Raw genomic sequence first — 230,686 nt, forward strand, 5'->3', positions numbered from 1 at the left:
GGCCACTCGCAGAACTCCGGCTGGTACTGATCATCACCGATTGACGTCGACGGGGGGGGGGGGGGCCGCCCCCCCACCCCGCCGCCGTCTCGCCCCGCGCACGGGTGGCGGTTGCCCCGGATAGCTGATAGCTCTTGGAGGGTGACCACAGGCGGCGGCCCCGCGGGCAACGACCCGTACCGGTTCGGCACCGAGGCGTTCTACGCCTCCCTCGGCCGGGCGTTCGTCGCCATGTGCGCGGTGGTGCCGATCCTCTTCCTGATCGAGGTGCTCGACGAGGGGCTGGGCGCCGGCTTCGACACCGCCGCCGGGATCATCCCGCGCCGCATCCAGGGCCTCGACGGCGTCTTCTTCTCGCCGTTCCTGCACCACGGCTTCGCCCACCTCTACAGCAACAGCATCCCGCTGATCCTGCTCGGCACCTTCGTGCTGGCCGCCGGTGTCCGCCGGTTCCTCTGGTCCACGCTGGTGATCGTGCTGGTCAGCGGGCTCGGCGTGTGGTTCACCGGTTCGCCGAACTCGGTGGTGGTCGGGGCCAGCGGGGTCATCTTCGGCTACCTCGGCATCCTGCTCACCCGGGGCATCGTGGAGCGGAGCTGGTGGAACTTCGCCGTCGCGCTGCTGGTCGGCCTCCTGTACGGCTGGCAGGTGCTCGGCGGCATCCTCCCCACCGACGAGCGGATCTCCTGGCAGGGGCACCTGTTCGGGCTGCTCGGCGGGGTGGTGGCCGCGATCCTGTTCCGTCGCCGGCGGACCGACCTCGTCGGGCCGTACTCGGAGACGCACCTGCACCTGCCCTGAGTGCCCGCCCGACCCGCCGGGCGCGCGCGCCCGAATGGGACGTCCTTGCCCACCCGCCCCGGCGCGCCTACCGTCGCAGGCAGCACCCCCACCGGTGACCGGGAGGCGGCGGTACGCACATGCGCGAGGTCGACGTTGCGGTGATCGGGGCCGGGCCCACCGGCCTGTTCGCCGCGTACTACGCCGGGTTCCGGGGGCTCTCCGTCGCGGTGGTCGACGCGCTGCCCGAGCCGGGTGGGCAGATCACCGCCATGTACCCGGAGAAGCTGATCCTGGACGTGGCCGGCTTCCCGGCGGTCAAGGGGCGGGACCTGGTGGCCAACCTGGTCGCCCAGGCCGCCCCGTACGCGCCGACGTACCTGCTCGGCAACCGGGCGGAGAAGCTGGCCCACGTCGACGGCCGCCCGGTGCTCGGGCTGGCCGGCGGCGAGCAGCTGCACTGCGGCGCGGTGATCGTCACCGGCGGGCTGGGCAGCTTCGTGCCCCGGCCGCTGCCGGTGGCCGAGCACTTCGCCGGCGGCGGGATCGTCTATTTCGTGCCGCGGCCGGCCGAGCTGGCCGAGCGGGACGTGCTGATCGTCGGCGGCGGCGACTCGGCCTTCGACTGGGCGGTGACGTTGCAGCCGCTGGCCCGGTCGGTGACCCTGGTGCACCGGCGGGAACGGTTCCGGGCGCACGCCGCCACGGTCAACCGGGTCCGCGACCTGCCGGTCCGGGTGGTGGTCAACGCCGAGGTGACCCGGTTGCACGGCGACGACGTCGTCACCGCCGCCGACATCGCCGTGCGCGGTGGCCCCACCGAGACGCTGCCGGTCGACACCGTGATCGCGGCGCTCGGCTTCACCGCCGACCTCGGCCCGCTGGCCGAGTGGGGGCTCGGGCTGGACCGCCGGCACATCCTGGTGGACAGCACGATGGCCACCAACCTGCCCCGGGTCTTCGCGGCCGGGGACATCACCGAATACCCGGGCAAGGTCCGCCTGATCGCCACCGGGTTCGGCGAGGCGGCCACGGCGGTGAACAACGCGGCGGTGGCCATCGACCCGGCCGCGCACCTCTTCCCCGGGCACTCCTCGGACGCCGGCTGAGCCCGATTCCTGTCCGGCGCGTGCCCGGATCGAGATCGGTCGCCGCCATGGTGGACGGATGGACCGCGCGGACCGTACCTCCCTCGCCTGGCTGAGCCACCCGGTCACGGTGCTCGCGCTGCTCGTGCTGGTGGTCAACGACCATCTGCTCAAGGCCGCGCACCCCGGCTGGCTCACCGGCAAGCTCAGCGACGTCGCCGGCCTGGTGCTCGCCCCACCGCTGGTCGCGACGCTCGCCGCGCTGACCGTGCCGCGGCTGCCGGCCCGGGCCGCCGCCGGGCTCGGGCTGGGCCTGGTGGGCGCCGGCTTCGCCGTGGTCAAGAGCAGCGGGTACGCCGCCGCGCTCGCCTCGGCGGCGTGGAGCCTGGTCAGCGGCCCCGCCCTGGTCCGGGCGGACCGCACCGACCTGCTCACCCTGCCGGCCCTGGCGGTGGCCGGCTGGACCTGGCGGCGGGCCCGCCGGGACCCGGTGGCCGGCCGCTCCGCCCGGCTGGTACGCCTGCTGGTGCTGCTCCCCGCGGCGACGCTGGCGGTGGCCGCCACCACCGCGTACTGGTTTCCGGACGCGCAGCGGGCCACGGTCCTCGACGGGAAGCTGGTCGCCGGCGTCGGAGGCAGTCTCGGCGACGACGGCGTCTATCCGGTCGACACCTGGCGGGTGAGCGAGGACGCCGGGGCGAGCTGGCGGGACCCGCTCGACGCGGAGGACCGGACGCTCGTTCGGCAGTACCTGGGCGTCGACCCGGCTCCGCCGCCGGTCCGGCGGGCCTGCGTGCCGGCCGCACCGCGGCACTGCTACCGCCTGGTGGAGGGCCGGCTCCGGGTGCAGGAGAGCGACGACGCCGGCCGCACCTGGCGGACCGCCTGGGAGGTGACGGCTGCCCAGCGGGCGGTCCTGAGCCGCCGGTACGACGAGGCCGGCTGGTTCGGCGACCGGTTGACCGGCCAGGAGCTGACCGTCTTCGAGGTGGGCGCCGGGCGGCACGTGGTGCTGGTCGCCAACGGGCGCGACGGTTTCGTGCTGCGGGACGCCGACGGCGGCTGGCGGCGGATCGGCTTCGTCGGGGCGCGGGCGGGCAGCGACGAGGAGGTGGTCCAGGTGCCCGCGCTGGGCGTCAGCACCCCCGCGCAGCGGCACGCCGACCCGCTGCGGGTGGCCCTGTTCGCGTTCCTGCTGAGCATGCTGGTGCTGGTGCTGGCCGGCGTACGGGCCGGCTGGCGGGGTGGTTCGGTGATCGGTACCTGGCAGGTGCTCGGCGTGCTGCTGTTCCTTCCCGGCGCCGGGGCGATGCTGCTCGCGGTGCTGGGCGACGACCTGTCGCGGATCCCCGGGATCCTCGGCGGCCTGCTCCTGGTGCCCGGGTCGGCGGTGTTTTCGCTGATCCCGCATCGGGCGGTGCGGGTGCCCGCGCGGTGGCTGGTCGAGGTGCTGCTGGCCGCCGCGCTGACCCTGGTGCTGGCCGGGTTGCCGCTGGTCGGCTGGCTCTACGGCCGGCCGGCGTACGCCCTGGTGGCGTTCCCGCTGGCGGTGCTGGCCGCGCTGCCCGGCCTGGGGCTCGCCTGGCGGGCGCACCGACTGGTCACCACTCGGGTTCCCGACCCCGAGCCGCCGTATCCCGCGCCGGGCGGGACCGGGCGGTCAGGGTAGGCCGATCAGGTCGGCCATCAGCCCGGTCTGGTGCGTGAAGTACGCGTCCCGGTGCGGCACCGTCCGGTTGAGCCGGCCGAACAGCTCGAAGCTGATCAGGCCGAACAACTGCGTCCAGCCGGCCATCCCCCGAGCCAGCAGGCTCTCGGGCAGGCCGGGGAAGATCTCGGCGGCCAGCGCGGCCAGGTCGGCGCGGACCGGTTCCGGCAGTTGCCCGTCGGGCGGGGTGATCCGCCCGTCGGCCATGCCGTCGCGCAGGATGCCGACCAGGGTCAGCGCCGGGCGGGAGGCGGGCGCGACGGTGTCGTCGGGAGCCGCGTACCCGGGCACCGGGCTGCCGTAGAGCAGCGCGTATTCGGCCGGGTGGGCGAGCGCCCAGTCCCGGGCGGCGCGGCACGCGGCCTGCCAGCGCCCCCGCAGGTCGCGCCGGTCGACGGCGGCCTCGGCGGACTCCACCGCGTCGCCGAGCGCGTCGTACGCCTCGATGATCAACGCGGTGAGCAGGTCGTCGCGGCTCGGGAAGTAGCGGTAGATCGCGGACGACACCATGCCCATGTCCCGGGCGACCGCGCGCAGCGACAGGTTGGCCCCGTCGCTGGCCAGGTGGCGGCGCGCCACCGCCTTGATCTCGGCGATCATCTCGGCGCGGACGCGGGCGCGGATCGAGGGTGCCGGCATGGGTGCCACTCTGCCACGGATCGGAGCGGCAATCAAAAAGGAGAGCACTGCTCTTGACGCGGCGGTGTCGAGCCGGTCATGCTGGTGGCGGCAACGGAGAGCAGTGCTCTCGCTTTGGATCCCTGCTTCGAAGGGCGTACTCATGTCGCTGCACGTCATCGTCGGTGCCGGGCCCGTCGGCACGGCCACCGCCCGGCTCCTCGCCGAGCGCGGCGACCGGGTCCGGGTGGTCACCCGGCGGGGCACCGGACCGGACCACCCCGCGGTCGAGCGGGTCGCCGCCGACGCCGCCGACCCGGAGCGGCTCACCGCCGCCACCGAGGGCGCGGTCGCGCTCTACAACTGCGCGAACCCGGCCTACCACCGGTGGCCCACCGACTGGCCGCCGCTGGCCGGCGCGCTGCTCACCGCCGCCGAGCGCACCGGCGCGGTGCTCGCCACCGTCGGCAACCTCTACGGGTACGGGCCGGTCCACGCCCCGATGACCGAGCAGACCCCGCCGGCCTCCACCGGCACCAAGGCCCTGGTGCGCAACCGGATGTGGGCCGACGCGCTGGCCGCGCACCGGGCCGGCCGGGTCCGGGCCACCGAGGTGCGCGGCTCGGACTATCTCGGCGCCGGCGGGCTGTCGCTGCCGATGCTGATGCTGCCCCGGGTGCTCGCCGGGCAGCGGGTGGTCCTGCCGGTCGACTGGGACGCCCCGCACACCTGGACGTACATCCCCGACGTCGCCCGCACCCTGGTCGCCGCCGCGGCCGACGAGCGGGCCTGGGGTCAGCCCTGGCACGTGCCCAGCGACGCGGCCGTCTCGGCGCGGGAGCTGGCCGTCCGGGCGGCGGCCCTGGCCGGCGCCCCGGCGCCGAAGCTGACCCGGCTGCCCTACCCGGCGCTCTGGCTCGGCGGCCTGGTCAACCCGTTCGTCCGCGAACTGCGGGAGACCGCCTACCAGTTCGCCCGCCCGTACCTGATGGACTCGGCCGCCGCGCAGCGGACCCTCGGGATCGCGCCGACCCCGCTGGCGGACGCGCTGGCCGCCACCGTCGCGGCGCTGCGCTGAAGGTGTTGAGCGGGGGCCCCTGCTGTGCGGAAAGCGTTAAGCGGGGGCCCTTCCTTGCCCGCCGAGGGCGGCGATGAGCACCGCGACCAGAGTGAGCGCCGCGCCGGCCAGCGTGGCCACCCCCGGGTGCGAGGCCGCCGTGGGCAGCACCAGGTCCAGCAGTACGGCCCCGACGACCTGACCGGCGATGGTGGCCAGCCCGAGCAGCAGCACCCCGGTGAAGCGGACGATCGCCGCGGCGATCGCGATGAAGACGATGCCGATCGGCCCGCCCAGGTAGAGCCACGGCTCGGTGGGCAGGCGGCCGGTCGGGGCGCCCCGGACCGCCACCTCCACCGCGAAGGTGGCCAGCAGCGCCACCGTGCCGACCGCGAAGTTGACCAGGGTGGCCGTCAGCGCGCTGCCGCTGGCCACCCGTACCCGGCCGTTGACCGCCTGCTGCCAGGCGATCCCGATGCCGGCCAGCAGGGGCAGCGCGGCCAGCGCCAGGGCGCCCGGGTCGCCGAGCCGGTCGCCGACCGCCAGCAGCACCGCCAGCACGGTCAGCGCCGCCCCGGCCAGCCGGCTGGCGGTGACCGGCTGCCGCCCGGTCGGCCCGATGCCCGCCCGGTCCACCGCCAGGCTGCTGCCGGACTGGCCGGCGACCACCGCCACCGTGAAGACCGCGACGCCCAGCGTGCCGATGGTGAGCCCCTGGGTGGCCACCAGGAACGCGCCGCAGACGCCACCGAGGCACTGCCACGGTCGCAGCGACCCGTCGCGGAGGGTGGCCCGCAGGCTGGCCAGGCCCCGCCGCCCGGCCGGAGTGGCGGGCACCAGCACCAGCAGCACCAGCAGGCCCAGGCCGAACGAGACCACCGCCGCGGCGATGCCGTCCGCGAGGCGTACGCCGAGTTCGCCGTTGATCCGGGACTGCACGGCTACCGCGACCCCGGAGCCGGTCGCCAGCCCGACGCCGGTGATCCGCCGGGTGGCCGACGCGATGGGCGGAGCCGCCGTCCCGGTGTCGGTCACTCCTGCTCGGCCAGCGGGCGGCCGTCGAAGTCGACGGCCGAGTAGAGCGCCAGCTTCTCCAGCCGGTGGTACGAGTCGATCACCCGGATGGTGCCGCTCTTCGACCGCATCACGATCGACTGGGTGTACGCCCCGCCGGCCCGGTAGCGCACCCCGCGCAGCAGGTCGCCGGAGGTGACGCCGGTGGCCACGAAGAAGCAGTTGTCCCCGGTCACCAGGTCGTCCGTGCCGAGCACCCGGTCCAGGTCGTGCCCGGCGGCCAGCGCCTTCTGGCGTTCCTGCTCGTCCCGGGGCCAGAGCTTGGCCTGCATCGCGCCGCCCATGCACTTCAGCGCGCAGGCGGAGATGATCCCCTCCGGGGTGCCGCCGATGCCCATCAGCACGTCGACGTCGGACTCACCCCGGGCGGCCGCGATCGAGCCGGCGATGTCGCCGTCGGAGATGAACCGGATCCCCGCCCCGGTCCGCCGGATCTGCTTGATCAGGTCGTCGTGGCGCGACCGGTCCAGCACGCAGACCGTCACCTCGGACACGTCGGCGCCCTTGACCTTGGCGATCCGCCGGATGTTCTCCGCCGGGCCGGCGTTGATGTCGATCACGTCCGCGTACTGCGGGCCGACCGCGAGCTTCTCCATGTAGAAGACCGCACTGGGGTCGAACATCGCGCCCCGCTCGGAGACCGCCAGCACCGCCAGGGCGTTCGGCATGCCCTTGCTCATCAGCGTGGTGCCGTCGACCGGGTCGACCGCGACGTCCACCTCCGGCCCGGTGCCGTCGCCGACCTCCTCGCCGTTGTAGAGCATCGGGGCGTTGTCCTTCTCGCCCTCGCCGATCACCACGACGCCGCGCATCTGGATCGAGTTGATCAGCTTGCGCATGGCGTCGACGGCGGCTCCGTCGCCGCCCTCCTTGTCGCCCCGGCCGACCCACCGGCCGGCGGCCATCGCCGCGGCTTCGGTGACCCGGACCAGGTCGAGGGCGAGGTTACGGTCGAGATCCTGGGGGATCCGCGTCCTGGTGGTTGTCATGACGGCTCCTCCTCGCGACGTTGCGGGGTGGACCGGCAGGGTGTGCGTCCCGCTGCCGGCTGTGACGCTGATCCTCACACGTGCCTCAACGTAACGCCGGGGCGGGGCGGCGGTGGCCCGGATCCCGGCAACCCGGCGGCTGCGAGAATGGCGGGGTGGAACCCGCACAGCCTGCCGATCGCGTACCCGCCGACCAGACGCCGCCGGACGGCCAGCCGCCGGTCGGGCCGACCGACCCGCCGGCCCGCCCGGACGGCGAGCCCGCCCTCGTCGACCCGACGGCCGAGACCGAGCCGGTCGACCCGGGCGGCCGGGACGACCCGGACGTGACCGCCGCCCGGATCCTGGAGCACGACGTGCCGCCGGCCCGCACCGGGGCCGTGCCGGCCGCGCCGAAGGGCAAGGCCCGCGCGGAGCGGTCGCCGAAGGACATGGCGCTGTCGCTGCTGGTGCTGCTCGTGCCGATCGCCCTGCTGCTCGCCTTCTACCGGGGCTTCCTCGGCGGCGACCAGCCCACCGTGGTCGACCCGGCGCCGGCGTACGAGCAGGCCCGGGCCGCGAACGTCTTCCCGGTCAGCGAGCCGAGGGGGCTGGGCGAGGGCTGGCGCACGGTGAGCGCCAACTTCCGCTCGGTCGAGGGCGGGTCGAACCTGCGGATCGGCTACCTCACCCCGGAGGGGCAGGCCGCCCAGCTGGTGCAGAGCAACGTGCCGCCGGAGCGGCTGCTGCCCGCCGAGCTGACCCGGGAGGGGCAGCCGCAGGGGCCGGTGGACCTGGGCGGGCGCAGCTGGCAGCGGTACACCGCCCGGGGCAACGAGCAGGCCCTGGTGCTGCTGGAGCCGGGCCGCACGGTGATCGTGGTGGGCGACGCCCGCGAGAACGAGCTCCGCCAACTGGCCGGTTCGCTGCGCTGACGTCCGTTCGGTGCCCCCCAGGGCCGGCGCGGCTCGGCTAGGCTGCGCCGGCTCAGAGCCGACGCGCCCCACGCGCCGGTCGGCACCTCAAACCGGCACGCGCCGGACAGCACACCGAAAGAGAACGACGTGAACATTCGACGCTGGAGCGCCGGCTTCCTCGCCGCCGCCCTGCTCGTCCCCGGCCTGGCCGGCTGCAAGAGCGACGCCGACTCCGCGGCCGGCGAATCCACCGCGGCGGTCCCGGCCGACCCGAAGGAGGCGCTGGTCGCCTCGACGAAGGAGCTCCAGAAGGGCAACTTCACCTTCACCATGAAGAGCGCCCAGTTCTCCGGCGACGGCAAGGTGCACATGCCGACGAAGAGCGCCGAGATGAAGATGGCCACCGCCCAGGAGGCCGCCGACGACCTGGCGATGAACATGCACCTGGTCTTCATCGACACCGACAGCTGGCTCAAGATGGAGCTGGACGGGCCGATGGCCGACGCGGTGCCGGGCTTCAAGGAGATGAAGGGCAAGTACCAGCACCTGGACCGCACCCGGACCAAGGACGCGGCCGAGCTGGAGTTCGACTTCGCCGAGGTCGACCCGGCCGACAGCGACAAGATGATCAAGGCGGTCACCGACGTCCGGAAGACTGGCGACGGCACGTACGAGGGCACGCTCGACGCCACCAAGGTGACCGACGCCGACCTGCTCGATGACGAGATCGTCAAGGGCCTCGGCGCCAAGGCCGGCGCCGTGCCGTTCACCGCCAAGCTCGACGAGCAGGGCCGGCTGACCGAGTTCGTCGTGCGGGCGCCGGCGTCGGAGAGCGCGCCGGAGCAGACGCTGACCGTCAGCTACGCCGACTACGGCAACGCCACCGCCGTCGAGGCGCCGCCGGCCGCCCAGGTCGTCGAGGCGTCCGAGCAGACGTACCAGATGTTCAGCAAGTGATTCGCGACCGGGCGGGGCGGCACCGGCCGTCCCGCCCGGGTCGTTCCGGGCGGAATCCGGTCGCAGCCGCGCGGACCGGACGGTGATTGCGGAAGGACGCTTCAGGGAACAGAGGGGTTACGAGCCGCCCACGCGGTGCCGCCGCCGGGCCGGGCTCGTGCGTCGGGGCCGGTGGCAGGGCTCCGGCGGCAGCCTCCGGCACCCTCCGTGGGCCGGACGACCCACCTGGAGAGTTCACGTGAACGTTCGACGCTTCAGCGCGACGGCCTTCGCCGCGGCGCTGCTCATTCCTTCGGTGGCGGCGTGCAACGGCGCCGGCGGCACCGAGGCGGGCGCCTCGGCGAGCCCGGCGGCCTCCGGCGACGTGTCGCCCGGCGCCTCCGGCGCGGTCGACGGTGACGCCAAGCAGGCGCTGCTCGACTCCACCAACGCGATCCGCGAGGGCAACTTCAAGTTCACCATGTCGGCGGTGGGCTCCACCGCCGAGGGGCAGGTGCACGAGCCCAGCCAGAGCGCCCAGATCAAGCTGACCATCGGGCAGCAGTCCTCGGACCTGATGATGACCCTGGACATGATCCACATCAAGCCGGACAGCTGGGTGAAGGCGGACCTGGGCGGTAGCTCCGCCGGCAGCGTGCCGGGGCTGCAGAAGCTCAACCTCGGCAAGTACCAGCACCTCGACCAGACCCGGATCAAGGGCAACCGGAACCTCGGCTTCGACTTCGAGAAGCTCGACCCGGGTGGCAGCGCGGTGCTCACCCAGGGCATCACCGAGGCCCGGCAGACCGGCGAGGGCAGCTACGAGGGCACCCTCGACGTGTCGAAGGCGGCCGAGGCCGGTTCCGTCGACCCCACGCTGATCACCACCCTCGGCGCGCAGGCGCAGTCGGTGCCGTTCACCGCCAAGCTGGACAGCGAGGGCCGGCTCAGCGAGCTGGTGCTCCAGCTCCCCACCGTCGGGCAGAGCGCCGCCCCGGCGCAGAGCGCCACCGCGGTCCCCGTACCGAGCGCCACCGCGGCCCCGGGTGCGAGCGCCAGCGCGGCGCCGGGCGGTGCCTCGACCGCCGGGGCGGGCGCCACCCAGGAGATCAAGGTGACCTACTCCGACTACGGCAACGCCAGCGCGGCCCAGAAGCCGCCGGCCGACCAGGTCGTCGAGGCGCCGCCGGAGTTCTACAACCTGTTCCGCTGACGATCGGCGCGGGGGCGGGACGGCTGCGGCCGCCCGCCCCTTCGCGTGCCCTGGGTACGCCGCGCGCCGGCCCGGCCTCGCCGTCGGGCCTGCCGCTGCCGGTGGGCGTGCGTGCCCTGGCCGGCCTTCGCCTCGGGGACGCGGCGGGTCAGGAGTTGGTGGCGTCCTGGCGGGCGGCGGCGATCCGGGCCCGGGCCCCGTCCAGCCAGCGCTGGCAGATCTCGGCCAGCTTCTCGCCGCGCTCCCACAGCGCCAGCGACTCCTCCAGCGACGTGCCGCCGGCCTCCAGCCGCTCCACCACCGACGCCAGTTCGGCGCGGGCCTGCTCATAGCTGAGCCGCTCGTCCGGCCCGGCGTCCTTCTCGTCGCTCATCGGTCCCATCCCACCACATCACCGGCCGGTCGTCCGGGTGCGGGTGCCCTGGTGGGCGTGGTCACCCCCGGGTTTCCGGGGGTGACCGGCGAAAATTTTCCCGCTGCTGCCGGGTCCCGTGCACGGGTCGCTCGAGTTGCGGCCGACCGGGGGATGCCTTAGTGCTGGCGGCTGCTCCTCCAGGTGACCGCGGCCCGGCCGGCGGCGCGGGGAAACCGGCAGGTCACGGGCGGACGCCGACCGACCGAACGGTCGCTGCGGCGACCGCGTCGGCTGGGGTGGCCCGCGAACCGGCCGCCGCGACCCTGATCCATCGATGGATCGCTACCTGACGATCGATTCGGTTTTGATGGATCACGAAATTACTTGTCCGATTCCCAGGATGTCGCCAGAGCGGCTCGTTGACCGCTTGATCCACCACTTGGGACGGTGGCCTTCCGCACGTAGCGTGCGTGCGGGATCAAGGGTCAGGGCAAGCGGATCAATATCGGCCTCGGGAAGGGCCCGGCATTGGACATCTTCAACGACAACCTGCTCGACTTCAAGAAGTTGCGATGACTCCCGACGAACAGGAGATGATCTTCGGGATGGCAGTTCTTCCTGACGGGACGCGGGAAGTCGACCCCGGGGACGTGCTGCGCCACTTCGGCACTGCGGACGGGAAGGAGCTGGGACTGCGGCTGCTCCGCCAGGCGCTTCAGACGAAGGACGCGGACGACGCCGAGGCTGCTCTGGTCGTGTGTAGTGAGTTCGGAGTGACGTCGGAAGCTCTTGAACCCCTGCTCCAACTCGCGGCAGCCGACTGGCATCAGCGGCACGAGGACGTGGTCACCGCGATCGGCCGATTTAAGGACCCACGCGCGGTTGGCGCCCTGCTCCAAGCGACACTGTTGGTTCCCGACTATCTCGACTACGACGACAGCAGGGCTCTGGCGACTAAGGCGATCTGGGCGCTGGGCGTGATACCCGGCAGCGACGCCCAGCGGGCGTTGCGGGAGCTACTGGACTCCGACGACGCGATCCTGCGCGCCGGGGCCGAACAACAACTCGCGCGTCGCAGCGGGTCGTGACGCGTGGTTTGTCCTGGTGCGCCGTCGCGCACCAGGACAAACCACCGATCAGGGAGGCGCAAGGCTCGCTGAGCGTTCCGGGTCCCACTGCACCCGGACCGGCGTGGTCATCTCCCGCTCCAACCAGACCTCCCGGTCGGCATGGACCTGCAGATCGTAGTGGGTGAGGCAGGACAGGGAAAGCGCCTGCTCGAAGCCACTGCGGCTCATCCGCACCGCCAGGATCCGCGCCTGATTGGGCTTCGTAGCCCGGCCGGAGCGGTACATCATCTAGCGGAACGACGGCTTGATCCACGTCATCCGGTTCGGGTTGAAGGGCGGTACGAATGTCCCCGCAGGTAGGGCGGCGTCGGCAATCTCGGTGGAAAATGCCTGGTAAACGGTGACCGTGTAGTCGTCGAAGATCGCGCGGATCTCTCTCGTCGGCGGGGTCATCTGCCTAAGCCCTCGACAGTGGCGGCCAGTTCGCCCTCGGCGAGGCGTACCCGCAGCGGGTCGCCCTTGGCCACCTCGTCCGCCGCCCGCACCACGTGCCCGTCCGCCCGCTGCACGATCGCGTACCCCCGGTCGAGGGTGGCAGCGGGGGAGAGGGCGCGCAGCCGGGCCAGGGTGTGCCGCAGGTCCTCGCCGGCCGCGCCGAGCCGGTGGTCCAGGTTGCGGTCGGCCCGGTCGCGCAGCGCGCCGACCTCGGTAGCCCGCTGGTCGACCATCACCTGCGGGCGGGCCAGCACCGGGCGGGAGCGGAGCAGGTCGAGGCGGTGCGACTCCCGGTCGACCAGGTTGCGGACCGCCCGTTCCAGCCGGGAGCGGGCCTGGCCGATGAGGCGTACCTCCTCGGTCAGGTCGGGGACGATCCGCTTGGCCGCGTCGGTGGGGGTGGACGCGCGGACGTCGGCGACGTAGTCCAGCAGCGGGGTGTCCGTCTCGTGGCCGATCGCGCTGACCACCGGGGTGCGGCAGCCGAAGACCGCCCGGCAGAGCGCCTCGTCGGAGAAGGGGAGCAGATCCTCGATGCCGCCGCCGCCCCGGGCGATGACGATCACGTCGATGCTCTCGTCGGCGTCGAGCACCTTCAGCGCGCCGATGATGTCGGGCGCCGCGCTGGGGCCCTGCACGGCGACGTTGACGGTGCGGAACTCGACCGCTGGCCAGCGCCGCTTCGCGTTGGTCAGCACGTCCCGCTCGGCGGCGGAGGCGCGGCCGGTGATCAGGCCGATCCGCTGCGGCAGGAAGGGCGGGCGGCGCTTGCGGGCCCGGTCGAAGAGCCCCTCGGCGGCGAGCAGCTTCTTGAGCTTCTCCAGTCGGGCCAGCAGCTCGCCGAGCCCGACCTGGCGGATCTCGTCGGCGCGCAGGCTGAGCGTGCCGCGGGCGGCGTAGAACTCCGGCTTGGCGTGCAGCACCACCCGGGCGCCCTCGCGCAGCTCGGGGGCGCCGGAGTCGAGCACGTCCCGGTTGGTGGTGACGGTCAGGCTCAGATCCGCCGACGGGTCACGCAGGGTGAGGAAGACGGTGCTGGCCCCGGGCCGGCGGCTGATCTGCGCCACCTGCCCGTCCACCCACACCCAGCCCAGCCGGGCGATCCAGGCGTTGATCTTCTGGCTGACCACCCGGACCGGCCACGGCTCCTCCGAGCTGCTCCGCCCCACCTCGCCCCCACCACCACTCACCCCGCCACCCTACGGCCGCCCGCGTTGATCATGAAGTTTGCGTCTCCTGGTAGCGGTTTCCCGACGCAAACTTCATGATCAACGGGTTGGGAGGCGGGGGGAGAACCGGCACGTACGATGGGGGGGTGACTGAGACTGGTAAGCGCGTGCTTTTGGCCAAGCCCCGCGGATACTGCGCGGGGGTGGACCGGGCGGTGCAGACCGTCGAGGAGGCGCTCAAGCTCTACGGCGCGCCGATCTACGTGCGCAAGCAGATCGTGCACAACAAGCACGTGGTGCGGACCCTGGAGGCCCAGGGCGCGATCTTCGTGGAGGAGAACGAGGAGGTGCCCGAGGGCGCCACCGTGATCTTCTCCGCCCACGGCGTCGCCCCCGAGGTGTACGAGCAGGCCCAGTCCCGCTCGCTGAAGGCCATCGACGCGACCTGCCCGCTGGTCACCAAGGTGCACCAGGAGGCGAAGCGGTTCGCCGCCGAGGACTACGACATCCTGCTGATCGGCCACGAGGGGCACGAGGAGGTCGTCGGCACCGCCGGTGAGGCCCCCGCGCACATCCAGCTGGTGGACGGCCCGGACGGCGTCGACAAGGTCACCGTCCGTGACCCGAACAAGGTGGTCTGGCTCTCCCAGACCACGCTGTCGGTGGACGAGACGATGGAGACGGTGGCCCGGCTCAAGCGGCGGCTGCCGCTGCTCCAGTCGCCGCCCAGCGACGACATCTGCTACGCCACCTCCAACCGGCAGCACGTGGTGAAGGAGATCGCCCCCGACTGCGACGTGGTGATCGTGGTCGGCTCGCGGAACTCCTCCAACTCGGTCCGCCTGGTCGAGGTGGCCCTGGACGCCGGGGCCCGCGCCGGCTATCTGGTCGACTTCGCCCACGAGATCGACGACGCCTGGCTGGCGGGCGCCGGCACGGTCGGGCTGACCTCCGGGGCCAGCGTCCCCGACGAGCTGGTGCAGCAGGTGCTGGCGCACCTGGCCGAGCGCGGCTTCACCGAGGTGGAGGAGGTCCTCACCGCCAACGAGCGGCTGACCTTCTCGCTGCCGCAGGAGCTCAAGCGGGACATGAAGGCCGCCGCGGCGGCGGCCCGGTCCTGAGGTCGGCGGGAACGGGACGCGGCCCGCGTACGTCCGAACCGGTATGAAGACCATGCGCACGGCGGTACCGGCACTGCTCCTCTGCGCCGCCCTGGCCGCCTGCGGCGGCCAGGGCACCGGCACCGGCAACCAGGCCCCCGAGCCGTCAGGAGGCAGCACGGTGACCGTGCCCCCGACCAGCGACCCGACCGACCCGGCCACCCCGACCGACCCGGCCACCCCGCAGCCGCCCACGGTCGTGCCGCCGACGAAGAAGCCGGCCGGCCCGAGCCTGCCGCCCGGCCCCGGCGCGCACACCCTCACCGGCACGGTGGAGGCCGGGGTGGAGCCCAACTGCCTGCTGCTCGACGGCTACCTGCTGGTCGGCGGCCCGCGGGACGTGCTGCGGGCGGGCGCGAAGGTGACCGTCGAGGGTCGGGTCGAGCCCGACATGATGACCACCTGCCAGCAGGGCACCCCGTTCGTGGTGGAGGGCGCGAGCCGCGCCTGATCCGCGGCCCCGGAACGCGCGGAAGGCCCGCCCCCGACCGGGGACGGGCCTTCCGGCTCACCGCGTACGGCTCAGCCGACGTTCTCGACGATCACGTCGCCGCTGCCGATGAGGATGTTGGTGTCGGTACGCACCTGGACGGTGCCGTAGAGCACCCGGCCGCTGCCCGGCGCCGCCTGCACGGTCACCGCGCCCGGCACCTGCCAGGTGGCGCCCGTCGGGCGGGCCGCGTTGGTGTCGGTCACCGCCACCGAGCCGAAGGCCGGGTTGGTGAAGACGTCGATGTAGTGGTAGGTGGTGGTGCCGGCCGGCACCGCGTACCCGTCGACCCGGACCTTCCAGGCGCCCGGCTTCGGGTTACCGATGGTGACCGACTCCTCCGAGTCACCGTCGGCGCTCTGGCCGGCCGCGACGCAGGTCCCGGACGTGCAGTCGAGCACGAACAGGTCCAGGTCGGCGCCCGGGTCGGAGGTGCCGCCGATGGTGGCGCGGAACTGGGTCGAGCCCGGCGCGACCGTCACGTCGTACTCCTGCACCTCGCGGTTGGCGATGGTGAGCGTGCCCCGCTTCGCGCTGCCCAGCGACCCGCCGCCGACCGCCCGGCCGGTGAACGAGCCGAGCGAGCTGGTCAGGCTGTACGACCGGGCCACCGTGCCGCCCAGCGGAGCGGACTCGATCACGTCCGGGTTCGGGGTGACCGTGGCGCCCAGCACGGAGGCGGTCAGGGTGAACGGGGTCCACTCCGCGTCCGAGGTGCGCCGACCGTCCACGGTGACCTCCCACACCCCGGCCAGCGGGTTGGAGGTGGTCCGGCTGGTCGGCGAACCGGTGCTGCACGCGCCCGCCGCCGGCGAGTAGCAGGAGGTCGACGCGTTGTCGTCGATCGCCACGCCGTACGGGTGGTAGCGCAGGAAGCGCGCCTGGCCGGTGCCCGCCGTGCCGTCCGGCCCGGTGAGGTCGACCTTCAGCGCCGGGGTGTTCGCCGGCACCGCGAAGTAGTAGTGCAGGGACTGGTTGCGCCCCACCTTGCCGGTGACCTGGACCTGGTAGTTCGCGTCCGCCTTGAAGGCGTACGGCGCGATCACCGTGTTCAGCGTCTGGTAGTCGATCCCGGTGGTGGCCGGGTCGTCCAGCCGCAGCACCGCCGAGTGCGCACCCGGGGTGGCCGGGTTGATCCGCACGGTCACGGTCACCGGCTTGTTCAACGGCAGCGACACCGAGGCGTCGGTGGCGAAGGTGCCGTCGTTGCCCACCCACGACAGCTGGTAGGTGACGGGGTTCGAGCCGCCGGTGGTGCGGGTGAAGGTGTACGTCCGGGTGTACGCCCGGCCGGCGGTCACGCCCTCGCGGTCGTAGATGCCGACGCCGTGGCCCGGCTTGGCCAGGAAGCCGCCGAGCACCGTGTTCACCGGCACCGAGGAGGTGATGCCGACCGTCTTGATGTTCTTGCGCAGCAGCTCGTACGCGGCGGGGACGTCGATCAGGCCGGCGCCCTGCTCGTACGCGCCGGTGTCGCCGATGAACCGGGCCGAGGACATGATGGCCTGCCGGAGCTGGGCCGGCTTGCGCTGGAAGCCCTGCGCCTTGGCCGCGCCGACCAGCAGCGCGCCCGCCCCGGCGGCCTGCGGGGAGGCCATCGAGGTGCCGTTGAACATCGCGTAGCCCGGCGGCAGCGGGTACGTGCCGGCGACCGGGCCGCCCGGCTGCCAGGTGGGCACGGTGGAGATGGCCGAGCCCGGGGCGATCACGCTGGGCTTGAAACCGCCGTCCTCACGCGGGCCGCGCGAGCTGTAGTAGTGCAGGCCCTCCGGGAACGGGGAGCTGGAGCCGTAGTTGGCTCGCCAGGTGGCGTCGGTGACGTACGAGCCGATGCTGAGCACCCGCTCGGCCACCGAGGGGTCGCCGACGGTGTTCAGACCCGGGCCGCTGTTGCCGGCCGAGATGAACATCTGCACGTCGTACTGGTCGATCAGCCGGTTGTAGAGCAGCGCGCGGGTGTTGTTGCCGTCGTTGAGCGACGGCAGGCCACCGATCGACATGTTGATCACGTCGACGTTCGCCTGCTTGGCGGCGTAGATCATGCCCTCGATCAGCGCGCTGGAGGTGCAGCCGCCCACGAAGAGGCAGACCCGGACCGAGACGATCTTGGCGCCGGGGGCGACACCGGTCATCGCGCCGCCGAACAGCCCGTTGCCGGCGGTGATGCCCGCGACGTGCGAGCCGTGGGCGCCGGAGACGATGCCGATGTTGACGAACTTGTTCTTGCCGTCGACCTGGACGACGAACGGCATCGACTCGTTGATCGCGGTCGCCGGGTTGTCGGTGCCGAAGGTGCCGACGTCGTTGCGGACCTTGTAGTCGGTCATCGCCTTCTCGTCGGCGAAGGAGCCGTCCTGGTCGGTGTCGACCCAGACGTTGCTGCCGCCGTCCCAGAGCACGCCGAACTGGCCGCTGCTGCCGGCCGGGTTGCCGTCCCGGTTGACGTCGTTGCCGACCTCGCCGCCCAGCCGGGCGTCCCGCTCGTTGAACAGGCCGAAGCGGTAGGACCGGTTACCGGGGGCGGTCCAGCTCCGGCCGCCCCCGGTGAACGTCGGCCCCGACACGTTCGCGCTCATGCTGACCCAGGTCGGGTCGCCGTCGGCGGTCGGGTGGGTGTAGGTGACCCAGTCGACGATCTTGCGCTCGCCGGTGGTGGTCCGCTGGAGCGCCGGGTGCGACAGGTCGACGCCGGTGTCCAGGATGCCGACGGTAACCCCGCGCCCGTCGAGCGTGGGGTGGTCGGCCTGGAACCGGACCGCGCCCAGGTCCCGGATCGGCAGGTACGGGTTGTCCTGCGGCGTCGCCTGGCCCGGCGCGGGCTGCGGGGTGGCCGGTTGGGCGCCCGCCGGCTCCGGGTCGGGCAGCGGCGTCGCGGCGTCGATCTCGGTGGTCTGCACGCCGGCCAGCCCGGCGACCCGCTCGACGCGGTCGGTCGGCACCTCAGCGCGCAGGTAGCCCAGGTCGTCGTCCCGGTACGAGACGGTGGCGCCCAGCGCGGCCAGCCCGGACGCGGCCGTGGCGGACTGGCCGGAGACGGCGCCGACCAGCAGGGTGAGGCTCCGCTGGCCCTGCTGCCGGGCCTCGGCGAGCCGCTCCTGGTCGGTGGGGGTGAGGCCGACGCTGCTGCTCTTCAGCACGTCGGTGGGGGTGGGCTCGGCGCTCGCGGGGTTGCCGGCGAAGGCCAGGGTCAGCGCGCCGGCGGTGACCGCCGACGCCACGAGCGCGACCGGTTTCCGGGCGCGTCCGCTGTGAGGTCTGCTCACGTCTCTTCCTCCGAGGGAGAGCAAGTGCCCTGGATCAGGGCGGGGGATGTAACGGCCAGCTGTCACGACACGTCGACCGCCGTCACCGATTCAGCGACGGAGATGTGGTCCGTGTTACGTGAACTGGCTGCTAGGCAACGGTGCCGCCGATAGTTGCCGGGTGGCAAGTGATAACGGTCGGCACCGGACGTCGATCGTCCAATCCCGACCGGCCGGGCGGTGGATGCCCCATCCCCGCGAAACGGCGGAAGCCCGCCCCCGGCACGCCGGGGACGGGCTTCCGCTGGTGCGCTACGCGGTCAGTTCACCGCGCCGATGGACACCGAGCCGCGGCCGACGACCGCGCCCTCGGTGGTGGTGACGGCCAGGTCGCCGTAGAGCTCCCGACCGGCGGCCGGGGTGGCCAGGGCGGTCACCGAGCCGGTGAGGGTCGCGCTGGCGCCGTTGGGCAGCGGCAGCGCGGTCGCCGGGGCGCTCACCGAACCCAGCGCGGCCGACGCGAACGAGTCCCGGTAGTCGTACGCGGTGCTGCCGCCCGCGCCGTCCACCGCGTACCCGTCCACGACCACCCGGTAGGTGCCCGGAGCCGGGTTGAGCAGGGTGACGGCCTCCTCGGAGTCACCGTCGGCCTGGTAGCCCACCCGGGTGGCGCCCAGGAAGACGTACAGGTCGAGGTCGGTGCTCGGGTTGGCCGGGTTGCCGATCCGGGCGGTAAAGCTGGACACGCCGGCCGGCACCTCGACGGTGAACTCCTGCGTGGTGCCCTCGGTGATGGTCGGCCGCTCGGCGTGCACGCTGGCCAGCGGGCCGCCGACGCCGGTCACCGAGACCGGGCCGAAGGTGTTGGTCAGGCTCCAGTTCACCTGGGTGGCCTTACCGGCGGTGACCGCCGGCAGCTCGACCACGGCCGGCTCGACCTTGACGCCCTGCACCCGCGCCTGGAGCTGGAACGGGTTGTCCAGGCTCGGCGAGGTGCGCCGCGCCTCCACCTCGATCTCCCAGACGCCCGGGATCGGGTTCTGGTAGTCCCGCTCCTGCGGCTTGCAGGCGGCGGCGTCGGAGAAGTTGGTGTAGCAGCCGGTGCTGGCGGTGCTGTCCACCGGCACGCCGTACGGGTTGATGGCGATGAACCGGGTCTGCGACCCGGTGGCGATGCCGGAGAGGTTCACCTGGAGCGCACCCGCGCCCGGCGGCACCGTGACGAAGTACGAGGTGAAGCCGTTGCGCTCGACCGAGCCCTCGGCCGTGAACGAGTACTTCGGCTTGGTCACCTCGTTGCCGGCGACCACCACGGTGGAGACCTCGAAGTCGACCACGGAGGTGGCCGGGTCGTCGACGGTCATGATGGCGCCGTGCGCGCCGGCCGTGGCCGGCTTGGCCTTGACGTTCACCGTGACGGTCTTGTTCAGCGGCAGGGTGACGCTGGCCGGACCGGAGAAGGTGCCGTCGTTGCCCCGGAAGGCGACGTTGTGCTTGATGTTGCCGGCCGGCCCGCTGGTGCGGGTCAGCTTGACCGCGTACGTGCGGTTCTCCTTGACCTTCTGCCCGCCCCGGTCGGCGGCGCAGCGGTTGTGGATGCCGGTGCCCACGTTCGGGCTCGGCTCGAAGATGCCCAGGTCCCGGTTGTACTTCGCCAGGCTGCCGGAGAGCTCGGTGCAGACCGGCGCCTCGGAGGTGTAGGACCGGGTCGCCACGCCCGCCTTGAGCAGGTTCCACGCGCCCGGCACGTTGAACATGCCGTAGCCCTGCGCGTACGTGGGGACGTCGGCGATCGGCTTGGCCGAGGTGTAGATGGCCCGGCGCAGCGCGGCCGGGGTGACCGCCTGGTCGTTGGCCCGGGCCGCCGAGAGCAGCAGCGCGGCGGCGCCGGTGGCCTGCGGCGAGGCCATCGAGGTGCCGTTGAGCATCTGGTAGCCCGGGGGCAGCGGGTAGCCGGCCTCGGCCACCGGACCGCCCGGCTGCCAGGTCGGCGCGGTGGAGATGGCCGAACCCGGGGCGGCGATGTTCGGCTTGAAGGCGCCGTCCTCGCGCGGGCCGCGCGACGAGAAGTTGAACAGCGCGTTCTGCTTGCGGACCACCGAGCCGTAGTTGGCCAGCCAGGTGTCCTTGCTGATGTTCGCCGCGACGCTCACCACGTTGGCCGCGACCGAGGGGTCGCCGACCGTGTTCAGGCCCGGGCCGGAGTTGCCGGCCGAGATGAACATCTGCACGCCGTACGTGTCGATCAGGGTGTTGTAGAGCTCGGCGCGGGCGTTGGCGCCGTCGTTCAGTGCCGGCAGGCCGCCGATCGACATGTTGATCACGTCGACCTTGCGGTTGACCACCAGGTCGACCATGCCGGTGGTGAGCGCCGCGTAGGTGCAGCCGCCGCCCCAGGAGCAGGCGCGGGCGGAGACCAGCTTGGCGCCGGGGGCGGCGCCGTCGAACGCGCCGTTGCCCAGCATGTCGTTGGCGGCGGTGATGCCGGCGACGTGGGTGCCGTGGGTGCTCTCGATGATGCCGATGTTGACGTAGTCGACCAGGCCGGGGCCGCCGGCCGGGGTGGTGTCGACGTTGCGGCGGAACTCGACCACGAACGGGATCTGCTCCCGGACCGCGGTGGCCGGGTTGTCCGTGCCGAAGTGGCCGACCTGGAACTTCTCCTTGTACGGCCGCATCACCTCGTCGTCGGTGAAGTCGTTGTTCTGGTTCGCGTCGACGCGGATGTCGCCGTTGGCCGGGTTGTAGAGGACGCCGAAGGCGTCGGTGGTGTCGCCGTCGCGGTTCACGTCGCCGGCCGGGTCGCTGCCCAGCGTGGTGGACTCGCGGAAGGTGTTGAACCGGTAGGTGCCCGCCGGGGCGGTCCAGACGACCGCGGCGGCGCCGCTGCCGATGGTGAAGCTCGGGCCCTTGACCTCGGTGAGCATCGGGCGCCAGGTGGCGTCCTCCAGCGGGTCGGTGGCGGTGACCCAGTCGACGATCTTGCGCTCGCCGGTGGTGGTCTTCTGCAGCGCCGGCTGGTCCAGGTCGACCCCGGAGTCCATGATGCCGATGGTGACGCCGCGGCCGTCCCAGGTCGGGTGGGCGGCCTTGAAGGACTCCGCGCCCGTCTCGTTGGTCGGCATGTACGGGTTGACGGCGCCGGTGTCCGCACCCGGCCCGGCCAGCGTCTGGCCCTGCTCGGCGGCCTTCGCACCGGTGGGGGCGGCCTCCGGCTTCGGGTCGGGCAGCGGGATGGCCTCGTCCAGGTCGACCGCGGAGACGCCGGGCAGCGTGGCGGCCTTCAGGACCTTGCCGGTGGGCACCTTGGCCAGCACGAAGCCGACCTGGTCGTAGCGCTGGCTGACCGTGGCGCCGAGACCCTTGAGGCCGTCGGCCACCTTGCCGGCCGAGCCCTTCTTGGCGGCGATGATCAGGGTGACGGTCGGGGCGTGCTTCGCCTTGGCCTCGGTGAACAGCTTGGCGTCGTGCGCACCGAGGACCTCGACCGGGGTCGGCTCGGCAGCGTCGGTGGGGGCGGTGGGGGCTGCGCTCGCGGTGGCGGCGCCACCCCCGACGGTCATGGCGCCGGCCGCCAGGACCGTGGCGAAGAGCGCGGCGGAGGTACGCCGGCTCCGGTTGCGGGGTTGACTCACGTTCTCTTCCTCCAGAGAACAGGGCCCTTCAGACACAGGGCGCGCGTGCTGCCGATCCTCTGGGCGGCCCGGTGTCGATGTCGATACTCCGAAGTAGGTTGTGACCAGTCCGTGACGTCGATACGTCACCGTCGTCACGCGCTGCGCAACCCCTCAGCCGAGTGGACGGCCGATGTGGACCCGGCCGCGCCGTCGGCCTCCACCAGCTCCGGGGCCTGCGGCTGGCGGGGCGCCAGCTCGAGCTGCGCCGGGCTGGCCAGCTCCTCGTCGGAGACGCCCAGCTCGGCGAGCTTGCGGGCGCTGACCAGCACCCGGGCCTCCAGCGACCCCACCGCGCGGTTGTACGCGGTCACCGCACCGCCCAGCGAGGAACCGAGCTTGCCCACGTGGTCGCCCAGGGTGGACAGCCGCCCGTACAGCTCGCGGGCCAGCGAGTGCACCGCCACCGCGTTGCGGGCCAGCGCCTCCTGCCGCCACGAGTAGGCGACCGTGCGCAGCAGCGCGACCAGGGTGGCCGGGGTGGCCAGCACCACGTTGCGGGCGAACGCGTGCTCCAGCAGCGTCGGGTCGCGCTGCAACGCCACGTCCAGGAACGGGTCGGCCGGCACGAACAGCACCACGAACTCGGGGGTCTGGTCGAACGCCGCCCAGTAGGACTTGGCCGCGAGCGCGTCGACGTGCCCCCGCAGGTGCCGCGCGTGGGCATCGAGGTGGGTGTCCCGCCCCCGCTCGTCGCGGGCCTCCATCGCGGTCAGGTACGCGTCGAACGGCGCCTTGGCGTCCACCACCACGCTCCGGCCGCCGTGCAGCCGGACCACCAGGTCGGGGCGGACGCCCTGGTGGTCGGTGGCGGCGGTGACCTGCTCGGAGAAGTCGCAGTGCTCCAGCATCCCGGCGGCCTCGACGATCCGGCGCAACTGGTGCTCGCCCCACCGGCCGCGCACCTGCGGGGCCCGCAGCGCTGCCACCAGCTGCTTGGTCTCGGTGCGCAGCTCACCGGAGACCGTGCTCATCGCCCGGACCTGCTCGCGCAGCTCGGCGTACGCGTCGACCCGCTCGCGCTCCAGCTCGCCCACCCGCAGCTCGTAGCGGCGCAGCGTGTCGTGCAGCGGCGCCACCGCCCGGGCCACCGCCTCCTGCGACTGGGCGGTCGCCTCGTAGCTCAACGCCCGCATCGACTGCTCCAGCCGGCCCTCGCCCTCCCGGGTGGCGGCGAGGGTGGCCTCCAACCGGGCGACCTCGGCCGCCGACCGGGACCGGGCGGCGAACCAGCCCAACGCGCCGCCCGCGGCGAGACAGAGCACCACCACGGCCAGCGTCGAGAAGCTCATGCCGTGCACTTTGCCAAACGGGTACGACGTGCGCTCGCTGGGTACCTTCGAGGTCATGGTGGAAGGTTCGCTGTGGCTGGTCCTGGTGCTGATGCTCGGAGGTGCGCTCATGTTCTGGCGGTGGGGGAGCCGGTCGCGCCGGGCCACCGAGCTCGCGGACGCCCGGGCCGAGGCGCAGCGGTGGTACGAACGGCTCGGCGGCCAGCTGATGAACCTGCACGGCGACGACCCGGCGGTGCGACAGGCCCTCGCGGACGCCGGTGAGCGGTACAACGCGGCCGGTTCGCAGCTGGAGCAGGCGCGTACCCCGCACCAGTTCGCGCTGGCCCGGGAGACCGCGCTGGAGGGGCTGGCGTACATCCGGGCGGCGCGTACCGCGCTGGGCGTCGACCCCGGCCCCGAGCTGCCCCCGCTGGCCGCCGCCCGGGGCGCCGGCCAGCTCACCCGGGAGCGCGAGGTGAACGTGCAGGGGCAGACCTTCCGGGCCGGCCCGCAGCCGGGCGCCGGCACACCGTATTACTACCCGGGCGGGCGCTACCAGGGCCGTGCCGTGCCGGCCGGCTGGTATTCCACCCCGTGGTGGAAGACCGCGCTGGGCGCCGGCGTCGGCGTGGTCGGCGGCATTCTGATCGCCGACGCGCTCTTCTCGCCCGCCTTCGCCGACCCGGGCTACGGCGCCGGCTACCAGGAGGGCTTCCAGGACGGGTTCGGCGACGGCCAGGACTACGGCGACGCCGGCAACGACGTCGGCGGTGGCGACTTCGCCGGCAACGACTTCTCCGGCGGTGGCGACTTCTCCGGGGGTGGCGACTTCGGCGGCTGGGGCGGCGGCGACTTCGGTGGCGGGGACTTCGGCGGCGGCGACTGGTAAGGCCCCTGCCCTGCCCTGCCCCGGCGCGGGTGTTAAGCGGGGCCCCCTGCTATACGGAAAGCGTTAACAGGGGGCCCCTCCTTACACCTCAGCCGGTGTTGCGCATGCCGGCGGCGATGCCGTTGACGGTGGTGAGCAGGGCCCGCTCCAGGGCGGTGCCGTCGCTCGGCGGGCGCCGGCCGCCCGGCGCGGTGGCCACCGCCCGCCCGGCCGCCCCGGAGTCCCGGTACTGGCGCAGCAGTGCCACCTGGAGGTGGTGCAGCGGCTCCAGGTAGGTGTCCCGCACCGCCAGGGTGCGCTGGAGCACCGGCGAGCCCTCCAGCAGGGCCGGGGAGGCGGTGATCGCCAGCACCTCCCGCTTGGTCAGCTCGTACTCCTCCTCGATCTTCGCGAAGATCGGGTGGAGCGGCTTCGGGACCAGGGTCTCGACGTACCGGCGGGCTATGGTCAGGTCGGTCTTGGTCAGCATCATCTCCACGTTCGACAGGAACGTGCGGAAGAAGTGCCAGCTGCGATACATCTCGGCGAGCACGTCCTCCAGCCCGGCCTCCCGGGCGGCGGCCAGGCCGGTGCCCACGCCGAACCAGCCGGGCACGATCTGCCGGGTCTGCGTCCAGCCGAACACCCACGGGATGGCCCGCAGGCCGGACAGGCCGGCGCCGGTGTTCGGCCGCTTCGCCGGCCGGGAGCCGATGTTCAGCTGGCCGAGCAACTCGGTCGGGGTGGACGCCCAGAAGTACGCCGGCAGGTCCGGGTCCTCGACCAGCGACCGGTAGCGTCCGTACGCCGCCTCGGACACCACGTCCATCGCCGCGTCCCAGCGCTCCAGCATCTCGGCGGGCTGCCGGGGCGCGGTGTGCAGCAGCGTGGCCTGGAGCACCGCGGCCACGGTCAGCTCCAGGTTCTCCCGGGCCAGGGCGGGCAGGGTGTACTTGTCGGAGATGACCTCGCCCTGCTCGGTCACCTTGATCGCGCCGTCCAGAGTGCCGTACGGCTGGGCCAGGATCGCCTCGTGCGTCGGACCGCCGCCACGCCCCACGGTGCCGCCGCGACCGTGGAAGAGCCGCAGGTGTACGCCGTGCCGGGCGGCCACGTCGCGCAGCGCCCGCTGGGCCCGGTGGATGGACCACTGGCTGGTGGTGATGCCGGCCTCCTTGTTGGAGTCGGAGTAGCCGAGCATCACCTCCTGCACGTCCCCGCGGGCGGCCACCAGCGCCCGGTACGCCGGCAGCGACAGCAGCTCGTCCAGCAGCTCGCCGCCGGCGTTCAGCTCGGCGGGGGTCTCCAGCAGCGGCACGAAGCCGACCCGGGCCCGCCCGGTGTGCACGTCGACCAGGCCGGCCTCGCGGGCCAGCACCACGGCGGCGAGCACGTCGTCCACGCCGAGGGTCATCGAGATGATGTACGACTCGATCACCTCGCCGCCGAACCGGTCCTGCGCCTCGCGGATGGTGCCGAACACGTCGAACGTCTTGCGCGCGTTCTCGGTCAACGGGGTGTCCAGCGCGGAGAGCGGGCGCCGCCCGGCCAGCTCGTCGGCGAGGAGCTTGGTGCGTTCCAGCCGGCTCAGCGCCGGGTAGTCGGACACCTCACCGACGGCCGCGTAGAGCTGGGCGAGGACCGCGTGGTGCGCCTCGGCGTGCTCACGGACGTCCATGGTCGCCAGGTGCAGGCCGAACGCGGAGACGGTACGGATCGTCGAGGCGAGCCGGCCGACGGCGGTGAGCTGCCCGGAGTTGCGGGCCAGCGAGGCGCGCAGCAGCTCCAGGTCGGCGATCAGCTCGGTTGACCCCTGGTAGTCGCGGCCCGGCACGTGCGGGGTGCCGGCGCGCAGCCGCTCCCGGGTGTTGGCCAGCTTCGCCTTCACGCAGCGGGCCTTGAGCCGGTACGGCTCCTCGGCGTTGACCCGGCGGAACCGGGGCGCCACCTCGGGCAGGGCGTCCAGGTCGGCGGCGAGGCTGGCGGAGAGGTCGAGCGAGACGGCGCGCAGCCGGCGGGAGACGGAGACCTCGTTGATCAGCTCGTCCATCGCCGTCTCGGTGGCGGCGATGCCGTGCTCGTGCTGGATCGCCAGCACCTCGCGGGTGACCAGCGGGGTGACGAACGGGTTGCCGTCCCGGTCGCCGCCGATCCAGGTGCCGAAGGTCAGCGGCCGGGCCGTGGGCGAGGTCTCCACCCCGAGGGTGCGCAGCGTGTCGGCGAGGTCGTCGAGCACCTGCGGGGCGGCCTCGGCGTGCAGGTCGCGCAGGTAGTAGATGGCGTTGCGGGCCTCGTCGGTCGGGTCCGGCCGGTCCAGCCGCAGCTCGTCGGTCTGCCACATCAGGTCGAGCAGCTCGGCGAGCCGCCGGTTCGCCGGCCCCTCGTCGCTGGCCCCGTAGAGGATGGCGTTGGCGGTCTCGGCGTCCAGCTCGTCGGCGATCGCGCGCAGCTTGGACAGGATCGACCGGCGGGCCGCCTCGGTGGGGTGGGCGGTGAAGACCGGGCGGACGGCGAGCCGCCGGGCGGCGGCGGCGATCTCCTCGGCCGGCACCCCGCGCTCGGCGATCATCTTGGCCGCCTGGTCCAGCCAGCCGCCGTGGGTGGCCCGGCGCCGGCGCAGGTCGCGGGCCCGGTGCACCTGCTCGGTGATGTTGGCCAGGTGGAAGTAGGTGGAGAAGGCCCGGGCCAGCTTGGTGCCGGTGGTGACGTCGAGGCCGCCGAGGCGCTGGGCGGCGGCCGGGGCGTCGGAGCGTACCTGGGCGCGGATCTCCTCGACCAGGTCGAGCAGCGGGCGGCCCTCCTGGCGGGCCAGGGTCTGCCCGAGCAGGGTGCCGAGCCGGCGGATGTCGGCCCGCAGGGCGGCGTCGGGGCCGTCGTGGTCGTGCTGGTCGGTCACGTCGCGCTCCTCACGTCAGTACGAAGGACAGCGCTGTCCGACTCCGTCGATCGTATCCAGATCGCCCCCGATGAGCGGAAGGGCCCCGTGCTGTCGCGCCGGGCACACTGCGCGAGCCGGCCGCCCGCTCAGCCATCGGCGGGCCGCTCGCCGGCCGGGCCGGGCCGGCTCCGGGCGGCCCGCCGGTGGGCGTGGAAGGCCGTCGCGGTGAGCAGCCCGACCACGCCGAGCGCGGCCCACAGCAGCAGCCCGCCGAGCGGCCAGCGCCCGCCCCGCCAGTCGAAGTAGACCACCGACTTGACCAGGTCCGTGGTGAGCCCGGGCACGTTCCACCGGTGCATGCCGCGCAGGAAGCCGGGGAGGAACTCGGGGGCGGAGATGCCGCCCGAGCCGGGATTGCCGAGCACCACCAGCAGCAGGATCACCAGGCCGGTGCCGAGCAGCCCCAGCCAGCCCTGCACCGCGGCGGCCACCATCCCGGCGGCGAACGCGGCCAGCGCGCCGACCAGGGCGAGCGCCGGCACGTTGTGGTCGTAGACGTGCATGACCGGGCCGACCAGCACCGCCGCGATGATCCCGAGCAGCGCGGCGTGCACCGCGAGGGTGGCGATCCGCAGGCCGGCGCGGCGCAGGTTGCCGGGGCTGGTGCCGAGCGAGACGCCCAGCGCGGTGGAGGCCAGGTAGCCGCCCAGCACCAGGCCGACCGCCAGGTAGAACGGGGTGAGGCCGCGCGGGTCGCCGCTGGCGACGGGCACCTCGTCGGTGACCTGGAGCGGCACCCCCGCCTGCCGGGTGGCCTGGGTGAGCACCTCGGTGACCACCTCGGTGGCGGCGGGCGCGGCGGCGCTGGCGGTGGCCAGCACCAGCCCGCCGCCCGGGTCGGAGTGCAGCACCGCGTACACCTCGCGGCCGTTGAGCCCGCTGATCGCCGCGCCCTGGCTGTCGTACTCGACGGGTTTGATGATGTTGGTTCTGGTCCGGACGCCGGACATCACCGCCTGGGCGGGCTGGTCGCCGAGGACCACGCCGACCGGCAGGTCGTGCGGGTTGGGCTTGTGCAGGGCGCCGACGTAGGCCGCGATGAAGGCGGTGGCCAGCGCCAGGGTGCCGACGATCAGCGCCGCCGTACGCGGCAGCCAGTCCCGCACCCGTTCCGACTCCTCACCCACGCCGCCAGCCTAGGTAAGGAGGGGCACCCTATTAACGCTTTCCGCATAGCAGGGGCCCCTGACCACTCCCACGCCCCACCTCGCAGATCTTGGCGAGTTGTCGTCAGCTGCGAACGGTAAGTCGCCAAGATCTGCCGCCTCTGCGGGCTGCGGGGCGGCCGGGGGCTGCCTCAGCCCTCGATCACGGCGAAGGCGCGGACCGGGAAGCTGTCCATGCCGGCGATCATCGGGGGCGCGGCGGTGAACCGGAACCCGTCCACCGGCAGCGCGTCCAGGTTGGTCAGGTGCTCCACCACCGGGATGCCGGCGCCCAGTAGCGCGCTGTGCGCGGGCCGGCGCCCCTCGGCCGCCGGGCTGCTGTCGTCGATGTTGACCGAGTCGATGCCGACCAGGGCCGCGCCCGCCGCCGCCAACCACTCGGCGGCCTCGCCGGTCAGGTACGGGTGGCTGGGGTCGCCGTACCGGTCGGTGCCGAAGTGGGCGTCCCAGCCGGTACGCAGCAGCACCGCCCGGCCGGCGACCTCGTGCGGCGCGAGCAGCGCCAGGTCCACCGCCCGCGTCCCCTCGGGCAGCGCCACCAGCAGGCCGGGCAGGTCGGCGAGCCGGTCCAGCGGCATCCCGCCGAGGTCGACGCCGCCCGCCCAGCGGTGCGAGGGCATATCGACGTACGTGCCGGTGTTGCCGATCATGGTGATCTCGCCGACGTGGAACTCGGTGCCGGGCGCGTAGTTGGCGCGGGACGCCTCGCGGGTCAACCACTCCCGGATCGTCGGGCCCGGCCAGCCCGGATAGGTGGTCATCCCGTCGCTGATCACATGACTCAGCTCGACCAGTCGCCGCCCGGCCCCCGCACGTCGGTCCATGCCGGCACTCGACCACGGGCCGAGCCATCGGTCAAGGGCGATCCGGAGCGGCGCCGTACGCGGGGCAGGGGGGTGCGTCACGTACGGCGCCGTCCTGGGTGCCCGGCGACCGGCTGGCGCCGGGGGTGCGGCCCCGGGGGAGCGGGCTCCCGGGCCCCCCCGAACAGGCCCGCGTTCCCGCGTCGCCGGTACGGCGCACCCCGGGGCGACACGGTCCATCGTCGCCCCGGGGCGCGTTCCCGTTCTTGAACTTTCTTGCTCGCTTCGCCGCGCCTCAAGGACCGCCGCGACTCAAGGACCGCCGGGGCCCAAGGACCGCCGGGACTCGGCCGTGGTGAGCAGTCGGCGCAGCCGGGCCGGCGGGTGGCCCACCTGGGCGCGCAGCACCCGGGTCAGGTGCGCCTGGTCGGCGAAGCCGTACTCGCTGGCCAGCGCGCCCAGCGGGCGGTCCTCCGGCTCGGCGAGGGTGTCCAGCACCGCGCGGACCCGCAGCCGGTTCCGGTACGCGGTCAGACTGCTGCCGGTCATCCGCTGGAAGACCCGGCTCAGGTGGTGCGGTGAGGCGCCCACCTCGCGGGCGACCTCCGCCAGGCCGAGGGTGAAGTCGGAGTGGGCGAGCACCTCGCGGGCCCGGTCGGCGAGCCGCCGGTGGGCCGCCAGGGTGGCCGGGCGGCGGGACACCGCCCGCTCGACGTCCGCCTCCGGCCCGCCCGCCGAGAGCCCGCTGTATTCGAAGAGCCGGGCCAGGAACCGGTGCAGCCGCTCGGCCGCCTCGAACCCGTCCAGCCCGCGCCGGAACTCGGCGACCAGCATCCGGTGCGCCAGGTCGAAGGAGGCGTCGGACGAGCCGTCCCAGCCGTCGCGTTCCAGCCAGCGCGCCGCGTCGCCGCGGCCCGCCAGCACCCCCGGGTCGATCTCCAGGCAGGTGTACGAGTCGCCGCAGCCGTACGGGTGGGCCACCCGCAGCTCGTCGCCGGGCCGGGTGAGGGTCACCGAGGTGGCGTCCGCCAGGCCGTCGCGGCCGTTGAGCCATTTCCGGTACGCCCCGGAGCGGCCAAGGGTGATTTTGTGCCGGTCCTCGGCGACCACCGGCGTCCACCCGTGGTTCTCGACGATGCACCGCACCTGATAGATGAGCATCCCCTCGGGGTGGCCGAGCACCCGCCAGCGGGCGGGCGTGGTCTTGCGGCGCGGATCACTGCCGGTTCCCTCCGCGGGCATCCTTCCTCCCGGGTGCTCGTCGCCTCCGTGGCGGCCGATCGTTCCCGAGAGAGATAGTGTCGACCCGGAGGACCCCCCGTCCAGCCCGGGCGCGGGGTGATCGTCGTGTCTGCGCCTGGAAGTGATGACCACATGCTCACCGGCCTCTTCTCCGCCGCTCTGGTCGACCCGGCCCTGACCAGGGCACGCGACCTGGCCCGCTCCGGCGCGGCCGCGGTCGACGGGCTCGACCTGACCGCGCCCGCGGCACTGCGCCCGTTCGCGGTCGCGGCGGTCGCCGCCGACGAGCCCGCCGGTGGGGCGGGGCGACCGGTGCTGGCGGTGACCGCCACCAGCCGCGAGGCCGACGACCTGGCCGCCGCGCTGGGCAGCCTGCTGCCGGCCGAGCAGGTGGCCGTCTTCCCCTCCTGGGAGACGCTGCCCCACGAGCGGCTGTCGCCGCGCTCCGACACGGTCGGTCGCCGGCTCGCCGTCCTGCGCCGGCTGGCCCATCCCGGGTCCGCCGACGCGCACGGCCGCACCGGGCCGCTCCGGGTGGTCGTCGCCCCGGTCCGCTCGCTGCTCCAGCCGCAGCTCAAGGGGCTCGGCGACCTGGAGCCGGTGCAGCTCGCCGCGGGCGACGAGGCGGACCTGGAGGTGGTCGCGCGCCGGCTCACCGACATGGCGTACGCCCGGGTGGACCTGGTCACCAAGCGCGGCGAGTTCGCCGTGCGCGGCGGCATCCTGGACGTCTTCCCACCCACCGACGAGCACCCGTCCCGGGTCGAGTTCTGGGGCGACGAGGTGGAGGAGATCCGCACCTTCGCCGTCGCCGACCAGCGCACCATCTCCGGCGTGCCGCAGCTCTGGGCGCCGCCGTGCCGGGAGCTGCTGCTCACCCCGGCCGTCCGCGAGCGCGCCGCCGCGCTCGCCGCCGAGCACCCCGAGCTGGCCGAGATCCTCGACAAGCTGGCCGAGGGCATCCCGGTCGAGGGCATGGAGTCCCTCGCGCCGGCGCTGATCGGCGCCGACGCGCTGGAACTGCTCGTCGACTGCATGCCGGCCGGCACCCACGTACTCCTCTGCGACCCGGAGCGGATCCGCACCCGGGCGCACGACCTGGTCCGTACCTCGGACGAGTTTCTCCAGGCCAGCTGGGCCGCGGCCGCGACCGGCGGGCAGGCGCCGGTGGACCTCGGCGCCGCCGCCTTCAAGACCCTGGCCGACGTACGCGCGGCGGCCCGCGCCCTGCGCCAGCCGTGGTGGACGCTCTCCCCGTTCGGACTGGTCGAAGCGGGCGCCGCGCCGGCCCGGCAGCCGTGGGAGGACGAGCCGACCGAGGTCGACGTCACCCCCGACGACGCCATCGCGGTGAGCCTGGCCGCGCAGCCCGCGCCGCTCTATCACGGCGAGACCGCCCGGGTGGTCGACGACCTGAAGCGCTGGGCCGGTGAGGGCTGGTCGATCGCGCTGGTCTTCGAGGGGCACGGCCCCGCCCAGCGGGCCGTCGAGGTGCTCCGCGACGCCGGTCTCGGCGCCCGACTGGTCGAGGAGGTGCCGGCCGCGCCCGTCCCCGGCGAGCCGCTGGTCTCCTGCGGCGGCCTGACCGCCGGCTTCGTCGACGAGGCGTCGAAGTTCGTGCTGCTCACCGGCAACGACGTCACCGGCGGTCGGGGCACCTCCACCCGGGACATGCGCAAGATGCCCAGCCGGCGGCGCAACACCATCGACCCGCTGGAGCTGAAGGCCGGCGACTTCGTGGTGCACGAGCAGCACGGCATCGGCCGCTACGTGGAGCTGGTGCAGCGCACCGTCAACGGCGCGTCCCGGGAATACCTGGTCATCGAGTACGCCCCGAGCAAGCGCAACCAGCCCGGCGACCGGCTCTTCGTCCCCACCGACCAGCTCGACCAGCTCTCCCGCTACGTCGGCGGCGAGCAGCCCACGCTGCACAAGATGGGCGGCTCGGACTGGCAGAAGTCCAAGGCCCGGGCCCGCAAGGCGGTCCGCGAGATCGCCGCCCAGCTGATCCAGCTGTACGCCGCCCGCAAGGCGTCCAAGGGGCACAACTTCGGCCCGGACACCCCGTGGCAGCGGGAGCTGGAGGACGCCTTCCCCTGGCAGGAGACCCCGGACCAGCTGGCCGCCATCGAGGAGGTCAAGCGGGACATGGAGCAGACCGTCCCGATGGACCGGCTGATCTGCGGTGACGTCGGCTACGGCAAGACCGAGATCGCGGTACGGGCCGCGTTCAAGGCGGTGCAGGACGGCAAGCAGGTGGCCGTGCTGGTGCCCACCACACTGCTGGTGCAGCAGCACTACAACACGTTCGCCGAGCGGATGAGCCAGTTCCCGATCACCATCCGGCAGCTGTCCCGGTTCCAGACGCCGAAGGAGACCGAGCGGACGCTGGAGATGGTCGCCGACGGCACCGCCGACATCGTCATCGGCACCCACCGGCTGCTCCAGGCGGCCACCCGGTTCAAGCAGCTCGGGCTGGTCATCATCGACGAGGAGCAGCGCTTCGGCGTCGAGCACAAGGAGCACCTGAAGACGCTGCGCGCCTCGGTCGACGTGCTGGCCATGTCGGCCACCCCGATCCCGCGCACCCTGGAGATGGCGATCACCGGCATCCGGGAGATGTCGACGATCGCCACCCCGCCGGAGGAGCGGCACCCGGTGTTGACCTTCGTCGGGGCGTACGACGACCGGCAGGTGGCCGCCTCCATCCACCGCGAGCTGCTCCGCGACGGGCAGGTCTTCTACCTGCACAACCGGGTCGAGTCGATCGAGAAGGCGGCCCGCCGGATCCGGGAGCTGGTGCCCGAGGCGCGGGTCGCGGTGGCGCACGGCCAGCTGGGCGAGGAAGCGCTGGAGAAGGTGATGGTCGGCTTCTGGGAGAAGGAGTTCGACGTCCTGGTCTGCACCACCATCGTCGAGTCCGGCATCGACATCCCCAACGCCAACACGCTGATCGTGGAGCGCGCCGACCTGCTCGGCCTGGCCCAGCTGCACCAGATCCGGGGCCGGGTCGGCCGGGGCCGGGAGCGGGCGTACGCGTACTTCCTCTATCCGCCGGACAAGCCGCTCACCGAGAACGCGCACGAGCGGCTGGCCACCATCGCCCAGCACACCGAGCTGGGCGCCGGCATGTACGTGGCGATGAAGGACCTGGAGATCCGCGGCGCCGGCAACCTGCTCGGCGGCGAGCAGTCCGGCCACATCGAGGGCGTCGGTTTCGACCTGTACGTCCGGATGGTCGGCGAGGCGGTCTCCGCCTTCAAGGGTGAGCACCCGGAGGAGGAGACCGAGGTCAAGGTCGACCTGCCGATCGACGCGCACCTGCCGCACGACTACGTCGGGGTGGAGCGGCTGCGGCTGGAGATGTACCGCAAGCTCGCCGAGGCCCGCGATGCCGAGCGGCTGCGCGAGGTGGTCGCCGAGATGACCGACCGGTACGGCGAGCCGCCCACGCCGGTGCAGAACCTGGTCGCGGTGGCGAACTTCCGGCTGCTGGCCCGCCGGTACGGCCTCACCGACGTGTCGATGCAGGGCAAGCACATCCGGTTCGGTCCGCTGCCGCTGCCCGACTCGAAGCAGCTGCGGCTCAAGCGCTACCACCCGGACTCGGTCTACAAGTCGGCGCTCGACCAGGTAAGCGTCCCCCGGCCGAGCACCCGCCGGGTCGGCGGCGAGCCGCTGCGCGACCAGGCGCTGCTGGAGTGGTGCGCCCAGCTCCTGAAGGATGTCCTCGGCGAGCCCGAGGAGCGGGCCGGGATTGCCCGCCCCGCAGTGGCGAGCGGACGGTGACGCAGTCGAGCCCGAGGAGCGGGCCGGTGTTGCCCGCCCCGCAGTGGCGAGCGGACGGTGACGCAGTCGAGCCCGAGGAACGGGCCGGGGTTGCCCGCGGTGTTAACAGGGGGCCCCTGCTCTACCGCAGGCGTTAACAGGGGGCCCCGCCTTACACCTGGGGTGGGCGGCGTCACAGCGCCGTGCCGGTCGTGAGAGAGTGGCCGTCATGCGTGCTCGCCGTCTTCTCGCCGTCGCCACCGTGGCGGTCGGTCTCGTCGCCCTCTCCGGTTGCCGTGCCGAGCCGGGTGTCGCCGCGTACGTGGGTGACCACCGGATCACCGAGGATGCCGTCACCGGCGTCCTCGACGAGCTGAAGGGGAGTCTCCCGAGCCAGGAGCCGACCCCCGCCGGGCAGGAGTCCGAGGCGCCGGCCGGCCCGCGGCTGCCGGCCCGGTCCCAGGTGGTCAGCACCCTGGTGCTGCTCGAGGTGTGCCAGAAGCTCTCCACCGAGAAGAACTACCGGCCGCAGGGGCAGGTGCAGGCGGAGCAGGTCGCCCAGCAGTTCGGCCTGCCGGCCGACGCGACGTACTCGCAGCGGGTCGCCGAGCTGTACACCTGCCTCTCCGGGGTGCCGGCCGGCCAGTCGGTCGCGCCCACCCAGGAGGAGCTGGCCGCGTTGGTGGCGGCCGGCAAGGAGGCCGGGGCGATCCCGCCGGAGGTGACCGTGGAGCAGGCCGCCAGCCAGCTCGACGGCGACCAGCTGCGTTCCGCGCTGGCCACCCGCAACAACCTGGCCGAGGCGGTCACCGGGTACGACGTGACGGTCAACCCCCGCTACCGCCCGCTGGAGTTCCCGGTGCTCAGCTTCACCGGTGACGTGCCCGCGGTCAGCGTGCCGCTCGGCGAGTCCGGCAGCGATTCGGTGATCGACGCCCGTTGACCACCGCTCGGATCGTCCTGCTGGTCACCTCGCCCCGGCTGCCCGCCGGGCTGTTGACCGCCGCCGCCTGGGACGTCGTACGGTCGGCGCCGGTGCTGGCCGGCGCGGAGAGCGAGTTGACGGCGGTCCTGCGCACGGTGGGGGCCGAGGTCACGGTGCGGGCCGAGGGCGGTGCCACCCAGGCGTTGCTGGACGCGGTCGCCGCGCACGGCACGGCGGTCTGGCTGGCCGGCCCGACCGGCGACGAGGCGCTGGCCCGGGAGCTGGGGCTGCGGCTGGCCCGCGAGCCGGGCCTGGCCGAGCTGGAGCTGATGTACGGCTCGTGGGACCCGCCGGGTGCCCGGCTGCTCGACGCGGTCGCGGTGATGGACCGGCTGGCCTCGCCCGGCGGCGACCCGTGGAAGCGGTCGCAGACCCACCGCAGCCTGGCCGGCTTCCTGCTGGAGGAGTGCTACGAGGCGTACGACGCGATCAGCGCCGACGACACCGACGCGCTCCGCGAGGAACTGGGCGACGTGCTGCTCCAGGTGCTGCTGCACGCCCGGCTCGCCGAGGAGTTGCCGGACGGGCGGCGCTGGACCGTGGACGACGTGGCCGGTGGGCTGGTCGACAAGATGGTCCGCCGCAACCCGCACGTCTTCTCCGGCGAGGAGGCCGGCTCGATCGAGGAGATCGAGGCGAACTGGGAGCGGATCAAGCGGGCCGAGAAGGTACGCGAGTCGGTGCTGGACGGCATCGCCCTGAGCCAACCCGCGCTCGCCCTGGCGGCCAAGGTGCTGGACCGGGCCGGCCGGGTCGGTCTGGCCGTCCCCCCGCCGCTGGCCGAGTCGCAGGTGGATCCGGAGGCGCGGCTCGGCGCCGGCCTGCTGGCCACCGTCGCCGCCGCGCGACAGGCCGGCCTCGACCCCGAGGCCGCCCTCCGCCGCGCCACCCTCGCGTACGCCGAAGCCGTCCGCACCGCCGAACAAACCCCCTAACCCCCTCCCCCTCTCCCCCCACCCGTACACCCGGGCGGAGTCGTGCGGGGACAGTTTCCGTGGACGGGGTCGGTAGGGTCGGCGCATGGAAGCGTTTGTGCCGTTGGCGGAGCGGATCGTGGAGGCCGTGCTGGAGAGCCGGCCCGGGCTGGCCACCTCGGCCGGTGACCACCGGTTCGACGACCGGCTGCCGGACCTCTCCGCCGACGCGGTCGCCGCCGACCGGGCGATGCTCCGGGACGCCGCCGACGCGCTCGCCGAGATCGACCCGGATTCGCTCGACGTCGACCACCAAGTGGATCACGCGCTGCTCACCAGCCTGGTCGACCGGGGGCTCTTCGAGTCCACCGAGATCCGCGCGCACGAGTGGGACCCGCTGCGGCACAACCCCGGCCCGCTGCTGCACGCCCTGCTGGCCCGCCCGTACGCGCCGGCCGAGGTGCGGCTGGCCAGCCTCGCCGGGCGACTGGCCGCCGTGCCGGACGCGCTGGCCACCGCCCGCGCGACGCTGCGGGACATGCCCCGGGTGCACGCCGAGACGGCGGTCGGGCAGTTCACCGGCACGGCCGCGCTGATCCGGGACGAGGTGCCGGGGCTGCTCGCCGAGGCGCCGGCGCTGCACGGCACGGTGGAGCCGGCCGCCACGGCGGCCATCGCCGCGCTTGACGAGTTCGTCGCCTGGCTGCGCGGCGGCCTCGCCGCCGACGCCGGCCCCGGGCGGGATCCCCGACTGGGTCGGCGGCTGTGGGAGGCGCGGCTCTGGCACACCCTGGACACCGAGCTGCCCGCCGCCGAGGTGCAGCGGCGGGCCTGGGCCAACCTGGAGCGGGTCACCGACGAGATCCGGGCCGCCGCCGTCGAGCTGGTCGGCGGCCCGGCCGACGACGAGACGGTGCGCCGGGCGCTGGACCTGCTCGCCGCCGAACACCCCGACGACCACACCATCGTCGACCTCGCCTCGGTCACGCTGGACGAGGCGAGCGACTTCGTCCGGGCGCACGATCTGGTCACGCTGGTCGACGATCCCTGCGTGATCCAGCAGATGCCGGAGTTCGCCCGGGGCGTCGCGGTGGCGTACTGCGACTCACCGGGGCCGCTGGAGACGGCGGACGTCCCGACCTTCTACTGCATCGCGCCCACCCCGGCCGACTGGCCGGCGCACCGGGTCGAGTCGTTCTACCGCGAATACAACGACCACATGATCCGCAACCTGACCGTGCACGAGGCGATGCCCGGTCACTTCCTCCAGCTCGCCCACGCCCGCCGGTACGTCGGCGACACCCGGGTCCGGGCGTTGACCGAGTCCGGCGTGTTCATCGAGGGCTGGGCGGTGTACGCCGAGGAACTGATGGTGGACCGCGGCTTCGGCGGGCTGCCGGTGCGGTTGCAGCGGCTCAAGATGCAGCTGCGGATGACCATCAACGCGCTGCTCGACCAGCTCGTGCACTGCGACGGCATGGCGGAGGCGGACGCCATGGCGTTGATGACCGGGCGGGGCTTCCAGGAGGAGGGCGAGGCGGCGGGCAAGTGGCGCCGGGCGCTGCTCACCTCGACCCAGCTCTCCACGTACTTCGTCGGCTACAGCGAGCTGGCCGAGATCGGCGCGGCCCGGCCGGACGGGGTGCCGGTGCGCGACTGGCACGACGCGATGCTGGCCCACGACTGCCCGCCCCCACGCCACCTGCGCACCCTGCTGGAGGTGTAAGGAGGGGCCCCTTGTTAACGCATTCTGCATAGCAGGGGCCCCCGCTTAACACCCCACGCCCCCGCTTGACACCCCGCCCCCGCTTGACACCCCACGCTGCCGGCTAGCTCGCCGCGACGGCGTCGATCAGCCAGCGGGAGATCGAGTACGCCGGCGGCAGCTCCGCCGGCAGCGCGTCCAACGGGAACCACCGCGCCTCGGTCAGCTCCCGCCCGTCGACCACCGGCTCCGCGTTCGGGTCGGCCGCGGTGGCGGTGAAGCCGGTGAGCAGCGTGCCCGGCCCGGACATCGCCCAGGGCTGGCTGCCGAAGTAGGCCACCCGGTCCAGGGCCAGCCCGACCTCCTCCCGGACCTCCCGGTGGGCGGCGGCCTCCAGCGTCTCGCCGGCCTCGACGAACCCGGCGACCAGCGCCCACAGCCCGGTCGGCCCGTACGAGTGGCGGACCAGCAGCAGCTCGGCGGGCCGGCTGGCTGAGGCGGCCCGGCCGGCGGGAGCAGAGCGGCCGGCGGGACCGGGCCGGGTGATCGCCACCAGCACGGCGGCGGAGAGCCGCAGCGGGACGTACAGCTGGCAGCCGGGGCAGCGCCGGGCGGTCTCGCCGGGCACGTCGGCCAGCTCGGCCCGGCAGGCCCCGCACCACCGGTGGGTACGCCGCCAGGTGATCACGGCCAGCGCGCGGCCGGCCAGCGTGGCCAGCGGTTCGGGCAGGTGGGCCGCCAGCCGGCGCCAGCTCTGCCAGTCGCCGGGCAGCGCCTCAGTGTCGGCGACGTCGGCGGCCCACGCCGGTACGCCGTCGAGCGTGCCGACCGGTACCCAGTCGGCCCGGTCGGGCAGCTCGCCGATCCGGGGGAACGCCCCGTCCGGCCCGGTCAGCAGCTTGTGCCCGGCCACCGGCAGGGCCAAATCGCCCGGCGCGGGCGGCCGGTTCGCGTCGGCCCCGGGCAGGAACCCCGCACCGTTCATCGGGCGTGGCCGCCGGGCCGGGCGGAGGTCACGACGTGGTGCGGCGGTCGGTGACGTCCGCGCCGGCGGGCGGCTCGAACACGGCCGGGTCGATGGTCTCGGTCCAGCGGCTGAGGGTCAGTTCCGTCGCCCGGCCGGCGAGGGTGCCGGCGAAGCTGCCGAGCACGCCCTCGTTGGTCACGCAGGCGCTGAAGTCACCGGCGGTGTGCCGGACGTCGACGCAGGTGGCGGGCCGGCCCGCCACGGTGGTGTCGCTCTGCGTGATGGTCGCGTCGGAGTCGAGCGCGGCGTCGGTGAGCAGCCGGATCACCCCCGGCGGGGTGACCAGCCCACGCTCGGCGGCTTCGGCGTAGACCGGCACCGAGGGCGTGCCGGCGGTGGCCACCGGCGGCAGCACGGTGCAGGCGGTGCGGCCGGCGGCCGTCTCGCACCGGGTGAGCGCGTCCTGGGTGACCGTGATCTTGCCGGCGGGCCAGGTGTACGTCGCGCGCAGCGGCTTGCGGGCCTGCGCGATCGAGGCGGTACCGCCGTCGGCGAGCTGGTACTCCGCGGTCCAGGTGCCGACGAGCGCCTCGTCCATCCGGGCGGCGAGGTCGTTGACGAGATCGGACCGGTCCAGGGCGGTCGCGGCGTCGTCCATCGCCTGGCAACCGGTGACCGTGAGCGACGCGACGACCGTGGCGGCGAGCATGCGGAAGGGTCTCAGGGCGGCGGGCATGGCGACCAGCGTGGTCGATCAGGTCCACCAGGTGCAAACTCGTTGCCGGTTGAGGGCCGAGAATCCGGGAATGTCCGGGTCGATCGCCGCCGGGCGTGGGGTCCGGGCGCCGGTCCGCGCGCCGGGCGGTGGCCGGGTGAAGACGTGCGGCCCGGCGCCGCCCGATACGCTGCGTTCAACACCTGCCTCAGCCGCACCGTCGCGGCCCACACCGGACCGGTACACACAAACGAGGAGCGACTCAGTGGCAACCATCGAGGGAATCGTCGCCCGGGAGATCCTGGACTCGCGGGGCAACCCGACGGTCGAGGTCGAGGTCGGGCTGGACGACGGCACGATCGCCCGCGCCGCGGTGCCGTCCGGCGCCTCCACCGGCGCCTTCGAGGCGGTCGAGCTGCGCGACGGTGACGCCGACCGCTACCTGGGCAAGGGCGTCGAGAAGGCGGTCACCAACATCGAGGACAAGATCGTCGATGAGCTGATCGGGTACGAGGCCAGCGAGCAGCGGCTGATCGACCAGAAGATGCTCGACCTCGACGGCAGCGACAACAAGGGCGAGCTGGGCGCCAACGCCATCCTCGGCGTCTCCCTGGCGGTGGCGAAGGCCGCCGCCGGCAGCGCCGAGCTGAGCCTCTTCCGCTACCTGGGCGGCCCGAACGCGCACCTGCTGCCGGTGCCGATGATGAACATCCTCAACGGTGGGGCGCACGCCGACTCCAACGTCGACATCCAGGAGTTCATGATCGCGCCGATCGGCGCCCCCACCTTCCGGGACGCGCTGCGCTCCGGCGCCGAGGTCTACCACGCGCTGAAGTCGGTGCTGAAGAAGAAGGACCTCTCCACCGGGCTGGGTGACGAGGGTGGCTTCGCCCCGAACCTGCCGACCAACGCCGCCGCGCTGGACCTGATCGCCGAGGCGGTGGAGAAGGCCGGCTACCGGCTCGGCACCGACATCGTCTTCGCCCTGGACGTGGCCGCCACCGAGTTCTTCGACAACGGCAGCTACACCTTCGAGGGCAGCGCGAAGTCCGCCGAGGAGATGAGCAACTACTACACCAAGCTCGCCGGCGACTACCCGATCGTCTCCATCGAGGACCCGCTGGCCGAGGACGACTGGAGCGGCTGGGCCACCCTGACCGCGGCGCTCGGCGACCGGATCCAGATCGTCGGCGACGACCTGTTCGTCACCAACCCGCAGCGGATCGCCCGCGGGATCACCGAGAAGGCCGCCAACGCGGTGCTGGTGAAGGTCAACCAGATCGGTTCGCTGACCGAGACGCTGGACGCGGTGGACCTGGCCCACCGGGCCGGCTTCAAGTGCATGATGAGCCACCGCTCGGGCGAGACCGAGGACACCACCATCGCCGACCTGGCGGTCGCCACCGGCTGCGGCCAGATCAAGACCGGCGCCCCGGCCCGCTCGGACCGGGTGGCCAAGTACAACCAGCTCCTGCGGATCGAGGAGGAGCTGGCCGACGCGGCGCGGTACGCCGGCGCGGGCGCGTTCCCGCGCTACCGTTCCGCCTGAGGCGAGAGGCTTTCGGGGGAGGGGTGTGAGGATGCCGCAGCGTCGCACACCGGGGGGCCAGCGGCCCGCCCGCCGGCCGGGTCAGACCGGCCGGCCGGGCGCGGCCCGCAGCCGCACGCCGGCCCGCGACGGCAGCGTCCGCGCCGAGCCGCGCGGCACCGCCGGTCGGGCGCGGGGCGCCGAGGGCGTACGCTCCGCGAACCGCCCGGCCGCCGCCCGCCGCACCGCCGCGGGTGGCACCGTCCGGCGGCTCGCCGCACCCCAACCCCGACGGCTCACCGGGCGCGCCACCGTGCTCTTCGCGGTGCTGATCGCGCTCGCCCTGGCGTACACCTATCCGGTGCGCGTCTATCTCGACCAGCAGACCGACATCGAGCGGATGGAGGCGGCCCAGGCCGCCCAGCGCGAGCGGATCGCCGAGCTGTCGGAGCGGGCCGCCAAGTGGCGGGACGACGAGTACGTCAAGATCCAGGCCCGGGAGCGGTTCTTCATGATCGAGCGCGGCGAGAAGATCGTGATCGTGCTCGACGACCCGGCGGGGGCCGCCCGGGACGCCGGCGCCGGCACCCACCCGGCCGGGCCCCGGACCCCGGACACCTGGTACGACACCCTGTGGTCGAGCATCCGGGCGGCGAACGACGACCGTGCCGGCGAGTGACCGCGTACCAGCCGAGCACCGAGGAAAGATGGGCACCGTGACTGTCGTACCCCCGCCGGATCCGGCGGCGGATGCCGTGACCCCGCCGAGCCGGGAGCCGGCCACCGAGGCCGACCTGGCGGCGGTGGCCGCCCAGCTCGGCCGACCGCCCCGGGGCACCCGGGCGGTGGCCCACCGCTGCCCGTGCGGCCTGCCCGACGTGGTGGAGACGACGCCCCGGCTGGCCGACGGCACACCGTTCCCGACGCTGTTCTATCTGACCTGTCCCCGGGCCACCGCGGCGTGCAGCCGGCTGGAGTCGGCCGGGTTGATGAAGGAGATGGCGGAGCGGCTCGCCGAGGACCCGGAGCTGGCGGCCCGCTACCGGGCCGCGCACGAGGACTATCTGGCCCGGCGGGAGGCGATCGGTACGGTGCCGGAGATCGCCGGCATCTCCGCCGGTGGCATGCCGGGGCGGGTGAAGTGCCTGCACGTTCACCTCGGGCACGCGCTCGCCGCCGGGCCGGGGGTGAACCCGTTCGGCGACGAGACCCTGGCGCTGGTGGAGCAGTGGTGGGCCGCCGGCCCGTGCGTGGACGTCCCGGCGGCGCAGTGAGATGACCGCCGCCGACGAGATCGCCGTCCGCCGGGCCCGCACCGCCGACGTACGCGGCATCCGGCGGCTGGTCGACACCTACACCGACGATCGGCGGCTGCTCAGCAAGGCCACCGTCACGCTCTACGAGGACGTGCAGGAGTTCCGGGTGGCGGTCACCGCCGACGGGACGGTGGTGGGTTGTGGCGCCCTGCACGTGATGTGGGAGGACCTGGCCGAGATCCGTACGGTGGCGGTGGATCCGGCGTTCCGCGGTCGCAAGCTCGGGCACCGGATCGTCGGCGAGCTGATCGACGCGGCCCGGGAGCTGGGGGTGGCCCGGATCTTCGTGCTCACCTTCGAGACCGCCTTCTTCGGCGCGTTCGGCTTCCGCGAGATCGACGGTGCGCCCGTGCCGCAGCCGGTGTACGAGCAGTTGCTGCGCTCGTACGACGAGGGTGTCGCCGAGTTCCTGGACCTGGAACGGGTCAAGCCGAACACCCTGGGCAACAGCCGGATGCTGCTGCGGCTGTGACCCGGCGTGCTCCGTCGGGCCGGCCGCTGCGCCGCCGAGGGGGACGGGGCCGGCGGGGTGCCCCCCGACCCCCCCCGCCGCACCCCATGGCGGCGAGGAACGGCGGCAGCCCCGTCAGCGCTGCCACCGTCGCCCGCCGCACGTCCCCGTCCCCCTCGCCGATCCGGACGTCCACAGTGCTCAGCGTGGCACCGGCGGGGCAACCCTTTCGGTTCCGGCCGAACAGCGGCAATCTGCTCGTATGCTTCGTCTCCGTCTCGGACCGGCGGACCTGTGCCGGATACGGTTCGCCGAGCGGCTGCACCCCGTCGGCATCACCCTGCTGGCCCGCCAGGCCCTCCGCGATCCGGCCGCCGCCCGTACGCTGCCGGCGCTGGCCCGGACGGACGCGGCGGCGACGGCGGCACCGGTGCGGGCGGCCGCCGCCGCGCTGGCCCAACTGCTGCCCGCCCGGGGACCGCTGCCGGACTTCCTCACCCCGCTGGCCGGGATCGAGTCGGTGCCGGCCGGCCTGGCGGCGATCCGGTCCACTCCGGCCCGGCGGATCCGGGCCGAGCTCACCGCCGCGTACGCCGACGGGCCGGCGACCCCGCTGCGCCGCCGGTTCGTCGCCGCCGACCCGGAGGTGCTGGACCTGTTCGGCCGGGCGGTACGCACCTGGTTCGACGCCGTGCTCGCCCCGCACTGGGCCGAGCTGTCCGCCACCCACCGCCACCACGTCACCGCCGCGGCGGACCGGCTGACCGGCGGGGGACTGGCGGCGCTCCTCGACGGGCTGCATCCGGACATCCGGTGGCGACCGCCGGTGCTGGAGGTCCGGACCTGGTGGAGCGGGGAGGTGTCGCCCGGCGGGGAGGGCCTGCTCCTGCTGCCCTCACCGCTGGCCGGTCCCCGGCCCCGGGTGCTCGCCGGGCCGGGCGCCCCGGTGCTGGTGGTCTATCCCGCCGCGCTGGGGTCCACCGGCGCCCGGCCGGCCACCGACCCGCTCGCCCCGCTGCTCGGGGCCACCCGGGCGGCGGTGCTGCGCCGGCTCGGGGAGGCCGGTGGGCACACCACCACCGGGCTGGCCGATGCGGTCGGCGTGGGCCTGTCCACCGTCTCGGAACACGCGGGCGCGCTGCGGGCCGCGGGGTTGATCACCACCGTCCGCGCCGGAGCGGCGGTCCGGCACCGGCTGACCCCGCTGGGCGTGCAGCTGCTCGGCGGTCCCCCCGGCGCCCTGGACGTCTGACGGCCGGGTGTGGCTGCCGTAGGGTTGCGGGCGTGACGACGCGCGTGGCCGCCATCGACTGCGGCACCAACTCGATCCGACTGCTCGTCGCCGACCTGCCCGACCCCGGGGCGGGGCCGGAGGCGCCGCTGCGCGACCTGAGCCGCCGAATGGAGATCGTCCGGCTGGGCCAGGGGGTCGACCGGACCGGCCGGCTCTCCGACGAGGCGATCGAGCGGACCCGGGTGGCGCTGGCCGACTACGCCGACGAGATCGACAAGCTCGGCGCCGAGCGGGTCCGGATGTGCGCCACCTCGGCCTCCCGGGACGCGGCCAACGCCGGCGACTTCCGGGCGATGGTCGAGCTCACCCTGGGCGTGGCGCCCGAGGTGGTCACCGGCGACGAGGAGGCCCGGCTGTCGTTCACCGGCGCGGTGCGCGGCCTGCCCGCCGACGCCCAGCCGCCGTACCTGGTGGTCGACATCGGTGGCGGCTCGACCGAGTTCGTGGTCGGCACCCGGGAGGGCGGGGTCGACGCGGCGATCTCGATGGACATCGGTTGCGTCCGGATGACCGAGCGGCACCTGCACGGCGACCCGCCCACGCCGGACGAGGTCGCCGCCGCCCGGGCTGACATCGAGGTCGCGGTCGACCGGGCGCTGGCGGTCGTGCCGGGCCGGACGGCGGCCACCCTGGTCGGGCTGGCCGGGTCGGTCACCACCGTGGTCGCCATCGCGCAGGGCCTGACCGAGTACGACCCGGCCTGCATCCACCACGCCCGGGTGTCCCGGGAGCGGGTCGCCGAGGTGACCGCCGACCTGCTGGCGCAGACCCGCGAGCAGCGGCTGGCCATCCCGGTGATGCACCCGGGCCGGGCGGACGTGATCGGGGCGGGCGCGCTGGTGCTCCAGGTGATCATGGAGCGGGCCGGGATGCCCTCGGTGGTGGCCTCCGAGCACGACATCCTCGACGGCATCGCCTGGAGCCTGCGGTAACCCGTTAACGGGACGGCCGGTCGGCTGGCTGGTGGGGGGTCAGCTGTCGGCCAACTCCGGCCGGTGCTTCTTGATCCACGTTTCCACGTCCGACTTCCGCCAGACCTTTCCCATGGCGAGCACGGCGATCGGCTCCGGAAAGTTGCGCTGATTGGCGATGACGGAAGCGCGCTGGCGTGACACGTTGCCGAGCATCGCTCGGATCTCCGACACGCCCACCAGCTCCACGGGTTGACAATGGCAGCGGCGATGTTCATCTACTCCGACAACTGCGATGTTCGTTGACAGCGTCAATAGGGCGCGGCATCATGAGCGAATGCCCTGGCCACAGCCTTCTTCGGGTCCGGTCCGCCCGCGTCGTGCCACCCGGCCGCATCTGCCTATGCGGCCTTGTTGGCTGTGTCGGGTGTGCGCTGCCGCATGGCCATGCCAGCCGGCGCGGCTGCTGCTGCTGATGGAATACCGACGCGACCGGGTGGGGCTGTCGATCTACATGGCCAGTTGCCTCCATGACGCCACCGCTGATCTGCTGAAGCTCAACGACAACCCCGGACCGTCCCCGGCGGACCTGTTCGCCCGCTTCCTGGCCTGGACGGCCAAGCGACCAGAGCCACCCCCACCCCCGATCTGACCCGCCGGGCCGGGCACGAGGTCGCAACTTCATGGAAGTTGCTGCCTCGATGGGCTGGCGAGGGGGCAACTTCCCCGAAGTTGCCCCCTCGCCCCGGCCCTCGCGAGCGCAGCGCACGACCAGGCTGGCTGGGAAGAAGCTGAGAAAGCTGAGAAATGGCTGAACGGGGGAGGCCGGTGGGGCAGTGGGCGGGGCTGTCGATCACTACGGTGTCGTCTGCTCGTACCCCTCTGGGAAGGAAACACCGTGTCAGACCAGGTCGCCCCGCCGCCCGCGCCGTACCCCGGCCAGCCCGAGCCGGCGGTCCCGGGCCCCCCTCCGGCGGAGCCCAAGAAGTCCGCCGGCCGCAAGGTGCTCAGCATCCTCGGCGTCATCCTCGCCGTCATCGCCTTCGGTGCGATCAAGTTCGGCATCAAGTCCTTCGCGAACCGTGACCAGACCGCCGACGCGAAGGTCGGCGACTGCCTGGCCGAGCTGCCCGAGATGGTCGGCGACAAGCAGGAGGACGCCGACGACGCCAAGGTCGTCGAGTGCACCTCCACCGACGCGGCGTACAACGTGGTCGGTCGGGTCGAGAACCAGACCGAGGCGCAGGCCGCCTCGGGTGAGGGCTGCGAGAAGTACGTCAAGGAGGGGGCGGACTACTACGTCTTCTCCAACATCAAGCAGGGCGGCACGGGCTACGTCCTCTGCCTGACCAAGCGCGCCTGACCAAGCGCGCCTGACCAAGCGCGCCTGACCAAGCGCGCCTGACCAGGCGCGACGCTCGCCGGCGGCGGCACGGTGCCCACCGTGCCGCCGTCGGCGTTTTGCGCCGCCGGTATCGCGTTCTTGACGGTACTCCGTAATGCACACTACTCTCGACGGCGTGGACACCACCCAACTCCTGAAGGGCGTGCTCGACCTCGCCGTGCTCGCCGTGCTCCGGGATTCCGACGGCTACGGCTATGACATCCTGCGCCGGCTGCGCGAGGCCGGGCTGGAGGAGGTGGGGGACGCCTCCGTCTACGGCACGCTGCGCCGCCTCTTCGCCGCCGGCTTCCTCACCACGTACGTGGTGCCGAGCGAGGCCGGCCCGCACCGCAAGTACTACGCGCTCAACGCCGCAGGCCGGGACCAGCTCACCCGCTCCGGCAAGACCTGGCGGTCCTTCGCCACCACCATGGACACGCTGCTCGACGATCGGGGGATGGCGGCATGACCGTCACTGAGCAGGAGATCACGGACTACGTCGAGCGGGTCCGGGCCGCGCTGGCCGACCTGCCACCCACCGTCCGCGACGAGTTGACCGAGGACCTGCCGGAGCACCTGACCGAGGTGGCCGCCGAGGCGGACGGCACGCTCGTCGAGCGGCTCGGCGAGCCCGCGGCGTACGCGGCGGAGCTGCGGGTCGCGGCCGGTGCCGCCGCCCCGGCCCGCGACCGGCGGGGGGAGCGGATCGACGCCGCCGTGCGCCGGCTGCGCGCCCGGGTGGACCGGCTCGACACCCGGCTCGGCCCGCTGCTCGGATACGACTCGGCCGGCGAGTTCCTCCGGCTGCTCCGCCCGGCCTGGTGGGTGCTGCGCGGCTACCTGGCGGTGGCGCTGCTGGGCGCGATCCTCGGCGGTGGCCTTGCGCTCCTGCCCCGCCCGTTCAACAGCGCGATCCTCGGCCTGCTGCTGCTCGCCGTCGCCATCCCGCTGTCGGTCTCGCTGGGCCGCCGGGCGCATGAGCTGCGGCGCCGGCCGCGTCAGCTGATGCACCTCGGCGCGGTGGTGCTGGCCTGCTTCGGCCTGGTGCTGGTCGGCCAGTTCGGCGGGCTCGCCCGGTCGAACTACCCGGTCGAGTACTACCCGGTGGACAACCCGTACGACTCGGCGCGGGACGTCTTCGTCTACGACGGCGAGGGGCGGCTGGTCCGCAACGCGCGGCTCTTCGACCAGAACGGCACGCCGATCCGGATCGGCTACCCCGACTGCATCGACATGCCGGAGGACCAGGAGGCGGCCGTGCGCAACGGATACCCGTACTGTCCGGAGCAGGCGCCGTTCGGCCCGCGCCCGGTCCCGCCCGCGGCACCGCCGGCCGTCGGGCCCACGGCCACCGCCGACCCGAGCGGCACGCCCGCGCCCACCGGCGCCGCCGACCCGAGCGGCACGCCGGAGCCGACCGGGACCGCCGCCCCGACCGGCACGCCGCCGCCGACCGGGCCGACCGCCGAGCCGACCCGCTGAACTCCGACCGACGGGTGCCCGCCGCGCCGGCGGGCACCCGTCCGTGTGTGCGGACCAGGATCCGCGTGCGGAACAAGGATCTCGCCGAAGGCGAACAGGAGGTGAATGCCACTGTTCTTCCGTCTTCCCCGGTGCGGCGACGGCGTGGCAGGCTACCGGCACGTAGGACCACTGGGCGACCAGCCAACGATGACTGACCGCTAGGAGGACGGGCTCATGGGCGAGATGGTGAGCTTCACCAGCAACGGAGGGACGAGCGAGGGGTATCTCGCGATACCCTCCGGCGGTGCGGCCAGCCCGGCGGTCATCGTCATCCAGGACTGGTGGGGCCTGGTGCCGCACATCCGGGCCGTGGTGGACCGGTTCGCCGAGGCCGGGTTCGTCGCCCTCGCGCCGGACTTCCGGCACGGCCAGCCCGCCGCCAAGCCGGACGAGCCGCGGCGGATGCTGAACGCCGGCCAGATGGACGAGGCGGCCCGGGACATCGCCGCCGCCGCCGACTACCTCGCCGGCCGCCCCGAGGTGACCGGCAAGATCGGCTGCGCCGGGTTCTGCGCCGGCGCCAGCCTGGCGCTCTGGTCCGGCACGGTCACCGAACGGATCGTCGCCACCGCCGGCTTCTATCCCCGGCTGCCCTGGGAGGGCATGCGCGCCGACTGGGCCGACTACGCCGGCAAGGCCGCGCTCATCCACTGCGCCGAAGCCGACGGGACCTCCGCCGACGCGGGCGTGCAGGGCGTCCGGTCCGCGATCGAGTCGGCCGGCGGCACCTGCGCGCTGCACGACTACCCGGGCACCGCGCACGCGTTCTTCAACGAGGACCGGCCGGAGAAGTTCGACCAGCGGGCCGCGGCCACCGCCTGGGCCCGCACCCTTGAGCACTTCCGGGCGAAGCTTGGCTGAGTCCCGTACCCCCGTCGAGGTGGTCGCCCGCGCCGCGCGGGCGACCGACCTGGCCGACCTCGACGCCGCGGTGAGCGACTGCTTCGCCTGCCCGCGGCTGGTCTCCTGGCGGGAGGAGGTGGCGCGGACCCGGCGGGCCGCCTTCCGCGACCAGCGGTACTGGGGCCGCCCGGTGCCCGGCTTCGGCCCGCCCGACGCCCGGATCGGCATCCTCGGTCTGGCCCCGGCCGCGCACGGCGGCAACCGCACCGGCCGCATCTTCACCGGCGACCGCTCCGGCGACGTGCTCTTCGCGGCGCTGCACCGGGCCGGCCTGGCGAACCAACCGACAAGTGTGGCCGCCGACGACGGGCTCACCCTGCGGGACACCAGGATCTTCGCCGCGGTGCGCTGCGCGCCACCGGACAACAAGCCCACCCCGGCCGAGCGGGACACCTGCGCACCCTGGCTGCACCGGGAGGTGACGCTGATCCGGCCCACCCTGCGCGTCGTGGTCGCGCTGGGCGCGTTCGCCTGGGCCGCGTGGTGGCCGGTGCTGCGCCAGGTGTACGGCCAGCGCCCGCCCAGCCCGCGACCCGCCTTCGGGCATGGGGCACACTGGTCCGGCACGGCCGCACCGGAGCTGCTCGGTTGCTACCACGTCAGCCAGCAGAACACCTTCACAGGGCGGTTGACACCAGGGATGCTTGACGATGTGTTCACCCGGGCGAAGCAGTTGGCCGGGGTGCACTGAACTGCGGGGGCGGTGGCGATGGCGGACGAGACGCAGACGCCCCCGCCGGACCGTCGGCGGCGCTCCGTGCGGGGCCTGGTCCGCCGGTGGTGGCCGATCGCCCTGGTGGCCGGGCTGCTCGCGCTGGCCGCCGCCGCCTCGGCGCACTCCGATCCCAGGCTGAGCCGGGTCCCACCCGCCGCCGACACCATCCCATACGTGCCGGACTATCCGACCGGCGAGCCGCCGTCGCCCCTTCCCGTGGACCTGCGCGAGGCCGGGGAGGCGACCCAGGCGCACGTGCCACAGTGGATCAGCACCGTGGCGCTCGCGCTGCTCGGCGCGGCCATCCTGCTCGCCGTCGGATACGTCGGCTGGGCGGTGCTGCGCGGAGTGATCCGGCGGACCACCCGGGCGGTGCCGGCGGGCCGGGCCCGGCGCACCGCGCAGGGCACCGCGCAGGAGGTCGTCGCCGCGTTGGACGCCGGCCTGGAGGAGCTGGACGACCGGACCACCGACCCGCGTACGGCGGTGATCGCCTGCTGGGTGCGGCTGGAGGAGGCGGCGACCGAGGCCGGCGTGCCGAGGCTGACCGGGGACACCCCGACCGACCTGGTGACCCGGTTGCTGCGCGGCGACCCGGACGCCGGGGTGCCGGCGATCGCCAGCGCCGACGTGCTGGCCGAGTTCGCGCACGTCTATCGGGAGGCCCGGTACGCCACCCACGCGGTGGACGAGCGCACCCGCGACCAGGCCCGGGCGGCGCTGCGCCGGCTGCGCGGCGAGCTGACCGTCGCCGCCGGGGAGCCGGGGCCGTGAGCGGCCGCACCGGCAGCGCCGGGAGGCCCACGTGAGCACCAGCATCGAGGACCTGCTCAGCTTCGAGGAGGAGCCGCCACCGGGCGCCGCCGAGCCGGGCGGCGGGTGGGCGCGCGCGGTGCTGCGTACCCTGGCGGCCACCGTGGCGATCGTGGTGGTGGTGGTGGCCGGCCTGCGCCTGGTCGGGCTCCAGATCTCGCTGCTGGCCGTGGTGGTCGCGGCGCTCGCCCTGCTGGCCGTCCGCCGGGTGACCCGGGCGCTGGCGCCGTCCCCGCCGCCGCCCGGCGGCACCCGGGCCATCGGCGGTGAGGAGGACGGCCACTACAACTTCGGCGCCCGCGACGCCCTGCGCACCGCGATCCGCCGCTGGGAGGTGCCGCTGGACTGGTCGGCCACCCGCCCCGAGCGCTTCGCCAACACGGTCCTGCCGCGCCTCGCCGAGCTGGCCGACGAGCGGCTGCGCCAGCGGCACGGCGTGACCCGGGAGGCCGACCCGGACCGCGCCCGCGCCCTGCTGGGCGACCGGCTCTGGACGTTTCTCGACCGCCCGCCCCGACGCCCCCCGTCGCCGCGCGACCTCGCGGCGATCGTCGCCGAACTGGAGAAGATCTGATGAACGACGTGAACCGCGCCATCTCCCCGGCGGAGGTGGGCCACCTGGCCCGGGCGGTGCTCGACGCGGTCGGCTCGGTGGTCGTCGGCAAGCGGGAGACGCTGGAACTCGTCCTCTCCGGCATCCTGGCCGGCGGCCACGTGCTGCTGGAGGACCTGCCCGGGCTGGGCAAGACGCTCACCGCCCGCTGCTTCGCCCAGGCGCTGGGCCTGGACTTCCGCCGCCTCCAATTCACCCCGGACCTGCTGCCGGCCGACGTCACCGGCTCCTTCCTGTACGACCAGAGCAGCGGCGACTTCTCGTTCCGGGCCGGCCCCGTCTTCACCAACCTGCTGCTGGCCGACGAGATCAACCGGACTCCGCCGAAGACCCAGTCCGCGCTGCTGGAGGCGATGCAGGAGAAGCAGGTCTCGGTGGAGGGCGTCACCTACCGGCTGGACGAGCCGTTCCACGTGCTGGCCACCGCCAACCCCGTCGAGTACGAGGGCACCTACCCGCTGCCGGAGGCGCAGCTCGACCGCTTCCTGCTCCGGGTCTCCTTCGGCTACCCGGAGCCGGACGAGGAGTGGGACGTGCTCCGCCGCCGGATGTCCCGCCGCCGGGAGGAGGCCGAGATCAAGGCGGTGGTCGACGCCCCGACCCTGCGGGCGATGCAGGCGGCGCTGGAGGACGTGGTGGTGGAGGACTCGGTCGGCCGCTACATCGTCGCGCTGACCGGCGCCACCCGGGAGCACCCGTCGGTGCTGGTCGGCGCCTCGCCCCGCGGTTCGCTGGCGCTGCTGCTGCTGGCCCGTGCCCGGGCGGTGCTGGCCGGGCGGGACTACGTGGTGCCGGAGGACGTCAAGGAGGTGGCCGTGCCCGCGCTGGCCCACCGGGTCACGCTGCGGCCGGAGATGTGGCTGCGCCGGGTCGACCCGTCCTTCGTGGTCGCCGAGGTGCTGGCGCAGACCCCCGCCCCGGCCAGCGGCGCGCTGCCCAGCTACGCGGCCGGCCGGCCCGGGCACTGATGACCGCGCCGACCGCTCCCGAGCAGGAGTACGAGGTCGAACCGGAACCGGCGGCGGGCTGGTCGCCGAGCCGGGCGCTAGGCCGCGCCGTGCTGTTCACCGGTGTGCTGCTGATCGCCGCGGTGCTGCTCGGCCGGGTCGACCTGGTGGTGCTGGCCACCCCGATCGCGCTCGGCACGGCATACTCGCTGCGCCGCCGGCCGACCGCCGCGCCGCAGCTCTGGCTCGGCGGCGACGACGCGCCCCTGGTCGAGGGCGGTGAGCTGGCCGGCGCGGTGAGCGTGGGCAACCCGGACACCGTCGGGTACGACGTCGCGGTGGTGCGGACCCGGCTCTCCCCGTGGCTGCACGTCACCCGGGCGAGCTTCGGCGGCATCGGGCTGGAGCTGGGCCGCGCCGGCGGCGCGGACCGGCCCTTCGTCACCACCGTGGCCACCGGCGAGGCGGTCGACCTGGAGCTGGCCGGGACCGCCCGGCGCTGGGGCCGGCACCCGATCGGCCCGGCCGGCACCCGGGTGGCCGCGGCGGACGGGCTGCTGGTCTCCCGGGTGGTGGTCGCCGAGCCGGCCCTGGTCCGGGTGTACCCGAAGACCGAGCCGTTCCAGGCCGTCGACGCGATGCCCCGGGCCGCCGGGCTGGTCGGCGCGCACCACTCGCGGCGGCCCGGTGAGGGCGGCGAGCTGGCCGGGGTGCGGGTCTTCGGCCCGGGTGACCGGCTGCGCCGCATCGACTGGCGGGTCTCGCTGCGGGCCCGGCAGTTGCACGTCGCGGCGACCCTGTCCGACCGGGACGCCGAGGTGGTGGTCCTGCTGGACGTGCTGGCCGAGGCGGGCCGCTCGGGCGGGGTCGGCGGGGCCGCCTCGGTGCTGGACACCACGGTCCGGGCAGCCGCCGCGATCGGCGAGCACTACCTGCACCGGGGCGACCGGGTGGCGGTGCTGGAATACGGCCCCGCGGCCCGCCGGCTGCGTCCGGCCACCGGCCGCCGGCAATACCTCACGCTGCTGGAGTGGCTGCTGGACGTCCGCGCCGAGTCCACCCCGCACGAGCCGTACGACCAGGTCTTCGGGCCGCAGCTGCTGTCGGCGGACGCGCTGGTGGTGGTGCTCACCCCGTTGCTCGACGAGCGGTCGGCGCAGATGCTGGCCCGGCTGGCCCGGGGCGGCCGGTTCGTGGTGGCGGTGGACACCCTGCCGGCCGACCTCACCCCGCCCGGGCGGGACGGCTGGGCCGAGGTGGCGTTCCGGCTGTGGCGGCTGGACCGGGACACCATGATCGGCCAGTTGCGGGAGCACGGCGTCCCGGTGGTGCGCTGGGCCGGCGCGGGCAGCCTGGACCAGGTGCTGCGGGACGTGGCCCGGCTGGCCACCGCACCCCGGGTGGGCGGCCGATGAGAGGCGGGGCGCGATGATCGACGCGGTGACCCAGCGGGTCCGGGCGGTACGCGCCGGCATCAACCGGATCAGCCCGTTTCCGCTGCTCGTCCGGTTCGGGGTGTTCCTCGCCGCGCTGGGGAGTTTCCTGCTGGCCTTCCCCGGCGAGGCGCTGGTGGGGCGGGCGCTGCTCGGGCTGGTGGTGGCGGCGCTGCTGCCAGCGTTCGGGCCCCGCCGGGTCTGGCCGACCTTCGCCATGCTGGTCGCGGTGGCCGGTTGGCTGCTCGCCACGGCCGGTTTCGGCCAGCGGGTCGAGCTGTGGCGGCTGCTCGGCCTCGCCGCCGCCCTCTACCTGGTGCACACCCTCTGCGCGTTGGCCGCGCTGCTGCCCTACGACGCGGTCATCGACCCGACGGTGCTGGTGCGCTGGCTCACCCGGGCCGGTGCGGTGGTGCTCGCCGGGGCGGTGCTCGGGGTGCTGCTGACCCAGGCGGGCGGTGTCGGCCCGAGTGGCGGTTTCCTCACCGCGACGGTGGCCGGGCTGCTGGTCGCGGCCGGCGCGACCGCCCTGCTGGGTTGGCTGCTGCGCCGCAGGTAGGGCCGGTTATGCGGTGGGTAGTGCAGGTCACAGGGGTTGTGCTCCGTCACAGAAGGGGGTCCGCAGCGGTATTACCGGAGCCGCCCGGGGAAAGATAGATGGCGTGAATCCGAAGCGGATCCTTGTCGTGGGTGCCGGGCACGTCGGCCTGTACGCCGCTCTGCGCCTGTCCAAGAAGCTGAGCTCCCGTGAGGCCGAGGTCATCGTCGTCGACCCGCAGCCGCACATGACCTACCAGCCGTTCCTCCCGGAGGCGGCGGCGGGCAACATCTCGCCCCGGCACTCTGTGGTGCCGCTGCGGCGGGAGTTGAAGAAGTGCACGGTGGTGGCGGGCGCGGTGACCCGGATCGACCACGACCGCAAGACCGCGGTGGTCCAGCCGATCAGCGGCCCGACCCGGGAGATCGCCTACGACCACGTCGTGGTGGCGCCCGGCTCGGTGTCCCGCACCCTGCCGATCCCCGGCCTGCACGAGCACGGCATCGGGTTCAAGACCATCGGCGAGGCGATCTACCTGCGCAACCACGTGCTGGACCGGCTCGACGTGGCGGCCGCCACGACCGACCCGGAGGTGCGCCGGCGCGCGCTGACCTTCGTCTTCGTCGGCGGTGGCTACGCCGGCATCGAGGCGCTCGCCGAGATGGAGGACATGGCCCGGGACGCGCTGCGCTACTACCCGGAGCTGAAGACCGACGAGATGCGCTGGGTGCTGGTCGAGGCGACCCAGCGGGTGCTGCCCGAGGTCGACCGGGACATGGGCGCGTACACGGTCCAGCAGCTGCTCAAGCGCAATATGGACATCCGGCTGGACACCCGGCTGGAGTCCTGCCTCGACGGGGTGGTCACGCTCTCCGACGGCGACAGCTTCCCCGCCGACACCATCGTCTGGACCGCCGGCGTGAAGCCGTCGCCGCTGCTGGACGCCACCGACTTCCCGCGCGACGAGCGGCGCCGGGTCACCTGCGTCCCGACGCTCCAGGTGGTCGACGGTGACCGGGTGATCGAGGGCGCGTGGAGCGCCGGTGACTGCGCCGCGGTGCCGGACCTGACCAAGGAGCCGGGCAACTTCTGCTCGCCCAGCGCCCAGCACGCGGTCCGCCAGGCCGCCCGGATGGCCGACAACATCGTCAACGTGATCCGCGGGCGCGAGCCGGTCGACTACAAGCACAAGCACGCCGGCAGCGTGGCGAGCCTCGGCCTGCACAAGGGCGTGGCCCAGGTGTACGGGGTGAAGATGACCGGCTGGCCGGCCTGGTTCATGCACCGGACGTACCACATGTCGCGGATCCCGTCGTTCAACCGGAAGGTGCGCGTGGTGGTCGACTGGTCGCTTGCCTTCTTCCTCAAGCGCGAGGTGGTCGCGCTCGGCCAGCTGCACGACCCGCGCGAGGAGTTCGCGGTGGCCTCGCAGCCGGCCGGCGCCCCGCGCTGAGCCGGCGCCCCGGCGCTGAGCCGGTGGCGAAGTCGTAGCAGGGCCCCTTCCCCGACCAGGGGGAGGGGCCCTGCCGCGTCCGGGTCAGACCCGCCAGATCCAGGCGTCGGCGATCCGCGTGCCGGGGCCGTAGAGCTGTTGCAACGCGACGAGCAGCCGGTCGGCGTGCGGCGCGTCGTCGGTGAGCGCCACGCAGGAGGCGTTCCAGAAGTCGGCGTCGCGGGCCGCCCGCGCCCGCTGCTCCGGGCCGATCTCCGGCAGCTCGCCGCGCTTGGCGACGTCGGCCAGCAGCGCCGAGGTCGGCTGCTTGTAGGTGCCCATCGCCGCGGTGCCGTCCCGCCCGTACGGGCCGATGAAGAAGCCCTCGGGCAGGGCGAAGCCGGCGTCGGCGGCGGCCGCCCAGCGCATCGGCCACGGCTCCTTCGGCGTCGGCAGCGGCACCGGGACCAGCACCCCGCCGGGCGGTACGCACTGGCGCCAGTGCCCGGCGGTGATGAACTCCGGCAGCGGCGGCCGGTCGGCGGTCGGCAGCGGGGCCGGCACCACCGGCAGCAGCGCCACGGCGACCGCCGCCGGGACGATCCACCGCTGCGGGCCGGGGCGCGTGGCGGCGCGGTGCACGGCGAGCGCCAGCAGGGTGCCGATCAGCGGCAGCACCGCCAGCGCGAAGCGCATCGGCAGCGCGCCGTCCACCACCGGCAGACCGAGCAGCAGGGTGTACGGGCCGGGCAGGTGGCTGCGCTCGCCGGCCAGCACCACGTCCGGGCCGAGCGACAACGCCCCCATCACCAGCGCGGCGACGAAGCAGGCCACCACCAGGGGCCGCCGCCCCAGCCAGAGGGCGCAGCCGGTGGCGACCAGCAGCAGCGCCGGCCCGAGGAAGGCGTTGTATTCGGCCGGTCCGGTGGTCAGCCCGGCGGCGGCGTCGTCGCCGCCCAGCGACAGCGGGGAGACGGTCCACCAACTGCTCAGGTCTGCGGAGAAGTAGTGCGGGCTGAACATCCCGTCGGCGACGCCCTGCGGGCCGGCGAACTGGAACCACAGCGGGTACGCCAGGACCAGCCCGGAGAGGCCGGCGGCCAGCAGCAGCCCGGCGGCGAAGCCGGGCAGGGCGCGGCGGGCCAGGTCCCGGTCGACAAGCGCGTACGCGATGGCCATCACCAGCAGGGTGAGCGCGGCCAGGAAGAGGACCTCCTCGCCGATGAAGACCTGGAGGGTGACCACCGCGGCCAGCCCGAGCGCCGAGGTGACCACCCGGCGCCCGTCCAGCCCGGCGCGGTCCGGCCGGCCCTGGGGGTCGGCGGCGCGGAGCAGCCGGACCACCAGCCAGACGATCACCGGGACCAGCCACTGCGCGGTCATGTGCAGGTGGCTGTTGGTCTGCGCGACCATTCCCGGGCCGAAGCCGCAGACCCCGGCGCCGACCGCCGCCGCGGCCCGGCCGACCCGCAGGGTACGGCGGAACAGCAGGTACCAGGCCAGCGCGGTGCCGGCCAGGTTCAGCCCGGCGAGCAGGGCGAAGGTGACCGGGGCGCCGGCCAGCAGGGTGACCGGGGCGAAGAGCACGCCCAGCGCGATGACCGTGGTGTTGGCCATCAGGTTGACCCCGTCCGGGGCGTTGAGCAGGCGGGAGAGCAGGCCGAAGTCGCCGAACAGGACGCGCGCGTCGACGGCCAGGAACCACTCGTAGAGGGTCTGGTCCTCGGGGTTGAGGGCCAGCACCCGGCCGTTGGGGTTCGGCCAGAGCCCGTGCGTCAGCCAGGCGGCGAAGAGGAGGAAGCCCAGCCCCACCAGCGCGTCGGCGCGGTGCCGGCGGGCGGCGGCCCGCCAGCGGACCGACCGGCTCGGGGCGGGCCCGGCGGCGGCCTGCTCGGCCTCCGCCTCCGGGGCGGCGTCGGGTGTCGGAGGGGCTGTGCTGGTCACGGACTCGACCCTAGTGTGGGGGTGGCGGCGGGATACGCCGGGTCGCGAGGCAGGACTACGGTGGGACTGCACCGCCGCGTGGAGCGTGGCCGGTGTCACCCGCCCGGGTGGTGGAACGGCAGACACGGCCGCCTTAAAAGCGGCTGCCGCAAGGCGTGCGGGTTCGACCCCCGCCCCGGGCACCTAGACTCTCAGCTTTCCCACAGCTTCGGGCGACACGCACGTATCCCGTGCCGTTTACCCTGGAGCGTGCACGTTCACGTGCGACGACCCCCTGAGGGAGGCCTGAGAAGTGAAGACCACGAACCCGGTGCTCGCCCGGCTCGGCCAGGCGGCCGAGCGGGAGCGGGCGGCCGGGTACGCCCAGCCCGGGCCGTACGGACAGCCCGGATATCCGGCGGCACCTGGTTACCCCCAGCAGCAGACGCCGTACCAGCAGCAGTACCCGGCCGGGACCGGTTACCCCGCGGCCCCGCCCACCGTGACCCCGATGACCCTGGACGACGTGGTCGTCAAGACGGTCACGTTGCTCGCCATCCTCGGCGCCTCCGCGGCGGCGGCCTGGGTGCTGGTGCCCGACGCCATGGTGGGTGTCGCCTGGATCGGCGCCGCCGTGGTCGGCCTGGCGCTCGGCCTGATCATCTCGTTCTCGCGGATGGCCAACCCGGCGCTGGTGGTCGCGTACGCGGTCATCGAGGGCGTCTTCGTCGGCATGGTGAGCAAGGCGTTCAACTCGCTCTACGACGGCATCGTGCTCCAGGCCGTCGCGGCGACGTTCGGCGTCTTCTTCCTGATGGCGATGATCTACAAGGCGCGGATCATCCGGGCCACGCCGAAGTTCACCAAGATCCTGGTCTCGGTCATGGTCGGTCTCTTCGCCGCCATGCTGATCAACTTCGTGCTGGCGCTGTTCGGCGTCAACACCGGCCTGCGTGACGGCAGCCCGCTCGCGATCATCTTCAGCCTGGTCTGCATCGTGGTCGCGTCGCTGAGCTTCGTGCTCAACTTCGCCGAGATCGAGGAGGGCGTGCGGATGGGTCTGCCGCAGCGCTACTCCTGGACCGCCGCCTTCGGCATCCTGGTCGGGCTGGTCTGGCTCTACATCGAGATCCTGCGCCTGCTCAGCTACTTCCAGGGCGACGACTGACACACCGACGACGACGGCGCCCGGCCCCGCTCGCGGGGGCGGGCGCCGTCGTCGTCGGTGTAAGGAGGGTGCCCCTGTTAACGCATTCTGCATAGCAGGGGCCCCCGCTTAACACCTCGCGTACCGCGACCGCCCCGGCGAACCGGGGTCGCCGAACGCCCGCCACCCGGGGCCCGCGCCGGGCAGAGTGACGGCGAGGGGGTACGTCGAGGGAGGTCGCGGTGCCCAGTGCCAATCCCGTGCTCAACCGGCTGGACCGGACGGTAGGAGCGGAACGCCGGGCGTCCCCGGTGGTCGTCGCGGACTCGATGACCGTCGAGGACGTGGTCACCCGTACCGTCGGCCTGCTGTTGCTCACCGGGGTCACCGCGGCGGTGGCCTGGGTGGTCGTGCCGCAGGCGGTGTGGATCTCCGCCGCGTTGGCCGGCAGCGCCCTCGCCGGGCTCGCCCTGGCCCTGGTCATCTCGCTGCGGGCCAGCACCAACCTCGCGCTCATCGCCGGGTACGCGGTGCTCCAGGGGCTGCTGCTGGGGGTGGCCAGCCGCGCCTTCGAGCTGGTCTATCCCGGCATCGTGGCGCAGGCGGTGGTGGGCACCTTCGGCGTGTTCCTCGGGATGGCCCTGCTCTACCGCGCCCGGCTGGTACGCGCTTCCCCGCGGCTGGCCCGGCTGGTCGTCGGCACGCTGATCGGGATCGTCGCGATCAGCGTGGTCAACCTGGTGACGTACCTGGCGACCGGCGGTCAGGGTGTCGAGGTCTACAGCCTCACCGGCCGGGTCGGCTGGCTGCCGTACGTCTTCTCGGTGGTGGCGATCATCGCCGGCGCGTTCAGCTTCGTGCTCGACTTCGACCTGGTGGAGCGGTCGGTCCGGGCCGGCGTGCCCCGCCGGTTCGCCTGGTTCTGCGCGTTCGGGCTGCTGGTCGGCCTGGTCTTCCTCTACTGGCAGCTCCTGCGCCTGCTCAGCTATCTCCGCCGCTGACGGTGCAAGGAGGGTGCCCCTGTTAACGCATTCTGCATAGCAGGGGGCCCCGCTTAACACGTAGCCCGGCGCGGCCCGCTTGACCCGCCGGCCCGCCGCGGCCCGCTTAGCCCGGCGGCCCGGTGCGCTCCGGTGCGGTCGCCGGCGGCGCGGCGGGCGGGGGCGGCCCCGCGCCGTAGACTCGGCGGCGATGAGCGCAGCGGAACTGGACCGGGCGGTGGGACTGCTGGTCCGTCAGGTCGGGCACTGGCAGCAGCCCCGGTGGGCGGCGACCGCCGCCGGTGGCAACGCGTCCCGGGCCGACCTGGTGCACAAGCTGGTGCAGGAGGTCGCCAACCTGGCGGCCGACGCCGCGGGCGAGCCGCGCCGGACGGTGCCCCGCCTCGACAACGACCTGGCCCTGCCCGACCAGCTCCGGGTGGTCGCCGCCGACCTGGCCGCCGCCGCCCCGGCGGACCCGGTCCTGGCCGAGGCCGCCGCCGCCGTCACGGCGACCCGCTCCGCGCTCTGAGCCGCACCGGGGCGTTCCCGGGTGGTCGCGACCGGCGTCGAGGCTGAACCTCACCGCGCTCCGGGCGTCCCCGGGTAGTCGCGACCGGCGTCGAGGCTGAACCTCACCGCGCTCCGGGCGTCCCCGGGTAGTCGCGACCGAGGCCAAGGCTCCCCGACGCCCCCGGCTCGACGACGCGAGCCGGGGGGAAGGGCGGCTCAGCTCAGCCGCTCGAGGACCATCGCCATGCCCTGGCCGCCGCCGACGCACATCGTCTCCAGGCCGATGGTCTTGTCGTGCCAGTCCAGCGCGTTGAGCAGGGTGCCGGTGATCCGGGCGCCGCTCATGCCGAACGGGTGGCCGACGGCGATCGCGCCGCCCATCACGTTCAGCTTCTCCTCCGGGATGCCGAGCTGTCGGTAGGAGGGGATGACCTGGGCGGCGAACGCCTCGTTGATCTCCACGAGGTCGACGTCGTCGATGGTCATGCCGGCCCGTCGCAGTGCCTGCCGGGACGCCTCCACCGGGCCGAGGCCCATGATCTCCGGCGAGAGCGCGGTGACGCCGGTGGAGACGATCCGGGCCAGCGGGGTGAGCCCGAGGTCCTTCGCCCGCTGGGCGCTCATCACCACCACGGCGGCCGCGCCGTCGTTGAGCGGGCAGCAGTTGCCGGCGGTGATCCGGCCGTCCGGGCGGAACACCGGCTTCAGCTGGGACACCGCCTCCAGCGTCACGCCCGGGCGAGGGCCGTCGTCGGTGCTGACCACCGTGCCGTCCGGCGTGGTGACCGGGGTGATCTCGCGGGCCCAGAACCCGTCCGCGATGGCCTTCTCGGCCAGGTTCTGGCTGCGTACGCCGAAGGCGTCCATGTCCTCGCGGGTGACGTCGTACACCTGGGCCAGGTTCTCCGCGGTCTGCCCCATGGTCAGGTAGATGTCGGGCAGTTCGCCCGCCTCGCGTGGATCGGTCCACACCTGCGCGCCGCCCTCGGCGCGCTGCTTCGAGCGGGCCCGGGCCTCGGCGAAGCGCGGGTTCTCCCAGCCGCCGCCGACCAGCGCCTGCGCCTCCGGCGGCAGGGTGTCGGAGTTGCCCCGGGTGTACCGGGAGACCATCTCGACGCCGGCGGAGACGAACACGTCGCCCTCGCCCGCCCGGATCGCGTGCAGGGCCATCCGGGTGGTCTGCAGCGACGAGGCGCAGTAGCGGGTGAGGGTCGCGCCGGGCAGGTTGTCGAGGCCCAGCAGGGTGGCGACCACCCGGGCCATGTTGAAGCCCTGCTCGCCGCCGGGCAGGCCGCAGCCCAGGTAGAAGTCGTCGATCTCGGCGGGGTCGAGCTGGGGGACCTTGTCCAGCGCGGCCCGGACGATGGTGGCGGCGAGGTCGTCCGGGCGGACCTCACGCAGGGACCCCTTGAAGGCCCGGCCGATGGGGGACCGGGCGGTGGCGACGATGACGGCGTCGCGGGACGACTCGATCGGCATGAACCAACGTTAACCCGCGGGTAACTTCCCGTGGAAGCGGTCGCCCCGGCGGGAAATGTCACCCCTGGCAGGCGCGGATCACTGCCGGGAGGAGACGTTGGCGGCGGCGGCCACCGCCGGCAGCAGCGCGTGCGCCCAGACCCGGTAGCCGTCGGCGGACGGGTGGTAGCCGTCGTGGCAGAGGGTGCCCGCGTCCGCCCGGAACACCGGGCCGGTGTCGGTGGCGAGGTCGACCACCGTGCCGCCGGCCTCCAGCGCCGCGACGGTCTGCGCGCGGGCGATCCGCCGCCCCGACCAGCCGACCACCTGCCGCAGCGGGGCGGCGATCGCGCGTACCGCGCCGAGGTCGGGGCAGGTGCCGACCACCACCTCGACCCGGGCCTCGCGCAGCCGGCGGACGGCGGCACCCAGGTAGGCGGCCACCTCGGCCGGCCGGCCCAGGGCGGTGGCGTCGTTCGCGCCGATCAGGATCACCGCGACGTCGGGGCGGTCGCCCAGCAACGCCCGGGCCACCTGGGTGGCCAGGTCGGTCGAGCGGGAGCCGGAGACCCCGACGCTGGACAGGTGGACCCGCCGCCCGGTCGGCCCCTCCGCCAGCAGGTGGGCCAGCTGGCCGCCGAGGGTGTCCTCGAAGCGGGCCACCCCGACGCCGAGCGCCGAGGAGTCGCCGAGCAGCACCAGGCGCAGCGGCACCGCGGCGGTCCGGCCGACCGTGGCGCGCAGCGCCAGGCCCAGCTCCGGCTCGGCGTACCGGCGGCTGCGGGCGGCGATGGCCTCGCCGGCGAGCACCGCCGCGCCGCCGATCGTGCCGGCCACCAGGGACAGCGCCGCCGCCCGGCCCCACCGCGCGACGATCTCACCACCACCGCTCATGCCAGTCCCTCCAGTGTGGGCGCGTCGGCGGCCGGCCCCGGTCGGGGCGCCGTGCCGACGCCGAAGAACGCCCGGCGGCGCAGCTGTGCCCAACGGCCGGCGGGGCCGCGGTCCCGGCCCCGGACCTGAGCGGCGCTGACCTCCGTGCCGGCGTGCCGGGCCGCCTCCTGGGCGGCGGCCGGCAGCGACCGTACGCCGGTGGCGCCGGTCGGCGCGGGCCGCCGCTCGGCGCCGATGCCGAGCGCGGAGATCACCGTCGGCAGCAGCGCGGCGACCGCCATCGCGTAGCCCTCCGCCGAGGGGTGGAACCGGTCCCAGGCGAACATCCGGGCCGGCTCCGCGTCGAACCGGGGGCCGAGCAGGTCGCCCAGCGACACCGTCCAGCCGCCCGCCTCGACCACGGCCACCGTCTGCGCGGCCGCGAGCTGCCGGCTCCACCGCCGGGCCAGCCAGCGCAGCGGCGGCTGGATCGGCCGGATCGCGCCCAGGTCGGGACAGGTGCCGACCACCACCTCACAGCCGGCGGCGCGCAGCGCGCGGACGCCGTCGACCAGGTAGCGGACCGCGAGGGCGGGCGGGGTGCGGTTGGTCACGTCGTTGCCGCCGATCAGGATCACCGCGATGTCGGGATCGACGTCCAGGGCGGACTCCACCTGCGGCTTCAACCCGGCGGAGAGGCTGCCGACCACGGCGAACCGGTGCACTCGGACCGGGCGGTGCAGCCGGCGGGACAGGCCGGTGGCGAGCAGCGCCCCGGGCGTCTCCCGGCGGCGGTGCACGCCGTATCCGGCGGCCGAGGAGTCGCCCAGGATGACCATGGTGACCGGCCGGCCGGGATACCGGGCGCCGTAGACGCCGTCGCAGCGCGGCGGGGGCGCCTCGGCCATCGGGATGGTGCGCCGGGCCTGCCGGGCCTGCCCGAGCAGCACGCCTCCGGTCGCGGCGGCGGCCGCCGCGGTGGCGCCCGTGCCGATCGCCGCCACCCGGGCGATCCGCCACACGCGCCGCCACTGCGGTGCGACCGGTGCGACCGGTACGACGGAGCCGACGTCCCCCATACCGCGACATTATCGCGGTCGGGCGACAGGCCGCTGTCGTCGTGACGGCCGGATCGTGGCTGGGAACAGCCGACTCTGGGTACTTCTTCCGACAGTACGGGCACCGGTGCGTACGGTGACCGGATCGTGACCCGGGACGCGCGGCCGGACTTGCGCGCGGCCGGCATCCTGACCACGTGGAGAGGGCGGGAACGATGGGTAGGACGTTGAAGCGGAGCGCGGCTTTCGTCGCGCTGTCCCGGGCGGTGGCGTCCGGGACCAGGGGTGGGCCCTCGCTGGGCACCCGGCTGGCGGCGCTGCCCCGGATGGTCCGGGCCACCGCCCGCGGGGAGTACGACGGCGGCCTCCGGCTGGCCATGATGGCGGCGGCGACCGCGTACGTGGTCTCGCCCCTGGACGTGGTGCCGGAGCTGTTCCTCACCGTGTTCGGGCTGGTGGACGACGCGGTCATGATCACCTGGCTGGCCGGCAGCGTGCTGTCGGAGACCGAGCGCTTCCTGGAGTGGGAGGCTCGTCGCAGCTCTGTGATCCCCGGGCATGTGACGCCCTGACGGGACGTACCCTGGGCGCGGACACGCGAGTCATCCGCCCGGCGCCGGAGCCGGCGCCGAGGATAAGGACACATCGAGGTGCAGTACTACGACAACGTCGTCGAGCTGATCGGCAACACCCCGCTGGTGCGGCTGCGCAGCGTCACCGAGGGCATCGGGGCCACCGTGCTGGCGAAGGTGGAGTACGTCAACCCGGGCGGCTCCGTGAAGGACCGGATCGCGCTGCGCATGGTCGAGGACGCCGAGGCGGCCGGCCTGCTCAAGCCGGGCGGCACCATCGTCGAGCCGACCAGCGGCAACACCGGCGTCGGGCTGGCCCTGGTGGCCCAGCTCAAGGGCTACCGGTGCGTCTTCGTCTGCCCGGACAAGGTCAGCGAGGACAAGCGCAACGTGCTCAAGGCGTACGGCGCCGAGGTGGTGGTCTGCCCGACCGCGGTGGCCCCGGAGGACCCGCGCTCCTACTACAACGTCTCCGACCGGCTGACCCGGGAGATCCCCGGCGCCTGGAAGCCCAACCAGTACGCCAACCCGGCCAACCCCCGCTCGCACTACGAGACCACCGGGCCGGAGCTGTGGAAGCAGACCGACGGCCGGATCACCCACTTCGTCACCGGCGTGGGCACCGGCGGCACCATCTCCGGCATCGGCCGCTACCTGAAGGAGGCGTCCGAGGACCGGGTACGGGTGATCGGCGCGGACCCGGAGGGCTCGGTCTACTCAGGCGGCACCGGCCGGCCGTACCTGGTCGAGGGCGTCGGCGAGGACTTCTGGCCGGAGACGTACGACCGGGGCGTGGCCGACGAGATCATCGAGGTCTCCGACAAGGACTCGTTCGACATGACCCGGCGGCTGGCCCGCGAGGAGGGGCTGCTGGTCGGCGGCTCCTGCGGGATGGCCGTGGTGGCCGCCCTCGAGGTGGCCCGCAAGGCCGGCCCGGACGACGTGGTGGTGGTGCTGCTGCCCGACGGCGGCCGGGGTTACCTGTCGAAGATCTTCAACGACGACTGGATGGCCCGGTACGGCTTCCTGGACGCCTCGGGCACCGAGCCGACCGTCGCCGACGCGCTCTCCGGCAAGCCCGGCGGCCTGCCCGAGCTGGTGCACGTGCACCCGACCGAGACGGTCCGCGACGCCATCGACTACATGCGCGAGTACGGCGTCTCGCAGCTGCCGGTGCTCAAGGCCGAGCCGCCGGTGGTCACCGGCGAGGTGGCCGGCTCGATCGCCGAGAAGGACCTGCTGGACGCGCTCTTCACCGGCCAGGCCCACCTGCACGACACCATCGAGCGGCACATGGCCGAGCCGCTGCCGATGATCGGTGGCGGGCAGCCGGTCAGCGAGGCGGTGACCATGCTGGAGAAGTCCGACGCGGCGCTGGTGCTGGTCGACGGCAAGCCCAAGGGCGTGATCACCCGGCAGGACCTGCTGGCCCACCTCGGCGCCCGCTGACGGTGTAAGGAGGGTGCCCCTGTTAACGCATTCTGCATAGCAGGGGCCCCTTGTTAACACCCGTCAGCGGTTCAGCTCGGTCGGTACCGCGATCACGTCGACCAGCGCCCCCCGGCGCAGCACGGTGACCGGCAGCCGGGCCCCGATGGCCGAGCCGAGCATCAGTCGTTGCAGCCCCTGGCCGTCGCTGACCGGGCGTCCGCCGGCGGACAGGATCACGTCGCCGAGGTAGATGCCGGCCGACCCGGCGGGGCTGCCCGGCACCACCTCGACCACCCGCAGCCCGCGGCGCTGACCGGTACGGGCGACCACCTCGGGTGGCAGTGGCGCCGGCACCCCGCCGACGCCCAGCCAGGCCCGCCGGACCCGGCCGTCGGCGGTCAACTCGGCGATGATCTGCCGGGTGGTCGCGTTGACCGGCACGGCCAGCCCGAGCCCGTACCCGGCGACGGCGGTGTTCACGCCGACCACCCGGCCGGTCGAGTCGGCGAGCGCGCCGCCGGAGTTGCCCGGGTTGAGGGCGGCGTCGGTCTGGATGACGTCCTCGATCAGCCGGGTGACCCGGCCGTCCCGCGCGGGCAGCGACCGGCCCAGCCCGGAGACCACCCCGGCGGTGACCGAGCCGGCCAGCCCCAGCGGGTTGCCGACCGCGACCACCAGCTGCCCGATCCGCAGGGCGTCCGCGTCGCCCAGTTCGACGGGCGGCACGTTCGCCTCGTCGACCCGGAGCACCGCCAGATCCGACAGCGGGTCCGCGCCGACCACCCGGAACCGGGCTTCGGTGCCGTCGCCGAAGGCGGCTACCCCGTCCCGCGCGCCCCGCACCACGTGCGCGCTGGTCAGCAGCAGGCCGTCGGCGTCGATGGTGACGGCGGAACCGGCGCCCGCGCCGCGCGCGGTCCGCACCGACAGCGCGGCCACGCTGGGCAGCACCCGGGCCGCCACCCCGCTCACCACCCGGGAGTACGCGTCCAGAGCGGCGTCCTCCGCCCGCTCGCTGTGCTCGATGTCCATGTGCCGGACAACGCGCCCCGCCCCGTGGCCCATGCCCGCCGCCGCTCCGCCCAGAGCGAACGCTCGTGAAGCTCCCCGCCCGTGTTAACAGGGGGCCCCTGCTATGCAGAATGCGTTAACAGGGGGCCCCTCCTTTACACCTGGCGGGCGTAGCGCAGTTGCGGCACGAGGGCCGGCCCGATGTGGTCCTCCCGTTCGGCGCCGGTCGCCGACCAGCCGCCGCGCTCGTAGAAGGCGCGGGCGTGGGCGTTCTGCCGGAGCACCCAGAGCGCCGCCCGGGTCCAGCCGCGCGACCGCATCGCGGCCAGCGCGTCCACCATCAGCGCCCGGCCGGTGCCCCGGCCGCGTTCGTCCGGTTCCACGTGGATCGCGTTGAGCAGCCCGGTCGCCGGGTCGCCCTCGTCGTCCGGGCCCAGGTAGCTGAACCCGACCAGCCGGCCGTCCCGTTCCGCCACGGTCATCCGGTGCTCGGCGCCCTCCCAGGTCAGCCGCTCCACCCAGTACCGTCCCATCCCCTCCGGGGTCGGCGAGGCCAGCGCCGCCGGGGACAGGAACGCCGAGTATGCCGCCACCCGCGACCGCTGGTGCAGGGCGCCCACCGCCATCAGGTCGTCCGGGGTGGCGGGCCGCAGGATGACGCTCACCGATCGAGGGTAGCGGCCGGCCCGCTCAGTGCCGCGGTGTGGTCCGGCGGGGTGGCACCGCGACGGTGGTCAGGTCCGCGGCGATCACCAGGTCCCCGGTGAAGTGCTCCCGGGCCTCGTCGGCGAAGCGGCGCGGGTCGGCGTACCGCTGGGAGAAGTGGGTGAGCACCAGCGTGCGTACCCCGGACTCGGCCGCCACCCGGGCGGCCTGGGCCGCGGTCAGGTGGCCGACCTCGGCGGCGAGCGCGGCCTCCGAGGCGAGGAAGGTCGACTCGATGACCAGCAGGTCGGCGTGCTCGGCGAGGGCGTACACCGCGTCGCAGAGGCCGGTGTCCATCACGAACGCGAACCGCTGCCCCGGCCGGGCCACGCTCACCTCGTCGGCGGTGACGCGGCGCCCGCCGACGTCCAGGTGGCCGACGCGCAGCAGCTCACCGACGGCCGGCCCGCCGATCCCGTACGCGGACAGCCGCTCCGGCAGCGTCCGGCGGCCGTCCGGCTCGACCAGCCGATAGCCGTACGTCTCGATCGGGTGCCGCAGCCGGCGGGCCTCCAGGGTGCCGGCGCGCAGCGCGATCCGCTGCCCGTCCGCGGCGATCGGCTCGATGGCCAACTCGGCGGTCTCGTGGAAGCTCGACGCGTGCCGGAGCCGGGCGAAGTATTCCGCCCCGCCGGCCGGGAAGTGCACCGCCACCGGGCGCGGCACCCGGTCCAGGGAGAGCCGCTGGATCATGCCGGGCAGGCCGAGGCAGTGGTCGCCGTGGAAGTGGGTGACGCAGATCCGGGTCAGGTCGGTCGCCGTGATGCCGGTGTGCAGCAGTTGGCGCTGGCTGCCCTCGCCCGGGTCGAAGAGGATCACCTCGTCGTCCCAGCGCAGCACGTACCCGTTGTGGTTGCGCTGCCGGGTGGGGGCCTGGCTGGCCGTCCCGAGCACCACCAGCTCACGCATGGACGGGATTCTCCTGGCTGAGCGGACCGGCCCCGGCCGCGCCGGGAATGAAGCGACCCCCGGGGCTTCCACGCTCACGCGCGGGCCGGCTGGACTGGGCCGGCACCCCGGGGGTCGGGTGGCTGTCGTGGTTTCGCCGCACCGCTGCCACACGGTCTCGACGATGGTGCCGATGCCCGCCCAAAAGGGCGGACGGGGTTACTGTCGAGGACAGCGGCTAGCGGACAGCCACCTCACGAGTCCGATTGCTATACAAGTCTGGACCACCTCCTTTCCCGTGTACCGCCACGCTATCCACTTCCCCACGGCGGCGGCAACGGATTTCGATCACCGGCTGGCCGGGAATAGCCCGGCACTTTCGTACGGATGGACAAAAGTTCGTCGAATCTGCTCTATCCTTCGGCATTGACGAGCGATAGTCTCTGCGGCACGGCTCACCACCCCGGCCCGCCAGCCGGCTCCCACCGTGAGGTGAACGTTGTCCGTCCTGCTCCCGCTCCGCCGACGTGCGCCCCGCCTCCTGCTCGCGTTCGGTCTCACCGGCGCCCTGGCGGTGCCCCTCGCCCCGCCCGCCGCCGCGGCCGACCGCACGCCCCTGCCCTCCACCGTCAGCGGTGACCGGGTGGCCGATCCGGTGGTCAGCGGACCGATCAGCCACACCTCGGCCGTCGGCGACCCGAGCCACGGTTACCCGTTCCTCGCCACCGACGTCGACCTCGCCGCGGCCGGATACGTGGAGGAGGAGTTCCTCCTCTCCGGCACCGCGACCCGCTACGCCACCCAGGGCACGGACACCGCCCGGGTGATCGGTACCGACCTGCCGTACACCACCCGGATCGTGGTCCGGCGGCCGGTCGCCGAGCCGAGGTTCAACGGCGTGGTGATCGCCGAGTGGAACAACGTCAGCAACCAGTGGGACCAGGAGGTCGACTGGTTCCAGACGCACGAGCACCTGATCCGCAAGGGGTACGCCTGGGTCGGCGTCTCCGCCCAGCGTGCCGGCCTGCACTCGGCGACGGGCCTGCGGGCGTGGAGCCCCACCCGCTACGGCGGGCTCGACGTCACCGTCGGCGGGACGATCAACGACGACAGCCTCTCGTACGACATCTTCAGCCAGGCGGTGAAGGCGGTACGCAGCCCGGCGGGGGTCGCCCCGCTCGGCCGGCTGTCGCCGCCCCGGTACGTGATCGCCACCGGCCACTCGCAGTCGGCCGGGCGGCTGGCGAACTACTACAACGGCGTCCAGCCGCTGGCCTCCGTCCTCGACGCGGTCGTCCTGCACGGCGGTGGCGGGGTGCTCCGTACCGACCTGGCCACGCCGGTGTTCCGGATCAACTCCGAGGGGGACGTGGCCAGTGGCATCCTCTCCGCGGCGGCCCGGGCGCAGGCCGACTCGCCCGTACTGCGTTCGTGGGAGGTGGCCGGCGCCTCGCACGGAGACTGGAAGCTGATCACCGACTACGGCCCGCTGCGGAAGCGGGACATCGGCAGCTACCCCGGCGGCTACCCCGGTGAGCCGCAGACCTGCGCGCTGCCCTCGCTGTCCCGGGTTCCGCAGCACATGGTGCAGAACGCGGTGTACGACCACACCGTCGACTGGGTCGCGTACGGCCAGCAGCCGCCGGCCGCGCCGAAGATTCGGATGACGGCCAGCAACCCGCCCACCGTGGCCCGCGACGAACTCGGCCTCGCGCTCGGCGGCATCCGGCTCGCCCAGCACGAGGCGCCGCTGCGGATCAACAGCGGCAGCAACACCGGGCCGGGCTTCTGCTTCCTCGACGGCAGTTCGCTGCCGCTGACGGACGCGCAGCTCGCCGCGCTGCACCCGACGGTGCGGTCCTACGTGGATCGGGTCGTCGCGACGACCCGGGCCAACGTACGGGCCGGCTACCTCGTCGAGGACGTCACCCGCGACCCCGCCTGGTACTCGGACCTGCGCGAGCTGATCGCCGAGTACGTCGCCGCCGGGCGCATCGACGCGCGCGACGCGGCTGGGTTCGAGGTCCTGCTCCGGCCCGCCGAGCGGGCCGGCACCGCAGGCCACGAGCGGCCCGCGACCGTGCTGCTGGAACAACTCGTCAAGCAGGCGGGCCGCCGGATCACGGACGACCCGGCGGCCCGGGACGCGGTGCTCCGGGTTGCCGGGGCGCTCAGCGCGCTCCTGCGGGGGTGAGGTGTAAGGAGGGGCCCCTTATTAACAGACGTCTGTTAATAAGGGGCCCCTCCTTACACCTCAGTCGATGCCGATGGGGCCCTCGCGGGGGCCGTCCTCGGAGGCCGGCTGGACGGCCAGCGACGGGAAGTCGGCCAGCTGCCCCTCCGGCTCCGCGTCCCACTCGGGGAAGACCAGGTCGCTCTGCAGATAGAGGCAGAGCAGCTGGGTGAGGTGGGCCAGCCCGTCCAGGTGGGTGCGCTCGTGCCCGTGGGTGGCGTCGACGCCGAAGCCGAGCAGCGCCACCCGGGCGTGCGCCCCGGCCTCGACCGCCGCGGCCACGTCGGAGCGGTAGTAGTCGAAGACGTCCCGGACCAGGTCGACGCCGTGCTCGCCGGCGATCCGGGCCAGGTTGCGGGTCAGGTGGTAGTCGAACGGGCCCACCCCGTCGCCCATCGCCAGGGTGGCCGCGTCCTCCCGGGACTGCTGGCCGGGGGCCACCACCGCGGCGTCCACCGAGACGATCTCCGCGACGTCCGGGTCGAGGCCGTGGCTGGCCCCGTGGCCGATCTCCTCGGTCACCGTGACCAGCAGGTGCGCCGTCACGGCCGGGGTCACCCCCGCGTCCACCATCGCCTTGAACGCGGTCAGCACCGCCGCCACGCCGGCCTTGTCGTCCAGGTGCCGGGACTTGACGTAACCGCTTGGCGTGATCATCGGGTTCGGCAGCAGCGCCACGAAGTCGCCCGCGTCGATGCCGAGGGCGCGCAGCCCGGCCTCGTCCGTGACCGGCTCGTCGACCCGTACCTCGACCAGTTCCCAGCCGACGCCCTGCAGGTCGACGCCCTCGTTGTAGCGGTGCCCGCTGGCCTTCAGCGGCAGGATCTGGCCGGTGACCACCCGGTCCAGGTCGTCGGTGAAGATCCGTACGTGGGCGCCCTCGGCGAACCGGGCGCTGTGCGTGCCGACCGGCGTCACCTCCAGCCGGCCGTTCTCCTTGAGCCGCTTGACCATGCCCCCGATCGTGTCGGTGTGCACCACGATCGCCCGGTCCGCGCCGGTCTCCCGGGGGCCCGGCAGGCAGGCGCCGAGGGCTCCCCGCCGGGTCAGCGTCGAGGAGATGCCGAGGGCGGAGAGCCGCTCACCGACGTACTGCTGGATGTGGTCGGTACGCCCGGACGGGCTGGGGATCTCCAGCAGCTCCAGCAGCACCTGCCGGAGGTAGTCGAGGTCGAGCTTCAGCGGGTGGGGCGTGCGTGCGGTCATGCCGGAGAGCTTGCCGCACCCGCCGGTGACCAGAGTCGTTGAGGTGCCCGGGTCCCCGGGAAGAGCAGGTCGACGAAGCGCTCGGCGGTCGGCTGCGGCTCGTGGTTGGCCAGGCCGGGCCGCTCGTTCGCCTCGATGAACACGTGCTCCGGCCGGTCGGGGGCGGGGACCAGCAGGTCCAGCCCGGTGACCGGGATGCCCAGCGCCCGGCTGGCCACCACGCACGCCTCGGCGATCTCCGGATGCAGCTCACCGGTCACGTCGTGGATGGTGCCGCCGGTGTGCAGGTTGGCGGTGCGCCGCACGGCCAGCACCGCCCCCTCGGGCAGCACGTCGTGCAGGTCGTACCCGGCCTCGGCGACCACCTCGCGGGTCATGTCGTCCAGCGGGATGCGGGACTCGCCGCCGGTGGCGGCGGCCCGGCGGCGGCTCTGCCGCTCGATCAGGTCGGCGATGTCGTGCACCCCGTCGCCGGTGACCTGGGCGGGCCGGCGGACGGCCGCGGCGACCACCTCGTGGTCGATCACGATCACCCGCAGGTCCTCGCCCTCGCACAGCTCCTCGATCAGCACCTCCGGGCAGAACCGGCGGGCCAGCTCGACGGCCGCGGTCAGCGCTTCCGGCGTACGCACCCCGACGGTGATCCCGTTGCCCTGCTCGCCCCGGGCCGGCTTCACCACGACCCGGCCCACCTCGGAGAGGAAGGCGACGTCCGCGTCGTCCCCGGTGGCGGTGCGGCCACGCGGCACGGAGAGACCGGCCTCGGTGAGGATGCGCCGGGTGACCCGCTTGTCGTCGCAGCGGCTCATCGCCACCGCCGAGGTCAGCTCGGAGAGCGACTCCCGGGTGTGGATGATCCGACCGCCGCTGGTCAGTTTCAGCTCACCCCACTGCGGGTCGGTCACCTCGACCCGGATGCCGCGCCGCATCGCCTCGTCGGCGACGATCTTCGCGTACGGGTTGAGCTCGTCGTACCCCTCGGGCATGGCGGGCAGGAAGAGCCGTTCGTTGATCGGGTTCTTCCGCTTCACGCACAGCGTCATGGTGCGGTAGAAGCCGAGCCGCTCGTACAGCCGGATGGCGCCGGTGTTCTCGGCCAGCACCGACAGGTCGACGAAGGCCCGGCCGCGCGCGGTGAGCCGGGCGGCCAGGTCGGTCAGCAGCGCCTGGCCGGTGCCCGGCGGCGCGCTGTTGAAGTCGACGGTCAGGCACCACAGGCTGGCGCCGTTCTCCGGGTCGTCGAAGACCGCCACGTGGTCGACGCCGGTGATGGTGCCGACGATCTCCCCGGTGACGTCCTCGGCGACCAGGTGCAGGAACCGGTCGGTGCGGGCGTTGGCGACCAGCACCTCCACCGGCGCGGTGACCATGCCGTTGCGGGCGTAGATCCGGTTCACCGCGTCGGCGTCGGCCTCGTCGCGCAGCGACCGGATGCGCAGCCCGGGCAGGTCCGAGGCGTCCAGCCCGGACGTGCCGGCGGTGGTCTCGCTGGTCGCCGCGGTCACGGAGTCGTCCGTCCGGGCCGGCCGCTCGCCGGTCAGCGGCAGCCGGTAGGTCAGCGACGGGTCGATGAACAGCTCGTCGGGCAGCCGGGACACCAGCACGTGCGGGTCGCGCAGGTAGATGCAGATGTCCCGGGCGCCGGCGGCCTCCGAGCGCAGCACGTCCGCCACCGCCGCCTGGTCGCCGCCGAAGGTCTGGCCGAACACCAGCCGGCCCCAGCCGCAGTCGAGGACCACGCCGTCGCCGGCGGTGGGTCGCTGCGCCTCGGTCGGCCCGGGGGCCATCGGGTCACCGCCCGGGCCGACGCGTTCCCGCCGCCGGCCGAGCACGCGCTCCCGGTCGGTACGGGCCGTGCCGGTCGCCATCGTGTCGGTCACGGTCAGTCGATTCCGTGGCTCTGGAGCCACATTTCCAGGAGTCCCAGCTGCCACAGCTTGTTTCCGTTCAACGGGGTCAGTTCGGCGTTCGGGTCGGCGAGCAGCGCGTCGACGTACTCGGTGCGGAACAGGTCCCGACGGCGGGCCTCGGGCGCGTGCAGCGCGTCGCGTACCCGGTCGAGGAGCTTGCCCTCGAGGTGGGTGAGGCCCGGCACCGGAAAGTAGCCCTTCGGCCGGTCGATGACCTCGTGCGGCAGGACCCGCCGGCCGATCTCCTTGAGCACGCCCTTGCCGCCCTGGGCCAGCTTCAGCTCCGGCGGGCAGCTCGCGGCGAGCTCGACGAACTCGTGGTCGAGGAACGGCACCCGGGCCTCCAGCCCGTGCGCCATGGTCATGTTGTCCACCCGCTTCACCGGGTCGTCGGTGAGCATGACCTGCGTGTCGAGCCGCAGGCCGGCGTCGACCGCGGTCTGCGCGCCGGGCCGGGCGAGGTGCGCGGCGACGAACTCCCGGGCCGGGTCGCCGTCCGCGAGCCACGCCGGGTTGAGCACCCGGGCCAGGCCGGCCGCGTCCCGGTCGAAGAAGGCCTTCGCGTACGTCTCCAGCGCCCGCTCCCGGTCGACCCCGGCCAGCGGCGGGTACCAGTGGTAGCCGCCGAGGATCTCGTCCGCGCCCTGACCGGACTGGACCACCTTGACGTGCCGGGCCACCTCCTGGCTGAGCAGGTAGAACGCCACGCAGTCGTGGCTGACCATCGGCTCGCTCATCGCCCCGACGGCCGCCTCCAGCGGCGGGACCAGGTCGCCGGTCGGCACCCGGATCTGGTGGTGGTCGGTGCCGAAGGTCTTGGCCACCAGGTCGGAGTAGACGAACTCGTCGCCCTCCCGGCCGCCGACCGCGTCGAAGCCGATGGAGAAGGTGGACAGGCCCGAGCGGGTCTGCCCCTGGCCGGCGAGCAGCGCCACGACCAGGCTGGAGTCGAGGCCGCCGGAGAGCAGCACGCCGACCGGGACGTCGGCGACCATCCGGCGGCGCACCGCGGTGGTCAGCGACTCCAGCAGCGCGTCCTGCCAGTCCTGCTCGGACCAGCCGGCCCGCTCGTCGGCGCGGGTGAAGGCCGGGTCCCAGTAGACCCGCTCGTGGGTGCGGCCGTCGGGCTCATACACCCGGACGGTGGCCGGCGGCAGCTTGGCCACGCCGCGCAGGATCGTCCGCGGCGGCGGCACGATGCTGTGGAAGCTGAGGTAGTGGGCCAGCGCGACCTGGTCGATGGTGGTGTCCACCCCGCCGCCGGCCAGCAGCGCCGGCAGGGTGCTGGCGAAGCGGACCACGCCGGGGCCCTCGGCCAGGTAGAGCGGCTTGATGCCGAGGCGGTCGCGGGCCAGCACCAGCCGGCCGGTGGCCCGCTCGGTGATCGCCACGGCGAACATGCCGATCAGGTGGTCGACGAAGTCGAGCCCCCACTGCGCGTACGCCTTGAGCACCACCTCGCTGTCGCCGGTGGAGAAGAAGCGGTGGCCCTTGGCCTGCAACTCCTCGCGCAGCTCGCGGTAGTTGTAGATGCAGCCGTTGAAGACACCGGTGAGGCCGGCGTGCGGGTCGACCAGCGGCTGCCCGCTGGCGGCGGAGAGGTCGATGATCTTCAGCCGGCGGTGCCCGAGGGCGACCGGCCCCTGGGACCAGACGCCGCTGTCGTCGGGCCCCCGGTCGCTCATGGTGGCCGCCATCCGCTCCACCACCGCCACGTCGGCCCGTGAGCCGTCCCGCCGGAACTCGCCTGCCAGTCCGCACATGCCAGCCAATGCTGCCAGATGACATTACGATTCGCCTGTTGGGATGATGACGATTGTGTGACGTAGTTGCTAGGATTCCCGCCCACGCCGGTTACCCCTGCGTAGCGCCGGACATTTCTGCCGTACACCGCCTGGATGCCCGGATGGCGCTGGTCCTTTGCTGTGAAAAAGACCCCAGCCGCCGCACCGCCGGGGCCGGGCCGGGACGTCACGGAGGTCGGCGATGCCGTCGGAGAAGCGGGCAGTGCCGACGAGACGGGCCGGCCGAGCCGGTGGCCGGTTCCGGGTCGCCGTATCGGTCGTGGCGGCGCTGACGCTCGCTCTCGCCCCCGGCCCCGCGACCGCGGCCGACCGCCGGATCGACCCCGCCGCCGGCGGGCCGCCGGCGCTGTCCCTGCCGGACCGGGTGGGCGCGCCGCAGTGGGGTTCCTGGTCGGTGCGGCGCCGCCCGGTCACCGCGGCTTCGGTGGTGTTCACCGGCGAGAACTGGTGGGACGCGAGCACGAGCACGGGCACGGCGGCGGTCGTCGGCGCGCCCGACGACGCGTACCGCCTGCTGGACGACCCGTGGGGCACGGACGCCGGGCAGGAGATCCTGCTGTCGCCCGACGGCGCCAGGCTGGCGCTGCCCGGCCAGGTCGTGGAGCTGCGCACCGGCCGGCGTACGGTCCTGCCCCGGCTCGACGGCATCCGGGTGGTCCAGCCGGCGGCCTGGTCGCCGGACGGCGGCACGCTCGCGGTGATCCAGCACGACGGAGGATCCGTGCGGCGGCCCGACGGCTCGGAGACGTACCGGGAGACCCGGGCCACGCTGGGGCTGGTCGACCTCGCCTCGGGGCGCTTCACCAGCGTCGCCGAGCTGGCACCCGACACCTCCGTGCCCGGCTGGTCGGTGGCCTTCGCGCCGGACGGCCGGACGCTGGCGTACCAGACGGGACAACAGATCGTGGTGGCAGATCCGGGCGGACCGGTCCGCAGCCGGTTCCCGGTGCCGGCCGGCACCCGGATCGCCGGCAAGGGCGCGTGGACCCCGGACGGTGCCGGCCTGACCCTGGTCACCCAGCGCCGGTGCTGCGCCGGGGACGGGTACCGGTCCCGCTGGCAACTCCAGGTGGTGGACCCGGCCACCGGCGGGGAGCGGGCCGGCCCGCGGCTGCCGGAACAAGCCGGCCTGCTCGCGCTGCGACTGCTCGGCTGGACGCCGGACGGCGCCGCGGCCGTCGCCCGCTACCGGCCGTGGCCGGGGGAGGCGGTGGTGGGCTTCGACGCCGAGTACGGGATCACCGACGGCGTGTGGCAGACCGACGTCGTCGCGCTGTCGCCGGCCGGCCCGCCGAGAACGCTGCTCACCTCCGGTGAGCGGGTCGCCGAGGGCATCGACGTCGCCGACCACGCCCTCGCCGGCAACCTGACCCACCCGGGGCGGCTCCCGGCGGGAGGTCTCGGACCGCAGTACCGGGCGTACCTGGGCGTCGGGCTGAGCGTCCTCGTCGCCGTCGCCGGTCTCGGTGTGCTCGGGGCGGCGTGGATCCTGCGCCGCCGACGGCGTCGTCCCGCCGACTGACGTCCGGCCGGAGGGCGACGGCGGGACCTGACGGCGGTGGGCCGGGACCCGTTCGGGTCCCGGCCCACCGGGCGATCCTGGCGCGTCAGCCGGCCGTACGGGCCACGCCGTCCGGGCAGCTCAGCCGCCGACTCCCCACGTCACTCCGGGCCGTGGCCGAACCGTCGGACCTCCTGGGGCCAGCCGCATGCTTCCGCGATCCTGCCGGCCCACATCCGGGCCGTTTCCTCGTCGGCCACGTCCACCACGGTCAGCCCGCCCAGCCACTCCTTGGTTTCGACGTACGGCCCATCGGTGAACACCAGAGTCCCGCTCGTGGCGTCGGCACTGAAGACCGGGCTGTCCTCCTCCAGGCCACCGGCGAACACGTAATCCCCGGCCGCCTTGATCTCGTCCACGACCGCCTTGGCGAGTGGCCCGCGTCCGCGAAACCACTCCTCGGTGTGGTCACCCACCCACTGCTGGTTGAAGTAGATGAGGTATTCCGCCATGTCTGCTCCCTGGTCTCGGGCGGACCGTTGTCTGCCTCCATCTTTCGCTACGAACGGTGCCGGCCCGATGCGACACCTCAGGCAAGAAATTCCACGTCGATGGTGGCGGGGAGCGGTGGTCCGGGTTCGTCACCGTCCACGTGGGGGAGCGACACGAGCGATGCGTGCGGTTGGCGAATCGGCAGGCCGGCCCGCGCGGGATGGCCGCGCGGGCCGGGCCGATCCGAGTGACCCGGTACGGGGTCAGCCGGCCGTACGGGCCACGCCGACCGGGCAGCTCAGCCCGTTCGGCCCGTGGTTGCAGTAGCCGTTCGGGTTCTTCGTCGGCGCCAGGTACTGCTGGTGGTAGTCCTCGGCGAAGTAGTAGTCACCGAGCGGGGCGATCTCCGTGGTGATCTCGCCCTTGCCGGCCCGCGCCACGATCGGCGCGAACGCGTCCCGGGACGCCTGCGCGACGGTCGCCTGCTCGTCAGTGGTGGTGTAGATCGCCGACCGGTACTGGGTACCCACGTCGTTGCCCTGGCGCATGCCCTGGGTCGGGTCGTGGTTCTCCCAGAAGACCTTGAGCAGATCCTCGTAGCTGATCCGGGTGGGGTCGTAGACCACCTGGACCGCCTCGGCGTGCCCGGTCATCCCCGAGCAGACCTCCTCGTACGTCGGGTTCGGGGTGCTGCCACCCGCGTAGCCGGCGGAGGTCGTGAGCACGCCGGGCAGGGTCCAGAACAGCCGCTCGGCGCCCCAGAAGCAGCCCATCCCGAAGACGGCGACCTGCGCGCCGGCCGGGAAGGGGCCCTTCAGCGAGGACGGGAGCACCTCGTGCCGGTCGGCGATCGGCATCGCGATCGGGCGGCCCGGCAGCGCCTGGTCGGGGGTGGGCAGTTCGGCCTTCATACGGCGAAGGAACACGGTGGGACTCCTCTCGTACCTTTCCCAGCGTGCAACACCGCCGGTCGGCACTTCCTTACCCGCCCCACCGGGTCTCAGGCGCGGTCGGCCCGGTCACAGCGCGGCGCGCACCCGCTCCGCGTACGAGGTGGCCTCGGCGTCGTCCGCGTAGCGGGTACGCGGCCAGAAGAAGCCGCGCAGCCCGTCACCCTTGGTGCGGGGCACCACGTGGGTGTGCAGGTGCGGGACGGACTGGGACACCTTGTTGTTCATCGCCACGAAGGTGCCACCGGCGCCCAGACCGGTCTCCACCGCCACCGACAACCGGCGGACCAGCCCGAAGTAGTCGGCCAACTCCTCGGCGGGCAGGTCGGCCAGGGTGACCAGGTGGACCCGGGGCACCACCAGCACGTGCCCCTTGAACACCGGCCGGGTGTCCAGGAACGCCACCCCGGCCGGCTCGTCGGCGACCCGGAACGCCGGCACCTCACCGGCCACGATCCCGCAGAACACACAGCCGCTCACCCGGCTCAGGGTAGGCGCTCGGCCGGCGGCGCGCCGGATGGCGTACGCCGGACGGCGGTCACCGCGGGTCGAGGTAGTTGTCCCACTCGCCTTCGACGACGCCGACCGGCCCGGTCTCCCCGCTGGCCAGGCGGCTGCGGATATCGGCCTCCCACCGCGCCGCCCAGGCCATCAACTCGTGGATCTGCGCCTCGGTGAGTCCATAGGCCGCGAAGGTCTCGTCATCGAGTTCGTCGACCCCGCCGAGCCGGTCTGCCAGTTCCTCCAGCGAGACGGGTCAACCGGCGAGTTCGGGAATTCGACGCTCCCAGAGAGCCACCAGCCGGCGAGCGGTGAGGCGCTTGATGCGGGGCCAGTCTCGCCGCCAGAGACCCGCGTTGGCGTAGCGGATGATGTCGTCGCGCTGGCCGCAGTCGAGCAGCGTCCGGTAGAGGGTGAGCCGCTGGCGGGGATCGGTGACGTCGAACTCTGTCAGACCCGACCAGGCCAGCCGGACCGGGAGCGACACCCGGCCGGTCGACGGCCCCCTGAGCAGCGCCAGCGAATCCGGAATCCGGTCGGCCGCGCCGATCAGGCGGGACGGCAGCGGAGCGGGCGAGGTCACCGAGCCAGTATGGCCCACCGGTCCGACACCGCCGGCGGCGTGACTCGCGGCGCGGAGCCGCTCGGGCGATCACGGGGTGTTAACAGGGGGCCCCTGCTATGCAGAATGCGTTAACAGGGGCACCCTCCTTGCACCTTCCCGGCGGGGTGGTGGGGGTGCGGACTAACGTCTGCGGCATGAATCACGGCTTCGAGACGCTCGCCATCCACGCTGGTCAGGACCCGGAGGCCCGCACCGGCGCGGTGATCCCACCGATCTACCAGACCAGCACCTACGCCCAGGACGCCGTGGGCGCGCCCCGGCTGGGCTACGAGTACAGCCGGTCGGGCAACCCGACCCGGGACGCGCTTCAGGAGTGCCTGGCCGCGCTGGAGGGCGGTCCGGTCGGGCTCGCCTTCGCCAGCGGCCTGGCCGCCGAGGACACCCTGCTGCGCACCGTCTGCAAGCCGGGTGACCACGTGGTGATCCCGGACGACGCGTACGGCGGCACGTACCGGCTCTTCGCGAAGGTGGCCGAGCGCTGGGGGCTGGGGTTCACCCCGGCCAAGGTCTCCGACCCGGACGCGGTGCGGGCCGCGATCCGCCCCGGCAGCACGAAGATCGTCTGGGTGGAGACGCCGACCAACCCGCTGCTCGGCATCGCCGACATCGCCGCCCTGGCCGCGGTGGCGCACGACGCCGGCGCGCTGCTGGTGGTCGACAACACCTTCGCCTCGCCGTACCTCCAGCAGCCGATCGCCTTCGGCGCGGACGTGGTGGTGCACTCCACCACCAAGTACGTCGGCGGGCACTCCGACGTGGTCGGTGGCGCGCTGGTCGCCGCGGACCGGGAGCTCGGCGAGGAACTGCGCTACCACCAGAACGCGATGGGCGCGATCAACGGACCGTTCGACGCCTGGCTCACCCTACGCGGCATCAAGACCCTCGGTGTACGGATGGACCGGCACTGCGACAACGCCGAGCGGATCGCCGCGTACCTGGAGGGGCACGCCAAGGTGGCCCAGGTGCTCTACCCGGGGCTGCCCTCGCACCCCGGCCACGAGACGGCCGCGAAGCAGATGCGCCGCTTCGGCGGGATGATCTCGTTCCGCGCGGCGGGCGGCGAGGAGCAGGCCGTCGAGGTCTGCAACCGCAGCAAGCTGTTCGTGCTCGCCGAGTCGCTGGGCGGCGTGGAGTCCCTGATCGAGCACCCGGGCCGGATGACACACGCAAGTGCCGCCGGCTCGCCGCTTGAAGTTCCCGGGGATCTCGTGCGACTGTCTGTCGGCATCGAGACGGTCGACGACCTGCTCGCCGATCTGGAGCAGGCGCTGGGCTGACCGCTGGCTGGGGAGGGTGGCCGTGCAGGACATCATGCCGACCTGGGTGGGGGCGACCGCGAAACAGATCGCCCGGGGCGTACGCCGGGGCGACGTCTCCGCCACCCAGGTCCTCGCCGACCACCTGGAGCACATCTCCCGCGCCGACACCGACCTCGCCGCCTTCCGCACCGTCCGCGGTGGCGAGGCGATCACCGAGGCCGAGAAGGTCGACGAGCAGGAGGACCTGGCCAACCTGCCGCTGGCCGGGGTGCCGGTGGCGGTCAAGGAGAACACGGCGGTGGCCGGCATGCCGACCTGGAACGGGTCGGCCGCCTGCCGTACCCCGGTCGCGGAGGCCGACCACGAGGTGGTCCGGCGGCTGCGCGGCGCGGGCGCGGTGATCGTCGGGGTGACCCGGATGCCGGAACTGGGCCTCTGGGGGACCACCGACGACCCGTCGGCCGCCACCCGCAACCCGTGGGACCTGACCCGGACGCCGGGCGGGTCGTCCGGCGGCGCCGGGGCGGCGGTGGCCGCCGGCATGGTGCCGATGGCGCACGGCAACGACGGGCTCGGCTCGATCCGCATCCCGGCCGCCTGCTGCGGGCTGGTCGGGCTGAAGCCCGGCCGGGGGGTCATCCCGTGCCAACTCGGCGCGGAGGACTGGTTCGGCCTGACCGAGCACGGCGTGCTGACCGGCACGGTCGCCGACGCGGCGGTGGGTTTCCAGGTGCTCGCCGGGCGCCGGGTGGAGAAGCTGGTCCCGCCGCCGCGGCTGCGGGTGGGCGTCTCGCTGCGCTCCCCGGTCCGTGGCGTCAGCCCCGACGAGCCCAACCGGGACGCCGTCGCGGCCGCCGGGCGGCTGCTCGCCGCCGCCGGGCACGACACCGTACCCGCCGACCCGGTCTACTCCACCGCGCTCGGCCTGCAGGGGATGGCCACCTGGTTCGCCGCGGCGGCCGCCGACGTGCGGGCCGCCGGGCTGGACCCGCGCGCGTTGCAGCGGCGCAGCCGCCGGCACGTGGCGCTGGGCGAGTGGGCGCAGCGGCGCGGGTACGTCCGGGAGGCCGACCGGGCCGCCTGGCGGGAGCGGGCGGTGGGCTTCTTCGCCGACCACTCGGTGGACCTGCTGCTCACCCCGGCGCTGGCCGGCGCCCCGCCGGAGGCGGCGACCTGGTCGGCGCGCTCCTGGCGGGCCAACGTCGCGGTCAACCTCCGGTACGCCCCGTACGCGGCGCCGTGGAACGTGGCCGGCCTGCCCGCCATCGTGGTGCCGGTCGGGCGCCGCCCGGACGGCCTGCCGGTGGCCGCGCAACTGGTCGGCCCGCCCGGCTCGGAGCTGCTGCTGCTCGGCGTGGCCGGGCAGTTCGAGATGCAGGCCCCGTGGCAGCGGCACGCCTCCGGTTACCCGCGCGTCGGCAGCGGCTCCCCGGCCACCACCTGAGGCCGCCCGCGACGGCGCACGCCGGCACCGCCGCGAAACGGGGTCACCGGGCGGGGCATGATCGTCTAACGTGTGCGCTCGCCCCTGACGAAACGCGCCCCTGGACGGTCGCCATGCTCTGCCGGACCTGCGGGGACACGCTGTCCCCGGTCGCGCCCGAGTGTCCGCGCTGCAACGGCCCGCAGGACCGGCGGCCGGTGCTCCCGGGGCTGCCGACGTACCGGGTGCGGGGCATCGGGCTGGCGGCGTCGATCGCCGTGGGGGCGACCGCCGTGATTTTTCTGCTCATGGCCCTGCTTCCCGTGCTGGGGTGGAACCTGGCCGAGCGGGCCGCCGCCGAGCGGCGCGCCGAGCTGCTGCTCGGCCCGCTGCTGGCCGATCTGGCGGGCAGCCTGTTGTTCGTGCTGGCCTATCTCACCGCGGCTGTCCTGGTGATCATCTGGACGTGGCGGGCGCGGAAGAACACCGACGCATTCCCGGGCGCCCGGCCGTCGCTCGGCCCGGGCTGGGCGATCGCCGGCTGGCTGGTGCCGTTCGCCAACTTCGTGGTGCCGGCCCGGGTGGTGTCCGGCATCGCCCGGGACAGCCTGTCGCGGCGGCGCGCTCCCGCGCTGGTCGCCGTCTGGTGGGCGGCATGGCTGCTGTTCAGCTTCGGCGAACGGATCGCCTCCCGGTCGGAGAGCCGGCGCGGTGACCGGCTGGCCGAGGACCCGGTGACCACCGCCGACTTCCAGGCCTATGCCGACTACTACCGGGACGCCCTGGGCCTGCGGTTGGCAGCGGCGGTCGCGGGCCTGGTCGCTGCCGTCGCGTTCGTGCTGCTGGTTCGGCGGATCTCGGCGGCCCAGCAGGACCGGATCGACCGAGGCGCGCCGGCCTGGCCGGTCACCCCCGGCATGACGCTCCCGCCCGGCGCCGCCAATCACCCATGGCCGGTGGCCACACCGTCGCCGCAGGTGACGGCCCCGCCCAACCCGGTGTCGCCGCCGGCCCCGCCGGTGGCGGGTGGCACGATCGGGGCATGACGGAACTGGTCGGCCTGGCCGACGTACGGGCCGCGCGGGAGCTGCTCGCCGGGGTCACCCGGACCACCCCGCTGGAGCCCTCCCGGCCGCTGAGCGCGGCCCTCGGCGGGCCGGTGTGGCTGAAGTGCGAGAACCTGCAGCGCGCCGGGTCGTACAAGGTGCGCGGCGCGTACGTGCGGATCTGCCGGCTGTCGGACGACGAGCGGGCCCGTGGCGTGGTCGCGGCCAGTGCCGGCAACCACGCCCAGGGGGTGGCGCTGGCCGCCGGGCTGGTCGGCACCCACGCCACCGTGTTCATGCCGGTCAACGCGCCGCTGCCGAAGGTGGCCGCCACCAAGGGGTACGGCGCGCAGGTCGAACTGGTCGGCAACACCGTGGACGAGTCCCTGGTGGCGGCGCAGACGTTCGCCGAGCGGACCGGGGCGGTGCTGATCCACCCGTTCGACCACGCCGACGTGATCGCCGGGCAGGGCACCGTGGCGCTGGAGATCCTGGAGCAGTGCCCGGAGGTGCGGACGATCGTCACCGGGGTCGGTGGCGGCGGCCTGGTGTCGGGCATGGCGGTGGCGGCGAAGGCGTTGCGGCCGGACGTACGGGTGGTGGGGGTGCAGGCGGCGACGGCGGCGGCCTTCCCGCCCTCGCTGGTGGCCGGCGAGCCGGTCCGGCTGCCGGCCTTCTCGACGATCGCCGACGGCATCGCGGTGGGCCGGCCCGGCGACATCACCTTCACCCACGTCCGCAAGCTGGTCGACGAGATCGTCACCGTCTCCGAGGAAGACATCTCGCGGGCGCTGCTGATGCTGCTGGAGCGGGGCAAGCAGGTGGTGGAGCCGGCCGGGGCGGTCGGGGTGGCCGCGCTGCTGGCGGGGGCGGTGTCGGTGGACACGCCGGTGGTGGCGGTGCTCTCCGGCGGCAACATCGACCCGCTGCTCATGCTGCGGGTGATCGAGCACGGGCTGGCGGCGGCCGGCCGGTACCTGCGGATCACCGTGCGCTGTTCGGACCGTCCGGGTCAGCTGGCCTCACTGCTGGCCCAGATCGCCGAGCACCGGGCCAACGTGGTCGACGTCGAGCACCAGCGGGCCAACCCGCATCTGCGGCTGGGCGAGGTCGAGGTGGCGCTCTCGGTGGAGACCCGCGGCGTGGCGCACTCCGACACGCTGATCGGCGCGCTGCGGGCCAGCGGTTACCAGGTCTTCGCCGCCCAGGACTGACGGCCGCGCCGGTGCAGTGTGGTTGCGGCGGTTTGCGGCATTCGGCGGTGTCCGGGGCTGGGGAAAGCCCGACATGCCGCACGTTGCCGGCGAGCTGCACGGAAGTGGGGACCGCCCCGGGCCGGGCCGGTCACCCGCACGAAGCGGCGACCGCCCCCGGTCGGGGGCGGTCGCCGCTTGGTCCGTGGTGGATCGTCAGCCGGCGAACGGCTCGAACTTGACGATCGTCACCTTGATGTCGGCGCCGCTCGGGGCGGTGTAGGTGCAGGTCTGGCCGGCGCGTCCACCGAGGATCGCCTTGCCCAGCGCCGATTCGGGGCTGTAGACGGTGAGGTCGGTGGTGGACGAGATCTCCCGGGAGCCGAGCAGGAACGTCTCGGTGTCCTCGGTGTCGTCATCGAAGTAGATGGTGACCACCGTGCCGGGCGCGACCGCGTCGGCGTTCGGCGCCTCGCCCACCTGCGCCGTGCGGAGCAACTCCTTGAGGTAGAGGATGCGGCCCTCGGCCTTGCCCTGCTCCTCGCGGGCGGCGTGGTAGCCGCCGTTCTCCCGCAGGTCGCCCTCTTCACGACGGGCGTTGATCTCGGCGGCGATGACCGGCCGGTTGGCGATCAGCTCATCGAGCTCGCCCTGGAGGCGGTCGTATGCGTCCCGGGACAGCCAGGTGGCGGGCGCCTCGTTGTCATTGGTGGACACCGGCGATCTCCTCGATAGGTGCGGACTGGCTGACAGGTGAATCTCCAACCTTACCAGCGCGGAACACGCCGGGGTGTCGTCGATCAGCGTCGGGCGCGGCCCGCCGGCCGGTCCACCGGCGTCCGGAGCGCCGGCCGGTGGCGGAGGTCAGGCCGGTGGCGGAGGTCAGGCCGCCGGGCGGCAGCGCAGCACCTCGCCGATGAACGGGCGGGCGGTGGTCGCCACCCGGTGCCGGGTGGTGACGTGGGTGTCGCCGGGGCGGGCGGTCACCGTCACCTCGTCGCGGCCCACCTCGGCGCCGGCGCGGTCGCGGGCGCGCAGCTGGCAGGTCGCCGAGCCCCCCGCCGGAACGGTCACCCGGAAGGTCACCTGCACCTGGGAGTCCGTGATGTCGGTGTACGTGATGAGCTGGGGGTCGTAGGCCGGATCGCCGTACTTCGCGTAGAGCTGCCAGGCGGCCAGCACCAGCCCGGCCAGCAGCACGGCGGCCAGCAGCGCGGCGGTCAGCGGACGCCGGCGGCCGGGCTCGCGGCGGCGGCCGTACCGGCCGGGCGGGAACACCGGCGCGCCCGGGGCAACTGTGGCGTGCGTCTCGTTCACCGGCGGGTATCTCCTGGCGTCGTTGTCGGTGGCATCGGCAAGAATGGCAGAGTCCATCTTCCCAGCCCGGTTTCCCGCCGAGGATGGCAGGTCGGCGCCCACGCCGACCCGTCACACCGGCCACGCCCGGGCGCCACGGGGGGAGATTCCGGCAGGTCAGCCGGTCGACCCGTACGGGCCTGCCGGCGGGCACAGACGAGGAGTGCCGAAGGTGGCAGAGCAACTGCGTCTCATGGCGGTGCACGCCCATCCCGACGACGAGTCGAGCAAGGGTGCGGCGACCATGGCGAAATACGTCGCCGAGGGCGTCGACGTCCTGGTCGTCACGTGCACCGGCGGCGAACGGGGCAGTGTGCTCAACCCCAAGATGGACCGGCCGGACGTCTGGGCGAACATCGCCGAGATCCGCCGGGCCGAGATGGACGCCGCCCGGGCGGTCCTCGGCGTCGAGCAGGCCTGGCTGGGCTTCGTGGATTCCGGGCTGCCCGAGGGTGACCCGCTGCCGCCGCTGCCCGACGGCTGCTTCGCGCTCCAGGACGTCGAGGTGGCCGCCGCCCCGCTGGTGCGGCTGATGCGCCAGTTCCGCCCGCACGTCGTCACCACGTACGACGAGGAGGGCGGCTACCCGCACCCGGACCACATCATGACCCACAAGGTCAGCGTCGCGGCCTTCGAGGCGGCCGGCGACCCGGAGCGGCACCCCGAGTTGGGTGAGCCGTGGCAGCCGCTCAAGCTCTACTACGACATCGGCTTCTCCCGGGGCAAGATCATGGCGCTGCACGAGGCGATGCTCGCGACCGGTCTGGAGTCGCCGTACGAGGACTGGCTCAAGCGTTGGGACGACCGCCCGGACAAGGGTCCCCGGATCACCACCCGGGTCGAGTGCGCGGAATACTTCCCGGTCCGCGACGACGCGCTGCGTGCGCACGCCACCCAGATCGACCCGGACGGCTTCTGGTTCCACGTGCCGATGGAGTTGCAGCGGCGGGCCTGGCCCACGGAGGACTTCCAGCTCGCCCGCTCGGTGGTCGACAGCCCGCTGCCCGAGTCGGATCTCTTCGCCGGGGTGCGCGAGACGGCCCACGCCCGCTGATCCGGGCACCGGGCTACGCTGAAACCCCACCGCACATCGGAGAACCACCATGCTGACCGCCGCCCAGGTGCTCGCGCAGAACAACTTCGGCGACACCCGCACGGGTGGTCTGGCCGGGCCGATGGGGCTCTTCCTCATCATTCTCCTGGCCACCGCCACCGTCCTGCTGATCCGCAACATGAACGCGCGACTGCGTCGGCTGCCCGACCGGTTCCCGGCGCCGGGCCGGCCGACCGGTTCCAGCGGGGCCGACCCGGAGGCCACCGATCCGACGGACGGGACCTTCACGCAGGAATCCGCGCCGAACGGGCCCAACGGCCACCAGCAGCGCCGAAACGGGTAGTCGGCGCGTGATTCACGCTGATCCCGGTCGTTGCCCCCTGTTGCGGGCACCGGGATTGGCTTAGCCTTCCGCCGGGGGGACCAAAAGTCCCCGGGCCGTGCGCGGAAGGGGGCGCCGATGAGCGGCACAGCTTCGGCCGTCCCGCGGCCGACGGGCGGAGTGGCCCGGTGACGTCCGGCAGCACGGGCGACGAGCCCGGCCCGGTGCCGTCCGGCGGTGCCGGTGACCCGCCCGATCGGCTCGACGAGGGCGGGGTCCAGGCGCGGTCGCAGTTGCTGACCCTCGCCGTCGCGCTGACCGCCCTGGCCGCCACGGTGGTGGGGTTGACCATGCCGGCGTCCCTGCCCGTCGACGACCCGACCCCGCCGGTCGCCCGCTTCGGTCTCGCGGTGGCGGCCTTCGCGCTGGCCCAGCTCGCCCGGCTGCGGTTCCGCACCGCCGCCGGGATGGTGAGCATCACCTGGGGCGAGGCCGCCCTGATCGTCTGCCTCTACCTGGTGCCCGCCGGCTGGCTGCCGGCGGCGGCGTTGCTCGGCACGGGCCTCGCCTGGACGGCGATGTCGGTGCTGGCCGACCGCCGGCCGGCCGTGGAGATCGTGCGCATCACGGCCTCGCTCACCGCCGCCACCGCGCTGGCGGTGACGGTCGCCACCGCCCTGGGGCAACCGCTGCTCGCCGCGCCGACCCCCGGGCTGGCCCTCGCCCTGGCCGCCGGCTCGGTGACCTACCTGCTGGTCACGGCGTGGCTGGGCGGGGCCCAGCTGGCGCTGCGGCACGGCGTGCCGATGGGCCCGCCGCTGCTGGTGGCGCTGCGCGGCAAGCTGCTGATGTTCGTCGGCAACGTCGCCGTCGGCCTGGTCGTGGTGGCCCTGCTGGAGCTCGACCCCCGCTGGCTGCTGCTCCTGCCGCCGCCGCTGTGGCTGCTGCAACAGACCTACCGGCACCGGCTCCGGGCGGACCAGGAACGCCGGACCTGGCGGGCCTTCGCGGACGCCACGGCCGCCCTCAACCAGCTCGACGAGCGGGGGGTGGCCGGTGCCGCGGTGGCCGGCGCGCTCGGCCTGTTCGGCGCGGAGACGGTCGACGTGGCGGTGGCCCGCAGCGGCGGCACCTGGTGGCGCTACCGGATGGACGCCAGCGGCCGGCTGCACGACCGCGCGATCGACCCGCCCGGCCGCGCCGAGCCGGGGCCGCACGAACTGGTCCGGGCGCTGGTCGTGGGGGACACCACGGTCGGTGAGCTGCGGGTCCGGTTCCCCCGGTCGGGGCCGCCGGGTGACCGGGAACGGGACGCGCTGGCCGCGTTCGGGGACGCCCTCGCCGCCGCGCTGCACGACGCCGCCACCCACGCCGAGCTGCGCCTGGTTACCGCCCAGTCGTCGTACGACGCGGTGCACGATCCGCTGACCGGGCTGATGAACCGGCGGGCCATGCTGGAGCGGGGCGACCAGGCGTTGCGCCGGCTCGCCCACGACCTGCCGGTGGCCCTGCTGCTGCTGGACGTCAACCAGTTCAAAGAGGTCAACGACACCCTCGGCCACGCGGCCGGCGACCAGTTGCTGCGGCTGACCGCCACCCGGCTGGGCGCCGTCGCCCGACCCGGCGACCTGCTCGGCCGGCTCGGCGGCGACGAGTTCGCCCTGCTGGTGACCTCGGTGCCGGTGGTCGGCGACCGGGCCGCCCCGCTGACGTACGCGCTGCGCACGGCCCGCGAGATCGCCGAGCGGCTGGCTGCGCCGACCGAGGTGGCCGGGCTGCGGATGTCGGTCGAGGTCTCCGTCGGGGTGGTGGTCGCCGACGCCGGCGCCGCCGACCTGACCGAGCTGCTGCGCCGGGCCGACATCGCGATGTACCAGGCCAAGGAGGGCGGCGGCAACGTCGCCGCGTACGACAGCGCCCGGGACGACGCCAGCACCGACCAGCTCGCGCTGCTGGCCGAGCTGCGCGAGGCGCTGGCGACCGACGACCAGCTGGTGCTGGCCCTGCAACCCGCGGTCGACCTGGCCACCGGCGCGCCGACCGGGGTGGAGGCGCTGATCCGGTGGCGGCATCCCCGGCGGGGCCTGCTCGGGCCGGCGGACTTCATCCGGCCGGTGGAGAACAGCGAACAGCTCGGCGCCTTCACCCGGTACGTGCTGGACAAGGCGCTGGGGGTGGCCGCCGAGTGGGCCCGGCAGGGCCTCGACGTGCCGATCTCGGTGAACCTGTCGGCGCGCAGCCTGCTCGACCGGGACCTGCCCGCCGAGATCGCCGACGCGCTGCGCCGGCACCAGGTGCCGCCGCACCGGCTGGTCCTGGAGATCACCGAGACGGTGGTGATGAGCGAGCTGGAGGTCATCGACGAGGTGCTGGCCAACCTCCGGTCGATGGGCGTGCAGCTGGCCGTGGACGACTTCGGGACCGGCTTCTCCTCGCTGACGTTCCTCACCCGGATCGCCGTCGACGAGTTGAAGGTGGACCGTTCCTTCGTGATCCGGATGGCCGACTCGCCGGAGGCGGCGGCGATCGTCCGGACCACCGTGGGCCTCGCCCACGAGCTGGGGCTGCGGGTGGTGGCCGAGGGGGTGGAGACCGCCGAGCAGCGGCTCACCCTGGCCGAGCTGGGCTGCACGGCGGCCCAGGGCTACCACTTCTTCAAGCCGATGCCGGCCGACAAGATCGGTGCGGTGCTGGGCACGCTGCGCGACTCGGCGGCGTCCAACGTGTTCCCGCTGCGGGCCGACGGGGCCTCCTGACCACCCCGCTCCCCAAAGAGCGCCGGCCGCCGCTCACTGCTCCATCGGCCAGCGCAGATCGTCGGGGCACACGCGGCCGGTCGCCCCGGTCACCTCCGCGAGCGAGTTTGCCGCGGCCAGCCGGCCGTCGGCGTTCGCCGAGCCGGTCACCAGTGTCCGCAACGCGCTGACCGCCGCCGCCCGATGCTCAGGTTGATCGCCGAGTTGCTCCGCCACCAGGCGCCGCCGACCGGCATCGTCGTCGGCCGGGCCGTCCAGTACGTTCCGCAACGCGGTGGTGGCCTCGGACATGCTGGTGGTCGCGGGATCGAGCCGAGCCAGTCCGAACAGGGCCAGCGCCGCCTCCGATGGTTGACCGGTCGGGTCCGCCGCCACCTTGCGCAGCGGCGCCAGCAGTATGCCGCGGTGGTCGCCTTCGTGATCCGCCAACGCGGCGGCAGCCAACAGCCGGTTCAAGACCGGCCCCGCGCCGGCGGCGACCTCCCCCAGCGCCCGGGTCGCGTCGCCGCGCCGGTTCGGGTCGAGGTGGGCAAGCTCGGACCGGGCCAGTGCCCGGTCGAGCGGCGAGTGACCCGTCGCGTCGGCAAGGGTCCGCAGCAGCTCTCCGGCGTCCGTCCGGTGCGGCCGGCCCAGCCGGCCGAGGTCGGCGGCGGCGGACCGCCGGTGCTCCGGCTCGGCGTTCGGGTCGGCGGCGATCTCGCGCAGGGCCGTCACCACGGTGGGCCGCGCGGACGGTCCGAATCGGACCAACAAGGTGACCGCGTACCGCCGTTGGGCCGGGGTGATCGTGCCGGTGCCGACGATCCGGGCCAGCTCCTGCCCGCCGCCGGCCCGGTCGGCGCCGACCACCGCCCGGGCCACCGCCGCCTCGGCCCGTTCCCAGGGATCGAGGCGCTCATCCGTGGACAGGTCGGTGAGCAGAACCCCGGCCGCGGCCCGGTGCGTCGCGCCGAGGCGGGCCAGGGACTCGGCGGCCAGCCGCCGGTACCACCCACGCAGTCTCTCGTCGGTGGCCATCGCGGTGAGCAGCCGGGCCGCCCGGTCCCGGTGGGCGGTGCCCAACGCGAGCAGGGCGTCCACCGCCCTGATGCGGTCGGCCGGGTCGCACCCCGCGTCGGCGGCGACGGTGACCAGGAGTTCGACGGCGTCGTAGCGGTGGCTCCCGACGATGCCGGCCAGCGCCGCCACCGCCAGCGCGTGGGTGAGCCGCGGCACTGCGGGCTGGGCGGCCAGCGCGGCGAGGATTTCCGTGCCGGTCCTGCGGTGGTCGGCGCCGAGGCCGGTGAGCAGCCGGGCCGCGGTCAACCGGTCGTGGTCGCCCAGCCGAGCATCCCGGGCCTGGCCGGCCAGGGCGGCTGCCGCCTCCGCGCGCGGGCGGGTGCCCAGTGCGGCGAGGGCCAGCGCGGCGGCCCGCCGGACGTACGGATCGACCCGCCCGCCGGTCGCCATCCGGCGCAGCGCGGCCCGACCGGCGGCCAGGCCGGGTGGGCCGAGTCCGCTCAGCGCCTCGGCCGCCTGGTAGCCACACCAGGAGTCGTCATCGTCGGTGATGGCGGTGAGCGCCCCGATGGCGGTCGCCACCGCCTCGGGCCCGTCGGTCCCCAGTTTCATCGCGGCCCTGCGCCGGGTGTCGGTGTCCACCCTGGGATCGGTGGCGAGCGCGTGGATCAGGGTCGCCTGCTCCGACGCCGCGAGGCCCAGCTCGCCCAGCAGGCTGATGCTGTAGTACCGGTCGTCCGGGTGCGCGGTCGGGTCGGCCGCGAGTTCCCGGAGGCGTTCGACGGCCGCCTCGTGATATTCCGGGACGGCCGTCGCCGTGACGACCAGCAGCCCCGCTCGTTCCAGCGCGCTGAGCTGCGGGGACGCCAGCGCTCGTGCACACAGCGCCGCCGTGCGGTGCCGATCGGCGCGGACCGCCACCAACGTCCGTATCGCCGGCAGCAGCACCCAGGCGGACGCCCACTCCTCGGTCATGTCGTGGAGCAGTTCCACCGCCTGGTCGTGATGGCGGCCGCCGAACGCGGCGAGCTGTCCTGCGGCCAGGCAACGGTCCGGCACCGAGCGGGTCGGGTCGGCCGCGAGCGCGGCCAACATCCCGGCCACCGGCCCCTCGTCGTCGACCAGGCCGGCCAGCGTCGAAAGCCCGTCCAGTTGCTGACGGGTGCTGGCGGTGGGGATCGCCACGATCTCCCGGAGCTGGCCCACCACCTCGGGCAGCATCGCCGGCCGCAACCGGCCCAGTTCCTCGGCCGCCAGGCGCCGCTGCTCCGGGGCGAGGGTGCCGTCGCCGGCGAGTTCGGCCAGGAGCCGCACCGCCTCGTCCCGGCCGGTGGCGTCCAGCCGGGCGAGGTCTGTCGACGCCGCCAGGCGTTCCCCCGCATCGGCGGTGGGGTCCGCGGCGACCTGCGCCGACACCGACCTGGCGTCGCCGGGGTGCGCACCCGCGCCCCACCCGGTCAGCAGCCGCCCCACGGCGCGGCGGTCCGCCGGCGCCAACGGTTCCTCGGCCAGCCGGCGGAGGGTGGCCGCCGCCGCGGCACCGCTGAGCGGACTCACCGTGGCCAGGGCGTACGTGGCCACCACCCGATCGGCCGGGGCGGAATGCGGGTGCCGGAGGACGTCGTTCATCAGCTCGACCAGCCGGCCAGCCGGCTCGATGCCGAGTCGGACCACGTGGGACGCGGCTTCGCAGCGCTCCGTCAGGGCGACGGTGGGGTCCACGACCAGGTCGAGGAGCGCGTCCGCCATCCGGGACCGCAGCGCCGGCGCCCCGTCGGCCACCAGTTGGACGGCCTGGCGACGATCCTGCGGCGGTACCGCCGGGTCGATCGCGACGGCGGCGAGCTGTTCGTGGGCGAAGGACCGTTGCGGTCCACCGAGCCGCGCCAGGCGCTGGGCGACCTCCCGCCGGTCGTGCGCGTCGGCTCTGGGATCGGCGAGGACGGCCCGGTAGGTGGACACCGCCTGGTCGCGGTGCGCCGAGCCCAGCGGGGACAGCGCCTCGGCGGCGATCCGCCGGGCGTATGCGGGAACGGTGGGGTCGGCGGCCACCCGCACCCAGACCTCGGCCACGTGCTGCCGCGGGACGTCGGTCAGCTTGCCCAATTCGTCCATCAGCTCCGACAGCCTCCACCACGGTGTCCGCGGGTCGTCGGGCATTCGTCGCTGGGCGGCCAGGGCCGGAGCCACCTGGTCCGCTGCGTACCGGGCCAGGGTCGTCAGGGCCAGCGCCTGCTCGATCGGCGGGGCGGTGTCGTCGGTGCCGATGGCGTCCAACACGGCCAGCGCCGCGCCGTGACCTGTCGGGTCGAGCTGGAGCAGCCGCCGTGCCGCGTCCACCCGGTGCTCGAGCGGGTTCCGCTCGTCGGTCGCGAAGGCGATCAGCAGTTCTCCGGCCATGGCCCGCTCGGCTTCGCCACCGATGGAGTAGAGGCTGTGGGCGGCGTCGATTCGTTCGTCCGCCGGTACGGTCGGGGTCCGGCTGAGCCAGGTCAGGATCTGGGACGCCCACTCGCGCCCCGGTTCGTCGAGGGTCGCCAGCGTGCTGCCCGCCGACCGGCGGTGCCACGTCGGCAGGAACCGATCGCGGCAGGCGGATCGAAGCACCTCGACCGCCGTGGCGTGCACCTCGCCACCCAGCTCGATGAGGTTCGTCAGGGCCCGCTGACGCTGGTGCCAGTCGACGTGCGGGTCGGTGGCCAACCGGGTGAACGCGTCGATCGCCAGCGCCCGTCGGTCGTCGTCGCCGGTCAGCAGCTGGCGGAGCATGTTGTCCTGGAGGGTGCCGTCGAGGGCACCGGTCAGCAGTTGCCGTAGTGCGGGCTCCGCGTCGCCGCGGCAGCGCGGCCCGTACTCGAGCAGGGCGTCGACCGCCTGCATCCGTGATCGTGCGTCCACGACCGGGGCGACCGCCAGGCGGCCCAGCAGCGGGGCCAGCGGGACCCGGCGATCGGGATGGAGCGCGGCAACCACCACGGTGGCGAGGATCTTGTCCTCCGTCGCGGCCAGCGGATGGCTCAGCAGCCACTCGGCCCATCGGGACACCTCGGCGACCTGTCCGGCGCCCAGCTTGGCCCACTCCCGGGCGGCGGTGGCGCGGGTCGCCGGGTCGACGGTGGGATCGATCGCGAGCAGCCGGAATGCCTGACCTGCTGGCTCGTGGTGTGCACTGCCGAGCCGGGCGAGTTGCTGGGCCATCGACAACCGGGTCGAACCGACGGTGGTCGGTTCGACCGCCATGCCGGCGAGCAACTCGCCGACCTGTCGGCGCCAGCTCCGGCCGAGATCGCGTACCTCGGACAAGGCGTTGAGTCGTTGGAACGGGTCGTGGGTCGGGTCCGCCGCCAACCGGAGCAGGATGTCGATGGCGTCGGCCCGACTCTCCGCGCCCAGTCTGGCCAGGCCCAGGGCCGCCTGGGTCCGGTCCCAGGGGTGCACGGTGGGGTCGGTGGCCGCGGCGGCCCAGAGCGCCGCGGCCCGCTGGTCGCCGCGGAACTCCAGGGTGGCTGCGGTCGCCCGGGCGAGCAGACGCTCACCGTTGTCCAGCGTGGGGTCGGTCGCCATCCGCCCGAACGCCCGGACCGCCTCGTCGCGGTGGACGCCGCCGAGCTGCGCGAGCGCCTGGCCGGCCTCCGTCCGATAGGTGTGGTACGCGGCGACGTCGTCGACGATCGAGACCAGCGCCCGGGCGGCCGCGCCGCGCCATTCCCCACCGAACTTGGCCAGCACCGCCGCAGCCAGGTGACGTTCCCAGTGGCTGACGGTCCCGTCGGTGGCGATGCGGTGCAGCAGGCCGGCCGCCTCGGGCCGGTACGACGCGCCGAGCTTGGTCAGCTCGGTGATCACCTCCAGCCGTTCGAACGGGCTGACCGAAGTGCTCGCCGAGAGCCGCCGCAGCACCTCGGCAGCCCGCTCCCGGTGCAGCGGGCCCAGCTTGGCCAGCACCGCGGCGGCGCGGCGGTGCAGTTGCGCGGGCGCCGGCTCGTCGAGCAGCGCGAGGAGTCTGGTCGCGCCCTCGTGGCGGGCGTGGAGCAGGCGGTCGGCCAGCAACTCGACGAGGGTGATCCGCGCCTCCCGGCTGACCTCGTCGGCGGTGAAGAGGGCCCAGAGTCGATCCCGGACCCAGGGATGCCGGACGAGTCCGGCGATGCTCTTCAGCTCGGGCGCCGCGGCACCGCTGAGCACCTGCTCCTCGGCCATGGTGAGCTGGCGGTCGATCTGCGCCGGGGTGCACGGCGCGCCCTGGCCGATCAGGTCGGAGGCGCACTCCTGCTGGTCCCGGGTGCCGCCCTGGAGCCAGTTCAGCAGGTCCGGCTCATCCGGGTGCAGATGCAGCCGGTGCAGCAGCACCCGCTCGGCGGACTCGTCGCCCAGCAGCACCGCCCGGATCAGCGCCTCCCACTCCGGATGTGTCGGGTCGAAGGCGGGCGGTAGCCGTTTGGCGGTGGCGGTGGCGGCCAGATGCTCGGCGAACGTCTGGTGCAGGAAGCGGACCCGGGGCCCGTGCCGGCTCAACAGCCCGGTCTGCGACAGCCACTCCGCGACCGGGTTCTCCCAGCCCGGCGGCAGGCCCGCCGACGCCGGCAGCACCCGCTCGGCGACCTCCAGCAGCGGGGTCTCGCTGGTGGTGTAGGCGGTGGCCAACTCCTCCAGCAGGTCGTCCCGGTGCGCACGCAACCAGCCGGCCACCTCCGGGCCGCCCGGCAGGCGGTGCAGCGTCTCCAGGGCGGCCTCGGCGTTGCCGGCGCGCACCTGTGCGTACTGGTCGACGTAGCGGGTGTAGAGCTCGTAGCGGCTGCTCGGCAGCCGCCGGTCGCCGCTGTTCTCGAACACCTCGGCGGCGACCCGGGCCAGCAGTGGCACGGTGAGCACCCCACCCAGGCCGGCGTCGTCCACCTGGCCGAGGAACTCCGCCGACAACCGGGCCCCGGCGGCGGTCTCCTCCGGATCGAACCAGCGGTGGGCGAACATCTCCAGCGCCGGCCGGTCGAACGGTTGCAGCTCGTAGAAGCCGACCGAGGCCCCCTGGATCCGCTCGATCTCACCCGGTGCCAGCGGCCGGGTGGTCACCACGAAACGCGCCGGGCCGGGTGCGGACATCCGCAGGGCGAGCGCGGTGACCAACCGGTCCCGGACGGCCGGGTCCGGCACCTCGTCGAGGGCGTCGATGACGACCAGCCAGCGCAAGCCGCGTACCGGTTCGGTGAACTGTCGGGCCGGTACGTCGCTGTCGGCGAGCACGGCGTACTCGCTGCTGGCGGCAGCCTGGAGGACCTGCCCCCAGGTGCGATCCTCGCGCAACTGGGCGGCGACCACCCGGGCCGGCAGCATCAGGGGGACGAGCGGCGTGCCGAGCGGTGCGGCGGCCCCGGGGTCCCGCAGGGCGGCGATCAGCTCGCCGACCAGGTGCCGGCCCAGGGTGGACTTGCCGAGACCGGCGGCGCCCTCGATGACCAGGTGCTCGTGCTGGTCGACCACCTCGTCGAAGGGTTGGGCCAGCCGGGACGCCCGGCGGTCGTCCTCGATGATCACCGGTTCGTCGAACTCGTCCTCCTCCCGCCAGCGGCGGACCTCGGTGGGCGCGGCGACGCTCTGCTGGACGTAGACGCTCGACAGTGACACCCGCCGGCCCCGCTGCGGGTAGAGCGGGTCCTCCGCCACCCCGGCCATCACGTGCAGCAGGTCCCGCAGGGCGGCCGGCAGGTCGGCCAGGGCCGGTTGTCCCGCGACCGGTGCCGGCCCGGTGTCGATGGTGGGTGCGGTGGCCGGCGGTAGCACCGGCAGCGGCCCCAGGGGCGGCTCCGGGTGCAGTTCCTGGCCGGTGAGCACCCGCAGCAACTGCTCCGCGCCGACGTCGGTGAACTCGGTGACGGGGAACGACGTGGCGGCGTACGGCTGGAGGAACGCGGGCAGTTCCTCGACGGACCGTCCGGGCAGCACCACGGGCAGCATGCGGCGTATCCAGCGCGGCCGGTCCATGGTCAGCCGGTCGCGCAGCAGTGCCGCCTCGAACTGCACCCCTCGACCGTCGTCCGGCTCGGCGGTGCCCTCGGCCCGTCGCCGGTACGCCGGGGAGGCGACCACCAGCACGAAGTCGGCCGTGTCGATCTCGCGGGCCATCCACAGCGACCAGTCCTGGCGTTCCCGGGCGGCCGAGAGGTCGAGGGTGGCGTCGATGCCCCGGCTGCGCAGGAACGTCCAGAGCCCACGGACCGCCTCGCGGTGTTCCGGTGAGTCGTGGGCGTACGAGATGAAGACCTTCGGCCGGTGGCTCACCGGTCCATCTCAACCGAACTCCCATCCGGAGTCATGTTCATGGATCGGAGTGTCACCATCCGGACAGGGCTGGATATGGTCGTCGGGTGAACCGACTCGCCGACGCCACCTCGCCGTACCTGCTCCAGCACGCGGACAACCCGGTCGACTGGTGGCCGTGGTGCGCGGAGGCGTTCGCCGAGGCGAAGCGCCGGGACGTGCCGGTGCTCATCTCGGTCGGCTACGCCGCCTGCCACTGGTGCCATGTGATGGCGCACGAGTCGTTCGAGCACGAGCAGGTCGGCGCGGTGCTCAACGAGAGCTTCGTGTCGATCAAGGTGGACCGGGAGGAGCGGCCGGACGTCGACGCGGTCTACATGACCGCGACCCAGGCGATGACCGGGCAGGGCGGCTGGCCGATGACGGTCTTCGCCACACCGGACGGCACGCCGTTCTTCTGCGGCACGTACTTTCCTCGGCCGAACTTCCTGCGGCTGCTGGAGTCGGTCACCACCGCCTGGCGGGACCAGCGCGAGGCGGTGCTGCGCCAGGGCGCCGCGGTGGTCGAGGCGATCGGCGGCGCCCAGGCCGTGGGCGGGCCGACCGCCCCGCTCACCGCCGAACTGCTCGACGCCGCCGCCGACCAGCTCGCCCGGGAGTACGACGAGACGAACGGCGGCTTCGGCGGCGCTCCGAAGTTCCCACCGCACATGAACCTGCTCTTCCTGCTGCGCCACCACCAGCGCACCGGCTCGCCGCGCAGCCTGGAGATCGTCCGGCACACCTGCGAGGCGATGGCCCGCGGCGGCATCTACGACCAGCTGGCCGGCGGCTTCGCCCGCTACTCGGTGGACGGGCACTGGACCGTGCCGCACTTCGAGAAGATGCTCTACGACAACGCCCTGCTGCTGCGGGTCTACACCCAGCTGTGGCGGCTCACCGGCGACCCGCTGGCCCGCCGGGTGGCCCGGGACGTCGCCCGGTTCCTCGCCGACGAGCTGCACCGGCCCGGGGAGGGCTTCGCCTCGGCGCTGGACGCCGACACCGAGGGCGTGGAGGGGCTCACCTACGCGTGGACCCCGGCGCAGCTGGTCGAGGCACTGGGCGAGTCCGACGGCCGCTGGGCCGCCGACCTGTTCGGGGTGACCGAGACCGGCACCTTCGAACACGGCAGCAGCGTGCTGCGGCTGGCCCGGGACGTCGACGACGCCGACCCGGCGGTCCGGGCCCGCTGGCGGGACGTGGCCGGCCGGCTGCTGGCCGCCCGGGACGCCCGCCCCCAGCCGGCCCGCGACGACAAGGTGGTGGCCGCCTGGAACGGGCTGGCGATCACCGCGATCGCCGAGTTCCTCCAGGTCGCCGCCCTGTACGAGGATCCGGCGGCGGAGGACGCCAACCTGATGGACGGGGTGGCCATCGTCGCCGACGGGGCGATGCGGGACACCGCCGAGCACCTGGCCCGGGTGCACCTGGTCGACGGTCGGCTGCGTCGCGCCTCCCGCCACAAGCAGGTCGGCGAGCCGGCCGGGGTGCTGGAGGACTACGGCGCCGTGGCCGAGGCGTTCTGCGCCCTGCACCAGGTCACCGGCGAGGGGCGCTGGCTGGAGCTGGCCGGGGGGCTGCTGGACACCGCACTGGCCCGGTTCGCCGCCCCGGACGGCGGCTTCTACGACACCGCCGACGACGCCGAGCGACTGGTGGCCCGGCCGGCCGACCCGACCGACAACGCCACCCCGTCCGGCCGCTCGGCGATCGTGGCGGCGCTGGTGGCGTACGCGGCGTTGACCGGGGAGACGCGCTACCGGGAGGCGGCGGAGGCCGCCCTGTCGACCGTCGCGCCGATCGTCGGGCGGCACGCCCGGTTCACCGGGTACGCGGCCACCGTCGGCGAGGCGCTGCTCTCCGGGCCGTACGAGATCGCGGTGGCCACCGACGGCGACCCGGCGGCGGATCCGCTGGTCGCCGCCGCCCACCGGCACGCCCCGCCCGGCGCGGTGGTGGTGGCCGGCCGCCCGGACCAGCCCGGCGTGCCGCTGCTGGCGGACCGGCCGCTGGTCGACGGGCGGCCCACCGCGTACGTCTGCCGGGGGTTCGTCTGCCAGCGGCCGGTGACCTCGGTCGACGACCTGGTGGCCCAGCTCGGCTGAGGCCCGATGGCCCGGGCCGCCCTCGCGGTCCGGGCGGCCGGCGGCCCGGATAGGCTGGCGGCGCTATGGATTCCCGTACCGGTCTGCCCGTCGTCGGCATGGTGGGCGGGGGCCAGCTGGCCCGGATGACCCACCAGGCCGCCATCGCCCTCGGCCAGTCACTGCGCGTGCTGGCGCTCGCCCCCGACGACGGCGCCGCGCTGGTCGCCGCCGACGTGCAGTACGGCGACCACACCGACCTGGCCGCCCTGCGCACCTTCGCCAAGGGCTGTGACGTGGTCACCTTCGACCACGAGCACGTACCCAACGCGCACATCCGCGCGCTCGCCGACGAGGGCGTGCGGCTCTTCCCGCCGGCCGAGGCGCTGGTGCACGCGCAGGACAAGCGGATCATGCGGGAGCGGCTGGGCGAGCTGGGCGCGCCGATCCCGGCCTGGCGTCCGGTGGAGTCCCCGGCCGACCTGGTCGCGTTCGGCGAGGAGACCGGCTGGCCGGTGGTGCTCAAGGCCGCCCGGGGTGGCTACGACGGCCGGGGCGTGTGGATGGTCGGCGACGCGGCGCAGGCCGCCGAGCTGGCCGGCACGCTGCTCGCCGGTGGCAGCTCGCTGATCGTCGAGGAGCGGGTGGCGTTGCGCCGGGAGTTGGCCGTGCAGGTGGCCCGGTCGCCGTTCGGGCAGGTCGCGGCGTATCCCGTGGTGGAGACCGTGCAGCGGGACGGCATCTGTGTCGAGGTGCTGGCACCGGCGCCCGGCCTGTCGGAGGAGTTGGCGGTCGCCGCCCAGCAGCTCGCCATCGACCTGGCCACCGGGCTCGGCGTGGTGGGCCTGCTGGCCGTGGAGCTGTTCGAGACGCCCGCCGGGTTGGTGGTCAACGAGCTGGCCATGCGCCCGCACAACTCCGGGCACTGGACCATCGAGGGGGCGCGGACGTCGCAGTTCGAGCAGCACCTGCGGGCGGTGCTCGACTATCCGATGGGGGACACGTCGCTGACCGCGCCGGTGGTGGTGATGGCGAACGTCCTCGGTGGCGAGCCCGGCGGGATGTCCATCGACGAGCGGCTGCACCACCTGTTCGCCGCCGAGCCGGCCGCCAAGGTCCACCTGTACGGCAAGCAGGTGCGCCCCGGCCGGAAGATCGGGCACGTGACGGTGCTCGGCGACGACCTGGACGACGTACGGGCGCGGGCCGCGCGGGCCGCCCGTTGGCTGCGGGAGGGGCAGGAGTGACGGACCGGGCTGGCACGGACGGGCGGCGGGCCGGCACGGCCACCGTCGGGCTGATCATGGGCAGCGACTCGGACTGGCCGACCATGCGGGCGGCGGCCGGGGCGCTCGACGAGTTCGGCGTCTCGTACGAGGTCCAGGTGATCTCCGCGCACCGGACCCCGGTCAAGATGATCGAGTACGGGCGGGCCGCCGCCGGGCGGGGCCTGAAGGTGATCATCGCCGGCGCCGGTGGCGCAGCCGCGCTGCCCGGCATGGTCGCCTCGGTGACGCCGCTGCCGGTGATCGGCGTGCCGGTGCCGCTGAAGCACCTGGACGGCATGGATTCGCTGCTGTCCATCGTGCAGATGCCGGCCGGGGTGCCGGTGGCCACGGTCTCCATCGGCAACGCCCGCAACGCCGGGCTGCTGGCGGTCCGGATCCTGGCCGCCGCCGACCCGGAACTGCTGGACCGCATGACGGCCTACCAGGCCGACCTGGAGGAGCTCGTCGCCGAGAAGGACGCCGCCCTCCGCGCCTCCCTGAGCTGAGCCGGTTCGCGCGCGTCGCGCCCCGGCCGTGCTGACCGTTCCCTCAACGGGCGTGTCCGGACGGTTGGAACTGGTCACCACGGCCGATCGCCCCGCTGACCGAGCGATCTCCGGGAAGAGCGCGCGGGCATGGCCAGGATCATCGCGAACGGGCGCGACGGCCACGTGGCGTAATGGCGCCGACGGATGCCGCTCTGATCACCCTGCGTAACCGACCCTTGGCGGCCCAACTCCTTCCCGCCAGCCTTTGCTCTGCTGCCGCCCGCGCAACACCGGCTTGAGCTGCCGGTTTTTCCATGAGTGTGCCGGCGCTGCCGGCCTGCCCGCGCAACTCCGGATAACTGTTGCCTGGGCGGCAGCAGAGCAAAGTGGCCGAGGTGGCCTAGCCGCTCCCGCCGCCTCACCACCAGGAGTAACCAGGGTGGTGAGGCGGCGGGTGCTGGCGGCGCGGGGACACCTGGGGGCAGCGCGGATCCGAGGTCGGATCAGCGCATGCCGCGCAGCGCGGTCTGCAGTCGCTCCTGTGCCCGGCGGCGGCGCTCGTTGCTCGCGCCGAGCACCAGCAGCACGAACCCGACGGGGATCATGACCAGCCACGGGCCGAGGCTGAACAGCGCGTGCACCGCGGCGATCGCGGTCACCGCGGCGCCCACGATCACCGGCGCCTGCTGCCGGCTGGTCGACCCGAAGATCAGCACGGCGACGGCGCCGAGCAGCAGCAGCACCTGCCGCAGCATGCTGGAGTCGGTGGCCAGCACGATCGCCAGCGTGGGCACGAACGCGGTGACCAGGGCCGGGCCGTACGCCGCCCAGCTGCTCAGGTCGGGGCGGTGCCGCAGCTCCAGCACGCCGACCAGCAGGGCGAGCGCCGCGAACGGCAGCGTGTATGCCTCCGGCAGGGCCACGTCGGCGACCCGCATCAGGATCCACCACGCGCTGATCTCGCAGAACACCACCGACCAGAAGAGGACCCGGCGTTCCACCGGCCGGCGGCCGGGCCGGGTCGCCGCCACCCCGAGCACCGCACCCCAGGCGGCGAGCAGGGCGGCGATGTGCCGGGGTGAGTCGAAGGCCAACGCCAGCGCGATGAGCGCGGCGGCGTACCCGCTCCACTCGACGGTGGCCGCCTCCCGCTGCGCCTCGGGGCGCCGCAGCCGGGGCAGGGTCGCCGCGAAGACCTGGAGCGCGGCGCCGACCGCCAGCACCCCGAACGCCGACCAGACGGCCGCCAGGCCGGCGACCAGGCCGAGGGTGAGCACGAACAACTGGGCCATCAGCGAGCCGAACAGCCACCCCAGGATGCGGGCCCGCTGGGTGGTGCCGAAGAGCGCGGCGACGGTGCCCACGCCGACCGCGCCGCCGAGGGTGAACAGGGTCAGCTCCCGGGTGGCGAGGCTGCCGGCCAGGCCGGCGCCCCCGGCGGCCAGCCCGATCCCGAAGACCAGCACCCGGGCCAGCCGCACCGCCCGGGCCGGTTCCACCAGCGGCGGCGGGAGGGTCAGCGCCAGTCCCAGCATCGCGATGGTGAAGACGGCGAGCCCCGCCAGCGCGCTGTCCGGCCAGCCACGGCCCAGCGCGACCGGGGTGATCAGCAGCGTCACCGCCGCCCCGGGCAGCACCACCGGCACGGCCCGGGACCGCCGGCCGCCGCTGAAGCCGGTGGCCGCCAGCGCGGCGGTGACCGTCAACAGCAGGGCGGTCAGCACGTGGTGGGCGCCGACCGCTCCGGCGGGCGGGGTGAGCAGTTGCGGGGGCGGCCCCTGCCAGACCCGGGTCAGGCACCGGTACGGCTCGACCAGCGCGACCACCAGCGTCGGCGCGATGGAGGCCAGGGCGAGCGCGGTCGGCGCCACGGCCGCGGCGAGCGCGCCGGCCGCGGGGCTGACCCGCCACCGCCGCCCGGAGCCGTCGTCGGGCAGCCGGCGCAGCGCTCCGTCCCACAGCACCGACCAACGCCGGACCGGCTGCGCCGAGCCGACCGGCGGTTCGGTGGCGCCACGGACCAGCTCGGCGAGCACCCCGAGCAGCGCGGCGGCGGCGGCGTAGACGCCGGCGGGCAGGCCGGTGAAGATCGCGGCGACCGCGCTGATCGTCGCGCCGCCCACCACGCCGACGCTTGCGTACGCCAGGTATTGGGGAACCCGCTGGCGGACCGCGGCGACCCCGGCCAGGCCCAGGCTGGAGGCGGCGAGCGCGGCGGTCAGCAGCACTGACGGCGGGTGGCCGAACTGGGCCGCCAGGGCCGCCACCGCGCCCGGGAAGGCGAGGATCGCGGCGCCGGTGGCCGCCCCGCCGATCTGTACCAGGTGCGGCGGCATCCCGTCGGTTTCCACGTCGTCGACCAGCGGGACGGCCAGCGACCGGGCCAGCGCGGCGACCGCCGCGCCGATCAGGGCGATGCTGCCCAGCGCCAGCGCGGTGGTCCACGGCCGGACCAGGCCGGCGCCGGCGGCGTGCAGGGCGACCGCGCCGGCCACCACGACCCGGGAGAGCCCGGCCCGGGGGTCGACCGAGGCCGCCGCGGCCATCCCGAAGGCGGTGGCCACCGCCGCGCCCAGCAGCACCGGCGACCACCACGGCAGGTCGAATGCGGCCGGCGCGCCGATGGTGGCGAGCACCGCCGCCACCCCGGCCACGTCGTACCGCCAGGGTGCCGGCAGCAGGATGCCCGCGGTGAGCGCGAGCAGCGCCAACGCGATCGGCGCCTGCCAGGTCGACCCGCCGGTCGGCGCGGACGGCCAGCCGCTGAGGTCACCGGCCCAGATCGGGCCGGGGGTGGCCAGCACCCCCAGACCGCCGCGCAGCGCCGGCCAGGCGGCCAGCAGGCCGATCAGCACGCCACCGACGGCGATGCCGAGGGTCGGCCCGCGCCGCCACTCCTCGGGCAGCGCACGGGCGGCCACCCCCACCACGAGGACCAGCGCGGCGGCCACCGCCAGCTGCCCGCCGGGGGTGAGCACGGCGGCGACCCGGGCCAGGGTGGCGATCAGGGCGGCGGTGGCCGCCGCGGCCGCCAGGTCGGAGCCGTCGAGGGTCAGGTCCGAGCGGCGGCCCGCGTCGATCGACGGGGCGAAGACCAGCAGCACCGCCGCGACCAGGATCAGCGCGCCCACCCACGCGTCGGCGACCGTGGCGCCCGGGGCGGCGAAGGCGGCGGCGGTGACGGCCAGCGCGCCCAGGGCGGTGCCCGTGGTCAGCGGCGGGCTGACGTGCCGCTGCGACACCTGCACGAGCGCGGTGTAGCCGAGGGTGGCGCAGACCGCCAGGAAGCTGGCCGCCAGGATCGGGACGGTCACCTCGCGCAGGCCGGCCGGCGTGGTCACCGGACCGGCCGGCAGGGTCGCCGCCACGAACGCGGCGACCGCGCCCGGGAACGCGAACGCGGCCCCGCCGGCCGCCCAGGCGGCCAGGGTGTCCGCCCCGGCCGGGGCGAGGCGGATCCGTGGGGCGACCGCCACCAGCGCCCCGGCGGCGCAGAGCACCAGCAGCACCGCGCAGGTCAGCGCCGGCCGGGCGGCGGCCGCGCCGGCACCGATCAGCCCCACCGCCGCGGCGCTGAGCGCGTGCGCCCGCGCGGCGCGGACGGTCGGCGCGGAGAGCCCGGCCACGCCGATGCCGACCGCGGCCACCACCATGGGCCACGGCGCCGCCGCCCAGCCGAGCGCGAACGACGCCGGCACGGCCAGCGCGGTCAGCGCCGCGCCCACCACCGCGAACTCGCGGCGCATCTCGGGCGGCAGGGCCAGCACCGCGGCCACCGTGAGCAAGAAGGCGCTGGCGGCGAGCTGCCACGCGGCGGGTCCCACGGCGGCGGCCAGCTCGGCCGGGTAGCGGTCCAGGTCCGCCGCCCACGCCGGCAGCGCGGCCCGGACCGGGGCGAGGCCGGCGCGCAGCGCCCCACCGGCCACCACCAGGCCGCTGACCGTCAACGCGGCGGCCGAGGCCAGCTGGGGGCCCCGCCGGGCCGCCGGCGGCACCGCCCGCACCGCCAGGCCGACGACGGTGATCACCGCGGCGATGAGCACCAGGGCGCGGCCGGGGAGGGCCACCGAGGCGACCCGGCCCAGCGCGCCGATCACGGCCAGGGTGAGGATGCCGGCGCCGACGTCCGGCAGCGGCGGCCGGCGCAACGCCAGCGTGCCGGCCAGGGTCACCCCGGCGGCCAGCAGCAGGACCGCCCCGGCGCCGGTCGCGACGGGAACGGTGGCCGCGCGGAGCAGCGCGGTGACCGCGTACGCGAGGGCGAGCGCCACCGCGACGCCGTGCAGCAGGAAGGTCAGCTCGCGCAGCCAGGGCACCGGTCGGGGCGACTGGTCGGCGGCCGGCCCGGCGGCCTGCGGGGCGAGCACCTCGCCGGCCTCCTCCGGGGCGCCCTCCGGACGGCCCAGGTCGGGCCGCCGGGGCGCCGGGCGGGCCGCGACGGGCGGGCCCTCGGGCAGGTCCCGCCGGACCGGCCGTTCGACCATGAGACCGGTACGGGCCAACGCGAGGTCCAGCACGGCCACCGCGGTCAGCACCAGGGCCCAGCCGGTGGGGCCGGTGATCCGGTCGTGGGCGAACAGGGGCAGCACCGGTTGGGCGGCGAGCACGGCGGCGAACCGGGGTGCCCGCAGCCCGGTGAAGAGGGCGTACCCGACGGCGACCACCGCGGTGACGGCGAAGATGGAACCGGCGAACACGGCGCCGGAGGCGGCGCCCCCGCCGATCCGGTCCACCGCCCAGAGCGCGTAGCCGGCCAGCGGCACCAGCAGCAGGCCGACCGCGGCGATGGTCTCGGCGGTGGAGGTCAGCCCCCGGCGGGCCAGCGCCGGCGGGGCGACCAGCATCAGCGCCGTGGCGACGAGCAGCACCGCGAGCCGGGCCAGCGCGTCCAGCGAGCTGGTGGCGACGGCGGCGAACACCACGGCCGCCACGGCCAGCAGCAGCGCGCCGAGCCCGAGCGGGATGTTCTGCACCTCGCGGGACGAGGCCTCCGGCGGGTGCTCGGGGTCGTCCGCGTCGAGCCAGGTCGGCGGGATCGGCGGCGGGGGTGGTGACTGCGGCGGTGTGTTCTGCCGGGGGACCCGGGGCGGCGCACCGGTGGCGGCGGTCGGTGGGCGCCGGCCGGGCTTGCGACGCAGCACCCGGCGGGGCCGGGTGGCCTGCCCGACCCGTTCGTCACCGGCGTGCGCGAGGATGTCCCGCTGGAAGAGCGCGGCCTGCATCTTGGCGGCGATCTGCCGCTGCTCCTTGGCGATGGCGGCGTCGCGCGCCTTCATCTCCGCGATCGAGCGCTCGATCTGCGCCAGTTGCTCGGCCCACTGCGGCTGAGGGGCGCCGCAGTGCGGGCACGTGGCGGCGGGGTTGATGTCCCGGTCGCACGAGGAGCAATGAAAGCTCTCCACCTAACCCCTCCACCCGGCTGGACCGCACTGTGGACTTCCACTGTCGAAGCATGCCGAATGCGGGCGCGGATTTCGACTGTTGGCACTCTCCCGACGCCGACCAAAAGGAGAACGGCCGGCCGCGGAGCAGTTCCGTGGCCGGCCGTTCGCGGTGTTTCCGGGGTCAGGGGCGGCCCATGCCGCGGAACTCCCAACCGGCCTGGCTCCAGAGGGTGGCGTCGAGGCAGTTGCGGCCGTCGACCACCCGGCGCCCGGCGACCAGCTCGCCGAGGGCGACCGGGTCGGCGTTGCGGAAGTCGGCCCACTCGGTCAGCACGCAGACCAGGTCGGCGCCGGTGACCGCGTCGGTCATGCTCTCCTCGTAGGTCAGCTCCGGCATCGCCCGCCGGGCGTTCCCGGTGCCCTCCGGGTCGAAGACGTGGACGTCGGCGCCGGCCTTGTGCAGCAGGCCGGCCACGGCGAGGGCCGGGGCGTCGCGTACGTCGTCGGTGTTCGGCTTGAAGGTGGCGCCGAGCACGGCGATCCGGGCGCCGGAGAAGTCCGGGCCGGCCGGGCCGGCGCGGCGGCCGAGCAGGTCGGCGGCGAGCTGGACCACCCGGGTACGCCGGCGGAGGTTGATCAGGTCGACCTCGTGCAGGAAGCGCAGCGCCTCGCCGGCGCCCAGTTCCTGGGCGCGGGCCTGGAAGGCGCGGATGTCCTTGGGCAGGCAGGCGCCGCCGAAGCCGAGACCGGCCTGGAGGAACCGGTTGCCGATGCGCGGGTCGTAGCCGATGGCCCGGGCCAGCTGGGTGACGTCGCCCCCGGCGGCCTCGCAGACCTCGGCCATCGCGTTGATGAACGAGATCTTGGTGGCCAGGAAGGCGTTCGCGGCGACCTTGACCAGCTCGGCGGTGGCGAAGTCGGTCACCACCAGCGGGACCTCGCGGTCCTCGGTGGCGGCCAGGTCGAAGACGCCCTTGTGGGCGGCGTAGAGCATGCCGTTGGCCCACTCGCTCTTGACGCCGACCACGATCCGGTTCGGCCGCAGCACGTCGTCGACGGCGAAGCCCTCCTGGAGGAACTCCGGGCTCCAGGCCACCTCGACGCCCAGGTCGGCCGGGGTGTGCTTGCCGACCAGCTGCTCGACCCACTCGGCGGTGCCGACCGGCACGGTGGACTTGCCGACGATCAGGGCCTTGCGGGTCAGGTGCTGGGCCAGCCCGGTCACCGACGCCTCGACGTACGACAGGTCGGCGCCCATCCCGTCGGCCCGCTGCGGGGTGCCGACGCAGATGAAGTGCACGTCACCGAAGTCGGCGGTCTCCTTGATGTCGGTGCTGAACCGCAGCCGGCCGGCGGCCAGGTTGCGCCGCAGCAGCTCGTCCAGGCCCGGCTCGTGGATCGGCACCTCGCCGGCGTTCAGCTTGGCGATCTTCTCGGCGTCGACGTCGAAGCCGAGGACCTCGTAGCCGAGCTCGGCGTAGCAGATGGCGTACGTCGCGCCGAGGTATCCGGTGCCGAGGAAGGTCACCCGGGGCCGTGGCGCGCCCGACGGCGGGCTCACGGCGGCGATGGCCGGCACCGGCTGGCTGTTCGGGTACGGGATCGTCACGCCTGTCTTCTCCGCTCGCGCTGGCGGCGCCTCGTTGCGTCGCAATCGGCCCCGGCGTCTGGCTGGACACCGAGGGGGATTCCTGTCCTTTTGATGATCGCCGGTCGGCTTCGACGCCTATCATGCACGAGCCTACGCGGCGGTAAGGGTCGCCTGAACGGTGGTCGCTATCCTTCAGTCTGCGCGGTCAGCGGTCAGGTGACGCTTCAGACTGCGCATGATAGCGGTGAAGGGGGAGGGGCAGATGCCCGCAGAGGAGTCGTTCGACGTCTACCGGCTGCCGGAGGAGCACGACGCGATCCGGGAGGCGGTCCGGGAGGTCTGTACGGCGAAGGTGGCCCCGAACGCCGCCGAGGCGGACGAGACCGGTGAGTTCCCCAAGGGGTCGTACGACGCCCTGCGGGCCGCCGACTTCCACGCCCCGCACATCCCCGTCGAGTACGGGGGCGCGGGCGCGGATGCCCTGGCCACGGCCATCGTGATCGAGGAGGTGGCGCGGGCCTGCGCCTCGTCCTCGCTGATCCCGGCGGTGAACAAGCTGGGCACGATGCCGCTGATCCTGGCCGGCTCGGAGGAGCTCAAGCGCCGGTATCTGACCCCGGTGGCGTCCGGGGACGCGATGTTCTCCTACTGCCTGTCGGAGCCCGAGGCGGGCAGCGACGCCGCCTCGATGACCACTCGGGCGGTGCGCGACGGGGACCACTGGGTGCTCAACGGCGTCAAACGGTGGATCACGAATGCCGGGGTGTCGGAGTACTACACCGTCTTCGCTGTGACTGATTCCACAGCCCGATCCCGGGGGATCTCGGCGTTCGTGGTGGAGAAGTCCGACCCGGGGGTCAGCTTCGGCGCGCCGGAGAAGAAGCTCGGCATCAAGGGCTCGCCGACCCGCGAGGTGTACCTCGACAACGTGCGGATCCCGGCCGACCGGATGATCGGCGCCGAGGGCACCGGCTTCGGCACCGCGATGCGGACCCTGGACCACACCCGGGTCACCATCGCCGCGCAGGCGATCGGCATCGCGCAGGGCGCGCTGGACTACGCCAAGGGGTACGTCCAGGAGCGCAAGCAGTTCGGCAAGCCGGTCGCGGAATTCCAGGGCATCCAGTTCATGCTCGCCGACATGGGCATGAAGCTGGAGGCGGCCCGGCAGCTGACGTACGCGGCGGCGGGCAAGTCCGAGCGGGGCGACGCCGACCTGACCTACTTCGGCGCCGCGGCGAAGTGCTTCGCCTCGGACGCCGCCATGGAGATCACCACCGACGCGGTGCAACTGCTCGGCGGCTACGGCTACACCCGGGACTACCCGGTCGAGCGGATGATGCGGGACGCCAAGATCACCCAGATCTACGAGGGCACCAACCAGGTGCAGCGCATCGTGATGGCGCGCCAGCTGCTGAAGGGCTGATCCGGTAGGGGGCGGGCCGGTCACGCCGGCCCGCCCGAGGGGTGACCGGATCTAGAGAGTGCCGTCCGACCTCGTCGTGGAGCGTGGGGGCGCGGTCCACGGCGACTCGCCGGTGCGGCGGGGCAGGGGCTCGGTGGGGGTCGGGTCCGGGTAGCCGAGGGTCGGTGTCGGGGTGTCCCGGTCGGCCGTGCCGGCGGCCGGCGGCCAGTCGCTCAGCGAGAAGGTGTTCTCGATCGGCTCGTCATTCGCCGGGGTCAGCTCCGCCCCGGCGGCCGCCGCCGGCCACTGCCGCCACCGCTGCCCGCTGAACGCGGCCAGCAGCAGCAGGACGCCGAGCAGGAACAGGGTGCCGTTCTCGACCGGCAGGAGCAGCGGCAGGGGGTCGCCGAGCACCTTCCAGCCCTCCGGGACGCGGTTGCGCACGGTGAACGGCGCGAGGAACATCCCGACGTACGGAACGACCAGCAGCAGCCCGGCGACGACCGGCCCGGCGGGGGAGACCCGCAGGCTGGCGATCAGGCCGAGCAGGAGGCCGGCGACGGCGAGGTACACGGCCGGCTCGATGAGATTGGCCGTGTTGAAGGTGCCGATCTCCACCCAGCGGGTGATGGTGTGGCTCGACCCATCCTGTCCGAGGGTGATCAGCACCCACGTGAGCGGCGCCACCACCAACCCGGCGAGGAAGCTCCAGAGATGTCGCATCCGCGCACCGTACCGTTTTCCTCATGACCGAGCACCCCTCGACCTCGCTCCCTGGCAAGCCGACGTCCTACTCGCGCGTCACGTTGAGCCGCATCATGACCGCTGTTGACGTCAATCTGTACGGCACCGTGCACGGAGGGGTGTTGATGAAGTTCGTCGACGACGTGGCCGGCGCCGCGGCGGCCCGGCACAGCGGCGGCACGGCGGTCACCGCGTCGATCGACGAGATCGTCTTCTCCGAGCCCGTCCGGGTCGGTGACCTGGTGCACGCGCACGCCCAGGTGAACTGGACCGGCCGGACCTCGATGGAGGTCGGGGTGCGGGTGGTCGCCGAGCGGTGGGACTCGGCGGAGGACGAGCCGGTCGGGGTGGCCACCGCGTACCTGGTCTTCGTCGGGGTGGACGTGGGCGGCTCGCCGCGGGTCGTCCGGCCGGTGCTGCCGGAGACGCCGGAGGACGAGCGCCGCTACCGGGAGGCGGAGATCCGCCGGGCCCACCGGCTCGCCAAGCGCCGCGCCATCCAGGCCCACCGCGCCGCCTGAGGTGTAAGGAGGGTGCCCTTGTTAACGCATTCTGTATAGGAGGGGCCCCCTTTTAACACCCTCGGTCCGCGCTTCCCACACAGGTAGGGGGTGTGGGGTGTGGGGTGGGCACGCCCCTTCACCGGGCCCGGCTGCGGAGAATGGCGTCGCGAGGTAGGGCAAGATGGCGCCACGGCCCATTTCACAGTGTCGTGCGCGGGCCGGGGGAGGGTGGAACTGTGGGTGACGTGCTGTGGACGCCGCCGGCGGACGTACGCGAGCGGTCCCGCATCGGCGACTACCTGCGCTGGCTGACCGAGCACCGGGGGCTGGAGTTCGCCGACTACGACGCGCTGTGGCGCTGGTCGGTGACGGATCTGGACGGGTTCTGGCGGTCGATCTGGGAGTACTTCGGGGTGGTGGCGCACACCCCGCCGACGGCGACCCTGGCGGATCCCGCCATGCCGGGCACCCGGTGGTTCCCCGGCGCCACCCTCAACTATGCCGAGAACGTGCTGCGGATGCCGGGCCTGGCTGACGACGATCCGGCGGTGATCGCGCACGGTCAGACCCGCGCGCCGGAGACGCTGACCGCGGCCGAGTTGCGGGAGCGGGTCCGCCGGGTGGCGGCCGGGCTGCGCCGGCTTGGCGTCGGCCCCGGCGACCGGGTGGCCGCGTACGCGCCGAACATCCCGGAGACGTACGTGCTGCTGCTGGCCACCGCCAGCCTCGGCGCGATCTTCTCCTCCTGCGCCCCCGAGTTCGGCACCCGCAGCGTCACCGACCGCTGGCGGCAGATCGAGCCGAAGGTGCTGGTCGCCGTGGACGGCTACCGGTACGGCGACAAGCCGGTGGACCGGCGCGGCGAGGTGGCCGCGATCCGGGCCGCCCTGCCGTCGCTGGCGCACACCGTCGGCATCGGCTACCTGGACCCGGCGGGCGAGCCGCCGGAGGGCGCGATCTCCTGGCCCGAGCTGGCGGGGGAGACGGACGAGCCGCTGACCTTCGCGCCGGTGCCGTTCGACCACCCGCTCTACGTGCTCTATTCCTCCGGCACCACCGGGCTGCCGAAGCCGATCGTGCACGGCCACGGCGGCATCCTGCTGGAGCACCTGAAGATGCTGGCCCTGCACCACGACCTGGGCCCGGGGGACCGGTTCTTCTGGTTCACCACCACCGGCTGGATGATGTGGAACTTCCTGGTCTCCGGGCCGGCGGTGGGCGCGGCGATCGTGCTCTTCGACGGCAACCCGGGCCACCCGGACCTGGGCGCGCTGTGGCGGCTGGCGGCGGAGAGCGGCACCACGTACTTCGGCACCTCGGCGCCGTTCCTGCTGGCCTGCCGCAAGGCCGGGCTGGTGCCGCGCGAGGTCGCCGACCTGTCCGCGCTGCGCGGGCTCGGCTCGACCGGCGCGCCGCTGCCCGTGGAGGGCTTCACCTGGGTGTACGAGAACGTCAGCGACACCCTCCAGCTCCAGTCGCTCTCCGGCGGCACGGACGTCTGCACCGGTTTCGTCGGCGGGGTCCCGCTGCTGCCGGTGCACGCGGGGGAGATCGCGTGCCGGGCGCTGGGCGCGAAGGTGGAGGCCCGCTCGGCCGACGGCTCCCCGGTCATCGGCCAGCTCGGCGAGCTGGTGATCACCGCACCGATGCCGAGCATGCCGGTCGGCTTCTGGAACGACCCGGAGGGCACCCGCTACCGGGAGGCATACTTCGAGGTCTATCCGGGGGTGTGGCGGCACGGCGACTGGATCACGATCAACTCCCGGGGCGGCTGCGTGATCACCGGCCGCTCCGACGCCACCCTCAACCGGGGCGGGGTGCGGCTGGGTACGGCCGAGTTCTACTCGGTGGTGGAGGGGCTCGACGAGGTAGTCGACTCGGTGGTGGTGCACCTGGAGGACGACGAGGGCGGCGCCGGCGAGCTGCTGCTCTTCGTGGTGCTCGCCGACGGCCTGGAGCTGGACGACGAGCTGCGGCGCAAGATCTGCCGGGAGCTGCGTACGGCGCTGTCTCCCCGGCATGTGCCCGACGAGATCCACCAGGTCCGGGCGGTGCCGCGCACGCTGAGCGCGAAGAAGCTCGAGGTCCCGGTCAAGAAGATCCTCACCGGCACCCCGGTCGACTCGGCCGCGGCCAAGGGCGCCCTGGCCAACCCGGAGTCGTTGACCGCCTTCGCCGCCTTCGCCCACCGCCGCGCCGGCTCGGATTCTCCGGCGCCCGCCTGAGCCCCGTCGTTAGGAGGGGCCCCTTGTTAACAGACGGGTGTTAACAAGGGGCCCCTCCTTTCAACTCAGGGTGCGGGTGACCTTCTCGGTGGCGGAGCGGGCGGCCAGCCGGGAGTGGTCCAGGTTGGCGCAGGCGACGATGCTGGCTCCCACGGTCAGCGGGGCGAGCAGCCAGTCGACCGGGTCCGGGTGGGCCGCGACGTCGACCAGAACCCGGTCGCCGGGCCCGAGGCCCGCGGCCCGGGACGCCGCGCGGGCCAGCAGCGCCGCGTCCGCCTCGCCACCGCCGGGGTACGGGGTGAAGTGGTCGCCGTGCCCGCGTACCGCCGACACGAAGTCGGCGAAGCCGGCCGGCACCTGCCGCATCGGCAGGGCGAACGGGTCCAGCGCCAGCGCGTAGCGTTCGCCGGCCGGCCACTCGGCCGCCTCGTCGAGCCGGTCGACGGCGGCGAACAGCACGTCCACCGGAGCCGGGGCGTCGACCACGGTCAGTTTCGCCGACCAGCAGCCGAGCAGCACCGCGGCGGTCTGCCAGTGCGGCGGCAACAGCACCCCGACCGGATCGCCGGGCGCGCAGCCGGCCTCGTCCACGAGTAGGTTGGCCGTCTTGGCCACCCAGTTTCCGAGCGTCGCGCCGGAGAGTTCGGTGCGTTCGCCGGTGGCGTCGTCGTACCAGGTCAGCAGCGGTCGGGTGGGGTCGGCGGCGGAGGCGTCGGCGAACACCCGGGCAATGTTGTCGGCCATCGGCGCGAACGATACGCGCCCGGGCCCCGTACTCGATGCCGAGGACAAGTCGGCGTACCGTCGGGTCGCAGTCAGCGACCGGAGCGGGCTCCGGCGTAGGCTTGCCCCCGGAGTGTTCCTGAACACAGGCCCGCCATCTTTCTGACCACGAACCCGTCACCGCAAGGAGTCGCCCCGTGACCGCCGGTCGCCCGCCCCGCGTGCTCATCGACGCCACGAGTGTCCCCGCCGACCGTGGCGGCGTCGGTAGATACGTCGATGGCCTGCTCGGCGCCCTGGGCAAGGTGTGCGGCGAGGGGCTGGACCTCGCCGTGGTCAGCCTGCGCACCGACCTGGAGCGCTACACCCGGATGCTGCCCGGCGCCGAGATCGTCCCGGCCCCGGCGGCGGTCGCCCACCGGCCGGCCCGGCTCGCCTGGGAGCAGACCGGCCTGCCGCTGCTCGCCCAGCAGGTGGGCGCGGAGGTGCTGCACTCGCCGTTCTACACCTGTCCGCTTCGGGCGGGTTGCCCGGTGACGGTGACCGTGCACGACGCGACCTTCTTCACCGAGCCGGAGCACTACGACAAGTCCCGCCGGACGTTCTTCCGCAGCGCGATCAAGACCTCGCTGCGCCGCGCCGACCGGGTGATCGTGCCGAGCAAGGCCACCCGGGACGAGCTGATCCGGCTGCTCGACGCCGACCCGACCCGGATCGACGTGGCGTACCACGGCGTCGACCAGGCCGCCTTCCACGCGCCGGGCGAGGAGGAGAAGGCCCGCGTCCGGGCCCGGCTCGGCCTGGGTTCGAGCAGCTACGTCGCCTTCCTCGGGGCCAAGGAGCCGCGCAAGAACGTGCCAAACCTGATCCGGGGCTGGGCGCGGGCGGTCGCCGACCGGGAGAACCCGCCGGCCCTGGTGATCGCCGGCGGTCAGGGGCACGACGACGACATCGACCGGGCGGTGGCCGAGGTGCCCCCGCACCTGCGGCTGCTGCGTCCCGGCTACCTGCGCTACGCCGACCTGCCCGGCTTCCTCGGCGGTGCGCTGGTCGCCGCCTACCCCTCGTACGGTGAGGGCTTCGGCCTGCCGATCCTGGAGGCGATGGCCTGCGCCGCGCCGGTGCTCACCACGCCGCGGCTCTCGCTGCCCGAGGTGGGCGGCGACGCGGTGGCGTACACCAGTGAGGACCCGGACCAGATCGCGGCCGACCTGGCCGCGCTGCTGGACGACGAGGGGCGCCGCAACGCCCTGGCCGAGGCGGGCTTCGCCCGGGCCAAGGAGTTCACCTGGGAGTCCAGCGCCGAGGTGCACATCGCCGCGTGGAGCCGGGCCCGATCCTGACCGGCCACGCCGGGCCGACCGGGCGTCCGCGCGGCGACGGGTCGGGCATGATGTCCTGATGCTCTACGCCGTCATCCCGGCGGGTGGCAGTGGCACGAGGTTGTGGCCGCTGTCCCGTGCCGGCCACCCCAAGTTCCTGCACCCGCTCACCGGCACCAGCGCCTCGCTGTTGCAGGCCACGGTCGAGCGGTTGGCGCCGCTGACCACCCCGGAGCACATCCTGGTGGTCACCGGCGCCGCGCACGTCGCGGCGGTGGCGCGGCAGCTGACCGGTCTGCCCGAGGAGAACATCCTCGTCGAGCCGTCGCCGCGCGACTCCTGCGCGGCGATCGCGCTGGCCGCCGCGGTGATCGCGCTGCGCGAGCCGGACGCCGTGATGGGCTCCTTCGCCGCCGACCACCTGATCGGCGACCCGGACCGGTGGGTGGCGACCGTACGGGAGGCGGTGCGCGGCGCCGAGCGCGGGCTGCTGATGACGGTCGGCATCACGCCCACCCGGCCGGAGACCGGCTACGGATACCTGGAGACCGGCCAGCCGGAAGGCGACGGGCCGTCGCGGCCGGTCGCCGAGTTCAAGGAGAAGCCGGCGGCCGACGTCGCCGAGGCGTACGTGCGTTCGGGCCGGCACCTGTGGAACGCGAGCATGTTCGTCTGGCGGGTGGACGTCTTCCTCGCCGAGTTGGCCCGGCAGCAGCCGGCGCTGCACGCGGGCGTCACCGCGATCGCGGCGGCGTGGGGCACCGCCGAGCAGGACGACGTGCTGGGCACGGTGTGGCCGACGCTGCCGAAGATCTCGGTCGACTACGCGGTGATGGAGGGTGCGGCGCAGGCCGGCCGGGTGGCCACGGTGCCCGGTGACTTCGGGTGGAACGACGTCGGCGACTTCCACACCCTCGGCGACGTGCTGCCCGCCGATCCGGCCGGGAACGTGGTGCTCGGCGGCGCCAAGCCCGGCGTCCTGCTGCACGACAGCACGGGCCTGGTGGTGGTGCCGCAGTCGGGCCGGCTGGTGGCCACCGTCGGGCTGCACGACCTGATCGTGGTCGACACCCCGGACGCCGTGCTGGTCTGCCCCCGGGACCGGGCGCAGGAGGTGAAGAAGCTGGTCGACCAGCTCAAGGAGCGGGGCGAAGAGGGCTACGTCTGAGCGCGGCGAGGCCCGGCGCGACGAGGCGGGCGGTGCCGCCGGCCAGCGGCTCCGGCAACCGGTCCGGGGTGAACCAGCCCAGCGCCTCCGACTCGTCGCTGGCCCGCTCGACCGCCCCGGCCGGGGCGAGCACGGCGAACCGTACGTCGTGGTGCCACGAGTCGCCGCCGCAGCCGACCCGGTGCACGTCGATGTCGATCGGGACGGGGTCGATGCGCAGGCCGGCGATGCCGGACTCCTCGGCGGCCTCGCGCAGCGCCGCCCCGGCGAGCGTCCGGTCGGCGGGTTCGCAGTGCCCACCGAGCTGGACCCAGCGGCGCAGCTTGCCGTGCAGGCAGAGCAGCAGCCGGGTGCCGCTCGCGTCGAACACCAGCGCGCTGGCGGTCAGGTGACCGGCCCGGTGGGCGCGGCTCATCGCCACCGGCCCGTCGGCGAGCAGGCGCAGCGTGCGATCCCGGGCGTGCGCCGCGCTGGGGCTGGTCGGCGTCCAGTCGGTCAGCAGCGCGGTCGCGTCGGCGTGCAGCGCGGCGTGGCCGGCGGTCGGTGCGGCGACGGTGTTGGCGTGGCCGGCGGCCGGTGCCGTGGCGGTGTTGGCGTGGCCGGCGGCCGGGAGGGCGACGGTGTGGGCGTGGCCGGCGGCCGGTGCCGCGATGACGGCGGCGTGGCCGGCGGCCGGGAGGGCGACGGTGTCGGCGTGGCCAGCGGCCGGGCTGGCGGCGGGGTGCGGCGAGCGTGGAGCGGCGGCCGGGACCGCGCGGGCGTCGGCCTCGACCGGGCTGGCGTCAGGCTGCGGCGCGGCGGGTGCCGTGCTGGCGTCGGGCATCCCGACACTCTACGAGTGCCCGGGGCGGCCCGGCGGGCGCGACGCCCGGGTGCACCTCCTGCGGACTGACTGACGGCCGCAGACCCTCGTGGTGCCGCCCGGACGTCGGGCCCCCAATGCCCCCGGCGGTGCCGCGAACGTGAAACGCGCGGGCCGTCGTCGGGCAGGGAACGAGCATGCGCCCCGACCGCCGGACCCGTCGAGGACTTTCAGCTGACGCTTAATGATGGAGAAAGGTGCCGGCCGGGTAGAGTCGAGTGGCGGCGGGCACACCCTCGGCCCGCCCGGGAGAGCGCTCCAAACATGCTGAAGATCCGCTTCTCCGGCGAGGACATCCTCCGGACCCGGGTGGCTCCTGCCGCGGACGCGGTCTGGGAGGTCGTCCTCAGCCTGCACGTGCTGTCCGGCGGGGCCGGCGACGGGTTGCTGTCGCCCTGGCGGGACGGTGTCGCGCGCGCCCTGCGCCGGGAGGGCACCGCCCGCCGGCTGGAGCTTTTCCTCGCGCTGAACCGGCCCCGCGGCTACTTCCCCGACTTCCTCACCCCGTACGCCAGCCGGGACGGCTTCGAGGCGGGGCTGGAGGCGCTGCGCGGCACGCCGGTAGCCCAGCTGAGCCGGGACGTGGGCCTGGTGGACGGGCGCAAGGCGCTGCCCTCGTCGGCCGCGGCGCTGGCCCGGGGGGAGCCGGAGGTGCTGCGCCACCTCACCGACACGATGGCGCGCTACCGCTCCGTGGCGCTGGCGCCGTACTGGGCGCGGATCCAGGCCGCGGTCGACGCGGACCGGGCGCGGCGGGCCCGGGCCCTGCTGGACGGCGGTGTCGAGGGACTGCTGGAGAGCCTGCGGCCCGCGGTGCGGTGGGCGGGGGGCGTGCTGTCGGTTCCCGGCTACCCGAACGACCGCGAGCTGCACCTGGACGGGCGGGGGCTGCTGCTGGTGCCGTCGTTCTTCTGCGCGCCGACGCCGGTCGCCCTGCTCGACCCGGCGCTGCCGCCGGTCCTGGTCTATCCGGTGGACCGGCTGGGCGGCCTGGCCCCGGCGCCACGCCTGGAGGTCGGCGCGGTGCCGGCCGGCGCGTCCCCGGCCGCGGACCGGGAGGCGCTGGCCGCCCTGCTCGGCCGGACCCGGGCGGCGGTGCTGGCGGCCAGCGACGCCGGCTGCACCACCGGCGAGGTCGCCCGCCGGCTGAACATCTCGCCGGCCGCGGCCAGCCAGCACACCGCCGTGCTGCGCAACGCGGGCCTGCTGGTCAGCACCCGGGACCGCAACACCGTCCTGCACACCCTGACCCCCCTCGGCCGCGCCGTCCTAAACCCCTAACCCCACCCCCACCCCCACCCTCACCCCGTCCGGTTGATCATGAAGTTAGCGGCACCAGTGGAGATCAAAAACGCCGCTAACTCCATGATCAACGACGGCTACCGGGTGGTCCGGGGCCGGTTGGGGTGGGTTAGAGGGCCAGGGTGGCCAGGGCGGTGCTGCCGGTGGGGGGTGGGAGGAGGGTGGTGGGGACGCCCTCGGCGGCCAGGGCGGCGCGCAGGCGGTGCAGGTCGGCGCCGAAGCGGACCAGGTCGGGGCGGTCGACCGGGGTCGGGGCGGCACCCAGGATCAGCCCGGTGGCCCGTACCGGCCAGCCGGGCACGGTGGCGGCGGTGCTCTCGCGTACCTCGTCGTCGGTCACGTGGGTGAAGACCGTGCCGGGCGCGATCAGCCCGGCCACCGCGTCGATCGCCCGCTCGACCGCCGCCGGGTCCACCTCCAGGCCGATCGCGTCGGCGAGGAGCGCGGCCGAGCGCAGCCCGTCCGCCCGGGCCTCGGCGGTGCCCAGCGAGAACAGGTCCAGCGCGCTCTCCCGGACCAGCGCGGCGGCCCCGGCGCCGTCGTCGGGCCGGATCGTCGCCGGGTAGCCGCGCACCACCGCGACCGGCACCTGGTCCCGCTTGCCCTTGATCAGTTCACCGGCGCCGGCCAGCTCGTCGACCACCGCGACCTGGGTCACCTGGAGCTCGTTGCCGTACGGGTCGACCTCGCCGCGGTGGTCGCGGATGGCGGCCATCCCGGCCACACCGAGCGCCACGTCGGTGAGCCCGTTGCGCCAGGGCCGGCCCATCGTGTCGCTGATGATCACGGCGACGTCCACGCCGTACCGCTCGCGCAGCGCGGCGCGCAGCGCGCGGGCCGAGGCGTCCGGGTCCTTCGGCAGCAGCACCAGGCGGCCGGCGTCCACGTTCGAGGCGTCGATGCCGGCCGAGGCCATCACGAAGCCGTGGTGGGTCTGCACGATCCGGGTCGCGCCCCGGGTGGCCACCACCCGGGCCGTCTCGGCGGCGAGCACCTCGTCCCGGGCCGCCGTGCGCTCCGGCCCCTCCTCGGCCGGCACGTCCACCAGCCGGCCCTCCGCCTTGGACACGATCTTGCTGGTGACCACCAGCACGTCGCCGTCGCGCAGCCACGGCGCGGCGGTGGCGATCAGGACTGCCAGGTCGTCGCCCTCGGTCACGTCGCCGATGCCCAGCACCGGCAGGATCTCCAGCCTCACACCAGCTCCAACGCGGCGCGCACCATCGCGGCCGTCGCCGCCTCGTCGGTCATCCGCAGCGGCACCGCGCGGACGGTCACCCCCGGCACCTCGGCGCCCGCGTCCTCCGGCGCGACCAGCCAGCCGTCCAGCAGCCCGCCGTCCCGCCGCGCGCCGTAGAGCCGGCCCACGCCGACGGCGCTGCACTCCACGCCGAGGACGGCCAGGCAGCGGTCCGCCATCCCGCGCACCGGGGCGCCACCGATGATCGGCGAGACACCGACCACCGGGGCCGGCCCCTCCACCACCGCCTCGCGCAGCCCGGGCACGGCGAGCACCGGGGCGATGCTGACCACCGGGTTGCTCGGCGCGACCAGGACCACGTCCGCCGCCGCGATCGCCTCGCGCACCCCGGGCGCCGGCTTGGCGGCGTCCGCGCCGACGAAGACGAACCGGTCGGTGGGGACGTCCGCCCGGTACCGCACCCACCACTCCTGGAAGTGGATGGCCCGCCGGCCGCCGTCCAGGTCGACCACCGCGTGGGTCTCCAGCCGGTCGTCGGTGGCCGGCAGCAGGCGTACGCCCGGCTGCCAGCGGGCGGCCAGCGCCTCGGTCACCTGCGACAGCGGGTAACCGGCGCCGAGCATGGTGGTGCGCACCAGATGGGTGGCCAGATCCTTGTCGCCCAGCCCGAACCAGGTCGGCTCGGCCCCGTACGCGGCCAGCTCCGCCTTGACCGTCCAGCTCTCGCCGGCCCGGCCCCAGCCCCGCTCCGGGTCGGCCCCGCCGCCCAGTGTGTAGAGCACGCTGTCCAGGTCGGGGCAGACCTTCAAGCCGTGCAGCAGCAGGTCGTCGCCGACGTTCACCACGGCGGTCACCTCCGCGCCCACCTCCCGGGCGTACGACCGCACGCCGAGCAGGAACCGGGCGCCCCCGATGCCGCCGGCCAGAACCACGATGCGCATGCCGTCCATCCTTCCGTACGGGACGTCGGCGGTGCCCCGTCGGTCCGGGAGACTAGGCTCACGTCGCATTCGTCCGCCACGCCCGCGAGGGGGAGCATGTGACCAGCCCCGACGAGCCCGCGCCGACCACACCGGCCCCGGCCCGCGCCCTGACCGCCCCGCTGCGCGAGCCGGCCGCCCTGGTGCTGCTGGCCGTGAACGCGCTGTTCCTCTTCGTCGGCCTGCTGCGCTGGCTGGTGCCGACCGAGTACGGCGACAGCACCGGCCGGGCCGGCGGGGCCTTCGAGCATGTCGCCGAGCTGCCGGCGGTCCTGCTGCCGCTGCTGGCCGTGCTGCTGGTCACCCACCTGGCGCCGGTGCCGCCGCGGGCTCCGCTGATCACCAAGGTCGCCCTCGCCGAGTACGCGGCCGGTGGCGTGCTCGGCCTGTTGACCTTCCTGGTCTGGACGATCGGGCGGCTGGCCGAGGGGGAGGTGCTCGACGCCTTCCTGGGCATGCTGACCCGGGTCGGCTGGCTCGCCCTGCTGGCGGCCGGCGCGTTCGTGGTGTGGCGGATCTGGAGCAACCTCTACCAGGCGCCGAAGCCGCAGCCCGGCGTCTACGGCCGGCCGCAGCAGCCCGGCGGCTGGCCCGCCCCGGGTCAGCCCGGTGGCCAGTTCGGCCCGCCCGCCCCGGGCCAGCCGGGCAGCCAGTTCGGCCCGCCCGCACCGGGTCAGCCGGGCGGCTCCTTCGGCCCGCCCGCGCCCGGCCAGCCGCAGTACGGCCCGGCCGGCCAGCCGGCACCGCAGTACGGCCAGCCCTACCCGGGTCAGCCGACCGCCGACCCGTACGGCCAGCCGCCGTACCCGCCGCCGGCGCCCGGGGGAGCGCAGCCGGCGTACCCGGCCCCGCCGTTCGGGCAGCCGCCGTCGGCCGACCCGACCCAGGCCATCCCGCGCCAGCCCGGGGAGCCGGGCCCGCCGCCCACCGGCGACGGCGACCGCACCCAGCAGTTCCGCCGGGACGACCCGCCCCGCTGACGGCCTCGCACCGGCATGGTCGACAAGACAGGGCCTAGGGTTGACGGATGCCCGACCGCACCGATTCCGGCCCGACCGAGGCGAGCGTCCGGCGTGCCCTGCGCCGGGCCACCGCCGGGCGGGCGCTGGACGCCGACGAGGCCACCGCCCTGCTCGCCGCCCGGGGGCCCGCGCTGGACGAGCTGCTCCGGCTCGCCGGGGCGGTCCGCGACGCCGGCCTGCGCGACGCGGGGCGGCCGGGCGTGGTCACGTACTCGAAGAAGGTCTTCATCCCGCTGACCCGGCTCTGCCGGGACCGGTGCCACTACTGCACCTTCGCCACCGTGCCGCACCGGCTGCCGGCGGCCTACCTGGAGCGGGACGAGGTCCTCGCGATCGCCCGGGAGGGCGCGGCGCTGGGCTGCAAGGAGGCGCTGTTCACCCTCGGCGACCGGCCGGAGGAGCGCTGGCCGGCGGCCCGGGAGTGGCTGGACGAGCGGGGCTACGACTCCACGCTGGACTACCTGCGCGCCTGCGCGGTGGCGGTGCTGGAGGAGACCGGCCTGCTGCCGCACCTGAATCCGGGGGTGCTCTCCTGGTCGGAGCTGCAACGGCTCAAGCCGGTCGCGCCGAGCATGGGCATGATGCTGGAGACCACCGCGACGCGGCTCTGGGCGGAGCCGGGCGGCCCGCACTTCGGCTCGCCGGACAAGGAGCCCGCGGTGCGGCTGCGGGTGCTCGACGACGCGGGCCGGGTCGGCGTGCCGTTCACCACCGGCATCCTGATCGGCATCGGGGAGACCCCGGCCGAGCGGGTCGACGCGCTGTTCGCGATCCGCCGGACGATGCGGGAGTACGGCCACCTCCAGGAGGTGATCGTGCAGAACTTCCGCGCCAAGCCGGACACCGCGATGCGCGGCATGCCGGACGCCGAGCTGCACGACCTGGCCGCCACCGTGGCGGTGGCCCGCCTGCTGCTCGGCCCGAAGGCGCGGATCCAGGCCCCGCCGAACCTGATCGCCGGCGAGTACGGGCTGCTGCTGCGGGCCGGCATCGACGACTGGGGTGGGGTCTCGCCGCTCACCCCGGACCACGTCAACCCGGAACGCCCCTGGCCGCAGATCGACGAGCTGGCCCGGCACAGCGCGGCGGCCGGCTTCGCCCTGCGCGAGCGGCTCACCGTCTACCCGGAGTACGTCCGGGCCGGCGACCCGTGGCTCGATCCGCGGCTGCTGCCGCACGTCGGCGCGCTGGCCGACCCGGCCACCGGGCTGGCGGTCGAGGCGGCCCGGCCGGTGGGCCGGCCCTGGCAGGAGCCGGAGGAGGTCTTCGGCGGGCGGACCGACCTGCACGCCACCATCGACACCACCGGGCGCAGCGGGGACCGCCGGGGCGACTTCGACAGCGTCTACGGCGACTGGGCCGAGGTGGCCGGCAAGGTGACCCCCGAGGCGCTGGCCCGGCGCGCCGCCGTACCGGACGCGGGCGCCGGGAGCGGCGCGGACGCCGAGCTGCGCGCCGGCCTGCGGCTGGCCGCCGACGATCCGGCCGCGCTGCTCGACCGGCGGCACGAGGCGGCGGCGCTGGCGCTGTTCGGCGCGGACGGCCCGGCGCTGGACGAGCTGTGCCGGATCGCCGACGACGTGCGCCGGGACACCGTGGGCGACGACGTGACCTACGTGGTCAACCGCAACATCAACTTCAGCAACGTCTGCTACGTCGGCTGCCGGTTCTGCGCCTTCGCGCAGCGGGAGCGGGACGCCGACGCGTACCGGCTCTCGGTGCAGCAGGTGGCCGACCGGGCCGCGCAGGCGTGGGCGGCGGGGGCGACCGAGGTGTGCCTGCAGGGCGGCATCGACCCGAAGATGCCGGTCACCGGGTACGCCGACATCGTCCGGGCGATCAAGGCGCGGGTGCCCGGGATGCACGTGCACGCGTTCTCCCCGATGGAGATCGTCACCGCCGCGGCGAAGGCCGGGGTGCCGGTGCGGGAGTGGCTGCTCCAGCTCCGCGAGGCCGGGCTGGACACCATCCCGGGCACCGCCGCGGAGATCCTCGACGACGACGTGCGCTGGGTGCTCACCAAGGGCAAGCTGCCGGCCGCCGCCTGGGTCGAGGTGGTCAGCACGGCCCACGAGCTGGGCATCCGGTCCAGCTCCACCATGATGTACGGCCACGTCGACCATCCCGGCCAGTGGCTTGCACACTTCCGGGTGCTGGCCGGCGTGCAGGACCGCACGGCCGGCTTCACCGAGTTCGTGGCGCTGCCGTTCGTGCACACCAACGCGCCGATCTACCTCGCCGGCATCGCCCGTCCGGGCCCGACCTGGCGGGAGAACCGGGTGGTGCACGCGATGGCCCGGCTGCTGCTGCACGGGCGGATCGGCAACATCCAGTGCTCGTGGGTGAAGCTCGGTGACGAGGGCACGGTGGCGATGCTCCGGGGCGGCTGCAACGACCTGGGTGGCACGCTGATGGAGGAGACCATCTCCCGGATGGCCGGGTCGGGCAACGGTTCGGCGCGTACCGAGGAGCAGTTGGTGGCGATCGCGGCGGCGGCGGGGCGACCGGCCCGCAAGCGGACGACCGCGTACGGTCACGTTCCCGCCTGAGGTCGAACCTTTTCCCGGCGCCGGCCGTACCCGATGTCGCCGGCGGCGGTAGCGGCGAGGACCGCCGCCGGCGACCCTCACCGGGCCTGGCGGCGCCGCCCCGGGCGGCGTACCGGCCCCCGTCGTCGGGCGGGCGCTGCGGCGCCGCCGTGGAAAGGTTGCCCATGTCCAGTGAAGAGCGGAAGTGGCGCTGGCCGCGACTGACCCGCCGGCAGACGTTGACGGCCGCGGCGAGCGCCACCCTGGGGGCCGCGGCCCTCACCGTGCCGGGCCTGTCGGCCGCGCAGAACGGCCCCGCGTGGCGGGAGGCCGACGGGCCGATCGTCGTGCACCTGCGCGACGCCGCCTCCGGGCGGATGGACGTCTTCGTCGGCGCCACCCGGGTCGAGGTGCGGGACCGGGCGCTGGCCGACCGGTTGCGCCGCGCCGCCGGCCGCGGCTGATCGCCCGTACTCCCCGACCCACCCATCCCCGAAGGTTGGTCCGCCATGTCTTCCCACCGCGAGGCGCCGGAGATCGCCAAGGATCCGGTCGCCGACAGCTCCGACCTGTACGCCTTCGTCACCCCCGGCCGACCCGACTCGGTCACCCTGTTGGCGAACTACGTGCCGATGCAGCTGCCCTCGGGCGGCCCGAACTTCTTCGAGTTCGGCGACGACGTGCGGTACGAGATTCACGTCGACAACGACGGTGACGGTCAGCCCGATGTCACCTATCGTTTCGAATTCACCACCGAGATAACGAATCCGAACAGTTTTCTCTACAACACCGGGCCGATCGAGTCGCTGGACAGCCGGAACTGGAACCGGCGGCAGTTCTACCGGTTGACCCGGATCGCCGACGGTCGGGAGCGCGTGCTGGCAGCCAAGCTGCCGTGCCCGCCGTGCAACGTCGGCCCGCTCTCCACCCCGAAGTACGCCGATCTGGTCCGGCAGGCCACCTATCGCCTCTCCACCGGGGAGCGGGTCTTCGCCGGCCAGCGGGCGGACGGGTTCTTCGTGGACCTGGGGGCGGTCTTCGAGCTGGGCACGCTGCGCCCGTTCCAGCAGCTGCACGTGGCCGGCCGCAACCTGTTCCGGGCCGAGGGCGAGCCGGTCAACGCGCTGGACCGGATGAACGTGCACACCATCGCCCTCCAGGTGCCGCTGGGTCGGGTGCGCCGCCGGGCCAACCGGTACGGCGCCGCCGACCGCGCCTCGGTGATCGGCGTCTGGACCACCGCCTCCCGGCAGCAGGTGCGGGTGCTCGGCGACCGGGTGGCGGCGGACACCGCGGCCGGACCGTTCACACAGGTGTCCCGGCTCGGCAACCCGCTGTTCAACGAGGTCGTGGTGCCGATGTCCAGAAAGGACCTGTGGAACACGCTGCCGCCGGCCGAGGACAAGCGGTTCGCGCAGTTCGTCGAGCGGCCCGAGTTGGCCGCCCTGCTGCCCGCCCTCTATCCCGGCGTCTTCCCCCAACTGGAGGCGCTGAACAAGGCGAAGAAGCCCCGGGCGGATCTGGTGGCCATTCTGCTGACCGGCATCCCGGCCGGCCTGGTCGACGGCTTCACCAACCACACCGGCGACATCCAGGCGGACATGCTGCGGCTGAACACCGCGATTCCGCCGGCCCGCAAGCCGAACCCGTTCGGGGTGCTCGGCGGCGACCTCGCCGGCTTCCCGAACGGACGCCGGGTCGGCGACGACGTGGTGAGCATCTCGTTGCGGGCCATCGCCGGCCTCACCGTGCCGCTGGTGGACAGGACGTTCACCCCGGACGCGGCCGCCGCCACGGTCACCCCCGGGTTGAGTGCCGCCGACGTGACGGCGCCCTTCCTCGGCGACTTCCCCTTCCTCGGCACGCCGTACGACGGGTTCGGCAACCCGCCCGCCGCCGGGTCGTGAGAGGAGGGCGCATGCCGGCACACCGGCACGAGTACGGGCCGACGGAGAGCGGCACCGTGCTGCTCGACCTCGGTGGGGACACCGGGGCGCTGATCGTCTACACCGGACCTGACCTGCTCGGCCGGGAGATCGAGATCAGCCGGGCGGACCGGCCCCGGGAGGCCCGGACCCACGCCGCGGTGCGGGAGCGCCGCATCCCCGACGGCGCGTTCCACAGTGCGCTCTATCCGGACCTGCCCGCCGGCCTCTATACCGTGTGGTGGGACACGGAGACGCCGGCCGGCGCGGTCACCGTGAGCGGTGGCGGTATCGCCGAGTTCGCCTGGCCGACCAGCGGGCCCGTCGGCGCCGGCTGACCGGTCGCCGCGCGCCGACCGTCGCGCCCTGTCCACATGGTGGGCAGGGCGCTGACGGTGTTGGGCGCTCGGCGGGCGGTTCCGGGCGCGGCGGGTTAACCTGTGCCCCAATCAAGATCCAGATCTTGGTGACGGTCGAGCGGGGCGGGTCCGGGTGGCCGGAACCCGGCTGGGGCGGCCGGGGGCGGCGGCGCGGGGCGGCGGGCCGCCACGGCAGAAAACTCGGGCAACTCGCCGGGGAGGGCGTTACTCGTCCGGGGTCTGAATCGATAGGGCAGGTTGCGGGGCCGGGCGGCTCAGGTGGTCGACCGGGACGTGTCGGGAGGGCGACTCCATTATCAAGTTTGGCTTGACGGCGCACGCATTACACGCGTGTAATTTGAATGGGGTTGTTCGCACGGATCGCAACAAATGGGACCGGACGGACAGGCACGCCTTTTCGCGTGGGGGGTCGCAGCGGCGTTGACGCCGGTGCGCGACAAGGAGGCAATCTATGGACGGCCAGCTCGAGGTGGCCGACCTGCTCGGGAATGCGCCGGAGTGGCAGGAGCGGGCGCTCTGCTCGCAGACCGACCCGGAGGCGTTCTTTCCCGAGAAGGGCGGTTCGACCCGCGAGGCGAAGCGGATCTGCTCGCGGTGCGAGGTCAAGACGGAGTGCCTCGAATACGCTCTCGGCCACGACGAGCGGTTCGGGATCTGGGGTGGGCTCTCCGAGCGGGAGCGGCGCAAGCTCAAGCGGCGGGCCGCCTGAGGCGAGGGTGCGGGGCCGGGGCGGTGGGGGCCGCCCGGCTCGGGCCCGAGGGCCCAGCGGTCGCGGAAGCGGTGCGGGGCTTCTTCGGCGCGGCGCGGGGGTGCCGGTCAGGCCAGTTCGTCCGGGTCGACCCCGAGCAGGTTCGCCACCTGCTCGATGATCACGTCGTGCACCAAGTCGGCGAGATCCTCGCGGTCCATCGCCCGGAACTCCAGCGGCCGGCGGTAGAGCACGATCCGGGGTGGCACCTCCTGCCGGCCCGGGCGGCCGGGCAGCAGGCGGGCCAGCGGCACCTCGCCGTCCTCCAGCACGTCGGAGTCGTAGACGTTGAGATCCGGCGGGACGTCCTCGACCGCGAACTCGACCCCGGCCAGCTCCTTGGCGAACCGCCGCTCCAGCGTCTCCACCGTGTCCAGCACCAGGTCGTCGAAGACCTCGGCCTTGGTGCGGGCCAGCGGGACGGTCGCCGGCACCAGCCGCCCCCGCAGACCGCGTCCGTGCCGGTCGCGGTGGGCGCGCCGCCCCGGGCGGCGGTGCTGCGGACTCGTCATGAGGCACAGGGTAGTCCCCGATCCGGGCGGCCCGGTGGTGACGTCGCCGGTGTGCTCCGGGGGTGGCGGAGAGCCGGACGACAGGTGCGAATTGTGATCACGGTGACGGGCGTGTCGTAACGCGAACCGGTGCGCCGAACCCGGTAATGGGGATACCCTGCCGCCGTGAGGTCACCACGGCGCTGCTCCCGTAACGGCTGCCCCCGGCAAGCGGTCGCCACACTGACCTATGTCTACAACGAGTCGACGGCGGTGGTGGGGCCGCTGGCCGCGTTCGCCGAACCCCACACGTACGACCTGTGTGAGCCGCACGCCCGCAGCCTGACCGCGCCGCGCGGCTGGGACGTGGTCCGGCACGAGGGCGAGTTCGAGCCGCCGCCGCCCACCACCGACGACCTGGTGGCGCTCGCCGAGGCGGTCCGTGAGGCGGCCCGCCCCGCCCCGCCGCGCCCACCGGCCGACGACCAGGACCCACCCCCCGGCGCCCCCCACACCGGCCGCCGCGGCCACCTCCGCGTAATCCCCCCCAACCACTAACCCCACCCGGCCCTCCGCCCCTCTCGCGGTTGATCATGGAGTTAGCGGCGTTGTCGATCTCCGCCAGTGCCGCTAACTTCATGATCAACGGACCCGGGGACCGGGGGCGGGGGTGGGGTGGGTTAGTGGCCGAGGAGGCGGGAGAAGGTGGCGGCGCGGCGGGACGGGCGGCCGGTGCGCAGTTCCGCGTCGTCGGCGGCGGCCATCAGGCGCAGGCCCGCGTTGACGGCCAGCCAGCGCAGCGGCTCCGGCTCCCAGCGGCGGGAGCGGTGGTTGACCCAGGGCAGCGCGGTCAGCTCGCTCTCCACCCCCCGGATCAGGTCGGCGAGCGTACGCCCGGCCAGGTTGCTGGTGCCCACGCCGTCACCCACGTACCCGCCGGCCCAGGCGAGGCCGGTGGACCGGTCCAGCCCCACCGAGGCGGCCCAGTCCCGGGCCACCCCCAGCGGGCCGCCCCAGGTGTGGCTGACCGGCACGTCCGGGCCGAGCACCGGGAACAGTTCGCCCAGCACCCGGCGCAGCGCGGCGAAGACCCGGGGCTCCCGGTCGTAGCGCGGGTCGACCCGGGAACCGAAGTGGTACGGGGCGCCCCGCCCGCCGAAGGCGAGCCGGCCGTCGGCGGTGCGCTGGCCGTAGATGATGACGTGCCGGTGGTCGGCGAAGGTCTCCCGCTCGGCCAGCCCGATCGCGGCCCAGGTCTCCTCCGGCAGCGGCTCGGTGGCCACCATCAGCGAGTAGACCGGCGCCACCGTGCGGCGCTGCCCGGGCAGCCGGGGCGTGTAGCCCTCGGTCGCCCGCACCACCACCGGGGCGCGGACGGTGCCGTGCGGGGTCACCGCCGCGCCGGCCCGCACCGCGGTCACCGGCGTGCGCTCGTGGATGGTCACCCCGCGTCGGCGCACCGCCCGGGCCAGCCCGCGGACCAGTTTCGCCGGGTGCAGCGCGGCGCAGTGCGGGGTGTACGTCGCGCCGCGTACCCCCTCGGCGGCGCACCGGGCGGCGGCCTCGGCGGCGTCCAGCAACACCAGGTCGTCCGGGTCGAGCCCGTGCGCGCGGGCGGTGGCCACCTCGGCCCGGGCCCGGTCGAGCTGGGCCGCGCTGCGGGCCAGCACCACCGTGCCGCCCTGCCGCCAGTCGCAGTCGATCCTTTCGGCGGCGGTCACCCGGCCCACCTCGGCGACGGTCTCGTGCATGGCCCGCTGCATCGCCAGCGCCCGGTCCCGCCCGTGCCGCCGGGCCAGCGCCGGCAGCGAGGTGGGGAAGAGCGCGGAGCACCAGCCGCCGTTGCGGCCGGAGGCGCCGTACCCGGCGATCTCGGCCTCCAGCACCACGATCCGCAGCGCCGGGTCGGCGGCGGCCAGGTAGTACGCCGTCCACAGCCCGGTGTAGCCGGCGCCCACGATCACCACGTCGGCCTCGGTGTCGCCGGGCAGTGGTGGTCCGGGGGTCAGCGGCTCGTCCAGGCTGGACAGCCAGTACGACAGGTCCTGGTAGCGGGTCGCGGGGGCGAAGGGGCGGGGCCGGGACCCGTCGCCATGGTTCCCGGCCCCGCCCGATCCCGCCGCGCCGCTCAGAGGCGTGCCCATGCCTCGGTCAGCACGGCGCGCAGGATCTGCTCGATCTCGTCGAACTGCTGCTGCTCGGCGATCAGCGGCGGGGCGAGCTGCACCACCGGGTCGCCGCGGTCGTCGGCGCGGCAGTAGAGCCCGGCCTGGAAGAGCGCGGTGGAGAGGAAGCCGCGCAGCAGCCGCTCCGACTCGGCGTCGTCGAAGGTCTCCCTGGTCGTCTTGTCCTTGACCAGCTCGATGCCGTAGAAGTAGCCGTCGCCCCGGACGTCGCCGACGATCGGCAGGTCGTTGAGCTTCTCCAGGGTGGACCGGAACGCGCCCTCGTTGGTCCGGACGTGCCCGACCAGATCCTCGCGGGCGAAGACCTCCAGGTTGGCCAGGGCCACCGCGCAGGAGACCGGGTGGCCGCCGAAGGTCACCCCGTGGGCGAACATGCCGGTCTCGGTGAGGAACGGCTCCATCAGCCGCTCGCTGGCGATCATCGCGCCGAGCGGGGCGTATCCGGAGGTGATGCCCTTGGCGGTGGTGATGATGTCCGGCTGGTAGCCGTACCGGGTGGCGCCGAAGTACTCGCCGAGCCGGCCCCACGAGCAGATCACCTCGTCGCTGACCAGCAGCACGTCGTACGCGTCGCAGATCTCGCGGACCCGCTCGAAGTAGCCGGGCGGCGGCGGGAAGCAGCCGCCGGAGTTCTGCACCGGCTCCAGGAACACCGCGGCGACGGTGTCCGGTCCCTCCCGCTCGATGGCCCGGCCGATCTCCTCGGCCGCCCAGCGGCCGAACGCCTCGGCGTCGTCGCCGTGCTCGGGGGCCCGGTAGAAGTTGGTGTTGGGCACCTTGATGCCGCCGGGCACCAGCGGCTCGAAGTCGCTCTTGATGCCGGGCAGGCCGGTGATCGACAGCGCGCCCATCGAGGTGCCGTGGTAGGCGATGTACCGGCTGACCACCTTGTGCTTGTTCGGCTGGCCGGTGCGCTTGAAGTAGGCCCGGGCCAGCTTCCAGGCGGCCTCGACGGCCTCCGAGCCGCCGGTGGTGAAGAAGACCCGGTTCAGGTCGCCGGGGGCGAGCTCGGCCACCTTCTCGGCCAGCTCGACGGCCTTCGGGTGGGCGTACGACCAGAGCGGGAAGTAGGCCAGCTCGGCGGCCTGCTTGGCGGCCGCCTCGGCCAGCTCGGTGCGGCCGTGTCCGGCGTTGACGACGAAGAGTCCGGCGAGACCGTCCAGGTAGCGGCGGCCGTGGGAGTCCCAGACGTACGCGCCCTCGCCGCGCACGATGGTCGGCACCTCGCCGGCGGAGTAGCTCGCCATCCGGGTGAAGTGCATCCAGAGGTGGTCGGTGGCGTTGGCCATGTCAGCCCCATCGGGTTCCGGGCCGGTCAGGGGTGACACCGGCCGCTCTGCTGACGGTTATCGCACAGCCGATGCTGATCACGCAAGTGCCAGCGACCTCCAGCAACGAATTCAGCGAGACCTCATGGAAGGCACAACGGAATCCGTATCAGGCGGTGCCCCAGCTGTAGGTCTGCTTGCGCAGCTTGAGGTAGACGAACGCCTCGGTGGCCAGCACGCCGGGCACGGCCCGCAGCCGCTGGAGGATCTCCAGCAGGTGGGCGTCGTTGCGGCAGACCACCTCGGCCAGCAGGTCGAACGAGCCCGCGGTGATCACCACGTAGTCGATTTCCTCGAGTTCGGCGAGCCGGTCGGCGACCGCCTCCAGGTCCCCGTCGGTGCGCAGGCCGACCATGGCCTGCCGGGGGAAGCCCAGCTGGAGCGGGTCGGTGACGGCGACGATCTGCATCACTCCGGCGTCCAGCAGCCGCTGCACCCGCTGCCGTACGGCGGCCTCGGAGAGCCCGACCGCCTTGCCGATGGTGGCGTACGGCCGGCGACCGTCCTCCTGCAACTGCTCGATGATCTGCTTGGCCACATCGTCGAGCAGAGCGTGACCGGAGCCTTCACGCACAGTGACGCGCCGGGGCCCGCTGCCGGGCTCCTGTTGCCGTATGACCATGTCTCGCTCCCGTTGTCCGAAACTCGGTGCCGAGCGTAGTACCACCGCGCAGTCTGGCGTATTTCGTCGCCGAGACCTAATCTCGCAACGGAATCCCTTGTAAGCAAGGTCACCTCATGTCAGGATCAGTCGTCCATCGCCTGAAGACCCTCCGCCGGCGCGCCACCCCCGTCCCGCCGCCGACGATGACCCCTTAGGAGTCGTCACATGCGTAGTCCTCACCGATCCCTCACTCGGCGTGGTCTGCTCAGCGGCACCCTCGGCACGGCCGCGATGCTCGCGGCGGGTGGCGCCCTGGCCGGCTGCGGCACCAAGGGCGCCCAGCAGACCGAGGCCGGCTGCAAGAGCGACGACCTGTCCGGCACGGAGAAGAAGCTGGCCTTCTCCAACTGGCCGCAGTACATGGACGTCGACGAGAAGGACGAGTCCAAGCGCCCCACGCTTGACGAGTTCGTCAAGAAGTCCGGCATCCAGGTGACGTACACCGAGGACGTCAACGACAACAACGAGTTCTTCGGCAAGGTGCAGAACCAGCTCGCCGCCTGTCAGAGCACGGGCCGCGACGTCATGGTGCTCACCGACTGGATGGCCGCCCGGATGATCCGGCTCGGCTGGATCCAGAAGCTGGACAAGGCCAAGCTGCCGAACGTCGAGGCGAACCTGCTCACCTCGCTGCGCAACCGCTCCTTCGACCCGGACAGCCAACTCGCCATCCCGTGGCAGTCCGGCCTGGCCGGCCTGGCCTACAACGCCAAGGTGACCAAGGAGATCCGCACCGTCGACGAGCTGCTCACCCGCCCCGACCTCAAGGGCAAGGTGACCGCGCTGTCGGAGATGCGCGACACCATGGGCCTGCTGCTCCAGTCGAACGGCCACGACCCGGCCAACTTCACCACCGCGCAGTTCGACGACGCGTTGAACAAGCTGAAGAAGGCGGTGGCCAGCAAGCAGATCCGGAAGTTCACCGGCAACGACTACGCCCCCGACCTGGCCAAGGGGGACATCGCCGCCTGCATCGGCTGGTCCGGCGACGTGGTCCAGCTCGGCTTCGAGGACGAGAAGATCAAGTTCGTGGTGCCCGAATCCGGCGTGATGCTCTGGTCGGACAACATGCTGGTGCCGAACAAGGCCACCCACCGGGCCAACGCCGAGGCGCTGATCGACTACTACTACGACCCGGCGGTGGCCGCCAAGCTCGCCGCCTACGTCAACTACATCTGCCCGGTCCAGGGCGCGCAGGCCGAGATGGAGAAGATCGACCCGGATCTGGCCAGCAACCCGCTGATCTTCCCGGACGAGGCGATGCTCTCCCGGTCCAAGGTGTTCATGGCCCTGGACGAGAAGCAGGAGAAGGAATACGAGACCAAGTTCCAGCAGGTAATCGGGGCGTGAGGCGGATGGGTGGGAAAGTGCGGGAGCGCGAGACACCGGCCGGCGACCTGCGACTGGTCGACCTGACCAAACGGTTCGGGATCTTCACCGCGGTCGACGACCTCAGCCTGACCATTCCGCAGGGCTCGTTCTTCGCCCTGCTCGGCGCGTCCGGCTGCGGCAAGACCACCACGCTGCGGATGATCGCCGGGCTGGAGGAACCGACCAGCGGGCAGGTGCTGCTCGGGGACCGGGACATCGCCCGGCTCCGGCCGTACAAGCGGCCGGTGAACACGGTGTTCCAGAGCTACGCACTCTTCCCGCACCTCGACATCGCCGAGAACGTGGCCTTCGGGCTGCGCCGCCGCGGCATCCGCTCGGTGGACGACGAGGTCCGCCGGATGCTGTCGCTGGTGCAGCTCGACGGCTACGAGCGGCGCCGCCCGGCCCAGCTCTCCGGTGGGCAGCAACAGCGGGTCGCGCTGGCCCGGGCGCTGATCAACCACCCGCAGGTGCTGCTGCTCGACGAGCCGCTCGGCGCGCTGGACCTCAAGCTGCGCCGGCAGATGCAGATCGAGCTGAAGCGGATCCAGACCGAGGTGGGCATCACCTTCGTGCACGTCACCCACGACCAGGAGGAGGCCATGACCATGGCCGACACGGTCGCGGTGATGAACGCCGGCCGGATCGAGCAACTGGGCGCCCCGGCGGACCTCTACGAGTACCCGGCCACCGCGTTCGTGGCGAACTTCCTCGGCCAGTCCAACCTGCTCGCCGGGGAGGCCGCCGGCCCCGGCGGGGACGCGGTCCCGGTCTCCGCGCACGGCGCGCGGTTCGCCGTGCCCCGCGAGCGCGCGCGGCTCGACCGGGGACCGGTCTACCTCGGGGTACGCCCCGAGAAGCTGCACCTGGTCGACTCGCTGGACCGGGTCCCCGCCGGGCACCAGTCCGTCGCGGGCGTGGTGAGCGACGCCTCGTACGTCGGGGTCAGCACTCAGTACCTGGTCCGCACCGGCTGGGGCAGCGAGCTGTCCGCGTTCGCCGCCAACACCGGGTCGGAGGTCCGGTTCCCGGTCGGCGCGTCGGTGGTGGCGCACTGGAACCCCCGGAACGCCTTCCTGCTGCCTCGCGAGCCGGGCGCCGACGCGGACCGCACCAGCCCGTTGCTCGACGAGCCCCCGGTCGGGGCACTGTCATGAGTGCGCTGGCCCACGTGCCGGCCGCCTCGGGGCAGTCGTCGGCGCCGCCACCGCCGCCCCGGCGCGGGCGGCACCGGCTGCTGCCGTACCTGCTGTTGCTGCCCGGCGCGGCCTGGCTGTTCGTCTTCTTCGCCCTGCCGCTGCTGCAACTCGCGGCGGCCAGCCTCTACGACCCGGCCGGCTCCCTCTCCACCGGGTACGCGTTGACCTGGGCGTTCGGCAACTACCCGGACGCGGTGCAGGCATACTGGCCGCAGTTCGCGCGGTCGTTCCTCTATTCGGCGATCGCGCTGGTGCTCGCCCTGCTGATGGGCTACCCGCTGGCGTACGCGATCGCACAGAAGGCCGGCCGGTGGAAGAACCTGCTGCTGGTCTGCGTGGTGGCGCCGATGTTCACCAGCTTCCTGGTGCGCACCCTGGCCTGGAAGACCATCCTGTCGGACAACGGCTGGGTGGTCGGGCTGCTGCGCGACGTGCACCTGCTCGGCCCGGACGGCCGACTGCTCGCCACCCCGATCGCCGTGGTGCTGGGCATCACGTACAACTTCCTGCCGTTCCTGGTGCTGCCGCTGTACGCGAGCCTGGAGCGGCTGGACCCCCGGCTGCTGGAGGCGGCCAGCGACCTGTACGCCAGCGGCTGGCAGGCGTTCCGTCGGATCACCCTGCCGCTGTCGATGCCCGGCCTGATCGCCGGCACGCTGCTGTTCTTCATCCCGGCCACCGGCGACTACATCAACGCCGAGCTGCTCGGCACCCCGAACGAATACATGATCGGCAACGTCATCGACTCGGCGTTCCTGGTCCGGCTGGACTACCCGCAGGGCGCGGCGCTGTCGTTCCTGCTGATGGCGGCGATCCTGGCGATCGTCTTCGGCTACCTGCGCAAGGCCGGCACGGAGGAGGTGCTATGAGACTGTCGCGTTGGCTCGCGGACCGGTGGGTCATGATCGTGGCGCTGCTGGTGCTCGGCTACCTGTCGCTGCCGGTCCTCGTGGTGGCCGGGCTGTCCTTCAACCGGCCGTCCAGCCGGCTGTCGTACGACTTCCACGAGTTCACCCTGGACAACTGGCGCCAGCCGTGCGCCACCTCGGACATGTGCGACGCGGTGCTGCGCAGCGTGCAGATCGGCTTTTTGGCCACCGTCGTCTCCACCGTGCTCGGCACGCTGATGGCGTTCGCGCTGGTCCGGCACCGGTTCCGGGCCCGCTCCGGGATCAACGTGCTGATCTTCCTGCCGATGGCCACGCCGGAGCTGGTGATGGGCACCTCGCTGCTCGCCCTCTTCGTCGCCGCCGGGGTGCCGCAGGGCTTCTGGACCATCGTCATCGCGCACGTCATGTTCTGCGTCTCGTTCGTGGTGGTGACGGTGAAGGCGCGGCTGGCCGGCATGGACCGCCGGCTGGAGGAGGCCGCGATGGACCTGTACGCCAGCGAGTGGCAGACGTTCCGGCGGATCACCCTGCCGCTGGTGCTGCCCGGCATCGTGGCCGCCGCGCTGCTCGCCTTCTCGCTCAGCTTCGACGACTTCATCATCACCAACTTCAACGCCGGCACCACGGTCACCTTCCCGATGTACGTCTGGGGCGCCGCCCAGCGCGGCATTCCGCCGCAGGTAAACGTCATCGGCACGGCGATGTTCGCGATCGCGCTGCTGCTGGTCGGGGCGAGTTCGCTGCGCGGCCGGCGGGCCCGGCGCGCCGCGCTGCTCGCGCCCGCCCCGGCGGCGGCTCCACCCGCGAGCCGGTCGTGACCGCTGGGCATACCGGCCGGGCGCTGGCCGACGCGGCGCCCGTGCCGTACTGGTTGGACCGCCCGGAACGGCCCGACCCGTTGCCGCCCCTGCGCGGCGACCACTCGGCCGACCTGCTGGTGATCGGCGGCGGCTACAGCGGGCTGTGGGCGGCCCTGCTCGCCAAGCGGGACGACCCGGGCCGGGACGTGCTGCTGGTCGAGGCGGGCACCTGCGGCTGGGCGGCGTCCGGGCGCAACGGCGGCTTCTGCGCCGCCTCGCTGACCCACGGGCTGGCCAACGGGGTGGACCGGTTTCCCGGCGAGGTCGACGAGCTGGAGTGGCTGGGCCGGCAGAACCTGGCGGCCATCGTCGCCACCGTCGAGGCGTACGGGATCGACTGCGACCTGGAGCGCACCGGCGAGCTGGCGGTGGCGGTCGCGCCGCACCAGCTCGACGGGTTGGCCGAGGACGCCGAGCTGGCCCGCCGGTACGGGCACGACGTGCGCCTGCTCGACCGCGACGAGGTGCGGGCCGAGGTGGACTCGCCGACGTACCTCGGCGGGATGTGGGACCGCGACCGGGTGGTCATGCTCGACCCGGCGAAGCTGGCCTGGGGGCTGCGTCGGGCCTGCCTGGCCGAGGGGGTGCGGATCGCCGAGCACACCCGGGTCACCGGGCTGCGCGGCGACGGCGCGGCGCTGCGGGCCGGCACCGCCGGTGGCGCCGACGGCGCGCCCGGTTCGGTGCGGGCCGGCCAGGTGGTGCTGGCCACCAACGCGTTCCCGCCGCTGCTGCGCCGGCTGCGCGCCTGGGTGGTGCCGGTGTACGACTACGCGCTGATGACCGAGCCGCTCTCGGCCGAGCAGCGCACGGCGATCGGCTGGGCGAACCGGCAGGGGCTGGCCGACTCCGGCAACCAGTTCCACTACTACCGGCTCACCGCCGACGACCGGATCCTGTTCGGCGGCTACGACGCGGTCTACCACTACGGCAACCGGGTGGCTCCGGCGCTGGCCCAGCGACCGGCCACCTTCGGCGCCCTCGCCGACCACTTCTTCACCACCTTTCCGCCGCTCGACGGGGTGCGGTTCAGCCACCGCTGGGGCGGGGTGATCGACACCTGCACCCGGTTCTGCCCGTTCTTCGGCACCGCCTACGGGGGGCGGTTGGCGTACGCGGCGGGGTTCACCGGGCTCGGCGTGGGGGCCACCCGGTTCGGCGCCCGGGTGATGCTCGACCTGCTCGCCGGCGCGGAGACCCCGCTGACCCGGCTGGAACTGGTGCGCCGCAAGCCGCTGCCGTTCCCGCCGGAGCCCGCCCGGGCCGCCGGCATCAACCTGACCCGCTGGTCGCTCGCCCGCGCCGACGCGCGCGAGGGGCGGCGCAATCTCTGGCTCCGTACGCTCGATCGTCTTGGTTTGGGGTTCGATTCCTGATGCGCATCCTGCTCGTCGGCGCCGGTGGCGTCGGCTCCGCCGCCGTAGCCATCGCCGCCCGCCGGTCCTTCTTCGACACGATGGTGGTGGCCGACTACGACCTCGCCCGCGCCCAGCGGGCGGTCGCCGGGCACGGCGACCGCTTCGTGCCCGCCGCCCTCGACGCCTCCTCGGCCGACGCCGTCGCCGCGCTCTGCCGGGAACACCGGATCACCCACGTGCTGAACGCGGTCGATCCCCGCTTCGTCATGCCGATCTTCGACGGGGCGTTCGCGGCCGGGGCGCACTACCTGGACATGGCGATGTCGCTGTCCCGCCCGCACCCCGAGCGCCCCTACGCCGATCCGGGGGTGAAGCTGGGCGACGAGCAGTTCGCGGTGGCCGACGACTGGGCGGCCGGCGGCCGGCTGGCGCTCTGCGGCATCGGCGTCGAGCCCGGCCTGTCCGACGTCTTCGCCCGCTACGCCGCCGACGAGCTGTTCGCCGAGATCGACGAGATCGGGGTACGCGACGGCGCGAACCTCACCGTCGACGGCTACGACTTCGCGCCGTCGTTCTCCATCTGGACCACCATCGAGGAGTGCCTGAACCCGCCGGTGGTCTGGGAGGCCGACCGGGGCTGGTTCACCACCGCGCCGTTCAGCGAGCCGGAGGTCTTCGAGTTTCCCGCGGGGATCGGCCCGGTGGAGTGCGTCAACGTGGAGCACGAGGAGGTGCTGCTCATCCCGCGCTGGGTCAAGGCGAAGCGGGTCACCTTCAAGTACGGCCTCGGTGACGAGTTCATCGAGGTGCTGAAGACGCTGCACAAGCTCGGCCTGGACTCGACGAGGCCGGTGACCGTCCGGGGCGTCGAGGTGTCGCCGCGGGACGTGGTGGCCGCCTGCCTGCCCGACCCGGCCACGCTGGGCGACAAGATGCGCGGCAAGACCTGCGCCGGGACGTACGTGACCGGCACCGGCGTCGACGGCCGCCCGCGCCGGGTCTACCTCTACCACGTGGTCGACAACGAGTGGTCGATGCGCGAGTACGGCCACCAGGCGGTGGTCTGGCAGACCGCGGTCAACCCGGTGGTCGCCCTGGAGCTGCTGGCCACCGGCGCCTGGTCCGGCACCGGCGTGCTCGGCCCCGAGGCGCTGCCGCCGAAGCCCTTCCTCGACCTGCTCACCGGCTACGGCTCGCCCTGGGGGATGGAGGAGCGGTGACCCGCTACGGCCCGATGTACGGCCCGGACGTGACCTTCCTCGGCGTGCCGCCGTGCACCATCGAGGAGCCCGTGACGTACGCCGACGCCGACGTGGTGATCGTCGGTGCGCCCTTCGACGGTGGCACCTCGCACCGCCCCGGCACCCGGTTCGGCCCGTCGGCCATCCGGCAGGCCTGCTACCTGCCGGCCGACGGCTCCCGCCCGTCGCTGGCCCTGCGGGTGGACGGCCTGCGGGACCTGTGCGTCTACGACGCCGGGGACGTGGAGATGTTCTCCGGCGACATCGAGCGCTCGCTGCGCGCCCTGGAGCAGGCCGTGTACGCGGTGGCCGCCGCCGGGGCGATCCCGGTCGTGCTCGGCGGGGACCACTCCATCGCGCTGCCGGACGCCACCGGGGTGGCCCGGCACCACGGGCTGGGTCGGGTGTCGCTTGTGCACTTCGACGCGCACGCCGACACCGGCGACGTCGAGTTCGGTTCCCTGCACGGGCACGGCCAGCCGATGCGCCGGCTCATCGAGTCCGGCGCGGTGCGCGGCGACCGGTTCCTCCAGCTCGGCCTGCGCGGCTACTGGCCGGGCCCGGAGACGCTGGCCTGGATGGCCGAGCAGCGGATGCGCTCGTACGAGATGACCGAGCTGGTGGCCCGCGGCCTGGACACCTGCCTGACCGAGGCGTTCGGGATCGCCACCGACGAGTGCGAGGGGGTGTTCCTCTCCGTCGACGTGGACGTCGTCGACCCGGGCATGGCGCCCGGCACCGGCACCCCCGAACCGGGCGGCCTCACCTCGCGGCAACTGCTCGACGCGGTCCGCCGGGTCTGCTACGAGCTGCCGGTGGTCGGGGTCGACGTGGTCGAGGTCGCCCCGCCGTACGACCACGCCGACGTCACCGCGTACCTGGGCAACCGGGTGGTGCTGGAGGCGCTGTCCGCGATCGCCCGCCGACGCCGCGACGCGGCCGGCGGACCGCCCTGGGACCCCCGCCAACCGCTGCTCGACGGCCGCTGACCCGCCGATAGTTGCCGGCTCAACAGGTCACCTGGGGCAACCAACCGGCCGGACAGGCGTGCCCGACCGACGTCGCGGAAGAGATGACCGCCTCTTTTCGCAACTGGGGGTGAACACGAGACTCGGCAGCGTGACGCAGATGCCGCAGTTTCCCGGTCAGCCCCACCCGTACCCGGCCGCACCGCCCGGTCGCGGTCCCGGCTGGTATCGCCGGCTCGGTCCGGGCGGGCGGGCCGGGGCGATCCTCGGGGGCAGTCTGCTGACGATCCTGCTGCTCTGCTGCACCGGTGCGGGGATCGTGGGCGCCCTCAGCGATGCCCAGCCGAAGGAGACCTCGACCGATCGGGTCGCCGGGCAGGAGGCGGTGCCGGCCGCGGAGGAACCCGTGGCGGCGCCGAGCGCCCCGCCGGCCACCGCGGCGCCGATCGCCACCCCGTCCGACCCCGCCGCGTCGAGCCCCGCCGCGTCGAGCCCCGCCGCGTCGAGCCTCGCCGCGCCGACGACCGCCGCGCCGACCCCGCGCAAGCCGGTGGTGGCGACCCGGACCGAGACGGAGACCCGCCGGGTCGCCCACGGCACCCGGACCGTGCAGGACTCCTCGCTGGCCAAGGGGAAGCGGGTGGTGCGCACCCGGGGCGTCGACGGGGTGCGCACGCTGACCTACCGGGTGACGCTGACGGATGGGCAGCGCACCGGCCGGACGCTGGTCCGCTCGGTGGTCACCCGACAGCCGGTGACCGAGGTGGTCGCGGTGGGCACCAAGCAGGAGGCGCAGTGCCACCCGAACTACGGCGGCTGCGTCCCGATCGCCAGTGACGTCGACTGCGCGGGCGGCGGCGGCAACGGTCCGGCGTACGTCAGCGGGCCGATCCGGGTCATCGGGGAGGACGTCTACGGCCTCGACCGCGACAAGGACGGCGTGGCCTGCGAGGACTGACCAGGGGCCGCCGGGCGGGACTGCCGGGCGACAAGTGCGGTGAGCGCAGGAACCCGGGCGCTGCCGTTCGGGCGGCGGAGGCGGTGCGGCCGCGGCGGAGCGCCGCCATGGGGAGCCGGAAGTCGCCGTGAGCGTGATACCTCTCAGTCATCAACATGACTGAGAGGTATCACGCGCGAAGCGGCCCCTCCTGCTGGCCGGACGGCCGCCGGCTGACCGAGGCGAGGCGAGGCGGGAGCGGATCGGGAACCGGGCCCTCCGGCGCCGCCAGCGAGCAGCCGTGGCCGCGACTCGGCCGGCGTGGCCTGCGCGGACTCACCCGGGCATTGACAGCCGTCGTGCCGGTCGTGATCATACGGTGACGCTGCGGCCGTACGGGGGCCCGCGGCACGATCACCGGAGGACCTTCATGGGTCGAACCCTGTCCGCCTTCGCCCTGGGCGTCACCGCCCTCGCCGCCGCCGTCCTGGTCGACACGGCACCCGCGTACGCCGCCACCGAGCAGTTGCGCCTCGACTTCGACGCCACCCCGACCGGCCAGGTCGAGCCGGGGCCGTGGACGTCCGGCTGCTTCGCCGACGTGGCCACCCCGGGCGACTCCGGCTGCATCGCCGTGGGCGGCACCGGCAGCATCTCCCGCATCACCCGGCCCAACGGCACCGGCAGCAGCCCGGCGCTGGCCTTCCCGGCCGTGGGCAGCGCGATCGTCCAGGTGCCGAACGCGGCGAACCTCAACCCGGGCACCCAGGACTTCACCATCAGCGCCCTGGTCAAGGTGACCTCTGCGCAGGTCACCGAGGGCGCCAACCTGATCCAGAAGGGCCTGTTCGCGGACCCGGCGCAGTGGAAGCTCCAGCTCGACGGCGGCAAGCCCGGTTGCCGCATCAAGGGCACCAGAGGTCCGGACACGGTGGAACTGCTGGCCACCGCCACGACCTCCATCGCCGACCAGGGCTGGAAGTTCGTCCAGTGCAAGCGGCGGGGCGACCTGCTGACCGTCCACGTGGACAACGTCCAGGTGGCGGACAAGGACAAGGCCACCATGGACATCACCAGCACCGCGAAGGTCACCATCGGCGCCAAGGGCACCGGACTGAGCAACAACGACCAGTTCCGCGGCGCTCTGGACAACGCGATTCTCAGCATCGGCTGACCGCGAACGCGTGCGGGGCGGGTGGGCCGAGCCCACCCGCCCCGCCGGGTGTCTCAGGCCAGCCGGGAGCGGATCAGGAAGCGGACCCCCTCCGGCGCCTCCAGCGAGAAGCCGCTGCCCCGCCCCGGCACCACGTCGACCGTCAGCCGGGTGTGTTTCCACAGCTCCCACTGGGCGGTGGACATCCAGAACTCGACCGGCTCCGGCACGCCGTCGACCGCGAGGCTGGCCAGCAGCACGTCCGAGGATCCGGTGCGGAACTCGCCGGCCGGGTAGCACATCGGGGCGCTGCCGTCGCAGCAGCCGCCGGACTGGTGGAACATCAACGGGCCGTGCTGCCCCCGCAGCGACCGGATCAACTCGGCCGCCGCGGGGGTCACGGTCACCACGTCACCCATCAGAAGAAGCCGAGCTTCTGGGTGGAGTAGCTGACCAGCAGGTTCTTGGTCTGCTGGTAGTGCTCCAGCATCATCTTGTGGTTCTCCCGGCCGATGCCGGACTGCTTGTAGCCGCCGAACGCGGCGTGCGCCGGGTAGGCGTGGTAGCAGTTCGTCCACACCCGCCCCGCCTGGATCGCCCGCCCGGCCCGGTACGCGGTGTTCATGTCGCGGGTCCAGACGCCCGCGCCGAGCCCGTACAGGGTGTCGTTGGCGATCTTCACGGCGTCGTCCAGGTCGGCGAAGGAGGTCACCGAGACCACCGGCCCGAAGATCTCCTCCTGGAAGATCCGCATCGAGTTGTCGCCCTCGAAGATCGTCGGTTCGACGTAGTAGCCGCCGGACAGCTCGCCGCCCAGATCGGCCCGGGAACCGCCGGTCAGCACGCGGGCCCCCTCCTGCCGGCCGATGTCCAGGTAGGACAGGATCTTCTCCAGCTGGTCGTTGGACGCCTGCGCGCCGATCATCGTGTCGGTGTCCAGCGGGTGGCCCTGCTTGACCGCGTTCGTTCGCTCCACCGCGGCGGCCAGGAAGTCGGCGTAGTGGCCCTGCTGGATGAGTGCCCGGGACGGGCAGGTGCAGACCTCGCCCTGGTTGAGGGCGAACATGGTGAAGCCTTCGAGGGCCTTGTCCCGGAAGTCGTCCGAGGCCGCGCTGACGTCGTCGAAGAAGATGTTCGGGCTCTTGCCGCCCAGTTCCAGGGTGACCGGTTTGATGTTCTCGCTGGCGTACTGCATGATCAGCCGCCCGGTGGTGGTCTCCCCGGTGAACGCCACCTTGGCCACCCGGGGCGAGGAGGCCAACGGCTTGCCCGCCTCGACGCCGAAGCCGTTCACCACGTTCAGCACGCCCGGCGGGAGCAGGTCGGCGACGAGCGACAGCAGGTAGTGGATCGACGCCGGGGTCTGCTCGGCCGGCTTGAGCACCACCGCGTTGCCGGCGGCCAGCGCCGGGGCCAGCTTCCAGGTGGCCATCAGCAGCGGGAAGTTCCACGGGATGATCTGCCCGACCACGCCCAGCGGCTCGTGGAAGTGGTACGCCACGGTGTCGTCGTCGATCTCGCCGAGCGAGCCCTCCTGGGCCCGGATCGCGCCGGCGAAGTAGCGGAAGTGGTCGATCGCCAGCGGGATGTCGGCGGCCAGGGTCTCCCGTACCGGCTTGCCGTTCTCCCAGGTCTCGGCGATGGCGAGGGACTCCAGGTTGTCCTGCATCCGGTCGGCGATCTTGTTGAGGATCAGCGAGCGCTCGGCGACGGAGGTGCGGCCCCAGGCGTCGGCCGCGCCGTGTGCGGCGTCGAGCGCCCTCTCGACGTCCTCGGCGGTGCCCCGGGCCACCTCGCAGAAGGTCTGCCCGGTTACCGGGGTGGGGTTCTCGAAGTACTTCCCGCCGTGCGGCTTGACGTACTCACCGCCGATGAAGTGGTCGTAGCGGGACTGCCAGTGGGTGGGGGCGTCGTAGCGCGTCATGGGTACCTCCGCCGTCCGTGGGTGGTGGATGGCGCAGGACGCTAGTTTCCGCGACGTTGCAGCGACGTTGCGCGCGGCAGGTCGTACTCCTCGACGAGCTGGCGGGCCCGGGCCACCGCGAGCGGCCGGCGGGGCGCGCCCGGCGGCAACGCCCGGGCCAGCGCCTGCCAGGCGGTGAGGTCGTCGGCGCCGGCCGGGGTGGCGGTCCAGGCGGCGAGCAGGTCGGCGTCCGCGCTGGCCAGCACGGCCGCCCGGAGCTGGCCGTCGACCAGGCGGCGCAGCCGGGCCACGCCCGGCGCGTCGGAGGCGGGCAGCAACGGCCCACCGTACGCCTCGAGCGCCCCCGCCGGGTCGCCGCGCTCCAGCCGCTCGGTGACGGTACGGAAGTCCGCGCGCACGGTCCCGCGCAGCCGGTACGGGCGGGAGTCGAGCAGGTCGGCGCCGAGCGCCCGGCGCAACCGGGACAGCTCGGCGCGCAGGGTGACCGGGTGCAGCCGGTCGTCGCCGTACAGGTCGAGGCCGAGCTGTTCGCCGGTGCGCCCCTCCGGGTGGTCGAGCAGCAGCACCAGCAGCTCGCTGTGCCGCCGGCCGAGCCGGACGCGCCGGCCGCCGGTGCGCAGCTCCGCCTCGTCGCGGCCGAGCGCGGCGACGTGCACCACGTCCGGCTCGGCCGGGGTGGCCCCGGCCAGGAACGCCTCGGCGGCCCGCGCGGTGGCCCGGACCAGGGCCAGGCTCTGCGGGGTGGCCAGATGGTCGCCGCCGGTGATGTCCACCGCGCCGAGCAGCAGCCCGGTGGCCGGGTCGTGGATCGGCGCGGCGGCGCAGGTCCAGCGCTGCACCGGCCGGACGAAGTGCTCGGTGGCGAAGATCTGCACGCTGTGGTCGACGGCGAGGGCGGTGCCGGGCGCGTTGGTGCCGACGTGCGTCTCGTCCCAGCGGGCGCCGGGCACGAAGTTCATCCGCTCGGCGTGCCGGAGCACGCCGGGATGGCCCTCCACCCAGAGCAGCCGCCCACCGGCGTCGCAGACCGCCATCAGGTGGGCGCCGTCCTGCGCGATGCCGCCGAGCAGGTCCCGGAAGAGGGGCAGCACCCGGGCCAGCGGATGCGCGGCTCGGTAGCTCGCCAGCGCGTCGTCGGTCAGCTCGACCGGGGCGGTGGCGTCGGGGTCGAGCCCGGCCGAGCGTTCCCACGAGCGGCGGACCACCTCGCGGACCCGCTGCGGGGCGCCGCCGGTGAGGAACGCCTCGTGGGCCGCGCCGACCTGCGCGATCCGCTCGGCCGGATCGGCGCCGAATTCCAGGGCGAGCCACGGGTCAGCCATCGGCGACCTCCTCGCGCCCATGGTGACCCAGCTCACCCCAATCCGCCAAGGCGGCGGAAGGAAGGGCACCTTGTTAACGCATTCGGTAGAGCAGGGGCCCCCTGTTAACACCTCGGACCACCGTCGCGGCCGGCGCGCCGGGGCGATGCTGCCCCGTGCGGGGCCGTTCGCACCCGGCTGGCGTGGAGGATGGACTCCGACGGCGCTTACGGAACCCTTAACTCCTGCCTGGGACCGTGGGCGCGACGACGAGGAACCGGGGGAGCGGTAGCCGTGCGGGTGCTGGTGGCGGACGACGAGCGGCTGTTGGCGGACACGATCGCCGAGGGGTTGCGTCGGTTCTCGATGGCGGTGGACGTCTGCTACGACGGCGACGCCGCGCTGGAGCGGACCGGGGTCAACCGGTACGACGTGGTCGTGCTCGACCGGGACATGCCCGGGGCCACCGGCGACGAGGTGTGCCGCAGCCTCGCCGGGTCCGACGCCGGTACCCGGGTGCTGCTGCTCACCGCCGCCGCCGGCATCCGCGACCGGGTGGCCGGCCTCGGGCTGGGCGCGGACGACTACCTGACCAAGCCGTTCGCCTTCGCCGAGCTGGTCGCCCGGGTGCAGGCGCTGGGCCGGCGCTCCGCCCCGGCGGTGCCGCCGGTGCTGGAGCAGCACGGGGTGGTGCTCGACGTGGCCCGGCACACCGCCACCCGGGACGGTCGGCCACTGGGCCTGAGCCCCAAGGAGTACGCCGTCCTGCACGTGCTGATGCGCGCCCGCGGCGGCGTGGTCAGCGCCGAGGACCTGCTGGAACAGGCCTGGGACGAGTTCGCCGACCCGTTCACCAACGCGGTTCGGGTCACCGTGATGACGTTGCGCCGGAAGCTCGGCCAGCCGCCCGTCCTGCACACCGTGCCGAAGGCGGGCTATCGGATCGGTGAGCCGACGTGAGCCCCCGCCGTCGGGTCCTGCTGGTCGGGGTGCTCGCCCTGCTCGGCGGCTACCTGCTGCCCGGCATCGGCAGATGGCTGCTGGCACAGGCATGGTGGCGGGCCCACGGCGTCTGTGACCGGACGCCGATCGGCACGGTGTGCGAGCCGATCCGCCCGTACGCCCCGCTGGTCCCCGCGCTGACCGAGATCGTGCTGCTGCTCGCCGCCGGCGTCGCGGTCTGGGGCGCGGCCCGCTGGTGCCTGCGCCCGGTGTACGACCTCAGCGGCCCGATCGCCGACCTGGGGCCGCAGAATCTCGGTCACCGGATCCGCCGCGGCGGCCGGGACGAACTGGCCCGGCTGGCCCGCGCCATCGACGACATGCTGGACCGGGTCACGGTCGGCTACGAGGGGCAGCGCCGGTTCGCCGCGAACGCCTCGCACGAGCTGCGTACGCCGTTGGCGGTGCAGCGGACGCTGATCGAGGTCGGCATGGCCCAGTCGCTCACCGGTGAGCAGTTGGACCTGCTCACCGCCCAACTGCTGGCCACCAACGAGCGCAACGAGCGGCTCATCGAGGGGCTGCTCGCCCTCAGCGAGAGCGACCAGGGGCTGCGCTCCTCCACCCCGCAGCGCCTCGACGAGATCGTCGGCGGCGTGCTGGCCGCGTACCGGGACCGGGCCGCCGAGGCCGGGGTGACGGTGGAGAGCCGGCTGGCGCCCCGGCTCGTGCCCGGCGAGCGGGTGTTGCTGGAGCGCCTGGTCGCCAACCTGGTGGAGAACGGGATCAAGTACAACCGGGCGGGCGGCCGGCTCACCGTCGCCGTCGGCGACGAACCCGCGCTGACCGTTACGAACACCGGCCAGCCGGTCCCGGGCGAGGCGGTCGCCGGGCTCTTCGAACCGTTCCGCCGGCTGACCCGCGACCGCACCAACCAGGGCGGCGGGGCCGGGTTGGGCCTGGCCATCGCCCGCTCGATCACCCAGGCGCACGAGGGCATCATCGCCGCCCGGCCGGGCGAGGACGGTGGCCTGCGGGTCGACGTCCGGCTACCCGCCGCGCCCTGACCGCCGCTTCGGCGGAGCGTCGCACGGTCGCTACTTTCCGTGGTGAGTCGGTTGTCCGACTGAACGGTCCCGCCGTCCCGTCCGTACCAGGCGTCGAGGACACCACCGGAGGACGGGAGACATCGTGAGGGCGCAGCGCAAGCACGTACTGGCGGCGACCGTGGCAGTGGCCGCCTCGGCGGCCCTCGCGGTGGGCACGGGCCTGGGGTTCGCGGAGACCGCCCCGACCGCCGGGTCGGTCTGTGCGGGTTCGGTGACCTTCTCGGCGGAGGGCGGGGCGCCGGCGGCCACCAGCGACCGGTTCCCGGCCGGCACCCGGTTGCGGGTGACCAATCTGGACAACGGCCGGGCGGCGACGGTGACGGTGACCGGTCCGTCCGGCAGCTGTGTGCTGCTCAACGCGACCGCGATGGACCTGGTCCGGGAGCCGGGCAAGAACGTGATCCGCAACAACCGGGTGGAGCTCGTGGCGGAGGGCGACGTGCCGGTGGGGGAGAACCGGCCGGGCAGCGCGCGGCCCGCCATGACGCCGCCGGGCGGGGCGACCGGAGCCGCGCCCGCCCGTAGCGTCTGCTCGGGGGCGATCACCTTCTTCGCCGAGAACGCCCCACCGGCCGCCACCAGTGACCGCTTCCCGGTGGGTACCCGGTTGCGGGTGACCAATCTGGACAACGGGCGGGCGGCGACGGTGACGGTGACCGGCCCGTCCGGCAGCTGCGTGCTGCTCAACGCCGCGGCCATGGACCTGATCCGCGAGCCGGGCAAGAACCTGGTCCGCCGCAACGTGGTGGAGCGGGTCGGCTGACCCGGCTCGGCGGGGTGGGCGGCCGGCGCACCCACCCCGCCGTGCGGGTTCAGGCGATCCGGCGGAGCTGGCGCAGGGTGAGGTAGAGCAGCAGCGCGGCGAGCGCCACGAAGATGCCGGTCTCGATGCCCTGGAACAGCCAGAACCGGTCGGCGGGCTGGTAGAGCTCCCAGTTGTAGGCACCGGGCCGGACACCGAGTTCGGAGCCGCACGCACCGCCGCCGGGCTTCTGGACGCCCGGCGGGCAGCGGATCTGCGCGTCCGGGGCCACCATCGTCCCGTCGGCGTTGCGTACGCCGTTGGCGAGGATCCAGTCGCCGCGGTCGCGCGGCAACGGGTCGTCCCCGACCACCGGGTACTGGGCGGTGCGGGCCGGTTGGTAGTGCGGCCGGGCCAGCACCGCGACGGCGGCCCGGACCCCGATGAAGCCGGCCAGGGTGATGGTCATGGCCGGCAGCATCCGCCGCCCGAGGGTGCCGGCGAAGATGCCGAGCGCCACGGCGAAGAGGGTGTAGCCGATCGGGGCCACGCCCTGCAGGTCGAAGACGATGAAGCCGAACCGGCCCTCGCGCGCGGCCTCGGTCAGCGGGCTGACCCACCAGGACATACCCAGGCCGTAGCAGACGGCGGCGGTGGCCGTCACCGCGACGGCCAGCCCGAACTTCACAAGCGCCCAGCGCCGCCGGCTGATGCCCTGGGTCCAGGCGAACCGGTGGGTGCCCTGCTCGACCTCCCGGGCGATCAGCGGCGCGCCCCAGAACAGGCCGAGCAGCATCGGCAGCACCAGCAGCAGCACGGCGACCAGGTTCAAGTTGCCGTACCGGTTGCCGAACTGCCGAAACCCGCCCTCGCAGGACTCCGCGGTCGCCTGCGGCACGTCACTGCGGGCCAGTTGGCGGACGCACTCGGGCAGGCCCAGATCGCTGAAGGTGTGGCGCATCGAGATGCCGATCGGGACCATCAGCGCGGCGAGCACCGCGAACCCGAGGATGGTGTAGAGCACCTGCTTGCGGTGCTGCCGCCAGGCCAGGGCGATCATGCCGGCACCTCCCATTCGGTGTGGCTGGTTCGGGTCTCGCCCTCGTCGAGGTAGGCCAGGATGACCTCCTCCAGGGTCACGTCGTGCACCGTCCACTCGGGGTCGACCACCCCGTCGACCCGGGCCAGCAGGGTCGACTGGCGGCCGGTGTGGCTGGCCCGCAGGACCGTGCCGACCCCGGTGATCGCTTCGCCGCCGTGCCGGGGGCCGACCAGTTGGCGGTGCCCGGCGACCAGCTCGTCGACCGCGCCGACGAGGCGTACCCGGGAGGCGTTCAGCAGCACGAGGTGGTCGCAGACCCGTTCCAGGTCGCCGAGCAGGTGCGAGGAGAGCAGCACGGTGGTGCCGGATTCGGCGACGCTGCCCATCAGCGACTGGAGGAACTCGCGCCGGGCCAGCGGGTCGAGGCTGGCGACCGGCTCGTCCAGGAGCAGCAGCCGGGGCCGCTTGGCCAGGGCCAGTGCGAGGGCCACCTGGGCCCGCTGCCCGCCGGAGAGCCGGCCGACCGGCAGATTCGGCGGGATGCCGAGCTGGGCCAGCCGCTCGCGGGCCAGCGCGCCGTCCCAGCGGCGGTTCATCCGCCCGGTGATGGTCACCAGCTCGGCGGCGGTGAAGTCGCGGTAGAGCGGGGTGTCCTGGGCGACGAAGCCGACGTCGGGGAGCACGGCCGGATTGTCGTAGGGGGTGCGGCCGAAGACCCGGACCGTCCCGGCGTCCGGCCCGAGCAGGCCGACGGCGAGGTGCAGCAGGGTGCTCTTGCCGGCGCCGTTCGGGCCGACGAGGCCGGCGATCCGCCCGGCGGGCAGCTGGAACGAGCACTCCTGCAACGCCCAGCGTCGTCCGTAGCGCTTGCCGAGCCGCTCGGCCTCCAGCGCGATCTCCATCTGGTCTCCTCTCATCGGGTCGTGGCGGGCCTGGTGCGGGCCGCCTCGGCGGCGAGGGTGGCCCGCAGGGTGGTTTCCACAAGCGCGGTGACGTCCTCGGAGGTGAGCCCGGCGGACCGGGCCCGCCGCAGCCAGGCCACCAGCTCCGCGCGCAGCTCGCCCTGGTCGGCCAGGGGCGGGCCGCCGAGGGTACGGCGGACGAACGTGCCCACCCCGGGGCGGCCCTCCACCAGGCCCTCGATCTCCAGCTCCCGGTACGCCTTGAGCACCGTGTTGGGGTTGATGGCCAGCGACTGCGCCACGTCGCGGACCTTCGGCAACTGGTCACCGGGGTTCAGCAGGCCCACCCGGAGGGCCTGCTTGACCTGCTGGATCAGCTGCACGTACGTGTTCACCTTGGACCGTCCGTCGAGCACGAACTCGATCACACAGCACCCGCCCTTCTATTGTCCTACGACAGTAGGACTATAAGACAGGAAGGCGGTCCATGGCGTCCCCTTCGGGCATCGAACTTCTCAGCGGCGGCGCCGGTGTCCCGGAGCTGGCGCGCCGCGGCGGTCGGCGTCGGGGCGTACTGCTGGAGGTGCCTGCGCGCGAGCCCACCTCCCGGCCGGGTGGGGGCCGGGAGGTGGGCCCGCGCGGGTCGCTCAGCCCAGCCCGACGACCGTCGGCGTCCGCTCGCAGCACGCCGGCAGCGGACCCTTGGCCAGTCCGTACCGGGCCACCAGGAAGGCGGCGTCGCTGAGCGAGGCGTCGCCGGTCACCCCGGAGATCACCAGCCGCTTGCCGAACTGGAGCGCGACGGCGCTGGCGGCGGAGATCTGACCGACCCGGGTGATGGTCAGGCCGTGGTCACCGAACCGGTCGTCCAGGTCGCCGTTGGGCAGATAGCCGGCGAGCGCGATGTTCGGCCACGCCTGGCCGACGGCGATGATCCGCCCATCCGGGCGCAGCAGCACGCCGGTGGCCGCGGCGGTGCCCTCGAACGCGGTGCGCACCATGCCGGTACCGCCGCCGAACGTCGGGTCGAGGGCGCCGTCCGGGCGGAACCGCATCAGGCCGAACTGGAACGGCGGATGGTCGGTCCCGGTGACGCCCACGGCGACGATGCGGCCGGCGCGGTCCACGGCGAGGTCGTGCAGGCCGTTGATGTTCGCGTCGGGAAAGGCCGCCAGGGTGGTGCCCTGGTTGCCGAAGCTCCGGTCGAGCTGCCCGTTCGGGGTGAGCCGGGCCAGCCCGAAGTAGGTCACCCCCTGGTTCTCGGCGGTGCCGCCGAGCACGATCCGCCCCTTCGGCTGCAGGGCCAGGGCGAGGCCGGCGGCGTCACCGCCCGGCATCGGCACGATCACGGATCCGCCGGTGCCGAAGCCGGGGTCCAGCCTGCCGTTGGGCAGGAAGCGGGCGGCGGCGAAGCCGGGATTGCCCTGGGCGTCGGTCGCGCCGCCGGCCACCAGGATCCGGCCGTCGGGGAGTACGACGACGTCGCTGGCGCCGGCGCTGCGCTGCGGTCCGATCGGCGCGACCACCACGCCGCCGGTGCCGAAGCCCGGGTCCAGCCTGCCGTCGGGCAGGTAGCGAGCCACCGCGAAGCCGGACTGGTTCGGCTGCCCGAGCCCGGCGGTGCCCACCACGACCAGCCGGCCCTTCGGTGCCACCGCGACCGCCTGGGCGCCACTGCCGCCCTCCGCAAGCGGCGTGACCACCTGCCCCCTCGTGCCGAACCGGGTGTCCACCGTGCCGTCGCAGCGGTATTTGACCAGGACGAAGTCGGAGCCGGCCCGGCGGCCACCGCCGACGGTGACGATCGACCCGTCCTTGAGGACCACCAGGTTGTTGGCCTCGCGCGGGTGCCCGGCGACCCGGGTGACGGTCACGCCGCGGGTGCCGAAGGTCGGGTCCAGCCGGCCGGCCGCCCCGCCCCGCGCCAGCGGCGACCGGTCGTAGGGTTCGGCCTCGGTGCGCGGCGCGTCGCCGGGTTGGACCGGGAACCGGCGTGCCTCCAGCAGGGCGCGCAGGTCCGCCGGTGCGGCGGGCTCGGCGGTGCGGGCCAGCTCGACCGGCCGGGCCTCGGCGAGGGCCGGCGAGCCGGTGGGTTGGGTGCAGCCGGCGCTGATCGCCACCATGGCGAGCAGCACCGCACCGGCTGAGCCACGCCGGAGCGCGCCGGGTCGACAGGACATCACAGTGACCACACCTCTCGGGAAAGGGACCTGAGAGGCATGGAACCGGAATAAAAGTTACAAAACGGGAGGTTCTCGCCGGATCACTCGCTTGAGTCGACCGGCGTCACCCGAAGGCCGCGTCGAGAATGTCCAGGCCGCGTCCCAGCTCGTCGTCGGAGATGACCAGCGGTGGCAGGAAACGCAGCACGTTGCCGTAGGTGCCGCAGGTCAGGGTGAGCAGACCGGCGGCGTGGCAGGCCGCCGAGATCGCCGCCGTGGCGGTCGGGTCCGGGGTCAGCGTGCCCGGCCGCACGATCTCCACGGCGAGCATCGCGCCCCGGCCGCGTACCTCGGCGACGCGCGGGTCGCGGCCGGCGATCGCGCACAGCCGCTCGCCCAGCACCGCCCCGATCCGCCGGGCCGCCGCGGCCAGGTCCAGCTCGTGCATGGTCTCGATCGAGGCCAGCGCCGCGGCGCAGGCGATCGGGTTGCCCCCGTACGTGCCGCCGAGCCCGCCGACGTGCACCGCGTCCATCAGCTCCGCCCGCCCGGTGACCGCCGCCAGCGGCAACCCGCCCGCGATGCCCTTGGCCAGGGTGATCAGATCCGGCTCGACCCCCTCGTGCTGGCAGGCGAACCAGTCCCCGGTCCGGCAGAAGCCGGTCTGGATCTCGTCGGCGACGAAGACCACCCCGGCCGCCGTCGCCCACTCCCGCAACGCCGGCAGGAACCCCGCCGCGGGTACGACGAACCCGCCCTCGCCCTGGATCGGCTCGATCAGCAGGGCGGCCACGTTCTCCGCGCCGACCTGCTTCTCGATCAGCTCGATCGCCCGCGCCGCGGCGGTCGCCCCGTCGAGCCCGCCGTCCCGCAGCGGGTACGACATCGGCACCCGGTAGATCTCCCCGGCGAACGGCCCGAACCGGTGCTTGTACGGCATGTTCTTCGCGGTCAACGCCATGGTCAGATTGGTCCGGCCGTGGTACGCGTGGTCGAAGACCACCACGGCCGGCCGTCCGGTGGCGTGCCGGGCGATCTTCACCGCGTTCTCCACCGCCTCGGCGCCGGAGTTGAACAACGCCGAGCGCTTCTCGAACCCGCCCGGGGTGAGCGCGTTGAGCTGCTCGCAGACCGCCACGTACGACTCGTACGGGGCCACCATGAAGCAGGTGTGGGTGAAGCGTTCCACCTGCTCGCGGACCGCCGCGACCACCCTCGGCGCGGAGTTGCCCACGTTGGTCACCGCGATGCCGGCGGCGAAGTCGATCCACTCCCGCCCGTCGACGTCGGTGATCGTGCCGCCACCGGCCCGGTCGACGTACGCGCCGACGACGCTGCCCACGCCCCGGGCCACGGCGGAGCCGCGCCGCTTGTGCAGTTCTTCGCTGGAGGCCACGGGTCAGCCCTCGATGTTGTGCATGACGTGCTTGATCCGGGTGTAGTCCTCCAGGCTGTAGACCGAGAGGTCCTTGCCGTGCCCGGAGTGCTTGAAACCGCCGTGCGGCATCTCGGAGACGAACGGGATGTGGGTGTTCACCCAGACGCAGCCGAAGTCCAGCCGGCGGGTCATCCGCATCGCCCGGCCGTGGTCGTTGGTCCACACCGAGGCGGACAGCCCGTAGTCGACGCCGTTGGCCCAGCGCACCGCCTCGTCCTCGTCGGAGAAGCGCTGCACGGTGATGACCGGCCCGAACACCTCCTGCTGGATGATGTCGTCGGCCTGCCGCACCCCGGAGACCACGGTCGGGGAATAGAAATAGCCGCGCTCGCCCTGCCGGGAGCCCCCGGTCTGCACGCTCGCGTGGTCGGGCAGGCCGTCGACGAAGCCGCTGACCCGGGCCAACTGGTTGGCGTTGTTCAGCGGGCCGTAGAGCACGTCGGCGTCGTCCGGCGCGCCGGTCTTCGTGTTGCGGGCCTGCTCGGCCAGCGCCGCGACGAAGTCGTCGTGGATGCCGGGGCCGGCCAGCACCCGGGTGGCGGCGGTGCAGTCCTGACCGGCGTTGAAGTAACCGCCGACCGCGATCGCCTCGGCCGCCGCCGCCACGTCCGCGTCGTCGAAGATCACCACCGGGGCCTTGCCGCCCAGTTCGAGGTGGGTGCGCTTGAGGTCGGGCGCGGCGGCCGAGGCCACCTCCATGCCCGCCCGGGTCGAACCGGTGATCGACACCAGCTGGGGGGTCGGGTGCGCGACGAGGGCACGGCCGGTGTCCCGGTCGCCGCAGACCACGTTGAACACGCCCGGCGGGAAGAACTCGGCGGCGATCTCGGCCAGCAGCAGCGTCGACACCGGCGTGGTGTCGGACGGCTTGAGCACCACCGTGTTGCCGGCCGCCAGCGCCGGGGCGATCTTCCAGACCGCCATCATCAGCGGGTAGTTCCAGGGCGTCACCTGCGCGCAGACCCCGATCGGCTCGCGCCGCACGTACGAGGTGTGGCCGGCCATGTACTCGCCGGCGGAGCGCCCCTCCAGCAGGCGTGCCGCGCCGGCGAAGAAGCGGAACTGGTCCACCGCCGGGGGCAGCTCCTCCTCGGCGGTGAGCTGGCGGGGCTTGCCCGTGTTGCGGACCTCCGCGTCGACCAGTTCCGCCGCCCGGGCCTCGACCGCGTCGGCGAGCTTGAGCATCGCCTTCTGCCGCTCGGCCGGGGTGGTGTCCCGCCAGCTCTCGAAGGCGGTGGCGGCGGCCGTCATGGCCGCGTCCACGTCCGCCCGGCCGGAGACGGGTGCCTGGGCGAAGACCTCGCCGGTGCACGGGTCGATCAGATCGGCGTAGCCGCCGTCCACCGGATCGACGTACTCGCCGTTGACGAAGTTGCGCAGCTGCTGCTGGTCGCTCATGGGATCTTCTCCGAGGGGTGGCCGGGGGACGAGGTCAGCGGAGGTAATCGTAATCTGACTGCCATCTTGGCTACTGAATTCGCGGCAGACAAGGGCTTGGGCAACTGTTTCCGCGCGGGCCGCTCTGGTCTACGCTCCGGTTCTGTGGAGCCGACCGCAATCTTCGTCGCCGGCCGCCCCGCGCACGGCGCGGGCGAGCTGACCGTCACCCACCCCTACGACGGCCGGACGGTGGGGCGTACCACCCTGGCCACGCCCGACCAGGTCGAGGCCGCCGTCGCGGCGGCGGCCGGAGTGGCCGCGCGGGCCGCGGCCCTGCCCGCGCACGCCCGCGCCGCCGCCTTGGACCACGTCTCCCGCCGGCTCGCCGAGCGGGCCGACGAGGTCGCGGCGCTGATCACCGCCGAGAACGGCAAGCCGGTCAAGTGGGCGCGGGCCGAGGTGGGGCGGGCGGTGTCCACCTTCCGGTGGGCGGCCGAGGAGGCCCGGCGGTTCTCCGGCGACCTGCAACGCCTGGACACCGACCCGGCGGCCACCGGACGGATCGCGCTGATCCGGCGGGTGCCGCGCGGGCCGGTCCTCGGGATCGCGCCGTTCAACTTCCCGCTCAACCTGGTCGCCCACAAGGTCGCCCCGGCCATCGCCGTCGGCGCCCCGATCATCGTGAAGCCGGCCCCGGCCACCCCGCTGTCGGCGCTGCTGCTCGGCGAGCTGCTGGCCGAGACCGAACTGCCCGAGGGGATGTTCTCGGTGCTGCCGCTGCCCAACGAGCGGGCTGCCGAACTGGTCGCCGACCCCCGGCTGCCGGTGGTGTCGTTCACCGGTTCCGGGCCGGTCGGCGCGGCCATCCGCCGGGCCGCCCCGGAGAAACACGTCACCCTCGAACTCGGCGGCAACGCCGCGGCGGTGATCTGCGAGGACTGGAACTCCGACGAGGACCTGACCTTCGCGGCGCACCGGATCGCCACCTTCTCCAACTACCAGGCCGGGCAGTCCTGCATCGCCGTGCAGCGGGTCTACGTGCACGAATGGCTCTACGACGGCTTCCTGCCCCGGCTGGTCGCGTCGGTGGCGGCGCTGCGCACCGGCGACCCCGCCGACCCGCTGACCGACGTCGGGCCGCTGGTCTCCGAGGACGCGGCGCGCCGGGTCGAGGCGTGGGTCGACGAGGCGGTCGCGGCCGGCGCCACCATCGAGACCGGCGGACGCCGCGAGGGCGCCGGCTACCCGCCGACCGTGCTCACCGGGGTGCCCGCCGACGCCAAGGTGTGCCGCGAGGAGGTGTTCGGGCCGGTGCTGGTGGTCGCCCCGGTCGCGGACGACCGGGCCGCGTTCGCCGCCGTCAACGACTCGGCGTACGGGTTGCAGGCGGGCGTGTTCACGCACAATCTCCAGACCGCCTTCCGCGCCGCCCGGACGCTGGAGGTCGGCGGGGTGATCGTCGGGGACGTGCCGTCCTACCGGGCGGACCAGATGCCGTACGGCGGGGTGAAGGGGTCCGGCGTCGGTCGGGAGGGGCTGCGCAGCGCGATGGAGGACTACACCGAACCGCGGGTGACGGTGCTGACCGGGGTGGAGCTGTAGCCCGTCACCAGGTGCCGTCGTCGCGCACCCGGGCGGGGGCGTGGCCGAGCAGCAGGTTGGTGAGGGCGGTGTCGACGTCCGCGCCGATGAACCACTCGCCGGCCTGGTCGAGCGCGAAGATGCGCCCGTGCTCGTCGACGGCCAGGATGCTGTCCCGCCGTTCCCGGCCGACCGGGAACAACCGGGCGCCGAGCACCTGACCGAAGTCGGCGAGGGTGTCGGCGGTGTGCGCGGCCCAGGTCGGGTTGGTGTCCAACTGCCGGACGAAGACGTCCCGGCCGGGCCGACGCCGGAAGGTCAGAATCGCGGGGAAGTCGAGAAAGACGCGCTCGGCGGCGGGAAACGGCTCGTGGCTGTGGCTCCTGCCCACCACCTCGCAGGTCTCCGCCATCGCGCCCTCGGCCATCGCCCAGTTGAACTCGTTCTGGTCCCAACCGGCGTCGGCGAGCGCCTGGGCGACCTCTGGTGGAAAGCGGTCGGGATCCGGCACCTGGCGTGGCAAGGGTGGGGTTTCCACCAGGCGACCCAGCTCGCCCCATGGCAGAACCTCGAAGGCCACCAGCGCTCTCGTGCAGGACTCGCAGAGATCCCGCACCTCGCCCCCGTCGCGGTCGCCGGGCTCGCGGATCTGGAAGACCTGGAGCCGGCTGGCGGCGAACAGCGCCCGCGCCTCGCCGCCGGTCAACGGCGGCTCACCCGCGCTCGCGCGGCGGTGATCGTATTCGTGCAGCACGTCGGAGACCACGATCAGCTCGGCATGCCGGTCACCGCCGCGCACCAGATGGCCGGCGGGCACCCCGTCCAGGTAGCCGCGGACCAGGGGGTGGTGGTTCAGCTCGACGTCGCCCTTGGCGCCGTGTGCCACGTACGTCCGGCCGTCGACGGTGAGGTGCGCGGCCGTGCCGGGCGTCGGTAGCCGGCGGAGCTCGCGGAGCAGTTGGCTCGCCGGGTCGACGGTCCGCGGGGCGCGGTCGCCGGCCGGGCGGCTGCGCCGGTACATCCGCTCGACCGCGGTGGCCGGCACCCGTGGCCAGGTGGTGACCTCGCCGGTCTCCTTGTCGACCACGGTGGTCGGCAGGTCCCCGGGCAGCGCGCCGACGTCACCGGACACGGTGGACCGGATGATGTAGCCGAGGTCGAACTCGTCGACGCTGGGCCGGCACTCGTAGCCCAGCCGCTGCGAGTCGCGGCGGGCCCACACCGTGGCGAGCTGCTCGGCCTGCTGGCGATCGATCACAGCGCTGAAACTACCGGACCCCACGGATTCGTGGCGCCCGGTATGGTTCCCCTGACTGAACGTGACCGGGGGAGGGTGACGTTGGCCGAAACTGTCGACCGGGACGCCAATCGCGCGCTCCGGCAGCGGTTCGACGAGGTGTACGGGCAGTACCAGCGCCTGCGGTCCGGTCTGGACGAACTGCGGGCCAAGCTGGCCGAGCTGCGGGTCACCGAACGCTCCGACGACGGGCAGGTGACCGCGACGGTGGGCGCGCGCGGCGAGCTGATCTCGGTCGAGCTCGCCCCGGCGGTTTTCCACGCCCGGGACGCCAAGGCGTTGAGCCGGAAGATCACCCTGACCGTGCACCGCGCGGCCTCGGCGGCGACCGCTGCCACCCAGGAACTGGTTACTGGCTACCTGCCCGAGGGCCAGGGGTCGGCGGAGTTCCTGCGCAGCGGGGATTTCGGGGCGCTGCTCGGCCGGGCGGACGCGGCGTTCCGGGACGAGGGCGGCGCCCGTGGCTGACGAGCAGCTCTGGCTCGATCCGGACCGGGCCCGCCGGGGCGCCGCCGACCTGCGGCTGGCCGGCGAGGCGGTCACCGCCCGGCGGCACGAGGTGGGCGACGCGATCGCCGCGGCGAGCGCCCGGCGGCCGTGGGGCCGCGACGACATCGGTGCCGCCTTCGACAAGAACTACCGGACGTACGAGGAGACGTTGCTGCGCGCCTGGGCGGGCGTGGGGCGGGCGATCCAGGAGTTGGGTGCCGACGTGACGACCTCGGTGCGGGCCACCGTGGACACCGACCTCGGCAACGCCCGAAAGCTGGACGGGACCGTCCGCCGCCCCGACCACCGGCACTGAGCCGCGGAGGACCAGGCGTGAGCATCCTGCCGAGCCCAATCCCGCACCCGTTGGAGTTCAACCCCTGGGAGCTGCCCGGCTGGGTCTACGAGGCCTTCGACTGGGTGATCGGGGTCGAGTGGCCCGACGGCGACGAACGGTCGGTCTGGGACGTCGCCGACCAGTGGTACGGCGTGGCGGGGCTGCTCGCCGGTCCCCGGGACGACGCGACGGCCGCGGCCGGCGAGGTGATCGGTGGATACGGCGGCGTGGGCACGGTCGCCGGGGCGTTCGACGCGGCCTGGCGGCGGATGGCCGACGGTGACGAGGCGCCGCTGAATGTCCTGCTCGCCTTCACCGGTGACCTGGGTCGGCTGGTGGAGGAGTGCGGCGCCGACATCGAGGGCGCCAAGCTCGAGGCCTGGATCGAGTTGGGCATTCTCGCCGTCGAGTTGATGTCGGTGGCGGTGCTGACCGTGGCGACCGCGGGCGCGGCGTCGCCGGCCGCCGGGGCGGCGGTGACCGCCAGCCGGTTCGTGGTGCAGCGGATTTTCAAGCGGCTGCTGACGCAGCTCGCCCGCAAGGAACTGAAACGGGGCCTCAAGGAGGCCGGCGAGCGGGCGGCCAAGGGCGGGCTGCGCGGGCTCGGCCGGCACGCCGCCAAGGGTGGCCTGCTGGAGGCGGCGGAGGAGACCGGCGTCAGCCTCGCCACCCAGGCCTACCAGAACGCCACCGGTCGCCGTCACGGCCTGGACGTCGCCGAGCTGGGCTATTCCGCGCTGGGCGGCGCCGCCGGGGGAGCGGTGGTCCCGCTGGCCGGTCTCGGCCGGCACGCGCAGGGCCGGGGCGCCCGGATCGCGGAGCACCTCGGCCGGGAGATGACCGGGGAGACCCTGGCGGAAGGGGCTGCCTCGCTCGCCACCGGGCAGGGCGCGCTCTCCTGGGAGGACGCCGCCCGGGCCGCCGCCTCCGGGACCACCGGGGCGACCACGGGTCAGGTCGACCACGCGTTGCGGGCCCGGCTCGACGGGCAGCTGAGTGCCCTGGCGGGGCCGATCGCGCCGACGGACCTGCCGGATCCGTCCGTCCCGGTTGGACAGCCGGCGGAGGACACCGGCCCGCGGATCCCGTCACCTCGCCCGCCCGCTCCGGTGGAGGTGACGCCGCCCGCGGTCACGCATCCGGCGGGTATTCCGGGCCACGCTGCGCAGGACCTCGGCGCCGAGGCGCCGGCCCTCGTCGGCCTGGCCGACGGCGGACCCTCCGCGCCGGCACCTGCCCCCCCGCTGGCCGAGGCGCCCATGCCGGCATCGCCGGTCGTCGCCGCGGCGAGCGACCAGGCGGCAGCCGGGACGCCGGGTCCGATCGACACCGCGCCGTCTGACCCGACCATCCCCACCGCGCGTGAGCCGATCGGCGCTGCCGGGCACCTGCCCCCGGCGACCGGGACGGTCGAGGTGCCGGCGTCACCGCAGGCCGGCGGGCCGAGCCTGTCCGCCGTCGCGGTCGACCACCCGGCGTCCGGCCTGCCGACGACCACTCAGCCGGCCACCCATCCGCCGGCCACGGCGGCCACGGGCACCGCCGCGACGACGGCTCCGCCGCCGGGGCCGCCCGTCGCACCGACCGTCGTCACCGGCTCGGCCCCGGGGCCCCTGGTCACCTCCGGCGTCGCACCGCTGCCGACCCACCCGGCCAACAACTCCGCCGTCGCCGCGCCGCACGTGCCGGCGGTGAGCGGTGCGAGCGCCGTGCCACCACACGCCGTTGCCACCGGTGCGGCGGTCGGGTCGCCGCCGATCAGCTCGCCCCCGGACCCGTCGCCATCGCCGCCACACGCCGGGCAGCGCCCGGCGACCCCGGTGGAGGGCAACCCGCCGCGCGGCGCCGGGGGACCGCCGGACGGGCGGCCCGGGGAGAGGACGGGCGCCGCCGATCCCGCGCACGCCCGCCGGGTGTTCGAGGCGCTCAACCCCGGCGTCCCGACCGCGCCCCGGACGGACATGCCGCCGACGCCACCGGTCGCCGACCCGTCGCTGTTTCCGCCGCGCACCCCCGAGTGGTACGCGGCGACCTGGGCGCTGGAGCGGGACGCCCTCGAACGCAACCGCTACAAGGGCTACTTCGAGGCACAGCGTGCCTGGTACGAGGAGAACCGCCGCGAGGAACTGAGTGGCCAGTTTCGTGGGTCGGCCGAGATCACGCTTGAGCGGGCGCGATGGTTGCGGAACCGCGCCCGGGAACTGGTCAACGCGGGACGCCGGCTGATCGCCGAGCACACCTTCCAGGCGAGCCGGGCCGTCGAGCGGCAGTCCTACCGGTACGCCGACCAGGCGGAAGCGGTCCGCGAGGGCAGACTCGTCCCGGAGACCGTCGTCATCGACTCGGCCGAGGACTTCCACCGCATCAACAACGACGTGGCCGACCTGGCCCTGGGCGGGGTCGAGACGGGCGACCGTTCGGCGCTCACCGGCGACGACGTGCCACCGCCGAGCGACCGGTCCCGGCCGTACGGGCAGTGGGGTGGCCTGCGCCCGCCGCTCGCCCTGCACCAGACCGACCTCGAACGGCAGATGCCCCGGCACGTCGACGGCCGAGTGCTGCGTACCGCCGACCCGCGGGTGGGCGGCTGGTTCGGGCTGATGAACGACGGTGGTCCCGCCGCCGACGCGACCCGGGGGATCAACTGCCTGGACTGCACGCTGTCGTTCTACGACACCTGGATGCACGGGCGGCCCAGGGTGTCCGCGCCGCGTACGTTCGACGGCTATTCCGACGGCGACATCAACCGGCCCATCAGCGGCGAGGCGGAGGGGCCGCGCCGGGTGGAGGAGGTGACCGGCGGCCGGTTCCAGCGGCTGGTCGCCGCCCCCGAGGACCCGGTGCGGCACCCGGCCGAGGCGCGGTACGCCGTCGACCGTGGCTTCCGCGCGCTGGCCGACCAGTTGCGGCTCGGCGGGCACGGCTCCTACGCCTTCGTCATCACCGAGTGGGAGGGCGGCGGCTCGCACGCCTGGGTGGCGCTCAACCAGCACGGCACGGTCCTCTACCTGGACCCGCAGAGCGGTGAGGTGCGCGACCGGCCGCTGTACGCCCACTCCGGCCAATGGCATCCGGGCAACGTCTCCGGGATGGACGCGCTGGTGCTCGGCGGTGATGGTCACCCGAGGCCCCTGCACGGTCTGGGCCGGGGCCGGTTCAGCGCACTACCCGACCTGCCGGCCCCGTCGACATCGGACGGCCGGGCCGGCCACGGCGGTCCCGACCTGAACCGGCTGTATTTCCTCGACGACCCGGGCTCGACCGGCCCGGGTGCCGTCGCGCCGGGCTCACCTCCGGCTGATCAGGGCGGGACCACGGCGGGGGCGCAGGAGGAGCGGAACCGGGCCTGGACAGCGCGGATCGCCGCCGGGGTGTCGGTCCGGGACGTGTTGAACCGCAGTGTTGACCTCGACGGGGTGTTCGCGGCCGGGGTGCGGCCCGCCGAGTTCGCCGCCGAGGCGGAGCCGGCGACCCTGCGGCGGCTCGTGCCGCAGCTCGACGAGGCGGCGGCGGGCGACCTGGCGCGGCTGCTGGCGGACGACCGGGTCCGGCGGATGCTGGAGGCGACTGGGTCGACACCGCCGGCCGAGAAGCCGATGCTCGCCGAGACGCTGGTGCGCCAGCTCGCGGGACACCCCGACCTCGTACGGATGATGCTGACGACGCCGGAGCTGGCGAGTTCGCTCACCGCCCGGCCGGTGACGCTGCACAATCTCGCCGAACGCCAGCAGGGGATCGACGTGCTCGGGGTAGTGCTGGCTGACATCGGGAACCGTGGCGCCACAGCGGTGCTGGCGGACGGTGTGTCGATTGCGGCAGCCACACCGCTGTCGCCGGAGCAGCGTCGGATCAGTGCCCAGTTCCAAGACTCCCAGGAGCCGGCGGTGCAGCCAGGCTTCGACTCCAACCGCGTCGAGGACGCTGACTATGTGCGCCGCTACCTCGACGAGCTGTACGGGCAATCAGTTTCGGCGCAGGCGGAGGTGACGGAGCTGGCACGCCAGTTGGCGCACCGATCGGTGTCGCCAGCCGAGGCCCAGGGGCGCGCCGAGCCCAAGGACCGGCAACGCGCGGAGGACAAGGTCAAGAAGTACAACGGCGACGCGTCACTTCTCACGGATCTTGCTGCGGCGAAAGTGATATTTACGAACCTGTCCGATCTCTACCGCGCCCTGGAATCCCTGTCGAACAATCCCGCCCTGCGCATCCTTGAATTCGAGGACCGGTTCGTCGAGCCGCAGCGGAGTGGATACCGGGATATTCTGATGACGGTGCGTACCAGCGGTGGTCATGTGGCGGAATTCAGGCTACACCTGAAGGCTGTCGAAGACGTTGCCACATGGGAGCACTCGCTCTATGAAGTGACTCGGGACCTGAAGGCGGTAGCTCGGGGTCAGGGGCGTAGTATGTCCGGCGCCGAGCGCGCGATCGTCAACGGAGTGTTGCGGCAGCAGCAACATTGGTTCTGGGTGGCACTGCGAAAGTCTCTCGACGGGGGTGGGCATATATGAGCGATTCCCCGGGTCTCGTGCTTCCCTCCTATTTCTCTCATTTCAAGTGGCCACTGAAGCTGGTCGCCACCGAGGATGGCGGCATGCGAGCGTGGCGGCTCGCCAGAGGGGGAGGGTGGGAGTCGGCGGACGACGCGATCGATGAGGTCATCTTTGCGATGGGCGGTGAGGTCAAGGTGCTCACGCCGGACCGCTTCGTTCAGTTGGCCGAATGGCACCGCGCCCGCCACCTCAGAGGGGAAGGTCCGGTCTTCGCGCTCTACGAGACGATCAAGGCGATCGAGGAGACCGCCGAGTCGGACGGGCGTGGGTTGACCGACAAGGAGCGCGCAATCGTCGCTGGCCTTAGGCGTAGGACCTTTGTCATGTTCGAGGAGGAACTGCGGCGCCGGGGTGACCCGGGTGCTGACCCGAGTGTGGCGGTGTGATGCGGTCGCGGTCGGCAGAGCGTCTGCAATGGGCGGTGTCCAGTGTTGAGCTATTACGTAATATATCGCGATGAAAATAGGTCCGAGCCGGCGGGTGTCTTGATCGTGGATGTCGCGACAGGGGATTCAGTGGTGTGGGATCACCGCGAGGGGAATTGGGTGTACGACCCCGCGATGGCGGTTCGGTTCTTGGATGACTTCCGCAACTTCGATCGGTACGAGGATGTCAACCGTTCATCGGTGGAATCGGTGATCTGTTCTGTGACCGGTGGCCCGCCCCCGCCCGACGAGGAGTTCGTGCAGGCAATGTTTCGGCGGGGCCGACGATCTCGACCGGCTTGACGGTGGCGAGGGGCTCTGAGTACGCGATCTTTCCGAGCTGATCCTGCGGTCGAGCGTCGGGCTGCTCCGCGCGGCCTCGGTAGGGTGTCCAACATGGAGCATTGTCGCCTCGGCACCAGCGGTCTCATGGTCAGCAGGGTCATCTTCGGCAACTGGCTGACCCACGGCGAGACCATCGCCCGGCCCGCCGCGACCGCCTGCGTACAAGCGGCGTTGGACGCCGGGATCGACACGTTCGACACGGCGGACGTCTATGCGATGGGTGCTGCCGAGACGCTGTTGGGTGAGGCTCTCCGGGGCACTACCCGTTCTTCGGTGGTCATCGCCTCGAAGGTCTGCCTGCCGGTGGGCAGCGGCCCGAACGACCGGGGGCTGTCCCGGAAGCACATCATGGAGTCCTGCCACGGCTCACTGCGCCGGCTCGGCACCGACTACATCGACCTCTACCAGGCGCACCGCTTCGACGAGGACACGCCGTTGGAGGAGACGTTCCAGGCGTTCGACGACCTGATCCGGCAGGGCAAGATCCGGTACGTCGGGGTGTCCGAGTGGACGGCGGAGCAACTGGCGGCGGGGTTGGCGGCGAGCGACGGGCTGCGCTCCCGGATCGTCTCGAACCAGCCGCAGTACAACATGTTGTGGCGGGTGATCGAGCCGGAGGTGGTGCCGGTGTGTGCCGGGGCCGGCATCGGTCAGCTCGTCTTCCAGCCGCTCGCCCAGGGCGTACTGTCCGGCAAGTACCGACCCGGTGCGACCGCGCCCGCCGGGTCGCGCGCCGCCGCCGGTGGCCGGGCGCCGACGTTCATCCGCCGGGTCCTCGGTGCGGAGCTGCTCGACCGGGTCCAGCGGCTCCGGCCGATCGCCGACGCCGCGGGCGTCTCGATGGCCCAGCTGGCGGTGGCCTGGACGTTGCAGCGGCCGACCGTCTCGGCGGCCATCATCGGTGCCTCCCGTCCGGAGCAGGTCACCGAGAACGCCGCCGCCGCCGGGGTGCGGCTCGGGGCGGACGTGCTGGCCGAGGTCGACCGGGTCCTCGGTGACCTGATCGACCGGGACCCCACGAAGACCGCACGCATGATGGCGGTCGAGCCGAGCTGGGCCGCCGCGGACCAGTCGACGGGCTGACGGTGCGCCGGTGACCGGGATGGGGTGGCTGACGCCGCGCACCGTCGAGGAGGCGTACGCGGTGCAGGACCGGCTGCGGGCGTCGGTCGACGCGGTCGGGCCGGGGCCGGACGCGCCCGCGACCGTCGCGGGCCTGGACGTCGCGTACGCGCAGCGCGGTGACCGGTTGGTGGCGGCCGTGGCGGTGCTGGACGCGCGGACCCTGGCGGTCGTCGATTCGGCAGTGGTGGCGGGCCACCCGGCCTTCGACTACGTGCCGGGGCTGTTCGCCTTTCGCGAGTTGCCCGCGCTGCTCGACGCCCTGGACCGGTTGACCGTCCGTCCGGACCTGCTGGTCTGCGACGGGCACGGGCTGGCACACCCGCGTCGGTTCGGGTTGGCCTGCCACCTGGGCGTGGTGACCGGGCTGCCGGCGATCGGCGTGGGCAAGACGCCGCTGGTGGGTACGTGGGTGACGCCGGCCCGGGAGCGGGGTGCGGGGGCGCCGCTTGTCGACGGGGGTGAGCCGGTCGGGCGGGTGCTGCGCACCCAGGACGGCGTGAAGCCGGTCTTCGTCAGCGTCGGGCATCGGATGAGCCTGGACAACGCCTGCGCGCGGGTGCTGGCGCTGACCCCGACGTACCGGTTGCCGGAGACGACGCGGGTCGCCGATCGGCTCTGCCGGGCGGCCCTCGCCGCCCGCGGCGGGGCCGGCTGAGGGGGTAACGCGGCACACAGCCGGGACGCTCTATGACCAGGTGCTACCAGGCCTCGGTAGTAGCCTGGCCGCCGGACCGGCCGGGAGCAGCCCGGACCGATCGGGACGAAACTGCGAGGTGATCATGTCGGTACGTCGGCACGTGGCGCGGCTCGCGACGGCCTGCGCGCTGCTGGGCGGCCTGGTGGCCGTCGGGGCGTCACCGGCGCTCGCGGATGACGACTCGGTGCGGGTGCGCGCCGCCGGCAGCTTCACCGCCGGTGGCTCGGCCGAGAGCGTGACGCTGGAGGTGCGGAAGAAGAGCGACGGCTGCGTCCTGGTCCATACGGCGCTCGGCCTGCGGCTCGACGGGTTGTCCGCCGGCCAGGTCGAGGTGAAGGTGAACTACGGCGGGCGCTGGTGGCCGGTGCCGGTCGGCGACGGCGGCGACGGGGTGCAGACCGGCCGGACCACGCCCAGCAAGCCCCGGCTGTGCAAGGACAAGAAGGTCACGGTGAAGTACCGGGTGGCCTTCCTGGCCGGCGCGCCCGCCGGGCGGCTGACCGTCGTCGGCGAGGCGACCGACGCCGGCGGCGAGGCCATCGATCGCGGCAGCGACACGGCCCGGGTGGTCGGCGGCCGGGCGGTGGAGCCCACCCCGACCCGCGAGCCGACGCCGACCCCGAGCGCGGTGGCCACGGTGGAGCCGACCGCCGCCGCGGTGGCCGCGCCGACGGCCGCCGCCGCTGTCGGCCCGCAGAACGGCCGCCCGGTCGCCCAGGAGGAGGATTCCGGTTTCTCCCCGATCATGTTCGTCGGCCTGGCCCTGGTGCTGGTCGGCGCGGGCCTGATCGCGCTGTTGGTCCGCCGGTCCCGCGCGGACCGGGCGGAGCGGGAGCAGACCGGCGGGCAACCCTGGTCCGGCGGGCCGCCGCCGGGTGGCGCCGGGCCCACCACGTACCGCTCGGCCGGCGGGCCCGCGGCGGCCTCGACCGGTCAGGTGTACGGCCAGCGCCCGGCCCCCGCCGGCGGCGGTGTGTACGGCGCTGCCGCCCCGCGCCCGTCCGGCGGGGTCTACGGCGGGGCCGTGCCGCAGCCGCCGGTGCCCGGTCAGCCCGGCCCGCCTCCGGCGCCACCCGCCGGGTCGGGGAAGAACCCGCCGCCGGATCCGGCGGGGGGCGACGCCACCACGGTGATGCCCCGGCTGCCCGGCTGAGCCAGGGTGGAGGCCGCCGCTCCGATACGCTCAGGCTCGTTGAGGACCTGCGGCTGAGGAGCGAATTCGGTGTCTGATCTGTCCCAGATCATCAAGGCCTATGACGTCCGGGGCACGGTGCCGGACCAGTGGGACGAGCCGGTCGCCCGGGCCATCGGTGCTGCCTTCACCCAGTTCCTGGCCGCCACCGGCGAACCGGGCGACGCGGTGGTGATCGGGCATGACATGCGGCAGACGTCGCCCGGCCTGGCCGCCGCGTTCGCCGCCGGGGTACGCGCCGAGGGCCGCGCGGTGATCGAGATCGGCCTGGCCTCCACCGACATGCTCTACTACGCCTCCGGCGCGCTCGGCCTGCCCGGGGCGATGTTCACCGCCAGCCACAACCCGGCCCGCTACAACGGCATCAAGATGTGCCGCACCGGCGCCCGCCCGATCGGGCAGGACAGCGGGCTGGCGGAGATCCGGGACCGGGCGCAGGCGCTGCTGGACAAGGACGAGGACGCCCCGACCGGCGAGCCGGCCCGCCCGGCCGAGCAGCGGGACCTGCGCCCCGAGTACGCGGCCCACCTGCGCACCCTGGTCGACCTCGCCGGCATCCGCCCGCTGAAGGTGGTCGTGGACGCCGGCAACGGGATGGGCGGGCACACCGTGCCCAGCGTGCTGGGTGACGCGGTGCTGCCGGCGCTGCCGCTGACCATCGTGCCGCTCTACTTCGAGCTGGACGGCAGCTTCCCCAACCACGAGGCCAACCCGCTGGACCCGGCCAACCTGGTCGACCTCCAGCGGGCGGTGGTCGCGCACGGCGCCGACCTCGGCCTGGCCTTCGACGGCGACGCGGACCGCTGCTTCGTGGTCGACGAGCGGGGCGAGCCGGTGTCGCCGTCCGCCGTCACCGCCCTGGTGGCCGTCCGGGAGCTGGCCAAGCACCCCGGCGCCACGGTGATCCACAACCCGATCACCTCGGCGGCGGTGCCGGAGATCATCCGGGAGCACGGCGGCGAGCCGGTGGTGGCGCGGGTCGGCCACTCCTTCATCAAGGCCGAGATGGCCCGCACCAACGCCATCTTCGGCGGCGAGCACTCCGCCCACTACTACTTCCGGGACTTCTGGTTCGCCGACACCGGCATGCTGGCCGCCATGCACACCCTCGCCGCGCTCGGCGAGCAGGAGCTGCCGCTGTCCGAGCTGGCCGCCCGGTACGAGCGGTACGTCGCCTCGGGCGAGATCAACTCGACGGTGCCGGACCAGGCGGCGAAGGTCGCCGAGGTGCGCGCCGCGTACCCGGACGCGGAGGTCGACGAGCTGGACGGGCTCACCTTCCGCTTCCCCGACGGCGCCTGGTTCAACCTGCGCGCCTCCAACACGGAGCCGTTGCTGCGGCTCAACGTCGAGGCCCCGTCCCGGGAGCGGATGATCTCGCTCCGCGACGCGGTGCTCGACCGGGTTCGCCGATAAGATCGCGTGCGCCGGTCGGCACCGCCGACCGGTCGACCGCATACGTGGAAGGAGCCGCGCCGTGGCCCTGGACCCGCAGTTGCTCGAGATACTCGCCTGCCCGGACACGCACCACGCCCCACTCGACTACGACGCGCAGGCGCAGACCCTGACCTGCACCGAGTGCGGCCGGATCTTCGAGGTCCGCGACGACGTACCGGTGCTGCTGCTGGACGAGGCGCGCGGTGGGCCGGCGGACGGGACGCGAGGCGAGTCGACCCGGTGATGGAGATGGACGGCACGGCCGGGGTCAGTGGCCACCGGCACGCCGACGAGGCGCTGCTCGACGACCCGGACCGGCTCGCCGAGAGCGACCCGGGCGGGATGCTGCGGTTCACCGCCTCGGCCGGCGCCCAGGTGCGGGAGTCCGCCGCGCTGGCCGCCGAGGCGAACCTGTCGGTGCTCTCCGACGACCTGCGGGCCCGCGCGGTGGTCGTCGCCGGCATCGGCACCGCCGCGCGTACCGGTGACGTGCTCGCCACGGTCGCCGGCCCGCGCTGCCCGGTGCCGGTCATCCCGCACCGCAGCGCCGGGGTGCCCGGCTGGGTCGGCGCGGCCGACGTGGTGATCGCGGTCAGCGCCTCCGGGCGCAGCCCCGAGGCGCTCGGCGCCGCCGAGGCCGCGCACCGGCGCGGCGCCCGGCTGGTCGCGGTGGGCGCGCCGGACTCCCAGTTGCAGTCGGTGGCCGAGCGGGCCCGGGCGCCGTTCATCCCGGTGCCCCGGCGCGCGCCCGCCCGGGCCAGCCTGTGGGCGCTCACCGTGCCGGTTCTGCTCGCCGCCCGTAGCCTCGGCCTGGTGAAGGTCAACGAGGCGGATCTCGCGGAGACCGCGGCGCGGCTCGACGCCGACGCGGACCGCTGCCGGCCCACCGCCGAGTCGTTCGTCAACCCGGCGAAGTCGCTGGCCCTCGGGCTGGCCGGGTCGATCCCGATCGTCTGGGGTTCGTCGCCGCTGGCCACGGTGGCCGCCCGCCGGTTCGGTGACACGCTCTCGGCCAACGCCCGCTACCCGGTGGTCAGCGGGGCGCTCGGCGAGGCCGGCCGGGGCCGGGTCGGGCTGCTCGACGGCGTGTTCGGCGGGCTGTTCGAGTCCGCGCGGGACATCTTCGCCGACCCGGGTGCCGGCGACGGTGACGGCGACGCCACCCGGCTGCGGCTGGTGATCCTGCGCGACGGCGGGCTCAACGCCGAGGACGACACCGACGAGCCGCTCGCGGTGGAGGAGCGGCGGGCGGACGCGGTGCAGACGCTGGCCGAGCGGCGTGGGGTGCGCTGCGACGTGGTGACCGCCGAGGGCGGTTCGGCGCTGGAGCGGCTCGCCTCGCTGACGGCCGTGCCGGACTTCGCCTCGATCTATCTCGCGCTCGCGCACGGCCTGGACCCGATGGCGGTCCCGGCGATCACCGAGATGAAGGAGCTGGCGAACCAGTGAACGACAGAACGACCCGACCCGCTCCGGGTCGACCCGCCACGGCCGGGACAGGCACCGCGTGAGCGCGAGGAGTGAGCCGGGGTTGCGAGCCCCGCAGTCGCGAACGAAGAGAGGCGCCGCGTGAGCGCGAACGGCGGGACGAAGGCGATCATCGCCGCCCTGCTGGCCAACGTCGGCATCGCGGTCACCAAGTTCATCGCGTTCCTGCTGACCGGCTCCTCGTCGATGCTGGCCGAGTCGATCCACTCGGTCGCCGACTCCGGCAACCAGGGGCTGCTGCTGCTCGGTGGCAAGCGGGCCAAGCGGGCGGCCACCCCGCAACACCCCTTCGGCTACGGCCGCGAGCGGTACGTCTACGCGTTCATCGTCTCCATCGTGCTGTTCAGCCTCGGTGGCCTGTTCGCGCTCTACGAGGCGTACCACAAGTGGCACGACGCGCACGGCATCCACAGCTGGCAGTGGGTGCCGGTGACGGTGCTGGTGGCGGCGATCGTGATGGAGGGCTTCTCCTTCCGGACCGCCATCAAGGAGTCCAACCTGATCCGGGGCAAGCAGACCTGGGTCCGGTTCATCCGCCGGGCCAAGGCCCCGGAGCTGCCGGTGGTGCTGCTGGAGGACTTCGGGGCGCTGGTCGGTCTGGTCTTCGCGCTGTTCGGCGTCGGCATGACGTTGATCACCGGCAACGGCCGCTGGGACGCCGCGGGCACCGCGATGATCGGTGTGCTGCTGGTGGCCATCGCGATCGTGCTGGCGATCGAGACCAAGAGCTTGCTGCTCGGTGAGGGCGCGGAGCCGACGGACGTGGCGGCGATCGAGCGGGCCGTCACCGGCGGCCCGGAGGTCGAGCGGATCATCCACATGAAGACGCTCTACCTCGGCCCGGAAGAGCTGCTGGTGGCGGCGAAGATCGGCGTGCCCGCCTGCGAGACGGCGGAGGAGGTGGCCCGGGACATCAACGCCGTGGAGGCGCGGATCCGGGCGGCCGTGCCGATCGCCCGGGTCATCTACCTGGAGCCGGACATCTACAGCGCCGCCGCCGAGCGGGCCGGCAGCGGATCCGCCGCGGCCACCGCCGTACCGCAGCCGGAGCCCGCCGCCGGGGCGGACGACGGGCATTCGTCAGCCGACGCGCATCCCTCGGACGAGGTCGCCGGCCGCCCGGGGAGCTGAGCGATGGAACTGCTGCACGGGCCGATCCGCGACTACGCCTGGGGTTCCCGCTCGGCGATCGCGCAGTTGCAGGGGCGGCCGGTGCCCAGCGCCGGCCCGGAGGCGGAGCTGTGGCTGGGCGCCCACCCGGGCGCCCCGGCCACGGTGGACCGGGAGGGTGCCCGGGTCAGCCTGGTCGACCTGCTGGTCGCCGAGCCGGAGCGCTGGCTCGGCGAGCGGATCGTCGGCCGGTTCGGCGTCCGGCTGCCGTTCCTGCTGAAGGTGCTCGCCGCGGAGGCGCCGCTGAGTCTGCAGGCCCACCCGGACGCCGAGCAGGCCCGGGCGGGGCACGCGGCGGACGCGGCGCGGGAGGCCGGCGTACGCAACTACGTCGACCCGTTCCACAAGCCGGAGCTGCTGGTCGCGCTCTCGCCGATGGAGGCGCTCTGCGGCTTCCGGAACCCGGCCGTCGCGGCGGAGGCGCTCGCCCGGTTCGGCGTACCCGCGCTCGCGCCGGTGGTGGCCGCGCTGCGGGGCGGCCCGGCGGGCCTGCGGGAGGCCGTACGCGCGCTGCTGACCTGGCCCGCGGCGGAGCGGGCCGGGCTGGTCGAGGCGGTGGTGACGGCGGACGTCGCCGGCCCGGACGCCGAGTTGGTCCGCCGGCTGGCGGTGGCCTACCCGGGCGACCCGGGGGTGCTGGTGGCGCTGCTGCTGCACCACGTGCGGCTGGAGCCGGGGCAGGCGATCTGGATGCCGGCCGGCAACCTGCACGCCTACCTGGGCGGCACCGGCGTGGAGATCATGGCGGCCAGCGACAACGTGCTGCGCGGCGGGTTGACCCCGAAGCGGGTCGACGTGGACGAGTTGCTGCGGGTGCTGCGCTTCGAGGTGCTCGACGAACCGGTGGTGTCGCCCCACCCGGTGTCGCCCGGCGTGGTGACCTGGCCGGTGCCGGTCGAGGACTTCGCCCTGCACCGGGTGCGGGTCGGCGCGGCGACCGTGCCGGACGTGCGGCTGGCGCTGCCCGGGCCGCGGGTGGTGCTCTGCAGCGCCGGCGAGCTGTCGGTGGACGACGGGGTGGCGGCGGTGACGCTCCGTCCCGGGCAGGCCGCGGTCGGCACGGCGGCCGGTGGCGCGCTTGTCGTCGGCGGCGCGGGCGAGGGGTACGTGGCCACCGCCGGCCTGCGCTGAACCGATCGCCGCTCGCGAAGCGGTGCCGAGCCGACGCGCGCAAGTCGGAAATTCCGGAAACGCTTGACGCGATGACTGCGCAGTGTGACTCTATGAGTACGCAGCGTTGTCGCGACGAACGTCCGGGAACGCGCGGGGGAACCAAACCGGGGGGATGCACGGGGCGGCCGGCCCGTGAACGGAAAGTCCGTTCACGCCGACCGCCCCGTGCGCTGTTCCGCACGCACCCGTAAGCCGGCTCTCCGTCCGGCGCGTAAGGTAGAAGGCTGCGCAGCTAACCGTTCGACAGGAGCTTCCATGACCAGCACCCTCCCGGCGGCCCCCGTGGGCTCGTCGACCGAGGCCCGCCCGAGCACTCTCGCCGAGGGCGACTACAAGGTGGCGGATCTGTCGCTCGCCGAGTTCGGGCGCAAGGAGATCCGGCTCGCCGAGCACGAGATGCCGGGCCTGATGGCCATCCGGCGCGAGTTCGCCGAGGCGCAGCCGCTGGCCGGCGCCCGGATCACCGGCTCGTTGCACATGACCATCCAGACCGCCGTCCTGATCGAGACCCTGGTCGCGCTCGGCGCGCAGGTCCGCTGGGCGTCCTGCAACATCTTCTCCACCCAGGACCACGCCGCCGCCGCGATCGTCGTCGGCCCCGAGGGCACCCCCGAGGCCCCGGCCGGCGTCCCGGTCTACGCCTGGAAGGGCGAGACCCTCCCGGAGTACTGGTGGTGCACCGAGCGGGTGCTGGACTGGCCGGACGGGCAGGGTCCGAACATGATCCTGGACGACGGCGGGGACGCCACCCTGCTCGTCCACAAGGGCGCCGAGTTCGAGAAGGCCGGGGTCGTCCCGCCGGTCGAGTCCGCCGACTCCGAGGAGTACGCGGTCATCCTCGAGGTGCTGCACCGCTCGCTCGCCTCCGACGGCCAGCGGTGGACCCGGATCGCCGCCGGCATCAAGGGCGTGACCGAGGAGACCACCACCGGTGTGCACCGGCTGTACGAGATGCACCGGGACGGCAAGCTGCTCTTCCCGGCCATCAACGTCAACGACTCGGTGACCAAGAGCAAGTTCGACAACAAGTACGGCTGCCGCCACTCGCTCATCGACGGCATCAACCGGGCCACCGACGTGCTGATCGGCGGCAAGATGGCCGTGGTCATGGGCTACGGCGACGTGGGCAAGGGCTGCGCGGAGTCGCTGCGCGGCCAGGGCGCCCGGGTCGTGGTGACCGAGGTGGACCCGATCTGCGCCCTCCAGGCGGCGATGGACGGCTACCAGGTCGCCACCCTGGACGACGTGGTCGAGCAGGCCGACATCTTCATCACCGCCACCGGCTGCTTCGACGTCATCACCAACGAGCACATGGCCCGGATGAAGCACCAGGCCATCGTCGGCAACATCGGCCACTTCGACAACGAGATCGACATGGCCGGTCTGGCGAAGCGCTCGGACGTCACCCGGGAGAACATCAAGCCGCAGGTCGACCTCTGGAAGTTCGCCGACGGCCACGCCATCATCGTGCTCTCCGAGGGTCGCCTGCTGAACCTGGGCAACGCCACCGGCCACCCGAGCTTCGTGATGTCGAACTCGTTCGCCAACCAGACCATCGCCCAGATCGAGCTCTTCACCAAGACCGAGGAGTACCCGATCGGCGTCTACGTGCTGCCCAAGCACCTGGACGAGAAGGTCGCCCGGCTGCACCTGTCGGCGCTCGGCGCCAAGCTGAGCACGCTGACCAAGGAGCAGGCCGCCTACCTGGGCATCTCGCCCGAGGGCCCGTTCAAGCCGGAGCACTACCGCTACTGAGTCGTGGCGCGGGACCGGGTCGGCCGTTGGCCGGCCCGGTCCTTTTGCGCCCGCGGGCGGTGCTTCGGGTGCGGGCGGTGCCTCGGGTGCGGGCCGCTGCCAGGCGACGGATGCCCGGATGGGCGTGATACCTCTGAGGTATCAATATGACTCTCAGGTATCACGCTCGCGCGGGTCACCTACCCGCCCACGCGCAGCGCGGCCAGGCCAGGCCAGGCCAGGCAGCGGGACTGGTGCCGGTCAGCGGCGGCGAGCGGGGCGGACCCAGGTCCAGACGCACCAGGCCAGCCAGCCGAGGGAGACGGCGGCCGCCAGCGCGCGCAGCCGGAGCGCGCTGAGCAGCAGCACCACGACCAGAACCGCCAGCCAGGGGAGCAGCCCCTTCACACCCGTCACGGGGCGGATCCTGCCACAGCGCGGCGCGGGTAACGGCCGGCGGGTGACATGCCCTTGAACGACTTGACGGCACCCCCGATCAGGAGGAAGGTATGGCTGCCCTAACTTAACTGAGGCGTACCTAACTGATCACGGAGTACCGATGTTCGCCACGTACCTGATCGGCCTGCGGGAGGGCCTGGAAGCGACCCTGGTGGTCAGCATCCTCGTCGCCTTCCTGGTGAAGTCGCAACGGCGCGACCGGCTGCCGCACGTGTGGGCCGGCGTGGCCCTCGCCGTGGCGCTGTCGGTGCTCTTCGGCTGGCTGATCGAGTACACCTCGTCGTCGCTGCTGGCCCGCTCCGAGGACCGCGAGCTGTTCGAGGCGGTCACCTCCGTGGCGGCCGTGGTCTTCGTCACCTGGATGATCTTCTGGATGCGCCGGGCGGCCCGGTCCATCGCCGGCGAACTGCGCGGCAAGCTGACCGAGGCCCTCGCCGTCGGGTCCCTCGCGGTCGCCGGCATGGCCTTCCTCGCGGTGATCCGGGAGGGCCTGGAGACCGCGCTGATCTTCTACTCCGCCGCGCAGAGCGCGGCCGGCGGCGCCGGCCGCGGCCCGCTGCTGGCGCTGATCGGTGGCGTGGCCACCGCCGTGGTCCTCGGCTTCCTGCTCTACCGCAGCGCCCTGAAGATCAACCTGTCGAAGTTCTTCACCTGGACCGGCGCGCTGCTGATCCTGGTCGCCGCCGGCATCCTCAAGTACGGCGTGCACGACTTCCAGGAGGCCGGCGTCCTGCCCGGCCTGAACAGCCACGCCTTCGACATCTCCGCGGTGCTCGACCCCAGCTCCTGGTACGCGGCGCTGCTCGCCGGCATGTTCAACATCACCGCCAACCCGACGGTGCTGGAGACGGTCGCCTGGGTGGCGTACGCGGTGCCGGTGCTGGCGCTCTTCCTGCGCCGGCCGGCGAAGCCGAAGCCCGCCGCGCCGGCCCCCGCCGCGCCCGCCGACCCCGCGCCGGCCGGGACCTCCGCGCCGGCCGACGCCGCCGCGCCGCAGCGCGCCTGACCCGCCTTCCGCCGAGGAGAACGACAACCATGCGTACCACCCGCTCTGTGCTGCTCGCCGCCGCCGGCGTGCTGGCCGTCGCCGGCGTCACCGCGTGTGGCGCGGACGGCGACAAGGACGCCGCCGCCGGCGCGGTGACCGTCAAGGCCACCGACACCACCTGCGAGGTCGGCACCACCGAGCTGGCCGCGGGCCAGATCACCTTCTCGGTGCGCAACTCCGGCAGCAAGGTCAACGAGTTCTACGTCTACGCCGCCGGCGACCGGGTGATGGGCGAGGTGGAGAACATCGCCCCGGGGCTGACCCGCGAGCTGCGGGTGGAGCTGCCGGCCGGGGCGTACGAGACGGCCTGCAAGCCGGGGATGAGCGGCCGGGGGATCCGGGGCGCGCTCAAGGTGACCGGCGAGTCGGCGCCGAAGGCGGTCGACGCCACGCTGGCCGAGGCGACCGCCGGCTACCAGCGGTACGTCACCAGCCAGACCGCCGAGCTGCTGACCAGGACCGGCGAGTTCGTCACCGCGGTCAAGGCCGGCGACGTGGCCCGGGCCAAGGCGCTCTACCCGGTGACCCGCACCTACTGGGAGCGGATCGAGCCGGTCGCCGAGAGCTTCGGCGACCTGGACCCGAAGATCGACGGCCGGGAGGAGGTCGTCGAGGAGGGCATGGAGTTCACCGGTTTCCACCGGATCGAGAAGGACCTCTGGACCACCGGCGACATCAGCAAGGACGGCCCGATCGCCGACCAGCTCCTCACCGACGTCAAGGCGATCGTGGCGAAGGCCAACGCCGAGAAGCTCACCCCGCTCCAGCTCGCCAACGGGGCCAAGGCGCTGCTCGACGAGGTGGCCAGCGGCAAGATCACCGGCGAGGAAGAGCGGTACTCGCACACCGACCTCTGGGACTTCAACGCCAACCTGGAGGGCTCGAAGGCGGCGATCGCCGCGCTGCGCCCGGCCCTGGAGCAGCGGGCGCCCGAGCTGGTCACCCAGCTCGACGCGGAGTTCGCAAACGTGGAGCAGGTGCTCGGCCGGCACCGGGCCGGCGACGGCTGGAAGCTGCACACCGCGTTGAGCACCGCCGAGCTGAAGGAACTGTCGGACAGCGTCAACGCCCTCGCCGAGCCGGTCAGCCGGGTCGCCGCGGCCGTCGCCCGCTGACCGACCGACTGCGGTCCGGCCCGCGCACCGCGCGGCCGGCCCACCCGTCGAAGCAGGAGGACCGATGAGCAACGCTGCGCCCGTGTCCCGCCGCCGGGCGATCGCCCTCGCCGGCGTCGGGGTGGCCGGGGTCGCCGGGGTGGCCGGCGGGGCCGGCGCGCTGATCCAGGGCGCGGCCGACCACGCGTCGGCGAACCCGGGGGCAGCCGCCGGCGCGGTGCCCTTCCACGGCGCGCACCAGGCCGGCATCACCACCCCGGCCCAGGACCGGCTGCACTTCGTCGCCTTCGACGTGATCACCAAGGACCGGGCCCGGCTGGTCGCCATGCTCCAGGAGTGGACGGCCGCCGCCGCCCGGATGACCGCGGGGCACGACGCCGGGGTGTTCGGCGCGGTGGGCGGGGTGCCGGAGGCGCCGCCGGACGACACGGGCGAGGCGCTGGGCCTGCCCCCGTCGCAGCTCACCCTCACCGTCGGCTTCGGGCCGACGCTGTTCCGCGACGCCCAGGGGCGGGACCGGTTCGGCATCGCCGACCGGCGTCCGCCGGCGCTGGCCGACCTGCCGCACTTCGCCGGGGACGCGCTGCGCCCGGAGCTCTCCGGCGGGGACATCTGCGTCCAGGCGTGCGCCAACGATCCGCAGGTGGCGGTGCACGCCATCCGCAACCTGGCCCGGATCGGCATGGGCGTGGTGAGCGTCCGCTGGTCGCAGCTCGGCTTCGGGCGTACCTCGTCGACCTCCCGGGAGCAGGCCACCCCCCGGAACCTGTTCGGCTTCAAGGACGGCACCGCGAACCTCAAGGCGGAGGACGCCGACCTGCTCCGCGACCAGCTCTGGGCCCAGCCGGGGGACGGGCCGGACTGGATGACCGGCGGGTCGTACCTGGTCACCCGCAAGATCCGGATGCAGATCGAGACCTGGGACCGCAGCTCGCTGGCCGAGCAGGAGCAGATCGTCGGGCGGGCCAAGGGCAGCGGGGCGCCGCTGGGCCGCCGCCAGGAGTTCGACGAGCCGGACTTCGCGGCCCCGGATGCGGACGGGCAGCCGGTGATCCCGGAGACCGCGCACGTCCGGCTGGCCCACCCGAGCCGGAACAACGGCGCGCACCTGCTGCGTCGGGGCTACAACTTCGTCGACGGCTCGGACGGGCTGGGCCGGCTGGACGCGGGGCTCTTCTTCATCGCGTACCAGCGTGACCCGCGCCGGCAGTTCGTGCCCATCCAGACGCAGTTGTCCCGGCACGACGCGATGAACGAGTATCTGCGGCACGTCTCCAGCGCGCTGTTCGCCTGCCCGCCGGGCGTACGGGACGCCGGTGACCACTGGGGGCGGGCCCTGTTCGGCTGAACCGGCCGGGGCGCTGGCGGTCCGGGCCGGGACCAGGGATCATGGAGGGATCCGTCACGGTCCTGCGGCGGCGCCGGTGCGGCTCCGAATGGTGCGCCCGAGCCGATCCGGGGCCGATCGTGCCGGACCCGCCGATCCCACCTAACGGAAACGGGGATGCATCATAAACCCCATGAGAGCTCGGGTACTGGTGGTCGACGACGACCCCGCGCTCGCCGAGATGCTCGGCATCGTGCTGCGCAGCGAGGGCTTCCTGCCGTCGTTCGTCGCCGACGGTGAGCGCGCGCTGGCCGCGTTCCGGGACAGTCGACCCGACATCGTCCTGCTCGACCTGATGCTGCCGGGCATGAGCGGCATCGACGTGGCGCGGTCCATCCGCGCCGAGTCCGGCGTGCCGATCGTCATGCTGACCGCCAAGAGCGACACCGTCGACGTGGTGCTCGGGCTGGAGTCCGGCGCCGACGACTACGTGGTCAAGCCGTTCAAGCCCAAGGAACTGGTTGCCCGGATGCGGGCCCGGCTGCGGCGTGGCGAGGACGTGGCGCCGGAGATGCTGACCATCGGCCCGCCCGGCAACCAGATCACCATCGACGTCCCGGCGCACACGGTCAGCCGCGACGGCGAGGAGGTGAAGCTCACCCCGCTGGAGTTCGACCTGCTGGTCGCGCTCGCCCGCAAGCCGCGGCAGGTGTTCACCCGGGAGGTGCTGCTGGAGCAGGTCTGGGGCTACCGGCACGCCGCCGACACCCGGCTGGTCAACGTGCACGTGCAGCGGCTGCGCGCCAAGATCGAGCCGGATCCGGAGCGGCCGGAGATCATCCTGACGGTCCGGGGCGTGGGCTACAAGGCGGGCACGGGCTAGTCTGGTCACCCAGTGGCTACTCTCCGCGTACCCCCCGACCCCGCCGGCCGCCGCCCCGCCGCGGCGGAGCTGTGGCGCGCCCTGACCGGCTGGTCGTCGCGGCTGGTCTCGGGGCTGCACCAGACCTGGCGGCGGTCGCTCCAGGTGCGGGTGGTGACCATCACCCTGGTCGCCTCCAGCCTGCTGGTCGGCGGGTTCGCCTACCTGATCGCCGACAAGATCACCAACATCCTGGTGGAGAACGCCGAGACCGACGTGCTGCTGCGGTTGCAGAGCGGCAGCGACTACTCGGCGAAGCAGCTGAGCCTGTTCAGCCAGCCCCAGGAGGCCCAGCTCCAGGACACCATCGACGGCACCGTCAACTACCTGGCCGGCGGTGACCCGCAGCAGACCAGCGGGGTGGTGGTCGCGCTGACCGCCGACAACTACACCACGATCATCAAGCCGCGCAGCTCGCCGGACGTGGACTTCCAGCCGCTGATCAGCCGGGAGCTGCGGGCCGCGGTCGCCGGCGGCAACGTCGCGCACCAGATCCGCACCGGCCGGCTCACCGGTGAGGGCCGCACCAAATACCTCGTGTACGGCTCACCCGTGCCGACCCGGTTCGGTCAGGTCGAGCTCTACTACCTCGTGCCGTTGACCCGGCAGGAGGCCACCGCGGCCGACGCCCGGGCCACCGTGGTGGCCACCGGCGTGGCCCTGGTGCTGCTGCTCGGGCTGCTGGCAGCGCTGGTGACCCGGCTGGTGGTGACCCCGGTCCGGTTGGCCGCCCGCACCGCCCAGCGGCTCTCCGCCGGCCTCCTCGACCAGCGGATGGCCGTCAACGGCGAGGACGATCTGGCGCTGCTGGCCGCCTCGTTCAACCAGATGGCGACAAACCTCCAGCGGCAGATCCTGCGGCTGGAGGAGATGTCCCGGCTGCAACGACGCTTCACCTCCGACGTCTCGCACGAGCTGCGTACCCCGCTGACCACGGTCCGGATGGCCGCCGACCTGATCTTCGCCGAGCGGGACGAGTTCGATCCCGCCGTCGCCCGCAGCGCCGAGCTGCTCCAGGCCGAGCTGGACCGGTTCGAGGAACTGCTGACCGACCTGCTGGAGATCAGCCGGTTCGACGCCGGGTTCGCGATGCTCGACGCCGAGCCGACCGATCTGGTGCCGGTGGTGCACCGGGTCGCCGACCGGCTGGCCGGGCTGGCCGAGCGGGTCGGGGTGACCATCGAGCTGGACGTGCCCGCCACCCCGGTGATCGCCGAGGTGGATCCGCGCCGGGTGGAGCGGGTGCTGCGCAACCTGGTCGGCAACGCGGTGGAGCACGGCGAGTCCAAGCCGGTGGTGATCACCCTCGGCGCGGACGACACCGCCGTCGCGGTCACCGTCCGCGACCACGGGGTCGGGCTGAAGCCGGGCGAGGAGAAGCTGGTCTTCAACCGGTTCTGGCGGGCCGACCCGTCCCGCGCCCGGCAGACCGGCGGGACCGGCCTGGGGCTGTCGATCAGCCTGGAGGACGCCCGGCTGCACGGCGGCTGGCTGGAGGCCTGGGGCGCGCCGGGGCAGGGCGCCCAGTTCCGGCTCACCCTGCCGGCCCGGGCCGGTGACCGGCTGACCACCTCACCGCTGCGCCTGGTGCCGGCCGACGCGCCACTGCCGTTCGGTGGCCCGCGCGACGGCGGCCGGCTGGCCATCGGGCCGGGCAGCGGCGGGGCGCTGGCGATCGGCCCGGTGCCCGGCGCCGACACCGAGCGGGCGGAGGCCCGGTCGTGAGGCGCCGGCTGGTGGGGCTGCTCTGCGCCGCCCTGCTCGTCAGCGCGCCGGCCGGCTGCGGCATCCCGGATTCCACCGAGGTGCAGGTGGACGGGCGCGGGCTGCCGGCCGGCGAGTCCGGCTCGCCCAACGGGGTGCGCAACGAGCCACCGGGCCGGACGGCCAGCGGCGACGACCCGCGCCAGTTCGTGCTGAACTTCCTCGCCGCCCCGGCCGGTGAGCCGGACGGCGCCTATCCCCGGGCCAAGAAGTTCATCGCCCAGGAGAGTCAGGACCGGCTCCAGACCAAGCAGGGCAGCGAGGTCGCGCTCACCGTGGTCCGGCTGCGCGAGTCCCCGGTGATCACCACGAACAGCGACAGCACCTTCTCGGTGCGGCTCGCCGTGCAGCAGGTCGGTCTGCTGCGCGCCGACGGCACCCTCGCGCCCCCGGTGGCCACCGAGACCGAATACGGCTTCACCCTGCGCTACGCGGACTCGTCCGGGCTGGAGAACGTCGAGCCCACCCTGTACGTGACCAACCCGCCGAACGTGCTGCTGCTCAGCGACACCGCGCTGCGCGTCTACTACCAGCCTCGCGACATCTACTTCTGGAACAGCGACCAGACCCGGCTGGTGCCGGACCAGCGTTACCTGCCGCTCGCGGTGCCCAACGAGCGGCGGGTCAACGAGGTGGTCCGGTGGCTGATCGGCGGGCCGTCGGACTGGCTCTCCCCGGGGGTCACCCGGCTGCCGGACCGCACCGACCTGATCAACAATGCCACCGGGGCGGATGGCCGGTGGGAGGTCAACCTCGCCATGCCCGGCGAGGACGCGGGCAAGCTGAACCGGCTCGCCACCCAGCTCGCCTGGTCGTTGGACTGGCTGGACGGGCCGCTCGATCTGAAGATCCGCAACCAGAGTCGGCGCACCATCGACCTGGAGAAGGAACGCGACGCCAACCCGGTGTACCGGTTGACCCAGAGCGCGCAGCGGTTCTGCGTCTACGACGGGGCGATCCACCCGCTCGACTTCCCCGGCGAGGCCAGCGGCTCGGTGCCGGTGGTGGCGGAGGAGAACCACCACGTCGTCTCGGCCGCGCTCAACCGGGCCGACGACCAGATCCTGGCGGCGCTGGTGGTCACCGGGGCGGACAAGCGGCTGCGGCTGCGGGTGGGCACCGGGCGGGACCCGGTCAACGTGTTCAACACCGCGCCCGGCTCGTACGCCTCGATGGACCGGCCGGTGTGGCTGCGCGCGCTGGACAAGGGCCAACCGCACGGGCTGGTGGTGGCCGACGGCCGGCTCTACACCTTCGACCAGTCGCCCCGGCTGATCCCGGTGGCGCTGACCGTGTCCGGCCGGGTCGACGCGGTGGCCGCCGCGCTGGACGGGCAACGGATCGCGGTGATCGTCAACGGCCAGCTCTACGTCGCCGCGGTCAACCTCGACGGCGGCGTGGTGACCGCCGGGCCGGCCCGCCGGCTGCCCACCTCGCTGACCGACCTGTCGGCGGTCGACTGGGCTGACGAGAACAAGCTGGTCGCCGCCGGCTCGGTGGGGCGTCCCGCGGTCTACGAGGTCAGCGTCGACGGCGCGGCGCAGACCGTGCTCAAGGCGGACGTCGGCGCCCGGGTCACCCACCTGACCGCGTACCCCACCAACGAGGTGGTGGCGCAGCCGACCAACGCGGTGATGTACGAGGCGAACGGCGTCTCCTGGTCGGACCCGCAGTTCGACACGATCAAGCGGACCCAGGTGCAGGGAGTCGAGTCGGAGCCCCCGGCGGGGCAGCGGGAGTCCAACCCGACCGCCCCGTTCTTCCTCTACTGACGTGCCCGGCGTTGGTGGACTCTGGTCGGATCTGGCCGACTTGGTGCTGCCCGCCGACTGCGCGGGGTGCGGGGGGCGGCAACCGGGTGGCCGGCACGGGGTCTGCCCGAGCTGCGTGACCGAGCTGGAGTCGCACCGCCCCCACCCGGTACGCCCCACCCCCGCCCCGCCCGGCCTGCCGCCCTGCTTCGCCCTCGGCCCGTACGCGGGTGCGTTGCGCGGTGCGCTGCTGGCGTACAAGGAGCGGGGTCGGCACGGGCTGGCCCGGCCGCTGGGCGCGCTGCTGGCGGAGGTGGTGGCGGTGGCGGTGCCCGGCGGGCGGCCGGTGGTGCTGGTGCCGGTGCCGGACACCGCGGCGGCGGCCCGGGCCCGGTACGGCGACCACCTGGGCCGGCTGGCCCGGCACGCGGCGGCCCGGCTCGCCGGGGCGGGGTGGTCGGTGCGGGTGGAGCGGCCGGTGCGGGCGCTGCCCCGGCCGGACTCGGTGACGCTGGACAGCGCCGGCCGGGCGGAGGCGGCGGCGTCGGCGTTCCGGGCCCGCCCGGCGTGGCGGCCGGTTCCGGTTGGCCGGCGGGGTGCGGTGGAGCCGGTCGTGGTGTTGCTGGACGACATCATTACGACCGGTTCGACGATTGCCGCGGTCAACGGTGTGCTGGCCGCGACCGGGCGGTCACCGCTGGTCGCGGCGGTCCTGGCGGCGACCGTGAAACAGCACCATTCGTGACCGTGCGTGTTTCCGTTTCACCCGTTGGTGTATGAGCTGTGAAAATTCCTGGACCACAATGACAACGGGGGGTGACTGCTGGTCGAACAGAGGTTAGCGTTTTCCTGTCGGGGGTAGGAGGTCATTCCCACCCACCCCTGGCGGTGAGAGGAGGCGTAGCCGTACCGAACCGGTCGACGCCGAGCGTGGGGTCTCCCGAAGGCGTCGTGGCCGGGGAAAGTGGAACGCACGACCGTCCGAAATAAGGGAGGTCAGATGGACATCGTGGTCAAGGGCCGTAATGTCGAGGTGCCGGACCATTACCGGGTGCACGTGGCAGAGAAGCTCGCAAAGATCGAGCGCTACGATCACAAACTCATTCGCGTGGATGTGGAGCTGTTCCACGAGCGCAATCCGCGCCAGTCCGATCATTGCCAGCGGGTGGAGATCACCTGCGTTTCCCGGGGGCCGGTAATCCGGGCCGAGGCCTGCACGAGCGACTTCTACAGCGCGCTCGACGCCGCGATCGCCAAGCTCGACACCCGGTTGCGCCGGGCCGCCGACCGCCGTCGGGTGCACCGCGGCCGGCACGCCCCGCTGTCGGTCTCCGCCGCCACCGCCGGCCTGCCGGTGGCCGACCTCGACGGGCCCGGCCTGGCGACGCTCAACGGTCACTCGGCCACCGCGGTCGCCGAGCGGGACGCCGAGCCCGCCGACGAGTACGACGACCAGCCGTGGCACATCGCCCGGGCGAAGGTCCACCCGGCGGAGCCGATGACCGTGGACGACGCGCTGTTCCAGATGGAACTGGTCGGGCACGACTTCTACCTGTTCCACGACAAGGAGTCCGGCCGGCCCAGCGTGGTCTACCGTCGGCGCGCCTACGACTACGGCATCATCTCCCTCGACCTCTGACCGCGGTGTAAGGAGGGGCCCCTTCTTAACGCCTGCGGTAGAGCAGGGGCCCCTTCTTAACGCGGCCGAGGGTCGGTGGCGAGCAGGCCGTAGAGCACCGAGTCGACCCGGGTGCCGGCCGCGCCGGGCAGCCGGCCGCGCAGCAGCCCCTCGTGGCGGAAGCCGACCCGTTCGAGCACCCGCTGCGACGCGACATTCTCCGGCCGGGTGCCGGCCCAGATCCGGGCCAGGCCGATCTCGAACGCCCAGGCGGTGACCAGGTGCACCACCCGGGTGGCGAGGCCGCGCCCGCGCGCCTCGGGCAGCAAGCTGTAGCCGAGCATCGCCTGACCGGTGGCCGGCTCGTCGTGCACCAGGGCGCAGCCGCCGGCCACCGCACCGGTCGCCGCGTCCAGGATCGCGAGGTCCGCCGAGGTGCCGGCCAGCCAGTGGCTCTCCGCCAGCCGGCAGCGCCGGTCGATCGCCTCCCGGGTCGGCGGGACCGGGGGTATCCGGCTGGCCACCACCTCGGGCCGGGTGTGCAGCCGGTGCAGGGCGTCGGCGTCGTCCGGGGCGAGCCGGCGCAGCGTGACCACCCCGTCGGTGAGCCGGCCGTCGGGCAGGTCGGGCAGCAGGCGGTCGGTCGGTCCCGACGGGTCGTCGGCGAGGCGTACCCAGGCGATCATGTCCTCGCGGCCGCCGTCGCGGCCCCGGCTCGCCGCCCGGCGTACCCCCTCGTGGGTGAACCCGGCGGCCAGCGCGACCCGCTGGCTGGCCGCGTTATCCGGGTGGGTGAGCAGCTCCAGCCGGGCGGTCCCGGCGGCGAACGCCGCCCCGGCCAGCGCGCGGGTGGCGGCCGTGGCGACGCCCCGGCGCCGCGCCCACGGCGCCACCCAGTAGCCGATCTGCCGCTGCGCGCGGGCCGCGACCGGCTCGTCGAGCCCGATGCCGCCGAGCAGCCGGTCGGTGGCCGGGTCGACGATCGCGTACGCGGCGCCCCCGGTGGCCCAGGCCGCGGGCGCGCCCTCGGTGATCCACCACCGGGCGCTGGCCTCGGTGTACGGGTCCGGCATGCCGGAGATGAACCGCCGGGTGACCGGGTCGGCGCAGGCGGCGGCGGTGTCCGCCACGTCGTCGAGGCGGAACGGTCGCAGCCGCACGGCGCCGGCCTCGATCACCTCGGGGGTCACGCCAGGTCCTCGGCGAGCAGGCCGGCCCGCCAGATGTCCACCCGCTCGCCGCGGTGGGTCAGCGCGCCGCGCAGGGTGCCCTCGACGGTGAAACCGGCCTTCTCCGCGGCGCGTCGGGAGGCGGTATTGCCGACGTTGGCGCTCCACTCGATCCGGGCCAGGCCGAGGGTGGTGAAGCCCCAGGCGGCCACCGCGACCAGGGCGGCCGGCATCCAGCCGCGGCCCCGGGCGTACGGGGCGGTCATGAAGCCGACGTCGGCCAGCAGCGGGTCGGTGGGTTGCAGCCGCAGGTCGATGGTGCCGGCGAACCGGTCGTCCGGGCCGGCGATGACGAAGCAGCCGCTGGTGCCCCGGGCCCAGGTGCCCTGGACGAAGGCCAGATAGCCCTCGGCGTCGCCGCGCTGGTAGGGGTGCGGCACGGAGGTCCACCGTACGGTGTCGAGATCCTGGCAGGTGGTGACGATGTCGTCGAGGTCCCGTTCCTCCATCGGCCGCATTCGCAGTTCGGCGCCGCCGGCGGTGGTGGCGAGCAGGGTGGGCTGCGGCCGGCCGAACACGGCGGCCCGGCGGGCGTCGAGGGTGTCGGGCCCGGCCGGTCCGACGTCGCCGGGGGCGGGCACCTCCCCGGGGAGCAGCGAGCCGACCCAGCCGTCCGGCCGCCCGCCCTCGGCGGGGTGCGCCAGGCGCAGCTCCCCGCCGATCCGGAAGCCGGTGCGCAGCGCCACCAGTCGGGACGCGTGATTGCCCAGCTCGGCCTGCCAGATCACCCGGCGCAGCTTGAGCGCGTCGAACGCCCATCGGGTGACCGCCCGGCACGCCCGCACCGCCACCCCCTGCCCGCGCGCCCACGGCGCGGTCCAGTAGCCCAACTCGCCGGAGTCGAGGCCCCGGTCGATCGAGACCAGGCCGCAGGAGCCGAGCAGGTCGCCGGTCGCCGCGTCGCAGACCGCGAACGGCGCGCCGGTGCCCTGGGCCCAGGCCGCGGCGGAGATTGCACCGACGAAGTCGCTGGCGTGTTCCGGCAGGTACGGGCGCGGTACGGTGGTCCAGCGCTGGATGTCCGGGTCCTGGCAGGCGCGGTGCACGTCGGCCGCGTCGGTGGGCCGCCAGGGGCGCAGCAGCAGGCCGTCCTCGGTGATCTCCACGGGCTCCATCGGGGCATCGTGCCCGATCGTTCGCGCTGGGCGTAACCCGATATCGCCCGCCGGGCGCGTCGACTGCCCGTTGTGCCGGATTCGGTGCTTCCGAGCGCCGCCACCAGTGACCATCGCCCCGGCGGAACGCCTACGATGGTTCGAGACTGTCTAGGGGAGCGTTGATCCGTGTCGATTCTGGAAAAGGTCCTCCGCGCGGGCGAGGGCCGTATGGTGCGCCGGCTCAAGGCCATCGCCAACGCCGTCAACTCGATCGAGGACGACTACGTCAACCTCACCGACGAGGAACTGCGCGGCCTGACCGAGCAGTACCGGGAGCGGATCGCGGACGGTGAGTCCCTCGACGACCTGCTGCCGGAGGCCTTCGCCACGGTCCGCGAGGCGGCGGCGCGGGTGCTCGGCCAGCGCCCCTACGACGTGCAGGTGATGGGCGGCGCGGCGCTGCACTTCGGCAACATCGCCGAGATGAAGACCGGTGAGGGCAAGACCCTGACCTCGGTCATGGCGGTCTACCTCAACGCGCTCTCCGGCAAGGGCGTGCACGTGGTCACGGTCAACGACTACCTGGCCCAGCGGGACGCGGCCTGGATGGGTCAGGTGCACGAGTTCCTCGGCCTGACCGTCGGCGTGGTGCTGCCCAACCGGCCGGCCAGCGAGCACCGCGCCGCGTACGAGTGCGACATCACCTACGGCACGAACAACGAGTTCGGCTTCGACTACCTGCGCGACAACATGGCCTGGTCGCGGGACGAGCTGGTCCAGCGCGGCCACAACTTCGCGGTGGTCGACGAGGTCGACTCGATCCTGATCGACGAGGCCCGCACCCCGCTGATCATCTCCGGTCCGGCCGAGCACTCCGCCCGGTGGTACCAGGAGTTCGCCGGCGTGGTGGGCCGGATGCAGGCGGGCACCGACGGCGAGGGCGACTACGAGGTCGACTACGCCAAGCGCACCATCGCGGTCACCGAGCGCGGGGTGGCCAAGGTCGAGGACCGGCTCGGCATCGACAACCTGTACGAGTCGGTGAACACCCCGCTGGTCGGCTACCTGAACAACGCCATCAAGGCCAAGGAGCTGTACAAGCGCGACAAGGACTACATCGTCAGCGACGGCGAGGTCCTGATCGTCGACGAGTTCACCGGCCGCATCCTGCACGGCCGCCGGTACAACGAGGGCATGCACCAGGCGATCGAGGCCAAGGAGGGGGTGGAGATCAAGCAGGAGAACCAGACCCTGGCCACCATCACCCTCCAGAACTACTTCCGCCTCTACGAGAAGCTCTCCGGCATGACCGGTACGGCGCAGACCGAGGCGGGCGAGTTCAACAAGGTCTACAAGGTCGGCGTGGTGACCATCCCGACCCACCGGCCGATGGTCCGCGAGGACCGGGCGGACGTCATCTACAAGACCGAGAAGGCCAAGTTCAACGCGGTCATCGAGGACATCGCCGAGCGGCACGCGGCCGGCCAGCCGGTGCTGGTGGGCACGGTGTCGGTGGAGAATTCCGAGATCCTCTCCCAGCTGCTGCGTCGCCGCGGCATCCCGCACTCGGTGCTGAACGCGAAGTTCCACGCCAAGGAGGCGGAGATCGTCGCCCAGGCCGGCCGCAAGGGCGCGGTCACGGTCGCCACCAACATGGCCGGCCGGGGCACCGACATCCTGCTCGGCGGCAACCCCGAGTTCCTCGCCGCCAACGAGCTGCGCCAGCGTGGCCTCGACCCGGCCGAGAACGAGGACGAGTACGCCAAGGCGATGGAGGAGGTCCTGCCGACCTGGAAGCAGGCCTGTGAGGTCGAGGCGGAGGAGGTCGCCGCCGCCGGTGGCCTCTACGTGCTGGGCACCGAGCGGCACGAGTCCCGCCGGATCGACAACCAGCTGCGCGGTCGTGCCGGCCGGCAGGGCGACCCGGGCGAGTCCCGGTTCTACCTGTCGCTGCAGGACGAGCTGATGAAGCGGTTCCGAGCCGGCGCGGTCGAGGCGGTGATGGAGCGCTTCAACATCCCGGAGGACGTGCCCATCGAGTCGAAGATGGTCACCCGGCAGATCAAGAGCGCCCAGGCCCAGATCGAGGGCCAGAACGCCGAGATCCGCAAGAACGTGCTGAAGTACGACGAGGTGCTCAACAAGCAGCGTCAGGTCATCTACGCCGAGCGGCTCCGGGTGCTCAACGGCGAGGACCTCTCCGACCAGGTTCGCAACATGATCGACGACGTGGTCGGCGCGTACGTGGTGGGCGCCACCAGCGACGGCTACGCCGAGGACTGGGACCTCGACCAGCTCTGGGCCAGCCTCAAGCAGCTCTACCCGGTGGGTGTCACCGTCGACGAGTTGGAGGAGGAGGTCGGCTCCCGGGCCGGCATGGACCAGGACTTCCTGCTCGCCCGGCTCAAGGAGGACGCGCACGCCGCGTACGACCGGCGCGAGGAGACCCTCGGCGAGGAGGGGGTGCGCCAGCTCGAGCGGATGGTGCTGCTCCAGGTCATCGACCGCAAGTGGCGCGAGCACCTCTACGAGATGGACTACCTCCAGGAGGGCATCAGCCTGCGGGCGTACGCCCAGCGCGACCCGGTCATCGAGTACCAGCGCGAGGGCTTCGACATGTTCGCCACCATGATGGACGGCATCAAGGAGGAGACGGTCGGCTTCCTCTACAACCTGGAGGTGCAGGTCCAGGAGCCGGAGGCCGAGGAGGTGCAGCTGATGGAGAAGCCGGTGGAGATCCGGGCCAAGGGTCTCAACCGGGCGCCGCAGCAGCAGGGCCTGCAGTATTCCGCTCCCGCCGTCGACGGTGAGGCCGGGCGGGGCGCCCCGGTGATCGAGCGTTCCGAGGAGCAGGCGCCGGCGCTGGGCATCGGCGTGTCCGAGGAGCGGCCGGCCGCCCGGTCCAACGGGCCGCGTCGCGCGGCCGGCGGAACCGGTCAGGCGATGGCCGCGGCCGGCGCGTCCCGGCGGGCGAGCGCCCCGGGCCAGGCGGAGGCGAGCAACGGGCCGTCCCGCAACGCGCCCTGCCCGTGCGGCTCGGGTCGCAAGTACAAGCGCTGCCACGGTGCCGCCGGCGGCGGCAACTGATCCAGTTCGCCCGAACGGGCCCCGGCCGTCGGCCGGGGCCCGTCCGCGTTTCCGGGCCCCGGTCTCGGGCGTGGTCGGGCCGGGGCCCGTCCGTGTTTCCGGGCCCCGGTCTCGGGCGTGGTCGGGCCGGGGCCCGTCCGTGTTTCTGGGCCCCGGTCAGGCGTGGTCGGGCCGGGGCCGGCCGGGCGGGGCGGTCAGATGACCTGCAACGCGGTGCACAGCCAGCTGCCGCGCCGCTGCTCCAGCCGCAGGGCCATCGCCCAGCTGTGCCCGGCGGCGTTGCCCAGCACCGCGGCCACCTCGACGGCGGCCGGTCGGGGCTCGCAGACCCGCAGCCGGCGCAGGCGCACGGTGGGGCGGGTCGAGCGGCGGCGGACTGGCCCGGAGCGGGCGGCGGCCCGGGTGAGCTGCTCGACCACGTCGGCGGAACGGCCGGGTTCGCTCAGCGGGCGGATCTGGCCGATCGGCCGGTAGCCGTTGAGGATCTCCAGGCAGGTGGCGACGAACCGGTGGGCGGCCCGGGTGGCTTCCGGGGTGGCGCGGACGCCGGGCGGCGGGGTCGGGGAGGCGTCGGGCCGGCCCGGCCTGGCGGGCACCGGCCGGGCCCCGCGCTGCCGTCCGGCGGGCCGGGCCGGCGCCGGGCGGGCCCGGTCGAACAGGTCGAGGGTCAGTTGCAGGCCGGCCGGCGGGAGCCACGGGTCGACCTCCTCGTCGGTGAAGGGCGGGTCGATCGATGGGGCCGGGCGCAGCCGGACCGGCGGACGCGGCGACACGGGACGGCGGGAGTCGGCCATCGTCAGCCTCGATCCTTACGTTTGCTTACGTTTGCCTTCGACAGCCTCGATTCTCCGACATGAAAACGGCTCCGGTCAATGCCGGACCGCCACCGTGGGTTCACTCGCCGTCGCGGTCGCCCAACGGGTTGTCCCGGACCCACCCGGCGGTCTCCGCGTACTTCTGCTGGATGTACTCCTCCAGGCGCGCCCGCTCGACCCGCCACTGACCCCGGCCGCCGATCTTGATGGCGGGCAGCTCCCCGCTCCGCACCATGTGGTACACCTGCGAGTCCGACACGTTCAGCTCGGCGGCCACGTCGGAGAGCAGGAGGAACCTCGGTTCCACGGCAAACTCCCGGGGTTGACGTCGTTTGCCTCAGTTTGCCATCGATGGCCTCGATGGCCCAGCGCCTCGGGTGCCGCGTCCGCCGCGTCCCGGCAGAGGGACACGCCGGGGTGGAACTTCCGCCCGGGCCGGTGCGAGGTGTATGACGGTCACGGCGTACGGCATGATCTGCGCCCGGGACCGGCGGCCGCCGGTCCGGGTTCGAGCAGGGGAGACGACCGGTGACCGACGAGCTTGTCCGGGTGTACGTGCCGGCGACCGTCCCGATGCTCGGGCGGCTGCGCGAGGAGGGCCTGGTGGGGTCCGAGGCGCACGCCGTCACCCCCGGGCTGCGCGAGTGGTACGCCGAGGGCGACGAGGAGGAACTGGAGTACGTCGCCTTCACCCGGGCCGCCCAGGACGCGTTGCTGCTGCTGCGCGACGACCCGTCGGCGCCCCGCCGCCGGGTGGTGGTCTCGGCCGACCTGCCCGCCGCGTCGGTCGGCCGGGCCGACGGCGAGCTCGGCTCCAGCGCGGTCCTGCTGTCCGGGCCGGTGCCGGCGGGCGCGGTGGCCGCCCTGCACGTGGACGGCGCAGAGGCGGTCGAGGACGTGGCCGCCGCCGCGGCGGTGGTCCGGGAGGCGCTGGCCGGGGATCCGGACGCCCAGTTCACCGTCGACGGCGCCGAGGACCACGAGCTGGAGTGGTACGACGTCACCGAGCTGGAGCTGCTGCTGCGCGCGGCCTCCTGACGGCCGGTGCCGTGACCGCCGGTCAGCCCGCGGCCGGTTCCTCGTCCTCCTGCCGTGCCGGACCGAGCGTGCGGCCGAAGGCGATCAGCGCGGTCAGCGCGCCCACGAAGAGCACCCAGATGCCGTTGTCCATCCGGGACGCGCCCATCGAGGTCTGCGCCACGGCGTCCGCGTCGCTCAACGCGGCGGCCAGGTCCAGCAGCCGGCGACCGCCCACCCGGATGATCACCTCGGTGAGCAGCAGGAGCAGACCCGGCCCCGCCCCGGCGAGCAGGTACGCCGGCCAGCGCAGCCCGGGTGCGGCCGGGCCCCGGCGCGCCGCCCGGCGGCGCGCCCAGGTCAGGTAGCCGAAGGCGATCACGCCGGCCACCAGGCCGGCGAGCAGGGACTCGGTGCGCGACACCCACCGGGCGGCCGTCACCATGCCCGCCTGGGTGCCGTCGGCGCCGAACAGGTCGAACAGCGGGTCGCGAGCCCGGCTGAAGGCCACCACGAACACCAGCGCGCCGAGGGTGGCGGCGACGATCCCGCCGACCGGCGCGGCGGTACGGGCGCCCGCGAGGGCACCGCCGATGATCGCCGCGGCGGCGCTGGTGCCGGCGATGGTGTTGGTGGTCGCGTTGTCCGGGTAGGTCAGGTTGATCGCGACGGCGGTGACCAGGCCGACCAGCAGGCCGGTGCCGATCGCCACCACGAAGCGCAGGGTGGCCCGGTCGCCGTGGCGGGCGACCAGCTCGGTGGTGGCCAGCGCGACGGCCGCCCCGGCCACCAGCGCGGCGGAGATCACCCCGGGCAGCGCGAACGCCGAGAGGCTGAGCGCGGTGACGCCGGCCGCCGCCGACTCGATCGCCTGCCGGGTCGACCAGAGCATCGCCGCCAGCCAGCCCACGGCCAGCAGGGCCAGCACCGGCGTGCCGGGGGCCCGGAGGCTGTCGCCGGGTGCCGGCCCGGGCTCGGCGTCCTCGGCCGGCTCGGCATCGTCGGCCGGCTCGGCATCGTCGGAGGCCGCGTCGGCCACCTCGGGCCCGACCTCGGCGTCGATCCGCCCAGCCTCGGCTTCGGTCCGCCCGTTCCCGGCTTCGGTCCGCCCGTTCCCGGCTTCGGTCCGCTCGGTCCCGGCCTCGGTCCGCTCGGTCCCGGCTCCGATTCGCCCGGTCCCGGCCTCGGGCTGCCGGGGCACGTCCTCGGTTCGCCCGGTCGTTGCGTCGGCGGCCGGTCCGGTCACAGTGTCGGCGGCCGGTCCGGTCCCGGTGTCGGGGGTCGGCAGGCTGCCGGCGGCGCCCGGGTCGACGTCGACGGGCGGGTCCGGTTGCGCGGCCGTCGAGCTGCCGGGCTGGTTGCTCATCGTCTCCCCTTCGACACCGGACCCGCGGGAGGCGGGCACATCACCGGCAAACCAGCGTACGCGCCCGGTGGGTCGGCCCCGCCGCCGTCCGCACGTCCTGCGTTTGTTCGGTTGACGGGCTTGCCCGGAAAAGGATCGTTGCCGCTGGACTGTCCGGGCCTCACGATCGACGGAGCGGCCGGGTGGCGGGCGCGCGACCGGGGGTCCGGTCGGCGTGGGACAATCGGCCGAGGTCCCGCCGCCGCGACCGGTCCGCCGCGCGGCGCCCGGCAGCCGGCCGTCCGGTCGCTGCCCGCGGGTCCGATTTCGCCACCGCCGTCGAGATCGCACAGGAGCCTGTGATGGACGCCGTGTTCTCCGTACCCGAGCCGCGCAACGAGCCGGTGCACACCTACGAGCCCGGCAGCGCCGACCGGGAGCGGCTCCAGCGGCGGCTGGCCGAGCTGGCCGCCGAGCGGATCGACCTGCCGATGACCATCGCCGGCGAGCAGCGGATGGCCGGCGGCGCGTCGATCGACGTGGTGCAGCCGCACAAGCACGCGCACGTGCTCGGCGTCACCGGGCACGCCACCCACGACGACGCGCGGGCCGCCGTCAAGGCCGCCAAGGACGCCGCGCCCATGTGGCGGGCGCTGCCGTTCGAGGAGCGTGCCGCGATCTTCCTGCGCGCCGCCGACCTGCTCGCCGGCCCGTGGCGGGACACCCTGAACGCGGCCACCATGCTCGGCCAGTCGAAGACCGCCGTGCAGGCCGAGATCGACGCCGCCTGCGAGTTCATCGACTTCCTCCGGTTCAACGTGTACTTCGCCCGCAAGCTCCTCGCCGAGCAGCCGCTCTCCTCGCCGGGCGTGTGGAACCGCTTCGACCACCGCCCGCTGGAGGGCTTCGTCTACGCGGTAACCCCGTTCAACTTCACCGCGATCGCCGGCAACCTGCCCTCGGCGCCGGCCCTGCTGGGCAACACAGTGGTCTGGAAGCCGGGCCCGACGCAGCAGTTCGCCGCGCACTTCACCATGCGGCTGTTCGAGGCGGCCGGCCTGCCGCCCGGCGTGATCAACATGGTCACCGGGCGCGGCGAGGAGGTCTCCGACGTGGTGCTCGCCGACCCGGACCTGGCCGGCATCCACTTCACCGGCTCGACCAAGGTCTTCCAGCAGCTGTGGCGGACCGTCGGGGAGAACATCGCCCGCTACCGGGGCTACCCGCGGCTGGTCGGCGAGACCGGCGGCAAGGACTTCGTGGTCGCGCACTCCAGCGCCGACGTGGACGCGCTGCACACCGCGCTGATCCGGGGCGCCTACGAGTACCAGGGGCAGAAGTGCTCGGCCGCGTCCCGGGCGTACGTCCCGCGGTCGATCTGGGAGGGCGGGCTGCGCGACCGGCTGGCCGCCACCGCGGACTCGCTCACCTACGGCGACGTGACCGACTTCAGCAACTTCGGCGGCGCGGTCATCGACGACAAGGCGTTCGGCCGGCACACCGCCGCGCTGGAGCTGATCAACGGCGACGACACCTGCACGGTCCTGGCCGGCGGCACCGCCGACGACTCGGTCGGATACTTCGTCCGGCCGACGCTCTTCGAGTGCACGGACGCCGCGCACGAGACGTTCACCACCGAGTACTTCGGCCCGATCCTGGGCGTGCACGTCTACGACGACGCGCGCTTCGACGACGTGGTCCGCCAGGCCGAGTCGATCGCCCCGTACGCGCTGACCGGGTCGATCTTCGCGACCGACCGCCGGGTGGTCGACCAGGTGGCGGAGCAGATGCGGTACGCGGCCGGCAACTTCTACATCAACGACAAGCCGACCGGCGCGGTGGTCGGCCAGCAGCCCTTCGGGGGCGCCCGGGCCAGCGGCACCAACGACAAGGCCGGCTCCTGGCACAACCTGGTCCGCTGGACGTCGCCACGGACGATCAAGGAGACCTTCGTCCCGCCGACCGACCACACCTACCCGCACATGGGCTGAGGTGTAAGGAGGGGCCCCTTGTTAACAGACGTCTGTTAACAAGGGGCCCCTCCTTGCACTCGTGCGGGGACAGTCGTCGCCCGACAGTGCACATTGGAAGCGCCAATGGGTGGCGAAAACGGCAAATCCTGGACGCCGGGTCGGCAAAGTGGCAGCTTAGAGGGCATGGCGGAATCCGGAGTCAACCCGACGGCGGCGGCCCTGCTCGGCCTGCTGCACGACGGACCGATGACAGGCGGCCAGCTGATGGCCGCCGCTGAGCGCCGGCTGGCGCCGTACTGGTCGATGACGCGCAGTCAGGTCTACCGGGAGCTTCCCGTGCTGGCCGAGCGGGGGTTCGTGCGACTGGGCAAGCCCGGTCCCCGGATGAGCCAGCCCTATGCGATCACGGCGGCCGGAAAGCGGACCTTCTCCCGCTGGCTGGCCGAGAACCCGGGGCGGGACACCATCCGCAACCCGGTGGCCCTGCGCATCGCCTTCGGCGGCCTGCACTCGGCCAGCCAGCTCAAGAACCTGTACGCGATGGCGAACGAATACCACACCGAGGCCCTGACGGCCGTCCGCGAGCAGGTGAAGAACGCCAAGAAGGAAGGCGACGCGTACGACGCCAGCGCGCTGGAGTTCGCGGTCGCCTATCACAAGGCGGCGCTGTCCTGGCTCAAGAGTGCGCCCGTCGGCTGACCGTCCGCGGCGGGTCCGGGCGGCTGAGGTGAGCAGGCCGTCGGCGGCACAGTACGCTTGTCTGTCGTGACAGCTGCCGATTACGCCGAACAGCTCAAGGAACTCGACGCCACCCTGCGCAACATCGAGTCGGTGCTCGACCTCGACAAGCTGCGCGAGGAGAAGGCCCGGCTGGAGGAGCAGGCGTCCGCGCCGGATCTCTGGGACGACCAGGCCCGGGCGCAGCAGGTGACCTCGCAGCTGTCGTACGTCAACGGCGAGATCGACAAGCTGGGCAGCCTGCGCTCCCGGCTCGACGACGCGCGGGTCCTGCTGGAACTCGCCGAGGCCGAGTCCGACCCGGGGGTGCTGACCGAGGTCGAGACGGAGATCACCGGGCTGGGCAAGGCCATCGAGGAGATGGAGGTCCGCACCCTGCTCTCCGGCGAGTACGACTCCCGGGAGGCGCTGGTCGCCATCCGGGCCGGCGCCGGCGGCGTGGACGCGGCGGACTTCGCCGAGATGCTGCTGCGGATGTACCTGCGCTGGGCGGAACGGCACGGCTACCCGACCGAGGTCTACGAGACCTCGTACGCCGAGGAGGCGGGCCTGAAGTCGGCCACCTTCACGGTGAAGGTGCCCTACGCGTACGGCACGCTCAGCGTCGAGTCCGGCACCCACCGGCTGGTGCGGATCAGCCCGTTCGACAACCAGGGCCGCCGGCAGACCAGCTTCGCCGGGGTCGAGGTGCTGCCGGTGGTGGAGCAGACCGACCACATCGACATCCCCGAGAACGAGATGCGGGTCGACGTCTACCGCTCGTCGGGCCCGGGTGGGCAGAGCGTCAACACCACCGACTCCGCGGTGCGGATCACCCACATCCCGACCGGCATCGTGGTGACCTGCCAGAACGAGAAGTCCCAGCTACAGAACAAGGCCTCCGCGCTGCGGGTGCTGCAGGCCCGGCTGCTGGAGCGCAAGCGCCAGGAGGAGCAGGCCAAGATGGCGGGCCTGAAGACCGACGCCGCCGGCTCGTGGGGCGACCAGATGCGGTCGTACGTCCTGCACCCGTATCAGATGGTGAAGGATCTCCGAACCGAGCAGGAGACCGGCAATCCGGCCTCCGTCTTCGACGGGGAGTTGGACGACTTCATCGAGGCCGGGATCCGGTGGCGTAAGCAGCAACAGCTGGCCGGCGACGCTGCGTGATCACGCGCGGGCGGAGCGCGTCATCGATCTTTCGCTGACCGGGTGAATCGATGACGCGCCTCGCACAACGGGGGCGGGGCGCTTGGCTCCGTCGTTACACGGCGTAGACTCACCACCCGTGATTCAGCTTGAGCAAGTGACGAAGACGTACCCGAAGGCGTCCCGGCCTTCGCTCGACAACGTGTCCGTCGCGATCGAGAAGGGTGAGTTCGTCTTCTTCATCGGGCCATCCGGTTCCGGCAAGTCGACGATCATCAAGATGCTGCTGCACGAGGTCGCCCCCAACAAGGGCCGGGTCGTCGTGAACGGCAAGGACGTCACCTCGATGCGCTCCTGGAAGCGACCCGCCTTCCGGCGCTCGATCGGCTGCGTCTTCCAGGACTTCCGGCTGCTGCCGAACCGCACCGCGTACGAGAACGTGGCCTTCGCCCTGGAGGTGATCGGCAAGACCAAGGCGGTGGCCCGCCGGGTCGTGCCGGAGGTTCTCGAGCTGGTGGGTCTGGGCGGCAAGGAGCACCGCTACCCGCACGAGCTCTCCGGTGGTGAGCAGCAGCGGGTCGCCGTGGCGCGGGCGTTCGTGAACCGCCCGCTGATCCTGCTGGCCGACGAGCCGACCGGAAACCTGGACCCGGACACCTCGATCGAGATCATGCGCCTGCTGGACCGGATCAACCGCACCGGCACGACCGTCGTGATGGTCACGCACGACTCCAACATCGTGAACCAGATGCGCCGCCGCGTCGTGGAGATCGAAAGCGGCCGCATCGTGCGCGACCAGGCCCGCGGCGTCTACGGCTGAGCCGAACGCTCCGCCGAGCCGAAGATCCCTGACGACGAACACCTCACGCCGGAGAGCCGGAGGAATTTCCCGATGCGGATGAAGTATGTCCTGACCGAGGTCATGGTCGGGCTGTGGCGCAACGTCACGATGACCATCGCGATGATCATCACGATGACGGTGTCGCTGTTCCTGCTGGGCTTCAGCGGTCTGCTGTACCAGAAGGTCGGCGACATGAAGGACCTCTACTACGAGAACGTCGAGGTCTCGATCTTCCTGAAGACCGAGGTCAGCGCCGAGGATCGCACCGCGCTGGAGGCGAAGCTCAAGAGCGACCCGCTGGTCAAGGAGAGCACGTACGTCGACAAGGACGAGGCGTACAAGCGCTTCCAGGAGATGTACCAGGACGCTCCGGACCTGGTGAACGCCGTCAAGCCGGACCAGCTGCCGGAGTCCTTCCGGCTGAAGCTGGTCAACCCCGAGCAGTACAAGAACATCTACGACCAGTACAAGGACACCGGTGGTGTCGACGAGATCGTCGACCAGAGCAAGCTGCTGGACAAGGTGTTCAACGTGCTCACCGGGATCCAGAACTTCACCCTGTTCATCTCGGTGGTGATGGCCGCCGCCGCGCTGTTGCTGGTCGCCAACACCATCCAGGTGGCCGCGTACAGCAAGCGGCGTGAGGTTGCGGTCATGAAACTGGTCGGCGCGTCGAACTGGTTCATCCAGGCACCGTTCGTGCTGGAGGCGGTGGTCGCCGGCCTGATCGGCGCGGTCTTCGCCCTGGTGGGGCTGGTGGTCGGGAAGACCCTGCTGGGCGGCGGCTCGATGGCCTCGCTCGAGGGCCTGATCACCCCGGTCTCCTGGTCCGAGATCTTCCTGATCTTCCCGCTGATCGCCGGCGTCGCCAGCCTGGTGACGGCGATCACCGCCTGGGTCACGCTCCGCTTCTACCTGCGGGTCTAGTTGCGGCGACGGCTCTCCGGGGGCCCCTTCGCGCCAGGAATAAAGGGCGCGGAGGGGCCCTTGTCCCTCGGGTAGCATGATCTCCGCTCCGCGGCCGGTGGCCGGGACCGAACGGGAGGGAGGTGGCGCCGATGCCACGGGAAAAGGGCCGCAAGGTGGTCGCCTCCAACAAGAAGGCCCGCCACGACTACGCCATCCTGGACACGTACGAGGCGGGCATGGCGCTGACCGGCACCGAGGTCAAGTCGCTGCGGGCCGGCCGGGCCTCACTGGTCGACGCGTTCGCCCAGGAGCGCGACGGCGAGCTCTACCTGCACGGCATGCACATCCCGGAGTACACCCAGGGCACCTGGACCAACCACGAGCCCCGGCGCACCCGCAAACTGCTGCTCAAGCGCCTGGAGATCGACCGGCTGATCGGCAAGACCCGCGAGGGCGGCCTGACCATGGTCCCGCTCCAGGTCTACTTCTCCGACGGCTGGGCCAAGGTCGAGATCGCCCTGGCCAAGGGCAAGAAGTCGTACGACAAGCGGCAGGACCTCGCCAAGCGGGACGCGGATCGGGAGATCCAGCGGGCGGCCGGCCGGCGCGGTAAGGGGATGGACGACTGATTCATCCCGTTTCGTCCGGTCGGCACGGTCCGGGCGGGGCTCGGGATGAATCCGGTTGCGGCAGGCGTTAGGCTTGTCGGTGCCCGCCAGTTCGGCGGCCTGTCGAGGGGGTGACTGGTTTCGACTTCGTACGCAGCGACAGGGGAAGCGAGCCGAGGAAGCCGACGTCGTCTCGAAAATCGGTCGTCGGAAACCAATAAGCGCCAAGAACAATCGCGCTGACTTCGCTCTCGCCGCCTGAGGCGAGTAGCAAGTCTGTCGGCCTGGGAGCGCCTTCGACCCAGTTAGCCGGCATCAGCTAGGAGGCTGGCCAATCGGACCCGGTCGCGGGGTCCGTGCGGCGAGATCAATCAGCGACTGGGCCCGTCACACCAACTTGCTCGCGTGAGCGGTGGGGCCGAGTAGAGGCACAGCGAGCTGCGCTCGGAGAAGCCCTGACAAACCGGCGAAGGACCCGGGTTCGATTCCCGGCACCTCCACCACCTGGCCTGTGCGCCCCGGTCCATCGGACCGGGGCGCACAGCCGTCTCCACGGCCGGTCACACCGACCGGGCCGGCTCCGCCACTCCAGGCCGATCCGGCCGCTCACCCGGGCCAAACCTGCGGCATCCCGGCCCATCCCCGGCCCGCGAAGGCACGACATGCGGCACCCCGCCCCATCCCCGGCCCGCGAAGGCACGACACGCGGCATCCCGGCCCATCCCCGGCCCGCGAAGGCACGACATGCGGCACCTCCGCCCACGCCCGGTGATCCGGGCCCTGCCGGTGACGCCCGCCAGGTCACGCGGAACGCCCGCCGGGCGGCGGCTGGACCGCGCGGCCTACCCTGCGGATCGTGACGAACCAGAGGTTGCGCCTGTCGATCGGCGCCGCACCCGGGCAACGCGCCTTCACCGCCCTGGTGGGCATCCTGTTCACCGCCTTCGGTGCCGCCTTCGTGCTGCTGCCGCTCACCGCGGACGCCCTGCTGCGTCGGATCACCGGCTTCGGCGACCCGCTGCCCTCGTACGAGGACGCCCGGGACCTGCCGCCCGGGATGCTCCCGCCGGACCTGGCCGGGACGCCGGCCGACGACGGGCTGGGCGGGATGCGGCTGATCGGGCTCTGCGGGCTGCCGTTCGTCCTGCTCGGGATCTGGTTCGTGCTGCGGGTGCTGCGCACCGCGGCGTGGCTGGACGGAACCCGGGCCGAGGTGCGCGGTGCCTTCCTCACCCGGACGGTGGACCTGGCCACCGCCGAGATCGGCGCCGGGGCCGCGGCGTACCGGACCGGCGACGAGTCGATGCTCCGGGTGCCCACCGTGGTCGCCCGCGACCCGGGCAGCGGCCGGCAGGTCACCATCCCGCTGCGCGGCATGGGTCTGGCCACCCTCCCGCCGCACGAGCTGCGCGCCCTCGCCGACGCGATGACCACCGGCCGCCCCACGGGTGGCCGTGACGCGGACGTGCACGCCCTCGCCGGGCAGCTGCGCGAGCTGGCCACCCGACCGCTGGGCTGACCCGGGCCGCCGCCGCGCGGCCGGGGACCGCGGAGCCCGCCCGTCGCGGTGTGGACGGGACGGGCCGGGTGCGGCGGGACCGCGAGACCGCCCGTCGCGGTGTGCACGGGACGGGCCGGGTGCGGCGGGACCGCGAGACCGCCCGTCGCGGTGTGGTGGGCGGGTGCGGCGGGAGCGGTGGGACGGGAGGTGACCGGCGGTGCCGCCGGTACGGATGGGGCGAATGAGGCGGGCACCGCCCCTGGACAGGGCGGATGGCGGGGGCCCACCATCGCTGTACGCGACAGCTGCGCAGCGCGGGAGGTGCCCCATGGTCACCGGTGAGATCCAGCACCCGTACGCCGTTCGCCCGGCCCGGCCCTCGCTCGGTGCCGACCTGCGCGCCCTGGCCGGCACGCTCGCCGTGTCGCCGCGGGAGGCCCGTTGGCGGGAGCGGCTGATCCTGCGGCTGGCCCCGCTCCGCGCGGGCTTCGCCGACCACGTCCGGGCCACCGAGGGGCCCGCCGGTCTCTACGCCGAGTTGCTCGGCCAGGCGCCCCGGCTGGACCGGGGTGTCCGGCTGCTGGCCCGGGAACACGTGGCGATCGCGGCCGCGCTGACCGCCCTCCAGCGCGCCGCGGAGCTGCCCGGCGTGCCGGCGGAGGAGCTGCGCGGCCGGGCCGGTCACCTGTTGCGGGCGCTGTCCCGGCACCGGCAGCGGGGCGCGGACCTGATCTGGCAGGCGTACCAGACGGACCTGGGTGGCGAGACCTGAGCGGCCGGCGGAACCGGCGGGGGACGGCCGGCGTCGAAGTGGCATGCGTCGCGTGATCGCCCTGCTGGGCCTGCCTCTCCTGGTCGTCGCGGCCGGCTGCGCGCCGGTCGGCTCGGTGGCGGCTGATCCGATGGACCACGAGTGGGAGGCGTTCCACCAGCGGGCGGCCGACATCGCCGACGCGTGGCGGGCCGATCCGGGGCGGGCCGCCGGCTTCGTGCCGTTGCAGGGCCCGACCGTGTTGACCGGTGACCCGAAGTTCGACCCCGACACCGAGGCGGCGTTCCAGGCCGGCTGGTACCGGGACCAGATCGAGCTGCCCGCCGCGGTGCCGGCGCCGGGCACCGTACGGTTCCCGGACGGCCCGACGACCGTGCCGTTGATCAGCGCCGCCGAGGCGTACCGGCAGTTGGATCAGGGCGATCCGCCGCCGTGCGACGGGCGGCCGATGAACCCGCCGGGGCGGCCCGCGGCGACCGGGCCGGCGACCGAGCCCGGCCCGGACACCCCGGTGCACACCGAGGCGCCCACCGCCTGCGTCCCGCTCACCGTCACCGGGGCGCGGCTCGGCACCGTGCCGTTGCGCACCACCCGGGGCACGGCCGAGGTGCCGGCCTGGTTGTTCACCGTCGCGGAGCTGGCGGTGCCGGTGGCCCGGGTCGCCGTCGCGCCGGCCGCCGTCACCGAGCCGTCCGACGCCGCCCGGCCGGACCGGCCCGCCCCGGAGAACGTGGTCGGCGCGCAGGGCCTGGAGCGGGTCGACGGGACCCGGCTGCGGTACACGGTCGGGGTGGGCAGCTGCGACACCGGGATCACCCCACTGGTGACCGAGTGGGACGACCTGGTCGTGGTGGGCGCCGGGGTGGTGCGCAGCACCGGGGTCTGCGACATGATGTTGAAGCTGGAGCCGGTGGAGGTCGACCTGCGGGCGCCGCTGGGCGACCGGCCGGTGCTGGACGCGGTGACCGCCACCCCGCTGCGCCTCGACGAGGCCGCCCGCTGGCGTTGACCGGGCTCAGAGGAGCTGGGGCACGTCGGTGCTGATCGGCACCGGCAGCACGGTCGGCCGGTCGGCGGCGAGCGCCGCGTCCAGCGCCTCGCCGAGCCGGTCCAGGTCGTCGACCACGGTGGCGGCGCAACCGTAGCCGCGCGCGACGGCGGCCACGTCCAGGCCGGGCAGGTCCAGGGCGGGCACGCCGGGGGTGTGCTTGAGGTCGGCGAACGCCTTGAGGATGGCGTACTGCTGGTTCACCGGCACCACGACGGGCAGTGGCAGCCCCAGCCGCGCGGCGGTCCAGAGGGCCTGCACCGAGTAGTGCAGCGAGCCGTCCCCGATCACCGCGACCACCGGGCGCCGCCGGCCGGTGTCCCGCTCGGCCAGCGCCACGCCGATCGCGGCGGGCAGCCCGAACCCCAGCCCGCCGCTGGCCATCGTGAAGTACGACGCCGGCCGGGTGATCCGCAGCCGGCGGCGCAGCGCGGACAGGTTCGACGGTGACTCCTGCACCAGCACCCCGTCGGCCGGCCAGTGCGCGGCCAGCGCGGCGAACAGCGCGTCCGGCGCGGGCGGGTCGGCGGCCTCGGGCGGTTCCGGGGCGGGGCGGGGCGCGGGCGGCGGCCGGTCGGCGGGCGGCACCAGCTCCCGCAGCGCGTCCAGGGCGAGCCCGGCGTCGCCGAGCAGGCTGTCGCCGACCGGGGCCCGTGCCGACTCGTCCGGGTCGTCGGTGACGTGCAGCAGCCGGGCGCCGGCGGGCAGGTAGTCGCCCGGCACGTGCGGGTAGTAGCGGAACACCGGCGCGCCGATCACCAGCACCGTGTCGTGGCCGCGCAGCGCGTCGGCGAGCGGCCCGATCGCGTACGGCAGGACGCCACGGAAGTGCGGGTGGTCCTCGGGGAAGACGGCCCGTTCCGGCGCCGGGGCGGCCCAGACCGGGGCGGCCAGCCGTTCGGCCAGGCCGACCGCCGCCGGCCACGCCTGCGCCCGGTCCACCGCCGCGCCGAGCACCAGCGCGGGCGCGCGGCTGGCGGCGAGCACGGCGGCGAAGTCCCGCAGCCGCGCCGGGTCGGGGGCGAACCGGGTGGCCACCGTGCGGACCTGCGGGGGCGGGTCGGCGGGCCGGTCCCAGTCGTCCATCGGCAGGGAGAGGAAGACCGGACCGGCCGGCGGTTGCGTCGCCGTCGCGTACGCCCGCATCAGCGCCGCCGGGATGTCCTGCGCCCGGACCGGCTCATAGCTCCACTTCACGTACGGCTGGACCAGCTCGGCCGCCCGGCGGCTGGCCAACCGGGGCTCGATCAGCAGCATCTCGCGGTTCTGCTGGCCGGCGGTGACGATGAGCGGCGTCTTGTTGTGCCAGGCGGTGACGAGGTTGCCCATCCCGTTGCCGGTGCCCGGGGCGGTGTGCAGGTTCACGTGCGCGGGGCGGCCGGTGGCCTGGGCGTACCCGTCGGCCATGCTGACGGCCGTCGCCTCCTGCAACGCGTGCACGTACTGGAAGTCCGCCGGGAAGTCGCGGAGGAAGGGTTCCTCGGTGGAACCGGGGTTGCCGAAGACCGTGGTGAGGCCCAGGTCGCGCAGCAGGTCGTACGCCGTGTCGCGGACCGTTGCCATCGCCGACTGCCCCCGTCTGCCGCACCGGTGTCGGGGACGGCTCGACGATCAGTTCCCCGACCCGATCGAATCTAACGGGACGGGGCGGGCTTTTCGGGAGCTTCCCGGCTCCCGCCGGGTGCCGCCGGTCACGCCGCCCGGGTCAGGGCAGCGGGAAGGGCAGCTGGATCCCGTCCAGGGCCGTGCCGCACGGGCAGTCCCGCTCGGCCGGCAGCGCGGCCAGCGCGTCCAGCAGCACCGCGCGCAGCGTGTTGGTGTTCTCCGCGAACACCCGGAACACTTCCTGCTGGGTGACCGACCCGGCCCGGTCCACCCCCGCGTCCAGGTCGGTGACCAGGGCGATCGAGGTGTAGCAGAGGGCCAGCTCGCGGGCCAGCACCGCCTCCGGATGACCGGTCATGTTCACCACCGACCCGCCGATCGCGGCGAACCAGCGGGACTCGGCGCGGGTGGAGAAGCGCGGCCCCTCGACCACCACCACCGTGCCGCCGTCGACCGCCGCCACGCTGTGCCCGGCGGCGGTGTCGAGCAGCGTACGACGCCCGGTCGGGCAGTACGGGTCGGCGAAGGAGACGTGCACCGCGCCCCGGTCGTAGTAGGTCTGGGCCCGCCCGCTGGTCCGGTCGATCAGCTGGTCCGGCACCACGAAGGTGCCCGGGCCCAGCTCCGGCCGGAGCCCGCCCACCGCGCACGGGGCGAGCACCTGACGTACCCCCAGCGACCGCAGCGCCCACAGGTTCGCCCGGTAGGGAATGAGGTGCGGCGGGTGCCGGTGGTCCCGCCCGTGCCGGGGCAGGAACGCCACCGGCCGGCCGCCCACCTCGGCGACGGTGATCGCATCCGACGGCGGGCCGTACGGGGTCTCCACCTGGTGTTCGGTGGCCCCGTCCAGCAGGGCGTAGAGCCCCGAGCCGCCGATCACGGCGAGTTCGGCCGTCGGCCCCATCGGTCCTCCCCTGGATCCCGCTCGATCATCCGCCCGTCAGACCTTAACCACCGGCGGGAGTGCAGGCTATGGTGCCAGGCATGGGGTTGACAGCGCGAAGGGCCGGCGGCGTCGCATCCGTCCCGGTGCGCGGCTGACGGATGTCCGAGATGCAGGAAGAGGGACAGGCGATCGGTGGCCGCGCGATGGAGTCGATGACCGGGCGGCTGCTCGTCGCGACTCCCACCCTGAAGGACCCGAACTTCGACCGTACGGTGGTGCTGCTCGTCGCGCACGAGCCCGGCGGCGCCCTGGGCGTGGTGTTGAACCGGGCGACGGAGGTGCCGGTGGCCGACGTCCTCGGTGACTGGGGTGACCTGGCCCGGCACCCGGCGGTGCTCTTCGAGGGTGGGCCGGTGCAGCCCGACTCGGCGATCTGCCTGGCCCGGATGCGACACCCGATCAAGCCGCTCAAGGGCTTCCAGCGGGTCTCCGGTGCGGTGGGCACCATCGACCTGTCGGTGGACCCGGAGCGGCTGCGGGAGAGCATCGGCGTGATCCGGGTCTTCGCCGGCTACTCCGGCTGGGGTGCCGGCCAGGTGGAGCAGGAGATCGAGGAGGGTTCCTGGTTCGTCCTCGACGCGCTGCCGGGAGACGCGTTCGTCGACCGCCCCGACGACCTCTGGCCGATGGTGCTGCGCCGGCAGGGCGGCATGCTGGCCGCCGTGGCCCACTTCCCGCCGGACGTGGCGCTCAACTGAGCCTCCCGGGGCGGGGACCCCGCGAGATGACCATGCCGAGCGGCGTGTGTATAGTTCTCTGCGTGCCCGGGCGACCGGGGACGACAGCGAGGGGCCGTGGCGCAGCTGGTAGCGCACCACACTGGCAGTGTGGGGGTCAGGGGTTCGAGTCCCCTCGGCTCCACCCGAGCGAAAAGCCCTGGTGGGAGACATTGTCTCCGACCAGGGCTTTTGTCATTGCGTCAAGCTCGTGGTCTACACCGCCATTCAGAAACTCCAGATGTTGTTCGTCATCGGCGCGCAGCCGCTTCGCTGAGATCACGACGCACTCGCTGCGCGACGCGGCAGGGCGAACACGTCAGTCCAGGTGCTCGGCGGGGTCGGTCTGCAACAGCCAGGCCAGCGGCATCCGGGCCCGCTCCTGGTAGCCGGAGCCGGCGAGGTGGTAGAGGATGACGGTCTGCCCACCGTCGCGATCCACCACCCAGTATCGCGGGATGCCCGTCGAGGCGTACTCCCGGACCTTCGTCACCGAATCCATCGCCTCCGACCCGGGGGAGACGATCTCGACCACCAGTGCGATGTCCTCTGCCGCTGACCAGACCCGTCGCGGCGGTGGTTTGCGCCACACCGTGAGGTCGGGAATCCGGCCACCGTCGCCGTCCGGGCCGGGGATGCGGATGCCGGCGGCCTGGAGCACCTGCTCCGCCGGCCAGCCCGCCACGATGAGCCAGGCGAAGATGCGGCTGGCGATCATGGCGTGCTCGGAATCGGGCGGCGGCATGACCGACAGGACCCCCTCGGGACTGGTCTCGTAGCGGTGTCCGTTCGGGTCGGCGGCGTTCATCGCCGCCAGGTCGTCGAGCGTCACGACGGCGGGCATGTACCTGCCGACACTCTCCGCGCTCATACGCCTCATCCTAGGCGAATCGCGGGCACCCACCCGGTTGCGCCGTCCGCGACGCGTCGGCGGTCGGCACCACCCCGCATGCGAACCGGCCACCCAAGAGGAGTGATCCAAGTCACAGGACCGGATGAATCGCGGGCGACGCGGCGGTCGTCTTGCCGGGTGTGAAACGAAGCCTGGACGCGGCCGACGAGGACGAACTCGTGCGCCGCACCGCCGCCGGGGACCGGCGCGCCTTCGACGAGCTGTACCGGCGTACGTCGCCGTGGCTGCTCAGCCGGCTGCGCCGCCGGTGCGCCGACGACGACCTGGTCGCCGACGTGATGCAGGAGACGTACCTGGCCGTCTGGCGGGCCGCGGGCAGCTTCGCCGGGTCGGGCCCGGACACCTCGGGCAGCGCGGTGGGCTGGCTGTGGACCATCGCCGCGCACCGCCTCGTCGACGCGTTCCGCCGCCGGGCGCGCCGGCAGGAGATGCCGGTGGTGCCGCTCGCCGAGACGGTCGCCCCGGCCGCCGAGGACGAGGCGCTGTCCGGGCGGGTCGGCCACGAGCTGGAGCAGGCCCTGCTGGTGCTCCCCCCGGAGGCGCGCCAGGTGCTGCGGGCGATGGTGCTCGACGGATTCTCCGTCCGAGAGACGTCGCTGCTGCTGGGCGTGCCGGAAAGCACCGTGAAGTCGCGGGCCCGGCGGGCCCGGATCGCTCTCCGGGAGGCGCTGTCATGACCACGCATCCGAGTTCCGCCGTGATCGCCCGCTACGCCGACCCGGAGGCGGACCTCGACGAGGTCACGGTCTGGTCGGTGGAGGTGCATCTGGAGGACTGCGCGTCCTGCCGGGCCCGGGTGGCCGGCGGCACCACGGACGACGCTCGGGCCCTGCTCGACCGGATCGCGGCGGGCGTGGACCACGGCATCGCCACCGGACCCGCTCCGGCCCGCCGCCGGCGCTGGTCGGCGGCGCGCAGCCGCTGGCTGGTCTGGCATCTGGTGCCGTGGCTCATCATGACGGTGGCGGTGCTGGGCTGTGCGGTGCTGATCGAGGCGGCGACCCCCCGGCTACCGTCGCTGGTCTCCCTGCTGGCTCCGGTGGCGCCGCTGCCCGCGGTGGCGATCGCGTGGAGCCGGCGGCACGACCCGGCCTGGGAGCTGCTCGCCGGCACGCCCGCCGCCGGGCTGGCGATGCTGTTGCGGCGTACGGCCGCGGTGCTGACCGTGGTCATGCCGGCGCTCGCCCTGGCGACGGCCCGTACCGGAGCCTCGCTGGCCCTGACCCTGCTGCCGTGCCTGGCCTTCACGGCCGCCACCCTCGCGCTGGGTGCCTTCGTCGGCGTGCGCCTCGCCGCGGTCGGGCTCGGCACCGCCTGGGCGCTGGCCGTGGTGGTGCCCGCCGTGGTCACCGCGCACCCGCCGGCGGTGCTGCGGCCGGGCACGTCCGGTGCGTGGGCGCTGCTCGCCCTCGCGCTGGCCGGGGTCGCCGCGGCCCAGGCCCACCACTTCCGCCGGCTGTCCAGCCACAACTGACCCGTCGGGTTGCCACACCCACCTCGGAAGGACTGATGATGCGTACGGTGAGCGCGGCCGAAACGGCCCCCACCCTCCACCCCTGGGCGGTGCACGCCGAGGGACTGCGGGTACGAGCCGGCCGGCACCTGGCCGTCGACGGACTCGACCTGACCCTCGGGGCCGGCGTGCACGGCCTGCTGGGGCCGAACGGGGCCGGGAAGACCACCCTGATGCGGGCGCTGGCCACGGTGGTGCAGCCGGCCGGTGGACGGCTGAGGCTGCTCGGGGCGCCCGTGGACGGCCGCGCCGACCTGCGCCGGGTACGGCGCGGGCTCGGGTACCTGCCGCAGCAGTTCGGGTTCTATCCGCGCTTCACCGTGCGCGAGTTCGTCGAGTACCTGGCCTGGTTGAAGGAGATGCCGAAGGCCGCGGTGCCCGGGGCGACGCAGCGGGCGATCGACCGGGTCGGCCTCACGGCCAAGGCGGACGCCCGGCTGAAGACGCTGTCCGGCGGCATGCTGCGCCGGGCGGGCATCGCCCAGGCGATCGTCAACGACCCGGCGGTGCTGCTGCTCGACGAGCCCACCGTCGGCCTCGACCCCGAGCAGCGGCTCGACTTCCGGGAGCTGCTGCGCGACGTCGGCGTCGACAGTTGCGTGGTGGTCTCCACCCACCTGGTCGAGGACGTGGTGGCCGCGTGCACCGACGTGGTTCTGATCAACGAAGGTCGGCTCGTCTACCAGGGCACCCCGGCCGAGCTGGCCGCGCAGGGCGGACCGGACGACGCCGGCGACAGCCCGGCCGAGCGGGCGTACTCCGCGCTGCTGCGCCGGCACCGCGCGGAGGCCGGCCGATGACCCGCATCCTCGGCATCGAACTGCGCCGCTCGGCGGCGCTCGGGGCGGCCCTGGCCGTGGCGGTGGCCGGCGTGGCGCTGCTCTTCCTCGTCGACCCGACCCTCTTCACCACCGGCTGGATGCAACTGGTCATGACCCAGCGGCTCTACCTGGCGGTGCTGTGGCCGCTGGCGCTGGCCGCCGGCGCCTGGCAGGCGCGCCGGGAGCGCCGCTCGAACGTGACCGAACTGTTCGCCACCGTTCCCCGGCCGCACGCCCAGCGGGTGGTGCCGACGCTCGGCGCGATGGCCGTCGCGATGGCCGGTGGCTACCTGACGGTGGGCCTCGCCGGCGGGCTGTGGATCGTCGGCACCGCCCGGTACCTGCCGGCGGCGTCCGTCGCGGTGCCGGCCGTCGGCGTGCTGGCGCTGATCACCGCGGCGTGGCTCGGTCTCGCGATCGGCCGGCTGTTGCCGTGGCCGATGACCGCCCCGGCGCTGGGCGTGGCCGGCCTGGGGCTGCTGCTGGCCATTCCCTTCCTGACCCGTCCCCGGGGGTGGCTGGCCCTGGTCTTCTCGCCGATCACCGAGATGAACATGCCGGGCGCCTACGCCACCGTGCCCGGCCGGGCCAGCCTCGCCCAGGCCGTCTGGCTGGCCTGCCTGGCCGGCGCCGCCGTGCTGCTGCTGGTGTCCACCGGCTGGCGGCTCCGGGTGGCGGCGGTGCTGCCGGTCGCGGTGGGCGCCATGCTGGCCGTCCTGGTCATGCCGCACCAGAACCGGCTCGTCATCGACGCGATCGACCCGGTGGCCCGGGAGTTGGTGTGCACGCCGGACGAGCCGCAGATCTGCGTCAGCCGGGTCCATTCCGGACTGCTCGCCGAGGTGACCGGGCCGGCCCGGCAGGGTCTCGCCGCCCTCGGGCAGCTGCCGGACGCGCCGACCCGGGTGCACGAGGACACCACGACGTACGTGCCCGCCCACTACCCGACGTGGCGCGCGGACGTCGTGCTGCTGCGCATCGAGGTCGGCCGGGACGGACACCTCGCCGACCGGACCGGCGTGGCGGCGGAACTGGCGCTGGCGGCGTTCGCCAGCCCACCCCGGTGCGAGCACGTCGTACCCCCGGCGGAGCAGCTCGCGGCGGCCCACTGGCTGCTGGGCCGGCCGCCGGTGACCCCCGAGTTCCACGAGCCCGAGGCGGCGGCCACGGCCACGCGGCTCTGGCAGGACCTGCGCCGCCTGCCCGACGGCGAGGCGACGACCCGGGTGGGCGCCCTGCGCCGGGCCGCCCTGACCTGCGCGGCCGGCGACGGGCTGCTGTCCCGGAGCCCGCGGTGAGGTGGCTCGCGCTGTACCTACGCTCCCGGCGCGTCCCGGTCGCGCTGGCTCTGACGGGCGGCTGCGCGGTGCTGATGTGGGCACTGCGGTCGGCGTCCTCCGACGGTGGCACCGTCGTACGGGTGGTCGTCCTGACGGCCCTGCTGCTGGTCACCGCCCTCGCCCCCACCCTCGCCGGCCCCGACGACGCCCTCGAGGCGACGGCCGCGTTCCCCTGGTGGCCACGGCGCGGCGCGCACCTGCTGGCGGCCTTCCTGGTCGTGTCGGTGCTGCTGCTGGCCACGACGGTGACCGGGGCCCACTTCGATCCCGCCTGGCTGGGGCTGCGCGACGCCGCCGGGCTGCTGGGGCTGGTCGCGCTGGGCGCCGCCACGATCGGCGCCGCCCGCGCCTGGTTCCTGCCGCTGGGCTGGACGCTGGCCGCGACGCTGTATCCCGGCTCCGAATCGGTTCTCGGGCGGATCCTGACCTGGCAGGCGCAGCCGCCGGCGAGTACCGCCGCGGCCGTGACGGCCGGGCTGCTCGCCCTCGGTGGGTTCGGCGCGTACGTGCTGGCCGGCCCGGCCCACCGCGCACCCGCCGAGGCCGGCCAGCAGTGACCGGCCCTCAGCCGAGCTGCTGGGCCAGCCCGACGATGATGCCCTCCGGGCCGCGGACGTAGCAGAGCAGGTAGACGTCCTCGTAGCGGGCCAGCTCGCCGACGAGTTCGGCGCCGTGGGCGCGCAGCCGGGTCAGCACGTCCTCGATGTCGTCGACGGCGAACATGATGCGCCGGATGCCCAGCGTGTTGGCCGGCGCGTCCGCCGGCTCGGCGCGGACCGCCCGCGGCGCGTGGAACATCGCCAGCTCGACCCGGCCGTGGCCGTCGGGGGTCCGCAGCATGGCGACCTCCTGGCGGACGTCGTCGAGCCCGATGACCCGCTCCACCCACCGGCCCTCGATCGGCCCCCGGCCCTCCAGCTCCATGCCGAGTTCGACGAAGAACGAGATGACGGCGTCAAGGTCCTCCACCACGATGAGGACGTTGTCCATCCGTTGGATCGTCATGCCGGGTCTCCTCGGTCTGGTGCGGCCACGGTGGCCGCGCTCGTCCCCGGAGACGGAACCGCCCGGCCGTTCTCGACATCCTCCGCCACATCGTCGTCGGCGGCGTCGACGTCGCCGGCCACCGGCGTGGCAGGGCAGGGTCCGGCGACCGTCGAACCTTTGGCGGCTCCGGGCCGTACCGGTGGGCGGGAGGTCGAACTGATGGCCGTACGCCGATTTGTCGCCGCCGTCCTCGCGGGCGCCGCGGCGGTGCTGCCGGTTGCCGGGCCCGCCGCCGCGCACGGCGCACCCACCAGCCCGGTGAGTCGGGCCGCGGCCTGCGGGCCGGTGGGCCGGGCGGCGGACAGCCCGGCGTGCCGGGCGGCGGTGGCCGCCGGCGCGGCGGTGCGGGAGTGGGACAACGTGCGGGTGGCCCAGATCGACGGCCGGGACCGGGAACGGATCCCCGACGGTGAGTTGTGCAGCGGCGGGCTCTCCGCCTACCGGGGGCTGGACCTGGCCCGGGACGACTGGCCGGCCACCGAGCTGACCCCGGGCGCCCGGTTCACCTTCCGGTACCGGACCACCATCCCGCACCGGGGCACCTTCCGGTTTTACCTGACCCGCGAGGGCTACCAGCCGGGCCGCCGGCTCACCTGGGCGGACCTGCCGGAACGCCCGTTCCTGGAGGCCACCGACCCGCCGGTGCGCGACGGGGCGTACCAGATGCCGGGCCGGTTGCCGGCGAACCGGACCGGCCGGCACCTGATCTACACGATCTGGCAGAACTCCAACACCCAGGACACCTACTACTCCTGCTCGGACGTGGTGTTCCGGGCCCCGGGCGGCGGCGCCACGGCGGGGGTGCTGGCCGCGCCGCCCGGCGACGCCGGGACGACCGGCGCCCCGGCCACCGGCCGCCCGGCCGCCGGGACCGAGGTGCCGGTGGCCGCGGCGGTGACCGACGAGCGGCGGGGGAGCCTGCCCTGGGTGGCCGTGGCCGGGGGATCGGTGGTCCTGCTGGCCGTGCTGGCCGGTACCCGGCTGCGCCGCGCGGGCACGCCGCCGCCGGGACGGGCCTGCGAGGTACGCAGCCACCGGGCGGGGCGCCGACGCGTCTGGTGACTCCCGGCGGCGGGAACGCGGAAGCCGCGTCGCAACCCGTGCGACGCGGCTTCGGCGGTGGTTCAGGGTCGGGTCGGCCTCAGAGCCGGTACGCCTTGTCGGTGGTGGTGACGCCCCGGGTGTCGAAGAAGCGCTGGGCGATCTCCGCCAGCCGGTCGGCATCGTACTGGCGGTGGTTCTGCACCAGGATGACCAGGTCGGCGCCGGCGACGGCGCTCTCCAGGTCGTCCATCCGCAGCACGTCGACGCCGGAGACCTTCCACTGGTTCACGTACGGGTCGTGGTAGCTCAGCTTGGCGCCCAGCGCGTCGAGCTTCTGGGCCAGCGCGACGGCCGGCGACTCCCGCTGGTCGGCGATGTTCGGCTTGTAGGTCACGCCGAGCAGCAGCACGGAAGCGCCGTTGGTGGCCTTGCCGGCGTCGTTGAGCAGGTTCTGGGCCCGGTGCGCGACGTACGCGGGCATCGTCGCGTTGATCTCCTGGGCCAGCTCGACGAAGCGGAACGGGTAGCCGAGCTTGGCCCGCACGTTGTGGCTCAGGTAGTTGGGGTCGATCGGGATGCAGTGCCCACCGACGCCCGGCCCCGGGTAGAACGCCTGGAAGCCGAACGGCTTGCTGGACGCGGCGTGGATGACGTCCCACAGATCGATGTCCAGCTCGTGGCAGAACCGGGCCATCTCGTTGACCAGCGCGATGTTGATGTGCCGGTAGGTGTTCTCCAGCAGCTTGGCGGTCTCGGCCTCCCGGGTGCCCTTGGCCCGGACCACGGTCTCGATGAACCGGCCGTAGAACGCGGCGGCCTTCTCGGAGCAGGCCGGGGTGTGGCCGCCGACGACCTTGGGCGTGTTGTGGGCGCCGAACTTCTCGTTGCCCGGGTCGATCCGCTCGGGGGAGAAGGCGAGGTGGAAGTCCTTGCCGGCGGTGAGGCCGGAGGCCTTCTCCAGGATCGGCCGGACCACCTCGTCGGTGGTGCCCGGGTAGGTGGTCGACTCCAGGATGACCAGCATGCCCTCGGTGAGGTTGCCGGCCACGGCCTCGGTCGCGCCGATCACCGCGCGCAGGTCCGGGCCCTGGTCCTCGGAGAGCGGGGTGGGCACGCAGATCACGGCGGCCTTGGCGCCCCGGATCTCGGACGCGTCGGTGGTGGCGCGGAAACCGGCGCCGATCATGTCCGCGATGTCACCGTCGGACAGGTCGTCGACGTGCGACTTGCCGGCGTTGAGCGAGTCGACGACCCGCTTGCTGATGTCGAAACCGAGGACGGTCATCCCCGCCTTCGTCGCCTCCTGGGCGAGGGGTAGCCCGACGTACCCGAGCCCGAGAATCACGACATCGACAGTCACTGCCTGCTCCTTCACTGCATGGCGCGCGGTTCGGGCGCTATTGTCGCCGACCGGCCGGAATGACGAGAAGTGGGGTGCTATGGGGCGTTTCTGCCCGTCCGCTGCGGGGTGTCCCGGACGGCGACGGCCGTCGGCTCAGCGTGGACTCTGACGCAGCGTACCCGCCGCGCGGGGATTTGCCCCACCCCGCTACCCCTGGCGCGTGCTCAACGACTCAGGGTGCGCTTGACCTTGCGCTTGGCCTTGCGGGCGAAGTTCTTGCCCCGGCGCAGCACGCCGAGCAGCCGCCGACCCTGCCGCGACATGCGCAGCACGCCCTTGACGGTGTGGTCCTGGGCGCGCTCCGCGCGCTCCTTCTCCAGCTCCTGGGCGAGCGTGTCCAGGTGCTTCAACAGCGCGTGCTCGCTGCGGCGCTGGTCCTCCAGATACTGCCCGACCACCGCCCGAGCCTCACCCAGCGTGATCCTGCTGGTGCTGTGGGCGGTGCCGGCGGTGGTCAGCCGGACCGCGGCCTCGGCGGTGGCGAGCAGGGCGCCGGTGGCCGCGGCGGAACTCGCCGGGCCGGGCCGCAGCACGGCGCACGGCGAGCCGCTGAACGCCTGCAGGCCCAGCCACTGCAGGCCGGTCAGCGCGGCGGCGGTGTGCTCCGCGCCGATCGCCGGCCCGGACGGGTCCAGCGCCACCAGCAGCCGCCCGTCGGGGCGCAGGGCGGTCTGGATCCGCACGTTGACGGCCGCCAGCCACTGCGGCTCGACGCTGCTGCGCTCGATGATGATCGTGTCGAACTGGCCCTCGATGACCACTTCGTCCGGGTCGGCGCCGACCTCCAGGACGACCGCGTCCCGGAAGGGCGTGGTCAGCGAGTCGTGGCCGTGGTGCCGGTCATCGGTGATGATGAGCAGATCCTGGTCCTCGGCGCCTGGGCCGCGCAGGTGTTGTTCAACGTCAACGGCCGCTGCCGTATCGATCGTCATCCTGCGTTACCTCCGGGCCAGAGTCCTGGTTACGATGCGCGGCGAGATTAGCGCATGTGCCGGCGAGTGTGGGTCGCGGCACCCGCTCCACGGGGGTCGGGTCCGACCGGGTTCGTGCGGCGCCGACCGCAGTCGCCCGCGGCGACGCGATGATACCGAGGAGTGCAAGCGTGGCAGGTGGGGAGTCACCCGAGGTCAGCGGGCTGCGGAGCGAGAAGGCGGGCGACCGTCCCTGGCTCAGGCCGTCGGCGACCGCCGTGGACCGCGCCGGCATCACCGAGTGGCGCAAGCAGGTCGACGCGTTGCACAACGAGATCCAGGCCGACCTCACCGTCGAGGGGTCGCACAGCCGGGTGCTCAACCCCGGGGTCAGCGTCGTCGTGCCGTCGTACCGTGGCGCCGGGCACATCGGGCGCTGCCTGGAGTCGATGGCCGCGCAGACCCTCGACCCGGCGCTGTTCGAGCTGATCGTGGTGTTGAACGGCCCCGAGGACGGCACCCGGGCGGTGCTGGAGGAGTTCCGCGCCGCCCACCCCGCGGTGACGGTGCGGATCGTGCGGCTGAGCCGGGCCGGGGCGTCCCGGGCCCGCAACGCCGGTATCGCCGCGGCGCGCCGGGAATACACCACCTTCGTCGACGACGACGACTACCTCTCGCCGAACTTCCTGGAGGTGCTGTACAGCCACGCCAGCCCCCAGGTGGTGCCGATCGCCGGGCTGGTGAACGTCGGGGCGGACGGCGTCGAGGACGCGGCCAACCCGATCAACACCATGCTGCTGGAGCACGACAGCAAGCTGACCGCGCCGGCCGAGGCGCGGGTGTGCACCACCTTCAACGCCTGCAAGCTGGTCGCCACCAGCCTGCTCCGCGACGTCTACTACGACACCGACCTGGCCAGCGGCGAGGACGTGCTGTTCTGGATGACCGTGGTGGTGCGCGGGCACATCAACTTCTATCCCTGCCCGACCGAGGCGGTCTACTACCGCACCATGCGGGAGGGCTCGGTCTCCCGGCCGGAGCCGACCTTCGACTTCTCGGTGACCCAGCGGCTGGAAGTGATCACCCGGCTGGAGCGGCTGCTGCCCGAGTGCGACGTCCGCTCCCAGGAACTGCTCGCCACCCGGATCCGGGCGCAGACGGCCTTCCTCGCCGAGTACCTCAAGCGGCACCCGGACGAGTACCGCCGGGTGGTCGACGAGATCGACAGCTACCCGATCTACCACATGCCGTACGAGCGGATGAACGGCGTGCTGGAGCGGGGCCTGGTGATCGCCTACGCCTTCCCGCCGTACGCCGACACCAGCGGCGTCGTGATGGGCAAGCGGGTGCGGATGATGGGCCGCGCCGCCGACGTCATCTACAACGCGATGGACCGGATCCGGCCCACCGACGAGTCGCTGACCCGGATCTCCGGCCCGTTCATCAACCGCAAGGCGGCCCTGCCCACGCCGTCGTACTTCTCCGACTTCGGGTCGATGGAGAAGTTCGCCCTGGCCGGCCTGAAGCAGATCGCGGAGTGGCAGGAAGCCCGCAAGGTGCCGTACCCGTGGATGTACAGCCGGGCGCACTTCGCCCACTCGCACTTCCTGGCGGCGGCGTACAAGCTGGCGAACCCGGACGTGAAGTGGACCGCGGAGTTCTCCGACCCGCTGTCGCGGGACATCTCCGACGCCGAGCGCGGCACCCCGATCAAGGAGGGTGAGCTGCTCGACCGGCTGCGTACCGGGCTGACCGAGCTGGGCCTGCCGGTGCCGGACACCACCAACTGCTTCATCTGGACCGAGGAGGTCGCGTACGCCCTGGCGGACGAGATCATCTTCACCAACGAGAACCAGATGGAGTACATGCTCAGCTACTGCTCCAACCCGGAGCTGGCGGAGGTCGCCCGGAAGAAGGCGGTCGTCTCCCCGCACCCGACGCTGTCGCCGAACTTCTACTCGATGACCGAGACCGATTACCCGCTGGAGCCCGGGGTCGCGCACATCGCGTACTTCGGCAACTTCTACGCCACCCGGGGCCTGGACGACGTGCTGGCGGGGATCGCCGCGCAGGACTCGTGGACCCGCGCCCGGCTGCGCATGCACGTGTTCACCACCAAGCCGGAGGAGCTGCAGAAGCGGGCCGCCGAGCTGGGCATCTCCGACGCGGTGCGGGTCGGCCCGTACGCCCAGTACCTGGGCTTCCTGAACCTGACCACCAAGTTCGACTGCCTGCTGGTCAACGACGCGCTCACCGGCGACAGCCACGCGCAGAACCCGTACCTGCCGTCGAAGTGGTCGGACTACAAGGGCAGCGGCAGCCCGGTCTGGGGTCTGGTCGAGGCGGGCAGCCCGCTCAGCCGGCAGCCGCTGCACTTCCAGTCCCCGGTCGGGGACGTGGCGGCGGCCGCGGAGGTGCTGGCCCGGATCGTCCGGGACAAGGTGGGCGAGCGCCCGGCGGCGGAGCTGACCTCGGCCGACCAGCCGGTCTGAGCCCACCTTCGGAACCAACAGGCCACACCTCTGGCATGCTGCCGGAGGGGCAGGGGCGCCGCTGGGGCGCCCGACCAACGATTGCTGGAAGGCTCTGATGCCCGATCTCGTCCTGCACGTCACCGGTGCCCGGCCGAACTTCCCGAAGGCGGCCCCGGTCATCCGCGCCCTCGCCGAACTCGGCGTGCCGCAGGAACTCATCCACACCGGTCAGCACTACGACGAGCGGATGTCGGATGTGTTCTTCCGCGAGCTCGGCCTGCCGAAGCCGGACGTGAACCTGGGCGTCGGCTCGGGTAGCCACGCGGTGCAGACCGCGGCGATCATGACCGGCCTGGAGGAGATCTTCCTGTCCCGCCGGCCGGGCATGGTCGTGGTCTACGGCGACGTCAACTCCACGGTCGCGGCGGCGCTGGTGGCGTCGAAGCTGCAGATCCCGGTCGCGCACGTCGAGGCCGGCCTGCGCAGCTTCGACATGACCATGCCCGAGGAGATCAACCGGCTGGTCACCGACCGGCTCTCCGACCTGCTCCTGGCCACCAGCCCGGACGCGATCGCCCACCTCGGCAACGAGGGCACCGACCCGGACAAGATCCACCTGGTCGGCAACCCGATGATCGACACCCTGCTGGCGAACCTGGACCGCTTCGACGCGGACCGGGCGCGCGCCGATTACGGGCTGGACGACCGCTACATCGTGGCGACCCTGCACCGCCCCGGCAACGTCGACGACCCGGCCGACGCCGCCGCGCTGGTGAAGGCGATGCACGCGGTGGCCGACCAGGCCGAGATCGTGCTGCCGCTGCACCCGCGGGGCCGCGCCCGGCTGGAGGCCGCCGGCCTCTTCGACCACCCCAAGCTGCGGGTCATCGACCCGCTGGGGTACGTCGACTTCCTCGGCCTGGTCCGGGGGGCCGCCGCGGTGGTCACCGACTCCGGCGGCGTCCAGGAGGAGACCACCATGCTCGGCGTGCCGTGCCTGACCCTGCGGCCCAACACCGAGCGGCCGGTGACCATCACCCACGGCACCAACCGGCTGGTGACCCGCGACGCGCTGCCGCAGATCGTCGCCGAGGTGCTGGCCGCGGGCCGCAGCGAGACCTGGCCCACCCCGCCGCTGTGGGACGGGTCGGCCGGCCGGCGGATCGCCGCGGTGATCGCCGGGCATCTGCGCGGCTGAGCGCCACCCGACGAACGACTCGGCGCCCGCCACCTTCGAAGGTGGCGGGCGCCGATTCTTGTCGCCCGGCGGGGCGACGGGGTGTCAAGCGGGGGCCCCGCCTATACCGAATGCGTTAACAGGGGGCCCCTCCTTTCGCCTCAGGCGACGGGTTGCCCGGTGCGGGGCTCCGCGGGCGTCCAGTTGCCGGGGGTGCTGGTACGCAGCACCGAGGCGTCCTTCTCCAGCTTCAGCCGCTCCTCGGTGATCGTCGGCGCCGCCTCGCGCCAGAGCTGGACCACCTCCTGCTCGTCCTTGCGGATCAGGTCGTCGAGCACCACCACGGCGTCGTCGGCGAGCCGGTCGCCGAGCAGCGGCATGGCCGGGAAGCGGGCGTGCGGGCCGGTGTCGGCGGGCGGGCCGTCCACGAAGAGCAGGCCGATGCGGTCCAGGTCCCGCCAGGCGTCGGCGGCGTACCAGCGGTAGGTCTCGCCGCCCACCTCGATCGGCTCCAGCGGCGCGTGCCGCACCTCGGCCAGGTCCGCCACCCCGTGCGCGTTGAGCAGGGCGACGGTGCGCCGGGCGTACTCCTCGTCGTGCTCCAGGGCGACCACCTTGCCGTCGATGCCGAACTGCCGCATGGCCAGGGCGGACCAGAGCGTGGAGAGACCGCTGCCGCACTCGACCACCAGCTTCGGGCGCTCGTCGCGCAGGATGCTCACCAGCACCAGCAGCACGTCCGGCGAGGCCGCCCAGCCGCGCATCGGCGGGACCCGGTTGCCGACCGGGATCATCGCGTAGAGGTTGAGCAGCGCCTCCACCCCGCGGTACGCGTTGGCGTTCTCCTGCCGGGTGACCAGCTTGCCGTAGTCCTCGCAGCGGGCGACGGCCTTGGCCAGCCGCTCGACGCCGGCGTCGGCGGCCTTGCGCTCCTTGCCGAAGTGCTCGGTCAGCCGCTTGTCGAACTGGCTGCGCAGCTGCTGGTCGTGGTCCCGCAGCCGCTGGTCGAGGTGGTCGCGGCCGGACTCGACGAGCTTGCTGAGCCGCCAGAGGTTGTATCGGTGCTGGCGGTTGGAGCGGAGGATGGCGATCACCACCAGCCCGATCAGCACCACCAGCAGCACCGTGTTGGCGTCTCCCGCGCCGGCGGCGCCGACCGCGATCGCCGCCACGGCGGTCACGACCGCCACGAGGATCACCGCGGCCGGCTGGGCCAGCTGCCGGCCGAGCGCCGCGAGGCCCTGCCGTGCCGAGCGGGGGCCCGGTGGGGCCGCCGCGCCGTGCCGCTCGTCGGTGCTCTGCATCGGCGCTCCTGGGAATGAGTTGGAAGTCTGCGGGCTGCGGGCATTATATGGCCGCGTCAACGATCGGAATCAAGGGCGCAAACTATTGCGAAACAAGGGAACGGGCGGTCTCGGCTGCATCACCGAGGCCGCCCGTTCCAGGGTGCCGGTCCGCCCGTCAGCTCGTGCTGTAGCCGGCGAAATAGCTGCGGGCCCGCTCCACGTCACCGTGCAGCAGCGCCGCCCAGGCATCGATCACCGCGGTCGGGTTGACCTTCTCGCGCATCTCGGCCCGGGCCGCGGCGGACCGCTCCGCCCACACCTCGGGGTCGGCGTTGGCCAGCACCGCGGCGGCGGCGTCCGGCACCGACCCGGGGATCCACCGGTTGTCGTAGATGTCCCGCGCGCCGGGCCACGGCCGGATCACCGGCGCCGCGCCGGAGGCCATGCCCTCGGCCAGGCCGAGGTGGAAGCTCTCGATGTCGCTCATCGACAGGATGTTGCCGACCTTGCGGTACCAGCGGCCCATGTCCCGGCCGGGGGCGTCGAAGACCACCGCGCCGCGCAGCAGCGGGTCACGCTCGATGCGCTCCTGGCACCAGCCCACGTACTCCCGCTCCTCGGCCTTCGGCCAGACGTACTCGTTCTGCCAGGGCGGCAGGGAGCGGACGAACATGGTGAACCGGCGGTCCTCCCGGCGCACCTCGGCCAGCAGGTCCAGGGCCAGGTCGAACCGCTTGTTGGACCACTCCATGCCGACGAAGCCGATGTTGAACCGGGCCCCGGGCAGCTTGGGGCGGTCGACCCAGTCCACGTCGAGGAAGTTGGGGATGTAGACCAGCTTCTCCTGCGGCCAGCCGATCTCGTTGCGGATCCGCCGGCCGATCGGCGGGGAGACGTGCACGACCGCGTCGACCTTGTCGATGTCGATCATCGCCGGGTACGGCGCGTCCAGCTCGAAGCGGTGCAGCCGGACCACCAGGAACTGGTGGGGCTTCTTGCGCTCGGCGAACCAGGCGGCACTGGGCCGCGCCCACTCCGCGATGATCACGTCCGAGGTGTCGGCGAGCTGCTCGGTGCGGTCGGTCTTGATCGAGACCCGGGGCCAGTCGTCGAGGGTGATGTCCAGGTCGGTGCGGGTGTCCAGGCGGTGCGCCAGCTCCCGGATGAACTTCAGGTCGTACCCCGAGATCATCGTGTCCAGGGTGCGGTCCGGCTGCGCCGGCCCCTGCGGCAGGGTCGCCGCCAGCACCTCCCGGGCCCCCCGCTCCTGCGCCTGCGCCGTCCACTCGGTCGGGAAGGTCTCCGGCAGGCCGGGCATCGGGGTGCTCTTGGCCTCCTGGTCCCAGCCGAGCCGGTTCGCCGGAGCCCAGGCCGCGTCCGTGCCGCGCAGCCGGGCGGCGGGGAACGAGTACGGCATCTCCTCCCGCGCGGACGGCGCGTCGGGCAGCAGCAGCCGGCGCCACAGCGCCAGCTCCGCCGCCTCGGGGGCCACGTCGTCGGGGAGCTCGTCCTCGGCCACGCCCGCGCAGTCCGGGCACGGCCGGTCGGCGGCCAGCGGCGGCAGCACCACGACCCGCGGGCGGGCGCTCACCGTGCCCCGCTCCACCGACTCCCGGGCCATCTGGCTGTCGGTGATGAAGCCGCCGATCTTGCCGGCCACGGCGTCCAGCTCGTCGGCGTACCCCGACTCGGCGCCCTGGATGATCCGCTCGGCCGGCAGGGCCAGCGACCAGATCAGCCGACCCGGCAAGCCGCCGGCCAGCGCGGCCGCGGCGGCGCGCGGCGACTCCGCCACGATCAGCGCGGCGCCCGCCAGGCCCGGCACCGGCTGCGGCGGCGCGGGCGCCACCACCGGCACGGGCGCCGGCCGGCGCTGCTGCTGCACCGCGCGGCGGGACCGGCGGTACGCCTTCACCAGCGGCTGCCGCAGCGACGGGGCCAGCCAGGCCAGCTTCGGCTGCTGCGGCGGCGCGGGGCGCTTCGGCTGCGGCTTGGGCGGCGGCTGCCAGGTCGTCTCGGCCACGCTCGCCCCGGCGGCGGTGAACGCCGACCGGAACGTGTTGCGCCAGCAGCAGACCCCGGGCAGATCGGGCCAGCGTCCGTCGCGCAGGAGCACCACGGGCATGGCCCGGTCAGGGCTGGCAGCTTCCATCGGGTGGGGTCCCCTTCTTGGGCCGGCCCCCGGGTCCTGTGCCCCGGAACGGGCCCTGGTCGTGTTGGCGGAAAAGGGTGGTGACGTCACCGGTGGCCCGGCGGTGGCGGGCCCGCGTTGAGGAGCGCGACCGACGGTGGCAACTTCGCTGACAGGATAGACCGGGCCCGTCGGCGAAGGGGAGCAGGCTTCACCCGGCGGGGCGGCGGCCCGGCCCTCGGGTAGAGTCGCCCGGGTCCCGCCCGGGTCCCCTGCCGTGCGGACCGATTCTCGACGTGGAGAACCCGTTGCGCGCACCCCTCGCGTCCCGGCTGAGCCGCCGTGCCGACGACAGCCGCCAGTACCGCTATGTCTTCGTGGTCACCTACGGGCGATCCGGGTCGACGCTGCTGATGGGCCTGCTCAACACCATCCCGGGCTACCGGATCCGGGGCGAGAACGACAACTCGCTGTACGGGCTCTACCAGGCGTGCGCGGCGATCCGGGAGGCGTACCCGAAGCGGGCGGAGAACGCCTGGTCCACCGGCGACCCGTGGTACGGCGCGGACCGCTGGCGGCCGGACGCGTACCGGCGGGCGCTGCTCGACGCGTTCGTCGGGCACGTGCTGCGGCCCGAGCCCGGCGACCGGGTGCTGGGCTTCAAGGAGATCCGGTACACCGCCGAGCACATCAAGGACCTGGCCGGCTACCTGGACTTCCTGCGCACCGCCTTCCCGCAGTCGAAGATCATCTTCAATCACCGGCTCCCCGCCGACGTGGCGAAGAGCGCCTGGTGGGCGCAGAACCCCAAGGCGCTGGAACGGATCAAGGCCGCCGACGCCCGGTTCAACCAGGTGCCGGCGGACGACCGGCACTTCCACTTCCACTTCGACCGGATCGACGACAGCCTGGACAACATCCGGGAGCTGTTCGGCTTCCTCGGCGAGGAGTTGGACGAGGAGCGGATCCGGGCCACCCTGGCCACCCCGCACTCCTACCAGCCCGGGGAGGCGCCGGCCGGCTCGCCCGCCCGCCGGGCCCGCAACCTCGCCCGGCGGGTCATCGTCCGGCTGCGCCGGCCCTGACCGGACACCGTCGGACGATCCGGGTCGGACCGACCGGCGCGGCTCAGCCGCCCCGGCCCAGCCGGCGGTAGACGGCCCGCAGCCCGGCGTACGACCGCCAGTCGTCCCGGGCCACCAGCCGGTGCTTCAGGCCGGCCACGCCCCCGGGCAGCGGGTAACCGTCGGCCGGCAACCGCCGCCGGTAGTCGCCGGCCATCCGGTGGAAGAACGACTCCCGCAGGTCCGGCGGCACCCGCCGCTCGTTGCCGACGATGACCAGATAGTGGTCGATCATGACGCGGAACAGGTCGGCGCGGAACCGGTCGTACCGGGGCGCCGCCGCGTCCACCAGGTCGAAGAGGCGCTCGTACTGGTCGAAGACCTCGAAGTGCCGGCGGCTGGGCGTCTTGGTGATCGCCCCGACGTCGCCCCGCTGGCGGTAGCAGTAGCAGACCCGGTCGAGCAGGTCGATGCTGCCCGCCGCCATCAGCAGCGCGTGGCTGTACGAGACGTCCTCGTACCAGCCGGGGGCGAAGCGCAGGCCGATCCGGTCCAGCAGCCGCCGCCGGACCACCTTGGTGCACGCCGACTGGGCCAGCCGCAGCAGCGCCGGCCGGTCCGCCAGCGTGATCGGCGCGGGCGGGCGCGCCAGCGCGCCGGGCGGGGTGCCGGGCAGCACCCGGCCGTCGTCGAAGACCTCCTGGTGGTCCACCACCAGCACGTCCGGCTCGGTCTCGGCCAGCCGGGCCAGCACCGCCCCGACCGAGCCCGCCGGCACCCAGTCGTCGGCGTCGACGAACCACACGTACCGCCCGCGGGCCTGGGCCAGGCCGGCGTTGCGGGCGCCGCTGAGGCCGGCGTTCTCGGCCAGGTGCAGCACCCGCACCCGACGGTCCCGCTCGGCGTACGCGTCGAGCAGGGCCGGGCTGCCGTCCGGCGAGCGGTCGTCGACCGCCACGATCTCCAGCTCGGTGGTCGGCTCGGCGAGCAGCGAATCCAGGCAGGCCGGGAGGAACTGCTCCACGGCGTACACCGGTACCACCACGGAGAGGGTCGGGGTCACGGCTGCCCGTCCTCCACCCCGGTCGGCTCGTCGTCGGTGCGCCGGGCCGGGGGCAGCGGGCGTCGCTTGAGGCGGTGCTGTACCCGGGCGGAGAGCCGCCGGCTGGCCAGCGTGCCGACCAGCATGGTGGCCTTGGCCAGCGAGCGCATGCCGGCCACCTCGACCGCGCTGGGCACCCAGCGGGCCCCGCCCAGGGCCGGGTCGGCGATCATCCGGATCCCCTCGGCGAGCTGGCGGGACGCCACCCCGGCCAGGTCCACCACCCCGATCATCTCGGCCGGGACCTGGCGCGCGCCGTGCACCTCGGCGACCACCTCGGCCAGCGGCTCGCCGGTCGCGCCGATCCGGTCCACCCGGCCCAGCGCGGCGGTACGCCACAACCGGGTCACCGGGCCGTCGTCGGCGCCCGGGGGACGCAGCTCGACCAGGCCCAGCTGGTCCCGGTCGGCGAGCTCCACCAGCCGGCCCACGGCGTGCGGCCCGAGCCCGTGGGTGGGCGGCACCTCCAGCCGGTAGGCGGCCGGGAACGGGCTGGCGGGCGCCGCGGTGACCAGCCGCACCCGCGGGTCGCCGCGGTAGGTCTCGGCGATCAGGCGCAGGTCCAGCCGCGGGTCGGCGAGCACCCGGCGCCGGCCGTCGGGCAGCTGGTCCCACGGCCCGACCAGGTTGACCACCAGGTCGGGCTCGTCCCCGCCGAGGATCGCGTCCACCGCGGTACGGACCCGCTCCAGCGGCTCGTCCCCGACCTCCAGCACCACGTCGACCAGCGGCACCGACCAGGCGGTCGCGCCGACCTTGCGCAGCCAGCGCGGGTACGGCATCCGGTCGGCCAGGTAGGGCTTGTTGTACCGCTGCACCTGCTCGCGGGCCCGCATCACGTGGGTCGGCCCGAGGTGCCAGCTGCCGGCCAGCGGCTCGGGCACGAACAGCGCGCCGGCCTGGGCGAGCCGGTAGCCCAGCTCGGTGTCCTCGCCGAGCCGCAGCTCGGTGTCCAGGCCGCCGCACGCCTCGTAGAGTTCGCGGCGCAGCGCCGCGGTCGCTCCGACGTGGATGGCGAAGGCCAGGTGGTCGGCGGCGCGCAGCTTGTCGGTCCGGTCGATGTACCGCTCGACGTAGTCGTGCGGCTCGCCGGCGGTGTCGAAGAGGGACTGTGGCGTGCCCTTCTCCCAGTGCTCCAGCACGCTCGCCGGAGTCGGCCAGTCGGGAGCGCCCGGCGTGGTGTCCACGAAGCGCTTGTAGCCCAGGGTCACCGCGTACGGCACCTGGTGGTGCCAGCGGAGCTGGGCCTCGACGTGCTCCGGGTACGCCACCATGTCGGCGTCCAGCCAGTGCAGCACGGCGCCGGTGCTGACCGTGGCGCCGACGTGCAGGGCGTTGGCCCGGCCCCAGCCGGTGGAGTGGTCACCGGCGCGGACCAGGCGGGTGTGCCGGGGCCGTACCGGGGGCAGCTCGATCGGCGGCGTCGAACCGTCGTCGACGACCACCACCTCCAGCAGGTCCTCCGGGTAGGTCTGCCGGCTCAGCGAGGCGAGGGTGAGGTCCAGGCTCTGCTGGCAGTTGTAGGCCGGGATGATCACGCTGACCGACAGCTCGGGCCGCCACTGCCCGAGGGCGGGCACGGTCAGCGTCGACCAGTTGTTGCGGTGTACACGGGGGGTGGGGGTCATGCGGTTCCGAACGTCTCGTGGGGCGGCAGTCCGGTCCACTGCCGCAGCGGATTCTGTACGAAGTAGTCCAGGCCGGGATCCCAGGTGTGCCCCTCGCCGTGCCGGGTGTAGAGGAACCCGAACCCGTGGGTGCGGTATACCAGGCCGCCGGCGTCGAGCACCCGGTCCAGCAGGGCCCGGTCGATCGACCGGTTCACCGGCCGCCACCCGCCGGCCGCCTCCAGGTCGCCCCGGGACAGCAGCATGGTGCCGCCGGCCACCACGTCGTCGTAGAACTCGTTGCCCATCCGGCGGCGCACGGTGAGGTCGCGGGGTTCGAGATAGACGAACTCGGCGCCCTTGCCGACCACGGTGGCGCCGGAGTAGTGCCGGGCCAGCACCAGGTCCCAGACGTGTTCCACGCCGTACCGGTCGTCGTCGTCGACCTTGGTGACCAGGGTGCCCCGGGCGTACCGGGTGATCTCGGCGAGCGCCTCGCCGAAGCAGACGTCGCCGGGGACGGTGACCACCTGCACGGGCAGCGGGCAGGCGGCGACGGCGGCGGCCACCTCACCGGGCAGCTCGACGCCGTGCAGGCCGACCACGACCTCCAGCTCGGGGTAGGTCTGCCCGGTGAGGTCGCGCAGCGCCACCACCAGCCGCTCCGGGCGGCGGGTCATCAGCAGCGCGGTCACCGACGGCGGCCGGGCCAGGGCGGGGTACGCGGCGGTGGCCCGGGGCAGGGCCAGCGCGGTGGCGTGCCGGCGCAGTGCGGCCCGCCGCTGCCGGATGCTGGCCAGCTCGCGGTCGATCGGGTCGGCGTCCGGGCCGGGTGGGGCGGCGGCGGTGAGCCCGGCCAGCTCCGGCCCGAGCAGCTCGGCCACCTCTGCCGGGAGGTCGGGCACGTGCACCAGCAGCCCGGTCATGGCGAGCTGCGCGACGGTGGCGGCGAGCGCCGAGCCGCCGACGCCGCCGGCCGGCACGGTCACCGCGGCCAGGTCGCGCAGCACCGCCGACTGGCGGCCGTCGAGCGGGTCGCCGACCCGGCCGGCGACCACGGTCTGCTCGCCGGTGCTGATCCGCCACCGCGGCGTCCCGTCGGCGTCGTCGACCAGCAGCCGGCCGGTGGGCATCTTCGCGCCGTATTTGTTGCGGCCGATCGGGTTGGCGGCGCCCGCGTCGACCAGCACGAAAGGCCCGCCGGTCGCGGTGGTGACGCCGGTCAGGTCGCCGGTGAGCCGGGCCGCGGGCACGTTGAGCCGGCCGGCCGGCGACTCGGCGGGGACGTCCGCGCCGGCGGGCAGCAGCCGCAGGTCGTACGGGCGGACGGGGGCGTCGCCCGGCTCCGGGCCGGCCGGGGCGCGGGTCACCGCGCCGGGGCTGAGCCAGCCGGGCAGGCCGCCGTCGACGGCCAGGTCGGCGGCGCCGGGTGCGGGCAGCGCGGCGGTCGGTCGCAGGGCGTCGAGCACGGCGGCGACCACCCGGTGCGGCGGCAGCGGGTCGGCGAGGGTCACCGAGACCTGGGCCGGGCCGGTGCCGGCGCGGGGCAGGGCGAGCTGGTGGCCGAGCAGGCCGGGCAGCGGGCCGAGCCGGCCGGACCAGCCGGGCCGGGGGGCCTGCCAGCGCTGCACGACGACCCGCAGTTCGCGTACGCCGGGGGCGTCGGGGGTGCCGAGCGCGTGCCGGGCGAGTTCGCCGACGGTGGCCACGGTCAGCTCGCCGGGGCGCCCGCCGACCGTCGTCGTCGGCTCCTCCCAGTCGGCCAGCCGCTTGGGGGTGACGTCACGCAGCCGCCGGGCGTAGTTTCCGAGCCGTCGGCGTACCCCCGCCACGACCCGGCGCCGGGTCACGGCCGCCATCCCGATCCTCCGGCCCGCCGCTGCGCTGTCCGAAACACCGGAAGAAGCTAGCACGCTGAGGGGCCCCTCCCGGCGGCGACAGGGCCCGCCGCCGACGACCGGTCCGGGGTGCCCGGACGGCCGCCCGGGGCCGGTTGGGCGGGCTGCGGACCGAGCACCTCCTCGCGCCGTTCGGCCCAGCGCAGCGAGTCCCGGATGCCGTCGGCGACGGAGTGCGTCGGGGTCCAACCGAGCAGCTCACGGGCCCGGGTGCTGCGGGTGTACGTGCCGGCGGAGTCGCCCGGGCGGCGGGCGGTCTCCCGGACGTCGACCGGCCGGCCGACGACCTCCTCGAAGGCGCGGACCAGCTCGCGCACGGTGGTGCCGTCCCCGGTGCCCAGGTTGATCACGGTGTACGGGTCGCCGCCGGCCGGCAGGACCGCGTCGAACCGGCGCAGGGCCAGCACGTGCGCCCGGGCCAGATCCCAGACGTGCACGTAGTCGCGGATGCCGGAGCCGTCCCGGGTGGGCCAGTCGGTGCCGGTGAGCTGGAACGTCTCGCCCTGGGCGGCGGCGATGAGCCGGCCCAGCACGTGGGTCGGCTCGGCGATCTGCAGCCCGGTCCGCAGCTGCGGGTCGGCGCCGATCGGGTTGAAGTAGCGCAGCGACAGCACCCGCAGCGGGTACGCCCGAGCGCAGTCGGCGAGCATCTGCTCCAGGATCGCCTTGCTCCGCGCGTACGGGCTGAGCGCCTCGATCGGGGAGTTCTCGTCGACGGTGAAGTCGTCACCCGGGCGGTAGATGGCAGCGGAGGAGCTGAACAGCAGTCGGGTGCAGCCGTTGCGGAGCAGGCCGTCGACCAGGTCGAGCGACTTGGCCACGTTTTCCCGGTAGTAGCGCAGCGGGTGGGCCACCGACTCGGGCACCACGATCAGCGCGGCGCAGTGCACCACGGCCTGGATGTCGGGGTGCTCGGCGAAGATCTTGTCGAGCAGGGCCGCGTCCGCCATGTCGCCCGGGTAGAAGATCCGGTCCCGGGTGAACTCCTCCCGGCCGGTGCTCAGGTTGTCCAGGATCACCGGGGTGATGCCGTCCTCCAGGCAGGCGGTGGCCACGGTGCTGCCGATGAAGCCGGCGCCGCCGACGATCAGGACCTTCGCCCCGGGCCGGGCAGGCGTGTTCTCGGTAGGGGCGAGCATGGGTCGGTGCCTCCTGGGCGTCGGTGTCCGGATGCGGGGTGGTCGGGTGCGAGGTCAGGCGGTGACGGGGGCGTCCTCGGCCGGGGTGGCGGGCGCGACGACCGGTTTTGGGGCCGCCGGCTTCGGGGCCGCCGGCTTCGGGGCCGCCGGCTTCGCAGCGGCCGGTTTCGGGGCCGCCGGTTTCGCGGCCGGCGGCTTCGGGGCGGCCGGTTTCGCGGCCGGCGGGGACATCAGCTCGGAGCGCAGCGCGGCCGTGGTGACGGCGGCGAGCCGGGGCAGGTAGCCGGCGGGGAGCCGGGTGCGGGAGATGGCCAGCCGCCAGTACAGCGGCCCGATGATCAGGTCGACCGCCGCGTCGGTGTCGATCCCGGGGGAGAGCTCGCCGCGTTGGATCGCCCGGCCGAGGATCAGATCGGCCACGTTGCGCTGGTTGGCGCGCAGCGCGGTCTGCAGCGTCTCGGCGATCTGCGGGTTGCGGGCGGCCTCGGCGAGCAGGTCGGGGACGACCTGGGCGGCCAGCCGGTGTTGCAGCACCTGGTTCACGATCTGTAGCAGGATCTCCAGGTCGTCGTGGAGCGAGCCGGTGTCCGGCAGCGGCATCTTGTGGACCGCCAGCTCGGACACGATGTCCAGGACCATGGCGAGCTTCGAGTCCCACCGGCGATAGACCGCGGTCTTGCCGACGCCGGCCCGGCGGGCCACCCGCTCGATGGACAGGCGCCCGTAGCCGACCTCGGCGAGCTCCTGCATGACGGCGGCGCGGAGGGCCGAGGTGATGTCTCCCCGGAGCACGGCGGCGCCGGCCGGAGCGCGCTTGTTCTGGGTCACGCGACCCAATGTAGCGCAACGACGTTACCGTTGCGTCTCGACGTACCGTGGACTACATTCGGCGCAGCGTTGAGACGGTGCCGTTCCGACGGGATGACCGCTATACGCTGAGTGACGGATGCTCCTTCCAGAAGGACCGAGAGATCGGAGCACATCTCCATGCCCGACACGGCGTTCGCCGATCCGGACGCGGGCCTGTCCCCGGCCGAACTGGCCGCCCGGCACGGCCTCGGGTTCGCCGGCACGAGGCCGAGCCTCGTGTCCTACGCCCGGCAGCTCTGGGCCTACCGGCACTTCATCACGGCGTACGCGAACGCCCGGGTCTCCGCCTCGTTCAGCCTCACCCGGCTGGGCCGGCTCTGGCAGGTGCTGACCCCGCTCACCAACGCGGCGGTCTACTACCTGATCTTCGGCGTGGTGCTGGCGACCAGGCACTCGATCCCGAACTTTATCGCCTACCTCTGCACCGGCCTGTTCATCTTCCTGTTCACCCAGACGGTGGCCCAGGCCGGCGTGGTCTCGATCACCGGGAACATGGGGCTGATCCGGGCGTTGCACTTCCCGCGCGCCTGCCTGCCGATCGCGATCTCGCTGATCGAGCTGCAGAACATCGGCGCGTCGATGGTGGTGCTGACCGGCATCGTGCTGATCACCGGCGAGCCGCTGACCCTCGAATGGCTGCTGATCATCCCGGCGCTGGCGCTGCAGATGGTCTTCAACGCCGGCCTGGCGATGGGGCTGGCCCGGCTGGGCAGCAAGGTCACCGACCTCAAGCAGATCATCCCGTTCGTGATGCGCACCTGGATGTACGCCTCCGGCGTGTTCTACAGCTCGGCGCTTTTCGCTCAGCACCTGCCCAAGTGGGCGGCGGTGGCCGTCGAGGCCAACCCGATGCTGGTCTACATCGAGCTGATCCGGCACGCGATGCTGGAGAACGTGCCGCTGTCGTCCTCGGTGCCGCACCTGTGGCTGCTGGCGGCCTTCTGGTCCCTGGTGGTGGGCATCGGCGGTTATGTCTATTTCTGGCGAGGGGAGCAGGAGTATGGGCGTGGCTGAGGTCGCGGAGCGCCCGGTCGAGGCCGGTCAGCGCGTCCCCACCGTGATCGTGGACGACGTGCACGTCGTCTACCGGGTGCAGGGCCCCGGCACGCCGGGCAGCGGCTCCCCGGTGGCCGCGCTGAGCCGGATGCTCACCGGCAAGCGCACCCCCGGGCTGCGCGAGGTGCACGCCATCAAGGGCGTCAGCTTCACCGCCTACAAGGGCGAGGCGGTCGGCCTGATCGGCAGCAACGGCTCCGGCAAGTCCACCATCCTGCGGGCCATCGCCGGGCTGCTGCCGATCGAGAAGGGCGGGCTCTACACCGCCGGCCAGCCGTCCCTGCTGGGCGTCAACGCCGCGCTGATGAACGACCTGTCCGGTGCGCGCAACGTCGAGCTGGGCTGCCTCGCGATGGGGATGAGCAAGGCCGACGCCCGCCGGGCCGCCCCGGCGATCATCGAGTTCTCCGGGATCAACGAGCGTGGCGACTTCGCCTCGCTGCCGATGCGGACCTACTCGTCCGGCATGGCGGCGCGGCTGCGGTTCGCCATCGCCGCCGCGAAGAAGCACGACGTGCTGCTCATCGACGAGGCGCTGGCCACCGGCGACGCCCGGTTCCGCAAGCGCAGCGAGGAGCGGGTGCGCGAGCTGCGCGCCGAGGCGGGGACCGTCTTCCTGGTCAGCCACAACAACCAGTCGATCATCGACACCTGCGAGCGGTCGGTGTGGCTGGAGTCCGGGGTGATCCGGGCGGACGGCCCCACCCGCGACGTGATCAAGGAATATCAGCAGTACATGAACCGCAAGTGAGAGTTGCCTGACGGGCCGCCCCCGCGTTTGCCGATTGTCGGATCGATCCGATATCGGTGACCGGGGGCGCTCATGTATCTACGTCTCGTTCTGCTGGCCGGGCTGAGCCTGGCCGCCGCGCCCGCGCCCGCCGTGGCCCGCTCCGCGGTGCCCGTCGGCGACTTCTCGGTAAGCGTCGCGCCGGGCGCCGCGGCCACCGTGGCGGGGCACCCGGTCTCGGCCCGGGTTATCACGGCCACCACCAGCGGTCCCGCCCAGCAGGTCGGCCTCGCGATCACCAACCTGCCCGCCGGGGTCTTCGCCGTCTTCACGCCCGGGACGGTCACCAGCGGCTCGTCGGCCGTGCTCAGCGTCCGAACGTCCATCTCGGCGCGGGCCGGCACGTACCGGCTCACCGTCGTGGCGGCCGGCGCGGCGGTCCGGCGCGAGGCGACCCTGCTGCTGACGGTGACCGCCGCCCCGGTGATCCGGGCCGCCTTCTACTACCCGTGGTTCCCGCAGGCGTGGAACCAGCAGGGCCTCGACCCGTACACCAACTACCGGCCCACCCGCGGCCTGTACAGCGTGGACGAGACGGTGGTCCGGCAGCAGGTGGCCGACATGCGCTACGGCGGGATCACCCTCGGCAT

General features: G+C 73.6%; 192 protein-coding genes, 2 tRNA genes, 1 other RNA gene and 2 pseudogenes (1 of these 197 cut by a window edge). 124 read left to right on the forward strand and 73 right to left on the reverse strand.

The window, feature by feature from the left end; genetic code table 11:
- The first annotated feature begins 141 nt into the window (after positions 1 to 141).
- The 3 genes from K7640_RS09490 to K7640_RS09500 all read left to right on the forward strand — a co-directional run bounded on the left by K7640_RS09490 (position 142) and on the right by K7640_RS09500 (position 3,537).
- On the forward strand, positions 142 to 801 hold the full coding sequence (locus K7640_RS09490; RefSeq protein ID WP_222954383.1) for a rhomboid family intramembrane serine protease: 660 nt from the start codon (positions 142 to 144) through the stop codon (positions 799 to 801).
- Positions 802 to 920: 119 nt separating this feature from the next.
- Entirely contained in the window at positions 921 to 1,889 is a 969-nt protein-coding gene (locus tag K7640_RS09495) for an NAD(P)/FAD-dependent oxidoreductase (protein ID WP_222954384.1), read from the forward strand.
- A gap of 58 nt (positions 1,890 to 1,947) precedes the next feature.
- Complete coding sequence (locus tag K7640_RS09500) at positions 1,948 to 3,537, forward strand: hypothetical protein (protein WP_222954385.1); 1,590 nt, start codon at positions 1,948 to 1,950, stop codon at positions 3,535 to 3,537.
- Here the strand turns inward: K7640_RS09500 and K7640_RS09505 are convergent.
- On the reverse strand, positions 3,529 to 4,215 hold the full coding sequence (locus tag K7640_RS09505; RefSeq protein WP_222954386.1) for a TetR/AcrR family transcriptional regulator: 687 nt from the start codon (positions 4,213 to 4,215) through the stop codon (positions 3,529 to 3,531). The two genes, K7640_RS09500 and K7640_RS09505, sit on opposite strands and share 9 nt — an antisense overlap.
- A gap of 142 nt (positions 4,216 to 4,357) precedes the next feature.
- On the opposite strand from K7640_RS09505, the gene K7640_RS09510 reads away from it, so the two are divergent.
- Positions 4,358 to 5,272 (forward strand): NAD-dependent epimerase/dehydratase family protein, encoded by a 915-nt coding sequence (locus K7640_RS09510; protein WP_222954387.1) that lies wholly within the window; start codon positions 4,358 to 4,360, stop codon positions 5,270 to 5,272.
- 36 nt (positions 5,273 to 5,308) lie between these two features.
- Here K7640_RS09510 and K7640_RS09515 read toward each other — a convergent pair whose 3' ends face one another.
- Together K7640_RS09515 and glpX are read right to left on the reverse strand one after the other, a co-directional pair.
- On the reverse strand, positions 5,309 to 6,286 hold the full coding sequence (locus K7640_RS09515) for a DMT family transporter (protein WP_222954388.1): 978 nt from the start codon (positions 6,284 to 6,286) through the stop codon (positions 5,309 to 5,311).
- Complete coding sequence (gene glpX, locus K7640_RS09520) at positions 6,283 to 7,314, reverse strand: class II fructose-bisphosphatase (RefSeq protein WP_222954389.1); 1,032 nt, start codon at positions 7,312 to 7,314, stop codon at positions 6,283 to 6,285. Before glpX ends, K7640_RS09515 begins: the two co-directional genes overlap by 4 nt.
- 155 nt (positions 7,315 to 7,469) lie before the next feature.
- On the opposite strand from glpX, the gene K7640_RS09525 reads away from it, so the two are divergent.
- The 3 genes from K7640_RS09525 (at position 7,470) to K7640_RS09535 (ending at position 10,359) form a co-directional block, all read left to right on the forward strand.
- Positions 7,470 to 8,228, forward strand: coding sequence for a DUF4245 domain-containing protein (locus K7640_RS09525; RefSeq protein WP_222954390.1), 759 nt, complete (start codon positions 7,470 to 7,472; stop codon positions 8,226 to 8,228).
- Between the two features lie 129 nt (positions 8,229 to 8,357).
- Positions 8,358 to 9,167 (forward strand): hypothetical protein, encoded by an 810-nt coding sequence (locus K7640_RS09530; RefSeq protein WP_222954391.1) that lies wholly within the window; start codon positions 8,358 to 8,360, stop codon positions 9,165 to 9,167.
- 238 nt (positions 9,168 to 9,405) lie between these two features.
- Positions 9,406 to 10,359, forward strand: coding sequence for a hypothetical protein (locus tag K7640_RS09535; protein ID WP_222954392.1), 954 nt, complete (start codon positions 9,406 to 9,408; stop codon positions 10,357 to 10,359).
- A 148-nt stretch (positions 10,360 to 10,507) separates the two neighbouring features.
- Here K7640_RS09535 and K7640_RS09540 read toward each other — a convergent pair whose 3' ends face one another.
- Positions 10,508 to 10,732: an exodeoxyribonuclease VII small subunit gene (locus K7640_RS09540; RefSeq protein ID WP_222954393.1), complete on the reverse strand. Its 225-nt coding sequence runs from the start codon at positions 10,730 to 10,732 to the stop codon at positions 10,508 to 10,510.
- Positions 10,733 to 11,286: 554 nt separating this feature from the next.
- Between K7640_RS09540 and K7640_RS09545 the strand changes: the two genes are divergently transcribed.
- On the forward strand, positions 11,287 to 11,802 hold the full coding sequence (locus K7640_RS09545; protein ID WP_222954394.1) for a HEAT repeat domain-containing protein: 516 nt from the start codon (positions 11,287 to 11,289) through the stop codon (positions 11,800 to 11,802).
- A 48-nt stretch (positions 11,803 to 11,850) separates the two neighbouring features.
- Here K7640_RS09545 and K7640_RS09550 read toward each other — a convergent pair.
- Together K7640_RS09550 and xseA are read right to left on the reverse strand one after the other, a co-directional pair.
- Positions 11,851 to 12,237, reverse strand: a pseudogene (locus tag K7640_RS09550) (DUF4291 family protein).
- A complete protein-coding gene (xseA, locus tag K7640_RS09555) occupies positions 12,234 to 13,469 on the reverse strand; it encodes an exodeoxyribonuclease VII large subunit (protein ID WP_222954395.1) in 1,236 nt (411 codons plus the stop codon). Before xseA ends, K7640_RS09550 begins: the two are co-directional and overlap by 4 nt.
- A gap of 74 nt (positions 13,470 to 13,543) precedes the next feature.
- Between xseA and K7640_RS09560 the strand changes: the two genes are divergently transcribed.
- Both K7640_RS09560 and K7640_RS09565 read left to right on the forward strand, forming a co-directional pair.
- Complete coding sequence (locus tag K7640_RS09560; RefSeq protein ID WP_222954396.1) at positions 13,544 to 14,569, forward strand: 4-hydroxy-3-methylbut-2-enyl diphosphate reductase; 1,026 nt, start codon at positions 13,544 to 13,546, stop codon at positions 14,567 to 14,569.
- A 43-nt stretch (positions 14,570 to 14,612) separates the two neighbouring features.
- Positions 14,613 to 15,059, forward strand: a complete 447-nt coding sequence (locus tag K7640_RS09565; RefSeq protein ID WP_222954397.1) for a hypothetical protein — start codon at positions 14,613 to 14,615, stop codon at positions 15,057 to 15,059.
- 71 nt (positions 15,060 to 15,130) lie between these two features.
- Here the strand turns inward: K7640_RS09565 and K7640_RS09570 are convergent, their stop codons facing one another.
- The 3 genes from K7640_RS09570 to K7640_RS09580 form a co-directional block, all read right to left on the reverse strand.
- Positions 15,131 to 18,361, reverse strand: coding sequence for a S8 family serine peptidase (locus K7640_RS09570; RefSeq protein ID WP_222954398.1), 3,231 nt, complete (start codon positions 18,359 to 18,361; stop codon positions 15,131 to 15,133).
- 299 nt (positions 18,362 to 18,660) lie between these two features.
- Positions 18,661 to 21,975: a S8 family serine peptidase gene (locus K7640_RS09575; RefSeq protein WP_222954399.1), complete on the reverse strand. Its 3,315-nt coding sequence runs from the start codon at positions 21,973 to 21,975 to the stop codon at positions 18,661 to 18,663.
- Positions 21,976 to 22,109: 134 nt separating this feature from the next.
- Positions 22,110 to 23,306: a DNA recombination protein RmuC gene (locus tag K7640_RS09580; protein WP_222954400.1), complete on the reverse strand. Its 1,197-nt coding sequence runs from the start codon at positions 23,304 to 23,306 to the stop codon at positions 22,110 to 22,112.
- A 58-nt stretch (positions 23,307 to 23,364) separates the two neighbouring features.
- Here K7640_RS09580 and K7640_RS09585 point away from each other — a divergent pair, with 58 nt between their 5' ends.
- Positions 23,365 to 24,177 (forward strand): hypothetical protein, encoded by an 813-nt coding sequence (locus K7640_RS09585; protein ID WP_222954744.1) that lies wholly within the window; start codon positions 23,365 to 23,367, stop codon positions 24,175 to 24,177.
- Between the two features lie 88 nt (positions 24,178 to 24,265).
- Here K7640_RS09585 and ppc read toward each other — a convergent pair whose 3' ends face one another.
- From ppc to K7640_RS09605, 4 genes are all read right to left on the reverse strand, one after another.
- The gene (gene ppc / locus K7640_RS09590; protein ID WP_222954401.1) at positions 24,266 to 27,052 is read right to left on the reverse strand and encodes a phosphoenolpyruvate carboxylase; all 2,787 of its coding nucleotides are present in this window, start codon (positions 27,050 to 27,052) and stop codon (positions 24,266 to 24,268) included.
- A gap of 128 nt (positions 27,053 to 27,180) precedes the next feature.
- Entirely contained in the window at positions 27,181 to 28,221 is a 1,041-nt protein-coding gene (locus tag K7640_RS09595; RefSeq protein ID WP_222954402.1) for a hypothetical protein, read from the reverse strand.
- Between the two features lie 170 nt (positions 28,222 to 28,391).
- Positions 28,392 to 29,084 carry a cyclase family protein gene (locus K7640_RS09600; RefSeq protein ID WP_222954403.1) on the reverse strand — a complete coding sequence of 231 codons (693 nt, stop codon included), beginning with the start codon at positions 29,082 to 29,084 and terminating at the stop codon, positions 28,392 to 28,394.
- Between the two features lie 291 nt (positions 29,085 to 29,375).
- Positions 29,376 to 30,305: an AraC family transcriptional regulator gene (locus K7640_RS09605; protein ID WP_222954404.1), complete on the reverse strand. Its 930-nt coding sequence runs from the start codon at positions 30,303 to 30,305 to the stop codon at positions 29,376 to 29,378.
- 132 nt (positions 30,306 to 30,437) lie between these two features.
- Between K7640_RS09605 and mfd the strand changes: the two genes are divergently transcribed.
- The 4 genes from mfd (at position 30,438) to K7640_RS09625 (ending at position 37,698) form a co-directional block, all read left to right on the forward strand.
- Positions 30,438 to 34,094, forward strand: coding sequence for a transcription-repair coupling factor (mfd, locus tag K7640_RS09610; protein ID WP_222954405.1), 3,657 nt, complete (start codon positions 30,438 to 30,440; stop codon positions 34,092 to 34,094).
- Between the two features lie 208 nt (positions 34,095 to 34,302).
- Positions 34,303 to 35,016 (forward strand): hypothetical protein, encoded by a 714-nt coding sequence (locus K7640_RS09615; RefSeq protein ID WP_222954406.1) that lies wholly within the window; start codon positions 34,303 to 34,305, stop codon positions 35,014 to 35,016.
- Positions 35,013 to 35,993, forward strand: a complete 981-nt coding sequence (locus tag K7640_RS09620; RefSeq protein ID WP_222954407.1) for a nucleoside triphosphate pyrophosphohydrolase — start codon at positions 35,013 to 35,015, stop codon at positions 35,991 to 35,993. The genes K7640_RS09615 and K7640_RS09620 overlap by 4 nt, the downstream gene beginning before the upstream one ends.
- 85 nt (positions 35,994 to 36,078) lie before the next feature.
- Positions 36,079 to 37,698, forward strand: coding sequence for a DUF885 domain-containing protein (locus K7640_RS09625; protein WP_222954408.1), 1,620 nt, complete (start codon positions 36,079 to 36,081; stop codon positions 37,696 to 37,698).
- 103 nt (positions 37,699 to 37,801) lie between these two features.
- Here the strand turns inward: K7640_RS09625 and K7640_RS09630 are convergent, their stop codons facing one another.
- Positions 37,802 to 38,662, reverse strand: coding sequence for an NAD(+) diphosphatase (locus K7640_RS09630; protein WP_222954409.1), 861 nt, complete (start codon positions 38,660 to 38,662; stop codon positions 37,802 to 37,804).
- 28 nt (positions 38,663 to 38,690) lie between these two features.
- Positions 38,691 to 39,380: a hypothetical protein gene (locus tag K7640_RS09635; protein ID WP_222954410.1), complete on the reverse strand. Its 690-nt coding sequence runs from the start codon at positions 39,378 to 39,380 to the stop codon at positions 38,691 to 38,693.
- A gap of 244 nt (positions 39,381 to 39,624) precedes the next feature.
- On the opposite strand from K7640_RS09635, the gene eno reads away from it, so the two are divergent.
- From eno to K7640_RS09665, 6 genes are all read left to right on the forward strand, one after another.
- Positions 39,625 to 40,908, forward strand: coding sequence for a phosphopyruvate hydratase (gene eno, locus K7640_RS09640; RefSeq protein WP_222954411.1), 1,284 nt, complete (start codon positions 39,625 to 39,627; stop codon positions 40,906 to 40,908).
- Positions 40,909 to 40,939: 31 nt separating this feature from the next.
- Positions 40,940 to 41,566, forward strand: a complete 627-nt coding sequence (locus K7640_RS09645) for a septum formation initiator family protein (protein ID WP_222954412.1) — start codon at positions 40,940 to 40,942, stop codon at positions 41,564 to 41,566.
- A 37-nt stretch (positions 41,567 to 41,603) separates the two neighbouring features.
- Entirely contained in the window at positions 41,604 to 42,161 is a 558-nt protein-coding gene (locus K7640_RS09650; protein ID WP_222954413.1) for a DUF501 domain-containing protein, read from the forward strand.
- A 1-nt stretch (position 42,162) separates the two neighbouring features.
- The gene (locus K7640_RS09655) at positions 42,163 to 42,675 is read left to right on the forward strand and encodes an amino-acid N-acetyltransferase (protein ID WP_222954414.1); all 513 of its coding nucleotides are present in this window, start codon (positions 42,163 to 42,165) and stop codon (positions 42,673 to 42,675) included.
- A gap of 241 nt (positions 42,676 to 42,916) precedes the next feature.
- The gene (locus K7640_RS09660; protein ID WP_222954415.1) at positions 42,917 to 43,906 is read left to right on the forward strand and encodes a helix-turn-helix transcriptional regulator; all 990 of its coding nucleotides are present in this window, start codon (positions 42,917 to 42,919) and stop codon (positions 43,904 to 43,906) included.
- 44 nt (positions 43,907 to 43,950) lie between these two features.
- The gene (locus tag K7640_RS09665) at positions 43,951 to 44,880 is read left to right on the forward strand and encodes a Ppx/GppA phosphatase family protein (protein WP_222954745.1); all 930 of its coding nucleotides are present in this window, start codon (positions 43,951 to 43,953) and stop codon (positions 44,878 to 44,880) included.
- Between the two features lie 39 nt (positions 44,881 to 44,919).
- On the opposite strand, the gene K7640_RS09670 is transcribed toward K7640_RS09665, so the two are convergent.
- A complete protein-coding gene (locus K7640_RS09670; protein ID WP_222954416.1) occupies positions 44,920 to 45,108 on the reverse strand; it encodes a hypothetical protein in 189 nt (62 codons plus the stop codon).
- A 226-nt stretch (positions 45,109 to 45,334) separates the two neighbouring features.
- Between K7640_RS09670 and K7640_RS30965 the strand changes: the two genes are divergently transcribed.
- From K7640_RS30965 to K7640_RS09730, 12 genes are all read left to right on the forward strand, one after another.
- Positions 45,335 to 45,511, forward strand: coding sequence for a hypothetical protein (locus tag K7640_RS30965; protein WP_374198079.1), 177 nt, complete (start codon positions 45,335 to 45,337; stop codon positions 45,509 to 45,511).
- 246 nt (positions 45,512 to 45,757) lie between these two features.
- Complete coding sequence (locus tag K7640_RS09680; RefSeq protein WP_222954418.1) at positions 45,758 to 46,222, forward strand: hypothetical protein; 465 nt, start codon at positions 45,758 to 45,760, stop codon at positions 46,220 to 46,222.
- Between the two features lie 157 nt (positions 46,223 to 46,379).
- The gene (locus K7640_RS09685) at positions 46,380 to 46,712 is read left to right on the forward strand and encodes a PadR family transcriptional regulator (RefSeq protein ID WP_222954746.1); all 333 of its coding nucleotides are present in this window, start codon (positions 46,380 to 46,382) and stop codon (positions 46,710 to 46,712) included.
- Positions 46,709 to 47,725, forward strand: a complete 1,017-nt coding sequence (locus tag K7640_RS09690) for a hypothetical protein (protein ID WP_222954419.1) — start codon at positions 46,709 to 46,711, stop codon at positions 47,723 to 47,725. Before K7640_RS09685 ends, K7640_RS09690 begins: the two co-directional genes overlap by 4 nt.
- A 216-nt stretch (positions 47,726 to 47,941) precedes the next feature.
- Positions 47,942 to 48,628: a dienelactone hydrolase family protein gene (locus K7640_RS09695; protein WP_222954420.1), complete on the forward strand. Its 687-nt coding sequence runs from the start codon at positions 47,942 to 47,944 to the stop codon at positions 48,626 to 48,628.
- A complete protein-coding gene (locus K7640_RS09700) occupies positions 48,621 to 49,361 on the forward strand; it encodes a uracil-DNA glycosylase (RefSeq protein WP_305072211.1) in 741 nt (246 codons plus the stop codon). Before K7640_RS09695 ends, K7640_RS09700 begins: the two co-directional genes overlap by 8 nt.
- Before the next feature lie 18 nt (positions 49,362 to 49,379).
- Positions 49,380 to 50,159 carry a DUF4129 domain-containing protein gene (locus K7640_RS09705; protein WP_222954421.1) on the forward strand — a complete coding sequence of 260 codons (780 nt, stop codon included), beginning with the start codon at positions 49,380 to 49,382 and terminating at the stop codon, positions 50,157 to 50,159.
- Between the two features lie 31 nt (positions 50,160 to 50,190).
- Entirely contained in the window at positions 50,191 to 50,772 is a 582-nt protein-coding gene (locus tag K7640_RS09710; RefSeq protein WP_222954422.1) for a hypothetical protein, read from the forward strand.
- Positions 50,772 to 51,779: a MoxR family ATPase gene (locus tag K7640_RS09715; RefSeq protein ID WP_222954423.1), complete on the forward strand. Its 1,008-nt coding sequence runs from the start codon at positions 50,772 to 50,774 to the stop codon at positions 51,777 to 51,779. Before K7640_RS09710 ends, K7640_RS09715 begins: the two co-directional genes overlap by 1 nt.
- Positions 51,779 to 53,173: a DUF58 domain-containing protein gene (locus K7640_RS09720; RefSeq protein ID WP_222954424.1), complete on the forward strand. Its 1,395-nt coding sequence runs from the start codon at positions 51,779 to 51,781 to the stop codon at positions 53,171 to 53,173. The genes K7640_RS09715 and K7640_RS09720 overlap by 1 nt, the downstream gene beginning before the upstream one ends.
- Before the next feature lie 16 nt (positions 53,174 to 53,189).
- Positions 53,190 to 53,750: a hypothetical protein gene (locus K7640_RS09725; protein WP_374198081.1), complete on the forward strand. Its 561-nt coding sequence runs from the start codon at positions 53,190 to 53,192 to the stop codon at positions 53,748 to 53,750.
- A 103-nt stretch (positions 53,751 to 53,853) separates the two neighbouring features.
- Entirely contained in the window at positions 53,854 to 55,182 is a 1,329-nt protein-coding gene (locus K7640_RS09730; RefSeq protein ID WP_222954426.1) for an NAD(P)/FAD-dependent oxidoreductase, read from the forward strand.
- Between the two features lie 84 nt (positions 55,183 to 55,266).
- Here K7640_RS09730 and K7640_RS09735 read toward each other — a convergent pair whose 3' ends face one another.
- Entirely contained in the window at positions 55,267 to 57,105 is a 1,839-nt protein-coding gene (locus K7640_RS09735) for a hypothetical protein (protein WP_222954427.1), read from the reverse strand.
- Between the two features lie 101 nt (positions 57,106 to 57,206).
- Here K7640_RS09735 and K7640_RS09740 point away from each other — a divergent pair.
- The 4 genes from K7640_RS09740 (at position 57,207) to K7640_RS09755 (ending at position 59,743) form a co-directional block, all read left to right on the forward strand.
- A tRNA-Leu gene (locus tag K7640_RS09740) sits at positions 57,207 to 57,287 on the forward strand.
- Positions 57,288 to 57,397: 110 nt separating this feature from the next.
- Positions 57,398 to 58,252 carry a Bax inhibitor-1/YccA family protein gene (locus K7640_RS09745; protein ID WP_222954428.1) on the forward strand — a complete coding sequence of 285 codons (855 nt, stop codon included), beginning with the start codon at positions 57,398 to 57,400 and terminating at the stop codon, positions 58,250 to 58,252.
- A 221-nt stretch (positions 58,253 to 58,473) separates the two neighbouring features.
- Complete coding sequence (locus K7640_RS09750; RefSeq protein WP_222954429.1) at positions 58,474 to 59,232, forward strand: Bax inhibitor-1/YccA family protein; 759 nt, start codon at positions 58,474 to 58,476, stop codon at positions 59,230 to 59,232.
- Positions 59,233 to 59,422: 190 nt separating this feature from the next.
- Positions 59,423 to 59,743, forward strand: coding sequence for a hypothetical protein (locus tag K7640_RS09755; RefSeq protein WP_222954430.1), 321 nt, complete (start codon positions 59,423 to 59,425; stop codon positions 59,741 to 59,743).
- A 197-nt stretch (positions 59,744 to 59,940) separates the two neighbouring features.
- On the opposite strand, the gene K7640_RS09760 is transcribed toward K7640_RS09755, so the two are convergent.
- From K7640_RS09760 to K7640_RS09770, 3 genes are all read right to left on the reverse strand, one after another.
- The gene (locus K7640_RS09760) at positions 59,941 to 61,203 is read right to left on the reverse strand and encodes an acetyl-CoA C-acetyltransferase (protein WP_222954431.1); all 1,263 of its coding nucleotides are present in this window, start codon (positions 61,201 to 61,203) and stop codon (positions 59,941 to 59,943) included.
- Positions 61,204 to 61,281: 78 nt separating this feature from the next.
- On the reverse strand, positions 61,282 to 62,076 hold the full coding sequence (locus K7640_RS09765) for an SGNH/GDSL hydrolase family protein (RefSeq protein WP_222954432.1): 795 nt from the start codon (positions 62,074 to 62,076) through the stop codon (positions 61,282 to 61,284).
- On the reverse strand, positions 62,073 to 63,134 hold the full coding sequence (locus tag K7640_RS09770) for an SGNH/GDSL hydrolase family protein (RefSeq protein WP_222954433.1): 1,062 nt from the start codon (positions 63,132 to 63,134) through the stop codon (positions 62,073 to 62,075). Before K7640_RS09770 ends, K7640_RS09765 begins: the two co-directional genes overlap by 4 nt.
- A gap of 194 nt (positions 63,135 to 63,328) precedes the next feature.
- Between K7640_RS09770 and K7640_RS09775 the strand changes: the two genes are divergently transcribed.
- Positions 63,329 to 63,685 (forward strand): YkvA family protein, encoded by a 357-nt coding sequence (locus K7640_RS09775; protein WP_222954434.1) that lies wholly within the window; start codon positions 63,329 to 63,331, stop codon positions 63,683 to 63,685.
- A gap of 78 nt (positions 63,686 to 63,763) precedes the next feature.
- Positions 63,764 to 65,134: a cystathionine beta-synthase gene (locus K7640_RS09780; RefSeq protein ID WP_222954435.1), complete on the forward strand. Its 1,371-nt coding sequence runs from the start codon at positions 63,764 to 63,766 to the stop codon at positions 65,132 to 65,134.
- A 63-nt stretch (positions 65,135 to 65,197) separates the two neighbouring features.
- On the opposite strand, the gene K7640_RS09785 is transcribed toward K7640_RS09780, so the two are convergent.
- The 3 genes from K7640_RS09785 to K7640_RS09795 all read right to left on the reverse strand — a co-directional run bounded on the left by K7640_RS09785 (position 65,198) and on the right by K7640_RS09795 (position 67,741).
- Entirely contained in the window at positions 65,198 to 66,148 is a 951-nt protein-coding gene (locus K7640_RS09785; protein WP_222954436.1) for a S1C family serine protease, read from the reverse strand.
- 134 nt (positions 66,149 to 66,282) lie between these two features.
- A complete protein-coding gene (locus K7640_RS09790; RefSeq protein WP_222954437.1) occupies positions 66,283 to 66,792 on the reverse strand; it encodes a GNAT family N-acetyltransferase in 510 nt (169 codons plus the stop codon).
- Positions 66,793 to 66,817: 25 nt separating this feature from the next.
- The gene (locus tag K7640_RS09795) at positions 66,818 to 67,741 is read right to left on the reverse strand and encodes a ribonuclease Z (protein WP_222954438.1); all 924 of its coding nucleotides are present in this window, start codon (positions 67,739 to 67,741) and stop codon (positions 66,818 to 66,820) included.
- Between the two features lie 478 nt (positions 67,742 to 68,219).
- Here K7640_RS09795 and K7640_RS09800 point away from each other — a divergent pair, with 478 nt between their 5' ends.
- Complete coding sequence (locus K7640_RS09800) at positions 68,220 to 69,914, forward strand: alpha/beta hydrolase domain-containing protein (protein ID WP_222954439.1); 1,695 nt, start codon at positions 68,220 to 68,222, stop codon at positions 69,912 to 69,914.
- 60 nt (positions 69,915 to 69,974) lie between these two features.
- On the opposite strand, the gene K7640_RS09805 is transcribed toward K7640_RS09800, so the two are convergent.
- The 3 genes from K7640_RS09805 to K7640_RS09815 are packed head-to-tail and all read right to left on the reverse strand — an operon-like array spanning position 69,975 to position 74,832.
- Positions 69,975 to 71,159: an osmoprotectant NAGGN system M42 family peptidase gene (locus tag K7640_RS09805; protein WP_222954440.1), complete on the reverse strand. Its 1,185-nt coding sequence runs from the start codon at positions 71,157 to 71,159 to the stop codon at positions 69,975 to 69,977.
- Positions 71,156 to 73,039, reverse strand: a complete 1,884-nt coding sequence (ngg, locus tag K7640_RS09810) for an N-acetylglutaminylglutamine synthetase (protein WP_222954441.1) — start codon at positions 73,037 to 73,039, stop codon at positions 71,156 to 71,158. The genes K7640_RS09805 and ngg overlap by 4 nt, the downstream gene beginning before the upstream one ends.
- Positions 73,040 to 73,041: 2 nt before the next feature.
- Complete coding sequence (locus tag K7640_RS09815; RefSeq protein WP_222954442.1) at positions 73,042 to 74,832, reverse strand: N-acetylglutaminylglutamine amidotransferase; 1,791 nt, start codon at positions 74,830 to 74,832, stop codon at positions 73,042 to 73,044.
- A gap of 244 nt (positions 74,833 to 75,076) precedes the next feature.
- On the opposite strand from K7640_RS09815, the gene K7640_RS09820 reads away from it, so the two are divergent.
- Positions 75,077 to 76,396, forward strand: coding sequence for a hypothetical protein (locus tag K7640_RS09820; RefSeq protein ID WP_222954443.1), 1,320 nt, complete (start codon positions 75,077 to 75,079; stop codon positions 76,394 to 76,396).
- A 140-nt stretch (positions 76,397 to 76,536) separates the two neighbouring features.
- On the opposite strand, the gene K7640_RS09825 is transcribed toward K7640_RS09820, so the two are convergent.
- The 4 genes from K7640_RS09825 to K7640_RS09840 form a co-directional block, all read right to left on the reverse strand.
- Positions 76,537 to 76,887: a YciI family protein gene (locus tag K7640_RS09825; protein WP_222954444.1), complete on the reverse strand. Its 351-nt coding sequence runs from the start codon at positions 76,885 to 76,887 to the stop codon at positions 76,537 to 76,539.
- Between the two features lie 243 nt (positions 76,888 to 77,130).
- A complete protein-coding gene (gene msrA / locus K7640_RS09830) occupies positions 77,131 to 77,793 on the reverse strand; it encodes a peptide-methionine (S)-S-oxide reductase MsrA (protein WP_222954445.1) in 663 nt (220 codons plus the stop codon).
- 93 nt (positions 77,794 to 77,886) lie between these two features.
- Positions 77,887 to 78,297, reverse strand: a complete 411-nt coding sequence (locus K7640_RS09835) for an HIT family protein (RefSeq protein ID WP_222954446.1) — start codon at positions 78,295 to 78,297, stop codon at positions 77,887 to 77,889.
- A 277-nt stretch (positions 78,298 to 78,574) separates the two neighbouring features.
- The gene (locus K7640_RS09840; RefSeq protein ID WP_222954447.1) at positions 78,575 to 78,901 is read right to left on the reverse strand and encodes a hypothetical protein; all 327 of its coding nucleotides are present in this window, start codon (positions 78,899 to 78,901) and stop codon (positions 78,575 to 78,577) included.
- Between the two features lie 176 nt (positions 78,902 to 79,077).
- Between K7640_RS09840 and K7640_RS09845 the strand changes: the two genes are divergently transcribed.
- The 4 genes from K7640_RS09845 (at position 79,078) to ilvA (ending at position 83,885) form a co-directional block, all read left to right on the forward strand.
- Complete coding sequence (locus K7640_RS09845; RefSeq protein ID WP_222954448.1) at positions 79,078 to 80,220, forward strand: cystathionine gamma-synthase; 1,143 nt, start codon at positions 79,078 to 79,080, stop codon at positions 80,218 to 80,220.
- A 16-nt stretch (positions 80,221 to 80,236) separates the two neighbouring features.
- Positions 80,237 to 81,646, forward strand: a complete 1,410-nt coding sequence (locus K7640_RS09850) for an amidase (protein ID WP_222954449.1) — start codon at positions 80,237 to 80,239, stop codon at positions 81,644 to 81,646.
- Between the two features lie 113 nt (positions 81,647 to 81,759).
- Positions 81,760 to 82,671: a DUF4328 domain-containing protein gene (locus K7640_RS09855; protein WP_222954450.1), complete on the forward strand. Its 912-nt coding sequence runs from the start codon at positions 81,760 to 81,762 to the stop codon at positions 82,669 to 82,671.
- On the forward strand, positions 82,668 to 83,885 hold the full coding sequence (gene ilvA, locus K7640_RS09860) for a threonine ammonia-lyase (protein ID WP_222954451.1): 1,218 nt from the start codon (positions 82,668 to 82,670) through the stop codon (positions 83,883 to 83,885). Before K7640_RS09855 ends, ilvA begins: the two co-directional genes overlap by 4 nt.
- A 195-nt stretch (positions 83,886 to 84,080) precedes the next feature.
- Here ilvA and greA read toward each other — a convergent pair whose 3' ends face one another.
- On the reverse strand, positions 84,081 to 84,581 hold the full coding sequence (gene greA, locus K7640_RS09865) for a transcription elongation factor GreA (RefSeq protein ID WP_222954452.1): 501 nt from the start codon (positions 84,579 to 84,581) through the stop codon (positions 84,081 to 84,083).
- Between the two features lie 165 nt (positions 84,582 to 84,746).
- A complete protein-coding gene (locus tag K7640_RS09870; RefSeq protein WP_222954453.1) occupies positions 84,747 to 85,181 on the reverse strand; it encodes a DUF4307 domain-containing protein in 435 nt (144 codons plus the stop codon).
- A 211-nt stretch (positions 85,182 to 85,392) separates the two neighbouring features.
- Between K7640_RS09870 and mca the strand changes: the two genes are divergently transcribed.
- From mca to K7640_RS09885, 3 genes are all read left to right on the forward strand, one after another.
- The gene (mca, locus tag K7640_RS09875) at positions 85,393 to 86,274 is read left to right on the forward strand and encodes a mycothiol conjugate amidase Mca (protein WP_222954454.1); all 882 of its coding nucleotides are present in this window, start codon (positions 85,393 to 85,395) and stop codon (positions 86,272 to 86,274) included.
- A 49-nt stretch (positions 86,275 to 86,323) separates the two neighbouring features.
- Entirely contained in the window at positions 86,324 to 86,617 is a 294-nt protein-coding gene (locus K7640_RS09880; RefSeq protein ID WP_222954455.1) for a hypothetical protein, read from the forward strand.
- A 329-nt stretch (positions 86,618 to 86,946) separates the two neighbouring features.
- Positions 86,947 to 89,352 (forward strand): bifunctional diguanylate cyclase/phosphodiesterase, encoded by a 2,406-nt coding sequence (locus tag K7640_RS09885; protein ID WP_222954748.1) that lies wholly within the window; start codon positions 86,947 to 86,949, stop codon positions 89,350 to 89,352.
- A 33-nt stretch (positions 89,353 to 89,385) separates the two neighbouring features.
- Here the strand turns inward: K7640_RS09885 and K7640_RS09890 are convergent, their stop codons facing one another.
- The gene (locus K7640_RS09890) at positions 89,386 to 96,627 is read right to left on the reverse strand and encodes a TIR domain-containing protein (RefSeq protein ID WP_222954456.1); all 7,242 of its coding nucleotides are present in this window, start codon (positions 96,625 to 96,627) and stop codon (positions 89,386 to 89,388) included.
- A gap of 86 nt (positions 96,628 to 96,713) precedes the next feature.
- On the opposite strand from K7640_RS09890, the gene K7640_RS09895 reads away from it, so the two are divergent.
- The 3 genes from K7640_RS09895 to purE all read left to right on the forward strand — a co-directional run bounded on the left by K7640_RS09895 (position 96,714) and on the right by purE (position 100,506).
- Positions 96,714 to 98,753: a thioredoxin domain-containing protein gene (locus K7640_RS09895; protein ID WP_222954457.1), complete on the forward strand. Its 2,040-nt coding sequence runs from the start codon at positions 96,714 to 96,716 to the stop codon at positions 98,751 to 98,753.
- A 65-nt stretch (positions 98,754 to 98,818) separates the two neighbouring features.
- Entirely contained in the window at positions 98,819 to 99,979 is a 1,161-nt protein-coding gene (locus K7640_RS09900) for a 5-(carboxyamino)imidazole ribonucleotide synthase (protein WP_222954458.1), read from the forward strand.
- A gap of 56 nt (positions 99,980 to 100,035) precedes the next feature.
- Positions 100,036 to 100,506 (forward strand): 5-(carboxyamino)imidazole ribonucleotide mutase, encoded by a 471-nt coding sequence (gene purE / locus K7640_RS09905; protein WP_222954749.1) that lies wholly within the window; start codon positions 100,036 to 100,038, stop codon positions 100,504 to 100,506.
- A 485-nt stretch (positions 100,507 to 100,991) separates the two neighbouring features.
- Here purE and K7640_RS09910 read toward each other — a convergent pair whose 3' ends face one another.
- Together K7640_RS09910 and K7640_RS09915 are read right to left on the reverse strand one after the other, a co-directional pair.
- Positions 100,992 to 105,890: an SCO7613 C-terminal domain-containing membrane protein gene (locus K7640_RS09910; RefSeq protein ID WP_222954459.1), complete on the reverse strand. Its 4,899-nt coding sequence runs from the start codon at positions 105,888 to 105,890 to the stop codon at positions 100,992 to 100,994.
- A gap of 163 nt (positions 105,891 to 106,053) precedes the next feature.
- Positions 106,054 to 107,481, reverse strand: a complete 1,428-nt coding sequence (locus K7640_RS09915; protein WP_222954460.1) for a UDP-glucose/GDP-mannose dehydrogenase family protein — start codon at positions 107,479 to 107,481, stop codon at positions 106,054 to 106,056.
- Between the two features lie 244 nt (positions 107,482 to 107,725).
- Between K7640_RS09915 and K7640_RS09920 the strand changes: the two genes are divergently transcribed.
- Positions 107,726 to 108,889 carry an acyl-CoA dehydrogenase family protein gene (locus tag K7640_RS09920; RefSeq protein WP_222954461.1) on the forward strand — a complete coding sequence of 388 codons (1,164 nt, stop codon included), beginning with the start codon at positions 107,726 to 107,728 and terminating at the stop codon, positions 108,887 to 108,889.
- A gap of 51 nt (positions 108,890 to 108,940) precedes the next feature.
- On the opposite strand, the gene K7640_RS09925 is transcribed toward K7640_RS09920, so the two are convergent.
- Positions 108,941 to 109,591: a hypothetical protein gene (locus K7640_RS09925; protein ID WP_222954462.1), complete on the reverse strand. Its 651-nt coding sequence runs from the start codon at positions 109,589 to 109,591 to the stop codon at positions 108,941 to 108,943.
- Positions 109,592 to 109,614: 23 nt separating this feature from the next.
- Between K7640_RS09925 and K7640_RS09930 the strand changes: the two genes are divergently transcribed.
- Complete coding sequence (locus K7640_RS09930; RefSeq protein ID WP_222954463.1) at positions 109,615 to 110,133, forward strand: acyl-CoA thioesterase; 519 nt, start codon at positions 109,615 to 109,617, stop codon at positions 110,131 to 110,133.
- A 218-nt stretch (positions 110,134 to 110,351) separates the two neighbouring features.
- Positions 110,352 to 112,340 carry an acetoacetate--CoA ligase gene (locus tag K7640_RS09935; protein WP_222954464.1) on the forward strand — a complete coding sequence of 663 codons (1,989 nt, stop codon included), beginning with the start codon at positions 110,352 to 110,354 and terminating at the stop codon, positions 112,338 to 112,340.
- Between the two features lie 60 nt (positions 112,341 to 112,400).
- Here K7640_RS09935 and K7640_RS09940 read toward each other — a convergent pair whose 3' ends face one another.
- A complete protein-coding gene (locus K7640_RS09940; RefSeq protein WP_222954465.1) occupies positions 112,401 to 113,084 on the reverse strand; it encodes a TIGR03089 family protein in 684 nt (227 codons plus the stop codon).
- Between the two features lie 176 nt (positions 113,085 to 113,260).
- Between K7640_RS09940 and K7640_RS09945 the strand changes: the two genes are divergently transcribed.
- Together K7640_RS09945 and K7640_RS09950 are read left to right on the forward strand one after the other, a co-directional pair.
- Positions 113,261 to 114,406 (forward strand): glycosyltransferase family 1 protein, encoded by a 1,146-nt coding sequence (locus tag K7640_RS09945; protein WP_222954466.1) that lies wholly within the window; start codon positions 113,261 to 113,263, stop codon positions 114,404 to 114,406.
- Positions 114,407 to 114,464: 58 nt separating this feature from the next.
- Positions 114,465 to 115,553: a mannose-1-phosphate guanylyltransferase gene (locus K7640_RS09950; protein WP_222954467.1), complete on the forward strand. Its 1,089-nt coding sequence runs from the start codon at positions 114,465 to 114,467 to the stop codon at positions 115,551 to 115,553.
- On the opposite strand, the gene K7640_RS09955 is transcribed toward K7640_RS09950, so the two are convergent.
- Positions 115,522 to 116,076, reverse strand: coding sequence for an NUDIX hydrolase (locus tag K7640_RS09955; RefSeq protein ID WP_255608651.1), 555 nt, complete (start codon positions 116,074 to 116,076; stop codon positions 115,522 to 115,524). The two genes, K7640_RS09950 and K7640_RS09955, sit on opposite strands and share 32 nt — an antisense overlap.
- Positions 116,077 to 116,679: 603 nt before the next feature.
- On the opposite strand from K7640_RS09955, the gene K7640_RS30560 reads away from it, so the two are divergent.
- Positions 116,680 to 117,696 carry a helix-turn-helix transcriptional regulator gene (locus tag K7640_RS30560; protein ID WP_222954468.1) on the forward strand — a complete coding sequence of 339 codons (1,017 nt, stop codon included), beginning with the start codon at positions 116,680 to 116,682 and terminating at the stop codon, positions 117,694 to 117,696.
- Positions 117,697 to 117,826: 130 nt separating this feature from the next.
- Here K7640_RS30560 and K7640_RS09965 read toward each other — a convergent pair whose 3' ends face one another.
- Positions 117,827 to 118,915: a coenzyme F420-0:L-glutamate ligase gene (locus K7640_RS09965; protein ID WP_222954469.1), complete on the reverse strand. Its 1,089-nt coding sequence runs from the start codon at positions 118,913 to 118,915 to the stop codon at positions 117,827 to 117,829.
- Positions 118,912 to 119,859, reverse strand: a complete 948-nt coding sequence (cofD, locus tag K7640_RS09970; protein WP_222954470.1) for a 2-phospho-L-lactate transferase — start codon at positions 119,857 to 119,859, stop codon at positions 118,912 to 118,914. The genes K7640_RS09965 and cofD overlap by 4 nt, the downstream gene beginning before the upstream one ends.
- A gap of 98 nt (positions 119,860 to 119,957) precedes the next feature.
- Here cofD and K7640_RS09975 point away from each other — a divergent pair, with 98 nt between their 5' ends.
- From K7640_RS09975 to K7640_RS10000, 6 genes are all read left to right on the forward strand, one after another.
- Positions 119,958 to 120,878 carry a hypothetical protein gene (locus tag K7640_RS09975; RefSeq protein WP_222954471.1) on the forward strand — a complete coding sequence of 307 codons (921 nt, stop codon included), beginning with the start codon at positions 119,958 to 119,960 and terminating at the stop codon, positions 120,876 to 120,878.
- 47 nt (positions 120,879 to 120,925) lie between these two features.
- Entirely contained in the window at positions 120,926 to 123,469 is a 2,544-nt protein-coding gene (locus K7640_RS09980) for a bifunctional FO biosynthesis protein CofGH (protein WP_222954472.1), read from the forward strand.
- Positions 123,470 to 123,633: 164 nt separating this feature from the next.
- Positions 123,634 to 123,912 (forward strand): hypothetical protein, encoded by a 279-nt coding sequence (locus K7640_RS09985; RefSeq protein WP_222954473.1) that lies wholly within the window; start codon positions 123,634 to 123,636, stop codon positions 123,910 to 123,912.
- A gap of 45 nt (positions 123,913 to 123,957) precedes the next feature.
- Positions 123,958 to 125,355: a DUF4331 domain-containing protein gene (locus K7640_RS09990; protein ID WP_222954474.1), complete on the forward strand. Its 1,398-nt coding sequence runs from the start codon at positions 123,958 to 123,960 to the stop codon at positions 125,353 to 125,355.
- 11 nt (positions 125,356 to 125,366) lie between these two features.
- Entirely contained in the window at positions 125,367 to 125,711 is a 345-nt protein-coding gene (locus K7640_RS09995; protein WP_222954475.1) for a phospholipase, read from the forward strand.
- A gap of 493 nt (positions 125,712 to 126,204) precedes the next feature.
- Positions 126,205 to 126,462: a WhiB family transcriptional regulator gene (locus K7640_RS10000; protein ID WP_007455784.1), complete on the forward strand. Its 258-nt coding sequence runs from the start codon at positions 126,205 to 126,207 to the stop codon at positions 126,460 to 126,462.
- 107 nt (positions 126,463 to 126,569) lie between these two features.
- Here K7640_RS10000 and K7640_RS10005 read toward each other — a convergent pair whose 3' ends face one another.
- On the reverse strand, positions 126,570 to 127,013 hold the full coding sequence (locus K7640_RS10005) for a metallopeptidase family protein (RefSeq protein ID WP_222954476.1): 444 nt from the start codon (positions 127,011 to 127,013) through the stop codon (positions 126,570 to 126,572).
- 165 nt (positions 127,014 to 127,178) lie between these two features.
- Between K7640_RS10005 and K7640_RS10010 the strand changes: the two genes are divergently transcribed.
- Complete coding sequence (locus K7640_RS10010) at positions 127,179 to 127,550, forward strand: DUF3499 domain-containing protein (RefSeq protein WP_222954477.1); 372 nt, start codon at positions 127,179 to 127,181, stop codon at positions 127,548 to 127,550.
- 122 nt (positions 127,551 to 127,672) lie between these two features.
- On the opposite strand, the gene K7640_RS10015 is transcribed toward K7640_RS10010, so the two are convergent.
- The 3 genes from K7640_RS10015 to K7640_RS10025 form a co-directional block, all read right to left on the reverse strand.
- The gene (locus K7640_RS10015; RefSeq protein WP_222954478.1) at positions 127,673 to 129,136 is read right to left on the reverse strand and encodes an FAD-binding oxidoreductase; all 1,464 of its coding nucleotides are present in this window, start codon (positions 129,134 to 129,136) and stop codon (positions 127,673 to 127,675) included.
- The gene (locus K7640_RS10020; RefSeq protein WP_222954479.1) at positions 129,121 to 130,467 is read right to left on the reverse strand and encodes an aspartate aminotransferase family protein; all 1,347 of its coding nucleotides are present in this window, start codon (positions 130,465 to 130,467) and stop codon (positions 129,121 to 129,123) included. Before K7640_RS10020 ends, K7640_RS10015 begins: the two co-directional genes overlap by 16 nt.
- A gap of 148 nt (positions 130,468 to 130,615) precedes the next feature.
- The gene (locus tag K7640_RS10025) at positions 130,616 to 131,128 is read right to left on the reverse strand and encodes an Lrp/AsnC family transcriptional regulator (RefSeq protein ID WP_222954480.1); all 513 of its coding nucleotides are present in this window, start codon (positions 131,126 to 131,128) and stop codon (positions 130,616 to 130,618) included.
- Positions 131,129 to 131,335: 207 nt separating this feature from the next.
- On the opposite strand from K7640_RS10025, the gene K7640_RS10030 reads away from it, so the two are divergent.
- The 9 genes from K7640_RS10030 (at position 131,336) to K7640_RS10070 (ending at position 141,168) form a co-directional block, all read left to right on the forward strand.
- Positions 131,336 to 132,520 carry a spermidine/putrescine ABC transporter substrate-binding protein gene (locus tag K7640_RS10030; RefSeq protein WP_222954481.1) on the forward strand — a complete coding sequence of 395 codons (1,185 nt, stop codon included), beginning with the start codon at positions 131,336 to 131,338 and terminating at the stop codon, positions 132,518 to 132,520.
- Positions 132,521 to 132,537: 17 nt separating this feature from the next.
- A complete protein-coding gene (locus K7640_RS10035) occupies positions 132,538 to 133,698 on the forward strand; it encodes an ABC transporter ATP-binding protein (protein ID WP_222954482.1) in 1,161 nt (386 codons plus the stop codon).
- Positions 133,695 to 134,609 (forward strand): ABC transporter permease, encoded by a 915-nt coding sequence (locus tag K7640_RS10040; protein WP_222954483.1) that lies wholly within the window; start codon positions 133,695 to 133,697, stop codon positions 134,607 to 134,609. Before K7640_RS10035 ends, K7640_RS10040 begins: the two co-directional genes overlap by 4 nt.
- Positions 134,606 to 135,448: an ABC transporter permease gene (locus K7640_RS10045; RefSeq protein WP_222954484.1), complete on the forward strand. Its 843-nt coding sequence runs from the start codon at positions 134,606 to 134,608 to the stop codon at positions 135,446 to 135,448. The genes K7640_RS10040 and K7640_RS10045 overlap by 4 nt, the downstream gene beginning before the upstream one ends.
- Entirely contained in the window at positions 135,445 to 136,866 is a 1,422-nt protein-coding gene (locus K7640_RS10050; RefSeq protein WP_222954485.1) for an FAD-binding oxidoreductase, read from the forward strand. The genes K7640_RS10045 and K7640_RS10050 overlap by 4 nt, the downstream gene beginning before the upstream one ends.
- Positions 136,866 to 138,068 (forward strand): saccharopine dehydrogenase family protein, encoded by a 1,203-nt coding sequence (locus K7640_RS10055; RefSeq protein WP_222954486.1) that lies wholly within the window; start codon positions 136,866 to 136,868, stop codon positions 138,066 to 138,068. The genes K7640_RS10050 and K7640_RS10055 overlap by 1 nt, the downstream gene beginning before the upstream one ends.
- Positions 138,065 to 139,078 (forward strand): agmatinase, encoded by a 1,014-nt coding sequence (gene speB / locus K7640_RS10060; protein ID WP_222954487.1) that lies wholly within the window; start codon positions 138,065 to 138,067, stop codon positions 139,076 to 139,078. The genes K7640_RS10055 and speB overlap by 4 nt, the downstream gene beginning before the upstream one ends.
- Positions 139,079 to 139,217: 139 nt before the next feature.
- On the forward strand, positions 139,218 to 140,015 hold the full coding sequence (locus tag K7640_RS10065) for a G5 domain-containing protein (protein WP_222954751.1): 798 nt from the start codon (positions 139,218 to 139,220) through the stop codon (positions 140,013 to 140,015).
- Positions 140,016 to 140,424: 409 nt separating this feature from the next.
- Complete coding sequence (locus K7640_RS10070; protein ID WP_222954488.1) at positions 140,425 to 141,168, forward strand: LamG-like jellyroll fold domain-containing protein; 744 nt, start codon at positions 140,425 to 140,427, stop codon at positions 141,166 to 141,168.
- 53 nt (positions 141,169 to 141,221) lie between these two features.
- Here the strand turns inward: K7640_RS10070 and K7640_RS10075 are convergent, their stop codons facing one another.
- The 3 genes from K7640_RS10075 to K7640_RS10085 are packed head-to-tail and all read right to left on the reverse strand — an operon-like array spanning position 141,222 to position 144,393.
- The gene (locus K7640_RS10075) at positions 141,222 to 141,566 is read right to left on the reverse strand and encodes a DUF779 domain-containing protein (RefSeq protein WP_222954489.1); all 345 of its coding nucleotides are present in this window, start codon (positions 141,564 to 141,566) and stop codon (positions 141,222 to 141,224) included.
- Complete coding sequence (adh, locus tag K7640_RS10080; protein ID WP_222954490.1) at positions 141,566 to 143,071, reverse strand: aldehyde dehydrogenase; 1,506 nt, start codon at positions 143,069 to 143,071, stop codon at positions 141,566 to 141,568. Before adh ends, K7640_RS10075 begins: the two co-directional genes overlap by 1 nt.
- Before the next feature lie 41 nt (positions 143,072 to 143,112).
- Positions 143,113 to 144,393 (reverse strand): transcriptional regulator, encoded by a 1,281-nt coding sequence (locus K7640_RS10085; protein ID WP_222954491.1) that lies wholly within the window; start codon positions 144,391 to 144,393, stop codon positions 143,113 to 143,115.
- A gap of 273 nt (positions 144,394 to 144,666) precedes the next feature.
- Here K7640_RS10085 and K7640_RS10090 point away from each other — a divergent pair, with 273 nt between their 5' ends.
- From K7640_RS10090 to K7640_RS10100, 3 genes are all read left to right on the forward strand, one after another.
- Positions 144,667 to 145,332: a response regulator transcription factor gene (locus K7640_RS10090; protein ID WP_222954492.1), complete on the forward strand. Its 666-nt coding sequence runs from the start codon at positions 144,667 to 144,669 to the stop codon at positions 145,330 to 145,332.
- On the forward strand, positions 145,329 to 146,381 hold the full coding sequence (locus K7640_RS10095) for a HAMP domain-containing sensor histidine kinase (protein ID WP_222954493.1): 1,053 nt from the start codon (positions 145,329 to 145,331) through the stop codon (positions 146,379 to 146,381). The genes K7640_RS10090 and K7640_RS10095 overlap by 4 nt, the downstream gene beginning before the upstream one ends.
- 124 nt (positions 146,382 to 146,505) lie before the next feature.
- Positions 146,506 to 147,186: a septal ring lytic transglycosylase RlpA family protein gene (locus tag K7640_RS10100; RefSeq protein WP_222954494.1), complete on the forward strand. Its 681-nt coding sequence runs from the start codon at positions 146,506 to 146,508 to the stop codon at positions 147,184 to 147,186.
- 49 nt (positions 147,187 to 147,235) lie between these two features.
- On the opposite strand, the gene K7640_RS10105 is transcribed toward K7640_RS10100, so the two are convergent.
- From K7640_RS10105 to K7640_RS10130, 6 genes are all read right to left on the reverse strand, one after another.
- Entirely contained in the window at positions 147,236 to 148,225 is a 990-nt protein-coding gene (locus K7640_RS10105; RefSeq protein WP_222954495.1) for a transporter, read from the reverse strand.
- Complete coding sequence (locus K7640_RS10110) at positions 148,222 to 149,109, reverse strand: ABC transporter ATP-binding protein (RefSeq protein WP_222954496.1); 888 nt, start codon at positions 149,107 to 149,109, stop codon at positions 148,222 to 148,224. Before K7640_RS10110 ends, K7640_RS10105 begins: the two co-directional genes overlap by 4 nt.
- Positions 149,110 to 149,120: 11 nt before the next feature.
- The gene (locus K7640_RS10115; protein ID WP_222954497.1) at positions 149,121 to 149,537 is read right to left on the reverse strand and encodes a GntR family transcriptional regulator; all 417 of its coding nucleotides are present in this window, start codon (positions 149,535 to 149,537) and stop codon (positions 149,121 to 149,123) included.
- A 219-nt stretch (positions 149,538 to 149,756) separates the two neighbouring features.
- A complete protein-coding gene (locus K7640_RS10120) occupies positions 149,757 to 151,289 on the reverse strand; it encodes a hypothetical protein (RefSeq protein WP_222954498.1) in 1,533 nt (510 codons plus the stop codon).
- A gap of 106 nt (positions 151,290 to 151,395) precedes the next feature.
- Positions 151,396 to 152,667, reverse strand: a complete 1,272-nt coding sequence (gene gabT / locus K7640_RS10125) for a 4-aminobutyrate--2-oxoglutarate transaminase (protein ID WP_222954499.1) — start codon at positions 152,665 to 152,667, stop codon at positions 151,396 to 151,398.
- Between the two features lie 3 nt (positions 152,668 to 152,670).
- Positions 152,671 to 154,107, reverse strand: a complete 1,437-nt coding sequence (locus K7640_RS10130) for a gamma-aminobutyraldehyde dehydrogenase (RefSeq protein WP_222954500.1) — start codon at positions 154,105 to 154,107, stop codon at positions 152,671 to 152,673.
- Positions 154,108 to 154,251: 144 nt separating this feature from the next.
- On the opposite strand from K7640_RS10130, the gene K7640_RS10135 reads away from it, so the two are divergent.
- Positions 154,252 to 155,691, forward strand: a complete 1,440-nt coding sequence (locus K7640_RS10135) for an aldehyde dehydrogenase family protein (protein ID WP_222954501.1) — start codon at positions 154,252 to 154,254, stop codon at positions 155,689 to 155,691.
- Between the two features lie 4 nt (positions 155,692 to 155,695).
- Here the strand turns inward: K7640_RS10135 and K7640_RS10140 are convergent, their stop codons facing one another.
- Positions 155,696 to 156,928, reverse strand: a complete 1,233-nt coding sequence (locus K7640_RS10140; protein ID WP_222954502.1) for an SUKH-3 domain-containing protein — start codon at positions 156,926 to 156,928, stop codon at positions 155,696 to 155,698.
- A gap of 75 nt (positions 156,929 to 157,003) precedes the next feature.
- Between K7640_RS10140 and K7640_RS10145 the strand changes: the two genes are divergently transcribed.
- The 13 genes from K7640_RS10145 to ahcY all read left to right on the forward strand — a co-directional run bounded on the left by K7640_RS10145 (position 157,004) and on the right by ahcY (position 173,153).
- Complete coding sequence (locus K7640_RS10145) at positions 157,004 to 157,435, forward strand: YbaB/EbfC family nucleoid-associated protein (protein WP_308042498.1); 432 nt, start codon at positions 157,004 to 157,006, stop codon at positions 157,433 to 157,435.
- Complete coding sequence (locus tag K7640_RS10150) at positions 157,428 to 157,772, forward strand: hypothetical protein (RefSeq protein WP_222954504.1); 345 nt, start codon at positions 157,428 to 157,430, stop codon at positions 157,770 to 157,772. Before K7640_RS10145 ends, K7640_RS10150 begins: the two co-directional genes overlap by 8 nt.
- A gap of 17 nt (positions 157,773 to 157,789) precedes the next feature.
- Positions 157,790 to 162,304, forward strand: a complete 4,515-nt coding sequence (locus tag K7640_RS10155) for a toxin glutamine deamidase domain-containing protein (RefSeq protein ID WP_222954505.1) — start codon at positions 157,790 to 157,792, stop codon at positions 162,302 to 162,304.
- Positions 162,301 to 162,732, forward strand: coding sequence for a hypothetical protein (locus K7640_RS10160; RefSeq protein ID WP_222954506.1), 432 nt, complete (start codon positions 162,301 to 162,303; stop codon positions 162,730 to 162,732). Before K7640_RS10155 ends, K7640_RS10160 begins: the two co-directional genes overlap by 4 nt.
- Before the next feature lie 435 nt (positions 162,733 to 163,167).
- The gene (locus K7640_RS10165) at positions 163,168 to 164,199 is read left to right on the forward strand and encodes an aldo/keto reductase family protein (RefSeq protein WP_222954507.1); all 1,032 of its coding nucleotides are present in this window, start codon (positions 163,168 to 163,170) and stop codon (positions 164,197 to 164,199) included.
- A 19-nt stretch (positions 164,200 to 164,218) separates the two neighbouring features.
- Positions 164,219 to 164,896: a deoxyribonuclease V gene (nfi, locus tag K7640_RS10170; protein ID WP_222954752.1), complete on the forward strand. Its 678-nt coding sequence runs from the start codon at positions 164,219 to 164,221 to the stop codon at positions 164,894 to 164,896.
- A gap of 124 nt (positions 164,897 to 165,020) precedes the next feature.
- On the forward strand, positions 165,021 to 166,091 hold the full coding sequence (locus K7640_RS10175) for a hypothetical protein (protein WP_222954508.1): 1,071 nt from the start codon (positions 165,021 to 165,023) through the stop codon (positions 166,089 to 166,091).
- Between the two features lie 69 nt (positions 166,092 to 166,160).
- The gene (locus K7640_RS10180) at positions 166,161 to 167,546 is read left to right on the forward strand and encodes a phosphomannomutase/phosphoglucomutase (protein ID WP_222954509.1); all 1,386 of its coding nucleotides are present in this window, start codon (positions 166,161 to 166,163) and stop codon (positions 167,544 to 167,546) included.
- A 61-nt stretch (positions 167,547 to 167,607) separates the two neighbouring features.
- Complete coding sequence (locus K7640_RS10185) at positions 167,608 to 167,811, forward strand: Trm112 family protein (RefSeq protein ID WP_222954510.1); 204 nt, start codon at positions 167,608 to 167,610, stop codon at positions 167,809 to 167,811.
- A 5-nt stretch (positions 167,812 to 167,816) separates the two neighbouring features.
- Positions 167,817 to 169,016: an SIS domain-containing protein gene (locus tag K7640_RS10190; protein ID WP_222954753.1), complete on the forward strand. Its 1,200-nt coding sequence runs from the start codon at positions 167,817 to 167,819 to the stop codon at positions 169,014 to 169,016.
- A gap of 120 nt (positions 169,017 to 169,136) precedes the next feature.
- Positions 169,137 to 170,186, forward strand: coding sequence for a cation diffusion facilitator family transporter (locus tag K7640_RS10195; RefSeq protein ID WP_222954511.1), 1,050 nt, complete (start codon positions 169,137 to 169,139; stop codon positions 170,184 to 170,186).
- A 3-nt stretch (positions 170,187 to 170,189) separates the two neighbouring features.
- Complete coding sequence (gene manA, locus K7640_RS10200; RefSeq protein WP_222954512.1) at positions 170,190 to 171,356, forward strand: mannose-6-phosphate isomerase, class I; 1,167 nt, start codon at positions 170,190 to 170,192, stop codon at positions 171,354 to 171,356.
- A 297-nt stretch (positions 171,357 to 171,653) separates the two neighbouring features.
- Complete coding sequence (ahcY, locus tag K7640_RS10205; RefSeq protein WP_222954513.1) at positions 171,654 to 173,153, forward strand: adenosylhomocysteinase; 1,500 nt, start codon at positions 171,654 to 171,656, stop codon at positions 173,151 to 173,153.
- 240 nt (positions 173,154 to 173,393) lie between these two features.
- Here ahcY and K7640_RS10210 read toward each other — a convergent pair whose 3' ends face one another.
- Positions 173,394 to 173,549 carry a hypothetical protein gene (locus K7640_RS10210; protein WP_222954781.1) on the reverse strand — a complete coding sequence of 52 codons (156 nt, stop codon included), beginning with the start codon at positions 173,547 to 173,549 and terminating at the stop codon, positions 173,394 to 173,396.
- A 142-nt stretch (positions 173,550 to 173,691) separates the two neighbouring features.
- Here K7640_RS10210 and efeU point away from each other — a divergent pair, with 142 nt between their 5' ends.
- The 8 genes from efeU to hpf all read left to right on the forward strand — a co-directional run bounded on the left by efeU (position 173,692) and on the right by hpf (position 183,157).
- A complete protein-coding gene (gene efeU, locus K7640_RS10215; protein ID WP_222954514.1) occupies positions 173,692 to 174,597 on the forward strand; it encodes an iron uptake transporter permease EfeU in 906 nt (301 codons plus the stop codon).
- A 29-nt stretch (positions 174,598 to 174,626) separates the two neighbouring features.
- Positions 174,627 to 175,754, forward strand: a complete 1,128-nt coding sequence (efeO, locus tag K7640_RS10220; protein WP_222954515.1) for an iron uptake system protein EfeO — start codon at positions 174,627 to 174,629, stop codon at positions 175,752 to 175,754.
- A gap of 64 nt (positions 175,755 to 175,818) precedes the next feature.
- Positions 175,819 to 177,102 (forward strand): iron uptake transporter deferrochelatase/peroxidase subunit, encoded by a 1,284-nt coding sequence (gene efeB, locus K7640_RS10225; protein WP_222954516.1) that lies wholly within the window; start codon positions 175,819 to 175,821, stop codon positions 177,100 to 177,102.
- Between the two features lie 172 nt (positions 177,103 to 177,274).
- Positions 177,275 to 177,964, forward strand: coding sequence for an MtrAB system response regulator MtrA (mtrA, locus tag K7640_RS10230; protein WP_222954517.1), 690 nt, complete (start codon positions 177,275 to 177,277; stop codon positions 177,962 to 177,964).
- An 81-nt stretch (positions 177,965 to 178,045) separates the two neighbouring features.
- Positions 178,046 to 179,728: an MtrAB system histidine kinase MtrB gene (mtrB, locus tag K7640_RS10235; RefSeq protein ID WP_222954754.1), complete on the forward strand. Its 1,683-nt coding sequence runs from the start codon at positions 178,046 to 178,048 to the stop codon at positions 179,726 to 179,728.
- Positions 179,725 to 181,539, forward strand: coding sequence for an LpqB family beta-propeller domain-containing protein (locus K7640_RS10240; protein WP_222954518.1), 1,815 nt, complete (start codon positions 179,725 to 179,727; stop codon positions 181,537 to 181,539). The genes mtrB and K7640_RS10240 overlap by 4 nt, the downstream gene beginning before the upstream one ends.
- 1 nt (position 181,540) lies before the next feature.
- Positions 181,541 to 182,263 (forward strand): ComF family protein, encoded by a 723-nt coding sequence (locus K7640_RS10245; RefSeq protein WP_222954519.1) that lies wholly within the window; start codon positions 181,541 to 181,543, stop codon positions 182,261 to 182,263.
- A 255-nt stretch (positions 182,264 to 182,518) separates the two neighbouring features.
- Complete coding sequence (hpf, locus tag K7640_RS10250; RefSeq protein WP_222954520.1) at positions 182,519 to 183,157, forward strand: ribosome hibernation-promoting factor, HPF/YfiA family; 639 nt, start codon at positions 182,519 to 182,521, stop codon at positions 183,155 to 183,157.
- A 56-nt stretch (positions 183,158 to 183,213) separates the two neighbouring features.
- Here hpf and K7640_RS10255 read toward each other — a convergent pair whose 3' ends face one another.
- Both K7640_RS10255 and K7640_RS10260 read right to left on the reverse strand, forming a co-directional pair.
- On the reverse strand, positions 183,214 to 184,326 hold the full coding sequence (locus tag K7640_RS10255) for a GNAT family N-acetyltransferase (protein ID WP_222954521.1): 1,113 nt from the start codon (positions 184,324 to 184,326) through the stop codon (positions 183,214 to 183,216).
- Positions 184,323 to 185,480 (reverse strand): GNAT family N-acetyltransferase, encoded by a 1,158-nt coding sequence (locus tag K7640_RS10260; RefSeq protein WP_222954522.1) that lies wholly within the window; start codon positions 185,478 to 185,480, stop codon positions 184,323 to 184,325. The genes K7640_RS10255 and K7640_RS10260 overlap by 4 nt, the downstream gene beginning before the upstream one ends.
- Positions 185,481 to 185,648: 168 nt before the next feature.
- On the opposite strand from K7640_RS10260, the gene secA reads away from it, so the two are divergent.
- On the forward strand, positions 185,649 to 188,549 hold the full coding sequence (secA, locus tag K7640_RS10265; RefSeq protein WP_222954523.1) for a preprotein translocase subunit SecA: 2,901 nt from the start codon (positions 185,649 to 185,651) through the stop codon (positions 188,547 to 188,549).
- A 194-nt stretch (positions 188,550 to 188,743) separates the two neighbouring features.
- On the opposite strand, the gene K7640_RS10270 is transcribed toward secA, so the two are convergent.
- Together K7640_RS10270 and K7640_RS10275 are read right to left on the reverse strand one after the other, a co-directional pair.
- Positions 188,744 to 189,343 (reverse strand): Rv3235 family protein, encoded by a 600-nt coding sequence (locus K7640_RS10270; RefSeq protein ID WP_222954524.1) that lies wholly within the window; start codon positions 189,341 to 189,343, stop codon positions 188,744 to 188,746.
- Positions 189,344 to 189,443: 100 nt separating this feature from the next.
- The gene (locus K7640_RS10275; protein ID WP_222954525.1) at positions 189,444 to 189,671 is read right to left on the reverse strand and encodes an AlpA family transcriptional regulator; all 228 of its coding nucleotides are present in this window, start codon (positions 189,669 to 189,671) and stop codon (positions 189,444 to 189,446) included.
- Positions 189,672 to 189,892: 221 nt separating this feature from the next.
- On the opposite strand from K7640_RS10275, the gene K7640_RS10280 reads away from it, so the two are divergent.
- Entirely contained in the window at positions 189,893 to 190,402 is a 510-nt protein-coding gene (locus tag K7640_RS10280) for a hypothetical protein (RefSeq protein WP_222954526.1), read from the forward strand.
- Between the two features lie 22 nt (positions 190,403 to 190,424).
- Here K7640_RS10280 and K7640_RS10285 read toward each other — a convergent pair whose 3' ends face one another.
- Positions 190,425 to 191,444 carry a hypothetical protein gene (locus K7640_RS10285; protein WP_222954755.1) on the reverse strand — a complete coding sequence of 340 codons (1,020 nt, stop codon included), beginning with the start codon at positions 191,442 to 191,444 and terminating at the stop codon, positions 190,425 to 190,427.
- Between the two features lie 644 nt (positions 191,445 to 192,088).
- On the opposite strand from K7640_RS10285, the gene pruA reads away from it, so the two are divergent.
- The 10 genes from pruA (at position 192,089) to K7640_RS10335 (ending at position 201,205) form a co-directional block, all read left to right on the forward strand.
- Positions 192,089 to 193,717, forward strand: a complete 1,629-nt coding sequence (gene pruA, locus K7640_RS10290) for an L-glutamate gamma-semialdehyde dehydrogenase (RefSeq protein WP_222954527.1) — start codon at positions 192,089 to 192,091, stop codon at positions 193,715 to 193,717.
- Positions 193,718 to 193,882: 165 nt separating this feature from the next.
- Complete coding sequence (locus tag K7640_RS10295; protein WP_222954528.1) at positions 193,883 to 194,398, forward strand: PadR family transcriptional regulator; 516 nt, start codon at positions 193,883 to 193,885, stop codon at positions 194,396 to 194,398.
- A 66-nt stretch (positions 194,399 to 194,464) separates the two neighbouring features.
- Positions 194,465 to 195,586: a peptide chain release factor 2 gene (prfB, locus tag K7640_RS10300; RefSeq protein ID WP_222954529.1), complete on the forward strand. Its 1,122-nt coding sequence runs from the start codon at positions 194,465 to 194,467 to the stop codon at positions 195,584 to 195,586.
- Positions 195,587 to 195,704: 118 nt separating this feature from the next.
- Positions 195,705 to 196,385: a cell division ATP-binding protein FtsE gene (gene ftsE, locus K7640_RS10305; RefSeq protein ID WP_222954530.1), complete on the forward strand. Its 681-nt coding sequence runs from the start codon at positions 195,705 to 195,707 to the stop codon at positions 196,383 to 196,385.
- A 72-nt stretch (positions 196,386 to 196,457) separates the two neighbouring features.
- Positions 196,458 to 197,333: a permease-like cell division protein FtsX gene (ftsX, locus tag K7640_RS10310; protein ID WP_222954531.1), complete on the forward strand. Its 876-nt coding sequence runs from the start codon at positions 196,458 to 196,460 to the stop codon at positions 197,331 to 197,333.
- Positions 197,334 to 197,464: 131 nt separating this feature from the next.
- Positions 197,465 to 197,944, forward strand: a complete 480-nt coding sequence (gene smpB, locus K7640_RS10315) for an SsrA-binding protein SmpB (protein WP_222954532.1) — start codon at positions 197,465 to 197,467, stop codon at positions 197,942 to 197,944.
- A 106-nt stretch (positions 197,945 to 198,050) separates the two neighbouring features.
- Positions 198,051 to 198,426: a transfer-messenger RNA gene (gene ssrA / locus K7640_RS10320) on the forward strand.
- Positions 198,427 to 198,779: 353 nt separating this feature from the next.
- The gene (locus K7640_RS10325) at positions 198,780 to 199,442 is read left to right on the forward strand and encodes a hypothetical protein (RefSeq protein ID WP_222954533.1); all 663 of its coding nucleotides are present in this window, start codon (positions 198,780 to 198,782) and stop codon (positions 199,440 to 199,442) included.
- A gap of 310 nt (positions 199,443 to 199,752) precedes the next feature.
- On the forward strand, positions 199,753 to 200,196 hold the full coding sequence (locus K7640_RS10330; RefSeq protein WP_222954534.1) for a hypothetical protein: 444 nt from the start codon (positions 199,753 to 199,755) through the stop codon (positions 200,194 to 200,196).
- Between the two features lie 43 nt (positions 200,197 to 200,239).
- Positions 200,240 to 201,205, forward strand: a complete 966-nt coding sequence (locus tag K7640_RS10335) for a hypothetical protein (protein ID WP_222954535.1) — start codon at positions 200,240 to 200,242, stop codon at positions 201,203 to 201,205.
- A gap of 6 nt (positions 201,206 to 201,211) precedes the next feature.
- Here the strand turns inward: K7640_RS10335 and mdlC are convergent, their stop codons facing one another.
- Both mdlC and K7640_RS10345 read right to left on the reverse strand, forming a co-directional pair.
- Positions 201,212 to 202,807, reverse strand: a complete 1,596-nt coding sequence (mdlC, locus tag K7640_RS10340) for a benzoylformate decarboxylase (RefSeq protein ID WP_222954536.1) — start codon at positions 202,805 to 202,807, stop codon at positions 201,212 to 201,214.
- Between the two features lie 142 nt (positions 202,808 to 202,949).
- Positions 202,950 to 203,753 carry an S-methyl-5'-thioadenosine phosphorylase gene (locus K7640_RS10345; RefSeq protein ID WP_222954537.1) on the reverse strand — a complete coding sequence of 268 codons (804 nt, stop codon included), beginning with the start codon at positions 203,751 to 203,753 and terminating at the stop codon, positions 202,950 to 202,952.
- 149 nt (positions 203,754 to 203,902) lie between these two features.
- Between K7640_RS10345 and K7640_RS10350 the strand changes: the two genes are divergently transcribed.
- Positions 203,903 to 204,493, forward strand: coding sequence for a YqgE/AlgH family protein (locus K7640_RS10350; RefSeq protein WP_222954538.1), 591 nt, complete (start codon positions 203,903 to 203,905; stop codon positions 204,491 to 204,493).
- A 90-nt stretch (positions 204,494 to 204,583) separates the two neighbouring features.
- Positions 204,584 to 204,656, forward strand: a tRNA-Ala gene (locus K7640_RS10355).
- A gap of 174 nt (positions 204,657 to 204,830) precedes the next feature.
- Here the strand turns inward: K7640_RS10355 and K7640_RS10360 are convergent.
- Complete coding sequence (locus tag K7640_RS10360) at positions 204,831 to 205,382, reverse strand: Uma2 family endonuclease (protein WP_222954539.1); 552 nt, start codon at positions 205,380 to 205,382, stop codon at positions 204,831 to 204,833.
- Positions 205,383 to 205,543: 161 nt separating this feature from the next.
- Between K7640_RS10360 and K7640_RS10365 the strand changes: the two genes are divergently transcribed.
- The 5 genes from K7640_RS10365 (at position 205,544) to K7640_RS10385 (ending at position 209,655) form a co-directional block, all read left to right on the forward strand.
- Positions 205,544 to 206,101 (forward strand): RNA polymerase sigma factor, encoded by a 558-nt coding sequence (locus K7640_RS10365; RefSeq protein ID WP_222954540.1) that lies wholly within the window; start codon positions 205,544 to 205,546, stop codon positions 206,099 to 206,101.
- Positions 206,098 to 206,898: a hypothetical protein gene (locus tag K7640_RS10370; RefSeq protein WP_222954541.1), complete on the forward strand. Its 801-nt coding sequence runs from the start codon at positions 206,098 to 206,100 to the stop codon at positions 206,896 to 206,898. Before K7640_RS10365 ends, K7640_RS10370 begins: the two co-directional genes overlap by 4 nt.
- 38 nt (positions 206,899 to 206,936) lie before the next feature.
- Positions 206,937 to 207,737, forward strand: coding sequence for an ABC transporter ATP-binding protein (locus tag K7640_RS10375; protein WP_222954542.1), 801 nt, complete (start codon positions 206,937 to 206,939; stop codon positions 207,735 to 207,737).
- The gene (locus K7640_RS10380) at positions 207,734 to 209,056 is read left to right on the forward strand and encodes a hypothetical protein (RefSeq protein ID WP_222954543.1); all 1,323 of its coding nucleotides are present in this window, start codon (positions 207,734 to 207,736) and stop codon (positions 209,054 to 209,056) included. The genes K7640_RS10375 and K7640_RS10380 overlap by 4 nt, the downstream gene beginning before the upstream one ends.
- A 122-nt stretch (positions 209,057 to 209,178) precedes the next feature.
- Positions 209,179 to 209,655, forward strand: a complete 477-nt coding sequence (locus K7640_RS10385; protein WP_255608590.1) for a hypothetical protein — start codon at positions 209,179 to 209,181, stop codon at positions 209,653 to 209,655.
- Positions 209,656 to 209,662: 7 nt separating this feature from the next.
- Here the strand turns inward: K7640_RS10385 and K7640_RS10390 are convergent, their stop codons facing one another.
- Positions 209,663 to 210,103: a VOC family protein gene (locus tag K7640_RS10390; protein WP_222954545.1), complete on the reverse strand. Its 441-nt coding sequence runs from the start codon at positions 210,101 to 210,103 to the stop codon at positions 209,663 to 209,665.
- Between the two features lie 201 nt (positions 210,104 to 210,304).
- On the opposite strand from K7640_RS10390, the gene K7640_RS10395 reads away from it, so the two are divergent.
- On the forward strand, positions 210,305 to 211,207 hold the full coding sequence (locus K7640_RS10395; RefSeq protein WP_222954546.1) for a lytic polysaccharide monooxygenase: 903 nt from the start codon (positions 210,305 to 210,307) through the stop codon (positions 211,205 to 211,207).
- 79 nt (positions 211,208 to 211,286) lie between these two features.
- Here K7640_RS10395 and K7640_RS10400 read toward each other — a convergent pair whose 3' ends face one another.
- On the reverse strand, positions 211,287 to 212,549 hold the full coding sequence (locus K7640_RS10400; protein ID WP_222954547.1) for a nucleotide sugar dehydrogenase: 1,263 nt from the start codon (positions 212,547 to 212,549) through the stop codon (positions 211,287 to 211,289).
- A 206-nt stretch (positions 212,550 to 212,755) separates the two neighbouring features.
- A complete protein-coding gene (locus K7640_RS10405; RefSeq protein ID WP_222954548.1) occupies positions 212,756 to 213,523 on the reverse strand; it encodes a hypothetical protein in 768 nt (255 codons plus the stop codon).
- A 170-nt stretch (positions 213,524 to 213,693) separates the two neighbouring features.
- Here K7640_RS10405 and K7640_RS10410 point away from each other — a divergent pair, with 170 nt between their 5' ends.
- Positions 213,694 to 215,994, forward strand: coding sequence for a glycosyltransferase (locus K7640_RS10410; RefSeq protein ID WP_222954549.1), 2,301 nt, complete (start codon positions 213,694 to 213,696; stop codon positions 215,992 to 215,994).
- 97 nt (positions 215,995 to 216,091) lie between these two features.
- Complete coding sequence (gene wecB / locus K7640_RS10415) at positions 216,092 to 217,174, forward strand: non-hydrolyzing UDP-N-acetylglucosamine 2-epimerase (RefSeq protein WP_222954550.1); 1,083 nt, start codon at positions 216,092 to 216,094, stop codon at positions 217,172 to 217,174.
- Between the two features lie 140 nt (positions 217,175 to 217,314).
- Here the strand turns inward: wecB and K7640_RS10420 are convergent, their stop codons facing one another.
- Entirely contained in the window at positions 217,315 to 218,457 is a 1,143-nt protein-coding gene (locus K7640_RS10420) for a class I SAM-dependent methyltransferase (protein WP_222954551.1), read from the reverse strand.
- 157 nt (positions 218,458 to 218,614) lie between these two features.
- Positions 218,615 to 220,564, reverse strand: a complete 1,950-nt coding sequence (locus K7640_RS10425) for a hypothetical protein (RefSeq protein ID WP_222954552.1) — start codon at positions 220,562 to 220,564, stop codon at positions 218,615 to 218,617.
- Positions 220,565 to 220,878: 314 nt separating this feature from the next.
- Here K7640_RS10425 and K7640_RS10430 point away from each other — a divergent pair, with 314 nt between their 5' ends.
- Entirely contained in the window at positions 220,879 to 221,655 is a 777-nt protein-coding gene (locus K7640_RS10430; protein ID WP_222954553.1) for a sulfotransferase, read from the forward strand.
- 43 nt (positions 221,656 to 221,698) lie between these two features.
- On the opposite strand, the gene K7640_RS10435 is transcribed toward K7640_RS10430, so the two are convergent.
- The 5 genes and pseudogenes from K7640_RS10435 to K7640_RS10455 all read right to left on the reverse strand — a co-directional run.
- Positions 221,699 to 222,697: a glycosyltransferase family 2 protein gene (locus tag K7640_RS10435; RefSeq protein ID WP_222954554.1), complete on the reverse strand. Its 999-nt coding sequence runs from the start codon at positions 222,695 to 222,697 to the stop codon at positions 221,699 to 221,701.
- Positions 222,694 to 224,364 carry a glycosyltransferase family 2 protein gene (locus K7640_RS10440; RefSeq protein ID WP_222954555.1) on the reverse strand — a complete coding sequence of 557 codons (1,671 nt, stop codon included), beginning with the start codon at positions 224,362 to 224,364 and terminating at the stop codon, positions 222,694 to 222,696. Before K7640_RS10440 ends, K7640_RS10435 begins: the two co-directional genes overlap by 4 nt.
- Positions 224,361 to 226,202 carry a glycosyltransferase gene (locus K7640_RS10445; RefSeq protein ID WP_222954556.1) on the reverse strand — a complete coding sequence of 614 codons (1,842 nt, stop codon included), beginning with the start codon at positions 226,200 to 226,202 and terminating at the stop codon, positions 224,361 to 224,363. The genes K7640_RS10440 and K7640_RS10445 overlap by 4 nt, the downstream gene beginning before the upstream one ends.
- Positions 226,203 to 226,249: 47 nt before the next feature.
- A complete protein-coding gene (galE, locus tag K7640_RS10450; RefSeq protein ID WP_222954557.1) occupies positions 226,250 to 227,380 on the reverse strand; it encodes a UDP-glucose 4-epimerase GalE in 1,131 nt (376 codons plus the stop codon).
- Positions 227,381 to 227,590: 210 nt separating this feature from the next.
- A pseudogene (locus K7640_RS10455) lies at positions 227,591 to 228,172 on the reverse strand (TetR/AcrR family transcriptional regulator); the annotation flags it as partial.
- A 195-nt stretch (positions 228,173 to 228,367) separates the two neighbouring features.
- Here K7640_RS10455 and K7640_RS10460 point away from each other — a divergent pair.
- The 3 genes from K7640_RS10460 to K7640_RS10470 form a co-directional block, all read left to right on the forward strand.
- Complete coding sequence (locus K7640_RS10460) at positions 228,368 to 229,264, forward strand: ABC transporter permease (RefSeq protein ID WP_222954558.1); 897 nt, start codon at positions 228,368 to 228,370, stop codon at positions 229,262 to 229,264.
- Positions 229,251 to 230,057, forward strand: coding sequence for an ABC transporter ATP-binding protein (locus K7640_RS10465; RefSeq protein ID WP_222954559.1), 807 nt, complete (start codon positions 229,251 to 229,253; stop codon positions 230,055 to 230,057). Before K7640_RS10460 ends, K7640_RS10465 begins: the two co-directional genes overlap by 14 nt.
- A 72-nt stretch (positions 230,058 to 230,129) precedes the next feature.
- Positions 230,130 to 230,686, forward strand: the start of a protein-coding gene (locus tag K7640_RS10470; RefSeq protein ID WP_222954560.1) for a hypothetical protein. It continues 757 nt past the right edge of the window; only the first 557 of its 1,314 coding nucleotides appear in the window; its start codon is at positions 230,130 to 230,132; its stop codon lies beyond the right edge, outside the window.

Source organism: Micromonospora sp. PLK6-60 (assembly GCF_019890675.1).
Taxonomy (GTDB): Bacteria; Actinomycetota; Actinomycetes; order Mycobacteriales; family Micromonosporaceae; genus Micromonospora.

Excerpts from the sequence above, each read along its gene's own strand:
- K7640_RS09495 (WP_222954384.1), top strand. The coding sequence starts at position 921 with ATGCGCGAGGTCGACGTTGCGGTGATCGGGGCCGGGCCCACCGGCCTG.
- K7640_RS09500 (WP_222954385.1), top strand. The coding sequence starts at position 1,948 with ATGGACCGCGCGGACCGTACCTCCCTCGCCTGGCTGAGCCACCCGGTC.
- K7640_RS09505 (WP_222954386.1), bottom strand. The coding sequence starts at position 4,215 with ATGCCGGCACCCTCGATCCGCGCCCGCGTCCGCGCCGAGATGATCGCC.
- K7640_RS09510 (WP_222954387.1), top strand. The coding sequence starts at position 4,358 with ATGTCGCTGCACGTCATCGTCGGTGCCGGGCCCGTCGGCACGGCCACC.
- glpX (WP_222954389.1), bottom strand. The coding sequence starts at position 7,314 with ATGACAACCACCAGGACGCGGATCCCCCAGGATCTCGACCGTAACCTC.
- K7640_RS09540 (WP_222954393.1), bottom strand. The coding sequence starts at position 10,732 with ATGAGCGACGAGAAGGACGCCGGGCCGGACGAGCGGCTCAGCTATGAG.
- K7640_RS09545 (WP_222954394.1), top strand. The coding sequence starts at position 11,287 with ATGACTCCCGACGAACAGGAGATGATCTTCGGGATGGCAGTTCTTCCT.
- K7640_RS09560 (WP_222954396.1), top strand. The coding sequence starts at position 13,544 with ATGATCAACGGGTTGGGAGGCGGGGGGAGAACCGGCACGTACGATGGG.
- K7640_RS09565 (WP_222954397.1), top strand. The coding sequence starts at position 14,613 with ATGAAGACCATGCGCACGGCGGTACCGGCACTGCTCCTCTGCGCCGCC.
- K7640_RS09580 (WP_222954400.1), bottom strand. The coding sequence starts at position 23,306 with ATGAGCTTCTCGACGCTGGCCGTGGTGGTGCTCTGTCTCGCCGCGGGC.
- K7640_RS09600 (WP_222954403.1), bottom strand. The coding sequence starts at position 29,084 with ATGGACCGACGTGCGGGGGCCGGGCGGCGACTGGTCGAGCTGAGTCAT.
- K7640_RS09605 (WP_222954404.1), bottom strand. The coding sequence starts at position 30,305 with ATGCCCGCGGAGGGAACCGGCAGTGATCCGCGCCGCAAGACCACGCCC.
- mfd (WP_222954405.1), top strand. The coding sequence starts at position 30,438 with ATGCTCACCGGCCTCTTCTCCGCCGCTCTGGTCGACCCGGCCCTGACC.
- K7640_RS09615 (WP_222954406.1), top strand. The coding sequence starts at position 34,303 with ATGCGTGCTCGCCGTCTTCTCGCCGTCGCCACCGTGGCGGTCGGTCTC.
- K7640_RS09625 (WP_222954408.1), top strand. The coding sequence starts at position 36,079 with ATGGAAGCGTTTGTGCCGTTGGCGGAGCGGATCGTGGAGGCCGTGCTG.
- K7640_RS09630 (WP_222954409.1), bottom strand. The coding sequence starts at position 38,662 with ATGAACGGTGCGGGGTTCCTGCCCGGGGCCGACGCGAACCGGCCGCCC.
- K7640_RS09635 (WP_222954410.1), bottom strand. The coding sequence starts at position 39,380 with ATGCCCGCCGCCCTGAGACCCTTCCGCATGCTCGCCGCCACGGTCGTC.
- K7640_RS09645 (WP_222954412.1), top strand. The coding sequence starts at position 40,940 with ATGCCGCAGCGTCGCACACCGGGGGGCCAGCGGCCCGCCCGCCGGCCG.
- K7640_RS09655 (WP_222954414.1), top strand. The coding sequence starts at position 42,163 with ATGACCGCCGCCGACGAGATCGCCGTCCGCCGGGCCCGCACCGCCGAC.
- K7640_RS09660 (WP_222954415.1), top strand. The coding sequence starts at position 42,917 with ATGCTTCGTCTCCGTCTCGGACCGGCGGACCTGTGCCGGATACGGTTC.
- K7640_RS30965 (WP_374198079.1), top strand. The coding sequence starts at position 45,335 with ATGGAATACCGACGCGACCGGGTGGGGCTGTCGATCTACATGGCCAGT.
- K7640_RS09690 (WP_222954419.1), top strand. The coding sequence starts at position 46,709 with ATGACCGTCACTGAGCAGGAGATCACGGACTACGTCGAGCGGGTCCGG.
- K7640_RS09695 (WP_222954420.1), top strand. The coding sequence starts at position 47,942 with ATGGGCGAGATGGTGAGCTTCACCAGCAACGGAGGGACGAGCGAGGGG.
- K7640_RS09705 (WP_222954421.1), top strand. The coding sequence starts at position 49,380 with ATGGCGGACGAGACGCAGACGCCCCCGCCGGACCGTCGGCGGCGCTCC.
- K7640_RS09715 (WP_222954423.1), top strand. The coding sequence starts at position 50,772 with ATGAACGACGTGAACCGCGCCATCTCCCCGGCGGAGGTGGGCCACCTG.
- K7640_RS09720 (WP_222954424.1), top strand. The coding sequence starts at position 51,779 with ATGACCGCGCCGACCGCTCCCGAGCAGGAGTACGAGGTCGAACCGGAA.
- K7640_RS09755 (WP_222954430.1), top strand. The coding sequence starts at position 59,423 with ATGAGCGCAGCGGAACTGGACCGGGCGGTGGGACTGCTGGTCCGTCAG.
- K7640_RS09760 (WP_222954431.1), bottom strand. The coding sequence starts at position 61,203 with ATGCCGATCGAGTCGTCCCGCGACGCCGTCATCGTCGCCACCGCCCGG.
- K7640_RS09765 (WP_222954432.1), bottom strand. The coding sequence starts at position 62,076 with ATGAGCGGTGGTGGTGAGATCGTCGCGCGGTGGGGCCGGGCGGCGGCG.
- K7640_RS09770 (WP_222954433.1), bottom strand. The coding sequence starts at position 63,134 with ATGGGGGACGTCGGCTCCGTCGTACCGGTCGCACCGGTCGCACCGCAG.
- K7640_RS09775 (WP_222954434.1), top strand. The coding sequence starts at position 63,329 with ATGGGTAGGACGTTGAAGCGGAGCGCGGCTTTCGTCGCGCTGTCCCGG.
- K7640_RS09785 (WP_222954436.1), bottom strand. The coding sequence starts at position 66,148 with ATGGACATCGAGCACAGCGAGCGGGCGGAGGACGCCGCTCTGGACGCG.
- K7640_RS09795 (WP_222954438.1), bottom strand. The coding sequence starts at position 67,741 with ATGCGTGAGCTGGTGGTGCTCGGGACGGCCAGCCAGGCCCCCACCCGG.
- K7640_RS09805 (WP_222954440.1), bottom strand. The coding sequence starts at position 71,159 with ATGACCGCACGCACGCCCCACCCGCTGAAGCTCGACCTCGACTACCTC.
- K7640_RS09815 (WP_222954442.1), bottom strand. The coding sequence starts at position 74,832 with ATGTGCGGACTGGCAGGCGAGTTCCGGCGGGACGGCTCACGGGCCGAC.
- K7640_RS09825 (WP_222954444.1), bottom strand. The coding sequence starts at position 76,887 with ATGGCGGAATACCTCATCTACTTCAACCAGCAGTGGGTGGGTGACCAC.
- K7640_RS09845 (WP_222954448.1), top strand. The coding sequence starts at position 79,078 with ATGAATCACGGCTTCGAGACGCTCGCCATCCACGCTGGTCAGGACCCG.
- K7640_RS09855 (WP_222954450.1), top strand. The coding sequence starts at position 81,760 with ATGCTCTGCCGGACCTGCGGGGACACGCTGTCCCCGGTCGCGCCCGAG.
- ilvA (WP_222954451.1), top strand. The coding sequence starts at position 82,668 with ATGACGGAACTGGTCGGCCTGGCCGACGTACGGGCCGCGCGGGAGCTG.
- K7640_RS09880 (WP_222954455.1), top strand. The coding sequence starts at position 86,324 with ATGCTGACCGCCGCCCAGGTGCTCGCGCAGAACAACTTCGGCGACACC.
- K7640_RS09885 (WP_222954748.1), top strand. The coding sequence starts at position 86,947 with ATGCCGGCGTCCCTGCCCGTCGACGACCCGACCCCGCCGGTCGCCCGC.
- K7640_RS09900 (WP_222954458.1), top strand. The coding sequence starts at position 98,819 with ATGGATTCCCGTACCGGTCTGCCCGTCGTCGGCATGGTGGGCGGGGGC.
- purE (WP_222954749.1), top strand. The coding sequence starts at position 100,036 with ATGGGCAGCGACTCGGACTGGCCGACCATGCGGGCGGCGGCCGGGGCG.
- K7640_RS09920 (WP_222954461.1), top strand. The coding sequence starts at position 107,726 with ATGCCCGCAGAGGAGTCGTTCGACGTCTACCGGCTGCCGGAGGAGCAC.
- K7640_RS09925 (WP_222954462.1), bottom strand. The coding sequence starts at position 109,591 with ATGCGACATCTCTGGAGCTTCCTCGCCGGGTTGGTGGTGGCGCCGCTC.
- K7640_RS09930 (WP_222954463.1), top strand. The coding sequence starts at position 109,615 with ATGACCGAGCACCCCTCGACCTCGCTCCCTGGCAAGCCGACGTCCTAC.
- K7640_RS09940 (WP_222954465.1), bottom strand. The coding sequence starts at position 113,084 with ATGGCCGACAACATTGCCCGGGTGTTCGCCGACGCCTCCGCCGCCGAC.
- K7640_RS09950 (WP_222954467.1), top strand. The coding sequence starts at position 114,465 with ATGCTCTACGCCGTCATCCCGGCGGGTGGCAGTGGCACGAGGTTGTGG.
- K7640_RS30560 (WP_222954468.1), top strand. The coding sequence starts at position 116,680 with ATGCTGAAGATCCGCTTCTCCGGCGAGGACATCCTCCGGACCCGGGTG.
- cofD (WP_222954470.1), bottom strand. The coding sequence starts at position 119,859 with ATGCGCATCGTGGTTCTGGCCGGCGGCATCGGGGGCGCCCGGTTCCTG.
- K7640_RS09980 (WP_222954472.1), top strand. The coding sequence starts at position 120,926 with ATGCCCGACCGCACCGATTCCGGCCCGACCGAGGCGAGCGTCCGGCGT.
- K7640_RS09985 (WP_222954473.1), top strand. The coding sequence starts at position 123,634 with ATGTCCAGTGAAGAGCGGAAGTGGCGCTGGCCGCGACTGACCCGCCGG.
- K7640_RS09990 (WP_222954474.1), top strand. The coding sequence starts at position 123,958 with ATGTCTTCCCACCGCGAGGCGCCGGAGATCGCCAAGGATCCGGTCGCC.
- K7640_RS09995 (WP_222954475.1), top strand. The coding sequence starts at position 125,367 with ATGCCGGCACACCGGCACGAGTACGGGCCGACGGAGAGCGGCACCGTG.
- K7640_RS10000 (WP_007455784.1), top strand. The coding sequence starts at position 126,205 with ATGGACGGCCAGCTCGAGGTGGCCGACCTGCTCGGGAATGCGCCGGAG.
- K7640_RS10005 (WP_222954476.1), bottom strand. The coding sequence starts at position 127,013 with ATGACGAGTCCGCAGCACCGCCGCCCGGGGCGGCGCGCCCACCGCGAC.
- K7640_RS10015 (WP_222954478.1), bottom strand. The coding sequence starts at position 129,136 with ATGGGCACGCCTCTGAGCGGCGCGGCGGGATCGGGCGGGGCCGGGAAC.
- K7640_RS10020 (WP_222954479.1), bottom strand. The coding sequence starts at position 130,467 with ATGGCCAACGCCACCGACCACCTCTGGATGCACTTCACCCGGATGGCG.
- K7640_RS10025 (WP_222954480.1), bottom strand. The coding sequence starts at position 131,128 with ATGGTCATACGGCAACAGGAGCCCGGCAGCGGGCCCCGGCGCGTCACT.
- K7640_RS10030 (WP_222954481.1), top strand. The coding sequence starts at position 131,336 with ATGCGTAGTCCTCACCGATCCCTCACTCGGCGTGGTCTGCTCAGCGGC.
- K7640_RS10040 (WP_222954483.1), top strand. The coding sequence starts at position 133,695 with ATGAGTGCGCTGGCCCACGTGCCGGCCGCCTCGGGGCAGTCGTCGGCG.
- K7640_RS10045 (WP_222954484.1), top strand. The coding sequence starts at position 134,606 with ATGAGACTGTCGCGTTGGCTCGCGGACCGGTGGGTCATGATCGTGGCG.
- K7640_RS10055 (WP_222954486.1), top strand. The coding sequence starts at position 136,866 with ATGCGCATCCTGCTCGTCGGCGCCGGTGGCGTCGGCTCCGCCGCCGTA.
- K7640_RS10065 (WP_222954751.1), top strand. The coding sequence starts at position 139,218 with ATGCCGCAGTTTCCCGGTCAGCCCCACCCGTACCCGGCCGCACCGCCC.
- K7640_RS10070 (WP_222954488.1), top strand. The coding sequence starts at position 140,425 with ATGGGTCGAACCCTGTCCGCCTTCGCCCTGGGCGTCACCGCCCTCGCC.
- K7640_RS10075 (WP_222954489.1), bottom strand. The coding sequence starts at position 141,566 with ATGGGTGACGTGGTGACCGTGACCCCCGCGGCGGCCGAGTTGATCCGG.
- adh (WP_222954490.1), bottom strand. The coding sequence starts at position 143,071 with ATGACGCGCTACGACGCCCCCACCCACTGGCAGTCCCGCTACGACCAC.
- K7640_RS10085 (WP_222954491.1), bottom strand. The coding sequence starts at position 144,393 with ATGGCTGACCCGTGGCTCGCCCTGGAATTCGGCGCCGATCCGGCCGAG.
- K7640_RS10105 (WP_222954495.1), bottom strand. The coding sequence starts at position 148,225 with ATGATCGCCCTGGCCTGGCGGCAGCACCGCAAGCAGGTGCTCTACACC.
- K7640_RS10110 (WP_222954496.1), bottom strand. The coding sequence starts at position 149,109 with ATGGAGATCGCGCTGGAGGCCGAGCGGCTCGGCAAGCGCTACGGACGA.
- K7640_RS10120 (WP_222954498.1), bottom strand. The coding sequence starts at position 151,289 with ATGTCCTGTCGACCCGGCGCGCTCCGGCGTGGCTCAGCCGGTGCGGTG.
- K7640_RS10130 (WP_222954500.1), bottom strand. The coding sequence starts at position 154,107 with ATGAGCGACCAGCAGCAGCTGCGCAACTTCGTCAACGGCGAGTACGTC.
- K7640_RS10160 (WP_222954506.1), top strand. The coding sequence starts at position 162,301 with ATGAGCGATTCCCCGGGTCTCGTGCTTCCCTCCTATTTCTCTCATTTC.
- K7640_RS10165 (WP_222954507.1), top strand. The coding sequence starts at position 163,168 with ATGGAGCATTGTCGCCTCGGCACCAGCGGTCTCATGGTCAGCAGGGTC.
- nfi (WP_222954752.1), top strand. The coding sequence starts at position 164,219 with ATGGGGTGGCTGACGCCGCGCACCGTCGAGGAGGCGTACGCGGTGCAG.
- K7640_RS10175 (WP_222954508.1), top strand. The coding sequence starts at position 165,021 with ATGTCGGTACGTCGGCACGTGGCGCGGCTCGCGACGGCCTGCGCGCTG.
- K7640_RS10190 (WP_222954753.1), top strand. The coding sequence starts at position 167,817 with ATGGACGGCACGGCCGGGGTCAGTGGCCACCGGCACGCCGACGAGGCG.
- manA (WP_222954512.1), top strand. The coding sequence starts at position 170,190 with ATGGAACTGCTGCACGGGCCGATCCGCGACTACGCCTGGGGTTCCCGC.
- ahcY (WP_222954513.1), top strand. The coding sequence starts at position 171,654 with ATGACCAGCACCCTCCCGGCGGCCCCCGTGGGCTCGTCGACCGAGGCC.
- efeU (WP_222954514.1), top strand. The coding sequence starts at position 173,692 with ATGTTCGCCACGTACCTGATCGGCCTGCGGGAGGGCCTGGAAGCGACC.
- efeO (WP_222954515.1), top strand. The coding sequence starts at position 174,627 with ATGCGTACCACCCGCTCTGTGCTGCTCGCCGCCGCCGGCGTGCTGGCC.
- efeB (WP_222954516.1), top strand. The coding sequence starts at position 175,819 with ATGAGCAACGCTGCGCCCGTGTCCCGCCGCCGGGCGATCGCCCTCGCC.
- mtrA (WP_222954517.1), top strand. The coding sequence starts at position 177,275 with ATGAGAGCTCGGGTACTGGTGGTCGACGACGACCCCGCGCTCGCCGAG.
- hpf (WP_222954520.1), top strand. The coding sequence starts at position 182,519 with ATGGACATCGTGGTCAAGGGCCGTAATGTCGAGGTGCCGGACCATTAC.
- K7640_RS10260 (WP_222954522.1), bottom strand. The coding sequence starts at position 185,480 with ATGGAGCCCGTGGAGATCACCGAGGACGGCCTGCTGCTGCGCCCCTGG.
- K7640_RS10270 (WP_222954524.1), bottom strand. The coding sequence starts at position 189,343 with ATGGCCGACTCCCGCCGTCCCGTGTCGCCGCGTCCGCCGGTCCGGCTG.
- pruA (WP_222954527.1), top strand. The coding sequence starts at position 192,089 with ATGGACGCCGTGTTCTCCGTACCCGAGCCGCGCAACGAGCCGGTGCAC.
- K7640_RS10295 (WP_222954528.1), top strand. The coding sequence starts at position 193,883 with ATGGCGGAATCCGGAGTCAACCCGACGGCGGCGGCCCTGCTCGGCCTG.
- ftsX (WP_222954531.1), top strand. The coding sequence starts at position 196,458 with ATGCGGATGAAGTATGTCCTGACCGAGGTCATGGTCGGGCTGTGGCGC.
- smpB (WP_222954532.1), top strand. The coding sequence starts at position 197,465 with ATGCCACGGGAAAAGGGCCGCAAGGTGGTCGCCTCCAACAAGAAGGCC.
- K7640_RS10330 (WP_222954534.1), top strand. The coding sequence starts at position 199,753 with ATGGTCACCGGTGAGATCCAGCACCCGTACGCCGTTCGCCCGGCCCGG.
- K7640_RS10335 (WP_222954535.1), top strand. The coding sequence starts at position 200,240 with ATGCGTCGCGTGATCGCCCTGCTGGGCCTGCCTCTCCTGGTCGTCGCG.
- mdlC (WP_222954536.1), bottom strand. The coding sequence starts at position 202,807 with ATGGCAACGGTCCGCGACACGGCGTACGACCTGCTGCGCGACCTGGGC.
- K7640_RS10345 (WP_222954537.1), bottom strand. The coding sequence starts at position 203,753 with ATGGGGCCGACGGCCGAACTCGCCGTGATCGGCGGCTCGGGGCTCTAC.
- K7640_RS10350 (WP_222954538.1), top strand. The coding sequence starts at position 203,903 with ATGCAGGAAGAGGGACAGGCGATCGGTGGCCGCGCGATGGAGTCGATG.
- K7640_RS10360 (WP_222954539.1), bottom strand. The coding sequence starts at position 205,382 with ATGAGCGCGGAGAGTGTCGGCAGGTACATGCCCGCCGTCGTGACGCTC.
- K7640_RS10370 (WP_222954541.1), top strand. The coding sequence starts at position 206,098 with ATGACCACGCATCCGAGTTCCGCCGTGATCGCCCGCTACGCCGACCCG.
- K7640_RS10375 (WP_222954542.1), top strand. The coding sequence starts at position 206,937 with ATGCGTACGGTGAGCGCGGCCGAAACGGCCCCCACCCTCCACCCCTGG.
- K7640_RS10380 (WP_222954543.1), top strand. The coding sequence starts at position 207,734 with ATGACCCGCATCCTCGGCATCGAACTGCGCCGCTCGGCGGCGCTCGGG.
- K7640_RS10390 (WP_222954545.1), bottom strand. The coding sequence starts at position 210,103 with ATGACGATCCAACGGATGGACAACGTCCTCATCGTGGTGGAGGACCTT.
- K7640_RS10395 (WP_222954546.1), top strand. The coding sequence starts at position 210,305 with ATGGCCGTACGCCGATTTGTCGCCGCCGTCCTCGCGGGCGCCGCGGCG.
- K7640_RS10405 (WP_222954548.1), bottom strand. The coding sequence starts at position 213,523 with ATGACGATCGATACGGCAGCGGCCGTTGACGTTGAACAACACCTGCGC.
- wecB (WP_222954550.1), top strand. The coding sequence starts at position 216,092 with ATGCCCGATCTCGTCCTGCACGTCACCGGTGCCCGGCCGAACTTCCCG.
- K7640_RS10420 (WP_222954551.1), bottom strand. The coding sequence starts at position 218,457 with ATGCAGAGCACCGACGAGCGGCACGGCGCGGCGGCCCCACCGGGCCCC.
- K7640_RS10425 (WP_222954552.1), bottom strand. The coding sequence starts at position 220,564 with ATGCCCGTGGTGCTCCTGCGCGACGGACGCTGGCCCGATCTGCCCGGG.
- K7640_RS10440 (WP_222954555.1), bottom strand. The coding sequence starts at position 224,364 with ATGACCCCCACCCCCCGTGTACACCGCAACAACTGGTCGACGCTGACC.
- K7640_RS10445 (WP_222954556.1), bottom strand. The coding sequence starts at position 226,202 with ATGGCGGCCGTGACCCGGCGCCGGGTCGTGGCGGGGGTACGCCGACGG.
- galE (WP_222954557.1), bottom strand. The coding sequence starts at position 227,380 with ATGCTCGCCCCTACCGAGAACACGCCTGCCCGGCCCGGGGCGAAGGTC.
- K7640_RS10460 (WP_222954558.1), top strand. The coding sequence starts at position 228,368 with ATGCCCGACACGGCGTTCGCCGATCCGGACGCGGGCCTGTCCCCGGCC.
- K7640_RS10465 (WP_222954559.1), top strand. The coding sequence starts at position 229,251 with ATGGGCGTGGCTGAGGTCGCGGAGCGCCCGGTCGAGGCCGGTCAGCGC.